At 35.3% G+C, this 222,370-nt stretch carries 193 protein-coding genes, 1 pseudogene and 1 other annotated feature; of the genes and pseudogenes, 145 read left to right on the top strand and 49 right to left on the bottom strand.

The genetic code is table 11. From position 1 onward, the window contains the following. Positions 1 to 369: 369 nt before the first annotated feature. Positions 370 to 1,830, bottom strand: a complete 1,461-nt coding sequence (locus tag JOD29_RS06240) for a carbon starvation CstA family protein (protein ID WP_124763777.1) — start codon at positions 1,828 to 1,830, stop codon at positions 370 to 372. Between the two features lie 252 nt (positions 1,831 to 2,082). Here JOD29_RS06240 and JOD29_RS06235 point away from each other — a divergent pair, with 252 nt between their 5' ends. From JOD29_RS06235 to JOD29_RS20400, 3 genes are all read left to right on the top strand, one after another. Then, the gene (locus JOD29_RS06235; protein WP_124763776.1) at positions 2,083 to 3,087 is read left to right on the top strand and encodes a macro domain-containing protein; all 1,005 of its coding nucleotides are present in this window, start codon (positions 2,083 to 2,085) and stop codon (positions 3,085 to 3,087) included. 211 nt (positions 3,088 to 3,298) lie between these two features. Next, positions 3,299 to 3,697 carry a vWA domain-containing protein gene (locus JOD29_RS20405; RefSeq protein WP_239585590.1) on the top strand — a complete coding sequence of 133 codons (399 nt, stop codon included), beginning with the start codon at positions 3,299 to 3,301 and terminating at the stop codon, positions 3,695 to 3,697. A 17-nt stretch (positions 3,698 to 3,714) separates the two neighbouring features. Then, positions 3,715 to 3,939 (top strand): hypothetical protein, encoded by a 225-nt coding sequence (locus JOD29_RS20400; RefSeq protein ID WP_239585589.1) that lies wholly within the window; start codon positions 3,715 to 3,717, stop codon positions 3,937 to 3,939. Positions 3,940 to 4,067: 128 nt separating this feature from the next. Here the strand turns inward: JOD29_RS20400 and JOD29_RS06225 are convergent, their stop codons facing one another. Beyond that, on the bottom strand, positions 4,068 to 4,553 hold the full coding sequence (locus JOD29_RS06225; protein ID WP_239585588.1) for a hypothetical protein: 486 nt from the start codon (positions 4,551 to 4,553) through the stop codon (positions 4,068 to 4,070). Positions 4,554 to 4,938: 385 nt separating this feature from the next. Between JOD29_RS06225 and JOD29_RS06220 the strand changes: the two genes are divergently transcribed. From JOD29_RS06220 to JOD29_RS06165, 12 genes are all read left to right on the top strand, one after another. Further along, positions 4,939 to 6,501 carry a glucosyltransferase domain-containing protein gene (locus tag JOD29_RS06220; protein ID WP_124763774.1) on the top strand — a complete coding sequence of 521 codons (1,563 nt, stop codon included), beginning with the start codon at positions 4,939 to 4,941 and terminating at the stop codon, positions 6,499 to 6,501. A gap of 44 nt (positions 6,502 to 6,545) precedes the next feature. Then, positions 6,546 to 7,475, top strand: a complete 930-nt coding sequence (locus tag JOD29_RS06215; RefSeq protein WP_124763773.1) for a glycosyltransferase family 2 protein — start codon at positions 6,546 to 6,548, stop codon at positions 7,473 to 7,475. After that, positions 7,468 to 7,887 carry a GtrA family protein gene (locus JOD29_RS06210; protein WP_124763772.1) on the top strand — a complete coding sequence of 140 codons (420 nt, stop codon included), beginning with the start codon at positions 7,468 to 7,470 and terminating at the stop codon, positions 7,885 to 7,887. The genes JOD29_RS06215 and JOD29_RS06210 overlap by 8 nt, the downstream gene beginning before the upstream one ends. Positions 7,888 to 8,054: 167 nt before the next feature. Next, positions 8,055 to 8,720 (top strand): S-layer homology domain-containing protein, encoded by a 666-nt coding sequence (locus JOD29_RS06205; protein ID WP_124763771.1) that lies wholly within the window; start codon positions 8,055 to 8,057, stop codon positions 8,718 to 8,720. A gap of 161 nt (positions 8,721 to 8,881) precedes the next feature. Further along, positions 8,882 to 9,952, top strand: coding sequence for a CAP and S-layer homology domain-containing protein (locus JOD29_RS06200; protein ID WP_124763770.1), 1,071 nt, complete (start codon positions 8,882 to 8,884; stop codon positions 9,950 to 9,952). Positions 9,953 to 10,181: 229 nt separating this feature from the next. Beyond that, a complete protein-coding gene (locus tag JOD29_RS06195; protein WP_124763769.1) occupies positions 10,182 to 11,084 on the top strand; it encodes a C40 family peptidase in 903 nt (300 codons plus the stop codon). Between the two features lie 180 nt (positions 11,085 to 11,264). Next, positions 11,265 to 13,472, top strand: coding sequence for an N-acetylmuramoyl-L-alanine amidase (locus tag JOD29_RS06190; RefSeq protein WP_158610530.1), 2,208 nt, complete (start codon positions 11,265 to 11,267; stop codon positions 13,470 to 13,472). 349 nt (positions 13,473 to 13,821) lie between these two features. Further along, complete coding sequence (locus JOD29_RS06185) at positions 13,822 to 15,540, top strand: S-layer homology domain-containing protein (RefSeq protein WP_124763767.1); 1,719 nt, start codon at positions 13,822 to 13,824, stop codon at positions 15,538 to 15,540. Between the two features lie 365 nt (positions 15,541 to 15,905). After that, entirely contained in the window at positions 15,906 to 16,829 is a 924-nt protein-coding gene (locus tag JOD29_RS06180) for a C40 family peptidase (protein ID WP_124763766.1), read from the top strand. Positions 16,830 to 17,095: 266 nt separating this feature from the next. Then, the gene (hutP, locus tag JOD29_RS06175; protein ID WP_124763765.1) at positions 17,096 to 17,539 is read left to right on the top strand and encodes a hut operon transcriptional regulator HutP; all 444 of its coding nucleotides are present in this window, start codon (positions 17,096 to 17,098) and stop codon (positions 17,537 to 17,539) included. Between the two features lie 129 nt (positions 17,540 to 17,668). Beyond that, positions 17,669 to 19,204: a histidine ammonia-lyase gene (hutH, locus tag JOD29_RS06170; protein WP_124763764.1), complete on the top strand. Its 1,536-nt coding sequence runs from the start codon at positions 17,669 to 17,671 to the stop codon at positions 19,202 to 19,204. 314 nt (positions 19,205 to 19,518) lie between these two features. Continuing rightward, the gene (locus JOD29_RS06165) at positions 19,519 to 20,832 is read left to right on the top strand and encodes a Na+/H+ antiporter family protein (RefSeq protein ID WP_124763763.1); all 1,314 of its coding nucleotides are present in this window, start codon (positions 19,519 to 19,521) and stop codon (positions 20,830 to 20,832) included. Positions 20,833 to 21,241: 409 nt separating this feature from the next. Here JOD29_RS06165 and JOD29_RS06160 read toward each other — a convergent pair whose 3' ends face one another. Continuing rightward, positions 21,242 to 23,272 carry an S-layer homology domain-containing protein gene (locus tag JOD29_RS06160; protein ID WP_124763762.1) on the bottom strand — a complete coding sequence of 677 codons (2,031 nt, stop codon included), beginning with the start codon at positions 23,270 to 23,272 and terminating at the stop codon, positions 21,242 to 21,244. Between the two features lie 205 nt (positions 23,273 to 23,477). Between JOD29_RS06160 and JOD29_RS06155 the strand changes: the two genes are divergently transcribed. The 6 genes from JOD29_RS06155 (at position 23,478) to JOD29_RS06130 (ending at position 32,826) form a co-directional block, all read left to right on the top strand. Further along, complete coding sequence (locus JOD29_RS06155) at positions 23,478 to 24,974, top strand: O-antigen ligase family protein (RefSeq protein WP_124763761.1); 1,497 nt, start codon at positions 23,478 to 23,480, stop codon at positions 24,972 to 24,974. 240 nt (positions 24,975 to 25,214) lie between these two features. Continuing rightward, positions 25,215 to 27,467, top strand: coding sequence for an S-layer homology domain-containing protein (locus tag JOD29_RS06150; RefSeq protein ID WP_124763760.1), 2,253 nt, complete (start codon positions 25,215 to 25,217; stop codon positions 27,465 to 27,467). Positions 27,468 to 28,237: 770 nt separating this feature from the next. Continuing rightward, complete coding sequence (locus JOD29_RS06145) at positions 28,238 to 29,383, top strand: polysaccharide pyruvyl transferase family protein (protein ID WP_124763759.1); 1,146 nt, start codon at positions 28,238 to 28,240, stop codon at positions 29,381 to 29,383. Further along, entirely contained in the window at positions 29,380 to 30,474 is a 1,095-nt protein-coding gene (locus JOD29_RS06140) for a glycosyltransferase (RefSeq protein ID WP_124763758.1), read from the top strand. Before JOD29_RS06145 ends, JOD29_RS06140 begins: the two co-directional genes overlap by 4 nt. Before the next feature lie 62 nt (positions 30,475 to 30,536). Continuing rightward, positions 30,537 to 32,054 (top strand): murein biosynthesis integral membrane protein MurJ, encoded by a 1,518-nt coding sequence (gene murJ, locus JOD29_RS06135; protein ID WP_124763757.1) that lies wholly within the window; start codon positions 30,537 to 30,539, stop codon positions 32,052 to 32,054. Between the two features lie 184 nt (positions 32,055 to 32,238). After that, on the top strand, positions 32,239 to 32,826 hold the full coding sequence (locus tag JOD29_RS06130; protein ID WP_124763756.1) for a TetR/AcrR family transcriptional regulator: 588 nt from the start codon (positions 32,239 to 32,241) through the stop codon (positions 32,824 to 32,826). A 315-nt stretch (positions 32,827 to 33,141) separates the two neighbouring features. On the opposite strand, the gene JOD29_RS06125 is transcribed toward JOD29_RS06130, so the two are convergent. Then, positions 33,142 to 34,515 carry a S41 family peptidase gene (locus JOD29_RS06125; RefSeq protein WP_124763755.1) on the bottom strand — a complete coding sequence of 458 codons (1,374 nt, stop codon included), beginning with the start codon at positions 34,513 to 34,515 and terminating at the stop codon, positions 33,142 to 33,144. Positions 34,516 to 35,000: 485 nt separating this feature from the next. Further along, positions 35,001 to 36,314, bottom strand: a complete 1,314-nt coding sequence (gene brnQ, locus JOD29_RS06120) for a branched-chain amino acid transport system II carrier protein (RefSeq protein ID WP_124763754.1) — start codon at positions 36,312 to 36,314, stop codon at positions 35,001 to 35,003. Positions 36,315 to 36,728: 414 nt separating this feature from the next. Between brnQ and JOD29_RS06115 the strand changes: the two genes are divergently transcribed. Further along, on the top strand, positions 36,729 to 37,709 hold the full coding sequence (locus JOD29_RS06115) for a C40 family peptidase (RefSeq protein ID WP_124763753.1): 981 nt from the start codon (positions 36,729 to 36,731) through the stop codon (positions 37,707 to 37,709). An 867-nt stretch (positions 37,710 to 38,576) separates the two neighbouring features. Further along, the gene (locus tag JOD29_RS06110) at positions 38,577 to 39,077 is read left to right on the top strand and encodes a C40 family peptidase (protein ID WP_124763752.1); all 501 of its coding nucleotides are present in this window, start codon (positions 38,577 to 38,579) and stop codon (positions 39,075 to 39,077) included. A gap of 453 nt (positions 39,078 to 39,530) precedes the next feature. On the opposite strand, the gene JOD29_RS06105 is transcribed toward JOD29_RS06110, so the two are convergent. Both JOD29_RS06105 and secA2 read right to left on the bottom strand, forming a co-directional pair. Continuing rightward, positions 39,531 to 40,427 (bottom strand): accessory Sec system S-layer assembly protein, encoded by an 897-nt coding sequence (locus tag JOD29_RS06105; protein ID WP_124763751.1) that lies wholly within the window; start codon positions 40,425 to 40,427, stop codon positions 39,531 to 39,533. Between the two features lie 3 nt (positions 40,428 to 40,430). Then, positions 40,431 to 42,794 carry an accessory Sec system translocase SecA2 gene (gene secA2 / locus JOD29_RS06100; protein ID WP_124763750.1) on the bottom strand — a complete coding sequence of 788 codons (2,364 nt, stop codon included), beginning with the start codon at positions 42,792 to 42,794 and terminating at the stop codon, positions 40,431 to 40,433. Positions 42,795 to 43,029: 235 nt separating this feature from the next. Between secA2 and JOD29_RS06095 the strand changes: the two genes are divergently transcribed. Continuing rightward, a complete protein-coding gene (locus JOD29_RS06095; RefSeq protein ID WP_124763749.1) occupies positions 43,030 to 44,076 on the top strand; it encodes a glycosyltransferase family 4 protein in 1,047 nt (348 codons plus the stop codon). A gap of 421 nt (positions 44,077 to 44,497) precedes the next feature. Continuing rightward, positions 44,498 to 46,009: a TolC family protein gene (locus JOD29_RS06090; protein ID WP_158610529.1), complete on the top strand. Its 1,512-nt coding sequence runs from the start codon at positions 44,498 to 44,500 to the stop codon at positions 46,007 to 46,009. A gap of 367 nt (positions 46,010 to 46,376) precedes the next feature. On the opposite strand, the gene JOD29_RS06085 is transcribed toward JOD29_RS06090, so the two are convergent. Together JOD29_RS06085 and JOD29_RS06080 are read right to left on the bottom strand one after the other, a co-directional pair. After that, the gene (locus JOD29_RS06085; protein WP_124763747.1) at positions 46,377 to 47,438 is read right to left on the bottom strand and encodes an LCP family protein; all 1,062 of its coding nucleotides are present in this window, start codon (positions 47,436 to 47,438) and stop codon (positions 46,377 to 46,379) included. 183 nt (positions 47,439 to 47,621) lie between these two features. After that, the gene (locus tag JOD29_RS06080; RefSeq protein WP_124763746.1) at positions 47,622 to 48,260 is read right to left on the bottom strand and encodes a YigZ family protein; all 639 of its coding nucleotides are present in this window, start codon (positions 48,258 to 48,260) and stop codon (positions 47,622 to 47,624) included. A gap of 154 nt (positions 48,261 to 48,414) precedes the next feature. Between JOD29_RS06080 and JOD29_RS06075 the strand changes: the two genes are divergently transcribed. The 25 genes and pseudogenes from JOD29_RS06075 to hpf all read left to right on the top strand — a co-directional run bounded on the left by JOD29_RS06075 (position 48,415) and on the right by hpf (position 72,236). Further along, positions 48,415 to 49,611, top strand: coding sequence for a sensor histidine kinase (locus JOD29_RS06075; protein WP_124763745.1), 1,197 nt, complete (start codon positions 48,415 to 48,417; stop codon positions 49,609 to 49,611). A 5-nt stretch (positions 49,612 to 49,616) separates the two neighbouring features. Further along, entirely contained in the window at positions 49,617 to 50,291 is a 675-nt protein-coding gene (locus JOD29_RS06070) for a response regulator (protein WP_124763744.1), read from the top strand. A gap of 432 nt (positions 50,292 to 50,723) precedes the next feature. Then, complete coding sequence (locus JOD29_RS06065; RefSeq protein ID WP_124763743.1) at positions 50,724 to 51,260, top strand: nuclear transport factor 2 family protein; 537 nt, start codon at positions 50,724 to 50,726, stop codon at positions 51,258 to 51,260. A 210-nt stretch (positions 51,261 to 51,470) separates the two neighbouring features. Further along, the gene (locus tag JOD29_RS06060; protein WP_124763742.1) at positions 51,471 to 52,316 is read left to right on the top strand and encodes a DegV family protein; all 846 of its coding nucleotides are present in this window, start codon (positions 51,471 to 51,473) and stop codon (positions 52,314 to 52,316) included. A 200-nt stretch (positions 52,317 to 52,516) separates the two neighbouring features. Continuing rightward, positions 52,517 to 53,956 (top strand): ATP-dependent helicase ComFA, encoded by a 1,440-nt coding sequence (locus tag JOD29_RS06055; RefSeq protein ID WP_239585587.1) that lies wholly within the window; start codon positions 52,517 to 52,519, stop codon positions 53,954 to 53,956. Further along, positions 53,953 to 54,561, top strand: coding sequence for a ComF family protein (locus JOD29_RS06050; protein WP_124763741.1), 609 nt, complete (start codon positions 53,953 to 53,955; stop codon positions 54,559 to 54,561). Before JOD29_RS06055 ends, JOD29_RS06050 begins: the two co-directional genes overlap by 4 nt. Before the next feature lie 101 nt (positions 54,562 to 54,662). Beyond that, positions 54,663 to 55,079, top strand: coding sequence for a TIGR03826 family flagellar region protein (locus JOD29_RS06045; RefSeq protein ID WP_124763740.1), 417 nt, complete (start codon positions 54,663 to 54,665; stop codon positions 55,077 to 55,079). Between the two features lie 164 nt (positions 55,080 to 55,243). Further along, positions 55,244 to 55,507 (top strand): flagellar biosynthesis anti-sigma factor FlgM, encoded by a 264-nt coding sequence (gene flgM, locus JOD29_RS06040; RefSeq protein WP_124763739.1) that lies wholly within the window; start codon positions 55,244 to 55,246, stop codon positions 55,505 to 55,507. A 14-nt stretch (positions 55,508 to 55,521) separates the two neighbouring features. Continuing rightward, entirely contained in the window at positions 55,522 to 56,022 is a 501-nt protein-coding gene (locus JOD29_RS06035) for a flagellar protein FlgN (protein ID WP_124763738.1), read from the top strand. A 69-nt stretch (positions 56,023 to 56,091) separates the two neighbouring features. After that, a complete protein-coding gene (gene flgK, locus JOD29_RS06030) occupies positions 56,092 to 57,816 on the top strand; it encodes a flagellar hook-associated protein FlgK (protein ID WP_124763737.1) in 1,725 nt (574 codons plus the stop codon). A 15-nt stretch (positions 57,817 to 57,831) separates the two neighbouring features. After that, positions 57,832 to 58,707 (top strand): flagellar hook-associated protein FlgL, encoded by an 876-nt coding sequence (gene flgL, locus JOD29_RS06025; protein WP_124763736.1) that lies wholly within the window; start codon positions 57,832 to 57,834, stop codon positions 58,705 to 58,707. Positions 58,708 to 58,761: 54 nt separating this feature from the next. After that, positions 58,762 to 59,316: a DUF6470 family protein gene (locus tag JOD29_RS06020; protein ID WP_124763735.1), complete on the top strand. Its 555-nt coding sequence runs from the start codon at positions 58,762 to 58,764 to the stop codon at positions 59,314 to 59,316. A gap of 22 nt (positions 59,317 to 59,338) precedes the next feature. Continuing rightward, the gene (gene fliW / locus JOD29_RS06015; protein ID WP_124763734.1) at positions 59,339 to 59,776 is read left to right on the top strand and encodes a flagellar assembly protein FliW; all 438 of its coding nucleotides are present in this window, start codon (positions 59,339 to 59,341) and stop codon (positions 59,774 to 59,776) included. A gap of 4 nt (positions 59,777 to 59,780) precedes the next feature. After that, on the top strand, positions 59,781 to 59,999 hold the full coding sequence (gene csrA, locus JOD29_RS06010; RefSeq protein ID WP_124763733.1) for a carbon storage regulator CsrA: 219 nt from the start codon (positions 59,781 to 59,783) through the stop codon (positions 59,997 to 59,999). A gap of 148 nt (positions 60,000 to 60,147) precedes the next feature. After that, positions 60,148 to 61,509 carry a flagellin N-terminal helical domain-containing protein gene (locus tag JOD29_RS06005; protein WP_124763732.1) on the top strand — a complete coding sequence of 454 codons (1,362 nt, stop codon included), beginning with the start codon at positions 60,148 to 60,150 and terminating at the stop codon, positions 61,507 to 61,509. 257 nt (positions 61,510 to 61,766) lie between these two features. After that, positions 61,767 to 63,329, top strand: coding sequence for a flagellin N-terminal helical domain-containing protein (locus JOD29_RS06000; protein WP_124763731.1), 1,563 nt, complete (start codon positions 61,767 to 61,769; stop codon positions 63,327 to 63,329). Positions 63,330 to 63,674: 345 nt separating this feature from the next. Further along, positions 63,675 to 63,788 (top strand): annotated as a pseudogene (locus JOD29_RS20395) (flagellin); the annotation flags it as partial. Positions 63,789 to 64,053: 265 nt separating this feature from the next. Next, positions 64,054 to 66,441, top strand: a complete 2,388-nt coding sequence (locus tag JOD29_RS20390; protein WP_124763730.1) for a flagellin N-terminal helical domain-containing protein — start codon at positions 64,054 to 64,056, stop codon at positions 66,439 to 66,441. Positions 66,442 to 66,859: 418 nt separating this feature from the next. Continuing rightward, positions 66,860 to 67,201, top strand: coding sequence for a flagellar protein FlaG (locus JOD29_RS05980; protein ID WP_124763729.1), 342 nt, complete (start codon positions 66,860 to 66,862; stop codon positions 67,199 to 67,201). A 20-nt stretch (positions 67,202 to 67,221) separates the two neighbouring features. Continuing rightward, the gene (gene fliD / locus JOD29_RS05975; protein WP_124763728.1) at positions 67,222 to 69,738 is read left to right on the top strand and encodes a flagellar filament capping protein FliD; all 2,517 of its coding nucleotides are present in this window, start codon (positions 67,222 to 67,224) and stop codon (positions 69,736 to 69,738) included. Between the two features lie 14 nt (positions 69,739 to 69,752). Further along, on the top strand, positions 69,753 to 70,112 hold the full coding sequence (gene fliT, locus JOD29_RS05970; protein ID WP_124763727.1) for a flagellar protein FliT: 360 nt from the start codon (positions 69,753 to 69,755) through the stop codon (positions 70,110 to 70,112). 54 nt (positions 70,113 to 70,166) lie between these two features. Then, positions 70,167 to 70,571, top strand: a complete 405-nt coding sequence (gene fliS / locus JOD29_RS05965) for a flagellar export chaperone FliS (protein ID WP_124763726.1) — start codon at positions 70,167 to 70,169, stop codon at positions 70,569 to 70,571. 117 nt (positions 70,572 to 70,688) lie between these two features. Beyond that, a complete protein-coding gene (locus JOD29_RS05960) occupies positions 70,689 to 70,928 on the top strand; it encodes a hypothetical protein (protein WP_124763725.1) in 240 nt (79 codons plus the stop codon). A 256-nt stretch (positions 70,929 to 71,184) separates the two neighbouring features. Next, complete coding sequence (locus JOD29_RS05955; RefSeq protein ID WP_124763724.1) at positions 71,185 to 71,568, top strand: PilZ domain-containing protein; 384 nt, start codon at positions 71,185 to 71,187, stop codon at positions 71,566 to 71,568. 116 nt (positions 71,569 to 71,684) lie between these two features. Next, a complete protein-coding gene (gene hpf, locus JOD29_RS05950) occupies positions 71,685 to 72,236 on the top strand; it encodes a ribosome hibernation-promoting factor, HPF/YfiA family (RefSeq protein WP_124763723.1) in 552 nt (183 codons plus the stop codon). A gap of 48 nt (positions 72,237 to 72,284) precedes the next feature. Here hpf and JOD29_RS05945 read toward each other — a convergent pair whose 3' ends face one another. After that, on the bottom strand, positions 72,285 to 73,196 hold the full coding sequence (locus JOD29_RS05945) for a DMT family transporter (RefSeq protein ID WP_124763722.1): 912 nt from the start codon (positions 73,194 to 73,196) through the stop codon (positions 72,285 to 72,287). A 199-nt stretch (positions 73,197 to 73,395) separates the two neighbouring features. Here JOD29_RS05945 and JOD29_RS05940 point away from each other — a divergent pair, with 199 nt between their 5' ends. Together JOD29_RS05940 and JOD29_RS05935 are read left to right on the top strand one after the other, a co-directional pair. Next, entirely contained in the window at positions 73,396 to 73,605 is a 210-nt protein-coding gene (locus tag JOD29_RS05940; protein WP_124763721.1) for a helix-turn-helix transcriptional regulator, read from the top strand. Then, complete coding sequence (locus tag JOD29_RS05935; protein WP_124763720.1) at positions 73,598 to 73,900, top strand: hypothetical protein; 303 nt, start codon at positions 73,598 to 73,600, stop codon at positions 73,898 to 73,900. The genes JOD29_RS05940 and JOD29_RS05935 overlap by 8 nt, the downstream gene beginning before the upstream one ends. Positions 73,901 to 74,190: 290 nt before the next feature. Here JOD29_RS05935 and JOD29_RS05930 read toward each other — a convergent pair whose 3' ends face one another. Next, a complete protein-coding gene (locus tag JOD29_RS05930; RefSeq protein ID WP_124763719.1) occupies positions 74,191 to 74,622 on the bottom strand; it encodes a VOC family protein in 432 nt (143 codons plus the stop codon). Between the two features lie 360 nt (positions 74,623 to 74,982). Between JOD29_RS05930 and secA the strand changes: the two genes are divergently transcribed. After that, entirely contained in the window at positions 74,983 to 77,493 is a 2,511-nt protein-coding gene (secA, locus tag JOD29_RS05925; protein WP_124763718.1) for a preprotein translocase subunit SecA, read from the top strand. Between the two features lie 83 nt (positions 77,494 to 77,576). After that, positions 77,577 to 78,684 (top strand): peptide chain release factor 2 gene (gene prfB, locus JOD29_RS05920; protein ID WP_124763717.1). Its coding sequence is split into 2 segments (ribosomal slippage): positions 77,577 to 77,651 and positions 77,653 to 78,684, totalling 1,107 coding nucleotides; the frame shifts between segments, so codons are not numbered across the junction. Positions 78,685 to 78,815: 131 nt separating this feature from the next. Here the strand turns inward: prfB and JOD29_RS05915 are convergent. Further along, a complete protein-coding gene (locus tag JOD29_RS05915) occupies positions 78,816 to 79,121 on the bottom strand; it encodes a hypothetical protein (RefSeq protein ID WP_124763716.1) in 306 nt (101 codons plus the stop codon). A gap of 241 nt (positions 79,122 to 79,362) precedes the next feature. Here JOD29_RS05915 and JOD29_RS05910 point away from each other — a divergent pair, with 241 nt between their 5' ends. After that, positions 79,363 to 79,734: a YhjD family protein gene (locus JOD29_RS05910; RefSeq protein WP_124763715.1), complete on the top strand. Its 372-nt coding sequence runs from the start codon at positions 79,363 to 79,365 to the stop codon at positions 79,732 to 79,734. Here JOD29_RS05910 and JOD29_RS05905 read toward each other — a convergent pair. Next, on the bottom strand, positions 79,728 to 80,237 hold the full coding sequence (locus tag JOD29_RS05905; RefSeq protein WP_158610528.1) for a competence protein ComK: 510 nt from the start codon (positions 80,235 to 80,237) through the stop codon (positions 79,728 to 79,730). The two genes, JOD29_RS05910 and JOD29_RS05905, sit on opposite strands and share 7 nt — an antisense overlap. A 409-nt stretch (positions 80,238 to 80,646) precedes the next feature. On the opposite strand from JOD29_RS05905, the gene JOD29_RS05900 reads away from it, so the two are divergent. The 10 genes from JOD29_RS05900 (at position 80,647) to JOD29_RS05855 (ending at position 94,984) form a co-directional block, all read left to right on the top strand. Next, positions 80,647 to 80,883: an IDEAL domain-containing protein gene (locus JOD29_RS05900; RefSeq protein ID WP_124763713.1), complete on the top strand. Its 237-nt coding sequence runs from the start codon at positions 80,647 to 80,649 to the stop codon at positions 80,881 to 80,883. A 444-nt stretch (positions 80,884 to 81,327) separates the two neighbouring features. Beyond that, positions 81,328 to 83,310 (top strand): excinuclease ABC subunit UvrB, encoded by a 1,983-nt coding sequence (uvrB, locus tag JOD29_RS05895; protein ID WP_124763712.1) that lies wholly within the window; start codon positions 81,328 to 81,330, stop codon positions 83,308 to 83,310. Positions 83,311 to 83,316: 6 nt separating this feature from the next. Then, positions 83,317 to 86,184 carry an excinuclease ABC subunit UvrA gene (uvrA, locus tag JOD29_RS05890; RefSeq protein ID WP_124763711.1) on the top strand — a complete coding sequence of 956 codons (2,868 nt, stop codon included), beginning with the start codon at positions 83,317 to 83,319 and terminating at the stop codon, positions 86,182 to 86,184. Positions 86,185 to 86,617: 433 nt separating this feature from the next. Beyond that, a complete protein-coding gene (locus JOD29_RS05885) occupies positions 86,618 to 87,850 on the top strand; it encodes an SHOCT-like domain-containing protein (RefSeq protein WP_124763710.1) in 1,233 nt (410 codons plus the stop codon). Between the two features lie 516 nt (positions 87,851 to 88,366). Next, a complete protein-coding gene (gene ftsE / locus JOD29_RS05880; RefSeq protein WP_124763709.1) occupies positions 88,367 to 89,053 on the top strand; it encodes a cell division ATP-binding protein FtsE in 687 nt (228 codons plus the stop codon). After that, positions 89,043 to 89,939 carry a permease-like cell division protein FtsX gene (gene ftsX, locus JOD29_RS05875; protein ID WP_124763708.1) on the top strand — a complete coding sequence of 299 codons (897 nt, stop codon included), beginning with the start codon at positions 89,043 to 89,045 and terminating at the stop codon, positions 89,937 to 89,939. Before ftsE ends, ftsX begins: the two co-directional genes overlap by 11 nt. Positions 89,940 to 90,105: 166 nt before the next feature. Further along, the gene (locus JOD29_RS05870) at positions 90,106 to 91,392 is read left to right on the top strand and encodes a murein hydrolase activator EnvC family protein (RefSeq protein WP_124763707.1); all 1,287 of its coding nucleotides are present in this window, start codon (positions 90,106 to 90,108) and stop codon (positions 91,390 to 91,392) included. Positions 91,393 to 91,411: 19 nt separating this feature from the next. Next, positions 91,412 to 92,131, top strand: coding sequence for a peroxiredoxin family protein (locus tag JOD29_RS05865; RefSeq protein WP_338088283.1), 720 nt, complete (start codon positions 91,412 to 91,414; stop codon positions 92,129 to 92,131). Positions 92,132 to 92,233: 102 nt separating this feature from the next. Further along, positions 92,234 to 93,685: a S41 family peptidase gene (locus JOD29_RS05860; protein ID WP_124763706.1), complete on the top strand. Its 1,452-nt coding sequence runs from the start codon at positions 92,234 to 92,236 to the stop codon at positions 93,683 to 93,685. A gap of 126 nt (positions 93,686 to 93,811) precedes the next feature. After that, positions 93,812 to 94,984, top strand: coding sequence for a PDZ domain-containing protein (locus JOD29_RS05855; RefSeq protein WP_124763705.1), 1,173 nt, complete (start codon positions 93,812 to 93,814; stop codon positions 94,982 to 94,984). 80 nt (positions 94,985 to 95,064) lie between these two features. Here JOD29_RS05855 and JOD29_RS05850 read toward each other — a convergent pair whose 3' ends face one another. Together JOD29_RS05850 and JOD29_RS05845 are read right to left on the bottom strand one after the other, a co-directional pair. After that, positions 95,065 to 95,388 carry an AzlD domain-containing protein gene (locus JOD29_RS05850; RefSeq protein ID WP_124763704.1) on the bottom strand — a complete coding sequence of 108 codons (324 nt, stop codon included), beginning with the start codon at positions 95,386 to 95,388 and terminating at the stop codon, positions 95,065 to 95,067. Further along, complete coding sequence (locus JOD29_RS05845) at positions 95,385 to 96,107, bottom strand: AzlC family ABC transporter permease (protein ID WP_239585586.1); 723 nt, start codon at positions 96,105 to 96,107, stop codon at positions 95,385 to 95,387. The genes JOD29_RS05850 and JOD29_RS05845 overlap by 4 nt, the downstream gene beginning before the upstream one ends. A gap of 258 nt (positions 96,108 to 96,365) precedes the next feature. Here JOD29_RS05845 and JOD29_RS05840 point away from each other — a divergent pair, with 258 nt between their 5' ends. The 13 genes from JOD29_RS05840 to JOD29_RS05780 all read left to right on the top strand — a co-directional run bounded on the left by JOD29_RS05840 (position 96,366) and on the right by JOD29_RS05780 (position 116,133). Next, the gene (locus JOD29_RS05840) at positions 96,366 to 96,917 is read left to right on the top strand and encodes a helix-turn-helix domain-containing protein (RefSeq protein ID WP_124763703.1); all 552 of its coding nucleotides are present in this window, start codon (positions 96,366 to 96,368) and stop codon (positions 96,915 to 96,917) included. Positions 96,918 to 96,928: 11 nt separating this feature from the next. Beyond that, on the top strand, positions 96,929 to 97,573 hold the full coding sequence (locus JOD29_RS05835) for a TVP38/TMEM64 family protein (protein ID WP_124763702.1): 645 nt from the start codon (positions 96,929 to 96,931) through the stop codon (positions 97,571 to 97,573). Between the two features lie 327 nt (positions 97,574 to 97,900). Continuing rightward, positions 97,901 to 101,434, top strand: a complete 3,534-nt coding sequence (gene addB / locus JOD29_RS05830; protein ID WP_124763701.1) for a helicase-exonuclease AddAB subunit AddB — start codon at positions 97,901 to 97,903, stop codon at positions 101,432 to 101,434. Next, on the top strand, positions 101,412 to 105,143 hold the full coding sequence (gene addA / locus JOD29_RS05825) for a helicase-exonuclease AddAB subunit AddA (RefSeq protein ID WP_124763700.1): 3,732 nt from the start codon (positions 101,412 to 101,414) through the stop codon (positions 105,141 to 105,143). Before addB ends, addA begins: the two co-directional genes overlap by 23 nt. 131 nt (positions 105,144 to 105,274) lie before the next feature. Further along, the gene (locus JOD29_RS05820) at positions 105,275 to 106,450 is read left to right on the top strand and encodes a DUF418 domain-containing protein (protein WP_124763699.1); all 1,176 of its coding nucleotides are present in this window, start codon (positions 105,275 to 105,277) and stop codon (positions 106,448 to 106,450) included. 57 nt (positions 106,451 to 106,507) lie between these two features. Further along, positions 106,508 to 107,410, top strand: coding sequence for a fumarylacetoacetate hydrolase family protein (locus JOD29_RS05815; RefSeq protein ID WP_124763698.1), 903 nt, complete (start codon positions 106,508 to 106,510; stop codon positions 107,408 to 107,410). A gap of 78 nt (positions 107,411 to 107,488) precedes the next feature. Beyond that, on the top strand, positions 107,489 to 107,854 hold the full coding sequence (locus JOD29_RS05810; RefSeq protein WP_124763697.1) for a YisL family protein: 366 nt from the start codon (positions 107,489 to 107,491) through the stop codon (positions 107,852 to 107,854). Between the two features lie 239 nt (positions 107,855 to 108,093). Next, entirely contained in the window at positions 108,094 to 109,548 is a 1,455-nt protein-coding gene (locus JOD29_RS05805) for an alpha-amylase family glycosyl hydrolase (RefSeq protein ID WP_124763696.1), read from the top strand. 757 nt (positions 109,549 to 110,305) lie between these two features. Then, positions 110,306 to 111,319 (top strand): ABC transporter ATP-binding protein, encoded by a 1,014-nt coding sequence (locus tag JOD29_RS05800; protein ID WP_124763695.1) that lies wholly within the window; start codon positions 110,306 to 110,308, stop codon positions 111,317 to 111,319. Further along, the gene (locus tag JOD29_RS05795) at positions 111,316 to 112,272 is read left to right on the top strand and encodes an ATP-binding cassette domain-containing protein (protein ID WP_124763694.1); all 957 of its coding nucleotides are present in this window, start codon (positions 111,316 to 111,318) and stop codon (positions 112,270 to 112,272) included. The genes JOD29_RS05800 and JOD29_RS05795 overlap by 4 nt, the downstream gene beginning before the upstream one ends. Continuing rightward, a complete protein-coding gene (opp4B, locus tag JOD29_RS05790; RefSeq protein ID WP_124763693.1) occupies positions 112,272 to 113,234 on the top strand; it encodes an oligopeptide ABC transporter permease in 963 nt (320 codons plus the stop codon). Before JOD29_RS05795 ends, opp4B begins: the two co-directional genes overlap by 1 nt. A 17-nt stretch (positions 113,235 to 113,251) precedes the next feature. Further along, positions 113,252 to 114,157: an ABC transporter permease gene (locus JOD29_RS05785; protein WP_124763692.1), complete on the top strand. Its 906-nt coding sequence runs from the start codon at positions 113,252 to 113,254 to the stop codon at positions 114,155 to 114,157. Positions 114,158 to 114,315: 158 nt separating this feature from the next. Continuing rightward, positions 114,316 to 116,133: an oligopeptide ABC transporter substrate-binding protein gene (locus tag JOD29_RS05780; RefSeq protein ID WP_124763691.1), complete on the top strand. Its 1,818-nt coding sequence runs from the start codon at positions 114,316 to 114,318 to the stop codon at positions 116,131 to 116,133. Positions 116,134 to 116,190: 57 nt separating this feature from the next. Here JOD29_RS05780 and JOD29_RS05775 read toward each other — a convergent pair whose 3' ends face one another. Continuing rightward, complete coding sequence (locus tag JOD29_RS05775; protein WP_124763690.1) at positions 116,191 to 117,057, bottom strand: DegV family protein; 867 nt, start codon at positions 117,055 to 117,057, stop codon at positions 116,191 to 116,193. Positions 117,058 to 117,329: 272 nt separating this feature from the next. Next, complete coding sequence (locus tag JOD29_RS05770) at positions 117,330 to 118,139, bottom strand: Cof-type HAD-IIB family hydrolase (RefSeq protein ID WP_124763689.1); 810 nt, start codon at positions 118,137 to 118,139, stop codon at positions 117,330 to 117,332. Positions 118,140 to 118,258: 119 nt separating this feature from the next. Between JOD29_RS05770 and JOD29_RS05765 the strand changes: the two genes are divergently transcribed. Beyond that, on the top strand, positions 118,259 to 119,038 hold the full coding sequence (locus tag JOD29_RS05765) for a prolyl oligopeptidase family serine peptidase (protein WP_124763688.1): 780 nt from the start codon (positions 118,259 to 118,261) through the stop codon (positions 119,036 to 119,038). 40 nt (positions 119,039 to 119,078) lie between these two features. Beyond that, the gene (locus JOD29_RS05760; RefSeq protein WP_124763786.1) at positions 119,079 to 119,387 is read left to right on the top strand and encodes a metal-sulfur cluster assembly factor; all 309 of its coding nucleotides are present in this window, start codon (positions 119,079 to 119,081) and stop codon (positions 119,385 to 119,387) included. A 689-nt stretch (positions 119,388 to 120,076) separates the two neighbouring features. On the opposite strand, the gene JOD29_RS05755 is transcribed toward JOD29_RS05760, so the two are convergent. After that, positions 120,077 to 120,772 carry a Crp/Fnr family transcriptional regulator gene (locus JOD29_RS05755; RefSeq protein WP_239585583.1) on the bottom strand — a complete coding sequence of 232 codons (696 nt, stop codon included), beginning with the start codon at positions 120,770 to 120,772 and terminating at the stop codon, positions 120,077 to 120,079. A 572-nt stretch (positions 120,773 to 121,344) separates the two neighbouring features. On the opposite strand from JOD29_RS05755, the gene JOD29_RS05750 reads away from it, so the two are divergent. Then, a complete protein-coding gene (locus JOD29_RS05750) occupies positions 121,345 to 123,477 on the top strand; it encodes an ATP-dependent Clp protease ATP-binding subunit (RefSeq protein ID WP_124763687.1) in 2,133 nt (710 codons plus the stop codon). Positions 123,478 to 123,798: 321 nt separating this feature from the next. Here JOD29_RS05750 and JOD29_RS05745 read toward each other — a convergent pair whose 3' ends face one another. After that, positions 123,799 to 123,990 (bottom strand): YjzD family protein, encoded by a 192-nt coding sequence (locus JOD29_RS05745; protein WP_124763686.1) that lies wholly within the window; start codon positions 123,988 to 123,990, stop codon positions 123,799 to 123,801. Between the two features lie 208 nt (positions 123,991 to 124,198). On the opposite strand from JOD29_RS05745, the gene JOD29_RS05740 reads away from it, so the two are divergent. Both JOD29_RS05740 and fabF read left to right on the top strand, forming a co-directional pair. Beyond that, a complete protein-coding gene (locus JOD29_RS05740; protein WP_124763685.1) occupies positions 124,199 to 125,137 on the top strand; it encodes a beta-ketoacyl-ACP synthase III in 939 nt (312 codons plus the stop codon). Positions 125,138 to 125,198: 61 nt separating this feature from the next. Next, positions 125,199 to 126,437, top strand: coding sequence for a beta-ketoacyl-ACP synthase II (gene fabF / locus JOD29_RS05735; RefSeq protein ID WP_124763684.1), 1,239 nt, complete (start codon positions 125,199 to 125,201; stop codon positions 126,435 to 126,437). Between the two features lie 489 nt (positions 126,438 to 126,926). Here the strand turns inward: fabF and trpS are convergent, their stop codons facing one another. Next, a complete protein-coding gene (gene trpS / locus JOD29_RS05730) occupies positions 126,927 to 127,916 on the bottom strand; it encodes a tryptophan--tRNA ligase (protein WP_124763683.1) in 990 nt (329 codons plus the stop codon). A 68-nt stretch (positions 127,917 to 127,984) separates the two neighbouring features. Then, positions 127,985 to 128,199, bottom strand: a binding site (T-box leader). Between the two features lie 510 nt (positions 128,200 to 128,709). Between trpS and spxA the strand changes: the two genes are divergently transcribed. The 4 genes from spxA to pepF all read left to right on the top strand — a co-directional run bounded on the left by spxA (position 128,710) and on the right by pepF (position 133,405). Then, the gene (gene spxA, locus JOD29_RS05725; RefSeq protein WP_192894198.1) at positions 128,710 to 129,105 is read left to right on the top strand and encodes a transcriptional regulator SpxA; all 396 of its coding nucleotides are present in this window, start codon (positions 128,710 to 128,712) and stop codon (positions 129,103 to 129,105) included. Between the two features lie 487 nt (positions 129,106 to 129,592). Then, on the top strand, positions 129,593 to 130,243 hold the full coding sequence (mecA, locus tag JOD29_RS05720) for an adaptor protein MecA (protein ID WP_124763681.1): 651 nt from the start codon (positions 129,593 to 129,595) through the stop codon (positions 130,241 to 130,243). A gap of 161 nt (positions 130,244 to 130,404) precedes the next feature. Continuing rightward, complete coding sequence (locus JOD29_RS05715; protein WP_124763680.1) at positions 130,405 to 131,544, top strand: competence protein CoiA; 1,140 nt, start codon at positions 130,405 to 130,407, stop codon at positions 131,542 to 131,544. A 52-nt stretch (positions 131,545 to 131,596) separates the two neighbouring features. Next, positions 131,597 to 133,405 carry an oligoendopeptidase F gene (pepF, locus tag JOD29_RS05710; RefSeq protein WP_124763679.1) on the top strand — a complete coding sequence of 603 codons (1,809 nt, stop codon included), beginning with the start codon at positions 131,597 to 131,599 and terminating at the stop codon, positions 133,403 to 133,405. A gap of 834 nt (positions 133,406 to 134,239) precedes the next feature. Here pepF and JOD29_RS05705 read toward each other — a convergent pair. The 4 genes from JOD29_RS05705 to JOD29_RS05690 all read right to left on the bottom strand — a co-directional run bounded on the left by JOD29_RS05705 (position 134,240) and on the right by JOD29_RS05690 (position 137,122). Further along, entirely contained in the window at positions 134,240 to 135,046 is an 807-nt protein-coding gene (locus tag JOD29_RS05705) for a DsbA family protein (protein WP_124763678.1), read from the bottom strand. Beyond that, positions 135,043 to 135,444, bottom strand: a complete 402-nt coding sequence (locus tag JOD29_RS05700; RefSeq protein WP_124763677.1) for a globin domain-containing protein — start codon at positions 135,442 to 135,444, stop codon at positions 135,043 to 135,045. Before JOD29_RS05700 ends, JOD29_RS05705 begins: the two co-directional genes overlap by 4 nt. Positions 135,445 to 135,754: 310 nt before the next feature. Then, complete coding sequence (locus JOD29_RS05695) at positions 135,755 to 136,516, bottom strand: lytic transglycosylase domain-containing protein (RefSeq protein ID WP_158610531.1); 762 nt, start codon at positions 136,514 to 136,516, stop codon at positions 135,755 to 135,757. Between the two features lie 21 nt (positions 136,517 to 136,537). Further along, positions 136,538 to 137,122, bottom strand: a complete 585-nt coding sequence (locus JOD29_RS05690) for a CYTH domain-containing protein (protein WP_124763675.1) — start codon at positions 137,120 to 137,122, stop codon at positions 136,538 to 136,540. Positions 137,123 to 137,209: 87 nt separating this feature from the next. Between JOD29_RS05690 and JOD29_RS05685 the strand changes: the two genes are divergently transcribed. The 6 genes from JOD29_RS05685 (at position 137,210) to JOD29_RS05660 (ending at position 142,155) form a co-directional block, all read left to right on the top strand. Next, positions 137,210 to 137,602 carry a UPF0738 family protein gene (locus JOD29_RS05685; RefSeq protein WP_124763674.1) on the top strand — a complete coding sequence of 131 codons (393 nt, stop codon included), beginning with the start codon at positions 137,210 to 137,212 and terminating at the stop codon, positions 137,600 to 137,602. Between the two features lie 168 nt (positions 137,603 to 137,770). Further along, positions 137,771 to 138,445 (top strand): GTP diphosphokinase, encoded by a 675-nt coding sequence (gene yjbM, locus JOD29_RS05680; RefSeq protein WP_124763673.1) that lies wholly within the window; start codon positions 137,771 to 137,773, stop codon positions 138,443 to 138,445. 1 nt (position 138,446) lies between these two features. After that, complete coding sequence (locus JOD29_RS05675) at positions 138,447 to 139,241, top strand: NAD kinase (RefSeq protein WP_124763672.1); 795 nt, start codon at positions 138,447 to 138,449, stop codon at positions 139,239 to 139,241. Positions 139,242 to 139,255: 14 nt separating this feature from the next. Continuing rightward, entirely contained in the window at positions 139,256 to 140,170 is a 915-nt protein-coding gene (locus JOD29_RS05670; RefSeq protein ID WP_124763671.1) for an RluA family pseudouridine synthase, read from the top strand. Positions 140,171 to 140,374: 204 nt separating this feature from the next. Then, positions 140,375 to 141,748: a magnesium transporter gene (gene mgtE, locus JOD29_RS05665; protein WP_124763670.1), complete on the top strand. Its 1,374-nt coding sequence runs from the start codon at positions 140,375 to 140,377 to the stop codon at positions 141,746 to 141,748. Positions 141,749 to 141,816: 68 nt separating this feature from the next. Then, positions 141,817 to 142,155 (top strand): hypothetical protein, encoded by a 339-nt coding sequence (locus JOD29_RS05660; protein ID WP_124763669.1) that lies wholly within the window; start codon positions 141,817 to 141,819, stop codon positions 142,153 to 142,155. 216 nt (positions 142,156 to 142,371) lie between these two features. Here JOD29_RS05660 and JOD29_RS05655 read toward each other — a convergent pair whose 3' ends face one another. Next, positions 142,372 to 143,016 carry a CotY/CotZ family spore coat protein gene (locus JOD29_RS05655; protein ID WP_124763668.1) on the bottom strand — a complete coding sequence of 215 codons (645 nt, stop codon included), beginning with the start codon at positions 143,014 to 143,016 and terminating at the stop codon, positions 142,372 to 142,374. A 191-nt stretch (positions 143,017 to 143,207) separates the two neighbouring features. Between JOD29_RS05655 and JOD29_RS05650 the strand changes: the two genes are divergently transcribed. The 6 genes from JOD29_RS05650 to JOD29_RS05625 all read left to right on the top strand — a co-directional run bounded on the left by JOD29_RS05650 (position 143,208) and on the right by JOD29_RS05625 (position 145,950). Continuing rightward, positions 143,208 to 143,618: a hypothetical protein gene (locus JOD29_RS05650; RefSeq protein ID WP_124763667.1), complete on the top strand. Its 411-nt coding sequence runs from the start codon at positions 143,208 to 143,210 to the stop codon at positions 143,616 to 143,618. Next, positions 143,618 to 144,073 (top strand): stage V sporulation protein AC, encoded by a 456-nt coding sequence (gene spoVAC, locus JOD29_RS05645; RefSeq protein ID WP_124763666.1) that lies wholly within the window; start codon positions 143,618 to 143,620, stop codon positions 144,071 to 144,073. The genes JOD29_RS05650 and spoVAC overlap by 1 nt, the downstream gene beginning before the upstream one ends. Beyond that, positions 144,067 to 145,062 carry a stage V sporulation protein AD gene (locus JOD29_RS05640; RefSeq protein WP_124763665.1) on the top strand — a complete coding sequence of 332 codons (996 nt, stop codon included), beginning with the start codon at positions 144,067 to 144,069 and terminating at the stop codon, positions 145,060 to 145,062. Before spoVAC ends, JOD29_RS05640 begins: the two co-directional genes overlap by 7 nt. A gap of 9 nt (positions 145,063 to 145,071) precedes the next feature. After that, positions 145,072 to 145,440, top strand: a complete 369-nt coding sequence (gene spoVAE / locus JOD29_RS05635) for a stage V sporulation protein AE (RefSeq protein WP_124763664.1) — start codon at positions 145,072 to 145,074, stop codon at positions 145,438 to 145,440. A gap of 62 nt (positions 145,441 to 145,502) precedes the next feature. Continuing rightward, a complete protein-coding gene (locus JOD29_RS20585; protein WP_124763663.1) occupies positions 145,503 to 145,688 on the top strand; it encodes a YjcZ family sporulation protein in 186 nt (61 codons plus the stop codon). A gap of 13 nt (positions 145,689 to 145,701) precedes the next feature. Next, a complete protein-coding gene (locus JOD29_RS05625; RefSeq protein WP_124763662.1) occupies positions 145,702 to 145,950 on the top strand; it encodes a stage VI sporulation protein F in 249 nt (82 codons plus the stop codon). Positions 145,951 to 146,068: 118 nt separating this feature from the next. On the opposite strand, the gene JOD29_RS05620 is transcribed toward JOD29_RS05625, so the two are convergent. From JOD29_RS05620 to JOD29_RS05610, 3 genes are all read right to left on the bottom strand, one after another. Further along, on the bottom strand, positions 146,069 to 146,497 hold the full coding sequence (locus tag JOD29_RS05620; protein WP_124763661.1) for a GNAT family N-acetyltransferase: 429 nt from the start codon (positions 146,495 to 146,497) through the stop codon (positions 146,069 to 146,071). Position 146,498: 1 nt separating this feature from the next. After that, positions 146,499 to 147,017 carry a YjcG family protein gene (locus JOD29_RS05615; RefSeq protein ID WP_124763660.1) on the bottom strand — a complete coding sequence of 173 codons (519 nt, stop codon included), beginning with the start codon at positions 147,015 to 147,017 and terminating at the stop codon, positions 146,499 to 146,501. 75 nt (positions 147,018 to 147,092) lie between these two features. Further along, a complete protein-coding gene (locus tag JOD29_RS05610; protein WP_124763659.1) occupies positions 147,093 to 147,812 on the bottom strand; it encodes an alpha/beta hydrolase in 720 nt (239 codons plus the stop codon). A 494-nt stretch (positions 147,813 to 148,306) separates the two neighbouring features. Between JOD29_RS05610 and JOD29_RS05605 the strand changes: the two genes are divergently transcribed. Both JOD29_RS05605 and JOD29_RS05600 read left to right on the top strand, forming a co-directional pair. Next, positions 148,307 to 148,894: a phosphatidylglycerophosphatase A family protein gene (locus JOD29_RS05605; RefSeq protein ID WP_124763783.1), complete on the top strand. Its 588-nt coding sequence runs from the start codon at positions 148,307 to 148,309 to the stop codon at positions 148,892 to 148,894. A gap of 216 nt (positions 148,895 to 149,110) precedes the next feature. Continuing rightward, on the top strand, positions 149,111 to 149,728 hold the full coding sequence (locus JOD29_RS05600; protein WP_158610527.1) for a thermonuclease family protein: 618 nt from the start codon (positions 149,111 to 149,113) through the stop codon (positions 149,726 to 149,728). A gap of 582 nt (positions 149,729 to 150,310) precedes the next feature. Here the strand turns inward: JOD29_RS05600 and JOD29_RS05595 are convergent. Continuing rightward, complete coding sequence (locus tag JOD29_RS05595) at positions 150,311 to 150,517, bottom strand: hypothetical protein (protein WP_124763657.1); 207 nt, start codon at positions 150,515 to 150,517, stop codon at positions 150,311 to 150,313. 150 nt (positions 150,518 to 150,667) lie between these two features. Here JOD29_RS05595 and JOD29_RS05590 point away from each other — a divergent pair, with 150 nt between their 5' ends. The 8 genes from JOD29_RS05590 to JOD29_RS05555 all read left to right on the top strand — a co-directional run bounded on the left by JOD29_RS05590 (position 150,668) and on the right by JOD29_RS05555 (position 162,568). After that, the gene (locus JOD29_RS05590) at positions 150,668 to 152,059 is read left to right on the top strand and encodes an aldehyde dehydrogenase (RefSeq protein WP_124763656.1); all 1,392 of its coding nucleotides are present in this window, start codon (positions 150,668 to 150,670) and stop codon (positions 152,057 to 152,059) included. A gap of 229 nt (positions 152,060 to 152,288) precedes the next feature. Further along, positions 152,289 to 153,350, top strand: a complete 1,062-nt coding sequence (locus JOD29_RS05585) for a M42 family metallopeptidase (RefSeq protein WP_124763655.1) — start codon at positions 152,289 to 152,291, stop codon at positions 153,348 to 153,350. 3 nt (positions 153,351 to 153,353) lie between these two features. Beyond that, positions 153,354 to 154,823 (top strand): UDP-N-acetylmuramoyl-L-alanyl-D-glutamate--2,6-diaminopimelate ligase, encoded by a 1,470-nt coding sequence (locus tag JOD29_RS05580; protein WP_124763654.1) that lies wholly within the window; start codon positions 153,354 to 153,356, stop codon positions 154,821 to 154,823. A 540-nt stretch (positions 154,824 to 155,363) separates the two neighbouring features. Then, on the top strand, positions 155,364 to 156,941 hold the full coding sequence (locus JOD29_RS05575) for a peptide chain release factor 3 (RefSeq protein WP_124763653.1): 1,578 nt from the start codon (positions 155,364 to 155,366) through the stop codon (positions 156,939 to 156,941). 265 nt (positions 156,942 to 157,206) lie between these two features. After that, positions 157,207 to 158,292 carry an SDR family oxidoreductase gene (locus JOD29_RS05570; RefSeq protein WP_124763782.1) on the top strand — a complete coding sequence of 362 codons (1,086 nt, stop codon included), beginning with the start codon at positions 157,207 to 157,209 and terminating at the stop codon, positions 158,290 to 158,292. 251 nt (positions 158,293 to 158,543) lie between these two features. After that, positions 158,544 to 159,893, top strand: a complete 1,350-nt coding sequence (locus tag JOD29_RS05565) for a TrkH family potassium uptake protein (protein ID WP_124763652.1) — start codon at positions 158,544 to 158,546, stop codon at positions 159,891 to 159,893. A 686-nt stretch (positions 159,894 to 160,579) separates the two neighbouring features. Further along, positions 160,580 to 162,004 carry an ATP-binding protein gene (locus JOD29_RS05560; protein WP_158610526.1) on the top strand — a complete coding sequence of 475 codons (1,425 nt, stop codon included), beginning with the start codon at positions 160,580 to 160,582 and terminating at the stop codon, positions 162,002 to 162,004. Between the two features lie 114 nt (positions 162,005 to 162,118). Next, on the top strand, positions 162,119 to 162,568 hold the full coding sequence (locus JOD29_RS05555; protein WP_124763650.1) for a MarR family winged helix-turn-helix transcriptional regulator: 450 nt from the start codon (positions 162,119 to 162,121) through the stop codon (positions 162,566 to 162,568). A gap of 185 nt (positions 162,569 to 162,753) precedes the next feature. Here JOD29_RS05555 and JOD29_RS05550 read toward each other — a convergent pair whose 3' ends face one another. From JOD29_RS05550 to JOD29_RS05540, 3 genes are all read right to left on the bottom strand, one after another. Beyond that, positions 162,754 to 163,416, bottom strand: a complete 663-nt coding sequence (locus tag JOD29_RS05550; protein ID WP_124763649.1) for a hypothetical protein — start codon at positions 163,414 to 163,416, stop codon at positions 162,754 to 162,756. Between the two features lie 207 nt (positions 163,417 to 163,623). Further along, positions 163,624 to 164,235 (bottom strand): CPBP family intramembrane glutamic endopeptidase, encoded by a 612-nt coding sequence (locus JOD29_RS05545; protein WP_124763648.1) that lies wholly within the window; start codon positions 164,233 to 164,235, stop codon positions 163,624 to 163,626. A 404-nt stretch (positions 164,236 to 164,639) separates the two neighbouring features. Continuing rightward, complete coding sequence (locus tag JOD29_RS05540; RefSeq protein ID WP_124763647.1) at positions 164,640 to 164,825, bottom strand: YkvS family protein; 186 nt, start codon at positions 164,823 to 164,825, stop codon at positions 164,640 to 164,642. A gap of 130 nt (positions 164,826 to 164,955) precedes the next feature. Between JOD29_RS05540 and JOD29_RS05535 the strand changes: the two genes are divergently transcribed. The 14 genes from JOD29_RS05535 to JOD29_RS05470 all read left to right on the top strand — a co-directional run bounded on the left by JOD29_RS05535 (position 164,956) and on the right by JOD29_RS05470 (position 179,969). Next, the gene (locus tag JOD29_RS05535) at positions 164,956 to 165,144 is read left to right on the top strand and encodes a hypothetical protein (protein WP_124763646.1); all 189 of its coding nucleotides are present in this window, start codon (positions 164,956 to 164,958) and stop codon (positions 165,142 to 165,144) included. A gap of 89 nt (positions 165,145 to 165,233) precedes the next feature. Then, positions 165,234 to 165,419: an aspartyl-phosphate phosphatase Spo0E family protein gene (locus JOD29_RS05530; protein WP_302849676.1), complete on the top strand. Its 186-nt coding sequence runs from the start codon at positions 165,234 to 165,236 to the stop codon at positions 165,417 to 165,419. Positions 165,420 to 165,936: 517 nt separating this feature from the next. Beyond that, the gene (locus JOD29_RS05525; RefSeq protein ID WP_124763645.1) at positions 165,937 to 166,806 is read left to right on the top strand and encodes an NAD(P)-dependent oxidoreductase; all 870 of its coding nucleotides are present in this window, start codon (positions 165,937 to 165,939) and stop codon (positions 166,804 to 166,806) included. Between the two features lie 112 nt (positions 166,807 to 166,918). Continuing rightward, the gene (locus JOD29_RS05520) at positions 166,919 to 168,187 is read left to right on the top strand and encodes an MFS transporter (protein ID WP_124763780.1); all 1,269 of its coding nucleotides are present in this window, start codon (positions 166,919 to 166,921) and stop codon (positions 168,185 to 168,187) included. A gap of 66 nt (positions 168,188 to 168,253) precedes the next feature. Continuing rightward, positions 168,254 to 169,153: a chemotaxis protein gene (locus tag JOD29_RS05515; RefSeq protein ID WP_124763644.1), complete on the top strand. Its 900-nt coding sequence runs from the start codon at positions 168,254 to 168,256 to the stop codon at positions 169,151 to 169,153. A gap of 298 nt (positions 169,154 to 169,451) precedes the next feature. Next, positions 169,452 to 170,999, top strand: a complete 1,548-nt coding sequence (locus tag JOD29_RS05510; RefSeq protein WP_124763643.1) for a Ppx/GppA family phosphatase — start codon at positions 169,452 to 169,454, stop codon at positions 170,997 to 170,999. 11 nt (positions 171,000 to 171,010) lie between these two features. Beyond that, the gene (locus JOD29_RS05505) at positions 171,011 to 173,155 is read left to right on the top strand and encodes an RNA degradosome polyphosphate kinase (protein ID WP_420844545.1); all 2,145 of its coding nucleotides are present in this window, start codon (positions 171,011 to 171,013) and stop codon (positions 173,153 to 173,155) included. Positions 173,156 to 173,264: 109 nt separating this feature from the next. Further along, a complete protein-coding gene (locus JOD29_RS05500; protein WP_124763642.1) occupies positions 173,265 to 174,908 on the top strand; it encodes a putative bifunctional diguanylate cyclase/phosphodiesterase in 1,644 nt (547 codons plus the stop codon). Positions 174,909 to 175,081: 173 nt separating this feature from the next. Then, positions 175,082 to 175,849 carry a 2,4-dienoyl-CoA reductase gene (gene fadH, locus JOD29_RS05495; protein WP_124763641.1) on the top strand — a complete coding sequence of 256 codons (768 nt, stop codon included), beginning with the start codon at positions 175,082 to 175,084 and terminating at the stop codon, positions 175,847 to 175,849. Positions 175,850 to 175,942: 93 nt separating this feature from the next. After that, on the top strand, positions 175,943 to 176,194 hold the full coding sequence (locus JOD29_RS05490; protein ID WP_124763640.1) for a short-chain dehydrogenase: 252 nt from the start codon (positions 175,943 to 175,945) through the stop codon (positions 176,192 to 176,194). A 134-nt stretch (positions 176,195 to 176,328) separates the two neighbouring features. Next, on the top strand, positions 176,329 to 176,769 hold the full coding sequence (cbpB, locus tag JOD29_RS05485; RefSeq protein ID WP_124763639.1) for a cyclic-di-AMP-binding protein CbpB: 441 nt from the start codon (positions 176,329 to 176,331) through the stop codon (positions 176,767 to 176,769). 258 nt (positions 176,770 to 177,027) lie between these two features. Then, positions 177,028 to 177,924 (top strand): LysR family transcriptional regulator, encoded by an 897-nt coding sequence (locus JOD29_RS05480; RefSeq protein ID WP_275579635.1) that lies wholly within the window; start codon positions 177,028 to 177,030, stop codon positions 177,922 to 177,924. Between the two features lie 197 nt (positions 177,925 to 178,121). After that, positions 178,122 to 178,838 (top strand): 2,3,4,5-tetrahydropyridine-2,6-dicarboxylate N-acetyltransferase, encoded by a 717-nt coding sequence (dapD, locus tag JOD29_RS05475; protein ID WP_124763637.1) that lies wholly within the window; start codon positions 178,122 to 178,124, stop codon positions 178,836 to 178,838. Between the two features lie 12 nt (positions 178,839 to 178,850). Then, on the top strand, positions 178,851 to 179,969 hold the full coding sequence (locus JOD29_RS05470) for an N-acetyldiaminopimelate deacetylase (protein WP_124763636.1): 1,119 nt from the start codon (positions 178,851 to 178,853) through the stop codon (positions 179,967 to 179,969). Between the two features lie 182 nt (positions 179,970 to 180,151). Here JOD29_RS05470 and JOD29_RS05465 read toward each other — a convergent pair whose 3' ends face one another. The 9 genes from JOD29_RS05465 to JOD29_RS05425 form a co-directional block, all read right to left on the bottom strand. Next, on the bottom strand, positions 180,152 to 180,919 hold the full coding sequence (locus JOD29_RS05465; protein ID WP_124763635.1) for a 3-hydroxybutyrate dehydrogenase: 768 nt from the start codon (positions 180,917 to 180,919) through the stop codon (positions 180,152 to 180,154). Positions 180,920 to 180,997: 78 nt separating this feature from the next. Beyond that, a complete protein-coding gene (locus JOD29_RS05460; RefSeq protein WP_124763634.1) occupies positions 180,998 to 182,335 on the bottom strand; it encodes a GntP family permease in 1,338 nt (445 codons plus the stop codon). 344 nt (positions 182,336 to 182,679) lie between these two features. Further along, entirely contained in the window at positions 182,680 to 184,023 is a 1,344-nt protein-coding gene (locus tag JOD29_RS05455) for a sigma-54 interaction domain-containing protein (RefSeq protein WP_124763633.1), read from the bottom strand. 260 nt (positions 184,024 to 184,283) lie between these two features. Further along, on the bottom strand, positions 184,284 to 185,495 hold the full coding sequence (locus tag JOD29_RS05450; protein ID WP_124763632.1) for an MFS transporter: 1,212 nt from the start codon (positions 185,493 to 185,495) through the stop codon (positions 184,284 to 184,286). A 560-nt stretch (positions 185,496 to 186,055) separates the two neighbouring features. Continuing rightward, entirely contained in the window at positions 186,056 to 187,132 is a 1,077-nt protein-coding gene (locus JOD29_RS05445; protein WP_124763631.1) for an ABC transporter substrate-binding protein, read from the bottom strand. Next, positions 187,129 to 187,932: an ABC transporter permease gene (locus JOD29_RS05440; RefSeq protein WP_124763630.1), complete on the bottom strand. Its 804-nt coding sequence runs from the start codon at positions 187,930 to 187,932 to the stop codon at positions 187,129 to 187,131. Before JOD29_RS05440 ends, JOD29_RS05445 begins: the two co-directional genes overlap by 4 nt. Then, complete coding sequence (locus tag JOD29_RS05435; protein ID WP_124763629.1) at positions 187,932 to 188,738, bottom strand: ABC transporter permease; 807 nt, start codon at positions 188,736 to 188,738, stop codon at positions 187,932 to 187,934. The genes JOD29_RS05440 and JOD29_RS05435 overlap by 1 nt, the downstream gene beginning before the upstream one ends. Continuing rightward, positions 188,728 to 189,831: an ABC transporter ATP-binding protein gene (locus tag JOD29_RS05430; protein WP_192894197.1), complete on the bottom strand. Its 1,104-nt coding sequence runs from the start codon at positions 189,829 to 189,831 to the stop codon at positions 188,728 to 188,730. The genes JOD29_RS05435 and JOD29_RS05430 overlap by 11 nt, the downstream gene beginning before the upstream one ends. 12 nt (positions 189,832 to 189,843) lie before the next feature. After that, positions 189,844 to 190,386, bottom strand: a complete 543-nt coding sequence (locus tag JOD29_RS05425) for a helix-turn-helix domain-containing protein (RefSeq protein ID WP_124763627.1) — start codon at positions 190,384 to 190,386, stop codon at positions 189,844 to 189,846. Between the two features lie 158 nt (positions 190,387 to 190,544). On the opposite strand from JOD29_RS05425, the gene JOD29_RS05420 reads away from it, so the two are divergent. Then, on the top strand, positions 190,545 to 190,991 hold the full coding sequence (locus JOD29_RS05420; protein ID WP_124763626.1) for a TlpA family protein disulfide reductase: 447 nt from the start codon (positions 190,545 to 190,547) through the stop codon (positions 190,989 to 190,991). 118 nt (positions 190,992 to 191,109) lie between these two features. On the opposite strand, the gene JOD29_RS05415 is transcribed toward JOD29_RS05420, so the two are convergent. Next, a complete protein-coding gene (locus JOD29_RS05415) occupies positions 191,110 to 191,856 on the bottom strand; it encodes a DUF2935 domain-containing protein (protein WP_420844544.1) in 747 nt (248 codons plus the stop codon). Positions 191,857 to 192,082: 226 nt separating this feature from the next. On the opposite strand from JOD29_RS05415, the gene JOD29_RS05410 reads away from it, so the two are divergent. Next, positions 192,083 to 192,853: a class I SAM-dependent methyltransferase gene (locus tag JOD29_RS05410; protein WP_124763624.1), complete on the top strand. Its 771-nt coding sequence runs from the start codon at positions 192,083 to 192,085 to the stop codon at positions 192,851 to 192,853. A 69-nt stretch (positions 192,854 to 192,922) separates the two neighbouring features. Continuing rightward, complete coding sequence (locus tag JOD29_RS05405) at positions 192,923 to 193,582, top strand: potassium channel family protein (RefSeq protein WP_124763623.1); 660 nt, start codon at positions 192,923 to 192,925, stop codon at positions 193,580 to 193,582. Positions 193,583 to 193,794: 212 nt separating this feature from the next. On the opposite strand, the gene rnjA is transcribed toward JOD29_RS05405, so the two are convergent. Both rnjA and JOD29_RS05395 read right to left on the bottom strand, forming a co-directional pair. Continuing rightward, the gene (gene rnjA, locus JOD29_RS05400; protein WP_124763622.1) at positions 193,795 to 195,462 is read right to left on the bottom strand and encodes a ribonuclease J1; all 1,668 of its coding nucleotides are present in this window, start codon (positions 195,460 to 195,462) and stop codon (positions 193,795 to 193,797) included. Positions 195,463 to 195,468: 6 nt separating this feature from the next. Next, entirely contained in the window at positions 195,469 to 195,678 is a 210-nt protein-coding gene (locus JOD29_RS05395; protein WP_124763621.1) for a DNA-dependent RNA polymerase subunit epsilon, read from the bottom strand. Between the two features lie 468 nt (positions 195,679 to 196,146). On the opposite strand from JOD29_RS05395, the gene JOD29_RS05390 reads away from it, so the two are divergent. Further along, positions 196,147 to 196,917 (top strand): Cof-type HAD-IIB family hydrolase, encoded by a 771-nt coding sequence (locus JOD29_RS05390; protein ID WP_124763620.1) that lies wholly within the window; start codon positions 196,147 to 196,149, stop codon positions 196,915 to 196,917. 121 nt (positions 196,918 to 197,038) lie between these two features. Here JOD29_RS05390 and def read toward each other — a convergent pair whose 3' ends face one another. Then, positions 197,039 to 197,593, bottom strand: coding sequence for a peptide deformylase (gene def / locus JOD29_RS05385; RefSeq protein ID WP_124763619.1), 555 nt, complete (start codon positions 197,591 to 197,593; stop codon positions 197,039 to 197,041). Between the two features lie 395 nt (positions 197,594 to 197,988). Between def and pdhA the strand changes: the two genes are divergently transcribed. From pdhA to lpdA, 4 genes are read left to right on the top strand one after another with little or no spacing between them, the layout of a single operon-like run. Continuing rightward, the gene (gene pdhA, locus JOD29_RS05380; protein ID WP_124763618.1) at positions 197,989 to 199,101 is read left to right on the top strand and encodes a pyruvate dehydrogenase (acetyl-transferring) E1 component subunit alpha; all 1,113 of its coding nucleotides are present in this window, start codon (positions 197,989 to 197,991) and stop codon (positions 199,099 to 199,101) included. Between the two features lie 3 nt (positions 199,102 to 199,104). Continuing rightward, entirely contained in the window at positions 199,105 to 200,082 is a 978-nt protein-coding gene (locus JOD29_RS05375; RefSeq protein ID WP_124763617.1) for an alpha-ketoacid dehydrogenase subunit beta, read from the top strand. A 22-nt stretch (positions 200,083 to 200,104) separates the two neighbouring features. Next, positions 200,105 to 201,472, top strand: a complete 1,368-nt coding sequence (locus JOD29_RS05370) for a dihydrolipoamide acetyltransferase family protein (RefSeq protein WP_124763616.1) — start codon at positions 200,105 to 200,107, stop codon at positions 201,470 to 201,472. Between the two features lie 3 nt (positions 201,473 to 201,475). Next, on the top strand, positions 201,476 to 202,888 hold the full coding sequence (lpdA, locus tag JOD29_RS05365) for a dihydrolipoyl dehydrogenase (protein ID WP_124763615.1): 1,413 nt from the start codon (positions 201,476 to 201,478) through the stop codon (positions 202,886 to 202,888). A 154-nt stretch (positions 202,889 to 203,042) separates the two neighbouring features. Here the strand turns inward: lpdA and JOD29_RS05360 are convergent, their stop codons facing one another. Further along, complete coding sequence (locus JOD29_RS05360) at positions 203,043 to 203,897, bottom strand: TetR/AcrR family transcriptional regulator (RefSeq protein WP_124763614.1); 855 nt, start codon at positions 203,895 to 203,897, stop codon at positions 203,043 to 203,045. A 107-nt stretch (positions 203,898 to 204,004) separates the two neighbouring features. On the opposite strand from JOD29_RS05360, the gene JOD29_RS05355 reads away from it, so the two are divergent. The 8 genes from JOD29_RS05355 to JOD29_RS05320 all read left to right on the top strand — a co-directional run bounded on the left by JOD29_RS05355 (position 204,005) and on the right by JOD29_RS05320 (position 214,257). Further along, the gene (locus JOD29_RS05355; RefSeq protein ID WP_124763613.1) at positions 204,005 to 207,073 is read left to right on the top strand and encodes an efflux RND transporter permease subunit; all 3,069 of its coding nucleotides are present in this window, start codon (positions 204,005 to 204,007) and stop codon (positions 207,071 to 207,073) included. A 176-nt stretch (positions 207,074 to 207,249) separates the two neighbouring features. Continuing rightward, on the top strand, positions 207,250 to 208,854 hold the full coding sequence (locus tag JOD29_RS05350) for an ATP-binding protein (protein WP_124763612.1): 1,605 nt from the start codon (positions 207,250 to 207,252) through the stop codon (positions 208,852 to 208,854). Further along, complete coding sequence (locus tag JOD29_RS05345; protein WP_124763611.1) at positions 208,847 to 209,533, top strand: response regulator; 687 nt, start codon at positions 208,847 to 208,849, stop codon at positions 209,531 to 209,533. The genes JOD29_RS05350 and JOD29_RS05345 overlap by 8 nt, the downstream gene beginning before the upstream one ends. 248 nt (positions 209,534 to 209,781) lie before the next feature. Further along, complete coding sequence (locus JOD29_RS05340) at positions 209,782 to 210,813, top strand: tripartite tricarboxylate transporter substrate binding protein (protein WP_124763610.1); 1,032 nt, start codon at positions 209,782 to 209,784, stop codon at positions 210,811 to 210,813. Between the two features lie 69 nt (positions 210,814 to 210,882). Then, a complete protein-coding gene (locus JOD29_RS05335; protein ID WP_124763609.1) occupies positions 210,883 to 211,332 on the top strand; it encodes a tripartite tricarboxylate transporter TctB family protein in 450 nt (149 codons plus the stop codon). A gap of 16 nt (positions 211,333 to 211,348) precedes the next feature. After that, on the top strand, positions 211,349 to 212,875 hold the full coding sequence (locus JOD29_RS05330; RefSeq protein WP_124763608.1) for a tripartite tricarboxylate transporter permease: 1,527 nt from the start codon (positions 211,349 to 211,351) through the stop codon (positions 212,873 to 212,875). A gap of 144 nt (positions 212,876 to 213,019) precedes the next feature. Next, positions 213,020 to 213,583 (top strand): CidA/LrgA family protein, encoded by a 564-nt coding sequence (locus JOD29_RS05325; protein ID WP_124763778.1) that lies wholly within the window; start codon positions 213,020 to 213,022, stop codon positions 213,581 to 213,583. Further along, a complete protein-coding gene (locus tag JOD29_RS05320) occupies positions 213,580 to 214,257 on the top strand; it encodes an LrgB family protein (protein WP_124763607.1) in 678 nt (225 codons plus the stop codon). The genes JOD29_RS05325 and JOD29_RS05320 overlap by 4 nt, the downstream gene beginning before the upstream one ends. Positions 214,258 to 214,320: 63 nt before the next feature. Here the strand turns inward: JOD29_RS05320 and JOD29_RS05315 are convergent, their stop codons facing one another. After that, a complete protein-coding gene (locus JOD29_RS05315) occupies positions 214,321 to 215,790 on the bottom strand; it encodes an aminotransferase class I/II-fold pyridoxal phosphate-dependent enzyme (RefSeq protein WP_124763606.1) in 1,470 nt (489 codons plus the stop codon). A 141-nt stretch (positions 215,791 to 215,931) separates the two neighbouring features. On the opposite strand from JOD29_RS05315, the gene JOD29_RS05310 reads away from it, so the two are divergent. Continuing rightward, positions 215,932 to 216,891 (top strand): NAD(P)H-dependent flavin oxidoreductase, encoded by a 960-nt coding sequence (locus tag JOD29_RS05310; RefSeq protein WP_124763605.1) that lies wholly within the window; start codon positions 215,932 to 215,934, stop codon positions 216,889 to 216,891. A gap of 20 nt (positions 216,892 to 216,911) precedes the next feature. Further along, positions 216,912 to 217,181: a UPF0223 family protein gene (locus JOD29_RS05305; RefSeq protein ID WP_124763604.1), complete on the top strand. Its 270-nt coding sequence runs from the start codon at positions 216,912 to 216,914 to the stop codon at positions 217,179 to 217,181. Between the two features lie 423 nt (positions 217,182 to 217,604). Here the strand turns inward: JOD29_RS05305 and JOD29_RS05300 are convergent, their stop codons facing one another. Continuing rightward, the gene (locus tag JOD29_RS05300; RefSeq protein ID WP_124763603.1) at positions 217,605 to 218,231 is read right to left on the bottom strand and encodes a YktB family protein; all 627 of its coding nucleotides are present in this window, start codon (positions 218,229 to 218,231) and stop codon (positions 217,605 to 217,607) included. Positions 218,232 to 218,342: 111 nt separating this feature from the next. On the opposite strand from JOD29_RS05300, the gene JOD29_RS05295 reads away from it, so the two are divergent. Together JOD29_RS05295 and JOD29_RS05290 are read left to right on the top strand one after the other, a co-directional pair. Continuing rightward, positions 218,343 to 218,540, top strand: a complete 198-nt coding sequence (locus JOD29_RS05295; RefSeq protein WP_124763602.1) for a hypothetical protein — start codon at positions 218,343 to 218,345, stop codon at positions 218,538 to 218,540. Positions 218,541 to 218,767: 227 nt separating this feature from the next. Further along, on the top strand, positions 218,768 to 219,559 hold the full coding sequence (locus JOD29_RS05290) for an inositol monophosphatase family protein (RefSeq protein ID WP_124763601.1): 792 nt from the start codon (positions 218,768 to 218,770) through the stop codon (positions 219,557 to 219,559). Positions 219,560 to 219,653: 94 nt separating this feature from the next. Here the strand turns inward: JOD29_RS05290 and JOD29_RS05285 are convergent, their stop codons facing one another. Continuing rightward, on the bottom strand, positions 219,654 to 219,839 hold the full coding sequence (locus JOD29_RS05285) for a DUF5325 family protein (protein WP_124763600.1): 186 nt from the start codon (positions 219,837 to 219,839) through the stop codon (positions 219,654 to 219,656). 143 nt (positions 219,840 to 219,982) lie between these two features. Here JOD29_RS05285 and typA point away from each other — a divergent pair, with 143 nt between their 5' ends. Together typA and JOD29_RS05275 are read left to right on the top strand one after the other, a co-directional pair. Beyond that, positions 219,983 to 221,830 (top strand): translational GTPase TypA, encoded by a 1,848-nt coding sequence (gene typA, locus JOD29_RS05280; RefSeq protein ID WP_124763599.1) that lies wholly within the window; start codon positions 219,983 to 219,985, stop codon positions 221,828 to 221,830. Between the two features lie 48 nt (positions 221,831 to 221,878). Beyond that, positions 221,879 to 222,268 carry a YlaH-like family protein gene (locus JOD29_RS05275; protein WP_239585591.1) on the top strand — a complete coding sequence of 130 codons (390 nt, stop codon included), beginning with the start codon at positions 221,879 to 221,881 and terminating at the stop codon, positions 222,266 to 222,268. The last annotated feature ends 102 nt before the right edge of the window (positions 222,269 to 222,370 follow it).

Raw genomic sequence — 222,370 nt, 5'->3', positions numbered from 1 at the left:
AGCTTTCTGACAAGATGATCCTGTGGAACAAGTTGCTCAATTGTAATCATCTCAATTTGATCACGTTCATTTATTTGATTTTTCGACATCATATCCATTCACCTCAAACTTTATTTAAAAAGTAGTTGATTGTAGTGTAGGCGGCGACTCCTGCGGGAAAAGCGTGACGGCCGATACCCCGCAGGAGCCTAGCGACGAGGAGGATTGGCCCACGCCCGCGGAAAGCGTCCGCCGAAACGGAGATCAACTAACTCTATTTCAAAAACTATTACTTTTATTTTAAAAGAAAAAAGACTGTAGGCAAACTCGAAATTTCGAGTTTGTCTACAGTCTGAAGTCTCCTAAGCGTAGGAGACTTTTTTATATACCTTATGAAACTTCTTTTGCATTAAATCCTGAAACATCTTCATCAAGTAAGAACGAAGTACCTCGTTGTTTATGTGCTTGGAAGAAGAAGGCTATGACAACAAAGAGGGTAGCGACAATTCCTCCGATATAAGAAGCTGTTAAATCAATGCCGAAGCCCATTGTTGGTTCATAGAAAATATAAACAAATACCATAGACGTCATGAATGCTGCTGGAATCGTTGCAATCCAGTGATTTTTTCGTGCTAAGAATAGATACATTGCGCCAACCCAAAGTGCAATCATTGCAGTTACACCGTTTGCCCATGAGAAGTAACGCCATAAAATATTGAAATCGATTTTTGTTAATAAGTAAGAGATGACAAACAATGGAACCGCAATCCATAAACGACTAATAAGCTTAGCTTGTGCAAATTTAAAATAATCTGCAATGATCATACGTGCTGCACGGAATGCCGTATCTCCAGAAGTGATTGGTAAAACAACTACCCCAAGAATTGCTAATGTTCCACCAATAGAACCCATCATTAATAATGAAATATCACTTACTACCGCCGCAGGTCCACCTGCCGCTAATACTTCATTTAAGCCACCATAACCACCAAATAAACTCATTGCAGCAGCAGCCCAAATCATCGCGATAATTCCTTCTGCAATCATCATACCGTAGAAAATTTTACGACCTTCTCTTTCATTTTTCGTTGTACGAGAAATGATTGGCGTTTGTGTTGCATGGAATCCAGATAGGGCCCCACATGTAATCGTAAAGAATAATAATGGGAATACCGGTAATTCACCTGGATGCATGTTTTTTAGAGTTAATTCAGGAATCGGTGCACCAGTTACAACTAATCCAATCCCAACACCTAATGCAGAAATTACTAATAATGCACCAAAGTATGGATAAAGTCTTCCGATGATTTTATCAACTGGTAATAACGTAGCCAGGATATAGTATAGGAAAATAATTCCAACAATCAATGGAAGCGCTACTTTACCATCAAGTAAATTATTAATAAGCATTGCTGGAGATGTAACAAAAACTGTACCTACTAAAATTAATAATAAAAGTGCAAAAATATTTACAACGTGCTTCATGAAATTACCTAAGAACTTAGCAGCTAGTTCCGGTAGATGAGCACCTTTGTTACGAATTGAAATCATCCCTGTTAAATAATCATGTACCGCCCCTGCAAAAATACAACCAACCACAATCCAAATAAACGCAACTGGACCGTATAATGCACCAGCGATTGGTCCGAATACAGGGCCTGTCCCCGCTATATTTAAAAGCTGGATTAATGAGTTCTTTGGTGTAGACATAGGAACATAGTCAACACCATCACTATTTACATAAGCAGGTGTCGGACGATCTGGTCTTTCCCCGAATACTTTTTCGACAAATTTTCCGTAAGTGAAATAGCCTATGATTAGTAGGACAATACTCACTAAAAATGTAATCATTACATTTCCCCCATCCTTTTTTAAATATTCAAACATTTCCCCTAAAAAGATAATAACACTGAATGTTATATAACAGCAATACATTTTTGAAAAATTGTATAACAGAATTTTTCTAATGTAATAGTAATATACTGGTGGATTTTGTTAATTGCATAATAAACGAGCGTATTCATGGTAGAATTAATGAATGTGCAAAACAAGTGTATTTACTTTATTAATATATATTTTTAATAAATAAGGAGGGCTGATAAAATGCCATTTCAAATTGTTCGTAATGATATTACAAAAATGAAAGTGGATGCTATTGTCAATGCTGCAAACTCTGCTCTTCAAATGGGAGGAGGGGTATGTGGAGCTATTTTCCGTGCGGCAGGACCTAATGATTTACAAAAAGCATGTCATCAAATCGGCCAATGCGCGGTTGGGGAGGCTGTCATTACTGATGGTTTCAACTTGCCTGCGAAATATATTATCCATACTGTGGGGCCCATCTGGAAAGGTGGAGGGCATCATGAAGCGGAATATTTAACATCCTGCTATATAAACTCACTAAAGCTTGCAGTTTTGCATGGGAGTCAATCGATTGCCTTCCCGTTGATCTCGTCTGGAATATATGGATACCCGAAAAAACAAGCATTACAAATTGCTATATCTTCCATAAGTGAGTTCTTATTGGAACATGAGATGGACGTGACAATGGTTGTATTCGATCAAGATGCCGTTCAACTGAGTGAAAAACTGTTTGATTCTATTTATCAGTACATAGATGACCATTATATAGAGGAAAACGTGATTCATACCAATCGAAATCAAATCGAATATGATCAAGTTTACTCGGAAATGCCGATCCTTCAAAGTGAACCGGAATTTAATATTTCTGAAAGTAAGCGATCATTAGAAGATGTATTAATGCAATTGGAGGAAACATTCTCTCAACGATTGTTACGTTTAATTGATGAAAAAGGAAAAACGGATGCTGAAACCTATAAGAAAGCAAACATTGACCGACGCCTATTCTCAAAAATACGAAACAATCCAGAATACACGCCATTAAAAAAGACTGTCATTGCATTTGCCATTTCACTGGAGCTTAATTTAGATGAAACGATAGATTTATTACGCACTGCAGGATATGCCCTCTCCAACAGCAGCAAATTTGATCTCATTATTCAATACTTCATTGAACAAAAAAACTACAATATATATGAAATAAACGAAGCGTTGTTTGCATTTGATCAGGTGTTACTAGGAGCATAATGGCCTTGTAGGTTTGGGGTTATTAGGTGTTCTTTCCAGGAAATGCGGGTTTAGGGAATTTTTATGAGACTTTCGCGAGGGAATGTGTGAGTTCAACAAATTTACATGTGACTTCATCCAACTCTCTAAAAATGTCGCCTCCCAAGCGACCAAATAAAATCATTAAATTGTTATCCTTCATTTATAAACAAACGAATGGAGGATATTTTTTATGAAAACAAATTTAACTGAGCTTGTATTTATTTTGGATCGTAGTGGGTCCATGTCTGGTCTTGAGGCGGATACCATTGGTGGATATAATTCCATGCTGGCTAAGCAAAAGTCTGCAGATGGGGATGCTATTGTAACAACGGTTTTATTTAATCATGAAGTGGAATTGCTTCACGACCGCATTAATGTTGAAGGAATAGCACCCATTACAAACAACGATTATGAGGTGGCTGGGACAACGGCTTTACTCGATGCAATTGGCTTTGCGATAAACAAAATTAAAAAAGCACAAAAAGCTACCATAAAAGAAGAGCGCGCGGGAAAAGTATTATTTGTCATTACGACAGACGGAATGGAGAACTCAAGCAGCGAATTTAACTATAAAAAATCAAAAAGTTAATAGAGCAACAAAAAGAATTGGGGTGGGAATTCATTTTCTTAGGAGCCAATATCGATGCCATCTCAACAGCTGCACAAATGGGGATCGAAAGCGATAATGCTGTCGAATATCATGCTGATCAAATCGGAACAGAATTGAATTTCTCCGCTGTTACGGAGACAGTCTTGAATTATCGCAAAGAAGGAAAAATCAATAACCAATGGAAAAAACAAATCGAGCAGGACTTTAAAAGTAGAAGTTAACGGTACTAACAGACTGTCCACTAAAATTAGAAGTATTGCCAAATTGGCGGATCACTGTCACCCACAAAAAAACTAGAAGCAATCTGAATACCCTCAGATCCGCTTCTAGTTCTAATTTTATATATTGTTTAAACAACAAACGGTTTTTTCATTTTTATTAGTCCGTAAATGTAAAGGAAAATACTACCCGTAATGAAAGTCAGAACAACGAACAGGATGGACATACCTTGTTCTCCAGTCCATCTGTAAAACAGGCGATAAATATAGTAAATACCAATGACCATTGCGGCAATTGAAGCGATGAATCCGATAATTGGAATGAACGAGACGATTAGAAGACCTATATAGATCAAGGTCCATTTCAATGCTTCTTTTTTAATTTCCTCAAGAGTTTCTTTATCCGAAACAAGAGCAAATAGAACATAAATATTTACAATTGGAATCCACGACATGAATGCAATTTCTTGAAGGCCGTTTGTTTTTGCAGTGATATAATAGACGACCGCCATAATGATATAACCTAAAAGTGCTAGAGCTAAAGCGATAAATAGAAAAATGACGAAAAACCCACCGACCATAGCATCATATTCACTTGGATACGTGCTATACGACATATTCATACCCCCTTTTTTATTTACAATGTGTCCCTCACTAAAGAAGTCACCTTAATATATGTATGATTCAACAAAAAATGTAGAATTTATTATAAATTGTCAATTTTAATCCTTTCCTAATATATAAAAACTGGAACACTAGGCAAAAGGGAGGTGGTGAAGCTAGATGAAATATTTAGATTACGATCGAATATGTCTAGAACATCGCAAAAAGTGTCTAGAATAATTCAAATGATGAATTCAATTAAGACACCCATCCTAAAAGAACGACTTTATTTCGACAAAACGTGAGATTTATTTACAGGAATTTCACCGTGCTGTATAATTAAAAATTGTATTTAAATTCGAGTGGACGTCCATTGTGACAAGTAGTTGGAGGTAGAAAATGCCGGAAAAAGTATTTGAAAGACTAAAGAATAACATACAGAGTGAGTGGAAAATAGCGTTCTTTTCCGCTATGATCATTGGGTTACTCACGCATATATATGCTTTTACACACAGATTCCCAAATCATGATAGTTTACATAATTTGCATAGTTCGCAAGCCATGGTAACGTCTGGACGCTTTTTCTTAAGCCCGGCCACTGCGATTAGTTCATTTTTTGATTTACCCTGGATTATCGGACTACTTTCGATATTCTTTTTAGCTTTAGCAAGTGTTAGTCTCGTTATTTTATTTAACATCCGTAAGAAGATATCGATTGTGTTAATATCGGGGATTGTTGTCACATTCCCAAGTGTTTCAGCAACTTTTTCATATATCTTTACTGCTGACGGCTACATGATGGGAATATTTATGGCCATCTTATCTGTCGTGTTATTGAAAAAATATAAATACGGGTTCCTTTACGGGGCCGTTTTAGTTTGTTTATCTGTAGCGATTTATCAAGCGAATTTATCGGTTGCGTTAACTTTTACAACAATTTGGCTGATTCATGAAATCTTGTATTCTACAATTACATTTAAACAACTAATTGGAAAAATCATTCGCGCTATTCTAATGATTGGAATTGGAATGGTCGGTTATTTAGTCGTGTATAAAATCTTTACTAGAATATTTACTGTTCAAATTTCAAGTTATCAAGGTCTTGATAAGGTAGGGTCATTAACTTTAGCTGATATCCCACGTAGAATTTCGCAAATCATTACCCAATTAAAAACATTCTTTTTAAGAGGGTTTATGGATGGCTATAGCATTAATTTCCTTGAAATGCTGAATGCTGTCGTATTCATCACGTTAATTGTGGCAGCATTGACTGTCATTATAAAAAGACTGGTGTACAAAAATGTAGGAAAGATGGCTATGTTAGTAATAGGGATTGCTAGTCTGCCATTTAGCTATTACGTTGCGTATTTTGTATCACCATCTGCTTTTTATCATATGTTGATGGTTTTTGGATTAAGTAGTGTTTATATTTTCCTTATTCTTATATATGACCGAGTTGATGAAATGCCGAAACTTGCCATTGAGCGTTTAAGTTCTTGGGCAACGGTGATTGTCCTTGCTTGTACGATCTTTAACTTCGCATTAATTGCAAATATCGCATACATGAATATGGAGCTTCGTCATGAGAAATCACTAAGCTTTGCCAATCGTTTAGTTGACCGAATTGAACAATTAGATGAATACCCAGAAATCGAAAAGCTTACGGTATTTGGGAATGTTAAATTATATTCACAACTAACATCTGAGATTATACCGAACCAAATCCCAGAAATGACAGGTTCTGTTGGAGAAGTATTCTTCTACAAACCATATAGTTATAATGAGTTACTCGATCAATTCTTAGGCTATTCACTTCAAAATGTATCTGATGAAGAACGAGATATAATAGAACAAAGTAAAGAATTTAATGACATGGGCATTTGGCCAGCGAAAGATTCTGTAAGAGTATTTAATGATGATACAGTCGTGGTGAAATTTGAAGAAACAGAAACGAATCAGTAGAAATATAAAATATAGCAGCAACCTTGTATAGAAAGGGGTACGCTATGCCGTTATTATCAATCGTCATCCCATCTTATAATGAAGAAAAGATGATTTTAAAAGCTGCACAAACAATCAATCAACTATTAAAAGAGTCCAACATTCCCGCTGAACTCATATTTGTTAATGATGGTTCAAAAGATGGGACGTGGGAATCAATCCAACGTGCCAGTGAAGAGATTGAATCAGTAAAAGGCATTAACTTTTCAAGGAACTTCGGAAAAGAAGCTGCCATTTTAGCTGGTTTAGAATTTGCTAAGGGCGATTGCTGTGTTGTAATGGATTGTGACCTACAGCATCCACCAGAAACGGTTGTTCAAATGTACCGCTTATGGGAAGAAGGCTTTGAAATAGTAGAAGGTGTAAAGCTTACACGCGGAAAAGAAAGTAAGTTACATGGAATGTTTTCTAAAAGCTTTTATCGCTTGATTAACCAGGCAACTGGTTTTGATATGTCGAAGTCTTCCGATTTTAAATTGCTAGATCGAAAAGTAGTCGACGCTTACATACAGCTACCGGAAAGAAAACTATTTTTTAGAGCTCTCTCTTTTTGGTTAGGTTTTAAAAGTGTTCAAGTTGAATTTGATGTCAACGAGCGAACAGAAGGCGAAACAAAATGGTCTTATGTTTCATTACTAAAATACGCATTAAATAACATTACTTCCTTCTCAACAGCTCCGATGCAACTGATTACGTTAATTGGGGTACTGTTTTTATTATTCTCTGTCATTCTTGGCGTACAGTCACTAATCAATTATTTGAGTGGACATTCATTAGAAGGGTTTACAACGATCATTCTACTATTACTAGGTACTGGAAGCTTGATTATGATTAGTTTGGGCATTATAGGGTTTTATATCTCAAAAATTTATGAGGAAGTAAAACGCAGACCACGTTATATTGTTTCTGGAAAGACGGATAGCAGAAATGAATAATTGGACAAAGCTTTTAACTTTATTTGATGCGAAATTTTGGAAGTTTATTCTAGTAGGAATCATTAACACCATTGTTGGTACATCCATTATGTTTGGTTTGTACAACTTAGTTGGTCTTTCGTATTGGGTATCTTCCGCTTCAAATTATATTTTAACGAGTATCTTAAGTTACTTTTTAAATAAATATTTCACATTTCAACAAAAAGGCGCGTCTTTAAAATCTTTAGTAAAGTTTGCTATTAATATTGCGATTTGTTACCTCGTAGCATATGGTTTAGCTAAACCATTAACGATCTTTATGTTGATGAATGCAAGTCATAAGGTTCAGGAAAACGTTGCCATGTTTGTTGGGATGGTTTTCTTTACAGCATTAAATTATTTAGGTCAGCGATTTTTTGCATTTAAAGAATAAATATTTCTCTATTAATAAACCTCCAAATTCTCCAATTTGGAGGTTTTACTATGTTCATTTACTTATTTTGTATAGTATTTAATACGAGAAAATAATGAAATATATGTAACTATTAATGCCTATAAAACGTTATAATAATATAAAAGCACAATAGGAGAGAGCTTACTATGTTTAAAAAAGTAGCGGCGGTTATACTTGCTTCGACCATTGCCATTGGTTTGACGATTTTAAATCCTTTCCATACGCAGGCCCAAACGAACCCATTTAATGATGTAAAAGACGGTGATTCTCATTCTGAAAATATTCTTTCTTTATATCATTCTGGGATTATGACTGGTGTGACTTCTACATCATTTAAACCAAATTCATTTGCAACGCGCGGAGAAACAGCTCAATTTATAGTAAATGCACTAGGTTTAAATACTGAAGAAGCGACAAATAATCCTGTGTATCCTGATGTTTCGACATCAAACAAGTATTATCATGCGATTGCTATTTTATCAGAGTTAAAAGTTGTAGGTGGTTATACAAATGGGAAATTTGGACCGAATGATTCATTAACACGATCTCAGGTGGCAACAATGATTACCCGTGCATTTGAACTATCAGTAGCTACAACAACAAAAACGAAATTTACAGATGTAAATCGTTTAAATGATCTAAATGCAAGAAGCTATATTCAGACTCTAGTAAATTATGGAATTACAACTGGAACAACTGCAACTACTTTTAGCCCAAACAAAAACTTAACACGAGGACAATTGGCTACATTTTTAGTAAAGTCAATATCTGCAAAAGATGGTGGGGAATTAGAAGTAATAAGTGTTGAATAATATTCGAATCCCAAAAACTGTCTCAAATTTCTATTGATTTTGAGGTAGTTTTTTTGTATAACTATTAAGATTCTTATTTTGAAGTATTCCAATCATCAACTAGATTTTAACTATAAATCGTCTATTAGCTTGTTGCTAGTAGACTTACAGGGGGAAGTGGCATGTTGAAAAAATTGATAAGTGTTGTTTTCCTACTTACAGCCTTTGCATTTGCAAATGTCTCGGTGACACATGCAGCAAGCCAAGCTGAAACTCCATATAAGGATGTCAAGGAGACTCATTTTGCTTATAAGGAAATTATGAAAATGACTTCATTGAATTATATGACGGGGACATCTAGTAATAGTTTTCAACCAAATTTAAAAGTAACAAGAGCAGAGGCAGCTCTCACAATTGCTCGTTCACTTAATCTAGATCAAGCATGTACTTACGAACCTAAGTTTACAGATGTTGACCCAAGTGCTCCGTACTACAATGCAGTTTGCCAACTAGCAAAGGCAGGCATTGTAAATGATACAGAAGAATTTAAGCCCCAAAGTAATTTAACAAGGGCTCAATTTACAATAATGATGGTTAATGCTTATCAAGTTGAAGCAGACTCAGTTAACCGAAAACATTTTAAAGATGTAAAGAAAGGCTTCTGGGCAAAGAGCCAAATAGAATCATTAGCTGATCTTGGTATAGTAGGGGCAGTTGACGGTGTGAATTTCGCACCTCAACGAAATGTAACGAGAGCCCAATTAGCTGTAATGATCTGCCGAGCACTTGAATTTAAAGGTAAAATACAAGACAAGCGTCTCATTTACGATAGTTTATCAAAACATTACATTGAAACAGTTAATTACTCGAAACAGTGGGCAACTGAGGTAGTAAGACTTGTCAATGTAGAGCGAAAAAAAGAGGATTTACCAGCCCTTATAGAGGACCAAGACTTGTCACAAATCGCGGTAATTAAGGCAAGAGATTTTGTGAATCGTAATTATTTCAACCACTACTCACCTTATTATGAACAACCTTGGGACTTAGCTTCATTATTTGATTATGAATTCTCAAGCCTTGGAGAGAACATTGCGAGAAATTACCCATCACCGAGCGAAGTCGTAAAGGCATGGATGGCATCTGAGGGGCATCGTGCTAATATATTACGGCCACAATATACGAATTTAGGTGTAGGTATTAAGAAGTCTAGTGATGGGACAATCTATTGGGTTCAATTGTTTGCTAGTAAATAGAAGACTTACTAATGTTACACGAATGTTACAAGAATAGACAAAAATAGTAATCTATATTTTCAGAATTAACGCTGATTATCACGGAAACGTTGATATATCAGCGTTTTCTTTGTGTTGGAAGAATCTATGAAAACTGTTACATAAATGAAAAGTTAGAAAGATATAAATTATGTTAATCTATTAACAGGTTAAAAAAAGAGAGAACGTGTCGGTCGGAAGGAGAATTTGTATGAAAAAAAGATGGTTACTACCAATATTCGCAGCATTTATGTTATTTACAGCTACACCAGATGATCAAGCTGAAGCTGCTTCGACAGATGAACTAAAGGACATTGCATTACAATGGAAGGGTACTCCATACGTTTATGGTGGTTCTTCTAAAAATGGTACGGATTGTTCTGGATTCACATCTAAAGTCTTTGCAGAATTAGGCGTGAAGTTAAACCGTACATCAGGTGGACAATACCAACAAGGTACATCTGTTTCTAAATCTAACTTACAAGTTGGAGATTTAGTATTCTTCAACACAAGCGGTAGCGGTGTTTCACATGTTGGAATTTACATCGGCAATGGCAACATGATCAGTGCAGCAACTAGTGATGGTGTAACAGTTGATAGTATTAATGATCCTTATTACTGGGGCTCTCGTTACATCGGTGCTAAACGTGTAGCAAAGTTAAGTGATGCTGAAGTTAAAGATGCAGCAATCGATTTTAGCGTATACGCTTCTCGTGCTGAGGTAGGAAACCAATTAGCGAAGGCATTAAAATTAGATACATCAAGTACAGAAACTGGCTTCTCTGATGTTAAATCGACACATAAATATGCAGGTGCGATTGCAGCAATGAAAGAAGAAGGGATCTTCACTGGTGATTCTAATGGAAAATATAATCCATCTTCACCTATTACACGTGCACAAGTTGCATTAGTTTTAGTGAAAGCATTTGATCTAAAACAAGGTAACCAGAAAAAGTCATTTTCAGACGTTCCTGATTATGCTGCTGAAGCAGTATCAATCTTAGCTTCAAATGGCATTACATCGGGTATTGGTAATGGCAAATTTGGAAGCAATGATCATGTAACATTAAAACAACTAGAAGTATTCATTAATAGAGCAGCAGCTTTAAAATAATTCTTCTTTTAACCTTCCGACGAATTGATAGATTAATATTTTATAAGGGGAGTTTGCGGCGACGCAACTCTCCTTTTCTTTTAAGGTGGTGATGTCGATTTTTAACGAATATGTGAAAATAGTCTAGTGTAATTAATTTCTATATTTGATAAACTAGAGGGAGTTATGGAAGGGAGGCACATGACAAAAATGAATATGAAGAAAACAGCTAGCTGGATGCTTGTCTTATGTATGTCTGTTTCGATCTGTGGAGGACAAAAAGCAAGCGCTAGTACTCAATTTGGAGATATTCCTTCATCACATGAAGCCTATGATGAAGTAAACTATTTAGTAGATTTGGGAGTGACTTCTGGGTATTTAGTTGACGGAACGCGTTACTTTAAGCCAGAAAATGCAGTAACAAAGACACAAGCTTCCATAATGGTTGTGAATGCGTTAGGTTACCAAACATTGAAAGTATCTCGTTCAAGTTTTAAAGATGTAAAAATTGGCACAACAATATCAGAATATGCTGAAAGAGTAAAGAAATTGGGATTTGTTGAATTATCAGCTGATGGTAAGTTTAACCCGAATAATACCTTTACGTTAAATGAAACAAGTTACATGCTTGCAAAAGCATTTAAGTTGGATACAGCGAAGTATGCTAATTCTACCGTACCGTTTACGGATGTATCTAAATCGAGCCCATATTACAAATATATTAGTGCGCTATATTACTACGGCATTTTAGATGGAGATACTACTAAAATTGAGCCAACTAAAGCGTTAACTCGTGGAGATTTTGCTATGTATCTTGCACGTGCAAAGAATTCTTCATTTAGAGTAAACCCAGACGTTCAAGGTGTTACATCTGATGCAATCGGAAAAGTAAAAGTAACAGTTGATAATCTAAATATTAGAAGTTCCGCTGATGCGTCCATTTCAACAAATAAAATTGGACAAGTTGATGCAGGAACAGTTCTCGATTTATATGGGGAAGAAAATGGATGGTATAAAGTTTCTTATAAAAATCAATACGCTTACATATCAAAACAATATGCAAATGTTCTTAACCAAGAAATTGAAAAACCTGTGAATGCGCCTAATACAGACGATGCCATTGGCCAAGTAAAAGTAACACTTAATAATTTACCAGTAAGAAGTTCAAAGAATGGTACAATTCCAACTAATGTTTTAGGAAAAGTAGCTACTGGTGAAGTTTTATATGTCTTTGAGGAAGATCCATATTGGTATACTGTTTCATATAAAAACCAATTAGGTTATATCAATAAAAAACATGCAAATTATATCAATAAGAATGGTCAAGACGTAGAACCTCAACAACCAGCTCAACCAACACCAGCTGCAAAACCAGCTCCAGACGCTAGTAAGAAAATTGGACAGGCCACACTTACATCAAGTATACCTGTAAGAAGCACAAAAGTTGGCACATCTACTACGAACAAATTAGGACAAGTTAATGCAGGTACTGTACTAGATGTATTTGAGGCAGACAATTATTGGTATGGCGTTTCATATAATAATAAATTAGGCTATATCAATAAAAAATATGCAAAATTCGTCTCTAGCGAAGTAGTTGAAAAACCAACGCCAAATCCAACTCCATCACCAGGTGAAACAGTTTCTGGTAATGTTATTGGACGTGTAACAGTTGATGATTTACGAATTAGAACGGGTCCAAGTTCAAGCTATAAATCAATTGGTACGTTAAATACAGGTGATCGTGTTGTTGTCCATAGTGTATCTGGTTATTGGGCAAAAATTAGTTCAGGAAATATTGAAGGATATACACATAAATCCTATTTAAAACTATTAAACCAATCTGGTAGTGTCTTAAAAGATCGCGTCATTGTTCTTGACCCAGGTCACGGTGGTAAAGACCCTGGAACAGGTTACTCATCATATTATGAAAAAGCAATTGTACTGAAGGTTGGAAAACTTGTACAACAAAAGCTTGAAGATGCAGGTGCGAAAGTTGTAATGACTCGTACTGGGGATACGTACCCAACACTACAAGATCGTGTTGATATTACAAGTAAAAATTACGGTGAAATCTTCGTAAGTATTCATGTCAACTCTGCAAGCAGTGCTTCTGCTAAAGGAACTGAAACTTACTATACGGTTTCATCAGGCGATATGTACAAAGAAGATATCGACCTAGCAACTTACATTAATAGTGAAATTGTTCGTAATGCAAATATGGATAATCGTGGTGTTAGAAATACACCTTATTATGTTGTACGTAATATGATTATTCCATCTGTATTAGTAGAACTAGGTTTCATTTCTAACAGTGAGGATCGTGCAAAACTAGTAAACAGTACATATGTTGAGAAATTTGCGCAATCGATCTACAACGGTATTGAAAAATACTATCAAAAACAATAATCTCAAACCTCCAAAGCTTTGTGCTTTTGGGGTTTTTTTATTGCTGATAGTAACTTGGGGATGTTATTTTACTGGTGAATATTGGAATTAGTATGCCGCACGTATAGTCTGGAAAAGCGCACGTAAAGTTCGTTAAGTCGCACATAAAGCCCCCGAAGTCGCACATAAAGTCATGAAACTCGCACATAAACCCCCACAAACATTTGTAGGTTCTACTCAATTTATGGAGCAAGTTTAGTTCGAACAATTCAATTTAATAAAATTTTGAGAAAATGGTTTTAAATGGTGTACCTTAGAGCATTTTATTAGTGTAAGAAGAATTGCTCGAAATGTGAGGTACTATAATCGGATGATAAAAAAAATACCACTAAAATTCTATTTCATGTCCATCATTTTAGTGTCTTCAATCTTATTAATTTTAAGCTTTGCTAGTGACGTAAGAAATTCAACGATTGCAATGGCAAGTGACTTATTTAAAGACTCAGAATGGTTTTTTCTAGATAATAAAAAAATGAAAGTCGAGCAAATAACAGAAGATGAAACTCCTTTATTCATCCAAACTGAAGAAAAAATAGAGAAAAAGGGAAAGGATACTGTTACATACGGTATGGCAACAGATACGATTTATCGCTATGAAATTGGAGGTTCACGAGGGGCAAATCTAGATGTTACGGTCAGAAAATTTACCAATGGGGATCAATTTGTCTTTTCAACATTGGATAATCCATCAAAAAAAGAAATAACGGTCAACCTTTTTCAAATTGAGCCTAATTTATCAAAGTTTCAAATTTATCGATTCGATCGTTACCCTATAAAGAAAAACCCTGATGATAAAGAAAACTATAATTTATCGACTTATCCTACTGGTTTATTACGTATGGAAAATAGTGAGGGCCTTGTAGGTGAACGAATGGTTGGACAAGCTTATCGTTCTAAAGAATTGGAACAGCGCTATGATGATGGTGGAGAAAGTGTTATGCGGGAATTACTCGCAGAAGAAGAAGCTATTTCTTTATATTCAAAGGGAAAAGATATATATGTCTTTTACACATTAGCCTCAAAAGGGAAAGACATCGTTGATACTTGGTATATGGATTCAGATGAAAAGCTTTTCCGTTCTGATGAAAATATGAACAAGTGGATGATAGAATCTGCTTCCAACTATAAAAAACGAAACAAGTGGTATACAGCAGAAGGCCCTTATAACCGGATGGTAAGCTCGACTGAACCAATGCCAGAATCTTATCAAGGATTTGGGAGAAGTTTGCTGTTAGTAAAAGAAAATAGGGCATTAGAGCTTTTCGAACAGCAAGGCGATCGATATTTCGAAAACCTAATTAACAACTCCTTCGTAAATCTTGAAAAATTTAAAGAGGATCAAAAGTATTGGGAAACAGAAGTGACAAGTACCTATTTAAAAGATTTGTATGGCATTACGGCACCTTTTATTGATACACGGTTTAATGAGCAGATTGCTTTATTTTATTACAATATTGGAGAGAAGTTAAAAGTACCTGATTACAAGGAACCATTAAGAAATTATGCAGATTTACTAGTTTCACAAAAGAAGCAGGGAAATATCATTCCGGTGGACCAGGAATCCTATTATATTTCTGATTATTTTCCGGTTGTTGAGGAGCAAAAGCAAAAAACACATTCGTCAATGAATCACGTTTTAGGTGGAATGAATTTACTATTAATTGCTTATCAAGATTTTAACGAACCAATCTACCTGGAAACAGCGAAAGCCATCCAAACGGCAATTGCGAAAGAAAAGGACAAGTGGATACGTCCAAACGGAGATCTATGGTATAAAGTCGATAAAGATGGAAACTTTGTGGGAGAAGATTATCAACATCTCACATTAGAGGATTTAATAAAATCTTACCGACTATGGAGTGAAATCGACAAATCAAATTTACCTGTGGTAGAAGAGTTAATTGCTTCAAAAGCTGGATATTTATCAGTTAACAATTTTGGTTATACAGAGGAAATTAAAAACGGGTTAGAAGAGCTAAATTTAACACAATATTTACCAAGTGGTCCAATACATATGGATGCACTGTAATTCCTTGCCTTGTCAAATATGACAAGGCTTTTTACATAGGAATTTTATTAAATAAAAAATATGTTATTGTTAAGTAATATATTAAAAAATGGCTGTAATCTTAATGGGATTTCCTATAAGATTCAACCACATATTAGTTAAGTTTTTGGTAAATAATACACATCTTGTTACAAACATATTACGAGGTATTATTTGGAGGAAATGGTTCTGTCGAATATGCACAAATTTACTAGTTAAGTGACTATATTCTGTCTTTTCTGTTTTATAGTAATAGTTACTGAATTGAAAAATAACAACACTTCTTTCTATGATAGTCTATATTTAGCAAATAAAACGGCACGGGCTTTCTGGAAGGAGTTTTGAAATTGAAGAAAAGATGGTTACTACCAATTTTTGCATCATTCATGATATTTACAGGTATAGGTGCATTAGACGAAAATGAAGTAGAAGCAGCGACAATTTCTGAACTACAAAGTACAGCAAAACAATATTTAGGCGTTCCATATCGTTATGGTGGAACAAGTACAAATACAGGAATTGATTGCTCAGCATATACAAGATTAGTATTTTCAAAGTTAGGCTATTCATTAGAGCGTACATCACGCGCACAATATACACAAGGAACTCCTGTTTCAAAAAAGAATTTAAAAGCGGGAGATCTAGTATTCTTTAACACTTCTGGATCAGGTATTTCTCACGTAGGGATTTATTTAGGAAGTGGGAAATTTATTTCTGCAACATCAAGTTCAGGTGTAGATATCGATAACATTGATGACCGGTACTATTGGGGAAGTCGTTATATTGGGGCAAAACGTATCGCGAATTTCTCAACAACTGAAGTAGCTGAAGTAAAATCAGCAGCTATTGATTTCAATATTTACGCTTCACGTGGTCAAGTCGCAATACAACTTGCAGAAGCATTAGGACTAGATACTTCTGATACGAATTCGCCTTTCAATGATGTAAAACCAGATTCTAAATATGCTGGGGCAGTTACAGCACTATATAAAATCGGAGCATTTAACGGAGATGAAAAAGGAAACTTTAAACCAAGTTCACCAATCACTCGCGGACAATTATCATATGTGTTAGTTGGTGCTTTTGATTTAAAATTGCAAGGGGAAGCGGAACAATTTACGGATGTTCCGAAAAAACATTGGGCATATCAAGGTGTCTCAATTCTTTCTTCTAACAAAATTACAGTTGGAAAAGGCGACGGGACGTTTGCTGTAAACGATAATGTAACACACAAACATATCAATGCCTTCATTGATCGCTTAACTCGTTAATAAAAATATTTGAATTTACATAAGCAATTGTTGTTAGTAAGTCTTACATATAATATTTTTTTGGAGAAGATGCTCTTGTAGCACTTCTCTTTTTTTATGAAAATATAGATTATCTGTTAATGGCAATTCAATTTACTTATTTTTTAAAATTTTCAAAAATACGATTGACACTCATTATTGAAGCGTTTACAATCAAATTAGTTATTAGACATTAGAATATTAATCTAGTTATTTAAAGGTATTTATAAAAAGAGAGAGTTGTTTAAATGGCATTGAAAAATGATTGTCGTATCGGTAAACATGCCATCCTACTTTTGCTATCTGACGATACAGCTGATCAATTGGCAATGATTAAGCAGTTGAATTGGAAGAGTTGCACAGGAAAAGTCGGATCGATGGATGCGCATAAAGTAGTTGCTGCAATAGAAACAGCGGCTAAGAAAAATGGGATTATCCAATCAGACGTATATCGTGAATCCCATGCCCTATACCATGCGATTATTGAAGCGTTAAGTGGTGTAACAAGAGGCCAAGTTCAAATAGGATCTGTATTAAGAACAGTTGGCTTATCATTTGCTGTTTTAAGGGGAAACCCTTATGACAATAAGCAAGAGGGCGATTGGATTGCTGTTTCCTTATACGGTACAATTGGCGCACCTGTAAAAGGATCTGAGCATGAAACAATTGGTTTAGGCATTAATCACATATAATTTGCCCATAGGTATTTAGTTAATAGGGGGCTATATCAAGAAATCACTTTTTTTAGTGATTTCATTGATATAGTCCTCTTTTTTATTAAGTGAAAATTTAACTATAGGAATTTGAAGGGAGACAAAATCATGGTTACATTAAATGGTCAAACACTTACATTTTCAGAGGTACGAAAGGTATTATTTGATGGAGAAAAAGTCGTTTATTCTGAGGATAGTATGAGAAAAGTTCTAGAAAGTCGAAAAGCGGTTGAAAAAATCGTTTCGGAAGAACGAATTGTTTACGGTATTACAACAGGATTTGGAAAATTTAGTGATGTGTTGATCAGTAAAGATGATGTGGAATCGCTTCAGCTAAATTTAATTCGTTCCCATGCTTGCGGGGTTGGAGAACCTTTCCCAGAAGTTGTTTCACGCGCGATGATTCTTCTTCGAGCAAATGCATTATTAAAGGGCTTCTCTGGAGTACGTCCTGTTGTTATTGAAAGATTGCTAGAGCTATTAAATGCAGGGATACATCCGGTAATACCTCAGCAAGGATCACTAGGTGCTAGTGGTGATTTAGCTCCACTTTCACATTTAGCCTTAGTGTTAATTGGTGAAGGAGAAGTGTTCTATAAAGGGGAGATTACATCTGCAATCCATGCACTAAAGAAAGAAGCGATTTTCCCGATTACATTAACGGCAAAAGAAGGATTAGCGCTTATAAATGGAACACAGGCGATGACTGCAATGGGTGTTATTGCATACTTAGAAGCAGAAAAATTAGCTTACCAAACGGAACTAATTGCATCGGTAACAATTGAGGGGCTACGTGGTATTATTGATGCATTTGACGAAGACATTCAGCTGGCTCGTGGATATAGAGAACAAGTGGAAGTGGCAGAGCGTATACGTTCCTATTTAGCAGATAGTTCTTTAACAACAAGGCAAGGAGAACTTCGTGTACAGGATGCATACTCAATCCGTTGTATTCCCCAAGTACATGGAGCAACATGGCAGACATTAAACTATGTGAAGGAAAAGTTAGAAATTGAAATGAATGCTGCAACGGATAATCCGTTAATTTTTGATAATGGTGAGAAAGTTTTATCTGGTGGTAACTTCCACGGGCAGCCGATTGCATTTGCTATGGATTTTTTAGCGATTGCTGTAGCAGAACTAGCAAATATTTCAGAACGCCGAATAGAACGACTTGTAAATCCACAATTAAATGATTTACCACCGTTTTTAAGTCCTGAACCGGGATTACAGTCTGGGGCGATGATTATGCAGTATGTCGCAGCATCACTAGTATCTGAAAATAAAACGTTAGCTCATCCAGCAAGTGTTGATTCTATTCCTTCATCAGCGAACCAAGAGGATCATGTAAGTATGGGGACGATTGGATCAAGACATGCATATCAAGTAATTACAAATACACGTCGAGTGTTAGCGATTGAAGCCATTTGTGGGTTACAGGCTGCAGAAATTCGTGGGAAAGAAAAAATGTCTACAGCGACAAGCAAATTTTTAGAGAATGGTAGAAAAATCGTTCCGTATATTAATGCAGACCGCGTGTTTTCTAAGGATATAGAGGCTATGAATAACTGGTTAAAGAGTGGATCTTTTCAATTTAATAATGTGAAGAAAAAAATTCCTTTTATTAGTAGAGATATAGAATAACAAGGTAGATCAGGTTAGATTGAAAGGTTTATGATGGGGAAATGAGCTTAGTGCAAGGAGCTAAGGGATGAGTTGATAAATAGTTACTTGAAGATAAATTACTAACTCTTTCCATGCCCCATCTCTAACCCTTTTGATAGTGTAAGATAACGATGGGTAACCATCTTTACCACCTATATAAATATAGTAAAAAATAAGTGAACTAGAATAAAATTTAGCGTCATTTAGTATTTTGTCGGATTTAAAGTGAATGTCTTTTAGTCTATAATTATCCGAATATTTTAACAGAAGAGGTAAAAGGAAAGGGTGGTTGGATGTTATTAAATGCAGTAGTTGTTTCGGTTATCGTCATGTCAGTCTTAAGTTTGCTTCGTGTAAATGTGATGTTTGCAATACTAATAGCGGCCGGTGTTGCTGGTGTTATGGAAGGCTTAACACTATCTGAAACGACGAATATGCTCATCTCAGGAATGGGTGGACAAGCAAATACGGCATTAAGTTATATTTTGCTCGGAATATTTGCTGTAATGATTAGTTATTCGGAGATTACTGGATTTCTTGTGAAAAAACTTGTAAAAGTTTTAAAAGGAAAACGTTCAATTATGTTATTAACAATTGCAGGCGTTGCTTGCTTATCTCAAAACGTTGTTCCAATCCATATTGCCTTTATTCCAATCTTAATTCCTCCTTTGCTTCATTTGTTCGATAAAATGAAGGTGGACCGTAGAAGTGTTGCAACCGCGTTAACGTTTGGATTGAAGGCACCATATATAATGATTCCAGCAGGGTTTGGGCTAATATTCCATGGAATCATTGCCGATGAAATGAAAGCAAGTGGTATGGAAATCCCTCTTTCATCAGTTACTTACGCTATGTTAATACCAGGTCTAGGCATGATTGTAGGCTTATTGTTTTCGATTTTTATTACTTACCGGTCAGACAGGGAACTACCTGTTGGGAATCAAGAGGTGATTAATGAAATCGCGGCATCAGTAGAAGATGATCTGTCTTTCACATACCGTCACGTCCTTACGATTGTTTCAATTATCGCTGCACTTATTGTACAACTTTTAACTGATTCTCTTGTTTTGGGAGCACTTACGGGGATTATTCTTCTCGTTATATTCGCTGTTGTCCCGTTTAAGGGAGGGGAAAAGGTTGTTAATGAAGGAGTTACTATGATGGGCATGATTGCATTTGTAATGTTAATCGCCTCCGGATACGCAACTATATTGAAAGAGACTGGTGCTGTTGAAGATCTGGTACAATCTGCATCTGGGATCTTAGGAGATAATAAATTGATTATTGCATTCATCATGCTTCTAATTGGTCTATTAATTACAATGGGTATCGGATCTTCGTTCGGGACAATCCCGATTATTGCTGCTTTGTTCGTCCCTATTTGTGCTGCTGTTGGTTTTTCACCATTGGCAACTGCTGCATTAATTGGAACTGCAGGTGCACTTGGAGATGCAGGATCACCTGCATCAGACAGCACGCTTGGTCCGACTGCTGGATTGAATGCAGACGGGAAACATCATCACATTTGGGATACGTGTGTACCTACCTTTATGCATTATAACATTCCGTTAATTATTTTCGGTATGTTGGCCGCTATGGTTTTATAATGGTGTAATTGTGTGGAAATCTGGAAGTAACACTCATGCTTCTTGTGATGAAAAATAGAGAATATATAAAGGTTTAGCAACACGAAACAAAATACCATATAAAAAGTTCCGGCTTCTTTTGAACTGGAACTTTTTATATGCATTTAAACGCGAAATAGCAAGTAGGAAGTGTGTAATATGGAAGGCTACAATACTAAAAAGTGAATTTTTAAGATGGTTTGAATGTAAATAACTTGTGGAGGGTTTATTGATCTGAGTCCTTTAGTGTTATGACGAATAGGAGTAGCAGAAAGGGGTATTATAATTTTAAAGACTATCCTAAAAATTAAGCATTTCTATTATTAAAAGCCCCTACCTAAAAAAAGACTTCCCAACGCCTAAGTGGCAATCTGAGAAGTCTTTCATTCTATTAATATCCTGGAAGTACGTTTACATTATCTGAGCGCACCCAAACATAATCTGCTGGAGCTTTTGCATCAGAATATACTTTGTACCAAATGTATCCGTCTGTACCTGTTGTTTCATCAACAATTACAACCGGGTAACCAAACTCACCAGATTCTCCTAAGTTTTTCACTTTATACGAATAAGAAAGAGTTGTAGCACCAACATATGGTTCTGTACGCACATTCACTGCATATTGATTGTTTACAATCATTGCAAGGCGACCTTTACCATATTCTTTATTACCATTTGCAGTGTCAATACGATACATATGACCAGCAATTTTTGCTCCCCAATATGGGTCGGATGCATAGTTAACGTTAATACCAGTAGTTTTGTTACCTGGTACAGCACCTTGAGCTTTATAGTTTCCTTGAGGAATGTAACCGACATTTAACACGTTATTTACGAAAGCTCGAACACTATCTGCAGGTGAATCATATTTTGTACCTGCATTTGCTACATCATGATCATACACTGCAATACCAAATAAGTTATTTATTTTATGGGCTTTGTCGCTCATTCCAAAATTACTTTCATGAATGGCAGCAGCTAGAATGAATAGTGCATTAACGTGATACTTTTCTTCCATTTCTTTCATTACAGGACCTAAGCCAATTAATTTAGATGTAGAAGTTGCATTCACATAGTCGCCACCCATTGCTTGGCGTTTAGCAAGTTCTGAGTTAATAATTGCATTTAACTCATCTGCAGTATAATTACTTGGTTGGCGAACTGAAGCAAATTGGAAGTAAGGATAATAAGTTCCTACTAATTGATTACTAGAATTATAGAAATGAACACCGTCATGACTGTAGTATTTCACTCCTGGTACCATAAATGATGGTGCAGGACCAACATCATAGCGTCCAGCTTTTTTAGTTAGTTGATTATAAACTTTATGAGATAATATCCCATTACTTACTGAATAATCATTTTGATCTTCAATTAAACTTGTTGGTACAAGAGTAACATCGGCAAGTTTTGCATATCCTACCGCATCAGCGATTTTTACAATTACATAAATTTGATTATTATCATTGATGCCAGTGCCGATATATTTAAATTCTTCACCTTCAGCAGCATAACTGATTTGGTTTTTGAAGTCTTTAGTAGCGTAAACTGATGTCGTTTTGGCTGTAGTTTTAGCAGCATATGCCAAACCACTTGACATTTTTACGATTTTATCACCTTGATAAACTAAATTATAAGAAGAGCCATATGCTGAATTAGCTTGTTCAAATGATGAATATTTCGTAGAGTTTTTTGTAATATTGCCCTTCGAAATTGTTGCTACATAGAAAGATGTATCAACTGCTGGTGGTGTTACAACTGGCGGTTTTACAACAGGTGGTTCTGGATCAACAACAGGATTATCTTTTAATTCTTCCGCTTTGAAGTACATGCGGTATAAAAATGCAGCTGCATGTCCAATTGTTGCTGAATCTTTTGGTTTAAAATAGATTCCATCTTTGAATGAGCTGTCACCACGTATTATGTCATAGTGAACAGATGTAGCTACACCTTTAGTAAAGGAGTAGTAAATACGGTCTTTATCTTTGAAGTTAATGGCAGATTCCTCTAATGGAACATCTAGATATCTTAAAGCGTTGTATAGCATCCCTGCCATTTGTTGACGTGTGATTTTATCATTAGGTCTAAACGTACCGTCTGGGTAACCACTTAAAATACCAGCTCCTGCAGCAGCTTGAACCTCTCTAATTAATTGAGATCCTTTAACATCTGAGAATTTGTATTTCGTAGAAGTAGGTAATTCTAATGCGCGAGCAATGTATGAAGCGAATTCACCACGTGTAACCATTTTATTTGGATTATAGTTTCCTTTTGAATCTGGTAAAATTACACCTTTATTTGCCCAATAAGTTAGTTCTGTTTTCATTTGATGATTACTAATATCGTTTGCGAATGTTTGTGGAACTGCAATTGATAGAGTAATTGATCCTGCAAGTACTAGTCCGAGTATTTTTTTGAACACTAGATGACCTCCTCTCAGTCATCTACCATTTTAACAAGTTTATATTTAAATTAATAGATGTAATTAAATCTATTAAAAGGTTTGTAATCTAAATGTAACCATATTATACTTATTTTCGTTGTAACATATTGTAGTTACTCTTTGAGAATAATAAGAGGAAATGATGACTGAAAAGATATAGAAATAAGAGAGGATAGTCAAATCAATGAAAGATATATCAACAGATATCGGAAGGAAAGAGTGGCTCGAAATAATTTTAGCCATTGCCGTTCTGATTGCCGCAACACTTTTGCCAACCTCGATCGCGTTAGTAAGCACAACGATTTTCTTTATACTATTTGCATTCTTTAAACCCTTCCAAAGTTTGGTTGTATTAATTCCATATGTAATTTTCCGTTCATTCTTTACGGAACTAAATACGGGAATGAAGTTAATCGGGGATTTAATTACATTCATTGTACTTATTCGATTGCTTCTATTAAATATTAAGCATTGGAAAACGTGGTTTCATTTTAAGAAATTCGAATGGTTTTTCTTTCTATTTTTAATTTTTGGTGCTGTTATTGGCTACCTTAATGGTGTGTCCGTTGCATCAATTGTGTTCCAAGTGAGAACGTTCATTATTATGTACCTATTGTATTACATTTTAAGTCGTAGCAAATTACCAAGGAACTTTTTTGTAAAACTTGCTTGGATAACGGTGTTTTCAGGGTTTGTGTTATTTGTACAAGGGATTGTAGAAAAGCTTTCCCTTCGAAGTATGTGGATGCCAGAAGCATGGTCTGATAAAGTGCTATCATCTACAAACTTTGTACGTATTTATGGTTTAGTTAATAACCCAAACTCATTAGCACTTGTGATGTTCTTCGCCGTAAGTGCAGCGTTTTTCCTCCGCTTTGTATACCAAGACGGAAAATATAAAGTACTTCTTATGATCTCAGAGGTTGCCTTTATAGGACTTCTACTTCTAACGCTATCTCGTGGTACTTGGATTTCATCGTTTGTATTTGTTTTGTTCTTCATGTTAATATCACGCAATTGGAAAATACTAAAGCAAATGGTCCTTACTTTCTTAGTTGCTTTAATCCTCGTTTATTTCCCTGTGAATTTTGGCGTTATATTAAGCCAATATTTAGGGGTTGAAAATGAAACGAATGGTGAGGTATCCTCTGGTGGTTTAAGTAATCGTTTTAAAGAAACGATTGATTCGGAGACTATTGAATTAATGACTCAAAGTGGACGTTTATTCTATATTAAAAAAGGTTTTGAAGTATTATCCGATTATCCATTAACAGGTGCTGGTTTTGGTACATTTGGTGGTTCAGCTACGCTATCATATGATTCGCCAATTTATGAGGAGTATGGAATTCGCTCGGATATTTATGGTGGGAAGAACTTCTACTCAGATAACCAATACATTCAAGTAATTGCTGAAACAGGTGCAATTGGTGTGCTGTTATTTGCAGGTTTCCTATTAACAATGCTTTGGATGTTCTGGAAGGATCGAAAATCAACATTTGCTCAATATATGTTTGCGCTTTGGTTTGCGACTGGTTTTGCAGGTGTTGTGTATAACATTTGGGAATTAAAAGTTTATACCATGTTCTACTTCATGCTCTTTGCAATATATGTAGCAACTCGCAACCTTTACCCAATGCTTGAGTTAAGTAAATTCGAACGAGAATTATCAGATAATAAATAAAAAATGGCGGTCACTCTAGTTTGGAGTGGCTGCCTTTTTTTAAATCAAAGTTTGTAAAAAGATGGGAATCTATCATTGGAATGATATTAAGTCCACTTTTACAAATTTAGTAATATAGTTGAAATATTAAAGTTAAAATAGTCTTATAGAATAATTGTGGAAATTTTGATATGTTTATACTATATCTGTATAAGAGAGGAAGGTGAATTGCTTCGTAGTAAAAAATGAAGCAAGTTTTTTATGAAATTTAAAATTCCAGTTGTAGTTAGTTCGGTCTTGGCTCTTTCACTTGCTTTTAGTGGTGGTGAGAAAGGATATGCTTTCCAAGATGTGAATAATACCTACCCTGTATCGCAAGGCGTAAATTATTCAAATTATACATATTCAAAGAAGACAATTAATCATCTAAAAGTGAATTTAGCAAATCCATATACAAAATTAAAATTAAGTATTCCTTCTCCTATTAACTCGCGAATGACACTAACACAGCGTGCAAATCAAGATTCTGCTGAAGGTAATCGTGTCGTGGGTGCAATTAATGCCAACTTCTTCAATATGGGTGATGGCTACCCAATGTATTTAATCTCTCAATATAATAATATTGTTTCTCCTGAAGTGATTTCAGAAACAAAAGATTATTATGTAAGTGAACCTATTGCTTTTGGAATAACTGCTAATGGAAATGCGGAGATTGATTATTACGATAGTGATATCATCGTGAATTATAAAGGTGAAAGTACTGAAATTAGTGGGTTAAATAAAACTCGTGAAGCTAATGAAGGCATTTTATATACGCCTCAACATTACAGCTCAATTACTCCAACAAATGAATATGGGATGGAGTTCATTGTTGAAACACCTGAAACGATCTCAGCAACGAAATTTGGGCAATCATTTACAGGGAAAGTAACAGGGATTCGTAAATATGGGGATAAAACAAATTCAAAAATTCCTCGTAATGGATTTGTTCTTTCATTTAATGGTGATGCATTACAAAAGTATAAAAATGTTAAAGTCGGAGAAGAAATTTCTGTCTCAATTAATATCGATAATAAATGGAAAGATGCGGAGTACATAGTAGCAAGTGGACCTTTATTAGTTTATAACGGTAAAGTTAATGTGACGATGAATACTTCAAGTAGTCGAGCTAGCCAAGTAACTGAAAGAACGGCAATTGCAATCGATGATGATAAACAAACAGTGCATCTTGTTACAGTCGATGGTGGAATGACAATTGCACAATTTGCGAAATACTTAGTAAATCTAGGTGTTGACCGTGCTCTTAATTTTGATGGCGGCGGTTCAACAACAATGGGGATTCGTAAATATGGAAGCAATACAGTTGTGCTAGCGAATAACCCTGCAGGTGGTTCAACACAACGTAAAATTTCAGCGATAATTGAAGCGATTAGTACTGGGGCAACTGGTGCAGCAAAAACGATGAAAATTAGTCGAGATCAAGTCGGTACCCTTTTAGTTGGCGCTACAGTTAAACTGGAGCCACAATATTTATTAGATGAACATTACAATCCTATATCAGTGAGAACAGAAGATTTTATAATCACACCAAAAAATAACACAGTTACGGTGAATGGTTTAAGTTATACAGCTGTAAATGCAGGTTCAGAAAGCTTAACTATCAAAAATGGCAATGCCGCTCAAACAATCAACTTTAGCGTAGTAGATGCACCTTCAACTCTATCAATCTCTTCTTCAAGTGCGAAAGTTGAACCAAATGCATCAATGACATTCAAAGCAACTGCAAAAGATGCAAGCGGAAATAATTTAGTATACGCACCTTCCCAATTGAAATGGTCAGTTGAAGGGGATATCGGAACAATTAGTAGTTCTGGTGTATTTAAATCAAATGGTAAGGGTGGTAAAGGGAAAGTAGTTGCCACTTTAGGAAAAAAATCGGTTTCTAAAGATATTGAAGTTGTAGTAAAGACACCTGAAGTAGTAGAGAAACCAACGTTTACTGATATTGGCAATACTCATCCATATAAAGAGGAAATCAGTTATTTAGTTGAGCGTGGAATAATTAGTGGTTACCCAGATGGAAGTTTCAAACCTACTAAATCCTTAACGCGTGCACATGCTGCCATTCTTTTAGCAAATGCATTAAAGCTGGATACAACGAATATTTCGAATCCTGAATTTACGGATGTACCATCTAGTCATCCATATTACCGTCAAATTGCTGCAATCGAAAACGCAGGCGTGATGTCAGGAAAAGGGAATAACAAGTTTGATCCAGACGGTGCATTAACTCGTGCACAAATGGCCGCTATTTTAGTTGAAGCATTTGATTTAACAGCTTCAACATCAACAACATTTACTGATGTATTACCAAGCTATTGGGCTTTTGATGATATTCAAAAACTTGCTGCAAGTGGAATTACATCTGGTTACCCAGACGGCACGTTCAAGCCAAGTGTCGAAGTATCCCGTGCACACTTTAGCTTATTCTTATATCAAGCATTAAAAAAATAAACTATGTAGAGATTTTCAGGCTGTCCAATGTGAGTTTCATTGGGCAGCTTTTCTTTGTGTCAAGATACGGATGTAGCTCCTAGCGTCACTTTGACTTCTTCTAATGGAGATATTAGCGAGGAGCAGTATGTCGCAAAGGGATCATAAGATGTGAGTCATGTCGGATCGGACACGGTGCGTGGCGTTTTGTGGCGCGGAACAGAAGAGGCCCACGTCACTTATTAATGGGGTTGGAGGAAACTTTTGTAGGGCATAATTCGTTTGAGAAAGGGCGAAATAATAGCCTATATGCTATACTATTGAAATGGAAACTTGGAAATAATTATACGTACAAAAAGTAAGTCTAAGCGGACAAAACCGGAGCCTGAACGGACGAAACCGAAGCTCGAACGGACGAATAAGAGTCTGAACGGACGAAACCGGAGCCCGAACGGACGAATAAGAGTCTGAACGGACGAAACCGAAGCTCGAACGGACGAATAAGAGTCTGAACGGACGAAACCGAAGCTCGAACGGACGAATAAGAGTCTGAACGGACGAAACCGGAGCTCGAACGGACGAATAAGAGTCTGAACGGACGAAACCGGAGCCTGAACGGACGAATAAGAGTCTGAACGGACGAAACCTGAGCTCAAACGGACGAAATAAGAGTCTGAACGGACGAAACCGGAGCTCTAACGGACGAAATAAGAGTCTATACGGACAAAACCTGAGCTCAAACGGACAAAAGAAAGCACACCAAACTTAAAATATAAAAGGATGAAATAAAAGTGAAAATTGGAATTGTTGGAAATTATGGAAACGATAATAACGGGGATGAAGCAATCCTTTTAAGTATAATTCGCCAGCTAGAAAAGGCGTTTCAAATTAAAACACAAGATATTACAGTATTTAGTAATAATCCTAAACAAACTGCACAACGTTACTCTGTGACTAGCTTCCCTCTGTATTACAAAGCAGGCAATGCTCCGAAAACATTTTTCAAAACATATAAAGAGAATGCTCAAGTCGTAAAGACACTAGATTTTTTAGTAATTGGCGGCGGTGGTATTTTAATGGATTTATACAAACGTGAAGCGCCTCTATATGGTTCTTATGCCATGATGGCGAAGAATTCACGTGTCCCTTATGTAGTTTACGGATGTGGAGCAGGCCCACTTAATACTGGTTTAGGGAAGTGGTTTATTCGTTATATGGCGAAAAACGCCCAAAATATATCTGTACGTGATCCAAAATCAAAAGCACTACTGCAACAAATTGGAGTCAAACGTGACGTTCACGTAATTGGTGACCCTGCTTTTAGTTTAGAAGTAGAGCGTTCATCTTATAGTCCTGCGCCGAAAAAAGTTGGGGTTACTGCAGTGCCTTACTATAATCCATCCTATTGGCCAACTGGAGATGAGCTCCTGTACAACAATTACATTGAAGGAATGGCGAATAACTTAGATCGTTTAATCAATGATGCAAATGTTGAAGTGACATTCTTTGCTACCAAATATCCACAAGATGCGGATGTGACGAAAGATATTCAAAGCAAAATGAAGAAGCCCCAAAACACAACTATTATTGATAAGAATTTATCGCCTCAACAAATATTAGATTTAACGGCTACATTCGATGTGTTAATTGGAACACGTCTACATTCATTAATTTTAGCAACAGATGCGAAAACACCAATTATCGGGGTTTCATATCATACAAAAGTAAATGACTTCTTACAGATGGCTGGATTAGGAGAGTATTCATTACCAATTGATCAATTAATCCAAAGTGATGTTTACTTCACTCATCTCTTCAGTAAGATGAGTGAAGATTGGGAGCAAGCACAACAACTTGCTGAGAAAACAAATAACGAATTTAAAGATAAAGCACGTTTAGGAATGAATCTACTAATAGAAGGTGCTAAAAAGAAATGAAAAAAGTTTTAGTTATTAGCAATATGTATCCATCTAAAGACCATCTTTCCTATGGGATTTTTGTTAAAAATCAGGTAGAACAATTGCGCCAAAATGGTGTTCAATCCGTTTTAGCAGTGAATACGAATCCAGCTACCGGTAAAGCAAATGTATTAAAAAAATACGCGAGTTGGGGAATGCAGGTACTATCTGCCTTTAGAAAAAATAAAAAGGACATCGGATTAACTCATAGTCATTACGTGTTCCCAAGTGGGATGTTTTCTTATTTGTTAAAGAAACGTCACAATGTCCCGTATATTGTGACTGCCCATGGTGGTGACATCAATAAGATGGCCAAGAAGAGTGCTCGAATCAAAGGGTATACTGAAAAGATTCTTCAAAATGCAGATCATGTTATTGCTGTAGGAGAAGAGTTGGCCTCTGACATTGTGAGAGATTTTCGAGTTAGTTCAGATAAAATTTCTGTAATGAGTATGGGGATTGACCGAACTGTGTTTCATCAACCAGCCTCTAAAAAGGAAGTAGCAAAAAAACTTGGCATGGACGAGCAAAAAGTGAACTTTTTATTTGTAGGTAATATTATTCAAGAAAAGGGCGTTGAAGAATTAATCAATGCTTTCCTTCAACTTGAACAGGCTCAGCCGAACAAAGCAGCTTTATATTGTGTTGGTTCAACAAAGGATGTGAGCTTCTCAACACGAATGAAAGATTTGGCAAAAGGTTCTACGAATGTACATTTTATTGAACCGATGCCACAAAAACGTTTATCTGAATATTTTCAAGCGGCAAATGTGTTTATCTTGCCATCTTACATAGAAGGTCTAGGATTAGTTGCTTTAGAAGCGCTTGCCTGTGGTACGCCTGTTATTGCGTCAGATGTTGGTGGCCTTCATTACATGTTACAGGAACAAGCGGGGATTTTAGTACCACCTAAGAATACAGAGGCGCTGTTTGCGGAAATGGAAAAGGTTGTACAAAATAATGGTCATTTGCTAGTTAATATTGAACGTGTGGATGAGCTTTTGCAATTACATGACGCAGAAGAAATTATAGCTCGTTTAAAAGACCTTTATGAACAGATTGCAAAATAACTCCTTTTCACTATATTCTCTATTTAACTTAAAATCTCGCTAACCTAAAGGAATGATCTTCTTTGAATAAATTTTTAAAAATCGTAGGAGCCGTGGCGATTGTTAATATTTTTGCGCGGTTCTTCGGTTTCTTAAGAGAAATTATTATTGGTATTCAATACGGAACAACGTATACTGCCGAAAGCATTATTAATGCCTATACGATCCCAAACTTTTTGTATTTAGTGATCGGTGGAGCTTTTACGACAGCATTTATTTCAATTTATCATAAAACAAATTCTTCTATATCTGATTATATCCGTCGAACATTTACAACGATTCTTATTTCGATTACGGTTATAACCCTTATTTTCATAGTGTTCGATGATTGGATTTTGCATTCATACTTTAGAGATGTAACAGGAGAAGAGTATGAGTTATTAAAATCGTTATATATTTGGATGATGCCTTCAACGATTATGCTCGTTTTATCAACTTGGATGAGCGGTGTGTTGAATGTTCAAGGGAAATTCCATTTATCAAGTTTTTCAGTATTAGTATATAATCTTTCGTTTTTAATTATCTCAGTGGGTCTATCGTTCGTTATGGGGCCTATTGGGTATGGTATTGGTGCGCTAATTGGTGCGATCTTTATGGTAGGTTTCTTAATTTACGGCGTTCGAAATGTGAAAGACATGTCATTTAAACCGAGTCTTAAATTTGGGGACGATCAAAAAGAACTTTGGAAAGTTGCGTTACCTATTATGCTTGGTGGAGCTACTGCCCAAATGTATACGATCTTGCAACGTTTCTTCACGAATGGATTAGAGGAAGGTGCCGTTGCAGCAATGAACTATGCTACGAAAGTGTCACAGTTCCCACAAGCAATCTTAATGACAGCTGTGACAACAGTTATTTATCCTCTTTTAAGTAAGAAGGAAGGGGAAGGTGACCAAGAAGCAGTTAAAGGATTGTACTTGCGCGGTTTAAGAATGCTTTATTTACTCGTGATGCCGATTTCGATTTATGTATACTTCGAAGCAGAATCTCTTATTAGAATTATTTTCGAATATGGTTTATTTGATGCTTCATCAACCGCCATTACAGCACCAATTTTAGAAATCTTTAGTTTAACTATGTTTTTCCTTGCTGCGAATATGTATATCACTCGATTCTATTACGCGAAAGGTAATTCAATGACACCAGTCCTATTTAGTATTTTGACAGTATTCGGTGTCAATATTGCAGTTACGTATTTATTAATCGATGAACTTGGTGCAAATGCAGTTGCATGGGGGAACGTTGTTAGTGCTGCGGTTAATTTCATTCTTTTAGTTGCTTATTTACAAGGAAAGTATAAGTTGTATTTTGTTAAGAATAATATTTTACAATTTGGTAAATTTGCTGTACTAACCGTTGGATATTTTATTGTCACATGGGTTGTTTCTACTTTTGTAAATATTGAATTTAAATGGATCCATGTAATCGTAACATTCCTTCTTACAATGATTGGTTATATAGTATTAGTTTTAATATTAAAATTCCAAGAAATTAATGGCCTACTAGGAAAGTTAAAAAATAAAATTAGTAAAAAGAAATAACTAGAAAAGAATAATTTCAATACAAATGAAGGACTTAATATGACCAATATTAAGTCCTTTAATGTTTTTTGTACTACGAATTTGAAAGATTTTGTAAATTTTATTGTATAAGTCTTTAATTAGAAATAATAGTAAGATATAATAATGATAATGTAATAAGTGGTTTGATTTAGGAGGGAGCTTCATGCCGAGAGGGCGCAAGGTAAATTCTAGCGGTGAAAAAAGTAAGCAGTTATTATTAGAAAAGGCGATCAAACAATTTTCAACTTATGGATACCATGAAACAAAGATTAGTGAAATTGTAAAATCTGCTAACGTTACGCAACCAACATATTATTTATATTTTGAAAGTAAAGAATCCCTGTACAAAGATTTAAATGAGTTATTCCGTACTGGTTTTTTTGAAATCGTAGAAAATGATTTTTCTAATCAACAAAGTGGAAATATGGCGGATAATATCTTAACACATTTAACAAATCTATTTGAATTCTTCCTAAAGAATGAAGATCTTACGAAAATCGGTTTTTACGATTCTGAAAGTTCAGAATCCGTGAAGAAAGAGTTTGCTTCTAATTTAACGAAGATTTTAGGAAAAGAAAAAAATTCATTATTATATGATGACATTGATGTTGTAATCTTAGCTCATTCGATTCTTGGAGCTGTTGAGCGATTAACATTAACTGCATTATTTACAAAAATGCGCACACCAGAACAGTTAGCTTCAGATATCGTAAACATTCATTTTGCAAATAGAAAACAATTAGTAGGGTAAAATACATATAGTAATCCTATCAATAATTTACTTTTATAGGGCAAGCCTCTTTTTTTAAGGAGTTTACCTTATTTGCATAGTGGAAACGTTATTAATGTCTAATACCCAAAAAAGCCGCAAATTAGAATGAATCTCTAATTTACGGCTTTTTTTTAATGTAAGAAAGTATAAGTTTTCAAAGTATGAACAGTTTGTCTAGCTGTGAACGCCAGCTCCTCGACAACTTCGAAAACAACTGGCCGACAATGCCACACGACGTGGCGTTTTGTCGGCCAGTTGTTTTCGGAGCTAAACGGGCGTTCTCCGCATTTCTAATTATTCTTCGGATTTTACAGTAATATGAAGGTAAATGCCTGTTTTTAAAGTTTTTCCTTTTGTATCCTTAATAGAAGGGTGTGTTAGTAACATGTACTCAGCACCAGGTGTTAAAGGTTCTTTAGGAGTAATCATCACTTGATTTCCATTTACTTTGTACGAAAATTCAATTGAATCTCCACCAAGTTCGATTAACTCAATTGAATCTTCACTTATTGTTTCACTAATTTCTTTATTAAATGTGATATTAAACATTTTTGTTGTTGGCACATTTTTTAAGCTTTTTAACTGTTTATAGTTCGTTAATTTAGATTTAATACTGTCATAATGCGCTTGATAGAGTGGCTCAGTCGTAGTTACGATATTAGGCGTTACTCCAACACCCTTCACATACGTTCCCTTAGGTCCAATAAATTCTCCGATTGTTAACTTTAGATAACTACCATCAGATAACTCATAGAAGCCTTGCATTGTCCCTTTGCCGTAAGTTGTCTCTCCGTATAGGATGGCAGACTTTTGATCAAGCAAAGCAGCAGCTGTCATTTCTGAAGCACTAGCACTGAAACGGTTAACTAGAACGCGTGTATTAGCAGGAAATTGCGTTGTTTGTTTAATTGCAGGTGTAACATACATTCCCGTAGAAAGTCTTAATCGATAGGCATTAAGTGCGTTAGGGAACATGCCAATTAATTCCTCTGCAGTTGAAACATATCCGCCTCCATTATATTGTAAGTCTAAAATAAATGAAGTGGCCCCTTGTTTTTTCAAGTTGTTATAAGCATTGGCAACTAGCTTAGCCCCATCCATCGAAAAAGAATTCAATGAAATATACCCAACGTTACCATAAAGTAAGTCAGTTGTTACATTAGGTAATGTAAAGGATTGACGAGTAATCAGTTTCTCAACAGTTGTACCTGTTGTTTTTAGTATAGTAAGAACAACTTTTGTATTCTCTTCACCTAAAATAAGAGATTGTGCCTCTTCTATTGTCATGTCAACTGTAGAACGATTACCGACTTTTGTAATAATGTCTCCTGGTACTATATCGGATTTATGTGCGCTCCCATTTTCGATTACATCAACAATAAGAATCCCTTTATCATGTTTTTCAAGTACTACACCAATCCCAACAGATTTTAAATCTACTGAATTGGTAAATGCGGCATATTCCTGGGCTGTAAAATATGCGGAATAAGGGTCTAGCATTTCAATAACATCTTCTATAGTCGTTGCACTTTGAAGATCTCCGTCGATGTCACCAACATAATCACTTTCTATAATGGCCTTAATATCATCTAAATTTGATGCAAACGTATTAAGCGGTAACATTAAGAAAAGCATGAGGCTAAAGAGTATTGGAGCTATTTTTTTCATTTACTAAAACCACCTCTTCTTCTGATAGACTCATTATATAACTAGTAAACTAAATTTAATAGATTGTTATAAAACTTTTCAGAACAAGAGAACATAATTAACTAAACGTAATAAAACAATTCATTCTACTAGATAAAGAAGGAAATCTATGTATTTCTTCTATTAATAGTGTGTAATTAATGGTTTTAATTTGAAGGGGTTCTTTGCAATAAATAGGAACTAATTTGGCTCGTCCACATTTAAATTATAAATGAAGGAACATGATGATCGTCTGTCCGTTCTTACGTTGCCGTTTAGGAGATATATAAGCAAGCAGCTTCTAATAGTAGTTTGTGAATACTTCTCGGGTTAATTTTTCAAAAACTATGAAATGTTATTACAACAATGTAAAGTATTACAGTTTCTAATGTAACATTTGTTTCAAAAAATATCTCCTTTGTTACAAACTATGCAACAAAAGGAGATATTAGTCTTTGACTTAAAGTTTATGCAGAAGCTTTTTTCAGGATATGAATAATCCATCCGATGACTAGTCCAACGATAGCCGGTACTAGCCAGCCTAGATTTTGCTCGTAAAGTGGGAGTGTATTTAGAATGTTTGCGTACCAATCAATTGTTAATCCGGCACCTTTGATTCCATCATACAAACTTACTAAAGCAGTTGCAATTAATGCTAGTGTGTACACGATTGGGTCACGACCGAATGCTTGGTCAAATAATACTAAGAACATTAAGACGATTGCAATCGGATAGATGAACAATAATACAGGTAAAGAAATAGAAATTAAGTTGCTTAAACCAAAGTTCGCAAACATTAAACTAAACAGCGTAAAAACAACTGCTAGAAATTTATAAGGTAGGTTTGGGAAAAGTTTATTGAAAAAAGTAGCATTAGCTGAAATTAAACCAACAGCAGTTGTAATACAAGCTAAAATAATAACAGCGGATAAAATGATACTTCCTAAACTTCCATATAACATTTTTGCAGATTCAGCGATAATACTACCACCATCATCAAAAGATCCAATGGCACTAGTACTTGTAGCCCCAATATAAGATAATGAAACATAAACGAATGCTAATCCGCATGCAGCAACGAAGCCAGCGAAAATAGTAATAGTTACTTGTTTTGTACGACTTACAATTCCTTTTGCCTGTAAAGCTTGTACAATGACGATCCCAAATACAAGGGAAGCCAATACGTCCATTGTTAAATACCCTTCAATAAATCCTTTTGAGAACGCATTCTCTACATAAGCACCATGTGACTCACCAACTGGCCCCATTGGCGTAATAAAACTTTTAATCGCTAATAATGCGATTACAATTAAAAGGGCAGGAGTTAACACCTTCCCAACGCGGTCTACTAACTTTGATGGATTGAGTGCTAAATATAGTGCTATACCAAAGAATATTGCAGTTGAGATGAATAATGGTAACCAACTGGCTTGGGACGCCTCAGATAAGTATGGTGCAATACCAATTTCATATGTTACAGCTGCTGTACGAGGGATTGCGAAAAGTGGTCCAATCGATAAATAGACAACTGATGTAAAAATGATACTGAAAACTGGGTGAATTCGGTTCGCAACAACTTGTAAATCTCCACCATTTTTTGCTACGGCGATAATACCTAGTAATGGTAACCCCACACCTGTAATTAGGAAACCAATAATTGCGGGAAGAATTTCATCTCCTGCTTGTTGTCCTAATAACGGAGGGAAGATTATATTACCTGCTCCAAGGAATAGTGCGAAAAGCATAAACCCCACAGCAAGATTTTCTTTAATGAATTTCATAATGATATAAATCTCCTTTGATTATTACTTATTTTAAATATTCTTAAAACTTAAAACTGAATTTATTCCTTGAGTAATGTATCTTACTCATCGAATTGTGATTTACCTAGTAAGGATTCCACAGAGTCTATCAAGGGGCAAAATTTGATAAAATCTGATTCCAATATTTACTAGATTGTAGTAGAGTAGGAAAAGAAGAAACTTTCAAAAAATTTTATTTTTGCGTACACACAATGAAGAATTGTAACACAAAAAAATGTCGAATAAAATACTTTCTTGTTATTCTTTACAATAATTTGTCGTAATATCGATAACTTTTTGAAAAAAATTTACTTTAATAGTATTGCTTTATAGTAGAATATAAAAGTAATATGGAAATAAAGGATATTTTTACTAGAAAGGATGGTCCGAGCAATGGTACATAAGAAAAAAATTATGGTATTATGTGCTAGTTTACTAGCTAGTTCGATCATAGTAGCTCCAGTAGCAGATGCAGCAACGTACGTAGTAAAAAAAGGTGACACCTTAACAAAAATTGCTAAATCTAACCAAACGACTGTTGCTCAATTAAAAACGAAAAATAATCTAAAAAATGACAACATTATGGTCGGGCAAAAATTAGTTGTATCGACAACAACTACGACTTCGAAAACAACTACTACTACAAAACAACCAGCAACAACACCAACTCAAACAACTAGTAAAACACCTGCAAAAAATGAAGCGCCTGCAAGTACGAGTCATAAAGTTGCTAAAGGTGATACATTATCTAAAATCTCCAGTTTGTATGCTGTTAAAATTGCGGATATAAAAAAGTGGAATAACTTAGCAAGCGATACAATATTCATTGGACAAGTATTGACTATTGAGAATGGTCAAGGCTTGAAACAACCGCTTGAAGTAGTTGATGAACCAATTATCGATTTCCCAGCTCCTCAGATTGTACAGGCTGAAGAAATGATTAAGGATCAGCTTAATAAGGAAAAAGAAATTCAAGTAGGACCAACTACAAAGGGAAAAGCTACTTATAATAAAGTAATTACTATAGCAGAATCATTGTTAGGCATTCCATATGTTTATGGCGGAAATACAACAGCTGGGTTCGACTGCAGTGGCTTCGTTCGTTATGTGTATATGAACGCTGGATTAGAGATCACTCGTAAAAGCAGTGAGGACTATTTCATAAACGATACAACTTCTGTTGAAACACCAGTCCCAGGAGATGTGGTGTTCTTTAAAAATACGTACAGATCAGGCATCTCTCACATGGGAATCTACATCGGGGATGGACAATTTATCCACGCTGGTAGCGATGGAGTAGAAGTCTCTAAATTAGAGTATAGCTATTGGAAAGATCGCTTTGTTGCATATAAACGATTTAACGATGTGAAATAATTAGATGACAGCTGCATCACTTGTTGATAGCGGTTTCTCAATAAGTGTGGACAAGATCAAAATGCAAATATTAATAGTAGGGTGGGTAATCGTCGAGATTTTCTCATCCTATTTTTTATTGTTGTGTTAATGATTTTGATATTAATAAATTTCATTGTAATTAACAAATTGTGAAATACCTCTATAGTCCTTGTTAAAGAATCGGATTTTTAGATTTAGTTATTTGAGTTTTGCTGTTTAATTTTGAATGGTGATACCCTTGTGTTAAAAGTAAAGGAAAAAACTTCCGTTATATTGAAAAACGCCTATAATTTTTTGAAAATAAGGGAGTTTTTTTCCCTTATCTTAGCCAAATCATTGGATTTTTCCTTATTTTGAGAGGATAACGGAATAATCTTCCCTTATACGAGCTTCCAAAGCCTTCTTTTTATTCATTAACGGAAAATTCTACCCTTATGAATCCTTTCCTATTTTCCATTTATCATAACTTGAAATCCCTTTGTACTTTCATGAATTTTCCACCAAGTTATTGATCGTGTTTTATCACTTTTTTGCACCTCATAAAAGTAATTGTTGCAGTTTCCTTTTTACGTAAAAGGGTGAATGTTTTCATTACAAATGTTACGTATTTTTTAGGATGTAGAAAAATGGGACAACCCATGATCAATTTATTTTGTAATAAAAATTTGTTGGTGAGTACTGTGGGGAATAATGGGATATATGGATTTTCCAGTATATTTCAATTTTTTTAGAGATGGGAAATTGTGTAATTCCTTTGTTAATGAACTGTAATGTTGAGGGATTCGATATACGTTATCCTTGGGATAGCTAAATTTTTGGAAATTTTACGAATACTGGAGGGTGTTGATGAAAGATCACAAGCAAGTACGAAATTTTGTTTTAGCCGCAGCGGCCGGGTGTGGAATATTCTTTTCGCCAGTGGGGAAAGTCGAAGCGTCAGAGTCAGAGGTAGACTTTTCATCACGCGAATTAAGACTAACTGCTAAAGAATATTTAGATTCACCTTACCGTTATGGGGGAACAACTGCTAGTGGTTTTGACTGTTCAGGATACGTACAACAAGTATTCGAAGATTTGGATATCACATTACCCCGTTCTTCGAATGCAATGTTTTCAGTAGGAGAGCCCGTTAATCTAAACGAGCTAAAACCAGGTGACTTAGTTTTCTTCAATACATCAGGTAATGGGATTTCGCATGTTGGAATTTACTATGGAAACGGAATGTTTATTCACTCCCAAGTTGGTGATGGCGTAAGCATTACGAGTATAAATGATTCACATTATTGGGCATCCCGTTATGTTGGCGCGAAACGTGTTGCGGATGTACAACTGATGGCTCAAAAATAGGTTTACTGCACTTATAATTTTTTCTTGATTCCGTGTTGGGTAAGTAATTAAAATTTCGGACAAAACTGCGCCAAGGCGTAATTAATTATTAATTATTAGCTACTTCAAAATTACATCTTCTGTTGGCATTTAAAGAATGTTAGCAGAAGAGTTTTTTATTATAAGGGGTGGAGGGGAGAGTTTTGTGAGGTAGTGGGAGGATTTGTGCGTTTAGCGGCATGACTTGTGCGGATGAGTGTGGATTTGCACGTTTAGCTATTTGTTTTTGTGCTGATAGGGGCGGTTGCGTTCACATAGCCGGGTTTGTGTTCTGTTAGGAGAGGGTTGTGTTCAAATGAGCTCACTTACGCTGAGGTAATCCAAGCTTCATATCAGAAAGCACAACCATCAAATTACAGGAATCAATCCATAAAAAAAGCATGGGTGAAAAAATCACCCATGCCGTGTCTTAAATTATTGTGGTACTCTTGCTGCCCAACGTGATAGGTCTGCATCTTCTGCAGTAACCAGTTCAGCTGGGAAAATAAATGTCCAAGGTTTTGTTGAATTCGGTTGAACGCTCAAAATCGGATCTAATTTGAATGAACCTTTTGCAATAAGTTTACCATTTGCATCAATAATTTCTAATGGTAGTTGTTCAAGGTTAATTACTTTGTTATGACCATTACGAATGAAAATTGATACGTGTAAACTTTGATTATCATGCAATTTTACTTGGAAGCCAGTGAAGTTGACTTCATTTTTACTGAGTTTAGGTAGATCTTTGATAACCTTAGCTAGTATTTCTTGTTGCTCTTTTGGAAGTTGGTTTTTCCAAGTTTCATCTAAATCGAGCATATGATCTCTTAAAGAAATAAGATTAAAGGCGATTTTCCAACCTTCGTCTGGAATGTCTTTTCCGTCAATTAGCGATTTTTCAAAGGTAAATACCCATGGTCTTGCACTTTCTGGAGGAATCGTACCCAGTTCATTAAAGTTAAATGGTTTCGACGCAATTAGTTGATCGTCTTTATCTAATAGAATTAATTCGATTTCGCCCAATTCAATTGAATTGGGAATTGACGAACGGAAAAACGCTTTTACTAACCAATCACCAGACCGAGGTTCTTCATCAATACTGATTGCAGCCAAAGATAGTTGATTTGGGTTTAACGGTTTTAGTTCATTCGCCAAGAAACGGAATACATACTGTTGCTCTTGAGGTACATTCCAATCTGGATGAAATGAAAGCTTCGTCGATACTTTATCCTTGCTCTCCGTTTGTTCAGAGCCCTCAACCAATTCATTGGAATCAATCGCACTATCTCTTCCGACTTTATCGGTTTTTTTGAAAAAATCAAATAGACTCATTTATTATTCCCCCTGTTCGTTACTATTTAAAGATTTCATAAAAATCACTAATTCTTCAACGATTGCTCGGCGTACTTCTTGATAGTTTTTACCAAATAGCTCTAAGCCTTCACGTTGATAAATACGCATTGGATCTTCTTGCTGATATGATCTTAAGCCAATACCTTCTTTTAAATGTGCCATTTGTTCAAGATGCTTTACCCACATACTATCAATGAAGGTTAGCATAACTTGTGGGATGATTTGCATTATTTTTGGACTTTCCACAAACGTTTCAATATATTCTTTTACTTCTAAATAGCCTGGCTCAACTTGATCGAAAATTGAGTTTAATTTATTGACTTCACGATTCAATAAAATAGGCGTTAAATAAAGTGAATTTAGAGTAGTTTCTATATCATCAAAATTCCAATTTTCTGGGCTTAATTCTTCTGGTGCATTTTCTCTTACAGCAAAATCAATAGTTTCATGTAGCATTTTTTGTAAAAGTTCAATTATATTATTATTTTCTAAAATACTATCCCTTAATGTGTATATAACACGTCGTTGGTCATTTATGACGTCATCTAATTTTAAATTGTATTCACGCATAGAGAAGTGAGCACCTTCGACAATACGTTGAGTACGATCGATTAGTTCGTTTACTTCTTTGTTTGTAATGCGTTTAACATCATCTACTGTCATTTTCTTTTCGAACTTTTCAACCTCTTCTTTAGCGAAGCGGCGGAACATATCATCTTCAATTGATAAAATAAAGCGACTTTCACCAGGGTCACCTTGACGACCAGAACGACCGCGAAGTTGGTTATCTACACGGCGGCTTTCATGTTTCTCCGTACCAATTACGTAAAGACCACCAAGTTCAGCAACACCTTCACCTAGAACGATGTCGGTACCACGACCAGCCATATTTGTTGCAACAGTAATACGTCCTTTTTGACCTGCTTGTGAAATTAATTCAACTTCCTGTTCAACTGTTTTCGCGTTTAACAATTGATAAGTAAGGCCGTGTTCATCTAAAGATTGTGCTACTTTTTCAGATTGCAAAATAGAGGTTGTCCCTATCAGTACCGGTTGACCCTTTTTATGTCGTTCCATTGCTTGTTGCGCAACGTATTCGTATTTTGCTTCTGTTGTATTAAAAATAATATCCGGTTGATCAACACGCTGACGAGGTCTATTTGTCGGGATTTGAATAACGCGCATACCATACACTTCATTGAATTCTTTTTCTTGTGTTTTTGCAGTACCAGTCATACCTGAAAGGATTGGATACATGCGGAAGTAGTTTTGAATTGTAATTTGGGCCTGGGCTTTATTTTCTTGTGTAATGGTTACACCTTCTTTAGCTTCTATCGCTTGGTGTAACCCATCTGATAAAGTACGGCCTTCTAATATACGACCTGTAAACATATCAACTAGTTCAATTTTATCGTCTTTAACTATGTAATCGACATCACGTTGGAACATAACATGTGCACGAACGGCTTGAATCACATAGTGGTAAAGAGTTTGGTGTTCTAAATCGTATAAATTGTCTACACCAAATGCAGCCTCTACTTTTTCAATACCTTGCTCTGTTAGAGATGTTGCTTTTGTTTCATCATCAAAGTCATAATCTTCTTCTTTTTTGAAACGTTTCGCAAGGATGGATGCAATGCGATGAAGTTCATCATTCGCTCCCATTTTACCAGCAATAATTAAAGGTGTTTTCGCTTCATCGATCAACACGGAGTCAACTTCATCAATGATGGCATAGTGATACGGTCGCTGTACTTTATCTTCTAAAGAACGAACCATATTATCACGAAGGTAATCGAATCCAAATTCAGTACCAACACCATAAGTAATGTCAGCATTGTACGCTTGCTTCTTGAGTGCCGGTTCCAGCATTGGAACATTTAACCCAACAGATAACCCAAGGAATCGATGAATTTGCCCAATTAATTCAAAGTCACGTCTTGCTAAGTAATCATTAACAGTAATGACGTGAACACCTTTTCCTTCAAGGGCACGAACATACGAAGGGAGTGAAGCAACTAATGTTTTACCTTCACCAGTTGGCATTTCAGAAATATTTCCTTCGGTAAGTACAAGACCACCGATAATTTGTACATCAAAGTGACGCATATTTAATACGCGTTTTGAGGCCTCACGAACAACTGCAAAAGCATCTGGGATGATGTTTGTTAGCTCTTCACCATTTGCAATGCGTTCTTTAAATTCATTTGTCATATTTTTAAGTTCATCGTCTGTCATCGATAAATATATAGGTTCTAAATTATTAATTTGATCAACAATTTTATAATATCTTTTTAATTCTTTTGCACTCGTTTTTTCTTTGTTACGGCTAAAAATTGAGAACATAATTTTACTCTCCTTTAAAATCGTCTAACTATAGTGTAGACACTTTGTTATTCTACCAAACTTTTTAAGGTATGACTACTTCTCGCGTGGGGAAATCTAATTCAAAGGAATTTGTAGATATATTACTTTTATTAAATCTGTGTTGAAAATTTAGAAAAACTATATTTTATTTATTTTCCGTGCTATAATTATGGAGGTTTGTAACGTATATATTTATTTTTTGAGGAGGAGAGACATGATTTACGTGTCTTTATTCGTGGCGCTTGTCGCAGCCATTTTACTAACTCCACTAGTAAAGCGTTTGGCCTTTCGAATTGGAGCAGTTGATGCACCGAACTATCGAAAAGTTCATTCGCGCATTATGCCACGACTAGGTGGTTTAGCCATCTATCTTGCATTTTTAATTGGACTTCTAATTTTACGACCTGAAAGTCAATACACATTAGCCATCGTTTTAGGGGCTACAGTTATTGTCATTACTGGTGTTTTAGATGATATGTATGAGATTTCCGCAAAAGCAAAGATGCTAGGGCAATTACTAGCAGCGATCATCATCGTATTCTTTGGTGGAATTCAAATTGAATTCATCAACTTACCTTTTAATGATGGGCAGTTAGATTTTGGATTTTTAAGTATCCCATTTACAATCGTGTGGATTATCGGTATTACAAATGCCGTGAACCTAATTGATGGATTAGATGGACTTGCAGCAGGTGTTTCCACAATCGCATTCATTACACTAGCGGGAATGGCTATGATTATGGGAAATGGTTTTGTTATCGCAATGGCAGCCATTTTAGCTTGTGCAACAATTGGTTTCTTATTTTATAATTTCCACCCAGCGAAAATTTTCATGGGTGATACTGGGGCCTTATTCTTAGGGTTTATGATTGCGGTCTTATCCTTACTTGGTTTTAAAAATATTACGGTCGTTTCATTTATCATCCCGGTTATTATGCTTGGTGTTCCAATCTCTGATACATTCTTTGCAATTGTTCGTCGTTATCGAAACAAACAAAAATGGTCAGATCCAGACAAATCCCATTTACATCACCGTTTAATTGATATGGGATTCTCACATCGTCAAACAGTCTTAATTATTTACGGAATTGCAGCCATGTTTGGCCTTGCAGCAGTAATCTTCTCAATGGCAAAACTTTGGGGAGCTATCTTACTAGTAACAGTGATTTTAGTAGCGATTGAACTGTTCGTCGAAATAATTGGACTAGCTGGTAAAAACTACAAACCACTCATTAATCTAGTACGAATTTTTAATAAATAAATCAGTTGACTATGAATTTAACTTATAGCCACTACTTTTAATTGAATTAAAAGTAGTGGTTTTTGTATATTGGTGGAAAGCATATTTAGGTTACCGGTAGGATCAATAGAGTAACAAGAAGTATTTAATTGTGTGAAAAATTAATGAAATCATTACATTTTAATTTCGTTGACACTTGAATAAAGGATAGGTAAAATTTAGTTGAACTGGTAAGTTCAAAAGTGACCAATAGTTCCAAAGTGTTAGGAGGATACAAAACAAAAAATATCTATATTAGAAAAGCATATTTAGAAGTAAAGTTCAGAATTTCCTTTAAAAGAGGATTCTGAAGACATTACTCTAGTGATATATTGATTACTTAAGGTATTAATATAGAATGTATATGCTAATATACTTGAATTTGAAAGAGAGGGTTAACTTAATGACAAAAGGATTAACGATTGGACTAGCTGCACTTTTAATGGTTGGTAGTATTTCACCTACAGTCTTAGCAGCTGAAGTAAATAAAGCTCCAATTAATGTAGTTGCAGATAGTAATAGCAAGAAAAAAGAAGAGAACGAAAGATTTGTAGAAAGAGTTTCGGTCAATGAGTTAACATTAGAAGAAGCCATTCGTTATGGAACAAACAGTAGTTATTCATTAATGGAACTAGAATTAACACTTGAAAGTTTGAAGGAAAATGAAGATAAGTATGATGATCTTTATGACAGTGCAGAGAGCTCGCTTGAAAGTGCCCAAAAACAAAAAGCAGAACTGGAAAAGCAATTAGAAGAAGCTACTTCACCTGATTCTGCCTCAATAACTTCTCCAGATTCGATTTCAATTAATTTAAATGAAGAGTTGAATAATTTAATTAAGTCACTAGACGAGCTAAATATCCAACCTAGTGATATAGAGGTTGGAGTAAGTGCTTCGGACGTTTCTAACGGTCTTGATAGTACAGTAAATTACTTATTACAATTCCTCAATTCTACAAAAGAGTATTTAAAAGTATTTGAGAAATATCAGCAAAATCAATTGCTTCAAGAAAAGTTGAATCTTGTAAACTCTCAAATCACTACGCTTTCGAGCACGATTAGCACTCTAGAAGCAACTTTAAATCAATATGATTTAAGTAGAACACAAACTTTCAATAATAGAGTAATACAGCGTGAAAGTATGGAAGTATCTATAACTTCCTCATTTCTTGGATTAATGCAAACGCAAGCTCAAATTGATTTTATGAAGGATTCCCTTTCAACGCAACAAAGTCAAGTAAATGCAGCAAAAGTAAAATATGAGCTTGGTTTTATTTCTCTCAATGATTATGAAGATTCTAAACGGGATTTGAAAGATTTGGAGACTGAAATTGCTCAATTGGAAAGACAATTAAATAATGATAAAGCAACCTTTGCATTAACAATTGGCATTACATACAATGAAGACTACACACTTGTAAAACCAGACTTAGGCCAGCTTGCTTTAGTAGAACAACTAACATCAACTGAAGAGCTTATTCACAATAGTTACAATATGGTCAATGCAAGAACAGCACTTCAACAGGCAGAAGATAGATTAGATGATTTAGAAGACTTAGTTGAAAACAGAAGAAAACAAGATGAAGATATCGCGGAAATTGATGTAGATATAGCTAAATTAAAAATTGAATCATTAGAAGCAGAATTAGAGAAATCAATTAAGAATCAATTTTATCAAGTACGACATCAATACCAAGAATTAATAAAATTGAGTGAAGATTTAGAAGTTGCTCAAAAAGATAATGAAGAGTATAAAACACGATTTGAATTAGGGCTAATTTCAAAATTAGACTATGATTCAACTAATTTAACCGTAAAACAAGCAGAGTTAAAGTATAACATTGCAAAATATCAATATTACCTATTAACGAAAAAAGTTGAGTTAATTGAAGATGGTGTAATTCCAACAAATTAATTTAGTTTCTAGAATGAGAGTTAGGATTCTCTAAATAAAATATAGAAGATAAAGAAAGCACATCAAAAAAAGATGTGTTTTCTTTTTTTGTAATTTACAGAAGAAAAGAGAGAGATAAAATAGATTTTTTAAGTCATAAATATTGTTATTCAAGGGAAAAACTTTAATGAATAAAATTGATTGAAATTAGAAAGAGTGTTATATGGGAGTTGGAATTGATTATTTGGAATTGTGAAGTCGCCGGAATGGGAGAATATATAAAAATTTCAAAGAGAAAACGAAGTTTGTTCAGCATCCCAATATTACAGTCGATAGCTAAACGTAAAAAACGCGAAGGAATATTAAGATTCCTCCGCATCCTATACAATTATTGATTTTCGCTTTCGTAACCTTGAGTATTTTCAGTTACGCCTGTATCATTTTGTGTGCCAGAAATGTTAGAAGTATCTGGGATTAATCCAAGATGACTTTGTAAAATTGATTTTGTTTCTTTAAGTGATTCTTCATCTAATGTGTAATAGTAAGTGCCTGTTGACCAGTCATCGTATCCGACTAATTGAAGTGTATCGATTTGTGGAATGCCATTCAACAGATAACTGAATAAGGCTTTCATTTCATCAAATGTCATGTCTGTTTTCATGTTATCGCCAACAGCATCAATTACATCACCGTATTTTGTAATGGATTTAATAGAAGCTGCTTCTTTTGCCATCGCTTTAATGATATCTTGTTGGCGTTTACCGCGTTCGATATCACTATCGATTTTACGTGTACGTGCTAAAGCTAAAGCTTGACTACCATTTAAATGTTGGTCTGGTCCAGGTGTTAGTTCTACTGTGTATTTATCAAATTCATCTTTTTCTGTAAAGGCATGCGGGATATTTACATCGACTGTGATTCCGCCTAATGCATCAATTACATCGATAAATGCTTCAAAATTCATTCGGACGTAGTAATCTACAGGAACATCGAAAAGATTTTCCACTGTTTCGATTGTGGCTAAAGTTCCACCGTATGCGTGTGCATGAGTGATTTTATCGTTATATCCGACGTATGGGATGTATACATTTGAGTCACGGGGAATACTTACCAATTTAACCGTTTTTGACTTGTTGTTTAACGTTGCCAATACTAATGCATCGGAACGGGAATGTTCTGCGCCTTGGCCACGTTTTTCACTATCATCAACTCCGACAAATAGAACTGAGATATTATCTGTAATGGGTTCAACTTTTGCTTCACGTAAATCAGAAATGGATCGATCTCCAAGTTCTTCATAGGAATTGTTAGCGGCTTTTTCCGCTTTTTTAGTTATATAAATGCCGTAAGCTGATACGCATATTAAAAGTGAGGCGGCCAGCATAAGTATTACTTTTAAAGTTAAAGATAGCTTGGACCTTTTCTTCTGGCTCTTTTCTGATCTTCTCATTTAAACTCTCCTCTAAGTTGGGAATCGTATATATAGTAAATGAATCATTCCACCATATTAAGTATGTTGAAACGATGAAGTACAGCACAAAAAAATTCGATATATATAATGTCAGCTGAAAAGAAAAAAATATTCAATACGATTCATTATACTATGATGTCGAAAAACAGTAAAATAAAAATTTTATTTCGATATTACAAATTCAACAAATTGTTGATCGACACAGTCTACTTTGGCTTGTCCATTGGTTAGCTCTGTGATCCATTGCACGAAAGCTTCTTCTTCAGCTTTTAAAACATTTACAAAAACTTCGACATCTTCTGCATATTGGATTTCTTGTAAAGTATAAGAAGAACTGCGAATTTCATTTTCCACTTTTCCAAGCCATGTATAATCGATGGATACTTTCATGATATGGTGCAATTTTCGCTCTACAACCTGTGCAGCACTTATTCCTTCAGTTGTTGCCTTGCCATATGCACGAATAAGACCGCCACCGCCGAGTTTTATTCCACCGAAGTAACGTGTCACGACAACAACAGTATCTTTCAATCCCTGTTTTTTTAGGACTTCTAACATAGGGACGCCTGCAGTACCACTTGGTTCCCCGTCATCATTGGCCTTTTGGATATTGTCATGTTCACCAATCATGTAGCAAGAACAATTATGTGTTGCATTTGGATGCATTTTTTTGATTTTATTGATAAAATTAAGTGCTTCTTCTTCAGTTTCAGCACGATCTACATATGTAATAAAACGAGATTTTGATAATACAATTTCGCTTTCTCCATATCCTTTTACTGTCTTATAGTCATTCCGCATTATATATTCTCCTTTTATTTCAAATATTTCAATTCATCACTAGGAAGAAAATTACTAAAAAAATCGTATACTTAATGATATAATAGTCTAGAACTACTTTACTTACTGGTATAGCAATTAGAACCATATAATCCAATTAGATTGGGGAAAGGTTATGTTTCAAGATCAGAAATTCGATATAAGTTCATTGGACGTCATTTTTAACCGAATGATTGATTCCATTACGAATTCAAAAAATGATATTTTTGTGATTGGTGAACAAAGTCGAAATAGCTTCGATGAAATGATGAAGGAACTCGAGTTAATTAAAACACAATTAAAAATCGTTATAGATGAAAGTGATTTATTAGAACAGCAAACCAAATTGGCTAAGCAACGTCTAGTAGAAGTAAGTAAATACTTTAATAAGTATACTGAAACTCAAGTACGTGAAGCATATGAAACCGCCAATCATTTTCAAATCAAATTATCTTTATCAAAAGCAGAAGAAAAAAGACTTCGTGAAAGACGAGACGATTTAGAACGCCGTTTAAAAACATTATACGATACGATTGAGCGAGCTGACCATATCGTTAATCAAGTAAATGTTGTGTTAAATTATTTAACAACCGATTTAAAGAATCTAAGTTCCGTATTAGAAAAAGCTAAAATGAAAACAGAATTGGGCATTAAAATTATCGCTGCTCAGGAAAAAGAAAGAAAACGCGTATCTCGTGAAATTCACGATGGACCAGCTCAAATGATGGCCAATGTTTTAATGCGTACAGACTTAATTGACCGAACATATCGCGACAAAGGCATAGATGCAGCAATGAAGGAAATTGCTGACTTGAAAGTAACTGTTCGTAACGCTTTATCGGAAGTGCGCAGAATTATTTATGATTTACGTCCAATGGCACTTGATGACTTAGGAATAGTTCCGACTTTGAAAAAGTACTTATCAACGACAATGGAGTATAACCCTGGTGTTGTCATTCATTTTCAAACAAATAATGGAGAAAAGCGACTTCCTTCTGATTATGAAGTGTCGGTCTTCCGATTAGTTCAAGAAAGTGTTAATAATTCCATAAAACACGGGAAGTCAAAAGATGTTTGGGTAAGACTTGAGTGGCTTCCGAAGTTGCTAAATGTTAGTGTGAAAGATAATGGTCAAGGCTTTGATAAATGTAAAGTAAGAGATCAATCATTCGGAATTCTTGGTATGAAAGAACGAATCGACCTCCTAAAAGGCAAAATGGATATTCAAAGCGAAGTTGGTAAAGGTACTTCAGTATTATTTAAAATTCCACTTTCTGAAGGTCTTCCAATGATAAAAAATAATGAGATTCAAAAGCTCAAGCAAAAGGGGTAGAAACCATGACGAAAATTATTATTATAGATGACCACCAACTATTCCGTGAAGGTGTAAAACGTATATTAGATTTTGAAGAAACATTTGAAGTAGTGGCAGAAGGTGATGACGGTACAGATGGTCTAAAGTTATACCGTGAAAACTTACCAGATGTAGTGTTAATGGACATCAATATGCCAGGGAAAAATGGTGTTGAAGCAACTGCTGATTTACTTGTAGAATTCCCTGAAGCAAAAGTGATTATGCTATCAATCCATGATGATGAATCATATGTAACTCATGCATTAAAATCAGGTGCATTAGGCTACATGCTAAAAGAAATGGATGCTGACGAAATCGTTGAAGCCATTAAAGTAGTGGCAAACGGTGGCTCATACTTACATCCAAAAGTAACAAAAAATTTAGTGGCTGAATTCCGTCGCTTAAGCGAACATGAAAATAAAGGCAATTTCCATCAAACAGAAATTCGTCGTCCATTCCATTTACTAACAAAACGTGAATGTGAAGTTCTGCAATTACTAACTGATGGACAATCAAACCGTGCAATTGGTGAAACTTTATTCATCTCAGAAAAAACGGTTAAAAATCACGTTTCAAGTATTTTACAAAAAATGAACGTAAACGACCGTACACAAGCCGTAGTTACTGCAATCAAAAACGGCTGGGTTGAAGTGCGTTAATTTAAAAAACTAGATAATTTGATAGGATAGTAGTCAATTGAAGCTCTAATGTATTTGGCTTTAATTGAGTGCTAGAAGAAAGATTAGGATGCAATAAAAGGATAAAGGGTGAAATTCCAATTAGCAATTTTCCATTTGGAGGATTGTTGGTTGGAATTTTTTTATTATCTTTTATTGTGAATAGTAGAAAGGGAGAATGTATTTATTATGAGTTCGTATAAAAATCCAAACTTTTCCCAAGATAATCGATAAATGAAATGTTTTTTCATCAAAATAAATATATGAAACTAAAACGAAATCCGAGCGTCTTTAGAGAATGACTTCACCAAATAAATACAGAAAACGAAAAGGACTACCGTTTTCGCGAAAGCTAAGTCGATAGGCATAGTAAATCAAACTATGCTACAATATGCGCGGGAGGGTTACAAGTTTATGAAAAATTGGTTAATAGCAGTAATGGCTGTCATAGCTATGCTTACGCTAGCAGCTTGTGGCAATAAAAAAGAAGAAGTACTAGATCCAGCTGAAACAAAAGAAATTATTGACGAAGGTACTGTAGGTTTTGAGGTACTTGGAGATAAAGTAGAAGAAGTAACGGATATACCAAAAGAGGACAAGAAGGCAATACTCGCAGCTTTTGATGAATATATTGCTTCATTCAATGCAAAAGATATTAATCGATACACAAACACGTTATCAAAAGATCCACAAGGGTTTGACTATGAAGAAGACATCCTAGCGGTAGAAACTGCTTTTAAAAATTACGATGTTAAAAAGACAGCTTCTGATGTAACAATTGTAAAATATAGCGAAGAAGAAGCCCAAGTATTTTCAAATCTGATTACGGATACAACAGAATTCGCAACAGGATCACAACTCTCAAATACTGGTCGACAAGTAACGGTATTCGATAAAGAAGACGGAGCTTGGAAAGTTTCAAGTATTTATTATATCGGGAATGAATCATAAATTAAGTACTAATGGGTCGCCTCATGACTTTGGAGGCGGTCTTTTTTATTGGTCAGATATTACTAAAAGGTCATTTAAGTGTTATGTAGATAACGCATGTATTATTATGTATCGCGGAGCAAAATATGAGTTTGAATGCATTTTTAGTTTATAGTTCACATAATCTAGTAGTTACGGTAATATAATGTACATAGGAGAGTGGGAAAATTCATGAGTATTGCAGTCGTAACCGATAGTACAGCATATTTAACACCGGAAGAACGCACACGCTACAACATTCGGATGATTCCTTTAAGTGTCAATTTAGAAGATGGAAGTTACGAAGAAGAAGTTGAAATCACTGCTTCTGAGTTTTACAGAAAAGCGCGCGGAGCAAAGACGTTCCCAAAAACTACACAACCACCAGTTGGGAAGTTTGTACAACTTTTTGAGGAACTTTCTAAAGACTATGATGAAGTGATTTCAATCCATTTATCAAGTGGCATCAGTGGGACATACCAAGGAGCTGTACAAGCAGGTGACATGGTCGAAGGCATAAAAGTCCACGCATTCGACAGTGAAATCTCTTGTTCACCTCAAGGATACTATGCACTAAAGGCTGCACAGATGGCTCAAGAAGGTGCATCCGCTCAGGAAATTTTGGACAAACTTGAAGAAATGAAAAAATCAATGGACGCATACTTTATTGTCGATGATTTATCCCATCTACAACGTGGAGGAAGATTATCTGCAGCGGCGGCACTCGTTGGTGGTTTATTGCAAGTGAAGCCAATTCTAAATTTTGAGAATAAAGTCATCGTTCCGTTTGAAAAAATTCGTACGAAGAAAAAAGCCTTACGCCGAGTCGAGGAAATACTCGCAAAAGATGCGGCGAAGTATGACCAACTTCAAGCAACAATCATTCACGCAAACAGCGAAAGTGAAGCGCAAGAATGGATGGCGCAATTATCCTCAGCTTATCCAAACGTTCACTTTAACATCAGCTACTTCGGTCCTGTTATCGGAACTCACTTAGGTGAAGGAGCACTAGGTTTAGGGTGGGTGAAGGTGGATTAAGGTTTACCTTGCTAGCAAGAAGGTTCGTTAAAAATTTAAATAGCGTTAAAGGTGATAGTCTCTACTTTTGGGTAGGGGCTATTTTTTTAGTTGAAAGCATAAAATTAAATGGAAAATTATTCTATATACTATGAAAAGTCGCTTGGCGGATAAATTAGAAATAATGGCGGATAAATTATATTTCCTAAAGGAGGACAACCATGCACAAAAAACTTTCAAAACAAAATGATTACCGAAATTACAAAGGTATCATGATCGAACCGCAAATCCGAGACTTTTTCATCGGTCGAATTTGGACACGTAACAACACCCCCTTCCCAAAAGAAAAGATTGAAAAGTATATAAACTCCAACCATCTCTCCATCCGTTCTGCCATCACTGTGATTCAATCACCTAACCTATTCAAACAAAAATTCTTCAAATGCAACCGATGCCACAATGAGAACCAAGAAGAATTTATCCAATTTGAATGTGCTCGCTGTAATGAGCTTTGTGTTTACTGTAGACATTGCATTAATATGGGGCGAATGAGTAGGTGTACGGATTTGATTGTTTGGAGTGGACCTGTACCAAACTTCAAGCACCATCACGAACTAGCTTGGGAAGGGAAATTCACGAAGGCTCAAGAGCAAGCATCTAATGAATTAATCGCGAGCATCAATTTGAAGAGAAATCATCTTATTCATGCAGTTTGTGGGGCAGGAAAAACAGAAATACTTTTTCCAGCAGTTCACTTTGCGCTCAATAAGGGGTTGCGAGTTTGCGTTGCAACACCCCGTACTGATGTTGTGTTAGAGCTTTTTCCACGTTTTCAAAAAGTCTTCCCAAATACGATTCTTCATGCCTACTATGGGGGTTCCCCGAAACAACCAGGTTTTGCACAGCTTGTCATTGCAACGACTCACCAACTCTTTAGATTTGAAAAAGCCTTTGATGTGGTCATAGTGGATGAGGCAGATGCTTTTCCATATACTTCCGATCAAGCTCTACAAAAGGCTGTTTACAAAGTGAGGAAGAATGAGGCACCCATTGCATTCGTTACGGCTACACCTTCTCTAAAAATTCTTTCCCAAGTAAAACAAGAGAACTGGGGTCACTCTTTTATCCCAAGAAGATATCACGGCTACCCTCTACCGGTCCCTCGATTTGTATCACTTTGGTCATACGATAAAAAAATAAATAAGGGCAAACTTCCACCAAAACTAATCAGTTGGATGAAAACTAGATTAGAGCAGAAAGCACCATTCTTAATTTTCTTTCCGACAATTCAACTAATGGAGCTCGCAACGCCTCTATTCCAAGAAATTGACCCGAAAATAATAAGCGTTCATGCTGAAGATCCGAATCGAAAAGAAAAAGTAGTGAAGCTGCGTAATGAAGAAATTCCAGGGCTACTTACTACAACGATTCTAGAGCGCGGCATCACCATTAAAAATGTGCAAGTGGCGGTAGTCGGGGCAGAATCAAAAATCTTTACCTCAAGCGCACTGATTCAAATTAGTGGTCGAGTTGGCCGAAACGTTCAGTTTCCTGACGGGGAAATTGTCTTTTTTCATCATGGAATCACAATGGAAATGGATGTCGCAAGAGAGGAAATCCTTCGACTCAATAAAGAAGGATTCGAGAAGGTGACAGTATGAAGCGTGAAGTGACGAATTGTTTGTTGTGCAATGCTCCACTGAATGAAATGATTACTTGGAAAACACTATTAACCAATGCATATCCTAAAATGATTTGCCAAGATTGCGAGAATAAGTTTGAACTTTATCCGCAAACAGGAGATGAAGAAGTCATCGCACTCTATCAATATAATGAGGTGATGAAAGACTATCTTCATCTATATAAGTTCATGCATGATGTTGTACTAGCGAAAGTTTTTCGAGATCATATTCATAAATCGTTGACTAAAAAGGAAGCGATTATTGTTCCAATACCAATGCACCCAGTCAAATTAAAAGAAAGAACCTTTGCCCATGTGGATGAACTGCTAATAGCGGCAAATATTAATTTTGAACATTTCCTAGATAAAATCACGATGGAGACTCAAGGAGAGAAAACAAGAGAAGAGCGTATTACAACGCCACAAATATTTAAACTAAAGGTTTCAACTGACCAAGTAAAAGACCAAGACATCCTGTTAATAGACGACATATACACAACAGGAACGACCATTTCTCATGCAAAAAATTTATTACTTGAAACAGGTGCTAATTCAGTAACAGCCTTCACCCTCATTAGAGTATAAAAATTCACCATATTCTTATTAATATTAGGTAGCCTAGAGCCGATATAAAGAATATAGATAATTATATTTCGGAAACCGAAAATATAATGGAGGAATGGATTATGGCTGAAATAAGAAATTGCCCTAGCTGTGGAGAATTGTTTAATTATATTGGCATAAGAGATATCTGTAATAAGTGTGCGAGAAATGAAGAAGAGCTGTATGAGGTAGTTTATCGTTTTTTACGAAAACGTGAAAATCGTGCAGCGACTGTGGAACGGATTGTTGAAGCTACGGGAGTTAAAGAAGAGTTATTGTACAAATGGGTTAAAAAGAAACGTTTACACCCTGCGATGTTCCCTAATTTAGGCTACCCATGCGACAATTGTGGGCGTTTAACAAATAACGGTAAATTGTGTGACCGTTGTAAAGGAGAACTAACTGCTGATTTACGTTCGTTTGAAGCAACTCAAGAATTTAAAGATAAAGTCACCGAAAATGAAAGAGCCACTTATTTAGCTGGAAAAAGAAGTCGATAATTATAATAAGCTTGCATTTTGTTTAATAACTTTACAATTGTTATTTAAAATAAACAATTGAAGGTTAATAATAGAAATGTGAGCTTTTTTAATATTTATCCTTAACAATTTCGTGAACGAGCCGAAATAATGATTAGACAATCTTATGAAGGGAAGAGGCAATTGTGAAAATTACTTCATACGGAATCCATTCAGTGAATCCATATACGAAACAACAAAACACCATTAAACCGATGAGTGAGAAATCATCATCTTCAGTGGATAAAATCGAAATCTCTTCTGCTGCAAAGGAAATGCAAATTTCTTCAAACTACAATACAGAACGCACGGAAAAACTTCAAAAATTAAAAGAACAAATTCAATCAGGTGAATACAAAGTTGATGCGAATAAGTTAGCAGAAGATGTTTTGAGATATTACAAAAAATAAAGGAGTTCTAAACCATGTCCGTTCAGACGATTATGACAATCCTAGAAAAACTTGAAAAAATGCATAGAAGTTTGCTTGAACATTCTTACCGCAAAACGGAGCTTGTGAAAAAGGGCGACATGGAAGAACTTGATCAAATGTTGAAAATTGAGCAATCTCATGTAGCCGCGATTGAAACATTAGAGCAACAGCGTCAGCAAGTGGTGACGGAATACCTTCGAGCAAAAGGAATTGCTCCAGCTGACACATCATCTGTTGCCGATGTCATTGAAGCTACTGAGGATGAAACAGAAAAAAGTGAATTACAAGCTGTTCGTAAACGCTTAATTTCAGTGATTGATGAATTAAAACAACAAAATGACTTGAACCAAAAGTTAGTTTTTCAATCATTGCAATTTGTTAATATGACGATGGAAATGATGCGCCCGAGTACTGAACAAATTAACTATTCAGGAAAAGAAGTGCGCGGCCAAAACCCAATTCCGAAAAAGGGATATTTTGATTCACAAGCATAGCAGTGTGCGTAAATTAGCCGCACATATTTTACATAGAAATTGAGAACATGATTAAAAGGAGGAGACTTTATGCGCTCCACATTTATGGGCTTAGAAACAAGTAAGCGCGGATTATATACACAACAAACGGCTCTCTATACAACAGGGCATAATATAGCAAATGCAAATACAGAAGGTTATTCAAGACAACGTGTAAATTTACAAGAAACAGTGTCCTACCCTGGTGTCGGTTTAAATAATCAATCTACAAAGTATAGTCTCGGTACAGGGGTTGAAGCGGGTTCAGTCCAAAGAATTCGTGATGATTTTGTAGACCGCCAATATCGTCAAGAAACAAGTAAATTAGGATATTGGACGGAAAGAGCGAAAACTATTTCACAAATGGAAGATGTTTTAAATGAACCATCAGAATATGGATTGTCAAAGGCACTAGATGATTTTACCGCTGCTTTACAAGATCTTACGGTAAACCCTGAAAACGGTGGTGCCCGTTCAGTTGTAGTTCAGCGCGGAATTGCAGTAGCTGATTCATTTAACTACTTGCATAAATCAATTACTCAATTAAAAGAAAATGCTCGAACAGAAATTGGTGTCGTTATAAAAGATGCAAACTCAGTTATATCTCAAATCGCGAGTTTAAATCAGCAAATTTTAGCTTCTGAACCAAATGGTTACACGCCAAATGATTTATATGACGCTCGTGACAGATTACTAGATGAACTATCTTCATATTTTCCTATTGAAACAAAGAATATCCCTTCTGGTGGAAACTCAGCTACGAATGCAGAAGGTTCTGTTACCGTTTCCTTGAAATTAAAAGACGGCAATACGGTTAAACTTGTGGATGGTAAAAACTTTGCACAACTGCGTAACACTGGAGACTACACACCAGATGAAGATGGGATTACCCCAAAAGAAATGGTGACAGGATTCCACATTGTAAAAGTGGATGAAAATGGCGACGATGTTCCTCTTAATAACGATTGGACAATTGAGGGAACAGAAACAACTAACAAAATTAACAATTTCAGTGATTTAGGAAAATTGAAATCACTGGTTAATTCTTATTCGTATTCAACAGATGGAAGTGGTAACCAAGATACTGAGAAAAGTTTATACTCTGATATGATTGCGAAACTTGACCAATTAGCTATGTCGTTCGCAGCCGAGTTTAATAAGTTACATATTCAAGGTACAGATATTGATGGTAATCAGGGTGAACAATTCTTTATTCCAAAAGGTGCAATAGATGGGACTGAAATTTCAGCAGAGGGGTCAGTCATTGCTGAAGATGGAACTGTCACAACTGCTGATGGAACAGTTATAAAACCAGATGGAACGGTAACAAAAGCGGACGGAACTACCACTAAAATAACAGCTGGAAATATATATGTTTCACAAGATATTATTAATAACCCTGATAAAATTGCAGCTTCAGATTCTGCAGTAGGACAAGCAGAACCAGGGAACGGTAAGCAATCTCAAAAACTTGCTAATCTAAAATCACAATTTCTATCTTCATTAGAAGGAAGTAGTGTTCAAACGTATTTTGAAGGAATCATCGGACAATTAGGGGTTGATGGGATTGAAGCAAATCGAATGCAATATAACGCGGAAACCCTTCAACAATCAGTGACGGAAAGACGTGCCTCTGTTAGTTCTGTTTCATTGGATGAAGAAATGACAAATATGATTTCTTTCCAGCAAGCATATAACGCCAATGCACGGATGATTTCAGTCATCGATGAAATATTAGACAAAATAATCAACGGCTTGGGCCGTGCAGGATTATAGTAGGAGGTACCCATCATGCGCGTAACACAAACTATGCTTTCAAATAATATGCTTCGAAATTTATCGAGTAGCTATTCGAAGCTTAGCAAAGTACAAGAGCAAATTAATACAGGAAAGAAAATAACTCGTCCATCTGATGACCCAGTAGTTGCCATGAAGGGAATTCAGTATCGTACAGAACTATCTCAAGTTGAACAATTCCAACGAAATATTGGGGAAGCAGAAAGCTGGCTAGATACAACGGACGATACTCTAGATAAAGTGAGTTCCGCATTACAACGTACAAGAGAATTATTAGTACAAGCATCGAACGGAACAACGACAGATTCGGATCGTGAAAGTATAAACAGTGAGCTTAAACAGTTAAGAGAACATATTCAAGATCTTGCAAATACAAAAATTGGTGACAAATATATTTTCAGTGGTACAAAAACAACAACCCCACTTTATCAAGAGGGAAAAGGTTACGATTTAGAAGATAAAGCTTTTGAGAATAAAGTGGATATTGAAGTCTATAATGGCATTACGATTAATGCCAATACAACACCTATTAAAATGTTTGAACAGATCGACCAAATGTTCCAGACAATAGATGATGATATTACTAATTCGGTAACAGATCTATCCAAACACTTAGATACGATGGATACTAATATGAGCACTTTATCCAATACACGGGCGGGCGTAGGAGCTAGACAAAACCGTGTAGAATTGATGGAAGATCGACTATCAACTCAAGAAATTATTGCAACAACAAGGGTCTCCGAAAATGAAGATATTGATTATGAAAAAGCCATTTCGGAAATGATAGCACAAGAATCAGTCCATCGTGCAGCACTTTCTGTAGGTGCACGAATTATTCAACCTACGTTAACAGATTTCTTATCATAATGAAAAGCGTTTGGACAATTTGTTCAAACGCTTTCTTTAAAGGGAGGAGAAACCGTGAATATCCCAAAACTACAAATACAATCTACAAAAGCACAGATTGGCCTTACTATTCAAAAGCCTGTCCAAGAAATACAACAACCAAAAGCAAATCTCGACCTACAACAACCAAAAGCCATTTTAAAGATGGAAACAACAAAATCGAAATTGTCGATTGATACAACAGAAGCTAGAGCAGATCTAGATTTAAAAAGTTCCCGCAGAAGAACTTCAGAAGTAGCCCAACATAGTCAGGAAGAAGCTATGAATGGGATTGCTCGACGTGCACAAGAAGGAAATGAATTGATGCGTATTGAAAACGGTGGAAATCCAATCGCTTCTCATGCTTCCAATTGGGGGAAACAACCTTATTCAAGTTTAAATATCAAGTTTGTCCCATCTGCTGGGAGCGTAAAAGTAAACTTTGAACCTGGAAATGTTGATATTCAAGTCGAGCAACAAAAAGTTATAAACAATTCTAAGGCAAACAAACCAATCCACAACTACACACCCGGAAAAGTAAAAGTTGAGATGCTACAAGATCCTTCAATGAAAATTGATTGGTTAGTTTAAAGATAAGTTAGGAGAGCAGAAAATGAAAATCAAAACAGCATATATGGGAGAAGTTGAAGTGGAACCAACCAACATCATTACCTTTGAACATGGAATTCCAGGATTCGAAGATGAGAAAAATTTTGTTCAGCTTCCAATAGAAGAAAATAGTATATTTCAAATTTTACAATCAACAAAGACTAAAGAACTCGCATTTGTAATCACAAGTCCATATGCAGTTACAACAAACTATAGTTTTGATTTAGATGAAGCAACTATTCACTCGTTAGAAATAAACGATGAAAAAGAAGTAGCAGTTTTTACTATTGTGTCACTTAAAGAGTCATTGGTCGAGTCAACTGTAAACTTAAAAGCACCAATTGTATTGAATACAACAAATAATAAAGCAAAGCAAGTTATTTTAAACAATGAGGAATACGCTATTCGCCACAACATCTCTCCAGAAAGTATAAAGGGGTGAGGTCATGTTAGTATTATCTCGAAAAGTAGGCGAGACAATTTGGATTGGGGAAGACATCGAAATAGTGATTTCCGAAGTAAAAGGAGAACAAGTGAAAATCGGCATACGTGCGCCAAGAAGCATTGATGTTATACGTGGTGAACTAAGACAAGATGTATCAGTATCCAATACAGAAGCTGTGATAAAGAATTTAGCCCTTTTAAAAGCTCCAAAAAATAAATAAAAAATCTCTAAAAATCTATTAAACATTCTCCTTGGATTCCGATATAAATAATGTAACAAGGAAGACGGGGTCCGGCCGGCTCGGTTTTCTTGTACATAACAAAATGCTCACAAGGAAGTGAGCAATACATTCCAAGGAGGAACTTAAAATGAGAATTAATCACAACATTGCTGCACTTAACACATACCGTCAATTAGGTAATGCAAACAATGCACAACAAGCTTCAATGGAGAAATTATCTTCAGGGCTTCGTATTAATGGAGCAAAAGACGATGCAGCAGGACTTGCAATTTCAGAGAAGATGCGTGGACAAATTCGTGGTTTAGATCAAGCATCATCAAATGCACAAGATGCAAATTCATTAATTCAAACAGCAGAAGGCGCATTAAACGAAACCACTGAAATTCTTCAACGTATGCGTGAATTAGCAACTCAAGCAGCTAACGATACAAATACTGCAGATGACCGTTCTGAAATACAAAAAGAGGTTAACCAGTTAACAGAAGAAATTAATAGAATCGGTAATAATACTGAATTCAATACAAAAAAATTAATAAATGGTGACGCTAAAGGTGCGGGTACTTCTGGTGCTACTCAAGAAAGTGTTAAGTTTGATTTTTCTGGGATTGTTGCTGGAACATCAGGAAATACTGTTTTAACAATCGGTGGTACTGACTATAATATCCAGTTTGATGCTACAGTTGCGAATTCAGATACTGGTTCTGCAGATACAGTTAATGCTGGAACAAAAACTATTAAACTTGCTACTATGACTTCTAACCCTGAAGAACTCGGTGACCGTTTGAAAAAGGCTTTTGAAACAATGCGAGGTGCTGATCCAAGTCTTTCAATTAGCGATTTTACATTTACTTCTGATGGTACTGAAGGGTTAACTATTGCAGCTACTGCTGGTGGAGAATTTGATGGCCAGGCTGGTGACGGTCAAATTAAACATAAGAGTGGTCTTACAATATCTTCAACACCACAATCTGAAGGTTCAAATGGTACTAATGGTACATTAACATTCCAAATTGGTGCAAACAATGACCAACAAATGACATTAGATATTAATGACATGCGTTCTGTTGCACTAGGAATCGCTAGTACTTCCGGTGGTGGAGATGCTGATGCTGCTGTAGGAAGTGCGGTATTTGCAACTGGCTCTTCTAATGCAATTACAAAAGATGTTACAACAGGAACAGAATATGCTCTTGATATTTCAAGTGCAGCAAAAGCTACTGATGCGATTACCGTAATTGATAATGCAATACAAAAAGTATCACAAGAACGTTCAAAACTTGGTGCTTACCAAAACCGTTTAGATCACACAATTAACAATTTAAGTACATCTTCTGAAAACCTAACTGCTGCGGAATCTCGTATCCGTGACGTTGATATGGCGAAAGAAATGATGGACCAAACTAAGAATTCTATTCTTTCTCAAGCATCACAAGCAATGCTTGCTCAAGCAAACCAATTACCACAAGGTGTTTTACAACTACTTCGTTAATTTTAGATTACCTTAAAGTGACTCTAGTTTATACACTAGGGTCTCTTTTTGTATACAAGATTAGCGCCTAGTACCACCCTGGAAAAAACGGGGCTTACAGATTAATAGAAAGTAAGTTTTATTGGATAAGTGACACTTGTTTATATCGTTTCTGGATATTTATTGTCTAAGAACTCTTTTATCTTCCAGTAAGTTGTTTACAATTTATTGATTTATCCGATAAAAAGAAGGAGAAAATGAATTGATAGGTGTTGGAAATGATTATTAATCATAATATAGCTGCTCTACGCAATCTAAACCATATAAAGAGTCAAACAAGAAAGTCGTCTCTTAGTATGGAAAAATTGTCATCCGGCTTAAGAATAAACCAAGCAGCAGATGATGCGACAGGCTTAGCAATTTCTGAAAAAATGAGGGCTCAAATTCGAGGATTAAGTCAAGCTCAAAAAAACATACAAGACGGCATTTCTTTAGCTCAAACGGTTGATGGGGCATTATCGGAAATTCAGGATTCTCTTCAAAGGATGCGGGAGTTAACGGTACAAGCTTCGAATGGTACTTTAACAGATGAAGATAGGCAAGAAGTCCAAAATGAGTTTTCTCAATTGAACCAAGGGCTGAACAATATTGTGAATGAGACTGAATTTAATACGAGGAAGTTATTGACTACGGAAGTTTCCCATTATTTAGAATGGGGGAAGATACAAACAAATGCAACTGGGAATTTTAACGATATCACAACAAATGGTGAAATGTTAATCGCGGTAACCAATGATGGAGATGTCGTTTCTTCTTCAGATGGAGAGAGTTGGGAGAAGGAAAATAATTTCTCGAGAATCCTCTCTAATGTCTACTGGGATGGAGATCGTTTTTTTGCAACTGGTGAAAGACAGACAGTTGCTTATTCGGATAATGGAAAGGACTGGACAGTTGGTATTGATGGAGGCTCTCATTACTTCTTTGACATAGCGAAAAGTGGAAATATCTACATGGCTACAGGAAATGCAGGGCGTGCTTATTCAAATGATGGCGTAAACTGGAGTTATTGGAATCCTAATTTGGATCAAGCGAGCAGTGATTTAATCTCAAATGGAACTGGCTTTGTATGGCTCCAAGGTAGTGAAATAAAAACGTCTAGTGATGGGGTGAATTGGACTACACATTTTGATTTTTATGATACATACAATGTAGGTGATGTAGAAATCGCTTATAATGGAGAAAAGTATATTGTTAGCAGTCGATATGGAAGAACTTTTACATCAACTGACCTTGTGAACTGGACAGAGGGAAAAACCCTTACTGAAGATGTACTTGATCTGAAGTGGGAAAATAATCAGTTTATTGCCACTTCTCGAGGAGAGCCTTGGGATAATCAATCTCATATATCTTTTTCAACAGATGGTATTGATTGGAGTAGTTCTATCATCGAAGATCCTTTTATTAATGGTGTTTCTAGTATAGATGATAAATATGTTGCTGTGGGATCAAACGGACAAGTTTATAAAGGTACGATAAACAATACCTCAAAACCATTGACCCTTCACGTTGGTGCACGAGAAGATCAATTTAAGATTATATTACCTAATATGTCCTTAACATTAGAAGCGATAAATAACCTAAATGTTCAGACTGCGGAAAAAGCCACTCAAGCAATCAATATCATTAGCCAAGCTCTAACAGATATTTCATCTGAACGTTCAAAATTCGGTGCTTATCAAAACGCTTTAGAACATATACATAGTAACGTTATAAACTATGAATATAACTTAACCGCCGCGGAATCTCGTATCCGTGACGTAGATTATGCTTTAGCTGCTTAAGCAGTGACAAGTACAGTCGTCCTAGCTGGTAACGGCTAGTGATTATTATCGGGTGAATTGCTGGAAAACCCTAAGAGCTTTTCTTGCCACAACGTAGTTGGAAACGACAGGCGTGATGGTTTGAAAAAAGAAAAGATATGGGCAATCAGCAGCCAAGCTCCTGTCTCGAAAGAGTGGAAAAGGTTCAACGACTAGGATAGACCATCTAAGGCAAATGCTATGATGATGAAATCCGTAGGTGAAACAATGTCCATCAGCATTGTGAATCCGAAGTGCCCGACCCCTACTAGATTGCTAGAGGGTGAAGATATAGTCTGGTCATTTGTGAAAGCAAATGTTCGCACGATGGCGAAAGAAATGATGAACCAAACTAAGAATTCTATTCTTTCTCAAGCAGCACAAGCAATGTTGGCTCAAGCTAACCAACAACCACGAGGGGTTTTACAACTTCTTCGTTAATATGATTAATCAATTAGGGGCTCTAGAAGTGGCTAGCAGCTCTAGCGTCCAGGATGTCTTTATATATAAGACAAATAGTAAAGCCTTATTCGTGTAGGGTAAACAACCAGTAGTAGTGGTGGTTTTGATTTTTGCATTTAGTCTAAAACTAATTTCTTATATAATTATCCAATAATTCCCTGTATTACTATAAAATTTAGCCGATATAAAAAGAATACAATATATAATGGTTTGTAAAACTTTTTAATTTTAGTGTGGTGGAAAGATGAGAATCAAACATAACATAACAGCTTTAAATACATTACATAAACTTAATAAAAACATTAAACAACTGGAATCTTCAATGAAGAAACTTTCTTTTGGTATGCAAATTAATTCTGCTGCGGATGATGCGGCTGGATTAGCTATTTCAGAAAAAATGCGTGCACAAATTAGAGGGTTAGAGACCGCGAATAAGAATATTCAAGATGGTATATCATTAATTCAAATAGCAGAGGGTGCCTTAAGCTCTATGAATGATATTACGCAAAGGATGAGGGAGCTTACTATTCAGGGGGGAAATGGTACTCTTAGTGATACTGATTTAAATAGTATTCAATTAGAAATAAATTACTTAAAAGAAGAGTTATCATCAATTGCAGGCACTGCTACTTTTAACAAGATTGAACTTTTAAATGGTGATATAGCTCATAAAAATATTAAGGATCAAACTTTAAAAAGAGAAACTATCACTATTCCTATAAACTTAGAATTCCATAATGTGGATATTGTTCGCTTGGTTGATGTTAATATTAAAGGCAGACCATATCTTTTTGAATTTAAAAAAACAGATAATACTAGTTTAGATTTAAGGGTGATAGAGGATAGTAAGAAGTCAATTCTTAAAACAGAATTTCATATTCCAAATGAAATAGAACCAACAATTCAATGGCAACAGAATTTAGGTTCGGACGGCTACGATGGTGGTATTGATATAATTCAACTCACAGACGGAAGTTATATGACGGTTGGTCAATCAGGAGATAGTGAAAGGGTATATGGATATTTAGCTAAACTTGATCAAAACGGACAACTTCTATGGGAAAAAGAATATCCACAATATTATGCTACGAATAATATTGTGGAAGCTCAGGATGGGAATTTTATTATTAGTGGATTTGCTACTAATGGAGAATTAACATCAGATGGAATGAATAAAGATAATGATGTTTATCTTAGTAAGATTGATACTTCTGGTAACGTAATGTGGGAACGCACATTTGATTATAAAGATAGTGATAGTAGTGCTAGGCTTTCTTCTACGTCTGATGGAGGTTTTATTATGACTGGACATAGTAGAAACCATCAAATCTCTTCTGATGAAGATGCATGGATATTAAAGTTAGATGCTAATGGAGATGTTGAATGGAAAAAGAACTTTAATAGCTCTAAGAACGAAATTCTTTTTGAAGTTCAAGAAACAGTGGAAGGAGGATATCTAGCTGTTGGCTATACATACTCAAGTGATGGGACAGTGCCAGTTAATCAGGTAAATATGGACGCATGGATTATTAAACTTGATAGTGATGGAAATACTGAGTGGGAGAAAACTATTGCTGGAACTAAATCAGACATGTTTAGTGGTCTCGTTACGACGGAAGACGGAGGTTTTATTGTTTCAGGTTCATCGGCTTCTTCTGACTCTGATTTTACTGAAAATTATGGTTTAGATGATATGTGGGTTATTAAATTTGATAATCATGGAATTAAACAATGGAGTACTCATTTAGGCGGTTCAGGTTCTGAGCAGGCATTCGGCATTCTAAAAATGGATGACGGTGGTTTTATCATTGTTGGGCCAACAACTTCAACAGATGGTGATATAGGAGAAAATAACGGAGACTACGATGCTGCTGTCATAAAAATTTCTGCTGTAGGAGAAGTAGAGTGGAAAAAAATTATTGGTGGCTCTAATGAAGAATGGGTTGTTAGTGGGTTGGACCAAACTTTAGATGGTGGATTTGTTATGATTGGTCGTACTGAATCTTCAGATGGCGATATTACAAATGAAACAGAAGGACCTGCAGACATTTGGATTACAAAATTTTCTGCTGATGGCTATTTTAATAAAGAAGAAGTATTTAACCTTAATTATGAAACAAATAATGGGAGATTAAGGCTAGAAGATGCAACTATTAAATTTAGCGGACAGCCGCTTACCATAAATGAGATAAAATTAAATTTAGCAACAATTGAAACAGAATATATTCAAGAATCAGTAGGGATTAAAATTCAATCAGGAGCCAATAGTGGACAAAGTCACGAAATCCTAATTGAAAATATGCATCCAAACCAACATTTTAGTATTGGTTTTCCAAGTGTTGAATCAGAAGAGAATGTTGAGAAGTCTATTAATATGATTGATGCTGCTATAAGTAAAATTATTAGTAATAGAGTAAGACTGGGAGCTTATCAGAATCGTTTAGAACATACTCTTAATAACAACGAAATTTATCGTGAATCTCTTACTTCTACAGAATCGACTATTCGAGACACCAATATGGCAAAAGAAATAATGGTACAAACGAAGAATTCTATCCTTGTACAAGCTTCTCAAGCAATGTTAGCTCAAGCGAACCAAGAACCACAGTCTGTATTACAATTACTAGGTTAATAATAAATTAGTTGAAAGGGACTCTAGTTTTTCTAGGGTCTTTTTCATATAAAGCAGTATAAAGATGTTTGACAGGAGAGGAACTAATGGATAAAGAGGAACAGGAACATAGGTAGACATCGTGACGTACTTGCGAGAAGAACTATATTGTCTAATAAATCAAATTTTCAAGAATACCAGTAGTTAAAAATAAAAGGTTAGAATAAATCAGAAAAATTTCACGTTAACAAGGACTTTTATTAAAACGAAAACAATTACAGCTAAGTCGTATACTTATGCATAAAAGTCTAATGCACTCTAACCCTATTTGAACCACAATCAAACGTTTAATTATTATCAAAGACATCTACATATTCAAGTAAACCTTTTAAGATTCTTTCCGATATTAATAATAAGATGTTTTTTAGGGGGATTATCGATGCGAATTCAAAATCAAAGTCAATCAATGAATGTTATATCGAATTCAGTTGAAATAAACGATAATAAACAACAAAAACTAGAGGGAGAAAAACTTACCTCTGAGGAATATGTACTCTCCAATGAAAAAATACATAAAGCAGTCGACTCATTGAATGAAATTTTTGAAATAAATAATAGAAATTTGAAATTTGTATTTCACGATGGCTTACAAGAATATTATGTCCAATTAGTAGATGCAACAACGGATGAAGTGATTAAAGAAATCCCATCAAAAAAGTTACTCGATACATTTTACGAAATGCAGAAGCTAGTCGGTATGATTATAGATGAAAAAATATAAGAGAAATAGGGTGATAATCTATGTCAACAATGCGAATAGGTGGCTTAGCCTCTGGGATGGACATTGATAGTCTAGTAGAAAAATTAATGATCGCCGAACGCGCACCTTTAGATAAATTAGAACAGAAAAAACAAACATACGAATGGCAACGCGATGCCTATCGGGACGTAAATAAAAAATTACAAACCTTTGATACATATATAGCAGACAATTTGATCTTAAAGAGTTTAAATACGAAGACGGCAACCGTTTCAAATACTGATTATTTAACTGCAACTGCAACAAGCGCAGCATCCGGCTCATTAACGATTGAAGGGGTCTCTCAATTAGCAACAGCAGCACGTGCAGTTGGAAATCAAGTGAACGCTGTAGGTTCTACGAAGATGAAATATTTAGCTACAGGTTCAATTGAGTTAAAAGTAATTCAAAGTAATGGAGAAATGGCAACGACTGCTACAAAAATAGAAATCACGGATGATATGACTGTCAATCAATTTGTAAGCAAAGTAAATTCTAGTAATGCAGGGGTTAATCTTGTATTCGAAAATGGTAAATTTTCAATGACAGCTAAATTTACTGGTGACAATAAAGATGGTAATGAAATTGAAGTTGTTAGTGGGGAAGATGTGTTTGAAAAATTAGGATTTGTTTTTAAAGAGGTAGGAACTGTTGAAAATCCTAAGAAGAGTATTCAAACTACTGATGGAAAAAATGCCATTTTCCAAGTGAATGGGATAGCAACTGAACGTTCTACAAACGACTTTACTATTTCTGGCTACTCGATTACTTTAAAGGGAAAATTCAATACTATTCAAACAATTGCAGAGAAGTATGAATCAGCAGTTAAAGAATTAGAATTAGCTCAATTCGATCTGAATGGAGAAGATAATGAAAATAGTAAAACAACAAAACTAAATAAGGCCATATTAGATTATTACGGTAGTGCTATACCAATAGAGGATACCAAGTCTAACTATACTTCTATACATGATAAGACATATACAGATGCATTCGGAAATACAATATCTCTTTCTAAACAAGAAACATTTAGTAAGTTAGGAAGTACTTTTTGGAAAGAATTATCTGATTCAGAAGTAAATTTTATTAAAGAAACATTAGTGAATTTAACTGACAAAAGTGCTACTAAAATTAGAGAAGCTATAACTGATAGTAGCTTAGATAATGATACCAGTAAGCAAAAATTAAACGCCCTTACTGATGAGCAATTACAAGCAATTGCTAAATTAAATGAAGATCCTGATATTGATGATATTACAAGTTTTATAGAGCAAGCTAATTATGAATCGGCAACAAAGGAGGAAAAGTCAGCCACATATTCGGAAAAGGTAAAAGCTGATGAATTAAAGTCGAAGTATAGTGCTTTGGGTGACGAGTTCCTTAATGGGTTAATAGTGGACGAGAATGTAAATGAGATTTCTAAAATACTTGCTATTGACTTCACACAAGAAAATGCGATTGCAAATATTACGGACACAACTTTAAAAGCTAAATTAGAAAATTTGAATGAAAATCAAATTAAAGTACTTGATAATTTAACATCAGAAAATTTAACAAACTTTAAAGCACTAGCTTCACAAAATGTATTACGAAAAGTTTATATTAACGCAGAAGCTGAGTATAAAGCTGCAGAAATTCGTTTGGAAAACGCAATAAATACTGAAAATACTGCGAAATCAGATGTTATTGAAGCTGGTATTCCATTGAATCCGGATGGGACGATTGATAATGAATCTGATGTTATTAAAAATGCAATTAAGATATCTGCAGTTACAATGACATCCACAACCAACGTCGATGAAATGATTACTAAAATTAAAGACTTTGTCACTACCTATAACGGCTTAATTACTGATTTAACTAATTTAACGAACGAAACAAAATATCGAGATTATAAACCCTTAACAACTTTACAAAGAAAAGAAATGGAAGAAAAAGAAATTGAACTTTGGGAAGAAAAAGCGAAGAGTGGTTTACTTCGTGGAGATTCCATTATTAAAAATGGCCTTTCTTCAATGAGGAGTTTAATTTATCAATCTAATCCTGCAGTTTCTAACTCGAAATTTAATACATTGTACAGTATTGGCATTACCACTTCTAAAGATTATTTATCTGGTGGGACTTTAGAAATCGATGAAAAGAAATTACGTGCTGCCCTCGAAGAAGATCCTGATGCCGTTACTACATTGTTAAGAAATTCGGATGGTAAGGAAAAAGACACAGTGACTGTTAATGGCGTAACGAAAGAAGCCGATACGCGTGGATTCTTACAAAAACTCCGTGGCTCCATGACGTCCATTAAGCTGAGAATCGAGGATAGAGCTGGTCGTTCAACGATGACGGAAGCACAATATACACTTGGGAAGAATTTAAAAAGTGTGAATGATGGTATTGAGACTTGGGAAGATAAATTAACAGCAATTGAGGATCGATATTGGCGACAATTCACTGCTATGGAAACGGCCATTAACAAAGCAAATTCCCAGTCAACATCGTTAATGTCATACTTTTCTTACTAATCGGGGTTTAAACTATGGACAACTTACAACAATTATTACAACTTTCTGCTAAGTTATATCAAAAATTAAACGATACTGTAAAAGGTAATGAAAGAGATAGTTATATAGAAGAAATTAATCAACTTCTTGATCAACGAGGGAAATTGATTGAGATACTTCAAAAAGAAGAAATTCAATTAAATGCACAAAATAAAACGCACGCCATGTTAATAGAACTAGATCAAGGTATTCGTAACCGACTTGATTGCGTTATGCAAGAAGTAAAAAACGATTTGAAAAATCTTCAAAACTCAAAGAAAAGTGAAAAGCAATATATTAATCCGTATGCATCCATTCGTGTGATGGATGGAATGTACTACGATAAGAAGAAGTAATTAAAATATGAACGTTTAATAGACGTTCATATCAAACTAATAGGAGTGACAATAATGGTAGCCCCAAATACTGCATTTAATGCATATAAACAAAATAGTGTAACAACTGCTTCACCAGGTGAATTAACGTTAATGCTTTACAATGGTTGTTTAAAATTTTTATTACAAGCCAAAAAAGCGATTGAAGCAAAAGATATTGAAGCGAAAAATACAAATCTAAAAAAAGCGCAAGCGATTATTTCGGAATTAATGGTTACCTTAAACATGGATCTTGATGTTTCAAAACAAATGCTTCCTTTATACGATTATATGAATCGTCGTCTAATAGAGGCGAATACTAAAAATGATACGGATATCATCGACGAAGTAATGGGCTTAACAACGGAATTCCGTGACACATGGAAACAAGTCATTCAAGTGACTCGTCAGCAACAATTTAGCAATGTACAACAAGTTTAATATTTGAGTATTCATAACAACAATTAGAGTTAAGAAGGGCTGTCCAGAAAGTGTAATATTTCTGAACAGTCTTTTTTACTAATTCAACTTTATCAAAATAGTCTATTGGAGGAACTGATGGAAAAAGAAGAAAAGGAACGTAAACAATTTCTTGTACAACAGCTTGAATGGTTTAAAAAACAAGATCTTATCTTAGAAGAAATAGAATTTAAACTACTTGAAATGAAAAGAATTGCTCAATACGTTGCAAATGATAATCTCACTTCGCTAGAAAATGAACAGTTAAATGCTCAATTTAATAAATTAAAAAGTGAAGTTCATTTATTAGAAAAGCAATTACACTCTATTGTTCATTAGAAAAGAGAAATAGGTGTGAGTATCACATTACTGGCATCGCATGCGACCGATAAACATGTAGAGAACGAATGCAAAATGATTCATTTACCTGCTCGAAGGATTATTTGAGCAGGTTATATCGCGTGTACTTTATTAAACAGAATTGCTCACTTTTTCTGTCACAAATTCCACAAAATTACCCCAACTTCCCATCTGGACAAATTCCAATTTAATACAGATAATCAAATTAAGAAAGATCCATGTTGGAGGAATTCCTATGCAATTCAAACGTAAAGAAAGTTTCCGATTTGTATTCAATGATCCGATTGATGCTAGTTTTACAATCATCCAAAAAGAAGCTACTGAAAACCAAGAACCAATGAAGTCACCTTGCCAGATTCTTGACATCAGCCCGAAAGGTATAAAAATGTACCTTGAAGGTGAAATTAAGGAACGTGTTCAAAATAATTCAATTCTGAAAGTCGAGTTTATACTTGATGTCACTAACATCAAAGCCGCTGGGCAAGTGATGTGGGTGAAGCCTTTAGGACGTGGGAAACAGTATGGTGTATCATTACCAGATCAACCTGATATTGAGGAGTTAATCATCTTTGAAATGAAGCAACGGCGAAGAAAAGAAGTGCTAGCAAAGACGCGGTAATGTTAACTTTTTGTGAAGATTTTGTCGGAAATTGAAAAAAGGTTCTCTTTTAATGAAGGATTTATTAAGTTAATTGGAGAATATAAATAACATAGGTCAATAAAGGAGGAGTTTACATGCTAAACTTTAACATTCGTGGTGAAAACATTGAGGTAACTCCAGCGATTCGCGAACACGTTGAAAATAAAATTGAGAAAATCGAACGTTATTTCAACGATGATTTAAACGCAAACGCTAATGTCAATCTAAAGGTTTATAACGATAAACAAACGAAAGTAGAAGTAACTATTCCTTTAAAAAGTGTGACACTTCGCGCAGAAGAACGTCATGATGATATGTATGCAGCAATCGATTTAATAGTTGATAAATTAGAACGTCAAATTCGTAAACATAAAACAAAAGTAAACCGTAAGTTCCGTGAACGTGAAGGCGTGGGTGTTTACTTTGCACAGGAAGTAGCCGCAACTGGAACAATTGTTGAAGAAGAAGATTTCCCAATCGTTCGTACAAAACAATTCGACTTAAAACCAATGGATCAAGAAGAAGCCGTTCTTCAAATGAATCTACTTGGCCATGATTTCTACATCTACACTGATGCTGAATCTAATGGTACAAACATTGTGTACAAACGTCGAGACGGAAAATATGGCTTAATTGAAACAAATTAATCATTCAATGCAAGGGCTCTCGTAATTGGGAGCCCTTTTTTATATCTTCTAAGTTGTTTTTTTGATTTTATCCCGTATTGCGAACTTGCGCGGTTTCATATTCACTAAATATATACTCATCCCCACGAATACCATCCCGATAAATAATGTCGATGTAATGGCTTCATCAAAGAATGCAGCACTGATGAGCACGGCTAAAATCGGCACTAAAAAGGTGAATGCACCAACTTTACTTGCCTCGCCTTCATTAATCAGCTTGAAATAAAGAACTTGCGCCACTGCCATGCCAGCAGTTGATCCCCAAACGATACTTCCAATCAGTTTTCCATTCCATTGAATTGCATTGAAATCTTCAAATAGGAAGCTGGAACCTAATAATACGGCTCCCCCCAGAATAAGCTGCATGACGACCATCCAGAATGAATTGACTCTTTGATTATTTTTCTTCACATAGATCACACCGCTTGCCCAGACGAGTGCAGTTAACAATGCAAGTGTGACACCGATTGCGGAAACGTGGATGGCCAATCCGTCAAAACTTGCGAAGAATATCCCGATAAATCCTATGACGAGTCCAATAATCTTAAACGAGGTCATGTCTTCTCCTAAAAAAATCCACGCTAGGATTCCAAGTAACACCGGTTGGAAATAAACTAAAACTGAGAAAAGTCCCCCAGGTAAGTATACGAGCCCGATTGTTTGGATGCCTAGATATAACACCATGTTAAGGATGGCGGAAATGCTATAGTATTTCCAGTTCTCCTTAAACCTAAGTAAATGTCGACTTTTCCAAGCAATCATGAATAAAATTACGCCCCCAACAAATGCGCGGATTCCTGCAAAAAGCAGAGGCGGCATGAAGTGTACACCCATTTTATAGATTGGCCAGCTCGCTCCCCAGATGACCACCAACAGCGCTAACAATAAGTACGAGGTTAGCTTTGAACTTTCATTTCCCATCAAGTAACCTTCTTCCCAATGTGATAAAAACCTGGTTGCCGTTTCGCTTTAAGCGCAATAAACATTTACTCTTTTCATAATATATGTAGAATTTTGTGGAAGGTTTTTCTTAATGAAATGTAAAGCCTACTTGACATCAGTGATGAGTGTAAAGTATCCTTTACGTAAAGTTAATTTTACATTTAATTGAGGTGATGAAGTGCAAAATCGCATCAAGGATCTTCGTACAATTTATGATTTAACCCAAGATGAGTTAGCAGAACGACTTGAAGTTTCCAGACAGACGATTATCTCATTGGAGAAGGGGAGATATAACCCATCCATAATGCTCGCATATAAAATTTCTAAGGTGTTTATGTGCAGGATCGAAGACGTGTTTATTTTCGAGGAGGAGGAAAAGAATGGATAACTTTTGGGTAGCGCTACTTTTTTGGATTGGCTTAGCTGCAATTATCGTTGGTAGTTTTTATTTCACTAGAAAAATGGTGAAAAAGAAAAAGGCTTTAGATGAGCGATTTATCCAAAACGATCATTTGGCTCGTTCTTACAGCTGGATGGGCTCACTAGTCGTTATTTTCGTTACTTGGTTTCTTTCGCTTTTTGTGTTTCATTCAATGGTTGCATTTGGGTTAATTACGGCGATTTACATTGGTCATATGATGTCTTATGTAATTGGTGCTGTTATCGCTAATAGTCGGAATTGATGTTTCGCAATCCAACTTAACCGTTAAAGTTCATTTCTTAAGCCAATTTCGGTTCGTAACTGAACGTGAATTTTTCTAAGTGAACATAACTGGCTCGTAAGCGAACGTAATACAGTCTAAGTAAACATAACTAGCTCGTAAGTAAACATAAGCTTTTCCAAGTGAACAAAACCGTACGCAAAATCTATACAAGAAACAAAAAACCGTTCGCCAACTCAAAATACACCAAACTAAAAGCCTAAAATCCGCTCCGAAAGCAGGATTTTAGGCTGTTTTTCATCATATTAAAATTAAATCGAATAATCTTCACCATTTTCATGGCTGAATTGCCAAGTTACACCGAATTTGTCCACTAGGCTTCCGTAGACTTTGCTCCAAAATGTTTCTTGAAGTTCCATGACGACATTGCCACCTTCAGATAGAGCTTTAAATGATGATCTTAAAAAGTCTTCATCTGAATCTACTACTGCCACAGTGATGTTGTTTCCAACCGTAAATGGAGAACCTGGCCATGTATCGGAGAACATGATTCTGCTTCCTCGGATATCTAATCGAGTATGCATGACTAAATCTTTTGCCTCTTCAGGAACCGTGAAATTCGGATCGTTATTCGCCTCACCGAATGTCATAATTTGAGGTTTTTCTACTTTGAATGCTTCTGCATAAAACTCTGCTGCTTCACGACAATTACCATTAAAATTGAAATATACTTCGATTGCCATCTTAATTTCGCTCCTTATAATGGAAATGTTTTCATCTCGAGTGTACCATCTGACCATAAATTTCGTCATTAAAACTGTACTTTACTACATCTGCCCAAATCGCTCTTGATTTAATCAAATTAGCTTGGACTCACGTAATTTTGAGAACTCAGAATTATTCCCGATTTAATGGGTACCAAGTACATATTCAATTCGAAAAATTCCAAATTATACGAGTACCAGGTATACACTCTAATTCAAAAATCTGCACCAAAACATCTTAATACCATGTACATAAAAACCATATAAAAGGAGGGTATTTGCACCTAATATAGAATAGATGATAAAATGGAAGATGAGACTATATGGGATGTGAAATTCATGGCGAACATTTTAAATAAATTATTTGATTTCAATAAAAAAGAAGTAAAGAAATTAGAAAAGATTGCTGATCGAGTTGAGTCATTTGCATCTCCAATGGAACAATTATCGGATGATGCGTTAAAAGCAAAAACAATTGAATTTAAAGAGCGTTATGAAAATGGAGAATCTTTAGACCAACTTCTTCCTGAAGCGTTTGCGGTTTGTCGTGAAGCCGCTCGCCGTGTATTAGGGATGTTTCCATACCGTGTGCAAATTATGGGTGCAGCGGCATTACATGATGGAAATATTTCTGAGATGAAAACAGGGGAAGGTAAAACGTTAACTGCCACAATGGCTGTTTACCTCAATGCAATCACTGGCAAAGGCGTGCACGTTGTAACAGTCAACGAATACCTTGCAAGCCGTGATGCAGGTGAAATGGGTGAACTTTATAACTTTTTAGGGTTAACAGTTGGTTTAAACTTAAATAGCCTTTCAAAAGAAGAGAAACGCGAAGCCTATGCAGCAGATATTACATATAGCACAAACAACGAATTAGGTTTTGACTATTTACGTGATAACATGGTGCTTTATAAAGAAGAGCGAGTACAACGTGAGCTACATTATGCCGTAATCGATGAAGTTGACTCCATTTTAATCGATGAAGCGCGTACACCTCTTATTATTTCTGGTCAAGCCGGTCGTACAGCAAAACTTTATGTACAATCAAATGCTTTCGTTCGTATGTTAAAGGCAGAAGAGGATTACTCCTATGAAGAAACAACTAAGGGCGTTACATTAACAGAAAGTGGGATTGCAAAAGCGGAGCGTGCCTTCGGTATTGACAACCTATTTGATTTAACTCATGTACGTTTACTTCATGCGATCAATCAATCGTTGAAAGCACACGTGTCTATGCACCTTGATGTAGATTATGTCGTGCAAGAGGGCGAGATTATCATTGTTGATAGTTTCACAGGGCGTTTAATGAAAGGCCGTCGTTATTCAGATGGTTTACACCAAGCAATCGAGGCTAAAGAAGGTGTAGACATTCAAAATGAATCGATGACAATGGCAACAATTACATTCCAAAACTACTTCCGTATGTATCAAAAGCTATCTGGTATGACAGGTACAGCGAAAACGGAAGAAGAGGAATTCCGTAACATTTATAATATGAATGTTGTCGTAATCCCAACAAATAGACCGATTCAACGTGATGACCGTGCAGATTTAATTTTTGCGTCTATGAAAGGTAAGTTCGAGGCGGTTGCTGCTGATATCGCAGAGCGTCATAAAATCGGACAACCTGTTTTAGTTGGGACAGTTGCGATTGAAACTTCTGAAATCATTTCTCAACTTTTAGATAGACATAAAATTCCTCACAACGTGTTAAATGCGAAAAATCATGAACGTGAGGCGGAAATTATCGCCGATGCTGGGAAAAAAGGTTCGGTAACGATTGCCACAAACATGGCAGGTCGTGGTACGGATATTAAATTAGGTGAAGGTGTATTGGAAGTCGGTGGCTTAGCTGTCATTGGGACTGAACGCCATGAATCTCGCCGTATTGATAACCAGTTACGTGGTCGTTCTGGACGTCAAGGGGACCCTGGTGTAACGCAATTCTATTTATCACTTGAAGATGAATTGATGCGTCGTTTCGGTTCAGACAATATGAAAAATATGATGACAAGATTGGGTATGGATGATACTCAACCGATACAGTCCAAAATGGTTTCGAAAGCAGTTGAAGGTGCACAAAAACGTGTAGAAGGTAACAACTTTGATGCGCGTAAACGATTATTACAATACGATGATGTTCTACGTCAACAACGTGAAGTCATTTACAAAGAACGTGCGGAAGTTCTCGAAACTGAAAATATGCGCGGCCTAGTTGAGGGAATGATTCAAGAATCAATCGAAGAGATTGTGCAGATCCATACACAAGGTGATCAAAAAGATTGGAACTTTAAAGCACTTGAAGATTATATTCAAGCTAACCTTTTAGATGAAGGGGTTATTAAAGCTAGTGACCTTGAAGGGAAATCCCCTGAAGAAATCATTAACTTCATTTACTCTAAAGTTCAAGAAAGCTACAATGAGAAAGAAGAACAACTTACGCCAGAACGTATGCGTGAGTTCGAAAAGGTTATTTTACTTCGTTCAATTGATACAAAATGGATTGATCATATCGATGCAATGGATCAGTTACGTCAAGGGATTCACCTACGTGCTTATGGACAAACTGACCCATTACGTGAATATGAAAACGAAGGCTTTGCGATGTTTGAAGATATGAAGCATTCAATTCGTGAAGATGTAACGAAATATGCGATGAAAGCACAAATCCGCAACAACTTAGAACGTGAAGAAGTTGCAAAGGGACAAGCAGTTAACCCAAAAGAAGATGATGCAGCACCAAAGAAAAAACAACCGGTTCGTAAAGTTGAAACGATTGGTCGAAATGATTTATGTCCTTGTGGAAGTGGCAAGAAGTTTAAAAACTGTCACGGTGTAACGAATTAATTAAGGTTTTTTATGTATAAACCGCGGCTGTCAAAGTTGGCAGCCCGGTTTTCTCAATTTTATTTGTACGGAGGAAATGATTAATGTTTGAATTTGCAGATGTAAGAAATGTTTTAGAAACTTCAGCCAAGAAACTGGCGGACTTCAGGGGGTCTCTTTGACTTAGAGAACAAAGAGGCACGTATTCAAGAATTAGATGAAATGATGTTAATGCCAGACTTTTGGAATGACCAAAATGCAGCACAGACAGTTATTAATGAAGCCAATGCTCTAAAAGCAGTTGTGAATGAATTTAATGACTTAGTGGATACGCATGAAAATTTAGAAATGACTTTGGAGCTACTAAAGGAAGAACCAGATGAAGAGCTGCAAGAAGAGCTAAGTAACGAGCTTGTTGAGTTCCAACAAAAAATGGATGCATTTGAATTACAGATGCTTCTAAGTGAACCATATGATAAAAACAATGCAATTTTAGAACTTCACCCAGGTGCTGGTGGTACGGAATCACAGGATTGGGGCTCAATGCTTCTTCGTATGTATACACGTTGGGCAGAACAGCACGGTTTCAAAGTAGAAACAATGGATTACTTACCAGGTGATGAAGCTGGGATTAAATCCGTGACATTGTTAATCCAAGGTCACAATGCATATGGTTATTTAAAAGCTGAAAAAGGTGTACATCGTTTAGTACGTATTTCGCCTTTTGATTCTGCAGGTCGTCGTCATACATCTTTTGTTTCATGTGATGTCATGCCAGAATTTAACAATGAGATTGAAATCGATATCCGTTCTGAAGATCTAAAAGTTGATACGTATCGTGCAACAGGTGCAGGTGGACAGCATATTAATACGACGGACTCGGCTGTTCGTATTACGCATATCCCAACAGGTGTTGTCGTATCATGTCAGGCGGAGCGTTCACAAATTAAAAACCGCGATAAAGCAATGAACATGTTAAAAGCGAAGTTGTATCAATTAGAAATTGAAAAACAACAAGCTGAGTTAGATGCGATTCGCGGAGAGCAAAAAGAAATTGGCTGGGGTTCACAGATTCGTTCTTACGTCTTCCACCCATATTCAATGGTAAAAGACCACCGTACAAGTTTTGAAACTGGTAACGTTCAAGGAGTTATGGACGGAGAACTAGATGGTTTCATTAATGCTTATTTACGAACTCGAATTGGACAATAATATTAGAAAGGGCTTCATCTGTGGTGAATAGATGAAGCCCTTTTCTAGTCTAGAGGATTCTGAATGAAGCGTCTGTCTTGGAGTATTTTGTTTTGTATTTATGAAAAGACTACTATGTAACAAACTAAGGGTTACAGGTTCGTCATATTCATCGCTTTTTTTAATACCTTCACTTCAGCTTTTGTGTTTAATGTATCATTTGCGAGTATTCCAAGTTTTTCATCAATGGTGTCGAGTCTTTCGTTGATCGTATTAATTTTGCCAAGTAACTCTGAATGGTTTCGTTCAACCTTTTCTTCAAGCGAATCCATTCGATTTTCAAGAGAGTCCATTCTACTCTCAGGTGAATTCATTCTCCCATTAAGCGCTTTAAAATGCTCATCCATTTTTGATGATAGTTCCATCACAGCTTGTAGAACTTGTTCATTTTCACTCATCATGCATTCCTCCTTTTAAAGATTTGTTTTATACGAATTTAATTACTCTTAACTATTATAGTGGGTGGATTTTTCAGTTCAATACTGTCAGTTTAGTTAAGATTTCGTAAAGAAACACTTGTATACAAAACTTCAACCCCCTCCTAATAAGCAAAATCTTCCCACTTGAAATACAATTGCATAATTGTATGAGTAGGGGTAAAATAATAATACGAACAAACGTTCCTTAGGAGGGGTTTTTGTGGCGCATATTCCCATTGAAACTGTCCCGTATTTAGAATCGGCAATTTACTTACCAATGCTTCTTACCGTGTTAGAAAAGGATTATGCTGAAGTTGAAGCTGGACAGTTTAAACTGAAGCGTCCATATATAAAACTAATTGAAAAAGCGAAGGAAAGTGCATTGGATGATCTGAAAAAAACAAAAACATATTTAAAAGAACATCAATTAAAAGTAATTCGTGGTAGTTCAGATGAATTGTTTACGGAGTATTCTTTTCACTTTCAACAAACAATGGAAGTGAGAAGGTATTCAAATATACGACTCCGCAATCAGGTTGAAGATCTACTTAATTTTTATTTGTTCATCGCATCGAAGAATCAGAATCAATAGAAAGGAAAGTCATTTTGAATTTCTTGTCTTTTATTTTTAATATATATTTGGAACATTGTCGAATAAACATATTGTGAACTAAATGATGAGGAATGAACTTGTAGAGTTAGTTCTCGTCCATCCTTTAAAGTGATTTCTGTACAATTTTTTACTTTTTTGAAGTTGATAATGGCATGTAGTCCAATCCAACAATTATCTGATGAATCTGGTGATAAAAGCGGGAAGAAAACACATGGAAAACCATTAGCATAAGAAATAGAAATCGGTAATTTATGTTTTTCTTCTCCAAAGAATTCTTTAGCAAACTGACGTGCAGCATGATAATTAATGGACATATTCTTACAAGATTCTTTGATTATTTTAAGTGGTGATTGTGAGACGAGGACTTCACCGCCCTTATCATATACACGTGAATATGTTTTGTTGTTGTCCAGATGAATTGGTTCGATCATGTAAGTATTTCGTGTTACACAATATGAATCTACAAAATTTCCTTTTTTCAAAATAGTTTCCTCCTGGTATGAAAGTAGTATAATCGGCCGATTTACAAATATCATAAATTGAAATTCGAGTGTTTTCAACATAATACTTACTAATTTTCAAAAGATTTACAATAGCGTTACAATTTGTTCGATAAAAACAGATACATTTTAACTAATGTTTTGTAAATTACGGGTACTATTGAACCAGTATAAATGTAGTGTAATTATAAGTTCATAACAATTCGGACTATTAGACATTGGTGATCGCATCGTAATAAAAAATGCGAACATATTTTTGAGTAATGACGTCCAATACATAGCGAAATTATTATTTCTTTAATAGATAAATAAATTAATATATTTTTCAGAAAATATTGCAAATTGAAATTAGATTTTTTATAATAGAAAAAAGGGAATCGGGGTGATATCGATGGATAAATTTTATTCATACACAGATTTTCTTAAAGCAGTTGGACACTCTCAACATGCAAATGAATCTGAAAAGTTATTGAATGACATTTATTTGGACTTGTTTTTAAACAGAATGAAAAGACTTCAAAGAATCGAACAGTTGAAAAATTTCATCGATAATGCATTAGATGAAAAAAATGAGGCAGCGTTTTACAAATATGCTCAGGAATTAAACGAGCTGCAAGAGAGTAGTTAAATGCTAGGCAGTCTACGTGCACGGAGAATTTAGTGATTAAATACCTCAAGAATTAAATGAATTTTTTATAGTAGTGGAAAGTCAATATAGAATATTGGTGAGTAAGTTATTTTACGATGTCGGATCATAATTGGTAGAGTGAATTGGTGAAAAGTACAAGTATAGATACGCGCATTAAACAACATAAATATTTTTTGAAAAGTCGCCTTGGTGCTGAACTTATTTCTAACTATTGTTAGCAACTGTCTAACAAGAATAGGGTTCAGAGTGGCGGCTTTTTAATTTTGTCTAGCAAAGTTTAAAGATTCTTCACCTATATAAGTAAAGCATTACTTTGACCAGTCTATTGTAAATTTTAGAATATACGTTCGCATATTAATGTTATTCTTAAATTGGTTATGCTAAAATATAAATACAAGAATTGGGAGAAAGGACGAACAATGAATGACCGAAACTTTTGATTTGCAGTCAGCGTACAAACCGAGTGGAGATCAGCCTGCTGCAATTGAACAGCTTGTTCAAGGAGTAAATGAAGGCAAACGCTATCAAACATTACTTGGTGCAACTGGAACGGGGAAAACATTCACCATTTCAAATGTCATTAAAGAAGTAAATAAGCCTACACTCGTGATTGCTCATAATAAAACACTTGCAGGACAGCTCTATAGTGAGTTTAAGCAATTTTTCCCAAATAATGCAGTTGAATATTTCGTAAGTTACTATGACTATTTTCAACCTGAAGCTTATGTACCGCAAACGGATACATATATTGAAAAAGATTCCAGCATAAATGATGAAATTGATAAATTACGACATTCAGCAACAAGTGCTTTATTTGAACGAAAAGATGTCATTATTATTGCTTCGGTATCCTGTATTTATGGTTTAGGGAATCCAGAAGAATACCGTGAATTGGTTGTTTCAGTTCGTACAGGGATGGAAATTGAACGAAATCAACTATTACGAAAATTAGTAGATATACAATTTGAACGTAATGATGTAAATTTCCAACGCGGAACTTTCCGAGTACGTGGCGATGTTGTTGAGATCTTCCCGGCATCACGTGATGAGAAATGTATTCGTGTAGAATTTTTCGGTGATGAGATTGACCGAATTCGTGAAGTAGACGCATTGACTGGCGAAATTATAGGGGACCGAGATCATGTTGCCATTTTCCCAGCATCTCACTTCGTTACGCGTGAAGAAAAGATGCTTAAAGCAATTGAAAATATAGAAGCTGAATTAGAAGAACAACTTGCGAAATTAAGAGCTGAAGATAAGTTGCTTGAAGCTCAGCGTTTGGAACAACGCACAAACTATGACTTGGAAATGATGAAAGAAATGGGTTTTTGTTCGGGAATTGAAAACTATTCACGTCATTTAACATTAAGACCAGCTGGGGTAACTCCATATACTTTACTAGATTATTTCCCAGAAGATTTCTTACTAGTGGTGGATGAAAGTCACGTAACCTTACCGCAAGTACGTGGAATGTACAATGGAGACCAAGCTCGTAAAGGTGTATTAGTTGAGCACGGGTTCCGTCTACCTTCAGCGCTTGATAACCGTCCATTAAGATTTGAGGAATTTGAAAAACATATTCATCAAGCAATTTTTGTTTCGGCAACACCAGGTCCATATGAAATCGAACATACACCTGAAATGGTAGAGCAGATTATTCGTCCAACAGGGTTATTAGATCCTAATATTGAAGTACGTCCTATTGAAGGCCAGATTGATGATTTAATTGGTGAAATCAATCAACGTGTAGAAAAAGGAGAACGTGTTCTAATCACAACTTTAACGAAGAAAATGTCGGAAGACTTAACCGCTTACTTAAAAGAAATCGGTATTAAGGTTGAATATCTTCATTCGGAAATTAAAACGTTAGAACGTATTGAAATCATTCGAGAACTTCGTAAAGGTACTCATGATGTATTAGTAGGAATTAACCTCCTGCGTGAAGGTTTAGATATTCCGGAAGTTTCACTTGTAGCTATTCTCGATGCCGATAAAGAAGGCTTTTTGCGATCAGAACGTTCATTAATTCAAACGATTGGGCGTGCGGCACGTAATTCAAATGGGCATGTTATTATGTATGCTGACAATATGACTGATTCCATGAAAAAAGCGATTGATGAGACGAAACGTCGTCGAACAATACAAGAAGCCTATAATAAAGAACATGGCATTACTCCAAAAACGATTCAAAAGAAAATACCAGAATTAATCCGAGCAACACAAGCTGCCGAAGAGGAAGAAACATATGTAACGAAAGTGACGAAAGGTAAAAAATTAACGAAATCAGAACTAGAAAAGTTAATTACGTCGCTTGAGGTAGAAATGAAAGAAGCAGCAAAAGCACTTGATTTTGAACGTGCAGCAGAACTTAGAGATACAATCTTTGAATTGAAAACAGAAGGGTGACCTAGCTTGAAAAATACAGAAATTGTCGTGCAAGGTGCACGTTCGAATAATTTGAAAAATATCAATGTCACAATTCCACGAGATCAACTTGTGGTCATCACTGGATTGTCTGGGTCAGGTAAGTCCTCGCTTGCTTTTGATACGATTTATGCAGAAGGGCAACGTCGTTATGTAGAATCCCTTTCTGCATATGCTCGTCAGTTTTTAGGGCAAATGGATAAACCAGATGTTGATTTAATCGAAGGTTTGTCACCTGCAATATCCATCGACCAAAAAACGACGAGTCGTAATCCACGGTCTACTGTTGGGACGGTGACAGAAATCTATGATTATCTACGCCTTTTATTTGCACGCATTGGAAAACCAATCTGTCCTAATCATGGAATCGAGATTACTTCACAGACAATTGAACAGATGGTGGACCGGCTATTAGAATATCCAGAACGTACAAAAATGCAATTACTAGCCCCGATTGTTTCAGGTCGAAAAGGAACACATGTAAAATTACTTGAAGACTTGAAAAAACAAGGGTTTGTTCGTGTACGTATTGATGGTGAAATGCAAGATTTAGACGATTCTATTGAACTTGATAAAAATAAAAAACACAATATTGAAGTTGTGGTTGACCGTATTGTTGTAAAAGATGGGATTGCTTCTCGATTAAGTGACTCGCTTGAGACTGCACTAAAACTTGCGGATGGTCGTGTTTTAGTAGATGTGATGGAACATGAGGAATTACTATTTAGTGAACACCATGCCTGCCCATTATGTGGATTTTCCATTGGCGAATTAGAACCACGTATGTTTTCATTTAACAGTCCTTTTGGTGCGTGCCCTTCGTGTGATGGTTTAGGAACAAAATTAGAGGTGGACCTCGACCTGTTAGTTCCTGATTGGAGTAGAACATTAGAAGAACATGCCATTGCTGCTTGGGAACCAACAAGTTCTCAATATTATCCTCAGCTGTTAAAAGCAGTTTGTGAACATTACGGCATTCCAATGGACGTTCCTGTATCGGAATTACCAAAAAACCAAATGGATAAAATCCTCTACGGGTCAGGACCTGACCTCATTCACTTTTATTACGAGAATGAATTTGGCTCTATTCACGATAAAGATATTTTATTTGAAGGCGTTGTAAGTAATGTTGAACGACGATATCGTGAAACATCTTCTGATTATGTACGGGAACAAATGGAAAAATATATGACAGAACATAAATGCCCGTCATGTAAAGGATATCGATTAAAACCTGAGACATTAGCTGTAAAAGTACAAGGATTACACATAGCAGAGGCAACTGAGCATTCCATTGGAGAAATGTACGAATTTTTCTCGAATGTCACTTTAAGTGAAAAGGAAATACAAATTGCTCGACTAATTATTCGTGAAGTCGTGGAGCGTTTAAGCTTTTTAATTAATGTTGGTTTAGATTACCTAACGCTTTCTCGTGCTGCTGGTACATTATCGGGTGGGGAAGCTCAGCGTATTCGTCTTGCTACTCAAATAGGTTCACGTCTTACAGGTGTACTTTATATTCTGGACGAGCCTTCGATTGGGTTACACCAACGTGACAATGACCGTTTAATTGGTACGTTAAAAGAAATGCGAGACTTAGGTAATACATTAATTGTTGTCGAACACGATGAAGATACAATGATGGCTGCCGACTACTTAATTGATGTTGGCCCAGGTGCAGGAGTTCATGGTGGTGAAATTGTTGCTGCTGGTACACCAGTAGAAGTCATGAACAACCCGGAGTCTATTACAGGAAACTACTTAAGTGGGAAAAAGTTTATACCGCTTCCAATAGAACGTCGTAAACCAGATGGTCGTAAATTATCCATTAAAGGTGCATCCGAAAATAACTTGAAGAATGTTAAAGTCGATATACCGCTTGGTCAGTTCATTGCAGTTACAGGCGTATCTGGTTCAGGGAAATCAACACTTATTAATGAGATTTTATATAAAGCTCTTGCACAAAAATTGAATCGGGCAAGAACAAAACCAGGCAAACATAAAGAAATCACAGGTATTGAACAATTAGAAAAAGTAATCGATATAGACCAATCGCCAATTGGTCGAACACCTCGATCAAACCCGGCCACATATACAGGTGTTTTTGACGATGTTCGAGATTTATTTGCTTCAACAAACGAGGCTAAAGTACGTGGATATAAAAAAGGACGATTTAGCTTCAATGTTAAGGGTGGACGATGTGAAGCGTGCCGCGGTGATGGAATCATTAAAATTGAAATGCATTTCCTACCAGACGTGTATGTTCCTTGTGAAGTTTGTCATGGGAAACGATTTAATCGTGAAACATTGGAAGTACGTTACAAAGAAAAGAATATCGCAGAAATTTTAGACATGACAGTAGAGGATGCAGTAGTTTTCTTTGAAAATGTTCCAAAAATTCATCGTAAATTACAAACCATTGTAGATGTAGGACTGGGCTATATGAAACTTGGACAATCTGCCACAACTCTATCTGGTGGAGAAGCGCAACGTGTGAAGTTAGCATCTGAGCTACACCGACGTTCAACAGGGAAGTCCTTCTACATTTTAGATGAACCAACTACAGGTCTTCATGCAGATGATATTGCAAGACTCTTAATCGTTCTTCAGCGACTTGTTGAGAATGGTGAGACTGTTCTTGTCATCGAACATAATTTAGATGTCATCAAAACAGCTGATTATATCATTGATCTCGGTCCAGAAGGCGGCGATAAAGGTGGCACGATTTTGGCAACAGGAACACCTGAGCAAATTGCAGAAGTAAAAGAATCCTATACAGGTAGCTACTTAAAACCAATTTTAGAGCGTGACCGTAAACGAATGGAAGCGGTGCTTGAAGAGGCAACCAATAAATAAGCCATTATCTTCATTCATCATAAAACTTCTCCTCTGTAGGTGGGAAATGAATAGACAATTTTCCTTTTTTAGTGGGGGTCTAAACCCCTACTTAAATAAATGAACTCAGACTAAGAGCGCCACGTCCTGTGGCAACGTCTGAGTGACCAACATCGTGTTGGCCTAAACTCCGGCGGATGTCACGGATTTTGAGAGGAGTTATAAGTGGAAGTTAGCCTAAAATCGTCGCATCCGTGCGACAACGGCTAACTGACCTACATCCTGTAGGCCCAAGCGCAATTCAAAATCTGGACGCAATTACGCCAAGGCGTTATTGATTGATAAATGTGTAAAAAAACAGAAATATTTGAAGTTTCGAGTGCTTTTTTGAAACTTTTTTCCCTCCCTCGTCGTATAATTGGTATACAAATTAGAGGGAGGATTTTTATTCATTATGGAAAATGAACGTAAGCGCATATTACAGTTAGTTCAAAACGGAACAATCTCTGCAGATGAGGCCATTGTTTTACTAGAAGCGTTGTCAAAGCAAAATGAATCCACTCAATTACCTGCAAATCCACCGGTCGTAAGCCAAGAATCACAACCAGTAAAAGAGGATGTGTCCACACAAAGTCATTCATCACAAGAGCACCATGAATACAGTGAGACAAAAAATGAACAAACGAAATCAAAATCATCCGGATTTGAAGATCTCTTTGGAAATATATTTAACAATAAAGAATCTGCTAATCAGTTCGTAAATGAATTGAAACAAGACTTATCACAGTTCAGTAGCCGCATGATGGACGTAATGAATTCTACATTTTCTAAAGTTAAAGATTTCGATTTAGAATTTCCGTTTGGGAACAAAGTCGAGTTTGATAAAACCTATTCTTTTGATGCAGCTGAAATTAAAGGAATTGAATTAGATATTCCAAATGGACGCGTTGACGTTGTAAAAGCAGAAGATGAGCGTTTTTTAATTGAAGCTCAAATTAAAACATCTGCTGCCAATCAAGATGAGGACCTGTCGAAAGAAAGATTCGTTCAGGATTTTGTAACCTTCATCAATGGTAAATTAACGATTTCTACTACAACAAAAATGTCACAAGTGAACTTACGTCTAGTTGTACCTAAACAACAATATGATGTTGTTTTATTGCGTTTACTAAATGGCGGTGTAACAATTCAAAATCTTGATGCTAAGCTATTGAAAGTTAAAACGTATAACGGAGCAATTAAGATAGATGAAAGTACATTCCAAAATGCAGATATCCAATCTGGCAATGGCTCAATTGAATTACGCCATGTGAAAGGTGAAGATTTAGAGGCCGAAACAGTCAATGGTCGTATTTACATTGATGGAGACATACAAGAAGTAGAAGCTGAATCAGTTAATGGAGCAGTGATTGTAACGACAACAAGCTCATCAGCAAGGAAATTAAAAGCACGTACTGTTGCTGGTGCAGTGGAAATGTATATTCCGAAAACTTTGTCACTTAATGGACAAGTTTCAACAAACTTTGGGAAAACGGATGTTGGCTTAGCCGATATCGAAAAACGTTCCGAAGAAGATCAGTTTTTACAAAAGACATTACGTTTTGATAAAATATTAGAAAATCAACCCGTATTAAAATTAAGCGGAGAAACACGATCAGGAAGCATTATCGTCCGATATCTGGCGTAATTGCTTACGGACCTTGTTTAAGTTAAGCAATCAGGTTAATGTACCACTAAATCAAGAGGCAAATCATCCTAATAAGATGATTTGCCTTTTTACTTTTTACTAAGACGAACCTTCTTCCAATTATTTCGTTCAGATAAGAGTGTTTTTTCCTTAATCATGTAAAATAGATAAAATTTCGACAAAAATAATAGAGGAATTTATAGAAATAAATGGAATTATGTAGTAAAAGGCATTTGAAACATTTTTACCTCATTCTTTTGAGATACAATTCCCTCTGATTAGACTACAAGCAAATACCACACCAATGATTTCTAGAGGAACTTTAACATACACTAGGAAATCTAGTTGCAGATATGACAAAGCGCCTATCACTCATATCGTTTAGTGTCAAAATTTTACCGAAATACGTAGATTTATAGTTTGATTGATAACAATTTGTAATATTATCGCTACTAATCAGTGTTATAATGGAACATGGAAAAAATATAGATTCATAGAACTTAGGTGAGTTAGTTAATGATCGAAATGAATAATGTTTATAAAAAATACCCCAATGGTGTAGTTGCAGCCAATGGAATTACAGTAGATATAAGGCAAGGAGAATTTGTTTATGTTGTTGGACCAAGTGGAGCTGGGAAATCAACATTTATTAAATTAATGTATCGTGAAGAAAAACCAACATCAGGTGATGTCATCATTAATGGTACAAATCTTACAAAGTTAAAAAATAATCAAGTGCCTTTTTTACGCCGCCAATTAGGTGTAGTATTCCAGGATTTTAAGTTATTACCAAGATTGACAGTATATGAAAATGTAGCATTTGCACTTGAAGTTATTGAAGAACATCCGAAGCAAATTCGTAAAAGAGTAATGGACGTGTTAGAGCTTGTAGGGCTGAAGCATAAAGTTCGAATGTTGCCAAGTGAACTTTCTGGTGGGGAACAGCAACGTGTTTCTATTGCACGCTCGATTGTGAATATGCCGAAAGTAGTCATCGCAGACGAACCAACAGGTAACTTGGATCCTGAAACTTCATGGGAAATCATGAATATATTTGAAGAAATTAATACGATGGGCACAACAATTGTGATGGCAACACATAACCGTGAAATTGTAAATACAATCCGAAAACGTGTTATTGCAATTGAAGGCGGCTTGATTGTCCGTGATGTTAACGGAGGTGACTACGGTTATGAGGGGTAGAACCATTCAACGACACTTCCGAGAAAGTTTAAAGTCCTTAACTCGTAATGGCTGGATGACTTTTGCATCCATAAGTGCTGTAACAGTGACGCTATTACTTGTTGGTGTGTTTGCGATTATTATGATGAACCTCAATAAAGTAGCGGATGACATTGAAAATGATGTGGAAATCCGTGTTTTAATTGATATCATCGAAAATCAAGATGAAGCAAAAACAGCAGAAAGTAAATTACAAAAAGAGATTAAGAGTTTAAAAGGTGTAGAAACGGTTGTTTATTCATCGAAAGAAGATGAACTCGATCTATTAATTAAAGATTTTGGTGAAGATTTAAGTTTATTTGAACAAAGTAATCCGTTACACAATGTATTGTATGTAAAAGCAGCAAACCCACAAGAAACTGCAAAAATTGCTGAGAAAATTAAGAAATTGGACAATACATATGATGTGATCTATGGCGAAGGAAAAGTTGAAAAGTTATTTAGCTTCTTAAATACAAGCCGAAATGTTGGTTTAGTACTTATTTTAGGATTGCTTTTCACCGCGATTTTCTTAATTTCAAATACTATTCGTATTACGATTATTGCACGTAGAGATGAAATTGAAATTATGAAACTTGTTGGGGCAACCAACTCATTTGTTCGAATTCCTTTCGTATTAGAAGGGGCATGGCTTGGAATTTTAGGTTCAGTCATTCCAATGACATTTGTTACAATCGCTTACTACAATATCCATAAGATAATAGCACCAAAATTAAAAGGTGAGTTATTACAACTTCTTGATATCAGTCCATTAATCTATCAAGTTAATGCATTAATCTTATTGCTTGGTCTATTCATTGGAGTATGGGGAAGCTTTATGTCAGTTCGTAAGTTCTTAAAGATATAATTGAAATTAGATACACAACCCATTCATCTAATATTGTCGGATTCTTTAGAAGGATTATTGTTGAAAAACATGCAAAAAGTCTTACCATGATCAATTCAACAAAGCAAAGTAAACGATTGTATGAATTGGAGAATCTGTCTTGATAAGTTGAAAGGAGTCCTGATTGTTGAAGAAAATATCGAAAAAACCGATTCAACTATTCGCCGCACTAATAGCGACTTTACTGATTGTTCAAGTGCCAAGTGCATATGCAGCGAATTTGTCTGATTTAAAAGAGAAAAAAAATGAAGTCGATCATCAAAAAGATGTATTAAATAGTGAAATTAATAAAAAGTCAGGTGAGATTAAAACAATTAAAGGAAAGCAAGATCAATTGCTTTCACAAATTACAAAGCTTGGCGATAAAATTACTCAAACAAATGGTCAAATCAATTCTGTTGTAGGTGAAATTAATACTGCAAATGATGAGATTGCTAAATTACAAAAGCAAATCAAAGAACTTCAAGAGAAAATTGATCAACGAGATGCATTATTAGAAGATCGTGCACGTGCTATTCAAGCAGGTGGTTCTATTAGCTATATCGATGTGCTATTAGGAGCAAATAGTTTCGTAGATTTCATTGACCGATTCTCTGCTGTTAACACATTGATGGAAGCGGATCGAAAAATTATGCAAGACCAAAAAGAAGATAAAAAATCTTTAGAGGAACAAAAGTTAGTACTAGAAAATACAAAGAAAAAGCTTGAAAACAAACAAGCGGAACTTCAAAGATTAAAATCTTCATTAAGTTCTCAAAAAGCTGCAAAGAATCAATTAGTTAAACAACTCGAGGCAGAGCAAGCTAAACTTGCAAAAGAGAAAACATTATTAGAAGAAGAGTATTCTGAGTATCTTGATATCAGCCAAGATTTACAATCGCAAATTGAAGCTGAGCAACAACGTCAACTAGAAGCTGCTCGTCAAATTGAACGCCAACGCCAGCAACAGCAACAACAACAACAAAGTGGTGGAAGTCAAGCGGTTGGGAATTTACCAACATCTTCATCTGGCTTTATGAAACCAACAAATGGCGTTTTAACAAGCCCTTATGGATGGCGTAATCTTGGTTATGGTCCAGAATTCCATTATGGTGTTGACCTAGCCAATAGCGCTGGAACACCTATTATTGCATCAGCGGACGGTGTCGTTTCCTATGCAGGAGTTTTAGGAACTTATGGGAATGTCATTATGATTACTCACTCAATCAATGGTCAAATTTATACAACTCTTTATGCACATTTAAGTTCGTATAATGTAAGTGTCGGAACAACAGTTGCACAAGGTGAAAAGGTTGCCAATATGGGAACTACAGGCCGTTCAACAGGTCCACATTTACACTTCGAAGTTCATATTGGTACTTGGAGAGGCCAAACTGCAGGAGTTCAAAATCCATTAAATTATATTTCTCTATAAAACATAAAAGCAGGTTGTGATGCATAATAGCATCCAGCCTGCTTTTATTATTGAATCAATTGACGGATTCACACAACCATATGACAACCAAGTTATGGTATTATGTATGCATGAAAATAGTAAATTACCGACAGAATGGTTCGTTCGCGGAGGTTATCTACCCATGAAAAAAGGCATTGGCTTGCTCATAGTGATCGCATTAATTGCGATCATGGTTGGAAGTTACATAAAAAAACAAATCGAGGCAAGTGAAGAAATTAATGATTATGCTCTCGGTTATGAAATGGATATTGAAAATAATGAATCCGGTGTTAAAAAAGGGCAAATTGCTCCTGATTTTACATTGAGTACTTTATCAGGTGAAACGGTCACTTTATCAGAGTTAAAAGGTAAAAAAGTAATTTTAAATTTCTGGGCTACTTGGTGCCCTCCTTGTAAAAAAGAGATGCCCCATTTGCAAGATTATTATGATGATTATGCCGAAGAAGAAAATGTTGAAATTGTCGGTGTAAACTTAACATATTCTGATGGTTCACTTGATAATATTCAAAAATTTGTTGATAGTTATAAGCTAACATTCCCTATTCTATTAATGGAAGAGGAAGGGGTTAATCAAACCTATCAAGTATTAACTATTCCATCAACATTTATGATTGATACAGAAGGCCGCATTCAGCGTCATATAGTTGGCCCGTTAGATCAAGAGGCGTTAAGTCATTACGTAAAAGAGTTAAATTAACGTGATAGTTTTGTAAAATAAGAAATTAAATCAAAAATTCGGCTTTGTGCAAGTATTAGGAGCTCTTGTTTTTTCATAGATTGAACGAGAGGAGGGATACGGTTGCGAAAGAGCCGAATTTTTTTAGGATTAGCGGTGATTTGTATAATTGCTGCTTCTTTTATAATTTGGAAAAGTTGGGGATCAGCTGAAAAGGAACAAACAAAAGGAAGTTCTTCTTTTCCTGTCATTGACCAAGCCTATTCATTAATCACTGAAAAATCGGTATACGGGCCTAAAGAAGACGTATTAATCGAAGGGGCATTAAGAGGAATGGCGAATGCCATTAAAGATCCATACAGCACGTATTATACGGAAAAGGAAGCCGCACTTCATAGACAGACTTTAGCAGGACAAAGAGTTGGAATTGGTATTGAGATTACTGAAAAAAATGGGAAGTTTATCGTCGTATCGCCAGTAAAATCTTCTCCTGCTGAAAAAGCAGGCATTCGTCCGAACGATGAAATTGTACAAGTTGATAAAGAGCGTGTAGAAGGAAAAACATTAGGCGAATTATTACAATTAATTCAAGGCGAGGCGGGCGAAAAAATATCATTAGTGTTATATCGCCCAAGTACTGAGCGTCATATAAAAGTGACGTTAGAGCGCGCAGAGATTAATAATAAGACAGTCTCAGCAAAAGTATTAAAAGTAGAGGATACAGAGGTAGGCTATGTATCTATTTCAATGTTCGGTGAAAAAACCGCACAAGAATGGGTTGATGCTACAAAGCAACTCCTATCTCAGGATATTGAAGGAATCATTGTTGACTTACGCGATAATCCAGGTGGATATTTACATAGTGTCGCGGCAGTCGTAAGTAGTCTTGAAGACTCAGGAGAAACATTTGCATATATGCAAAATGGTGAGGGTGCAACGGAAGCTTTAAAGACATCACCTTTAGAAGGTATTGAAAAAACGTACCTAGAAAAAATGAGAAAACTCCCACTAGTACTTCTTCAAAATGATGGCAGTGCTTCTGCAAGTGAAGTGATGGCAGGTGCTGTGAAAAGCTGGAATCGTGCAACTCTCGTTGGAGTAAATAGCTTTGGTAAGGGGACAGTTCAAGAAACATGGGATTTACAAAATGGTGGGGAATTAAAACTCTCTACAAATAAATGGCTTACACCAAAAAGAGAATGGATTCACGGAGTAGGAATTCCTGCAGATATAGAAGTGGAGCAACATCCGCTATTTGCTCTAGAAGTTCTTCCTCTAAGAGGAGATTTTGAAGAAGGTACCTTTAGTGAAGAAATTGCCTATGTACAAAAAGTATTAAACGGACTAGGTTACGATGTGAATCGAACAGATGGATTCTTTGATGACCAGACTGCTGATGCAGTGAATCAGTATCGTGAAAAAAATGAGTTGCGTACTGGAGCAGTAATGGACGAAGAGTTCTTTGAAAGTATTCGAAAACAGGTTATTGCATATAAGGAAGATGTTGAACATGATTTGCAACTCCAAATGGGGGTCAGCGTCTTAATGCATAAAATTGACGGTGATTTAAAATAATCAAATCATTAAAACTTAATGTTTCTAATCAATCAATCTGGGAGAAATCGTTCTTTTTGTACTACCGCTACTATTACTTCGTTTGATACAATTATAGTAGTTAAGTAGTTTACAGGCGGTGGAAGAATGAACATTGAAATAGTGAAAGAAATTGTGTTGGGAATAGGAAGAATGTTTCTAAATCCCATTCTTTATGTAGCGATTTTCATGGCAATATATTTAGGTTATCGTCGTGTAAAGCGTGAAAGGAAATATTTTAATATAAGAATTTTATGGGGCTGGTCAGAGACAATTGGGTTAATAAAAGAAGGTCTATTATGGTCCTTTGTGATTTCGATCATCACAATTGTCTTTGGATTAGCCATGCCGATTGATTTCTTATACTTAGTTTCAATCGCTAGTCTAATAGGTCTTGTATTGTATGTATTTCATTTCCTTTCACCGATCGTAATAGGGGCGGTTGGGTTAGTTGCATTTTATCTTATGGACAACCAAAACTGGTCAATTAACTTGTTCGGAATTCATATTCAAGGCATTGATGTGTTTGGAGGGACAGTCGTTTCAATCTCGATTGTTGTAGGTTTACTATTAGTTGCAGAAGGTCTCTTAATCAAAAAGTCTGGAGCTAATTTTGCCTCACCTATGATTGAGAATACGAAGCGTGGAAAGAGGGCAGTAGCTTTTCTTAGTAAAAAACTTTGGTTATTGCCTATTTTTCTCATCGTTCCAGGTAATTCACTTCAAGCATATTTTCCTTGGTGGCCTCAAATCTCGTTGGGTTCCAATGAATTCTCGCTTGTTCTTTTCCCAGTGATCGTAGGGTTTCAACAAATGGCTCGTAACACATTACCTGCCTATCTATTCCCTAAATTGGGTCGTTCAGTAATCCTACTTGGATTGCTTGTGACGATAGGCGGATTAGTTGCATACTTCCAACCGATTGTAGGGTTAGTTACTGTTATGGTCGGGGCGATTCTCAGATTGTGGATCTCTGTTGTCTATGCAATTCGTGAAAGAAAAGCTGTCTATGCTGTTTCTGCAAAATCAAATGGCGCAATGATTGCAGCGGTGTTACCAGATTCACCGGCAGAAAAGATGGGACTAGTTGCTGGAGAGATCATTCGAAAAGTGAATGGAGTACAAGTGCATAACGAACATGAATTATATGAAGCATTACAAATTAATGCAGCACATTGTCGATTAGAAGTACTGAATCATGAAAACGAAATTCGACTTACTCAACATGTTGTTTATAGTGATGATCATTATAAAATTGGCATCCTATTAGCAGATGCATAGTTTACTTTAGAATTCGTTAGATAAGTAATAAGAAAGGCGATGCAAATCAATTTGCATCGCCTTTTTATATGCAGAAATGTCTATGTAAAATTCCGTATAATAGCCATTGTCACAACACCAATCACAACAGTAATCGATAAACTCTTTGTTTTAATAGCAACTAATAATGTTGGGATAAATGCACAAACATTTACCCAGTTTAATGTAACAAACTTTCCTTCTGAATTGATTAAAGATTCGATTACAAGTGCACTTAAAATGCATACAGGGATATAGGCTAACCAGCGTAATACGATATTAGGTAACTTGACATTACGAACTAACATAAAAGGAAATATTCTAGGAAGCCATGTAACAAGGGCACATCCTAGAATAATTAACACCATTGCTACTGTCGTTGTCATTTTTCAGTCACCACCCCAATACTAGCCACGATGACTGTTGCAATTAGAACCGCTAAATGTCCTGGAAGGAAGTATGAAAGTATGTACATGATGATCGCCATCCAACCAATCAGTTTTAAATAATGCATAAGCTTGTTTTTGCCGACATCAACTAGGTTTAAAACTAGTAATGCTACAAACATAGCAACAAGTGCAAAATCTAAGCCCAAACCTTGCGCGTCCGGTAACCACTTACCAACTAGTCCCCCAATTGTACAAGAGGCGATCCATGTTAAATACGCGGTTAAATTTAAGCCGTCCATCCAATTTCCATCTAGTCGATTTTCTTTTGATAGTTTTGTTACGGCAACACCAAACGTTTCATCCGTCAATAATGTCCCAAAACCAATATTACGTAAAGATGAGTAACGAGTAAGATGAGGGGCAACTGTAAATGACATAAGAACATGACGCAAATTTACAATAAAGGTTGTAATGATGATGACCGAAACTGGAGCACCTGCAACATATAAACCACAAAAGATAAATTGCGCAGAACCCGCATAAACAAGTACAGATAAAAGGAAAATTTCTAATACAGAAAGGTTAGATGTGATCCCGATTACCCCAAAAGCTAATCCAATACTTATATAACCAAGTAAGGTTGGAAGACAATCTTTTACACCTTGAAAAAACGTATGCTCATGGATTGATTGGTCCACTTTTGTCTGGATTTCCAATAGTTTCGAGTCCTTTCTACAATTATTGATTTGATTTACTAAAAAGCCAATTTTGAAACCATTAAATTACAAAAAACGTTCTACTTATAAAGGATGATTAATGATTCATTATAGCAAATACAAAGTTTAGTCAACATTTAGTCGACCATTACAAAGGGTCTTCAGCTATAATAATATAAAGGTAAAATTTAACTTCATTAAATGTCTTTTATATTATACATTTGTACATTTAAATAAACAATAGGATGATGATAAATATTGGAAAACATGAGTCGGAATATTGGATATCAATTAAAAAAAATACGTTCTAAGCGGAGTTTAAGTTTAGATGATGTTGCCAAAGCTACTAATGTAAGTAAAGCCCAATTAGCTCAGATTGAAAAGGGGGAAGCAAACCCTACTGTCTCAACTATTTGGAAAATTGCGGCTGGTTTACGCATTTCATTTTCTTCCTTATTACAACCACCTAAAGAACAATTTAAAAAATACGATAGTAATTCTACTACATATGTTGCTGAAAATGACGGAAAATATCGTGTGTACTCCATCATTCCATATGACCCAGAACGAGGTTGGGAATTTTACAAAGTTGAGATGGACTCTGGTGTTGTGCATAAAAGCGATGCACATACAGAAGGTGTAGAAGAAACCATTACAGTCATTAAAGGACAAGTTATCATTAGATCAGGAGGGATGGAGGAACACTTGAAAGAAGGCGAAACACTCGTGTTTTCTGGCCATCTATTACATCAATATGAAAATCCAACAAATGACTTAACGATACTACATTTAATTTTACAATACAAATAGAGGTGGTACTTGTGCACGATTGGTTTACAGTTGAAAACATAGAATCATTAGCAGAACAATATCGGACACTTGGGCCATTGATTGGGATTCTTCTTCCTTTTCTAGAAGCATTTTTATCATTTTTCCCTCTTATAGTAATCGTTGTAGCAAATGCAAGTTCATTTGGTTTATGGTTTGGATTCCTACTATCATGGATAGGAGCGGTATTAGGTTCATATGCTGTCTTTCTAGTTGTCCGTAGATTCGGAAAACATCCACGTTTTAAAGTATTTGTAGAGAAAGAAAGAGTACAAAAGCTCATAAAATGGGTTGATATGAGAGGCTTAAGCCCGCTTTTTATTTTTATTTGTTTACCATTTACTCCGTCGGTACTTGTAAATTTGGTGGCCGGATTATCTCATATTAAGAAAAAGTATTATCTATTTGTACTTATGGCAGGTAAGTTTGTCATGATTTTAAGTATAAGCGTATTAGGTTACGATTTACGTGACTTATTAACTAGTCCAGTGAAGCTAATTTCAGCTGGCGTGGGGATCGTTCTATTATGGGTCATTGGAAAAACGATTGAAAAGCGATTAAATAAGCGAGTGGAACATGATTTAAAAAATAGCGCAAGTGAACAAAAGAAACACATGAAAATATCTATTCATAAGTAGTAATTTCGCGTCTCAGCTCCGTGTTGAGGCGTTTTTTTAAATTGCGTAAGAAAGTTTAAATTTTTGAACAGTGTCTAGCTTCGGCGGCTACACCCTCGAGGTCACTTCGACAATACCAGCGAAGGCAAAAAGCGCCTTCACCGGTTGCCTCCGAAGTACATGGATGTACGAGTGCCGACAATGCGACAGGACGTCGAGTTTTGTCGGCCAGTGCTTGTCGGGTGTGGACCAGCCGCCTCCGCTTTTCTTCTGGAAAATTTTCTCCAAGACACGAACAAATATTCTAGTGTAAAATAGAAGTACTAACAAGTGAAAAGGGGGATTAGTATGTCATTGCGAATTATCAGCGGTAGAGCTGGTTCAGGAAAAACATCACTTATTCACCGTGAAATCGTAGAAGAATTAAAAACGAAGCCATTTGGACCACCTATTTATTTAATTGTTCCTGACCAAATGTCATATCAAGCCGAGTATATATTAACAAATCGTTATGATATAAAAGGAATGATTCGTGCGCAAGTATTAACGTTTAAACGTTTAGCGTGGTATATACTGCAAGAAACTGGTGGAATCACAAAAGATAAAATCGATAAAATCGGTTATCGTATGCTAATCCGGCGCCTATTAGAGGAAAATAAAGATCAATTCTCTCTTTTTAAACAAGCAGCCGATAAACGAGGGTTTACGGAAGAAGTCGAACAGTTAATTAAAGAATTTAGCCAGTACAATATTGATAGTGTGGCATTAAAAGACGCCATTACGAAATTGGAAGAAAAGTCAGCCCCTCATACTTTAATATCAAAATCAAAAGATTTACATATTATTTTATCGGAGATTGAAGAACAATTAGGTGACCGATATGTGGATGGGGATGGTCTCTTTCCAGTTTTAGTTGAGCAACTTCCCAACTCAGAAAAGTTAAAGGAAGCTCATATTTATATTGATGGATTCACAGCATTTACAGTTCGAGAGTTCGATATTGTTAGACAATTAATGGCAATTGCTAAACGTGTAACTGTTGTTTTACCTTTTGAAGATGAAAACGATAAAGACGATGAACAAGCATTATTCCATCGCGCGTCTGTAATGTACGACAAACTAATGCAAGAGGCACACAATCTCCAAATTGAAATTGAGGATCGTGAGCATATGTTTGGTACATATCGTTTCCACAATTACGATTTACTTCAAGTAGAGTCTAAATTCCATGTAACTGTACCCCAAACAAGAAAAGCTGAAGGATTCGTACAAATCATGGAGGGGGCAAATCGGCGAGCAGAAATACACGGGATTGCCCGGGAAATATGTCGACTTGTGTTGGAAGAGAATATACGATATCGAGATATTGGGATTATGTATCGTCAAGCAGATGTATATGATCCATTAATCTCAACCATTTTCCCACAATACGATATTCCACTCTTTACGAACGAGAAGAAATCGATGCTTCATCATCCATTAATTGAGTTTAGCCGTTCAATTTTAGAAGTCATCACTTCTAATTGGCAATATGAACCGGTATTTAGAAGTATAAAAACGGATTTATTCTTCCCTATAGGAAGCAGTTTACAAGAAATGAGAGAAAAAGCAGATCGTTTAGAGAACTTTGTTATTGCTCAAGGGATTTATGGATATCGTTGGTTTGAGGATTCTCGGTGGTTTTATAAAAAATACCGTGGACTCGAATTTTCCACGAAGCTTCAGACTGATGACGAACTAGCAATGCAAAAAATCATCAACGAAATGAAAGAGATGGTAAAACAACCTCTTGAAAAATTACAAAATGCTTTAAAGAAAGCACAAACAGGTAAAGACATTGCGTTAGCTCTTTATCAATGTATTGATGATTTAAAAGTTTACGATAAATTAATTGCTTTAAAGGATGCTGAATTAGCTGAACGTGAACTTGATGGGGCTAGTGAGCATGACCAAGCATGGAATCAGTGGATCAATGTGTTAGACCAATTTGTCATTATGTTTGGAGATCAAAAAATGACAGTGGAAGAAGCCGCAAAAATCCTAGATGAAGGATATGATACGCTTCAATTTTCTAATATTCCCCCTTCAGTTGATGAAGTAACGGTATCTACTGTAGAATACGCACGTTTTGACAATATGAAAGTCGTATTTGTAATCGGGGTAAATGATGGAGTTTATCCAAAGCGTATGGATTATGAAGGATTAATTACTGATATTGAACGAGGTTGGTTTGCAGGAATTGATACAGAGTTATCGCCTACATCTAAACATCGTTTACTTCAAGAAGCATTTTTAATTTATCGTGCTTTTTCATCACCGACGGACCGACTTTATGTAACCTATGCAAGTTCTGATGAGGAAAGTAAAGCCTTGCTTCCATCCCTCTATATCAATCGTCTACATCAATTATTTGAGGTAGATGGCGTAAAGACTTTACCGCATAAGCGAGTGTTGATTGACCCAGCAGAGGAATTAGAACATGACAATGTGTTCCCTTACTTGATGCATCCAAGAACATCTTTGGCTTTCTTAATGATGCAATTAAGACAAGCGCATTATTCGAATGAACTAGATCCTGAATGGGTTGCCTTAAAAAGCTTTTATGAACGAGATGAAAAATGGAAGCCTGTTATGCAATCGGTAATGCGTCCATTAGAAAAGAAAAACGTTGCAGAAAAATTAGCGGAGGAAATCACAGAAGAGTTATATGGAACAGAATTAACTTCAAGTGTTTCACGCATTGAAAAGTTCTTCCGCTGTCCTTTCTCGCATTTCACGACTTATGGATTGCACTTAGAAGAACGCGCACAATATCGACTTGAAAACTTTGCGATGGGGGATCTTTTCCATGAAGCTTTAAAGTGGATTACACTTGAGACGAAACGTCAAGGAATTCAATGGAACCGATTATCACCTAGAGAGTGTGCTGCGCTTGCACGCCAAGCAGTAGAACAAATTGTTCCTGTATTCTCTCATCAGATTTTATTAAGTAGTGCACGCTATCGATATATTCAACGAAAATTAATTCGAATCGTAGAACGAACATTGATTGCCTTAACACAACATGCAAAGGTTTCGCATTTTAAACCACTTGCAATTGAAGCATCTTTTGGACCAGGCAAAGATGAACAATTGCCACCACTTGAAATTGATTTGCAGGGTGGTCGCAAAATGAAATTGCGTGGGCGTATTGACCGAATTGATAGTGCTCAAATTGGCAATCAATCATATTTGCGTGTCATTGACTATAAATCTTCTAGCCGTGACTTAGATTTAAATGAATTGTATTACGGTTTATCGCTACAATTACTAACGTATTTGGATGTTGCCGTGGAGAATGCGAATTACTGGTTAGGACACGATGCAGAGCCAGCTGGTGTACTTTATGTGCATGTTCATAATCCGATTTTGAAAATCGAGCAGGAATTAAATGAAATGGATTTAGATCTTGAACGAATGAAAAAGTATAAAATGAAGGGTCTTCTCATGGAAGATTCGGACTCGCTCATTGCCATGGATGAGGAACTAGAACAAGGGGGAAGCTCAAAAATTATCCCTGTTTATTTAAAAAAGGATGGGTCAACATCTGAATCTAAATCCCGTGTTGTACCACGTGTGGCAATGTCCCAATTGAAAAATTTTGTGCGACAAAAACATCAAGAAGCAGGAAATGCCATTTTGAGTGGGGATACTGCCATTCAACCATATCGTTTAAAAGGGAGAACTGCATGTGATTACTGTAGCTTTAAGTCTGTTTGTCAGTTCGACCCAACAGATCAAGAACAACAATATTTAAATTTAAAAGCAGACAAACCAGCAAATATTGTCGGCAAAATACGTGAGGAGTTGAAATGTAAGAATGGCGTTATCGATTCCAACTAAAGGTCCCGATGTTACGTGGACGGATGAGCAATGGAAAGCGATCTGGGCAACAGGTCAAGATACGCTTGTCTCAGCGGCAGCTGGTTCCGGAAAAACGGCTGTCCTCATTAATCGAATGATTGAAAAAGTCATTTCAGAAGATAATCCAATTGATGTGGACGAGCTGCTTGTTGTGACTTTTACCAATGCTTCAGCTGCAGAAATGCGTCACCGTATGGCAGAAGCGCTTGAAAAAGAAATTGCAAAAAATCCACAAAATCAACATTTAAGACGTCAATTAAGTCTAGTGAATAAAGCGCAAATTTCAACTCTACACTCATTTTGTTTGTCGATTGTAAAACAATACGCTTATCTCATTGATATCGACCCTGGATTCCGAATTGCAAACGAGGGAGAATCTGCGTTACTTCGTGATGATGTGTTAGCTGAAGTATTAGAAGCTGCTTATGACCAAGAAGATGAAGAAAAAGTAAATGCCGTATACCGATTAGTTGATAGTTTTACTTCTGATCGTGATGATCAAGCGATTGAAATATTGATTGATAAATTATATGAAATGTCACGTGTCCACCCAGAACCAACTAAATGGTTACGTTCACTTCCAGAGCAATATGATTTACCAGAAAATATTACAGTCGATGATTTACCCTTTATTGAACCATTGAAAAAGGCAATCAAATTTAGCTTAGAGGAAGCCTTGGCCCACATTCAAGAAGTAAGACAATACGCATTGAAACCAGATGGACCAGCGCCATATGCTGAAACAGCAGAATTAGATTTTGGTCTTATTCAAGAAGCCATTCGCCGAATTGACAACTGTTCTTGGCAAGAAATCTATGATTATTTTGTGACATTAAAATGGGCAAGATTAGCAAGCGTAAAAAAAGATAGTTGTGACCCTGATTTACAAGAAAAGGCGAAGAAAAAACGTGAACAAGCAAAAAAAGTGATGACTACTATAAAAGATTCATTTTTCGCTCGTAAACCTGAGCGTTTATTGGTTGAAATCCGTCTGATGGCACCGATGATTTCTACATTAGTTGAGTTAACTGAACGATTTGGGGAACGATTTACAACCGCAAAACTTGAACGTGGTTTAGTTGACTTTTCCGATTTGGAACATTTTGCTTTACAAATTTTAACCGAAGAAGCAGATGGAATACTTGTTCCTTCTCAAGTCGCTAAAGATTTCCAACAGCGCTTTAAAGAAGTACTTGTCGATGAATATCAGGATACAAATAATTTGCAAGAAACGATTTTGCAGCTCGTGAAAAGTGGGAATGAAGCAAACGGGAATATGTTTATGGTTGGTGACGTAAAACAATCCATTTACCGATTCCGACTTGCAGAACCAATGCTGTTCTTAAACAAATATAATCAGTTTGAAGAAGAGCCTGAACAAAATGGGTTGAGAATTGATTTAAATGCGAACTTCCGTAGTCGCCAAGAAGTATTACAAGGGACAAACTTTGTTTTCGAACAGATTATGGGTGAAACCGTCGGGGAAATTGATTACGACGAAAAAGCGGGCTTAAAACCAGGGGCTCCCTATAATGAAGCCGAAATGCCAATTGAACTGACGATTCTTCATGAGGAACAAGAAGACGATCATGAACAAGACGAAACCGATGAAGAAATTGAAGCAATGGATCTCGTCATTGAAGAAGAAATTAAGAAATCACAGCAAGAAGCCAGATATATTATTATGAGAATTCGTGAACTGATTGACAGTGGTGCAACAGTTTATAATGCAAAAGAAAAAGAACGGGCAAAACGAGAAAGACCAATGCGCTACAGCGATATCGTAATCTTAATGCGCTCCATGACTTGGTCGAGTGATTTAGTTGAGGAATTTAAAGCAGCAGGCATTCCGCTTTACGCAGAGTCTTCTAAAGGATATTTTGAGGCATTAGAAGTAATGGTCATGCTAAATGTATTAAAAATAGTGGATAACCCGTATCAAGATATTCCACTTGCTTCAGTATTACGTGCACCATTTGTGGGGTTAACAGAAAATGAACTAGCACAAGTTCGATTAACAAATAAAAAAGCAGCTTTTTATGATGCGCTTAAAGAATTTGTAATGGAAGAAAAATCAGGACTTACTCATCAAACAGCGCAAAAACTCCAAACGTTTTTACAGCAATTAGAGACTTGGCGAAATCTTGCACGACGCGGTTCGTTATCTGATTTAATTTGGAAAATTTACATTGATACAAATTACTATGAAATGGTTGGGGCAATGGCGAATGGGAAACAGCGCCAGGCCAATTTGCGAACACTCCATGATCGAGCCTTAATGTATGAAAAAACGTCATTCCGAGGTTTATTTAGATTTTTACGCTTTATTGATCGTATGCGTTCACGCGGTGATGATTTAGGGGTAGCAAAAGCAATTGGAGAGAAAGATAATGTTGTTCGACTCGAAACGATTCACTCATCCAAAGGGTTAGAATATCCGGTTGTTTTCGTTGCAGGACTTGGTAGAAGCTTTAATCAAATGGACTTTAATAACCCTTATTTATTTGATCAACAATTTGGACTTGCCGTTAAAGCCATTGACCCTGACAACAGAATCATGTATACGTCATTGCCATTTCTTGCAATGAAAGAGAAGAAAATTCTCGAAATGAAAGCGGAAGAAATGCGTGTTTTATATGTTGCCATGACACGTGCAAAAGAACGTTTAATATTAGTTGGTTCAGTAAAAAATTGGGATAAAGTTCGCCAAGCTTGGTGCGAGATGCAAAGTCTTCCACATGAGAGTTTACTTCCAGAGTATTTACGTGCTCGTGCAAAAACCTATTTAGATTGGATTGGACCGGCTGTTGCGAGACACAAATGTTTTAATGAGTTTAGTGAAGAAGACTATAGACCAATAGAACACTTATCAAAATGGAAGATTACCGTTCTTTCAAATGAAACATTCAAGTTCGGTTCTGAAAATGAGACATTAGCTAGTGAATTGAATGTTATGGAACAACAAGTAGACGAGCAGCTTTTGAATGAGTTGACGAAACGGTTTACAACGAAGTATCCATTTTCCAATTCTATTACAAAGAAATCAAAAACAAGTGTTTCTGAAATAAAACGAATTGAAAGTTTACAACGTGATGAGGAACAAGAAACGGCAGTGTTCAATCGACAAAAGTCATCTGCTACGAAACGCCCTCAGTTCCTACAAGAAAAATCCTTATCTGCAACTGAAATTGGAACGGTTGTACATACCGTAATGCAACATGCTCCAAAAGAGGGATTTGCTAATGTAAGAGAGGTAGAGGCATACCTTGAAGCACTTGTAGAGCGTCAATTATTGACGAGTGATGAAATCAAAGTAGTAGAACTAGAAAAAGTATTTAACTTTTTTGCTACCTCGATCGGCAAAAGATTTAGTAGTGCGAAACAATTACTGAGAGAAGTTCCTTTTACATTAAGCATTTCCGATGAAGAAGGAGATTCACAAATTATCCAAGGGATTATTGACTGCTTATTTGAAGATGAGGATGGAAAATGGGTACTCCTAGATTATAAAACGGATAAAGTACTGCCTGGTTTTAAAGAAGAACCAGCGCTAACAAAAGAAATGACAAAACGTTATGGTGTGCAACTTCGTATCTATAGTGAAGCCATTGAAGACATCCTTCAAATTAAGGTTGATGAAAAAATCCTATATTTATATCACGTAGAAAAAGAAATCCAATTAGTGTAGGTGTAGGAAGAAAAGTACTAGTCAAAACGAGGGGGAGACGAATCCTCCTCGTTTTGTTTTTTTATAGTAAAATAGATTTGCAACGTTTATAGATAAAAGTGTAAAACAATTCAATAAAAGGAGTTTGAATCGTGAATTTCCAACCAACTACACTAAATGAAAGAATTGAGTCACTTGATATTTTACGTGGATTTAGTTTACTAGGTATTTTATTAGTAAATATGTTCGCCTTTTATTTACCGATGCCACATATTTTAGATTTAAACAGTTGGTTTTCAGAAGCAAAAGATATCATCTGGCAACAAACATTAGATATTTATGTACAAAGTAGTTTTTATCCGTTATTCTCAATGCTATTTGGCTATGGATTAGCAATGCAATTTTTAAAATCGCAAAGAACTGGGACAAGTTTTTATAAATTTGCACCCAAAAGGCTGTTTATCCTACTTGTGATTGGTTTTCTTCATGCAATTTTCATTTGGTGGGGGGATATTTTAGCAACTTATGCATTCTGCGGATTTTTCTTATTGATGTTAATCCGTTTAAGAAGTAGATGGTTAGTATCCATTGCAATCGGGATCAATTTTGTGATGCATTTTTTATTCATTTTCATTTTCCTTATATCAGGGATGGCAAACATGGAAGTTGACTCTTCATTTGTTGATATTGAAATGATTAATAGTGCGATTACAGCTTATGGAGTTGGGAGCTGGGGTGACGCATTTATGCAAAGATTGAAAGATTTATCTGTTCAAATGAGCTTCTCCATGTGGATTACATCCTTATTTACTATTTTACCTTATATGTTAATTGGTGCTGCTGCAGCGAAATTACGTTTAATTGAACGAGCAAAAGAACTAAAGAAATGGTGGATTACTTTAGCAATTATCTGTATTTTGGCAGGCCTAGTTATTAAAAGTGCTCCTTACAATATGACACGTTCATATTTACTCGATTATTTAAAAGTATATATTGGTGGTCCAGTATTATCTGTTGGATATGTAGCGCTAATTGTATTACTTTGTATGATTCCTTGGTTGTTAAAACTCCTACGTCCAATTGGTAAAGCTGGCCGTATGTCATTAACGCTTTATATTATGCAATCAATCATCTGTACACTATTATTCTATAATTTCGGTTTTGGATTATATGGAGAGGTAGATGTTCAAATGGGAGTGCTGATTGCAATTGCCCTATATGTCATTCAAGTGATTTTCGCAGAGTTATATTTTATGAAATTCAAACAAGGACCGCTTGAACTAGTTGTAAAGAAAATAACTTACCGAAAAATGTTGTCCGAAAAGTGAGCATTTTCGAAAAGTTTGATGTATGATGTAATAAAATAGGAGCAAGGAGTTTGAACTATGAAGATTTTATCGTTTAAATTAAATGGCGAAGTAAAGTTTGGAACTAAAGTTAAAAAAGAGGAAGCAGTTTGGGATGTACTAGCCATCCAAGAACAACTTCAAGCACTTCCTTCTTTCCCTAATACAATTATAGAAGGTATATCACTCGGTTTTGATTTCGTTGAAAAGGTTAGAAGATTAGTAGAAGCTGCTCAAAATTCACCGCAAGTGAATGATTTTAAAATACCATTCACGGAAATTGAATGGTTAGCACCAATTCCACGTACACCAAAAAACATTTTGTGTGTAGGTAAAAATTATGACGCGCATGCAAAGGAAATGGGTGCTGAAGCTGCACCATCAGATTTATTAGTATTCACGAAACCACCAACTTCAATTTCTGCTGATGAGCAAACACTTTCAGTACATGCAACGAAAACAGACTCTTATGATTATGAGGGAGAACTTGCTGTCGTAATTGGAAAATTTGGCCGCGATATACCGAAAAATCAAGCATTAGATTATGTCTTTGGTTATACAATTGCGAATGATCTAACTGCAAGAGATGTACAAGATCGACATAAGCAATTTTTCTTAGGTAAAAGTTTAGATGGTTCTTGTCCAATGGGTCCATATGTTGTTACAAAAGATGAGATTCCAGATCCGCAGGTTTTAACAGTAGTGACAAAGGTTAATGGAGAAATTCGTCAAAATGGTTCAACGAAAGATATGATCTTTACTGTGGAAAACTTAATATCTATTATTTCCCACCATGTAACATTAGAGCCAGGGGATATTATCTTAACGGGTACACCAGCTGGAGTAGGTAAGGGAATGAACCCTCCAACATTCTTAAAAGCAGGCGATGAAGTGAAAGTATCAATCGAAGGTATTGGAACTCTAGTAAATCGTTTTCAATAATATAGGAAGATAATATTTGAAATGCCCCCATCTAAATGGTAGGATATTGCTGAAAAGAAAATATAAGGTGGGGAAAAGATGGACTTTTTAACAGGCTCAACGCATCTGCACGTTACTACTTGGGTAGTTGCGATTATATTGTTCTTGATCGCTGCTTTAGCGTCGAAATCTAAAGGCCTTCATATGGTATTACGCTTATTCTATATTTTGATCATTATTACTGGTGGTGCATTATTCATCGAAGCGATGGATTATGGACAAGGGATGAACTACGGGATTAAATTCCTTTTAGGGATTCTAGTAATTGGTATGATGGAAATGATTTTAGTGCGAAAAGCAAAAAACAAACCAACAACAGTATTCTGGATTCTATTTGTCATTTTCTTATTTGCAGTATTATATTACGGATTCAAATTACCAATGGGTCAAAGCTTTTTAGCATAATTAGTACAGTAAGGGACGTGAAATTTCACGTCCTTTTTTGTTTTCTTGAAAATGGTAAGATTTTAAATGAAAACTATGATGAGATTGGTAAAGGGTGGACAATTGTTGGTTCTGTCAAAAATAGTTCACTGTTTTGTCTTATTTACTATAGAAATCACTATTTTAAAATGAAAAGATAGCGGGTATGCTGCCATTTTTGGTAAAATAGCGTTGGATTGGCTTGAAGGAGAGGGATAATTTTGAATTTCAAAAAATGGATTTGTGCAACCGCTACAACAATTTTGTTAGCAAGCTCACTATCTTTTTCATCTGTAGCAAATGCTGAAGAAACAAAAACAATTGCAGATGAGAGCATATATGATTTATTAGTTGACCGTTTTTTTAACGCTACTGGCGAAAACGATTACCATACAGACCCAAAGGACATCTCTCAATTTTCGGGTGGTGATTTCCAAGGGATTAGCGAAAAACTTTCATTAATTACAGATATGGGCTTTACCATCGTTTCAATTGGTCCAATATTCTCAACCGAAAAATATGATGGTTCGATGACTACAAGCTATACAGAGCTTGAGAAACATTTTGGAACGAAAGAAGATTTCGAACAGATGATTGATTCACTAAATCAAAGAGACGTATCTGTTATGGTAGACTTCCCTTTATCGAATGTAAGTGAAAATCACGAATGGGCAAAAGATTCGTCAAAGCAGCAATGGATTGCAAGTACAAATGATGGAATCGTTCAATGGGATTTAAACAATGAAGAAGTACAACGTGCATTGATTGATGCTGTTGTAGAATTTGTAACTACATATAACGTTGGCGGAATTCGATTAACAAATTTAGAAAATGCTGATACAAATTTTGTTAATAATATAATCGATGAAATTAAAGCAGTAAATGATAAAATTTATGTCATTTCAAATGAAGATAGCGATGCAAATTTTGATGCTTCTTATTATAGTGATACGAATGAAACATTCCGAAACATTTATAAAAATGTGGATCTCGATTCATCAGCACAATTAAAGCATATCGAACCCTATGCAAAAGGGGAAGATAAACCAACACAAATTATGATTGATACTATTCAATCAGATCGCTTTGTCTATGATGTCGAAGCATTCCCACCAACAAGACTAAAATTATCGGTTGCTGCAACTTTGTTATTGCCAGGTGTACCAGTGATGCAATATGGTACAGAAATTGCAATGAACGGTGAAGCAGGTCCAGAGGCGCATCAATTATATAATTTTAAAACGAATGATGAATTAATTGACGCAATTTCAAATTTACAGTCATTACGTAATCAATCTGATACATTACGTAATGGAAAGTTTAAACTAGTGAAGAACGAAAATGGATTCCTTGCCTTTGAACGTATCTCTGATGATGAACACTGGTTAGTAATAATCAATAATACAGGAAAAACTACACGAGTTGATTTATCGGAAGAGGAAATTGGGGCAGATAAAGAAATTCGTGGTATGTTTGAAAGTGAAATTATTCGTGCTAACGATGAAGGAAATTATCCAGTCGTATTAGACCGTGAAATGGTCGAAGTATATCAAATTATTGATGAACGAGGTTTGAACGTAGGCTATTTAGTCGCGTTAGGATTCGTCTATTTAATCTTTATTGGATTCATAGTTATTATATTAAAACGAGCAAAAAGAAATAAAACAGCAAAATAATCTCTTATAACAAATCGGTAAATTCTAATGTATTTAGAATTTGTCGATTTTTTTTTATGGAAAAAAATCATACAAAGTGGGTACCTTGGTAAAAGTTTATTCTAATAAAGATTCTGATCAAGTGTCTCGTGAGAGCGGTCTAAAGAGGCCAACACGATGTTGGTCATGGGAGCGATGCCACAGGACGTGGCGTTTTCGCTCCCCACACAAGCCGCAAAGCCATGTTGAAACATGTCTTTTCAACTTGTCTATGAGGCCAACAGGACGTTGGGGGGCAATGCTCGCGCGTGTGGCGTTTTTGCCCCTGGCTTTGTGTAAGGACAGCTCACATAAAAAGTGTCCTTCTAAACGTTCCGGAAACTTTGCGCGGCTTACAGTGGTAGGCCGCGATTTCTGAAGAATGGCTAACACATTTAATTGGTTGGAGTGGATAAAATTTTCGAGAATTATAAAACTTTTAAAGTTTTACATCTGTTATCGTTTCTTTTTTCTACGATAGAAAAGATAAATTAACATAAGAAAGAGCAACATCTCAATTTAAATCGGGGTCGAACTATGTCTTTCCCCAAAGAAATAATCATAAATTTTGTTTTCTATCAATATAAGTGAAAAAAAGCTAGATTCTGTGAATGAAATTTTAATAGTGTGCCAAGTTTTCACATAACCTAATGAATAATGACTTTTTTATTCAGTTCATCAAAATAAGCCATTGAAAAAATGCTATTCATGAATCGATTGCAGAAAAGGGGAGGTTTATTTGAATACGTCAGATGAATTGTTAAAGATTCATAATTTACATACTGGGTTTCGAATAAAAGATACATTCTATGATGCAGTCGATGGTGTTTCCCTCACTCTTCGTAAAAATGAAATACTAGCAATCGTAGGGGAATCAGGGTGTGGAAAAAGTACATTAGCTACTTCTATTATTGGACTTCACGATCCAAATAACACCAGAGTTCAGGGTGAAATTATGTTTAAAAATACAAACTTAGCTACTCTTTCAGAAGAAGAATTTGAACAAGTTCGTGGCAGTGAAATAAGCATGATATTTCAAGATCCGTTATCTGCATTAAATCCACTAATGCGCATTGGGGAACAAATTGAAGAAAGCTTAAAATATCATACAGACATGTCTAAAGTTAAACGCAATGAAAGAGTTTTTGAGTTGCTAAGACAAGTTGGCATTAATAGACCAGAACGTGTAGTAAAACAATTTCCACACCAATTATCAGGTGGAATGAGACAGCGGGTGATGATTGCTATCGCCATTGCCTGTAAGCCACAAATTATTATTGCAGATGAACCAACCACTGCACTTGATGTAACGATTCAATCGCAAATTTTAGATTTACTGATAGATTTGCAAGATGAAACGAATGCAGGGATTTTATTAATTACTCATGACTTAGGTGTTGTTGCTGAAGTAGCAGACCGTGTAGCTGTTATGTACGCAGGTGAGATTATTGAGGAAGCGCCTGTAGAAGAATTATTTAAACGCCCTAAACATCCTTATACCCGTTCTTTATTCAATTCTATACCACAAATGAATGCCCATTCTGGTCGTTTGAATGTTATAGAAGGGATTGTTCCATCACTTATTCATTTACCTAGAACTGGTTGCCGGTTTGCTCCTCGTATTTCTTGGTTACCTGATTCGGTACATGAAGATCATCCAACATTACATGAGGTTTCACCAGGTCATTTTGTGAGGTGTTCATGTTGGGAAGTGTTTCACTTTAAAAGCGAAATTGGAGGGACGACTTCGTGAGTTTTATGCAAATCAAAAATTTAAAGGTCCATTACCCGATTCGTGGAGGTTTTTTTAATTCTATTATCGACTATGTCTATGCTGTAGATGGAATAAGTATGGAATTTGAAAAGGGAAAAGCTTATGGATTAGTAGGAGAATCAGGTTGTGGGAAATCTACAACGGGGATGGCGATTATAGGTTTAGAAAAAATTACATCTGGATCCATTATGTATGAAGGTGAAGATGTTACAAACCTGCGTAGAAAACGAAATAATTTATTTAATCGTGAAATTCAAATGATCTTTCAAGATGCGCATTCTAGTCTAAATCCAAGGAAAAGAGTGGAACATCTTTTAGCAGAGCCAATTCGAAATTTTTTAAGGGTTTCTCCTAAGGAAGAACAAAAGAAAATTAGTGAATTGCTTGAAATTGTCGGAATGCCAGAGGATGCGAAATTGAAATACCCACATGAATTCTCAGGCGGTCAAAAGCAACGTTTAGGCATTGCCCGTGCACTTGCGACAAATCCAAAATTAATAATTGCAGACGAACCAGTATCGGCTTTGGATTTATCGGTTCAAGCACAAGTTTTAAATTTCATGAAAGATATTCAAAGTGAATTTGGATTAAGCTATTTATTCATTTCACACGATTTAGGTGTTGTAAAACATATGTGTGATCACATTTCTATTATGTATAAAGGGCGTTTTGTTGAAACCGGAACAAAAGAGGATATTTTCACAAACCCTCATCATATTTATACAAAACGATTACTTTCGGCCATTCCCAATGTTTCCCCAAAAGGGCGAGAAAAACGAAAGCGTGAACGAATTATTGTAGAAAAAAATTATCAAACAGAACTCAAGAATTATTTTGATCATAATCATCGCGTACTGGATTTAGCTCCTTTATCAGAAACTCATTTTGTAGCCATTGCAAATGGTGTGAGTGTGAGGGGGAACAATTCATAATGTGGAAAACAATATTACGACGGTTAATCATTATGATTCCTCAATTATTTGTCTTAAGTATCCTGATCTTTATTATGGCAAAATTTATGCCTGGAGATCCTTTTACAGGAATGATTACGCCTGAAACAGACCCTACTAGAATAGAAGAGTTACGGGAAAAAGCGGGACTTAATGATCCTTGGTTTGTTCAGTATGGTAGGTGGGTTGGAAATGCATTACAAGGGGACTTTGGGAAAAGTTATACATTTCAACGCGATGTTTCAGATATTATCGGTGAACGTGCAATCAATACATTTTATTTATCATTTTTAAGTGTATTCTTACTTTATTTAATTGCCATTCCTTTAGGTATTTTAGCGGGACGTTATCACAGTTCAAGGCTGGATAAAACAATCATTTTATACAGTTTTATAACTTATGCAATTCCAACATTCGTTTTAGCATTAGTTTTTTTGTATTTCCTTGGTTATCAATTACATTGGTTTCCAACAAGCGGAAGTGTCGATATCAAATATGAAGAAGGAACATGGGGGTTCTTCTGGAGCAAGTTATATCACATTCTACTCCCTGCCATCACGTATGCGATTCTTGGCACAACTGGGATTATCCAATACTTACGTTCGGAAATTATAGATGCAAAAGCAATGGATTATGTTCGAACAGCGAGAAGTAAAGGAATCCCAATGAGAAAAATATACACAAAGCATATTTTCCGAAATTCTTTACTTCCGATTGCCGCCTTTTTAGGATTTACAATTACCGGGCTATTAAGTGGTTCAATTTTTATTGAAACCATATTTGGCTATCCAGGTATGGGACAATTATTTATTTCTTCTATTGCATCACGTGATTATAGTGTGATTACAGCTCTTGTGCTGTTATTCGGCTTTTTAACTCTATTAGGCAGCCTATTATCGGATATTATTATGAGCATTGTTGATCCTCGGATTCGAATTGAATAACAGGAGGGGAGTTAAGTTTGGCAAAAAAGTATAAAAGAAAGAAAAGAAATCACTTAAGCTCTTCTCCTACAGCATTGCAAATCTTAATACGAGAGTTTAAGAAAGATAAACTAGCATTGTTTTCATTACTTTCTTTAGTTGTTGTCATGTTTGGTGTATTTATTTGGACATATTATTTTATAGATCAAGAATCATTAATGCGTATAAGTTTACAAGATCGTTACGCTGAACCAGGTGGGAAGTATCTGTTAGGAGCAGACCAAGGTGGCAAAGATATATTAGGGCAACTGATTGTTGGCGCAAAAAACTCTATTTTTATTGCCATTGCCATTACGTTGATTACAGGAGTATTTGGGATCATGGTTGGACTCATTTGTGGATATTACGGTGGATGGATTGACAATCTTTTTATGCGCATTATTGATTTCTTTATTACGATTCCTTCTTTAATGTTAATCATTGTATTTGTCACGATCATTCCTAAATATACAGAAATCCATTTTATATTAATTATGAGTTTATTTTTGTGGACAGGTACTGCGCGGCTTGTTCGGTCAAAGGCATTATCTGAAAGTAAAAGAGACTACGTAAAAGCATCCAAAACATTAGGTACAAGTGATTTTGTCATTATCGTGAGGGAGATCTTGCCGAATTTAAGTTCTATTTTGATTGTTGAACTCACGTTAAATTTTGCAGGGAACGTAGGGATCGAAACGGGCTTGTCCTATTTAGGCTTTGGTCTACCTAAATCGACTCCTTCTTTAGGAACATTAGTTAGTTACGCAAACAATCCATTAGTTCTGCAACAATATTGGTGGGTTTGGTTACCAGCATCATTATTCATATTATTCATGATGCTAGCCATCAACTATGTAGGGCAAGCATTAAGACGTTCTGCAGATGCTAGACAGCGAATTAGTTAATGGATTTTCTAGAGACTAGAAGGACAACATAACAAATAAAGACGTTTAAAATGACACAGCTATTCTTTGGTACCATCATATTTATTAATAAGTAAATATGTTCAATTATATATAGTTGCAATATTGGTACAGGACATACAAGACAAGGAGGAAAGTCAATGAAGAAAAAGAGCTTATCTTTATTAGTGTTAATGCTAACATTACTTCTACTTTTAGCAGCTTGTGCAAGTGATAAAGAAACAGCGAAAGAAAATCAAGAAACTACCCCTGTCACTTTTGAAAAAAAATCTTCAGAGGCTGAGGCTATACTAGATCTTTCCGTAACAAATGATGGTAAGCCAATTAAAGGTGGTGTCCTTAAAGTTGCCATGGTGAAAGATGAACCTTTTCAAGGAATCTTTTCCTGGGAGCTTTATGAAGATGGTTACGATTCCGACTTAATGAGCTGGACTAGTAATTCAATTTTTGAGGTCGATCAGAACTTTATGATTACAGATGAAGGTATTGCTTCAATGAAAGTTGACCATGAAAATAATAAAGTAACAATCAAAATTCGTGACGGTGTTAGATGGTCAGATGGTAAGCCATTAAAAATTGAAGACTTAATTTTACCTTATGAAATCATTGGGCATCCAGATTATAGAGGTGTTCGTTTTAATACAGAATTTAAAAATATAATTGGTGCAGAAGAGTACAATGCAGGGAAAGCTGATACAATTTCAGGAATTAAAAAAATAGACGAAAGAACTTTAGAAATCCATTTTAAACAATTATCACCTGCCATTTCATACGGTGGTGATGGCTTGTGGACATATGCAGCGCCAAGTCATCAAATTGGAAAGATTCCTGTCGATGAATTAATACAATCCGATGCTGTACGTAAAAACCCGGTGACACTTGGGCCATTTAAAGTGGATAAAATAGTGCCAGGTGAATCTGTTCAATATGTGAAAAATAATTATTACTGGAAAGGTAAACCAAAATTAGATGGTGTTCTAGTAAAAGTAGTACCATCAAGTTCTATTTCTGTAGCAATAGCTTCAGGTGAATATGATATTGTTCAAAGCTTTAATGCGACTAAAATGCCTGAAATTGAAAACCTCGATAACATCACAATATTAGGTCGGCAAGAGTTATTTTATTCTTATCTAGGATTTAAAGTTGGGAAATACGATTATGCGAATAATACGGTCGTAACAAAATTGGAAGATTCAAAGATGGGGAACGAAAAGTTAAGACAAGCGATGGGCTATGCTTTAGATATCGAACAAGTTTCTGAAGTGTTCTTTAATAATTTACGTGTCCGCGCTAATTCTTTAATTCCCCCAGTATTTACTGAATTTCATGATGATCAATTAAAAGGATATACGTATGACCCGGAGAAAGCAAAAGCCTTATTGGATGAAGCGGGATATAAAGACGTAAATGGTGACGGATTACGAGAAGATCCAAAGGGTAAAAAATTAGAAATAAAATTAGCTTCCATGACAAGTGACGAAACAGCAGAAGAAATTACGGCATACTACTTGCAGAACTGGAAAGATGTTGGTTTGAATGTTACTTTAACAACTGGTCGGTTAATCGAGTTCAACTCTTTCTACGACAAAGTGAAAGCGGATGACCCAGAAATTGATATTTTTATGGGGGCGTGGAGTACAGGGACAAACCCATCACCTTCAGGGTTATATGGTAAAGCAGATGAATTCAACTTCAGTCGATACACTTCTGAAGAATTAGAAACGGCCATTAAAAATATTGATTCACCAGCAGCTTTTGATACAAAATATCGTGCGGAGCAATTCCGTGCATTCCAAGAACATCTAGAGGAAGTTGCGACAACGATCCCAATGCAGTTCCGTTACGAGATTTTCCCGGTTAACAAGCGTGTGAAAAACTACAACGTAAACTATGGGGAAGGAACAGAATTACATGAAATCGAATTAGTAGCAGAAGAACCAATCGCTGCATCAAAATAATAGAAAAAAACCCTTGCAGATGTGCAAGGGTTTTAATTTTATGCTGAACCAGTTGGTTTATGAAAGTACTTCTTTATAATCTTTATCGGCAAAGAATATCGCAATTGTTCCTGGACCTGCGTGTGCTCCTATTACTGAGCCAACCATTGAAATCTCAATAGATTTTGGGTTTAGTTTTTCTTGAATTAAGGATTGTACATCTTGTACAAATGCTAAATCATCGCCATGGCTTATACCAACGATTTTATTTGTAAAGTCTCCACCACGTTCTGCCATCATTTCAATAATTCGATTAATGGCTTTTTTGCGACCTCTGATTTTTTCAAGCGGAACGAGCCTGCCGTCCTCCACATGTAAAATCGGTTTAATACTTAAAAGGCCACCAATAAAGGCGCTGGATTTTGAAATACGACCACCAGCAGCTAAATAGTCTAAGTTTTCAACTGTGAATAGGTGAGTCATATGTTTTGCTAATTGGTCAACTCGTGTCACAACTTCATTGAATGCGACCCCTTGATCACGTAACGTTGCAGCTTCCTTTACTAGGAGTCCACAACCAAGAGAGGCACACTTCGAATCAATAATGTTTAACTTAAAATCTGGATATTGTTCGCGTAACTGTGTAGCAATCATGACAGCCGTATTGTAAGTACCCGATAAATTAGAAGAGAAGGCAATGTATAACCCTTCTTCTTTATTTTTAGCCAACTCTTCGAATGCATTTAAAAAAATTTCCGGAGAAACTTGAGAAGTTTTCGGTGTCACACCTTGTCTCATAGCATCGTAAACTTCTTTTGAATTAATATCTTTTACATCTTGATATTCATTTCCATTTAACTGTACTCTTAACGGAAATAGTTCAATATTATGTTGTTCATAAAATTCTTTTGGTAAATCACTACCACTATCTGCAAATAGTTTCATATTTGCGACCTCCTCCTGAAAGAAAATGAATTTGTCATTTTCAGTCATTCTTCATTGATGATAGTAGGGAAAACAGCAACTATTCTTTTATCTTCATTCAGCTTGACTGTAATAATTGAACTCAGACTAGAGCGCCACTTACTGCTGGAAACTCAACGTCCTGTTGCATCAGCGAAATGACTAACGTCGTGTTAGCCTCTGTGGCAATGTCTGAGTGACCAACATGTAACGCGGCTCTGAGTCCGGACACAATTACACTAAAGCGTAATTGATTAAGATAATTTTAATCTATCAATTAAAAGTTCTGCAATTCCATCTTCATTATTGCTAAGAGTGACTGCGTTTGCGATTGATTTTAGCTGATCGATTCCGTTCGACATCGCTACACCAATACCTGCATAATCAATCATTTCCAAGTCGTTGTCTTCATCACCAAACGCAATGATTCGTTCTCTTGGTATATTCATTTCTTTGGCAATAAGAGAAATTCCTACTGCTTTATTTAACCCTTTTTTAACAATTTCAACAATGTGAAAAGGTGCGCCCCAACGACGATGCTCAATCATTTCCGCGTGTACATCTTCTAAATGTTTTCGAATGATTGCTACCTTTTCCTCTTCTGCATGGATTAATAGGCTGGTAGGGTCTTCATTTAACGTTGATTTAATGTTGCCAATCGTTACTCGTGGTTCGCCCATATTAAACATATCCATCATTGTTTGGTTTTCAACATGTAGAAATACGTCGTCCATTACTTCGGCAATTAAATTTTCATATTGATATTTATCAACAGAATCTACTACATCGTGTACAACGCTCATATCAATAGGCGTATGAACAGTTTGCCATGACTTATTTTTAGGATGGTGGACAAGTGCACCGTTAAAATTAACAATTGGCGTTGTAAGCATTAACTCATTGTAATAAAGTTGGCTTGCTCGAAACGGTCGACCCGTTGCAATCATAATTTGATGCCCTGCTTCTCTAGCTTTAAAAAGGGTATTTTTTGTTTTTTCAGAAATGGTTTGCTGATCGGTTAGTAATGTACCATCCAAATCTAATACTATTAAATGTCGTTCCATAAAGGAATTCTCCTTTCTTTCTATCGATTTTAACTTTAAGGAAACCATACGTCAAAATTTTGTAACTATATATAATTTTTGTTAATATGAAGGAAGCTATTCAGGGAGGAGTAATAAAAGTGATTGTTCAAGATGATATGTGGCGCAACATACCTTTAATACATGTTTTTGATGAAAAAATGAATGAAAGCACTCCTGTCGTGATTTTTTTACATGGCTTTTTAAGTGCAAAGGAACATAATTTGCATTATGCATACCAATTTGTTAAAAAAGGTATGCGTGTCATCATGCCTGATGCTTACTTACATGGTGAGCGTTCTAAAGGATTAAATGAAATGCAAATGAACATAGATTTCTGGAAAATTGTTTTATCTTCTATTAAAGAAGTGAATACAATTTACGAAGAACTTGTAACGAGAGGGTTACTAGCTTCAAATAAAATAGGTCTTGCAGGTACGTCTATGGGTGGAATTGTTACTTCTGGTTGTTTGAAAAAGTATGATTGGATTCGAACAGCTGCGATTTGTATGGGGGCACCTGGATATAATGAATTAGCTGATTATCAAATGAAACAGATCGAAGCGAAAGGTATAAAATTACCGATCACAAGCCAGCAAAAAGAACAAATTCAACACTCTTTAGCTGAATACGATATTACAAATGAGCCCAAAGCATTTAACACTCGTCCAGTACTCTTTTATCATGGTAAAAAAGATAAAGTTGTCCCTTTCCAACCAACTTATGATTTTTATCTAAAACTTCGTTCATACTATGAACAATCACCAAAGTCTCTAAAATTTATTGAAGAGCCACGTGAAGGACATAAAGTGAATCGAAATGGTGTACTAGCCGTTACGGATTGGCTTGCTCAACATTTGGCAGTTAAAGTTTCGTTATGATAAAATTAACACTATTAGGAAAGGGGAAATAAACATGGCAATGGATCAAGATATGAAAGAAAGTATTTTAGGTGCTTTAGAAAATGTAATTGACCCTGAGTTAGGAATTGATATTGTTAACTTAGGTTTAGTATATGATGTAGATTTAAATGAAGAAGGTACTTGTAAAATTACAATGACACTAACTTCAATGGGATGCCCACTTGGACCAGTCATCGTGGATCAAATTAAAACAGCTCTTGGAGAGTTACCGGAAGTAAAAGATGTTGATGTTAATATTGTATGGCAACCATCATGGAATAAAGATATGATGTCACGTTATGCAAAAATGGCACTAGGCATTCGCTAATATAGAAACATGGAGCGCCACAATGAGTGTGGCGTTTTTTTGTTGCCGTTACGGCATTGAGAAATTAGGGAGGATGAAACGGATTTCGAAGTAGCATCATTGGGGAAAACCCCGTTCATAAGGGGAATGAAGAGGTTTTTGAGATGGAATCATTGGGGAAAACCCGTTCATAAGGGGATGAAGAGGATTTCGGAATAAAACCCCAAGTGAAAAGCTGTTCATCACTGACATGAAGACCACAATTCAACAAACCAACATCAAAAAAGGTCTTCATCAGGTTGCTGAAGACCACTATTCAACAAATCAACATCAAAAAAGGTTTTCATCAGGACAATGAAGACCACTATTCAACAAACCAACATCAAAAAAGGTCTTCATCAGGTCGATGAAGACCACTATTCATCAAACCAACATCAAAAAAGGTCTTCATGAGGACAATGAAAACCACTTTTCATCAAACCAACATCAAAAAGAGTCTTCATCAGGTCGATGAAAACCACTATTCATTAAACCAACATCGAAAAAGGTCTTCATCAGGTGATCAAGACCACCTTCCCTCATACAAGCAACAATAAAGGTCTTCTTGAGATCAATGAAACGCTATCTACTAACGTGAACATAAAAGTCTTCTTTCAGAGCAACTGCCCCAAAAAAATAAAAAAACGAAGATGATTCATTCATCCTCGTTTTTAATCGATTCTACATACTGAAATCGGACAATCCTCACAACAAATTTCATCCTTTAGGAATTGAAAATCATTGATTGTAATGGAACCTTTATCCAGTGAAATAATTTCTTGTGTTTTTAATTCATTTAACAGTCGATTTACTGCTTCACGTGTTGTTGCAGAGAGATTCGCTATTTCTGTATTAGTTACATGATAATTGATATTTATTTTATTCGCTTCCACTTCTTCGCCAAAAGTGTTTGCTAAGCGAATAAGTGTGGAAATAATGGCACCTTTTTTGCCATTCATTAATAAATCACGTAATTGACTTTGCTTTTTTAAATTATCGTTTTGAAGAAATTTTAAGTATTCGATCATAAGTGCTGGTTGTTCAGTTAAAAACATTTCTATAGATTGTTTGCTAATCGTTAGTACTTCTGTATAGGATAGCGCTTTTGCGGAAGTAGTATGGTTTTGTTTATTAAATTGGTGAAACAGATCAGTTTCACCTATTAAACTATCTTTACTACATACTCGGACGGTAAGTTCTTTCCCATTCTCTGTTTCTTTACTAATTTGGACAATTCCACATTGAATAAAATACAAATCATTCGCCTTTTTGCCTTCGTGATAAATATGATGATTTTTTTCAACTTTCATTAACAATCCATGATTTTTAAATAGCTGGTAAAAATTTGTTGGTCTATTATCCATCATTACCAAGAAACCACATCCTTAAAGTGAAACTTCGCAATGGGTCTGCCTCTTGAAAAGAATCACAAATTTTTGTTAAAAAACTCACAGCTATACGATAATAATAACATATGAATCATAGTGAAAATGTGAAAAATTATGGATTATTTTTTTGCATTGCTTCCTAAAAAAATCTATAATCAAATTAGTCAAAAAAGGTCAAACTATTATTGTTGCCAATTTATAAAGTATAGATGTTTTTCGGAGTTTTAACAGTGTCTAGCTGTAAACGCCAGCTTCTCGACAACTTCGAAACCGCCTTCAAGGGCAAAAATTATGTGATTTCAGTTTAAATCACATAATTTTCTGCGCCGAAAGTGGAACGACAGGCGCAAAACCCTTTTGACGGTCCCTACGACGCACAAGGATGTGCTAGTGTCGAAAATGCCACACCACCGACGTGGCATTTTTGTCGGCCAGTTGTTGGGGCTCACAGGATGTGAGTCACGTCTGTGATGCCACAGGACGTGGCGTTTTCGCAGACGCGAAGCTAAACGGGCGTTCTCCGCTTTTCTAATCGATAAGGAGTGTTTTTGATGCAATTTCAACAGACTGATACTCGTCGACCTTTAGAACAATTTGGTCGTAATTTAATTGAAGAAGTAAAAAATGGGAAGATGGATCCTGTCATTGGACGCGACGAAGAAATACGAAATGTCATTCGTATTTTATCAAGAAAAACAAAAAATAATCCAATATTAATTGGAGAACCGGGCGTTGGGAAGACAGCAATTGTCGAGGGATTAGCGCAGCGTATTGTACGTAAAGATGTCCCAGAAGGTTTGAAAGATTGTATTCTTTATGAACTCGACATGAGTGCACTGATTGCGGGTGCAAGTTACAGAGGACAATTTGAAGAACGACTAAAAGGTGTGTTAAAAGAAGTAAAAGAATCAGAAGGCCGTATCATTTTATTTATCGACGAAATCCATACGATCGTGGGTGCGGGGAAAACAGATGGTGCCATGGATGCTGGCAATATGTTAAAACCAATGCTCGCTCGTGGTGAACTTCACTGTATCGGTGCAACGACATTAGATGAATATCGAATGTATATAGAAAAAGACCCTGCACTAGAAAGACGATTCCAACAAGTTATGGTTCGTGAGCCTTCTATAGAAGATACAGTCTCAATTTTGCGCGGATTAAAAGAGCGCTTTGAACTTCATCATGGGGTTCGGATTCATGACCGCGCCATCATTGCTGCATCACAACTTTCTAATCGTTATATTACAGATCGCTTCTTGCCGGATAAGGCCATTGATTTAATCGATGAAGCTTGTGCAATGATTCGTACTGAAATAGATTCGATGCCGCAAGAACTAGATGCTGTAACAAGACGTGTTATGCAGTTAGAAATTGAAGAACAAGCGTTAACAAAAGAAACTGATGAAGCTAGCAAAAAACGTCTCGAAACGTTACGTGAGGAATTAAAATCATTAAAAGAATCAACAGAAAATATGCGTAGCCAATGGGAATCTGAGAAACAAGGACTGCAAATGATTCAAGCAAAACGTGAAGAATTAGACCGCAGTCGTAGAGAGTTAGAAGAAGCGGAAAGTAAATATGATTTAAATAAGGCAGCTGAATTAAGACATGGTAAAATTCCATCTTTAGAAAAGGAATTGGCTCAATTAGAGGAAACATTGAAAAATGATTCTGAATCGAGAATTCTACGAGAGGAAGTAACTGCAGATGAAATTGCTGCTATCGTTTCGAGATGGACAGGTATTCCTGTTACGAAGCTTGTTGAAGGTGAACGGGAAAAATTATTGCGGCTAAAAGAAACACTCCATGAACGCGTTGTAGGTCAGGACGATGCTGTCCGCCTTGTAACTGAATCGGTATGGCGTGCACGGGCAGGTATTAAAGATCCGAACCGTCCAATTGGGTCATTCATCTTTTTAGGTCCAACTGGGGTAGGGAAAACTGAACTTGCAAAAGCACTGGCTGCTCAATTATTTGATTCGGAAGAACATTTTATTCGAATTGATATGAGTGAATACATGGAAAAGCATAGTGTTTCTCGACTAGTAGGTGCACCTCCTGGATATGTCGGTTATGAAGAAGGGGGACAATTGACAGAGGCGGTTCGCCGAAACCCATACTCTGTTGTATTACTAGATGAAATCGAAAAAGCTCACCCAGACGTTGCGAATATTCTTTTACAAATACTTGATGATGGACGTATTACGGATAGTCAAGGGCGACTTGTGAACTTTACAAACTCAGTAGTTATCATGACATCCAATATTGGTTCACATTATTTACTTGAATCAGATCCATCACAACAAGTAAACGTTGAAGAGTTAGTTATGACAGAACTACGCGGACATTTTAAACCAGAATTATTGAACCGTGTTGATGATATAATAATGTTCCATGCGTTAACTTCTGAACATTTTAATGCAATTACTTGGAAGTATATGGAGCAACTACAAAAACGAGTGGCTGAACAAGAAGTCACACTAACTGTAGATGAAGACGTTGTGGAATGGGTGGTTGAACACGGAGTTGACCCTCAGTTTGGTGCTAGACCTTTAAAACGTTTTATCCAACGTAATGTAGAAACTGCTGTTGCTAAAGAGTTGCTTAAAGGTGAAGTATTACCAGGCGAGACAATTGAAGTGAAGTTAGAACAAGGTGAATTAGTCGTAACCAAAAATTAAGAAGATAAAACTGGTCCATTTATTGGGCCAGTTTTATTTATATAGATACGTTCTAATAAAAGTTCTAATAAAGTATATAGAGAGCGGGCTAAGCACACAAGCCGCAAAGTGAAGTCACTGAAAAAAGTTAATTTCAATGATTTGATTTATCGATCTTTTGAAGTGGAATTCACGTAGACTCCTGAGGCCATGCCCGCGGAAAGCGAAGTGAATTCCACTTCAAACATACACAAGAAAAATGTTGTTACATTTTAAAGTTCAATTTATACCAATAAAAAATCCCGGCCTTCTATGAAGAAGAACGGGATCTACATTTCAAGATTAATGATGTTCTGCTGTATCAGATGGACCGTTTGGAATTACTGCAGCAATGATTAATACAAGAACTGCAAAGATTAACGAAATGATTGCACCTGTAGCAAAATCATAATGAGCACCTAATACTGAAGATACAACGTAAGTTAACATTGACACCAATAGGAATGACCAAACAAATGACATGATGTATTGCATAGTTTTCACCTCAACGAACTTTATAATTATTTAATATGTAGTTTGTCTAATTTCATCTTAATTATCATACCATAACGATGTTTAATTTAACAATATGGAAAATATGAAATAAACATGTACGGAAAATAATCGGTTGTCTAAACCCCTATTATGAGCTATAATTATGACCAAGTGCTAAATGTTAGTCATAAGAAAGAGGGGGAGTAATATGAATGCAGGGATTATTGGTTTAGGGAAATACGTTCCTGAGAAAGTTTTAACAAATTTTGATTTAGAGAAAATGATCGATACGAATGATGAATGGATTCGTACACGTACTGGAATAGAAGAAAGAAGAATTGCAGCAGATCACGAAGACACTTCTGATTTAGCTTATGAAGCAGCAAAACAAGCAATAGAAAACTCTGGAATTGAAGCATCTCAAATTGGGTTAATTCTTGTTGCTACAGTAACACCTGATCAAGGATTCCCTAGTGTTGCATGTCAAATTCAAGAACGCCTTGGAGCAACAAAGGCATCAGCTATGGACGTATCAGCTGCTTGTTCTGGATTTATTTATGGCATTGCAACAGCAAAACAATTTGTTGAAAGTGGAAGTTATCCATATGTATTAGTAGTTGGAGCTGAAAAACTTACAAAAATTGTAGATTGGGAAGATCGTAACACAGCCGTTTTATTCGGTGACGGTGCATGTGCAGCTGTAATTGGTCAAGTATCTGAAGGTCGTGGAATTTTAGCCTTTGAATTGGGCGCTGATGGTTCAGGTGGTAAACATCTATACCTAAATCAAGAACAAGCAATTAGTATGAATGGACGTGAAGTATTCAAATTTGCTGTTCGACAAATGGGTGAATCCGCAGTATCGGTTTTAGGAAAAGCAGGGTTATCTAAAGAAGATGTTGATTTTTTAGTTCCACACCAAGCGAATATTCGAATTATGGAAGCGTCAAGAGAACGTCTTGAATTACCAGAAGAGAAGTTATCAAAAAGAATTCATAAATATGGAAATACATCTTCAGCATCAATTGGTATTGCCTTAAAAGATGAATTAGATGAAGGTAAAATTAAAGACGATGATATTGTTGTTCTTGTTGGTTTTGGTGGCGGCCTAACTTGGGGTGCTGCAGTTATTAAGTGGGGTAAATAATTGGATTTGTGTAAGCTTATATATTAAATTATTATTATATGCAATCCTTTAGGGGGTAAAAATGATGAAAAGAAGAGTTGTTATTACAGGTATTGGCGCGGTAACACCACTTGGAAATACGGCTGAAGAAACATGGTCGGCAATCAAAGCAGGTAAATCAGGCGTAGGTCCATTAACTAGACTTGATACAGAAAAGTTCCCTGCAAAAGTAGCGGCAGAAGTAAAAGATTTTGATATTGAGCAATATATTGATCGAAAAGAAGCTCGTAAAATGGATCGTTTCACTCACTACGCTCTTGCAGCTTCTATAATGGCAGTAAAAGATGCTGATTTAACAATTACAGATGAAATCGCACCTAAAGTAGGTGTTTGGATTGGATCTGGTATTGGCGGAATGGAAACTTATGAAAAACAAATGGAAGTATTCCAAGAACGTGGTGTTCGTCGTGTAAGTCCATTCTTCGTTCCAATGATGATTCCAAACATGGCTTCTGGACAAGTTTCAATTCATCTAGGAGCAAAAGGCATTAATTCATGTTCAGTAACAGCATGTGCATCAGGAACAAACTCAATTGGAGATGCATTTAAAGTAATTCAACGTGGAGATGCTGATGCGATGATTACTGGTGGAGCAGAAGCACCAATTGTCAACATGGCTGTTGCTGGTTTCTGTTCAAGTACAGCATTATCATTAAATCCAGATGCTAATACAGCTTCTCGTCCGTTTGATAAAGAACGTGATGGTTTTGTTATTGCTGAAGGTGCTGGAATTCTAGTTCTTGAAGAATATGAATTTGCAAAAGCTCGTGGGGCAAAGATTTATGCTGAAGTGATTGGTTATGGAGCTACTGGTGATGCTTATCATATTACTGCGCCAGGTCCAAATGGTGAAGGCGCTGCTCGTGCAATTAAACAGGCAATTGATGACGCTGGCATTGATCCAACTAACGTTGGTTATATTAATGCACACGGTACAAGTACACCTTATAACGATTTATTTGAGACAATGGCAGTTAAATCTGTCTTTGGTGAGCATGCTTATAATCTAGCAATGAGTTCTACTAAATCCATGACTGGACATTTATTAGGTGCAGCTGGTGGAGTTGAAACAATCTTTACTGCTTTAGCTTTAAAAGAAGGTATTTTACCACCTACAATCAATCTTGAAACACCAGATCCAGAATGTGATCTAGATTATGTTCCAAACGTTGCTCGCGAAGCAAATGTTGAATATGCTATGAGTAACTCACTAGGTTTTGGTGGCCATAATGCAAGTTTATTACTAAAAAAAGTTGACTAATATAAGATTCTAAAAATAGGAACGTATAACTTTTCTTAAATAGAATAGTATCTAGTTCATTTCAGAACCGTCTATAAGGTCAAAAAGCGACCTTGAAGGCGGTTCTTCTAATGGATAGGACTTAGTGCCGACAATGCTCGATTGTGTCGTCTTATGTCGTCTAGTTGTTTGTGGCTGTACGAGCGCCTTCTTCTTTTTTTGAGAGTTTGTCAAAGACTTTAGAAATATGTTGTCGATAATTTAAAATGCCTTTAGCTAATAGCTAAAGGCATTTTTATTTTAGTAATTGAATATCTAGTTAGTAAAGGATGGTGCCTATTTTTAGATTTATGGTATTTTTGATCAGTTATGGTATTTGCGTAGTGTCTATTAGTAATTTAATTCTATATTTGAATTACCGCACTTTAGGTTATTCCTGGAGAGCAGTTGCAAATTACATGTTAGGCACAACAGAATTATATCTAGCGATTGTGTCACTAGGAATCTTGTTTATCTTGATTTTCGACCTAATCCCATCGCGATCTCCATTCTCTTAATCGTTTCAGAAGCAATGGCATTCGCTTTTTCTGCACCTTCGTCTAAAATTGTGTCTAGCTCATTTGAGTTAATTAAGTCATTAAAACGCTCTTGAATAGGTGTTAAATGTTCAATTAAACTTGTAGCAACACCTTCTTTAAATGCACCGTAACCTAATCCATCATATTTTTGGACAAGAGCATCAATTCCAATCCCTGTTACTGCTGACTCAATTGTTAATAAATTAGAAACACCAGGCTTGTTTACTTCATCAAATGCTACAAAGCCATCTGAATCTGTTACAGCTGATTTAATTTTCTTTTCTATTTGTTTTGGAGTATCTAAAAAACGAATTGTGGCTTTTGTATTTGAATCCGATTTACTCATTTTCTTAGTTGGTTCTTGTAATGACTTAATACGAGCGCCTGCTTTTGGTAATTGAATTTCTGGGATAACAAATACTTCTCCGTAACGTTTGTTGAAACGCTCTGCTAAGTCACGAGTTAATTCAATATGCTGCTTTTGGTCATCACCAACTGGAACAATATCTGTATTGTAAAGAAGGATATCGCCTGCCATTAATGGTGGGTAAGTTAATAATCCAGCTGTAACAGTTTCTTTGCCATGTGATTTATCTTTGAATTGTGTCATCCGTTCTAATTCCCCGATTGTTGCGACACATTGTAGCATCCAACCTGCTTGAGCATGAGCAGGAACCTCAGATTGAATAAACAACGTAGACTTTTTAGGATCAATCCCTGTAGCTAAATATGTTGCAGCTAGTGTACGGATGTTTTGACGTAACTCTTGAGGGTCTTGTGGAACTGTAATTGCATGTTGGTCAACAATACAATAAATTGCTTTTCCTTCTTCTTGTAATGCTGGGAATTGCATAAATGCCCCGATATAATTTCCTAATGTGATCACACCAGTTGGCTGTACGCCAGAAAAAATCGTTTTCATCGATTAAATCCTCCATTCAAATTTTCAATATGAAAATAAAAAACATCATGCGTCCATACGATAAATCGTAATGGGACGAATGATGTTGAATCCGCGGTACCACCCAGCTTGTCGAATAAATCGACCACTTAATTCTTCGTAACGTAAAGAAAACGGGCTTTAATACTTGTTTTCACAAAGCCAACTCGAAAGTCCATTCCATCTGTTTCGTCTTCTGTTTTCACCAACCACAGACTCTCTAAACACGAAAATCAAATGTACTATTCTTTGTCATTGTTTTTAAATTTATGTATAGATAGCATCCTCAAAATAGTAACTTAAATCATTCTAAGTCGCAATTGATGAAATTATAAATAATAATTTTAACAATTGCAACGATATTTTCTTATATTAGTGATTGAATTCTATGAATATTGGGTAATAATGACTTTGGATAGAGAAAAAGTGTAGAAATATGAAAGAAATTTTAAATGATTTTGTTGAAAAAAACAAGAAAATGTGATTTCTTCTCGATTAATATTATCTAATTGAGAATTAATTGAGCGATAATTTGCATTTTGACCCGATAAAGAAGGAGGATATGTGAATTAAGATGCATCATAACGTACGAAATACTTACTTAAAGCAGAATATATCGTAATATATATGTTAATAAATAAGTGTCTTTTTATTGTCAAGCTATATTCAAATGAAAAATATTGTTGTATAATGAAAAAGTAGTATTAATTAAATTAATTCTAAACTAATAAGTGATTGAAAATAGATAGAACTAATGAAAGGAAGTGTAGTAATGATTGTAACATTATTTACTTCACCAAGTTGTACCTCATGTAGAAAAGCGAAAGCTTGGCTAGAAGAACATGAAATTCAATATAGAGAACGTAATATATTTTCAGAGCCATTAACAATTAGTGAAATAAAAGAAATTCTACGAATGACAGAAGACGGAACAGATGAAATTATTTCAACTCGCTCAAAAATCTTCCAAAAGTTGAACGTAGATGTAGAAAGTTTACCATTACAAGAATTATATGAATTAATTCAAGAATATCCTGGTTTACTTCGTAGACCAATCATTTTAGACGAAAAACGTTTACAAGTAGGATATAATGAAGATGAGATTCGCCGTTTCTTACCGCGTAAAGTTCGTGCGTTTCAACTACTTGAAGCTCAACGCTTGGTAAATTAATTTGAATAAATAGTAATAATTTTGAGTAATTGACGATAAAATCCAAGTATATTGGATTTTATCGCTTTTTTATTAATCTGTTTTCTATTGATCTAGGATGATGTCCATATGTTCAACTGTTATAATTGTCAACAATATTATTTTGCGTAATCATTATCGAGTTAATAAAAAAGTAATAATGAATTTTTTTCCAATCCTACATTAGCAATATAGTAAAAAATGGACTTGATTTCATATGAGATGTCATCTACAATCTTGAATATTCAAATAATTTCATTTGCTGAAGTTTTTTTCTTTTCATTTTATATAGGAACATCATACAATAGAGTTATAGAATGCAGCATAAATTATAATTAAAACTGTTAGCATTCTTCCGGTATGATTGGAACAATAAAAGTAATTTGTTAAATAAAACTTTTCAATCCAAACATACTAATAACGCTTTCGGGTTTTTCAACGAATGACTTGTGAAGGGAGTTGAAGTCTAATGGACATCGAACGCGTCAACGAAAATACACTAAAACTCTTTATTACTTATCGTGATATTGAGGCGCGCGGTTATAATCGTGAGGAAATATGGTATAACAGAGCAAAAGGGGAAGAATTGTTCTGGGATATGATTGGTGAAATAAACACAGAAGATTACTTTGATCTAGATGGTCCAATTTGGATACATGTAAATGCGTCAGAACATGGGCTTGAAGTCATCGTTACTCGTGCAAATTTAAACGCCGATACCGAGTCAAATTTGCTTTCCAGTTTCGACGAACATCGGGAAGCATCAGATGATAAATTTGATGAATCGATTTTTGATTCTTTTGATGATGAAGGTGGCATTGAACATCAAAGAATTTCAAATATTTCTGCTTATAAATTTAAAGACATAGATGAACTCATTCCTGTTGCGAAAAGAGTAGTGGAGTCGGGAGTAAAATCTTCATTATTTAAATATGAAAATTATTACTATGTTGCAATTGACTTTACAGAAATTGAGGACAAAGGGATTCGCCAAAATATTCGTTCCATTGTCAATGAATATTTAAGTAGTTCAAAAATGACGATTTTCCGCTTAGAAGAGTATGGAGAAACAATCATGCAAGAAGATTGCTTTGAAACAATTATTCAATATTTTGCATAAACATAGCGTATTCATAAATTATCACTATCAAAATGTAGATGAGGCTGATCTTAGCTTTATCTACATTTTTTTATGTTCAAAATAAAACTTTCCGCTTTTTACCAAGAAAGTGTTGTATCGTAAATCGTTCATCAGTAGAATTGAACTAAAGGAGGGAAGATATGCTTGTCGCTTTAACAGATCAAAATGAGCGTTTTGTTTTAAAGACAAGCATGCCACAGGAATACTTAAAACAACTTCGACAAACATCTATTTTTTATTGTCCACAATGTAAAGAACGACTTCAGTTTAAAATTGGTACCATAAAAATTCCCCACTTTGCACATTTATCAAATAATAACTGTGATCATCACTTTTCTGATGGAGAGTCAGAACAACATTTACTTGGAAAAGAACAATTATATGAATTCTTTCAAGCCTATCAATTTAACGTTGAGCTAGAACCATATTTATCAAATTTAAAGCAGCGACCAGATCTTTTAGTAACAATTCATGATGGAACGCGGTTTGCGATTGAATTTCAATGTAGTTCCATTACATCTGAGAGGTTAAATGAAAGAAATAAAGGCTACCATAGTGAAAAGATTAAACCAATCTGGATTCCACAAACCCCTAGTAATATGAACTGGAAAAACGGTATTCATAAACTTTCAATTAATAAAAATCTTCAACAATTTATTCTTTCAAATCGCAACCAACAATTTTTAATAACGTATCATCCTCGAAAACAAGAATTTTATTATCTTTCAAATTTACTTCATGTTTCGGGTAACTCATATTTAACAAAAGTACAAGCATTGAAAATAGCAAACCAACACTTTCCGTTTTATTTACCTAAGCTCATAACGAAAAATGAATTTAATCAATATTTGAGAGCATATGATGACCTAAAAGCAAATTATTTGCGATCCCGAGTACTCTTGAGTAGAAAAGGGGTAAATGATCTTTTCTTAAGAAGCATTTACGAGTTACGCTTAAGCACTAACGCATTACCGAAATTCATTGGTGTGCCATTGAAATGGAATAGAGTATTGAAAATATTTAGTGTAGAATGGCAGGCTACATTATTATATTTCGTGCATCTTAATGAGGTTCCGATTTCAATGATCAATGAGGACTTCATTCGTTACTTTTTACAATGGACGAACCTTAAGGAAACCACAGAAGTGATTAAGCTGCTGAAAGAGTATTGTCTTCTTCTCCAAGTATTAAAGGTTGAAAGCGTTAATAGCTCCATAGTAACGGAACATTTAGTAGATCAGTTGTACAACCAATTTCTTGCAAATAATTGGAGGAATTGAGAAAATATATGTGATTTGAATAACGAAACATATTGTATCGGAGGCATAGAGAATGGCTAAAAAAGTATTAACACGTGATGAAGTACCAGTAGAGTTAACGTGGAATTTAGAAAGTATTTTTTCATCCGATGAAGCATGGGAAGAAGAATTTAAAGCAATTGAAGGATTACTGCCAGAAGCTGAAAAATATAAAGGAAAGTTAAATGAAGGTGCAGAGCAACTATACAATACTTTACAATTTAATGATCAACTATCCGAACGTTTTGGGAAGTTATATGTTTACAGTCATTTAAAGCATGACCAAGATACAACAAATAGTAAATATCAAGGAATGGATGGCCGTGTGCGTTCGTTAGCAGCTAAATTAAGTACGGCCTTATCATATATTACACCTGAGATTCTATCCATTAAAGAAGAGACAATCCAGAAGTACTTAGTCGAATATAAACCGCTTCAACTATACACTCAAATGTTAAAAGAGTTAAATTTACAGCGTCCTCACGTTTTAACAGCTGATAAAGAAGAATTACTTGCACAATTTTCGGAGGTGACAGGAGCTTCAGGAAATACGTTTAGTGCATTAAATAATGCTGACTTAGAATTTCCGCTTGTCAAAAATGATAAGGGTGAAGAGATTGAGTTAACTCATGGGAATTATGTAACATTTTTAGAAAGCGATAATAGAGAAGTTCGTAGAGATGCTTTTAAAGCTATGTATGACACTTACGGTAAATTCAAGAATACATTTGCAACAACTTTAGCTGGGAATATTAAGGGGCATAATGTACGTGCACGTATTCGTAAGTATGATTCTGCACGTCAATCTGCGATGAGTAATAATAATATTCCTGAGAAAGTTTACGATCAATTGATCTCAACAATCCATGAGTATTTACCTGCTTTACATCGATATGTGGCACTAAGAAAAGAAGTATTAGGTGTTGAAGAACTTCATATGTATGATTTGTTTACGCCACTCGTGAAAGAAGTAAAAATAGACATGCCATACGAAAAGGCTAAGGATATCATGGTGAAAAGCTTCGAGCCTCTTGGCAAGGAGTATCAATCAATTGTACAAAAAGGTTTAGAGAGTCGTTGGGTAGATGTGTTGGAGAACAAAGGTAAACGAAGTGGCGCCTATTCTTCAGGTGCGTATGGCACAAATCCATATGTTTTAATGAACTGGCAAGACAATTTAAATAACTTATTTACTCTTGTTCATGAATTTGGCCATAGTATGCATAGTTACTATACAAGACAAAACCAGCCTTATCCATACGCAAGCTATTCGATTTTCGTAGCGGAAGTTGCATCAACATGTAATGAAGAGTTGTTATTTGATTACTTGTTAAAAACAACGGAAGATCCGCAACAAAAAATATACTTATTAAATCATTGGTTAGACGATTTCCGTAGTACGGTATTCCGTCAAACAATGTTTGCTGAGTTTGAGCATATCGCGCATGAAATGGACCGTAATGGAGAAGCGCTTACTGCAGAACGTTTAACAGAAGTTTACTATGATTTAAATAAACAGTATTTTGGTGAAGCTATGACGGTAGATGAAGAAATTGGGTTAGAATGGGCGCGTATTCCGCACTTCTACTATAATTATTATGTTTACCAATATGCAACAGGACAAAGTGCTGCTACTGCTTTAAGTAAGCAAATTCTAGAAGAAGGAAAACCAGCAGTTGACCGTTATATTAACAACTTCTTAAAAGCAGGTTGCTCTGATTTCCCAATTGACGTACTTCGTGCTGCTGGAGTTGATATGGAATCCCCAGCCCCGATTGCAGAAGCATGTAAAGTATTTGAAGAAAAACTAAACGAACTTGAAAAATTACTATTGAAGAAATAAAGAGTAGGGGAGGGCAACTCAGCAAAGAGAGTGCCCTTCTTTTTTTTCCGTATTGTCTAAAAGTAATGAATTTTAAAATCCGGAATATTTGTGTCTTATAATCCCAACTTCAACATAACTAGTGTAAATGTTCATTTTCAATTGCCACTACACAAAAACATATCCAAGTATAATAATTTTCAGATTCATCAAAAACATTTAGGACATAAGACTCCAAATAAAATTTACATAATCATACAGTGAATCTTTGCAAAATGCTATATTCATCAGCCGATTAAAAAGCATTATTTTAATAAAATTCTGCGTAATATTAACGACGGTTAAGCGACAGTAAAAAGTGCAAAAACGACAAGAATCTTCAATTTTTTAATGCTTTTTAAGTGTAAACGCTTACTATTTGACGAATTTGTGAAAGAATTGTCGTTTCATTGTATACACTATTATTCTATGTTATATTAAATACGTGAAATAAATCACATAACAAACATACACCCCTTTGTTTGAACGTGAACATTTCTCCCATCCCCTTTGTGTAAAGAGGTGCCTATAATTAGGCACCTCTTTTATTTTTGTGAAAAAATTTTATTATTAAAAAAGTACCCAATCTGCATGCTTCGCAGATGGGCACTTTTGGATGACAGAATGTTTGACGATTATGATATATCCGTGTAAAAAAAACATCATCTCGTGCTAAGTCACAAATCGTTGCCACAAATGCTTATTTGCGACGTGTATTCGCAAGAGTAGGAAGTGGCGTAGACTTTGTTTTAGCTTAGTCGAGATGATGTTCTTCTTATTATATTAATAGATTTATATTAGTCCATATTTAAAAAATTATTTTAATCGCCAGAGCGTAAGATCATTATTACATAAACGTTCAATCTTTTGTTGAAGCATTCTTTTCTTTAATTCACGCTCAGCTTCTTGTTCTGAGATTGAATAGATTTCAGCAACTTCTTTTGTAGTTAAAACCCTATAACGCTGGAAGAGTTTATCGTATGAAGGAACCGGCTGACATTCAAGCTCCTCATTTAACATTTCTTCTAAAATACGTACATAAACATCATAGGAGTAAGTTCCGCTAACTTTTAATCCTTCATCTTCAATGCATTCATTAAAGAAAACTATGCTTGGTAATTCGTCAACTTCCATTTCACGAGTAATGTATAAGTCACATTGGAATGCGCGGGCTGCCTCTTTTGAACCAAAATCCGATTTAAATTCACAAACGTCAAGATTCGCTTCTTGAGCAATTTGAATTAAAGCTGAATAGGAAGTAACATCTTTCGTGTTTAAAAACGCATGTTCTTGTAGTTTCAATAAATATCGCGCAGCGGCTTTTTTTCCTTGTAGTTCCGCAGCTTTAATAGCAATAGATGGTAGTGCGGGATGTGTAATATCCAATTCAGCCCCCGAGAGGCAACCTTTTGTACGTCTACTTAAGCTATTCAGTGACGCAAGTTTAGTACCTAATACATAACGCCAAGTAAAATAATGATCATATTGAACTTGTAGTTTTCGTAAGATTGATTGCATTTTTAAAGTATCTCTGCAAAGCGGATCAAGAAAAACATAGAGTTCTATTGGCTTCGAAGTACTTGAAGGTGCGGCAGGTTTTGATAATAATTGGACATTATTCACTCGAATCCCTCCTCATCTTCATCTGGGGAATTAATCATATGTTGAGCTGTCATCACAAGACGCTGGTAGTAAATTTCTCTAAATTTCCCATCAAGCTCCACTTCATCCATCGCTTCACTCATGCATTCTAACCATGCTTGTGCACGCTCAGGTGTAATTTTAAATGGCATATGACGTGCTCTCATCATCGGATGACCGTGTTCTTCTGTATATAAGTTTGGCCCACCTAAAAACTGGGTCTGAAATTGGATTTGTTTTCTTAATGTTTCAGTCAAATCTTCTGGAAAGATTGGACGTAACTTTGGATGCTTCGCAACTCGCTTATAGAAAGCGCGAAGGAGCTCTGCAAGTTTTTCAGCACCAAGTTCCTCGTAAGGAATCGTATATTTTCGATTCATAGGTGTAACTCCTTTTTGCTTAGAAGCAGTATTCTTTTAATGAAAATTGCGTATATAACACTATGAACATCAAACTATTGTCTTAGTGTTATAAATCATTTTATCAACGAATTACTTATTTCTCAAACAAATCGTATCTATCCTTTTGAATAAAGGCCCTTTACTAAACAAAGCAAAGCCACTTACGTCAAAGAGTGATGAGTAAAAGAACGGTTTAACATAACATATATATGTATCAATGGTAGTTTTAACACTTATTAGTAATTTCCTTTTAAAGCTTAAATTAAATACTGATTAGATGTTGCTTACATCATGCTTGATAATAGTTCATCACTTTAGCAACATAATTCCTTGTTTCTTGGAAAGGTGGAATGCCGCCATATTTAGTAACATTGCCAGGTCCGGCATTATATGCTGCTAAAGCTAGCTCCATATTTTGATCAAACTGGTCAAGCATTTGTCGTAAATATTTTGTACCACCCATAATGTTTTGCTTAGGGTCATACGAATTTTTAACACCTAAATAGTTTGCAGTACCAGGCATCAATTGCATTAGACCGGTTGCACCTGCAGCACTGACAGCAGATGAATTGAAGTTAGATTCTTGTTTAATGACTGAGGCAATTAACTTTTCTGGAACACCGTATTTATTGGCAGCTTCTTTAATAATATCGGTAAAACTACTTGCCCCTGCTAAAACATTTTGGTATCCGGTTTCATTTGTATAATCTTTATTATGGTGATTATTCATAACAGAATTACTGGATAAATCTGTTTGCATTAGCAGATTATAAAATGCTGAAGGAACGTAGGTTGAATTATTGTTTAATTGCATAGATGATAAATACATATTACTTAAATTGTTAGAGCTACTAGAATCAGACAATAAGGATTGAACATTACTAGATGAATAGCTTCCAAGTAAATTAGAAATATTATTTGTTAATGATGACGTTGATTGTGACATAATTTCATCTAACATATCAGTGAAAAGGGAGTCGTTTTGATTAACGTCTATTGATTTTGATGTTCCAATCGACTGTAAAGCTTGAATTTCAAGCAAAGTTTTCATCGAAGAAATATTCACATTAATCTACCTTTCTGCATTGAGAGCTTGCATAAAACGTGCAATCTTTTTATCGGCAATCTGTTTTTCAATATTAAATTTTTTAAGAAATTCTTCAAAAATTTGAGCGCCTATTTTTTCATCGTTTGCTTCATATTCTACCTCATAATCATCACGGTTTAAATAAAAAGAATGATCAAAAACAAGTGTCCCGCCCATGTAAGGTATTTCAACTCGGTCAGTAGTTAGTGAGCCAAAAACTGCTAATTGATCAATCGGTACTTTTATTTGTATAAGTTTTTCTTTCACAGTTGGAGCAAGGAATGCATTTCCATTTAACATGGAGTCTGCCTGTTCTTTTGTCAGAACATCAGTCGTCTCTAAATGTGTATGTTTAGATGTTTTTTCTTTTAAAGTACAAACAATTTTTTCTTTTGTTTCTCGAATGCGAAGTCCACTTGCCTGATTTTTCAAATGCCAAGTTGGTGTATCAAAGTAATGATTTGTTTGACGAAGTATCATTTCATCGGCAATATGGAAGGACGACAATAGTTCTTCATATTGTTTTTTTGTTAAATTATTTTTAAACTCAATTTCGATTTCTTGTGACATATTTTTAACCTACCTTTTCTCTTTCGCATCAACTATTTGTCTATGTTAAAATATAAAAAAAGAATGTTTTTGAAGGGATGTATACATATGCGAAACATTTATACAGTTGAGCAATTTGAAATTTTACATAATGAATTACACTTTAGTTTAAACGAAAATGGAGCAGCAATACAAATAACTCCTGCTGGTCAAGTAATTGCTGATTCAGATCAATTATCATTTATTTATCTCGTTGAAGAAGGAAATGAATTTAGCTATTTAAGTTTCCCACAGTCCATTTGGTCATCACTAGTTCAATTATTACAACACGAGTTAACACCTTATATAGTGATAGGTAATGAAAGAAAAGAATTAGTGAATTTTAATGATGAATTACAAATGCTTATTTTTAATATTGAGGGAAATGACAATTATGGAAGTTTATTTGTTACAGCAGTAGAAAATGAGTTTCAAGTAATATTACAAAATGATACAATTTAGTGGTTTGTTAAAAAACGATTACTAATTTAGGTGCTGTCATAGAGATAAAAGAAGGATTTCTTTCTTTGGAGGACAGGAAAATAAAATTAATTGGACATCCGTGTTGAAAGGGCAACAGTTCACCTTATTTAAAATTTCGAACTGTGTCTTTCTGAGGAGGAATTAAGAATGGGACAATGGGATGTATTTTTGAACCCATATAAACAAGCTGTTGATGAATTAAAAATAAAACTTAAAGGTATGCGAAATCAATTTGGCATTTTAGGTTCCAATTCACCGATTGAATTTGTAACTGGTCGAGTAAAGCCGCTAGCAAGTATATATGATAAAACCCTTGAAAAGGGAATTCCTTTTGAGCCATCTGAACAGCTTGCAACAGAATTACAAGATATAGCTGGATTACGTATTATGTGCCAATTTGTTGATGATATTAAAACTGTAACGGATTTAATTAGGCAAAGGGAAGACTTACGTGTAATTGAAGTAAGAGATTATATTACTCATAGTAAACCAAGTGGCTATCGCTCTTATCATATGATTGTTCAATATCCTGTTGAAACCGTCCATGGTAAAAAGGTTATTTTAGCTGAAATTCAAATCCGTACACTTGCCATGAACTTCTGGGCTTCTATTGAACATTCGTTAAACTATAAATATAAAGGCTTGTTCCCTGAAGAGATTAAAAATCGTTTGCAAAGCGCTGCAGAAGCTGCATTTAAATTAGACGAAGAAATGTCATCCATTAGAAGTGAAATACAAGAAGCACAGGCTTATTTCACGGAAATAAAAGAAGCGCAAAACCCAACAATCCGATCGAATACACAAAATAAGGAGCATGAGTAATTTGAAATTCTCGATTCAATCACGCCGAGATTCTCAATCCAATGAATTGAAGAAGCTCGCTATTACCTATTTACAAGAATTCGGACTCACTTATGATGATGATCAACCTGATATTGTAATCTCAATAGGTGGTGATGGAACACTACTACATGCATTTCATCGCCATTCTGAACGACTAGATAAAGTGGCATTTGTTGGAATTCATACTGGGCATTTAGGTTTTTATGCAGATTGGAAACCATCAGAATTAGAAAAATTAGTACTTTCAATTGCAAAAAAAGAGCTCACTGTTGTGGAATACCCATTGCTTGAAGTAACGGTACATCATAAAAGTGGGGATTGTGAAAAATATTTAGCTCTAAATGAAGCAACCATTAAATCACCAGATGTAACTCTTGTTATGGATATCGAATTAAATGGCAATCAGTTTGAACGGTTCCGTGGTGATGGTTTATGTCTCTCCACGCCATCTGGTAGTACAGCCTACAATAAGGCTTTAGGTGGAGCTATTATTCATCCGAATTTACAGGCATTCCAGCTTACTGAAATGGCATCCATTAATAACCGAGTTTTTCGTACTGTAGGCTCATCGCTTGTATTACCAGCCCATCATAATTGTACATTGAAACCAGTAAGTGATCAGAAGTTTAATATGACAGTTGACCATATACACCTTATTCAACATGATTTAGAATCAGTGAAGTTTAATGTAGCATCTGAACGAGTTCGATTTGCGCGCTTTAGACCATTTCCATTTTGGGAACGAGTACATGATTCATTCGTTTCAAATGATTAAACATTGAGGTTTTTATGATTAATAATAATGCATTTACATTAAAATTTTATGCTACTTCTGATGGCGAATTATTACGTCATGCAATAGAAAAACAAGGCATTTCAAAAAGAGCTCTTACTGATATAAAGTTTTATGGGGGTAATATTTTGGTAAACGGACAGGAACGAAATGTCCGTCACCTGTTACAGAAAAGTGATGAAATAACAATCATTTTTCCACCAGAAGAACCTAGTAAAGGGCTTGTCGCTGAATTTAGTGATTTAAATATAGTATATGAAGACCAATCTTTTTTGATAGTCGATAAACCTGCCTTTATGAATACGATTCCTTCAAGAGAGCACCCTACAGGAAGTATTGCAAATTTTCTACTAGGCTATTTCGAAAAAAAGGGGATTGCCTCTACAATTCATATTGTGACACGATTAGATCGTGACACATCAGGTTTATTATGTATTGCAAAACATCGACATATTCACCATTTAATGGGGCTTCAACAAGAACAAGGGCTCATAAATAAGCAATACGAAGCAATTGTTCATGGACATTTAAATGATGATGGACTCTCCATTAAAGCACCGATTGGAAGAAAAGATACGAGCATCATTGAAAGAGAGGTCCGAGAAGACGGGCAATTCGCACATACAAATGTGATCGTATTAAAAAGAGGATTTACAATTAAAGGTGATCCCATAAGTCTTGTAAGATTGAGGTTATATACAGGAAGAACTCATCAAATTCGTGTTCATATGGCCCATATTGGACATCCATTAGTTGGCGATGACCTTTATGGGGGAAGTCGTGAATTGATTAATCGACAAGCACTACACTGTGTATATCTAGAAATGATTCATCCACTTACAAAAGAAAGTATTTCCATAGCAAGTAGGATTAGCCAAGATATGGAGACATTACTGGTTAGAAATAATTAACAAGTCAAGTCGTATTTAATTTATCAAGATGTTCGACTATTCGAGCATCTTTTCTATTTGTAGGGAGATATGGTATTCAGTGTGAAGTAATGGAAGATTTTTAGACATACATAGTTAAAAAAGTTTTTTTATGTTAAAAAAAGATGTTTACGTACACGAAGAAGCATCCTATTATTAGGTTTGAGATGAAAGGAGGGGACATGCATGATAGAACAAAACGAAAAAAATGAAGTGCCGTTTGATGAGGAATATTTACGACAGTTACTCATTGATGAAAAAATTGAAGAATTCCGTGAATATTTTTTAGCACTTCATCCGTATGATCAGGCACAATTTTATGAGAAGGTTGGACCTGATATACGTGGGGTCATGTATCTATTCTTGTCTCCTCGAGAAATGGCATCAATTTTTGAGGCAATTGAATTAGACGATGAAGAATATCAACCTTTTTTAAATGAAATGAATACAGCTTACGGTGCAGAGATGCTTACTTATATGTACACAGATGATGCTGTAGACGTATTAAATGAACTGGATAAAGAGCATCGTGATAGCTATTTAAAAATAATGGATAGTGAAACAGTTGAAGAAATTAATGAACTACTAGGGTATGAGGAATATACTGCCGGTTCAATTATGACAACTGAGTACGTATCTATTTTAGAAAATTCCACTGTCCGTTCAGCGATGGCGGTACTTCGAAAAGAAGCTCCAAATGCAGAAACAATTTATTATGTTTTTGTTGTTGATGGTGATCATTGTTTGACAGGGGTTATCTCATTACGTGATTTAATTATATCTGAGGAAGACACACTGATTCGTGACATTATGAATGAGCGAGTTGTTCATGTCAAAGTATCAGATGACCAAGAAGATATTGCTCAAATATTTAAAGATTATAATTTCTTAGCTCTTCCTGTTGTAAATGACAAGAATGAACTTCAAGGGATCATAACGGTCGATGATATCATTGATGTAATGGATGAAGAAGCATCTGATGACTATTCTAAATTAGCAGGTATTTCAGATGTAGATGATATTGATGCAGGACCATTTAAGGCTGCAAAACAACGTCTACCTTGGCTCATCATGCTATTATTCTTAGGAATGATTACAGCGAGTTTAATGGGTAAATTTGAAGCAACACTCGACAAAGTGGCTATGCTTGCATTATTTATTCCTTTAATTTCTGGTACATCAGGTAATAGTGGTACACAAGCACTTGCGGTCGCTGTTAGAGGGATTGCTACTGGAGAAATAAACGATAAAAGTAAAGTGAAAATGTTGCTCCGGGAAATTTGTACTGGATTAATTACTGGCATTGTTTGCGGATTACTAGTTGTTGGAATTGTCTTCGTTTGGAAGCATACATTTATTATCGGCTTGTTAGTAGGGGCCGCAATCTGTTGCTCAATTCTTGTTGCAACAATCGCAGGTTCATTTATTCCATTGTTGATTCATAAATTAGGCGTTGACCCTGCAGTTGCATCGGGTCCTTTTATTACAACGTTAAATGACGTCACAAGTATTTTAATTTATTTAGGGTTAGCAACTACTCTGTTAAGTCAGATTGGGTAGCAAACAAAAGGAATAAGATTCACGAAAAAAAACATTTTGCATATTTTATGGAAAAAAGGATGTGTAAAATGATACAAGAACCGTTACTATTTATTCCAACACCTCCGTTTTATTACGTTGAGGTGGAAGATCAAGTAGAATCAGAGCGAGAAGAAGTGTATTTTGAAGAAAGTACTTCAGTGTATGAAATTCAACGTGCTGAACGAGTAACAGACTTAGTGATCGCCAGGCAATTAAGTTATTTTAGTCAACCAATGAATGGTCGTTTATTACAATTCTATTTAAAAAATGGTGAAGTAGTTATTGGTATGATTGAAGAGTTGAATAATTCAATTGTTAAAATCAAGACTGCACAAGAATCAAAGATAATTAATGGTAATGATATTGAAGAAATTACAGTAAAGTAAAGAAAGTCGGCAAATCTTAAATAGAAGATTTGCCGACTTTTATTTGAAAAAAATTAAGCAAGTAAGTATCGTACATTTAGTTTTGTATAAGATAAATTTGACGTTATAAAAGTGGGGTTTTTAAAGTTAAACGAATCCTGCCCTAGGGACAGGATTCGTTATTAATTATGATTTAGTATGAATAATGGAGTATATTTTATAATAACTGAAGTTTATTTAGTGTTTACAAACATCAAGGTCAACGTCTGCGATACATTGTACTGCAGTGAAGTTATTTAAATCTACAGTAACACATGTTTCTGTTTTTTCGAAATCATCAATATCATCGAATGCTTCTGGATTTAATTCACCATTTTGAACAACGTCATCTACTATGCCGTTATTATCTTTGCCTTTACCGCCACCGCCGCCGCCGCCGCCGTGGTTGTGATTGTTATCCCCGATAGGAGCTAATGCACGTAATGTTGCACAGCAATCACCAAAAATATCTTCTACACGGAAGAAAGGAGTAACAAAGAAATTATTGTTATTCTTTCCGTCTTTACCGCCTTTACCATCTTTACCGTCTTTTCCATCTCGACCGTCTTTACGATCATTATCCATATCAGCTTTAGCTACTACTGTGAATGGAGAGCCGTCTTTATTGAGTAACATGAAAACACGAGTGTCGGCATGGCGTGCTTGGTGTTTGATACCACCAAGTGGCTCAACGAAGCAACTTGTTCCACAAGAATCACAATCATGATGATTATGACGTCTTGCACGATTTTGAAGCTCTAAAATAGTTTTTACAACCTCGCAAACACATCCTTTATCATGACGATCAGATGTACCCTCGACATTATTTCTTCCACAACCCATTATTGAGTCACCTCTCTTATGATTACTTCACTCTACAATATGTCGATACGGATATTAAAACAGGGCGAATGTCCATAGGCGCATAAAATAGGCGAATTTTTTTAGAAGAAATTATTCCACCAAAGTTAAGTGCCTTGACTGAATAGTTTCATTTTTTTGTGCGCATAATTGATAGAAAAGGGGGTTGAACTTTGAAAAAAATGGCATTAACCTTTTTCTTCGTCCCGTTTTTTTTAGTTGGATGTTCTTCAGCAAATGAACAAACAATTAGGATATATAATGAGAGTGAAGTTGGAGGAGTACGCGCGGATGTCGAAGGAGTCATTGCTGAAACAGATGAAGTGTATAACGGAATTGCAGTTTTTGTCGAAGATGAATTGCTAGTATCACTTCAAGTTAAGCCATGGTTAGCCTTCAAAAAACAAAAGATAGAAGAAAGAGTTCAGAAACAATTTGACGAACAATATCCTGATTTAAATGTATTAGTGTCAACAGATTTTAAGTTGTATTGGGAATCGGAGAAATTGTTAGAAGAGAAAGATCAACAAAAAGTAGTCGACGAAGTACAAAAGCTTAAGGAATTAGCGAAGGAGGAAACATAATGGATGCAGAACAATATCAGAGTATAGAGCAACAAATTACACCTCCTACTCCTTATCTAAAAAACGTTTTAAAAGCGTTCCTTATAGGAGGAATTATTTGTACAATTGGACATGCTATTACGTACTTTTATATTATATTTTTCGACTTTACTGAAAAAACATCAGGAAACCCAACTGTTGCTACGATGGTTTTAATTGCTGCAATCTTAACCGGGCTAGGGTTGTACCGTAAACTAGGACAATTTGCAGGGGCAGGAAGTGCAGTGCCTGTAACCGGATTTAGTAATGCAGTTGTTTCTGCAGCAATTGAGGGTAGAACTGAAGGGCTGGTTCTAGGTGTGGGTAGTAATATATTTAAGCTAGCAGGTTCTGTTATATTATTTGGTGTCTTTTCCGCTTTCTTTGTTGCCTTAATAAAATTAATTCTTGTTTCATTGGGCGTAGTCGAATGGTAATAGTATTTCAATCGAAACCATCGATTCTTGCTTGTGGGGCTGTAGCGGGGCCTTTAGAAAAGAAAAGTGTATTTTATTCCTATTTTGATTCAGTAGTAGATGATGAACGATGGGGACAAAAAACCAATGAGCAAGGTCATTCGAAGATGATTCAAGAAGCATGTGATATTGTCATGCAAAAGGCAAATATCAAAAATTTAGATGTTGACTTCTTTTTAAGCGGAGATTTAGTCAATCAAATGACACCAACCAACTTTGCTGCTAGGGAAATAGCTGTTTCATTTATTGGGATGTTCTCAGCATGTGCAACATCTGTTTCTTCAGTTATTGTAGCAAGTTTACTAACAGAATTAGGTGCTTCACAACATGCCATAGCAGGTGCATCAAGTCAACATAATTCTGTTGAACGACAATTTCGTTATCCTATTAATTATGGAGGGCCAAAACCTGCAACAGCTCAATGGACTGTTACGGCTGCAGGATATGCGCTAATTGGGAAACATAATCCAAAGTATCCATCAATTGTTGCTGCAACAGTTGGCAAAGTAATTGATTACGGTCAAACAGATCCACTGCATATGGGTGGCGCAATGGCTCCTGCAGCCTACGATACAATTACAAATCATTTGAAAAAAAGAAATCAAAAAATAACCGACTATGATTTAATTATGACAGGTGATTTAGGAAAAATCGGATTAAAGATCTTAAAAGCCATGTTTGCGCAAACCGGAACAAAACAACAGGAACTGCAGCTATTTCGTGATGCTGGTGCGGAGTTTTATGGAGAGGATGAGTCCTTTTTAGCGGGTGCTAGTGGAGCTGGTTGTTCAGCTGCTGTATATTACAGTTACATTGATCAACAGTTAAAAAGTGGACGTTATAAAAAAGTATTACTTGTTGCAACTGGCGCGCTTCTTTCTCCTCTTTCGTTTCAACAAGGGGAGTCAATTCCTTGTACAGCACATGCAATTGAAATTACGATAGAGTGAGGCGGGAATATGGTTTTCTTTGATTTTTTAATGGCATTTATAATAGGTGGTATTATTTGTGCAATTGGTCAATTAATTATGGATGTTGGGAAACTAACACCAGGGCATACGCTTTCAATATTAGTTGTTGCGGGAGCAGTATTAGATGGTTTAGGTTTATATGAGCCTTTAATTGACTGGGCTGGTGCTGGTGCCACAATCCCAATTACATCATTCGGAAATTCTTTAACTCATGGTGCTTTAGCTGAGGCAGAAAAGCATGGCTGGGTTGGTGTTTTGACAGGAATGTTTGAAGTGACAAGTTCAGGAATAAGTGCTGCAATTGTATTTGGATTTATTGCTGCATTTATTTTTAAACCAAAAGGTAAAGCAGATTAGACGAATACCCCACTTTCCTTTGTATTACTGCATAGTATACAAAGTGAAAGGAGGGGTTTTTTATGTGGAATAATTGTGGATGTGGTGGCAACCAAGTGAGTCCTGCATATGATAATTATGGACCTGATTTCTGCGGTCAAGTAAGTCCATCATATGATTATGGAAAGGAAAAATGTGGAAGTTCAGTTTTTGTATTAATCGTTGTATTATTCATTCTTTTAATCATTGTTGGATGCTCTTTTAAGTAAGGGGTGAGAGATTATGACTAATCCATTTTTCAGACAAATCGAAAATAAAACTGGTGTAGAGATGGAAGAAATTTTTGCACTGGCAAATGCAATACAACATGCTGATTTTACGAATGAAAAACAAGTACGTAAAATTGTACGTAAAGTAGGCAAATTAGCAAATAAACAAATTTCGAAAGACTTAGAAGATCAAATTGTAAATTCCATCATTAAAGACGGTTCTTCTTTAGATTTAAGCAAAATTCAAAAAATGATGGGATAACTCCACTCGGATTATTAAAATTAATATTCTATTAATTAAACTAAATTTAGCGCAATTTAAAATAAAGTGTAGACAAAGTACGTCCTTTGTCTACACTTTATTTACAACAGAATTTATTTTATATAAGTTTTTCCATTGCCCGATGTGGAATGTTTGCATCCAGAAATTCAGGCGAAGTTACTTTAAAATTTAACTTTTCATAAAATGGTATTGCATAACTTTGCGCGTTAAGTTTTAACTTCTTCCATCCATGTTTAGTAGCATAGTTTTCAACTGCCTGCATAATGAGAATACCCAATCTTTTCCCACGATATTCTCGTAGTACACAAACACGTTCCACTTTTCCGATTCTATGTTCTAATTCACGAAGTCGAGAAGCACCAATTACTTTTTCCCCATCTTTTAGTATAAAATGTACAGCCGACGCGTCATGCTCATCGAGTTCAAGATGTACTGGCACCCCTTGTTCTTCTACAAAAACTTTTTTTCGAATTTCAAAAGCGAAATCGAGTTCTTCTTTTGTATCAACAATTTTGGCCTCGAACACCTTAGTTTTCATCCCCAGTTAATCGGTAAGTTTCAAATGTTGTCCAGGAACCGTCTTCTAATTGATACAATAAGTGAATTCGATCGATGGTATCATGTTCATTTACACCAATCATGCGTAATTGACCGAAAATGTCATCATGTTCAGATGCAGTAATATCTTGTGCAATTGTTATATGAGGAGCAAAAACGTGTTTAGGTTGGCCAAGGTTTATTTGTGATTTAAGTTCTTCATAAAGATTCGTTAATTGTTCAGTTTGTTCGATTTTGAAGTAGATCACATTTGTCGTAGGGAAAAAAGAACTGACTTTTGTTGCGTGTATTTTTAATGGTTCAAAATTACTTGCGATTTTTTCAATCGTATCAGAAATTTTACTAATCTCAGATTCATCCGCCTCGAACGCTTCTTTTAAGGTAATATGCGGAGTGATTTTCGTATAATGCGAATCATAACGTTTACGATAAGTATTCGCTAAATCTTGAAGTTTTTTTGATGGAAATGCTACAATCCCATATTTCATAGTCCGTTACCCCCATAATAAAATAATTTACATAATGATTATAACAGATTTGAAATATTTAGACATTTTAAAACATTAACTGAAATTTTTAATTAGTGCTCTCTTTAAATCTGGCTTCCAAAATTTCCACGAATGGTTGCCATCAAATTCTTCAAAAAATGTATCGTATCCTTTATTAACTAATAACTCGTGTAAGTGACGATTTGGTGTTAGGAAGTCTTTAATTTTCTTATCTGTTGTTAACACCTTTTCTTCTCCTGTGCCAACAATATGATAAATTGAAATTTTATCTTGAACATTAGACTCTTCTACTGCCTTTAACACGAACTCATCCACATAGGGTGATTGTAAAATTACTTTACTAAAAATATTAGGATACTTAAATGCAGCTAGTAATGAAGCAGTTGCTGCCATTGAATCACCTATTACTCCTCTGCTCGAACCTAATTGAATCGTCGAATATTCTTGATCGATATAGGGAATTAGTTCATGAGCTAAAAAACGTAGGTAAGCGATATTTTGATCGCCTTTAGGTATATATTTCCTTCTTCGATCTTGCACGTCTTTATATGGAACCCCAACAATAATAAGATCTTCAATTTCATAATCCTCAATTAACTGATCAGCAAGTCGAGCGATTCCACCTAATTGAAAATAATCTTTTCCATCAGAAGCGATTAAGAGATTATATTTATAAAGTGGGGTGTAGTTAGCAGGGATATATATTAGTATTTCCATTTCTTCTTGAAGCTCATTACTAAAAAGTGTAATGTCCTTAACTGTTCCTTTTTCCACGATGTTCCTCCTTAGTAATTATCTAAAGCATATGTGCTCTGCTTTTCATGATGATTAGTCCTTGCTATTCGGGACACTTTGACACTAGTCAGTACTAGTGTGTACAAGAGCAGTGAATGCTAACTGTGTGACGTTAGGTCGGCATTGCAATTGTACTTGTACTCACAGGATATTATTTTAAAGTCGGCGTGTGACTTGTGAACATGTCGTTTTCGTCAACAAAGTTCTTTACTAACAGCCTTTATGTAGCTCAATGTATAACTTTGTATGCTTTACCCATGTCTGTTTACGCTAGTTGTTGCGTGGGTGAAAGTGAATCCGGTAATGCTCACGTGGAATTAAACCCGATAATACCTAACATAGCCTTCACCGCTTTTCTTACCGAAATTGTATCATAAACGTTTGTTAGCGTGTATTATGTAGTAAGACGTATTCTAGTATAATAGATGAAATATTATTGACCATTTAACTATTTAGAAAAGAGGCCAGAAATGATGCATAATAAAAACGTACGTGTCCATTCTCAAGACGTGACAGCTGCCGCTAAAGCAGCTTTAATCCGTCGTGGTGTTAAAATAGAAGATATTGCTGAAATAGTACATGAAATGCAAAACCCCTATAATCCAGGTTTAACACTTGAACACTGTATTCATTCAGTAGAACGTGTTTTATCGAAACGTGAAGTTCAACATGCCTTATTAGTAGGAATTGAGCTTGATGAGTTAGCAGAAAAGAAAATGTTATCTGAGCCACTCCAAACGATTGTTGAATCAGATGAAGGGTTATTCGGAGTCGATGAAACAATTGCGATTGGTTCGGTTTTAACATATGGAAGTATTGCATTAACAACATACGGACATTTAGATAAGAAAAAAGTAGGGATTATTGAAAAATTAGATACGAAATCTGGAAATGGCATTAATACATTTTTAGATGACTTAGTAGGCAGTATTGCAGCAAGTGCAGCCTCCCGTATTGCTCATAAAATGCGAGACTTAGAAGAAGAAGGGGAAACGTTTGCAGATGTTCCTCCAGTTGTCCTGGGTCCAAAAACAGAATCAGATCAAGATGATGATGAATAAAGGATTATAACATAACAAAATGCATGATTTTCTTTAGAAACATGCATTTTTTTATGTTCAAAAATATTAACATTACATAGTGAAGTTATGATGATTATTTGAATGCAACACAGCAACAATTCAGAAGTGATAATTTGAAAAAATAAAAAACTATTAGCAAAAGGAACTTGTAAATAGATTCATCGTCATAAGAAAGAAAAAATGAGGTTTATTCTAATGATTGATTTGAAAACAATATTAACTACTGGAATTGTGATGATTTCAGTAATTATTTATTTGCTCTTTTTTTATCCATCAAAAGAGAGCACAACAACTGATCTTGATAATGAGGATGGATATAAAATCACCCCAGAATATGCTATGAAACTAACCGGTAATGAATTAATACCTGTTGAATATATATCTACAAATGACGGAGATACATTTAGAGTTAAAGTAAATGGTAAAGTAAAACGTGTTAGATTACTTATGATCGATACACCAGAAATGAATTATGAAGAGCAGAATCCAATGCCATACGCAGAAGAAGCAAAAGAATTTACGAGTACTCTATTAGAAAATGCGTCAAAAATTGAAATATTGTTTGATATTGGCGATGAAACCGATCATTACGGCAGATTATTATCTTATGTTTTCGTGGATGGTGTATTACTACAAGAAGCATTAATTAAGGAAGGGTATGCTGGAGTAAGATTTATTTATGAACCAAATAATACACTTGAAGAAGATCTTAAAGAAATACAACTAGTGGCGGAAAACAAAAAAATAAACATTTGGGAAAATGAAAATTATTTACAAAAAGATGGATATCACCCAGAAATCATTCAACAATAAATGGAATTAGTGCTGGTTCTATATTTAACGGAAAAATATTCCCTTATTTTAAAAAAAGCAATGAAAATAGGATAAATAGCGGAAGAAATTTCCCTTATCGACCTTAATAAAGCTAAAATAGGGGGATTTTATTATGTATAAAGGAAGAATATTCCCTTATATCACCTAGAATCAGATCTGGTTCTGTAATTAACGGAAAAATATTCCCTTATTTTAAAAAAAGCAATGAAAATAGGATAAATAGCGGAAGAAATTTCCCTTATCGACCTTAATAAAGCCAAAATAGGGGAATTTTATTATGTATAAGGGAAGAATATTCCCTTATATCACCTGGAATCTGGCCTGGTTCAATATTTAACGGAAAAATATTCCCTTAATTAGAAAAGCAATGAAAAAAGGTTGAGGAGAAATTTCCCTTAAGAAAAATGCCGCAAGTGGAAATACAAACTTTTAGGTATTTTTTATACAGAAAGACAAAATTCCAATGAGAATTAATAGTTTATTTTGCCATTAAAAAATCAAAGGGCTGCTTTCGAATTTAATCGAAAGCAGCCCATTTTTAAAAATGTTCATTTTAACAATTTATACAACTTCCTGTGAATCAATATGATCATCAAATGCTTCTTCCTCATCTGGAATTACTTCTTCGTCTGGCAATTCTTCTTCGCTTAATGCATTGCTTAAGTATAAAAAAGATTCGTTCTCTAATTGATGAATTTTTTCCTCATTTAAGCCAATGGATAAAGGACCTGAAAAGATTCCTCCCCACCAAGTATCAGTCGAAATCATATAAATTGCCTCCTTTGGGTTAATTCCTTAATTTATTAAAGAATAACTCATTTCTTTTAAAAGGAATTATGTTAGAAGTTGTAGTAAATTGTACATAGTTATTATTCGCAGTAGATTTTATTTTATGTATTAAAGGAGAATGAAATAATAATGACATATTTCACTCATGATGATGTGGAACAAATGATTGAAGAGCAGAAAGCGCTTTATTATTCAGGGGTAACAAAAGATATAAGTTTTAGAAAATCTCAACTACAAAAATTAAAATTATCGATAAAAAAATATGAAAAAGAAGTTCTTCACGCTCTTAAAGTAGACCTTAATAAAAGTGAATTTGAAGCGTATGCTAATGAAGTTGGATTTGTATTGGATAGTATTCAATATATGCTAAAAAATATCGATGAGTGGGCGGAGCCAGTTCCAGTTAAAACGCCAATTCAATTTCAACCAGCAAAAAGCTTTATTGTTCATGATCCTTATGGTGTAGTACTAATCATTGGACCATTTAATTATCCGTTTCAATTAGTTATGGAACCCTTAATTGGAGCAATTATTGGCGGAAATACGGCAATTGTAAAGCCTTCCGAATCATCAGTAGAAACTTGCAAAATTGTAAAAAAAATTATCGAGGAAACATTTGAATCAAATTATGTTCGCGTTGTAGAAGGAGAAAAAGAAGAAGTAACTGCCCTAATACATGCCCCGTTTGATTATATTTTCTTCACAGGTAGTGTGGCCGTTGGAAAAATAGTCATGCGCGCGGCTTCAGAAAGACTTACTCCCATTACATTAGAATTGGGTGGGAAAAGTCCGGCCATTGTGGATCACACGGCAAACATAGATGTGGCAGTAAAAAGAATTGCTTGGGGTAAGTTTAATAATAATGGGCAAACTTGTGTAGCTCCCGATTATTGTTTAGTTCATGCTTCTGTTTATGATGAGTTCGTAACAAAATTAAAATTAGTAATTAAAGATTTTTTCGGCGAAGATGCTATGAACAGTGAAGATTATGGACGAATCATAAATGATCGTCAATTCAATCGATTAGTAAGTATTTTACAATTAGAAAAACAAAATATTTCATATGGGGGTAAGGTGGATCCTAAAAGTCGATATATTGAACCAACAATCGTTGAAGGTGTAAATTGGTCGAGTCCAGTGATGGAAGACGAGATTTTTGGTCCTATTCTTCCAATTTTGACGTTTGAACATTTAGGAAAGGCATTTAATGAGATTCGCAAAAAGCCAAAACCACTTGCAGCCTATTTCTTTTCAGAACACGAAAAAGCAATTGATTACTTTTTACAGGAACTTTCTTTTGGTGGTGGGTGTGTTAATGATACGGTAATTCAGTGTGGAAATCCATACCTTCCATTTGGCGGAGTAGGACCTTCAGGAATGAATGCCTACCACGGAAAAGCAAGCTTCGATACTTTTACACATTCAAAATCAATTATGAAGCGTTCATCTAAGTTTTCTAACAATATTTTATTTCCTCCATATAAACAAAAAGTGAAATTAGTTCGTAAGATTATAAAATAGTATAAAAGTCTTGATTAAAAGGTGTTCCATTTTTTTCTTTTGATTAATTTTTACCTTATTTTATTAACATCAAAAAAATCTTTAAACGAATGCTATAATATATAGATATAAAATCACAAAAAATACTCATTTCTAATAACTGTTGCGAATCGTAACAGTTATTAATACATAAAAATATGTCGATTATTGACGGATTTTGATATGATATAAGGGTTGAGGGGGCTTTTTAATGAAGCATGTTTTTGATGAGAAGAGCACAGTTATTTTACTTGACCAGCTTGTCCATATTGCTAGTCCAAGTGGTTATACAAAAGAAATTATGAAATTTATTGAATCATATATAAAAGGACTAGAAATTCCTTATAAAAGAACGAATAAAGGTGCCATTATTGCTACAGTTAAAGGTGAAAACGACCAGCAACATCGTTTGTTTACTGCACATACAGATACACTTGGTGCGATGGTAAAAGAGGTAAAAACAAATGGCCGTTTAAAACTTACAATGGTAGGTGGATTCAATTGGAATGCTGTTGAAGGTGAATATTGTACGATTCACACTGCCAGTGGTAAAAAAATTCGTGGTACCATTTTAATGCATGAAACAACAGTTCATGTTTATCGAAATGCTGGTGAGCTAAAACGTGATGAAAATCATATAGAAGTTCGGATTGATGAGAAGGTAAAAAATGATGTAGATGTTCGAAAAGTTGGTATCGAAGTAGGAGATTTTGTCTCCTTTGATCCGCGATTCGAAGTGACGGACTCAGGTTTCATTAAATCTCGTCATTTAGATGATAAAGCCAGTACAGCATTATTAATGCAATTAATGAAATATATTAAAAATAATAATATCAAACTACCTTACACAACTCATTTCTATATTTCTAATAACGAAGAAATTGGGTACGGTGGGAATTCCAATATACCTTCTGAAGTTGTGGATTATATTGCTGTTGATATGGGGGCAATAGGTGATGGTCAAAGTTCTGATGAATATACAGTATCAATCTGTGCAAAGGATTCAAGCGGCCCATATCATTATGAATTAACACGTTATATTGTTGAGTTAGCCAAAAAGAATCAAATCAATTATAAGCTTGATATATATCCTCATTACGGTTCAGATGCATCTGCAGCAATACGTGCAGGCTTCGATGTAAGACATGCATTATTTGGACCAGGAATAGAATCGTCACATGCTTATGAACGGACACATCTTGATTCATTAAAAGAGACTGCAGAGTTACTATATGTTTTTGTTACTTCACCTATTGTTGAATTGGAGGGTTAATGTATGTATGTAGAAGAATTATTAAGTGTAATCCCGTTGAAAAAAGTTATTGGACAATTGCCATCTAATGTGAAAGATCTTGCTATCGATTCGAGAGGTGTTCAACCTAAAAGTGTATTTATTTGTATAAAAGGATACACGGTTGACGGTCATGATTATGCGCAAAAAGCTGTAGACGCTGGGGCAACAATAGTTGTAGCTGAAAGAGAATTAACTTTAGATGGAAATGTGGCACAAGTGATTGTTCCAAATACAGATCGAGTATTAGGATTACTTGCTGCGAAATTCTTTGATTACCCTTCACAAGATATTATGATGATTGGTGTTACAGGTACAAACGGGAAAACAAGTGTTTCCTCAATCATTCATCAAATTCTAGTTGGAATGGGTGAAAAATCAGCAGTCTCTGGAACGATAGGTTTCAACCTTAATGGTGTTCTTTATGAATCAGCAAATACGACAAGTGATGCACTGAGTACACAACAAATGATTTTTCGTGCCAAAATGGAAGGCTGCAGAGCAATGATTATGGAAGTGTCTTCCCATGGTCTAGCTCTTGGTCGTTTAGCAGGGGTAGATTATGATGTGGCTGTCTTTACGAATTTGACTCACGATCATTTAGACTTCCATGGAACGATGGAAGAGTACGGACATGCAAAAGGTTTATTATTCTCACAAATGGGGCAGGACCTTACAAAAAATAAATGTGTAGTGTTAAATGCGGATGATCCTTGGTCTGAGCGATATGCAAAAATGACACCATATCCTGTCTGGTCATATGGTCTACATAACAAAGCAATTTTTAGAGCGGAAAACTGTAATTATGAAAATAACTTTACAACGTTCGATATGGTCACACCAGAAGGTATATTCCCAGTACAAATGCAGCTGCTAGGCGAGTTTAATGTTTATAATGTGTTAGCTGCCACAGCAGTGTTTTATGGAAAAGGGTTTCCACTAGACTTAATTATCGAACAAATCGAGAATCTAACACCAGTTAGAGGACGTATGGAAAGAGTTAAAACAAACTTACCTTTACAAATATTTGTAGATTATGCACATACACCAGATGCAATTGAAAAAGCAATTCATGCGGCATTACCTTATAAAGAACCAGGTAAAAAGTTAATCTTCTTAGTGGGTACCGGTGGAAATCGCGATAAATCAAAGCGACCAGCAATGGCAGAAAAAGCGTCAATTGCAGATTATGTTGTATTAACAACTGATGACCCTCGCTATGAAGAATATGATAGTATTACAGGAGATTTAGCTAAAGGCATGCAACATGATAAGTATGCTTGTATCGGTGACCGTGCAGAAGCGGTTCGTCATGCGGTGTCAGTTGCAGAACCTGGTGATATTATTATCTTTGCAGGTAAAGGGCATGAGGATTATCAAATAATTGGTAACACAAAATATCCACACAGTGACGCAGAAATTGCTGTTGAAGCAGCTCGCTTAAAATTCGTTTAGAAAACTAGAATCATAATACAATCATTTTTAGATTGACCGTAAAATAGCTCATCAAAATACAAGATAAATACTGAGCAGAGTGTAGTCAAAGTCACTATGGCTTTCTCTACACTCTATTTTTAAAATAGCAATGATTACCACAACTGTATTGTGAAATAAATAAATCAATTACGCCTCGGCGAAAATGCGTCCGGATTTTGAATTGTGCTTGGACCTGCACGAGGGCCGACACGATGTCGGTCATGCCGTCAATGCCACAAGGACGTGGCGTTTTGACGGCAAAGGTCAGTTAGACGTTGTAAGCACGAAGCGACGTTCTTATGCTAACTTCCACTAAGACTCTTAAGATCCGTGACATGCGCCGGAGGCATTGTCTTCATTCAGTTGAGGTTTGGACTACCCTGAATAAAAGAGTAAATTGTGCATTATGTCGTTCCACCTATAGAGGAGGGTGTCATCTGCTGAATCAAAATAAAATGGTTGTGTAAATAGCCGTAATTCTTATATTATAGGGAAGGTAGAAAAAAGGAGACGTTAAAGATGACTTCAAAAATTGAACAAGATATAACTTCACGTCGTACATTTGCCATCATTTCTCACCCGGATGCTGGGAAAACGACGATTACAGAAAAACTACTTTTATTCGGTGGGGCGATTCGTGATGCCGGCACGGTAAAAGGAAAGAAATCAGGAAAATTTGCTACATCTGACTGGATGGAAATTGAAAAGCAACGTGGAATTTCAGTTACATCCTCTGTTATGCAATTTGACTATGATGGAAAACGTGTAAACATTTTAGATACACCAGGGCACCAAGATTTCTCAGAAGATACGTACCGTACGCTAATGGCAGTGGATAGTGCTGTCATGGTAATCGATGCTGCTAAAGGGATTGAAGCTCAAACATTAAAACTATTTAAAGTTTGTCGTTTGCGTGGGATTCCTATTTTTACATTTATTAATAAATTAGACCGACAAGGGAAAGAACCACTTGAATTAATTGAGGAGCTTGAAGAAGTACTTGGAATTAATGCTTATCCAATGAACTGGCCAATTGGTATGGGGAAAGAATTCCTTGGTATTTACGACCGCTATAATAAACGCATTGAACAATTTCGTACAGAAGAGGAAAATCGATTTTTACCGATTGATGAAGAAGGCGAATTAGCAGTTGAACACCCAATGAAAGCTACTTCTTACTACTCTCAAGCAATGGACGATATAATGCTCCTTAACGAAGCCGGGAATGAATTTTCTGAAGAGAAAATTCGTCGTGGTGAATTAACTCCAGTATTCTTTGGTTCAGCATTAACAAACTTTGGTGTACAAACTTTCTTAGAGACATATTTACAGTTTGCACCTGCACCACAGCCACGCTTAACACAAGATGAACAATATATAGACCCAGTAGAACATAATGATTTCTCAGGATTTATCTTTAAAATTCAAGCGAATATGAATCCTGCTCACCGTGATCGTATTGCTTTTGTTCGAATCGTTTCTGGAAAATTTGAACGTGGAATGAATATCTCTTTAGCTCGTACAGGGAAATCATTTAAGGTTACGCAATCAACTCAATTTTTAGCCGATGATCGTGAAACAGTTGATGAAGCAGTAGCAGGGGATATTATCGGTTTATATGATACTGGTACATATCAAATTGGAGATACAGTTGTTGGTGGTAAGAAAACCTTCCAGTTTGAGAAATTACCACAATTTACACCGGAAATATTTGTCCGTGTTACGGCAAAGAACGTAATGAAATCAAAACAATTCCATAAGGGTATTTTACAATTAGTACAAGAAGGCGCAATTCAGTACTATAAAACATTACACACAGAAGATGTCATTCTCGGGGCGGTTGGTCAATTACAATTTGAAGTATTTGAACACCGTATGAAAAATGAATACAATGTTGAAGTACAAATGCAACCAATTGGTTCTAAAATTGCACGTTGGATTGAAAATGAAGAAGATGTGAAAGAATCAATGTCTTCTGCCCGCTCAATGCTTGTGAAAGATCGCTATGACAGATTAGTATTCTTATTTGAAAATGAATTTGCTATGCGTTGGTTCTCAGAGAAAAACGAGGATATTAAATTATATAGCTTGTTGTAAAAACTATATGAAATAAAATTTAAAACGTTTGCTACTAGTATTTAGTCCATGTTAAATAAAAAATCCGCTCTATCCGTTTCGGGATAAAGCGGATTTTTTTTATTTTTAAATAGTAATTGGGAACTTTCTTTCACTTTTTATTGTTTAAATGATTAATAATATAAAATTCGTACTACAATATTTGGTAAAAGGGAATAATTAGTAGGTAAATAATACATATGGTAAAAGAGGAAGAAATAAGTTGCGAATCGGAAGGAGTCTTCAAATGGTTGCACATTTCTTTACGGGATTCCCTGGGTTTATTGCGAGTCAGTTAATTCGTGAAGTATTTCGCAAAAACTACACAGATCAGGTCTATGTTCTTGTATTGCAAACAGAATTACAAAAAGCTCAAAGAGAAGCTATGAGGATTATGGAAACGTTTCCCGGTCGTCATATTGAATTAATCGAAGGAGATATCACACTACCGAACCTTGGTATAGATCATCAAAGTATAAATAGAATATTGCCTCAAATTTCAATATTATGGCATTTGGCAGCCATCTATGACTTAGCGGTTCCAAGGGAAATTGCTTGGAAAGTAAATGTACTGGGAACGTCAATGGTTAATGATTTTGTTAAAACTTTACCCAATCTTTCTCATTATCTTTATTTTAGTACGGCTTATGTAGCAGGGAATAGAAAAGGTCGTATTTTAGAAACTGAACTAATTAGGCCGGAAAAATTTAAAAATTATTATGAAGAGACAAAATTTGAAGCAGAAATACTTGTAGAAAATCTAAAGGCAGAGATTCCAATAACGATTATTCGTCCGGGTATAGTTAGAGGGCATACGCTGACAGGTGAGACTATAAAGTTTGATGGCCCATACTTTTTCTTAAACATGATTGAGCGATTGAAAAATCTCCCTTTCATTCCGTATATAGGTGACAAAGCGACGACAATTAATGTTGTTCCCGTAGATTTTATAATACAATCTTCGGTTTTTATTAGTAGCGAGCCTACTGCAATCGGAAAGACATTACACTTAACAGACCCATTCCCACATCCAGTACAAGAGGTGTTCCGAATGATGGTATTAGAAATGACTGGAAAACTACCAAAAGGGAAATTTCCGTTATCAATTGTGAAATGGTTGCTACAAAACAAATTAATTCGTCAAAAATTGGGTGTAGAAAAAGAAGCGCTCGACTATCTAACTTGGAATGCACAGTTTGATTGTAGAGAAGCACAGTTGATATTGAAAAAAGGAAATATTCGTTGTTCTGATTTTATGTCGTCTATCCCAGCGATGGTCAAGTTTTATAGAGTTAACAAGAATAATAAACAGCTTCAAGTTGAAATAAAATAGTGAGAAACAAATAGTTGTTTCTGTTTCCCTAGATAACGCCACAAGAAAATTTTGCTTTTGCGGTGGTCACACCGAGATGTCATCTATCCCCTTGACGGGAATGAAAGTCTGGGGCGTTTCAAAAGCCACTTTTCTTTTTGCCTACAATGTAAGAAAGAATAAGTAATTTACTACTTTCTTCTTTTAATTTTTGTATGTTTTTCTTATACTAAGATGAAGCTTTATATAGTTAGCAAAAGAGGGCGACATAGATGGCTCATGAGAGCAAAAAAATTAGAAGTATAACACCGTTTCAACTTCTTGTATCTTTTTATTTTATTGCAATTTTATTATCCTTTTTACTTTTAAGGATCCCAGCAGTATATGAAGAGGGTGTAGAAATATCAGTAATTGATAGCCTTTTTACTGCTGTGAGTGCAATTAGTGTAACGGGACTAACCGTATTTGATGTGTCTAAGTCATTAACTGACTTTGGAATAATTGTTTTACTATTTATTATGCAGCTAGGTGCAATTGGTGTCATGTCACTTGGAACTTTGTTTTGGCTATTTATTGGCAAGCGAATTGGCATGCGCGAGAGGCAATTAATTATGATTGATTATAACCAATACAATCTATCGGGTGTTGTGAATTTATTAATTGGGATTGTGAAAATATTATTTACGATTGAAGCCTTTGGATCACTTATACTTTCTGTACATTTCTATAAATATTATGAGAATTGGTCAGATGCGATTAAGCACGGTGTATTTACCGCAATTTCTGCAACTACAAATGGCGGTTTTGATCTTACAGGGATGAGTTTAATTCCATATCATTCAGATTATTTTATTCAATTTATAACAATGATTTTAATTATTCTTGGTGCCATTGGTTTTCCAGTATTAATAGAAGTGAAAAATTTTCTAAAACGGAAGGATCCTGCCTTTCGATTTAGTTTATTTACTAAAATAACTACAACTACTTATGGTTTCTTATTTATCGTTGGAACGGTTGTTATATATTTAATTGAGTCATTTCAATCCTTTAAAGGAATGCAGTGGCATGAAAAATTATTTGCAGCCATGTTTCACTCTGTATCAGCACGATCTGCGGGTTTAACGACTCTCGATATTTCTACATTTAATGAAGCTACAAATATTTTTGTTAGTGGATTAATGTTTATCGGCTCGTCTCCAAGTTCTGTAGGTGGAGGTATTCGTACGACAACCTTCGCCATTGTGATTTTGTTTTTAATTAATTTTGCAAATGGTCGTAATGAAATTCAAATTTTTAATAGAGAAATTCATCATGTTGATATTTATAAATCCTTTGCTGTTATTGTATTGGCTTTTTTCATGGTTTTGATCGCTACGATGATTCTATTAATAACAGAGCCTCAAGCTACTTTAACTCAGATTTTATTTGAAATAACCTCTGCGTTTGGTACGTGTGGTATGTCATTAGGCATTACAAGTGATTTGTCAACAGCAGGAAAGATCGTCATAATGATTTTAATGTTCATTGGACGTGTAGGTTTAATCTCTTTCTTATATACACTAGGTGGGAAAGCTAATAAGGCAATATATCGCTACCCACAAGAACGTATAATTATTGGATAATTCACGTGACAAAGAAGGGCTGAATAGCTCATTCATGATACTTATAATAAGAATTTGTTGAACTTCACCTAATGGTGGAGGAAACAAATTCTTTTTTTGTTCAATGCAAAAAGAGGGGAAAAAAAGTTTTGTCGAAGGAATTATGACCTATTTTTAAAGTTCTTTGAATAAGTGTGGGAAATGTCGAATATTTTTAGTGATAAGTTTAGCTAATTTGACATTTGGGTAATAATAGTTTTAAAGAGTACTTAAATCAACAGATTATTTGATTTATTTAATGAAATTACTATTTTAGAATTTTAATTTACTTATGTATTAATTATTATTTACTTAACTCTATTTAATTAAAGTTCATCATATAATTAGAGAAATCGATATAATAAGAGATTTTTATATAAGAAAAAGGGTCGCTTTATACAAAGTTTTGTTAAAAGGTATTCAAAAATTTATTATTTATCAAATTAATTTGTCAAGGAAAAAATGAAAAAAGTGAAATTTGATAGATTTTACCTATTTTTTTCAAAGAAATAATATGAAATAATTTTCTTGACATCTAAATTGAGAAAATTTTGTAAAATTAAAAAAAACAGTCATATTTTGGTGTTTTGAATAATAGAATGAATGTAAAGTTTTTTTGTTGAAAAAAATTAGTTAGTTTCCGAATGGGAAGGATTGGTGATTGTAAAATGGTAAAAACTGAGAGCCCAATTTTTCAAGATTTATTCCAAACCGTAAATGACCCATTTCTTATATTAAATACTTCTTGTCAAATCGAGTCATTAAATGACCAAGCAGCACAGTTACTTAATATTAATGAAAACGAAAAACCAACATTAAAATTAGACAAGCATTCAGAAAAAAGATGGGCTAATTTTTTACAAAATTTATTACGTGATTCGGGTGGTTTCTGCACACTAAATATCATGGTGAATGAAGAAGTTTGCCAAGAGATTAAGCTGTTAGGCTATTATAATAATCATAGAAACTTAATTTTTGCTAGGCTTGTACCTCTTGATCAACCTAAAGTAGAACACCTATATTCTTTATTTAATGATATTTCGTACGGTATTATTGTTTCTGACTTGAATGGTAGAATTGTCGATATGAATAATATTGCGCAAACTTTAGTTGATTGTGCGAAATGGCAAGTGATCCATTGCCCAATGGAAAAAGTATTTGAAAGATTTACGGCTAAACATGAAAGTAAATTACAGTACTTTACAGATTTAATTAATAAAGGACAAGCTTCAATTGAGTGTCAAAAAAGAAATAATAATTGCGAAGAAACTTATCTCAAATTTGAGAGTAAAATAAATTATTGTATGAATTTAATTATTACTACTGTTACTGATGTAACAGAAAAAGTAATTCTAAAACAAAAGGTAGAGCATCAAAATTCATTAAATTCACTAGGTCAGATGGCAGCTAGTATTGCACATGAGATTAGAAATCCTATGACAACGTTAAAAGGATTTATTGATTTATTAAAGCAAATCTCACCTGACGACGGGCAAAGATATATACAAGTAATAGATTCAGAGCTTCAACGAATGGAATCTATTTTAACTGAATTCCTATATTTATCAAAACCAGTTAATCGTCACTATGAAGAGGTTATGCTTGCAGAAGTAATTGAAGAGGTTACAGAGTTGATGCAACCTCATGCATTACTACATAATGTCATGTTGGTTTTCGAAAATTACGACATCTACATGACGAAAATTATGGGAAATAGAAATCGTATTAAGCAAATGCTAATTAATTTAATCAAAAATGCGATAGAAGTTATGCAAAATGGTGGAACGATTACAATTTCTATGAAGATTCTACAAACTGGAAAACTGGAAATTGCAATTCGTGATGAGGGAATTGGAATTGCTAAGGATGATTTGAAAAATTTATTTATACCATTTTTTACAACGAAAACAGCTGGTACAGGTTTAGGACTAGCATTAGTGAAAAAAGTAGTCGAAGAGCATTATGGGAAAATAAACGTAGAAAGCACGTTAGGGGAAGGGACAACCTTTATAATTCAATTGCCAATGAATCATGAAGAGCCTATTTATTGTGAGAACAAAGAAGATCTAATAGGCTGCTCAATTATTCATTAAACAAAATGTTAAGAATAAAATAATAAAATTGAGATTTTATTTGAAGGATTTTTGACAAATCTTACATTTTGTCGCTATAATTTATTTATAGTTTGAAAAAAAGGATGATTTGTCATGACTTCAAATGAGGATATTAAGCAATCACTAAAACTTTATATTGTGTTATCACGTGCACATAAAGCAATTAACGAAGTGACAAATCAATTTTTTCAACAAAATGGACTAAATCCTACAGAATTTGCTGTGTTGGAATTGTTATATCATAAAGGAAGACAACCACTTCAACAGATAGGAAATAAAATACTACTAGCAAGTGGTTCCATCACATATGTTGTCGATAAGCTCGAAAAAAGAGGGTTTTTAAAAAGAGTATCTTGTCCTTCTGACCGCCGAATCACATATGCAGAAATAACGGATGAAGGAACTAACTTTATGAATGAACTATTTCCTGAACATGAAAATAACTTACATGAGTTATTGAGTGTATTATCTAGTGAAGAAAAAGATACGGCCATAGAATTGTTGAAGAAATTAGGTTTATCGATTAAAGATTTGTCATACTAAATTTAAGGAATAGGTCGTCTTAAAGTTTTGAGACGGCCTTTTTTTCGTTTGAGAAATAGATGATAATAGGACAGATTAGAAAATGAATTTTACTCTGTATGGTCAACAATTTTTTAGTAAAAAGGCGATATAAAAAAGGCAGACTTATGAGGATTTACTCTCCATTTGTCTGCCTCTTTTATTTTTTATCGAACTGTTAAGCCCATTTTAATCATAGCTTCTTTTAAATCTTCTGTTTCTTCATCGTAGATTGTAAGGCGAACCAAACTCTCTTCTGTTTCAAATACTACCATAATAACTTTTTCTGCTTCAATGTTTGTAATAAAGGCAGTTGAGTTAATTAGAACTTTATTGTCGTTAAGAAATTCATCAAGAGCAAAATTTTCATATTCGCCAATTGCTGAAATCGTTTCTTTTGTATTTCCTACTAAATCTTCAAAAGACGTTTCGTCTTTGTTTACCTTTTCAATACGCATCGAGATACGATCATTTTCATCAGAATATAATAAATCTTTTCCTGGTTCTTCAGGAGTTAGAGTAAATCCAGGAATGACTTGCATTGTAAAGTTTTGTTGATCACTTGTGACTTCAGTTGTTTCTTCTGTAACTTCTGAACCATTAGAAGTATATGTTAAACTATTCGCCGTATTAGCATCATCTGTTGGTTCATTTTGTTGCTCATTTGTCTCTAACTCATTACTTGTTTCTGTGTTATTACTTTCTTCTACATCAGCAGTAGTTTGATCACTCGTTGGTTCATTTGTTGGTTGATCTTCTGCAGTATTACAAGCTACTAGTAATGTAATAGACAGTACAACCGTGGCAAGAAATCGCATATTTTTTTTCATTATCATTTCCTCCTTAATAATGTAGACGACGTATTGACAGTAAAGTTACACTATTTCAGGAAAGTTTTAACTTCATGCAGTGGGGGAAAACCCCTCACAGGATTAATGTACATAGACTGAAGTAATGCTTATTCAGTGGAAGCTACCAAGTTTTATCAAATGGTTATTTTTTGGACTCCACAATGACAAGTTCCTTTACTTGTATACTTAACTGAAAGGTAAAATTAAAAATAGTAACAAAATAAATACTTCATGCGTTACAATAATTAGCGGCATACTTTTTTTCCATTCATAAAGCATTCCCAATATTAAACCGACTACTAAAGCCGCAATGACTCCAGGAATGAATCCGCTAATTGCAATTGATAATGCGAATAAAACACTTGTGACAAGAATGGCAAGCATTGGTGACAAAATACGTTTTAGCTGTTGTTGGACAAACCCACGCCAAAACAGCTCTTCGCCAACAACAATAATAATAATTAAAAGTAGATAGTGCCATATATTTAATGGACCGTATGAAGCTAAAAATTTTGCAACTGATTTTGATATGTCGTCGTTTACACTATTAAGAATAATATACCCGAGTCTAATAATTCCATAGGTAATTGTACCGTAACCTATACCAAAAATTAAATATTTCCAGGTTGGAAGTTCATCTTTAATCGTTTCGTAAAGAATTGTAATGGATACCCCTACAAGAATGGTAAATGTATAAAGATACCAGAAGATTTTATCTTCTTCAAATGCAAAAAATAGCATGACATAGAAAAATACTATAGGCAAAAGAAGTCTTACTATATGTTTTGAACTTTTCATGTTTATGACCTCCTTTAAAATATATTAACAAAAAAAAATTCCCCTATCATCTTTTAAGGATGATAAGGGAGATTTTTCTTCATTCAAATAAATGCCAAAATGGTTACTATTGTGGCGCATGCTTTCGTCATAATAAAAACATTAACTGAGGATCCTACTCTTGCTATGAAGTAATTTCTATAAAAAGTACATTACCACCGAAGGCTTAAACTCTCCGGTAGAGGATGTATTGATACAATAACTTCTTATTAGTATTAGAAGTGGAAGACGATACTATATAAAGTATAATCTTTTATGTAACGAAAGCTTGAATAAAGTGTTCTTAAAGAGATGAATGAAGAACTTCCTGAACAATTAAATATTAGTCTTATGCTCTCTTAGATATAATATAGGTTCAACTATGATTATTCTTTATTAGTTAATATTTTGTAACGTTTATGGTTAACGACTGTTTTTTCTTCCATCTCTAAAGCATTAAAGTTTTCCATAATTGTTAAATCAACGATTACAGAGTTTTCATTTACTTTTTCTACGATTCCTTGGAGGCCTTCTTTAAATTCGATTATGTTTCCAACTTCTGCAATTTTCACAAGACAACAGCTCCTTAAATAACTAATATTATGAAAGTTTGCATGAATTTCTAATAAAAGTAAAGAGTTTTTTGAATAATTAATAATTTGTTACAAAATCTTAATAATAGGGAAAGTTTGGTGAGTTCGTATGGAAGATTATAAAAAAGTATTAGAGCAGCTAAAAAACGGAGAAATTGAAAAGTTTGAAGTTAGTAAGGAAGATTTTTTGCAATTTCGTGCAGTTCTTGTTAAGGATGAACATTTTAAACATTTTCGTGGTGAGGCAAAACAAGGAGGAAATGTAATATTTACATTTTTAGAAAAACCCAGAAGTTAATTAACTGTCGATATTTGTCAAAATGTTTTCGTTTTGAACGGGAAAGGAAAGCATTATAATAAAATGACACAAAGGTTAGGAGGGGTTTTGTGCAAGACATTTTAAAAGAGCTTGAGGATACTAGAGAATTAATGATTCAATCAGGGATGAAAAACGGCCTTCAAAACCCTAAAACAATTCGTTTAAGTCGACAATTAGATGAGCTAATGAATCGATATGAAAAAGAAATAATTAGTTCTCAATATAATATTAAGACAAGAAAATACCTACAATAAAAATTTAATATGCTAAAGCGTATTTGTATCGAATAAAATAAATGTACTATCCGGTTATCTCACTGTGAAAAAATTTTTACAAAAAATATTTATCGAATGTATGAAAAAATTAAATTATGGGAAAGATGTTTAATGAACACAGCAACATTCTCATTTCCCCCTTTAAGAGTAGGTGCAATTGCAACCTGCTCTCTTTTTTTGCGTTTTAAGGGATTTAATTATTGATTCATAATAATTTACCTTAATGAAGTTCTATATTATGTAAAAATAAAGTAATTATTTAGAAATTGCCTCTACTTTTATACACCAATTTGTTAAACTACAATAAAGTAGAAATTATTCAATTTATATCCATCCGACTATTGGGCTTTTTAGTTAAAAGGAGCGCCTCATGGAGTATTTACAAACCCATATCAGTATTGACTTAAACAAATACGAGGTGCTCCCAAACAACAAGTAAAAATACACCAAGACGATCTCGAGTAGTTGGATGTATTTCAAAAAGGGAGTGAATATAGTGGTAAAAAAAGAAATCGCTTTTATTGGAACAGGGGTAATGGGTTCAAGTATTGTTAGGCATTTATTAAATGAAAATTATAACGTCACGGTTTATACAAGAACGATGGAGAAAGCTAAAAGTTTAATCGATTTAGGTGCAAAATGGGCTTCAACACCTGCGGAAGCAGCAGAAAATAAAGATGTTATTTTTACAATGGTCGGTTTCCCATCGGATGTTGAAGAAGTTTACTGTGGCGAATACGGTATATTTAAAACAGCAAAAGAGGGGTCTATTGTAATTGATATGACAACATCTGAACCTTCTTTAGCTAAGAAATTATATAAACTAGCAAAAGAAAAGGGGATACAATCCATTGACGCACCTGTTTCAGGTGGAGACGTTGGAGCGAAAAACGGTACATTATCAATCATGGTTGGTGGAGATGAAGCAGCCTTCGAAAGTGTAAAATCAATTCTAGAAGTTTTTGGTTCAAATATTGTTTATCAAGGAGAGGCAGGAGCTGGTCAACATACAAAGGCATGTAATCAAATAGTGATCGCGACGAATATGATTGGTGTATGTGAATCCATCTCCTATGGAATCAAAGCAGGACTTGATATTGAAAAAGTATTCCAATCCATTTCTACTGGTGCTGCAGGTTCATGGTCTTTAAGTAATTTAGGACCTCGAATGGTAAAAGGGGATTTAGAACCGGGCTTTTATATCAAGCATTTCATAAAAGATATGAAAATTGCAATTGATGAATCGGAACAAATGAATTTAGATTTACCAGGGCTTAAACTATCAAAACAACTTTATAACACTTTATCGGAAAAGGGATATGGCGAAAAAGGTACTCAAGCTTTAATAAAATATTATGAACTATAATAAACCCATTTGGATCAGCTATCTCATTGGTTGAATATTAATTAGGAGTGATACAGTGGGAAAGCAACAAAGTAATTCGATCCAAGGTGGCCGAAGTCAGTTAGCTTTATATATGTCTTTACCGATTTTATCTTGGGCTTTTTATGATTTTGCCAATACTATTTTTTCGTCAAACATTAATACGGTATTTTTCCCATTTTATATGGATGAAGTGCTCGGTACGAATGAAGTAATGCAACAAGTTGCGAGTACGTTTATATCATATGCAAATGCTGTTGCAAGCTTTTTCTTAGTTGTTTTTTCACCGTTATTTGGTGTTTGGATTGATCAAACTGGTTATAAAAAGAAATTCATCGTTTGGTTTGCATCGATTTCTATTATCTTCACATTTATGATGGGAATCTTTGCAAGCTTTAATACCACAACGAGTATCTCAGGAGTCCCGCTAAGTTTATTTTTAGTCGTTGTTAGTTTTGTTATTGCAAAATTCTTTTTTAACTCCAGTCTAGTTTTCTATGATTCAATGATGGGAGATTTGGGGACAAAAGAGGAAATGCCGCTGATTTCAGGGTTTGGGGTAGCGGTTGGTTATCTAGGTACAATTTTGGGGTTACTTGTTTATTTATTAGTTTCAGATGGAGACTATCACAAGGCATTTATTCCAACTGCAATATTGTACTTAATTTTCTCATTGCCATTATTTCTTATTAATAAAGATCATCCAGTTCCAAAAACTGAGAGGAAATCAATCAAATTTATTGATGGTTACAAAGAAATATTTCAAACCTTCAAGGAAATGAAAAAGTATAGAGCGATCTTTATATTCATGATTGCATACTTTTTCCTAAATGATGCGATTGCTACAACTATTGCAATGATGGCTGTTTATGCAACAGCAATTGTAGGATTTACGTCAGGTCAATTTATAATTTTGTATTTAGTTAGTACAATCTCTACAGTAATTGGTTCTCTAGCATTCGGAAACATCGCAAAAGCTATAGGGGCAAGACGTGCAGTGTCTGTTGTTTCGTTTATTATGATTTTTGCGCTTTTACTTGCTGTTATTGCTAATGAACAATGGATGTTCTGGATTGCAGGAAGCTTATTTGGAGTTTCACTTGGCTCAATGTGGGTGACGTCAAGGACTTTGATTATAGAATTGTCGCCAGAAGAAAAAAGAGGCCAATTTTTTGGATTGTTTGCATTCTCAGGAAAAGTATCTGCTATTATAGGACCTGCTCTTTACGGAACCATTACGCTTTTATTAAAGGATTATGGAACACTTGCTAGCCGTATGGCACTAGGAAGTATGATCTTATTGACAATTGTTGGATTAATTATTCACTTACGAGTAAAACAAGAAAATAAAAATAGCTTATAGGAGTTAAGAACTTCCTATGATACAATTTACTTATATTTAGCAAGTTTACGAAGGAGCGGGAAGGTCTTGGAGCAAAAAGGAATTTTACTAGAGAGTGGAACAAATGAACTAGAAATAGTTGAATTTGAAATAGCAAACAATAAATTTGGTATTAACGTAATCAAAGTAAAGGAAATCATTCAACCAATTCCTGTTACATTTATCCCGCACGCTCATCCATATGTTGAAGGAATCATTCAATTGCGTGGTGAAGTCTTACCGGTAGTTGATATGTTAAAAGTGTTAGGTATTCCCAATGCTTCTTATAATGCGCAGCAAAAATACATTGTTGCTGAATTTAATAAACAAAAAGTTGTTTTTCATGTAGATAATGTCACTCAAATACATCGAATTTCTTGGAAGGATATTGAAAGACCTTCAGATATGTATCAAGGTGGAGCATCTCAAGTTATTGGTGTCATTAAAAGAAGTGAACATATGATTTTGTTATTAGACTTTGAAAGAATTATGGTTGAAATTAACCCTGATTCGGGTATTAATGTTGAAGCTGTAAAAAAACTTGGTAATCGACAACGCTCCGAAAAGAAAATTGTCATTGCTGAAGACTCACCATTATTAAGAAAATTATTATATGATACGATGCATGAAGCAGGTTATGTAAATCTAGAGTTTTTCGAAAATGGTAAGGATGCGTATGATTATTTAGAAAGTTTAACAGTAAATAAAAATATTTCAGAACATGTTCAATTAGTTGTTACTGATATTGAAATGCCACAGATGGATGGTCATCACTTAACTAAAAAAATTAAATCACATCCAGACTTACAAGTAATACCAGTCATTATCTTTTCTAGTTTAATTACAGACGATTTACGTCATAAAGGCGAAGAGGTAGGGGCAGAAGAACAAATAAGTAAGCCTGAAATTACTAAGCTTATCTTAAAGATGGATGAATTAATTTTATAGTCCTCTTGAACAAAATCAGGTGTCCAATATAATATTAAATTTTTGTAAAGGTCGGATACCCTTATGGATTCCGACCTTTTTTTCTTTTAAAATTAATTTTTATCACAAGTGGTGGGAGCTAGTAAAAATTCGGACTAAGACCGAAACGTACTTGTTTTAATAGAAATTGACTTTGGTTATTGATTAAAGATAATCCTCCTGAACCATTCTAAACTTAAGATGGTAGTTACGAAGTAAGAAGATTTATTCGATCTTTCAGTAGCTCATTTGAAATACCATAGAGAGAAGTGAAGCTTAGATGAGAAAACTCAGAACTGGGATTATTGATATTGGATCAAATACAATACGCCTCGTACTTTATAAATACAATCAAGATGAAGGACTCCGTGAATTCGGTAATATTAAAACAGTTGCTAGATTAAGAAAGTATATACAACCTAATGGAGATATGTCCGAAGAAGGCATCAAACTCCTTGAAGATACCTTAAAATCGTTTAAACGAATACTCAATGATTTTGACGTAACAGATGTGAAAGCAACTGCTACAGCTGCTATACGCCAAGCGAAAAATAATCAAGACATTATAATGCGAATGGAGAAAGAAACTGGTATTACTATCGATTTACTTTCTGGTGAAGAAGAAGCTTATTTTGGCTATTTAGCCATTGTATATTCTATGGATACGCCTTCTGCTGTTTCCGTAGATATTGGTGGGGGCTCAACAGAAGTATCATTATTTATTAATAAAGAACTTAAACATTCATTCAGCTTTCCGTTTGGTACTGTTTCTTTAAAGCAAAAATTTGTTTCAGGTGAAATCATTAATGAAATCGAAAAAAATCAATTAAGAGCATATATAAAAAATCAATTTGAACAACATGAATGGATTAAAAATGCTGGATACCCCATTATTGCAATCGGGGGTAGTGCTCGAAATGTGGCACAAATTCATCAACAATTAATAAATTATCCTATTTCAGGGGTTCATCAGTATGAGATGTCTAGACTGAATTTATCGGAAATAGGTCAATACTTAAGTAAATTAACATTTGAGCAATTAAAGCAACTAGATGGTTTATCCTCGGACCGTGCTGATATCATAGGTATTGCCTTAGAAGTATTCCGAGAATTGATGGAGGTTGTTGATAGCAAAAAGTTTCAAGTAAGTAAAAAAGGACTACGTGAAGGTTTAATGATAAGTCGTGTTCTTGATGGTAATCACATCACTAATAATAAACACAACGTATTTGAAGAAAATGCTAGAAGGATTACCCTTCAATATGGTCGTACAGAAGAAGAGGTAAATACTCTTTGTTCCTTAGCAGAGCAATTATATAAAGAATGTGTAAAGTTAAACCTTCTTCATTTTCAAAAAGAACATTATGAACTTCTTCTAAAAGCTACAAAAGTATTTGCCATTGGAGAGTATATAGAGCTTGATTCATCCAACCAGCATACTTTCTACCTACTCGCAAACCAATCAATTGCAGGGTTGAGTCATATTAATCGTATAAAATTAGCATTACTTGCGTCATATAAAAATCGAGATTATTTCAGAAGATTTTCAGAACCGTTTGCTGCATGGATGAGTCGAGAGGAACTTAAAGTATTGCGAGATTATGGTGCCTTACTAAAATTCGTCTATGCATTTAATGTATCGAAACGAAATATCGTAAAAACTATTAAATTAGAAAAAAGTGCCGATATAATACTTATTAAAGTAATCACACAAAAAAATGCCATGGCAGAACAATACCAAGTTGAACGCCAAAAGAAACATTTTGAGCGAGTTATAAAGAAACAAGTACAAATCCAATTTATTAGTGAAGATGGGAGGCTAAAATGATGTCTACTGACATGGAACTCAATAAGTCTGATGAACGTGATGATCATGAGAATGAGTTTAAACTAATGTTAGAAGAAATTGCTAAACCACAATATTATAATAATCGTGAACTTAGTTGGTTAGCATTTAATGAGCGAGTACTAGAAGAAGCAGAAGATATAGAAAATCCTTTATTAGAAAGACTAATATTCTTAGCAATTTTCAGTTCAAATCTAGATGAGTTTTTCATGGTTAGGGTTGCTGGACTTCAGGATCAAGTACGTGCGGGTTACCATAAACCAGAAAATAAATCAGGCTTAACACCAAAAGAACAATTAACTAAAATTGCGGAAAGAACACAGGCACTTGTTCGTAGACAAATGGAAGTTTTCCGTCATTTAGTGTTTGATCTATTGCCAAAGGAAAATATCCATATTAAAGAATTTAAATATTTAAACGAATCACAAAAAGAATATATTAACGTCTTGTTTGAGGAAACAATTTTTCCAGTATTAACACCGGTTGCTGTTGATGCCTATCGTCCATTTCCAACTTTACTAGGAAAAACACTAAATTTATTAGTCATGATTGAAGAAAATAATGAATTTGAAAAAAATGAAAGGATGGCAATAGTACAGGTACCATCTGTTTTAAATCGTTTTATTGAAGTACCAAGTGATCACAGTGAAAAGGTATTTGTCTTATTAGAGGATGTTATTACGAGCCATATTAAAAAGCTTTTCCTTGGCTATAAAGTGAAATCCTCCCAAGCATTCCGTTTAACAAGAAACGCTGATTTAACCATTCATGAAGAAGGCGCACGGGATTTACTTGTTGAGATTGAAAAAGAGTTAAAGAAACGCAAATGGGGCGTAGGCAGCCGATTAGAAGTGCGGGATGGTGAAATTAGTGATGAAATATTAGATTACTTGTTAGAAGAATTTGAAATTGAAGAATCTGATGTATTTAAAATAGATGGACCTTTGGACTTAACCTTCTTATTTGGCTTTGTTAAGAAGATTGCAATAGGTCGAGAACATTTAGAATACGAAAGCTTTATTCCACAACGTCCTAAAGACTTAGCCTTAAATGAAAATATTTATGAAAAGGCATTAACCCAAGATCTTTTTTTCCATCATCCGTACGAATCTTTTGAGCCAATTGTTGATTTCATTACAGAAGCCGCATCAGATCCGTCAGTATTAGCGATTAAGCAAACGCTTTATCGTGTAAGTGGCAATTCGCCGATTATCTATGCATTAAAACAGGCAGCAGAAAATGGAAAACAAGTGACAGTACTTGTTGAATTGAAAGCCCGATTTGATGAGGAAAATAATGTTCACTGGGCAAAAGAACTTGAGCAAGCTGGATGTCTAGTGATTTATGGTATGAATAATTTAAAAACACACTCAAAGATTACACTAGTTGTGCGAAGACGGCATGGGAAAATTGAACGTTTTGTTCATTTAGGCACTGGTAACTATAATGATGCAACAGCCAAAGTATATACGGATATGGGAATCATTACGACAAATAAAGAATTTGGAATAGATGCTACCAACTTCTTTAACTATTTAAGTGGGTATACAGAAAAGCCACAGTTCCATCACTTAGTAGTAGCACCTTTTGATATACGAGATGAATTTATTGAGTTAATTGATGAAGAAATTAAGTGTCACAAAAAATATGGAAATGGTTTTATTCGTGCTAAAATGAATTCATTAACTGATAAAGACTTAATGATGAAATTATATGAAGCTTCTATACATGGTGTGAAGGTTGAGCTACTTGTGCGCGGAATATGTTGTTTACGACCAGGGATACCGGGCATTAGTGAAAATATTACAGTGTCCAGTATTGTAGGGCGTTTCTTAGAACATACTCGAATCTATTGGTTCCATCACAATGGGGACGATCAAGTATTTTTGTCCTCTGCTGATTTGATGACACGGAATATGGTGAAGCGAGTAGAGATCTTGTTCCCAATCTATTCAGAAGACATAAAACAACGTGTCATGGATATTTTCAGTACTCAACTTGCAGATACGTCAAAAGCTCGTATTCAAGATTCAAATGGAAAATATCATTACAAAGAAGAACGTGTAGATGTAGAAAAAATTAATAGCCAAGAGCTTTTTTTAATTGATGCAATGAGTACGGTTATAGAAGAAGAATAGAATCGAATGGTATTATTAAGTAAAAGTGTAGCTTTATGGGAATTTTTAGTTATAGCTACACTTACTTCTTTTAAGAAGCATTGAGTTGTTATATAAATGGGGGATAACTATGATAACTTTTCCTACAGAGGAAACTGAAAAATACTTACATGATCTCATGACATTAAATCCATTTGATGCTGTCATCGTTCTAAAAAAACAAAGTAATCCAGATTATACTGTTGAATTTATTAACCCAATAGCTGAGGCAATTTCCCCAGGTGAATTTATAAAAGGTATGGATGCCAAGGAATTCTTTAAATGGACCAAGTGGGAAGATATTTTAGCCATCATGAATGAACCAAATCATGAGATACAATACATAGATATAAAAAATTTAGAACAAGTGCGAATTAATGTTCAACCTATAACTTCTTCGAATGGTTTATATTATGTCATCGTGTTACGTGCTTTAAACAATGAATATCAATCTATTCATAATTATACATTCGAAGATGTTTTAACTGGTTTACCTAATCGAAGTGCCTTAACGATTCAATGGACAGAAAAATATAGTATTGAGCTAAAAGAAAGTAATGTAGCGTTAATTCTAATTGACTTAGATCGTTTTAAAAAATACAATGAATCGCTAGGTAAACGTAAAGCAGATAAAATGTTAAAGCAAATTAGTCATAGGTTTCAAAGTTTAACGAACGAAAGATATCATCTTTTTCACTATCATGGAGATGAATTTATCTTTATTGTCCCTTTTCAAAATAAAGAAGAAATAGATGAAACCGTGAATGCTCTTTTAAATTTATTAAAAGAACCTTTTTTGATTGATGACCAAGAGTACTTTGTTACTTCTTCAATTGGAATTGCAGTGACTGAAAAAGATAGAGATTTAGAGGAGTTATTACACGAAGCTGAACAAGCTTTATTCTATGTAAAAAAACATGGTCGGGCACATTATCGTTTTTATAATGAAGAAATGAGCCACATCTTTCATAATGAAGTTTTAATGGAAGCGCATTTACGCAGAGCCATCGAATTAAATGAATTATCAATCCATTTACAACCACAAGTTGACTTTAATACTAAAGACATTAATAGTTTTGAAGCTTTACTAAGATGGAATAATCCAAAATTCGGGAATGTTTCACCAGGTGTGTTTATTCCACTTGCCGAATCTTCTGGATTAATTATTCAAATTGGTGATTGGGTACTTGAAGAAGTATGTAAGTATCAACGTGATTGGCAACTAAAAGGGTTTAGACCTGTCAGAATTGCTGTAAATATTTCACCAAAGCAATTCAAACAAGATAACTTTGTTATAAAGGTCGAAAAAGTATTAGAAAGATACAAAATTAACCCGGAACATATTGAACTGGAGATTACTGAAAGTTCAATGGTAAATGTCGATGAAACAGAAGGTATTTTAACTCGATTAAAAGCACTCGGTGTATATGTCTCTGTGGATGACTTTGGCACTGGTTATTCATCTTTAAGTTATTTAAAAAAATATCCAATTGATATTATTAAGATCGATCAATCATTTATTGCTGATATCAATAAAGATGAAAAAAATGAAGCAATTATCAAAGCAATTATAACCCTTTCTAAAAATTTAGGAATGGATGTTATTGCCGAGGGTGTTGAATATACAGACCAGGAGCAATTTTTAAAGCAATTTAATTGTCATAAAGGCCAGGGCTATTTATACAATAAACCAATTCCAGTTGAAAAAATTGTGGAACAGTATTTTATGTTGTAATGACTATGGCAAGCAAATTCTGATGGAAGAATTTGTTTGCTTTTTTTATTGTCTTTGAAAGGGTCTACAAGTTTTAGTACTTAAGTTTCCCTTTTCGTAAATATAATGACAGTGATGCTGGTGTGTCTTACAATGAAAATGAATGGATATTCATTTGGGATGGGGGAATTGGGATGTTGAAAAACGATACAATTATTGTCACGGGTGGCTCAAGTGGAATGGGGCTTGCAATGGCAAAACAATTTGTAAAAGAAGGGGCAAATGTAGTTATAACAGGAAGAAATTTATCTCGTTTGGAGCAAGCTAAACAAGATATTCTTGGTGTGGGAGAAACAATTGAAACGTTTCAAATGGATGTGAGACAAGTTGAGCATGTAAAGGAGATGCTTCAATATTCGATTCAAAAATTTGGACAAGTGGATGGAATTGTTAACAATGCTGCCGGGAATTTTATCGTTGAAGCAGAAAAACTGTCTCCTAATGGCTGGAAGGCTGTTATTGATATTGTATTAAACGGTACTTTTTATTGTTCGCAGGAAGTAGGGAAGTACTGGATTGAAAATGGAATTAAGGGAAAAATATTAAATATGGTTGCAACCTATGCTTGGGGAGCTGGTGCTGGCGTGATTCATTCTGCTGCAGCAAAAGCAGGTGTATTATCAATGACAAGGACACTAGCTGTTGAATGGGGACATAAGTATGGAATTCGTGTAAATGCTATTGCACCAGGTCCTATAGATCGGACAGGAGGAGCGGCAAAACTTTGGGAAGCCGAAGAACAAGCAAAACGCACCATTAACTCTGTTCCGTTAAAGAGATTAGGTACACCAGAAGAAATAGCCGATTTAGCTACTTTTATTTTATCCAATAAAGCTTCTTATATGAATGGTGAATGTATTACATTAGACGGAGGCCAATGGTTAAATCAATATCCGTTTTAACTTTGTGGTAGTTTTTGGTATTTGCTGAAGAATAAAAAGAGCCAGTTTGTACGCATACTAACTTTACTTCAAAAAAAGGAGAGGTGAAGCAAAATGGGTATGTGGACAATACCAGCAGTAATAGCAGGGGTATTACTAATTATAGTTGCTTATTTTTCAACTGTTTCTGTCATGAAAAAAACAGGCGAGAGAACATCAGTCATGAATACGACGATGGATACTCCAATCAGCAAAGAGGTCCGGGACCATCCAGTTATGTTTAACCCAATCATTATAATGTACGTCATTTTCGGATTGTTCACAGGTCTTATAATTTTATATTATTGGTCTGTTTATGGATATTAAACAAAGAAAAGTTTAAGAAATCAGCCTTCTGCCCTATAATTACTACCATCCTAACCATAGTCATACAATAATATTGTGTGATATGATTAATTAAAGCATCCTGTTTTTGGTAGGGGAAAAAGGAGTAGAAGGCTATGATTTCATTAAATACAAAGGCTTTATTAGATACGCCAATTAGCGACTTAATCATTTCATCTGAAAAAGTTGCTCACGTCCAAGTAGGCAATAGTGCAGAACATGCTTTACTCGTTTTAACGAAGACGGGATATTCATCTGTTCCTGTTTTAGATAATAAATACAGATTACATGGTTTATTGAGTTCCAAAATGATTACCGAATCTATATTAGGTCTCGAAAAAATTGAATATGAAAAATTAGGTTCCATTAAAGTAGATGATGTTATGGATAAAGAAGTCGTGTCATTAAAAATAACCGACCGATTCCAAAAAGCGCTTGATTTAGTTATTAACCATGCGTTTTTATGTGTTGTTGATGATGTGGGGACGTTTGTTGGCATTTTAACACGTCGCGTCATTTTAAAGCATTTGAAAAAATATATTTATCAAGTAGATTAAGAGAATAACATTTGAAAAAACATCTCGATGAAATTATGGCGAGATGCAGTATCTTCATGCGGATAATTATAAAAAAACGATCTTATCCACAAAAAATCGACAAACCCTTTAAAAGAGGATTTGTCGATTTTTCAATAGTGTTTAGCTACGAACGCCGGCTCCTCGTGTCACTTCCACTCTTATCGCGTGGCATAAATCAACTTTGTCGGAGTAATGGGCGTTCTTCGCTTTCCTATTCCCTGTAAAGGAGAGAATCATTTGACAACAACAACTGAAGCAGAGATTATAAAAATTTTATCGGAAGAAAAAAATATGAGAAAGGCTGCGGAAAGACTTTTTTTGACACAGCCTGCTTTATCACAGCGCTTACAAACAATTGAAAAGGATTGGGGGGCACAGCTTTTTATACGCTCGCAAAAAGGTTTAACGGCTACCCCAGCTGGAGAACTGGTAATCCAGTATTCAATTGATACGTTAACGCAAAAGGAAGAAATATTTGAGAAAATCCAAGCATTAAATTCGAAAGTTCATGGGACATTAAAAATCGCATGTGCTTCAATTGTAGGGCAAACTTGGCTACCAAAAGTGCTAAAAGACTTTGTCACACTTTATCCAGATGCAAAAATTTCATTAATTACAGGGTGGAGTTCGGAGATTGTAAAGGCTCTTTATGAAGGGGAAGCACATGTAGGCATTGTCCGTGGTCAAGCAGAGTGGAAAGGGAAAAAAATTCATCTATTTAGAGACATGATGTATTTAGTTGATAAAGAAATTGAAGCTGTAGATGATATTTTAACAACGGACAGACCATTTATCCAATTTAAAAGTGACTCCAACTATTATCAAGAAATTCAATTATGGTGGCAACGTCATTTTTCATCCAATCCTCGTCGTCAAATTATTGTTGACCAAATTGAAACATGTAAACAGATGGCGATGAATGGAATTGGATATGCAATTTTACCTTCCATCACTCTGAATGGCGAAGAAAAGGTTAATAAGATTCCCTTAGTAAATAACGAAAAGGATACAGAGTTAACCCGTGATACTTGGTTAATTGGTTATGAAGCGTCTTTTGAATTGCGTCAAGTTGCAGCTTTCGTGAATGTTGTAATGGATCATGCAAGATGCCTATATGATTATTCGAAAAAATAAAGCTGAGGCCTTAGCGGTACTAGTGGATTTTGATTGTATAAGTAGTTCTTCACTAAATTTGTGATATTTGCAACTGGCTTGATATTTATTAAGTTAATATTTAATGACTGAAAAGTTGGATTTTTTGAATAAATATTCGTGCGATTCTATTCATTTTCTAGTACAATCATTTTATTACATAAGTTGGGAGAGTTATTATGACTGAAAAATTAAATGCAGAACAAATTATTCAATTTATCGCACAATCTAAAAAAGTTACACCAGTAAAAGTTTATGTTAAAGGTGAAGGTGTAGCAAACTTATCGTATGGTGAAGATACGAAAGTATTTGGCGAAGGAAATAGTGTAGTTGTTTTTGGTGAATGGTCACAAATTGAAGTGGCTTTAAAAGAAAACGCGGATAAAATTGCTGATTATGTAATCGAAAATGATCGTCGTAATTCCGGCGTACCATTATTAGATTTAAAATATCAAAATGCTCGTATTGAGCCAGGCGCAATCATTCGTGACCAAGTAACAATTGGAGATAATGCTGTTATTATGATGGGTGCAATCATCAACATTGGCGCTGAAATCGGTGAAAAAACAATGATTGATATGGGTGCGGTTCTTGGTGGTCGTGCAACAGTAGGGAAAAACTGTCACATTGGTGCAGGTACGGTATTAGCAGGTGTTATTGAGCCACCTTCAGCTACACCAGTTATTATTGAAGATGATGTTGTAATCGGTGCGAACGCTGTAGTACTAGAAGGCGTACGTGTAGGTAAAGGTGCTGTAGTTGCTGCAGGTGCAATTGTAATCCAAGACGTTGAGCCTTATACAGTAGTTGGTGGAGTACCGGCGAAAGTTTTAAAACAAATGGATGAAAAAACAAAATCAAAAACAGAAATCATCGATGCATTACGTAATCTGTAAGAAGGTGTCATAATGAACAATCTTGTTCAAATTCGAAGAGACTTGCATAAAATTCCGGAACTTGGGTTTCAGGAATATAAAACGCAAGCGTATTTATTCAATTTCATTTCGCAATTACCAAACGAAAACTTAACGGTCGTTACTTGGGAAACAGGAATTATAGTAAAAATAAAAGGCACTGAACCAACTAAAACAATAGGTTGGCGTACGGATATTGACGGGCTACCAATTTTAGAAGAGACTGGTCTGCCATTCCAATCCGAACACGAAGGAAACATGCATGCTTGTGGACATGATTGCCATATGACAATCGCGCTTTCACTTGTACAAGCTTTTGCTACCAATCAACCAAAGCAAAATGTAATTGTTTATTTCCAACCAGCGGAAGAGGGACCGGGTGGAGCAGAACCAATGTTAAATTGGATTAAAAGCGAACGTCCTGATTTATTGCCGGATGAGATTTACGCATTGCATATTGCACCAGAATATCCCGTAGGCACGATTGCAACGAAGCCTGGACTATTATTTGCTAATACTTCTGAACTTTTTATTGATTTGAAGGGTATTGGTGGTCATGCTGCCTTTCCACATAAGACACGTGATATGGCGGTTGCTAGTGCAAACTTATTACTTCAGCTACAAACGATCATTAGTAGAAATGTCGACCCAATGGATAGTGCAGTAATTACTATTGGGAAGGTAACTGCTGGAACAGTGCAAAATGTTATAGCAGAAAACGCTAGATTAGAAGGTACTATTCGAACAATGAGCGCTGCTTCAATGGCGGATGTAAAACGAAGAATAAAAGCTATTTGCGCGGGAATCGAAGCTTCATTTGAATGTACTTGTACAATTGACTTTGGCACAATGTATTATGAAGTGAATAATAATGAACAATGTGTAAACAACCTTTTAACTTTTGCTAAAGACTACGAAGGGGCACACGCTTATGAGTGCCCTGCTGCAATGACTGGTGAGGATTTTGGTTATTTCTTAAAAGAAATTCCTGGTGCACTCTATTGGGCAGGAGCAAACTGTGAATATGGTTTGCATCATAACAAAATTACTCCAGACGAATCATTATTATCATTTAATGCAAAGTTTATGGAACAATATATAAGAAGCTTATAATAGGATGAGGTGAAGAGAACAACTTGTTTTCTTCACCTCTATTTTTGTTGGAGAGGAAAGGCAGAACTGTGGAAATCTTCATAAGACCGATGAAGTTCAAAATTGGTAATTGTAGCCACAGAAATGAACTTCATCAAGTTAATGAAGATAACAATCTATAAGATCCTACATATTCATAATGATTATTGCACTGTATACCCACCATCTAAAACGACCGCTTGTCCTGTCATTCCTTTTGCCTCCTCACTTGCAATAAATAGAGCTAAACTAGAAACTTCACTAACATCTAGTAAACGTTTTTGTGGAACAAGGGGGAATAAGACCTCTTCTAATACATTTTCTACCGGTACATTGCGTGTTTTTGCTAAGTCTTGCATTTGATTTCGAACAAGTGGCGTATCAACATAGCCAGGACAAATGGCATTGACTGTAATTCCATCAGCTGCTGTTTCTAGCGCAGCTACTTTTGTTAAGCCAATGACACCGTGTTTCGCAGAATTATAGGCAGCTTTGCCAGCAAATCCAACAAGCCCGTTAATCGAAGCCATATTAATAATACGTCCAAATTTTTGTTTCTTCATATGCGGTAAAACATGTTTTGTTAAAATAAATGGACCTGTTAACATAACTTTTAATATAAATTCGAATCGCTCAGTTGGAAAATCCTCAATCATGGCCACATGTTGTAATCCAGCATTATTAATGAGGATATCTATTCGTCCATACTCTTCAATTGTTGTATCAATCGCTGCAATTATGTCTTCTTCACTTGTTACATCACATTTCAATCCGATTGCTCGATTCCCGAGAGACTTTGCCGCCTCTTCAACTTTTTCGGCGTTTAGATCTGTTAATACTATGGTTGCTCCGTTTTCATAAAATTTTTTTGCAATTTCAAATCCAATACCTTGTGCAGATCCAGTAATGAGGGCAACTTTATGTTGTAACACGAAAATAACCTCCTAAATGAAGAGCCGTATAGAAATACGACTCTTCCACTTTTACCTAATTATAACATTAATAAAATATTAAAGTCCTAAACCAAGAGAGAATAATATAATTGCAATCACAACCCCAATGACAGGTGTAGCAACAGTTGTTGCTGCAACAGCCCAGTATGCATCTTTATGTTTTTCACCACAGATAGATTGAATCGTTGTTACAACGTAACCGTTATGTGGTAGGGAATCTAATGCACCAGATGAAATAGCAACAACACGGTGTAAAGCTTCTTGATTAACACCTGCATCCACATAACCAGGTGCAATTAAAGGAAGGGCAATGGTTTGACCGCCAGAAGCAGATCCCGTCATCCCTGCGATTACAGATACAGCAACAGCGGCACCTATTAACGGCGAACCAGGAATGTTTGTCATTGCATCAACTGCGAATGTAAAAGCGGGAACTGCCTTTGCTACACCACCAAAACCAACTACAGCAGCCGTATTACCAATGGCAATAATGGCACCAATTGTACCTTGAGACACTGCATCCCATGGATTTTTGAAGTATTTCCAACTTACAATGAACGTCGCGATGATTCCACCTAACAACGCTAAGATTAATGCTGATTGTTTTAATGAATCATGGAAAATAAACGAAATTACCAATACGACAATTAATGGGATAAAGGAATAAATAGGATTGGGTAAAACTCTTGATGAATCATGTGTTGGATCTGTTTCACGCGCAACGAATCTTTCGCCGTTTTCCACTGCTTTTCGGATTATTCGTTTTAACCACCAATAACCAAATATCGCCATAAATGCAGCAACGATTAAACTAACTTCCCATCCTGCATAAGGAGTTGTCTCAAGATAATCCATTGGAATCCAGTTTTGAATTTCTGGAGAACCTGCAGAAGTCATCGTAAATGTTACGGACCCCAATGCTAATGTACCAGGAATGAAACGACGTGGTAAATCTGCTTGTTTAAATAACGAGATTGCCATTGGGTAAACAGCAAATGCAACAACGAATAATGATACGCCACCATAAGTTAAGATTGCACAGGCAATGACAATTGAAAGGGTAGCGTATTTCATCCCTAGCTTATCTACGATAAATTGTGCAACTGCATCGGCTGCACCACTATCTTCCATTACTTTTCCGAACACAGCACCAAGCAAGAACATTAAGTACCATGACATGATGAATCCAGTAAACCCGGACATGTAATTCGTTACAAAGTTCGCTGCACCTTCTTCAGCAAGTTGAGGAAATAAGGGCATACCCGAAAAAACTGCAACAAATAGAGCAGATGCGGGACCAACGATGATAATGTTTACTCCTTTTAGCGTTAACCAAATAAGTAAGAAAAGACCGCCAATTAAACCAATCATACTCATTACTACACTAAAATCCATTCTCGAACCCCCTTAGGATTAATAGCACGCACTTTAACTGAAACATTACAATGTAAAATAAGTTCACTAACAATTAATAAATAAGTTCAGCTCGTAATTCTTATGCTTCATTATGATTTTTGTCAATCTCCACCGCCTTTTTTCTATGTAGAAGAAGCGCTTCCATAAATAGTACAAACGATAAATGGAATTTATGAATCAACTGTGTCAAAAGTGTGAAGTAGAAATTTGAGGCTAGAATCCGAATTATCGGATTAATTTAAACGAAGGAGGTAGACGCCTATATATAGATGAAATAAAAAAATCCAATACTTCGGAATAGTGTCCGAAATATTGGAATTAGGTCATAAGTTGTGTTTTTTTATTTTTTCATAGAGTGTCGAACGACTAATACCAAGTTTCTCTGCTACTTTTAATTTATTACTTTCGCGATTTAGATGCTGCTGTAAAATTTGTCCTTCAACTTCAAATAAGATTTCTTCTAATGTACCATGACCCAAAACAAAGTTAGGCTTTTGACGACGAATATATATTGGCAAAATCTCCTCGCTAATTTGCTCTCCATTTGTAAGCTGTACCATCGCTTGTAAAACATTTTGAAGCTCTCGTACATTTCCGGGCCACTCATAAGTTTGAAGCAACCTCAAAATTTTTCTGTCAATGTTAATATGACGACGACCTGCTTCAGCACAAACCTTACCCATAAATGTTTCAACAAGCTCTGGAAGGTCTTCGATTCTGTCACGAAGAGGAGGGATATGAATGGTAATTGCTTGGATCCGGTAAAATAAATCTTCACGAAATAACTTAGCTTTTACTTGGTCAATAAGTGCCATATTTGTGCTTACTATGACCCGTAAATCAACTGGTATTTCTTTATCAGTATCAACCGGTTGAACCCTTTCTTCTTGAATTACTTTTAATAGTTTCGCTTGTAATGGTAAAGGGAGCTCGTTAATTTCTTCTATATAAAGTGTTCCTCGATCTGCAAGTTGAATTCTTCCTTTTTTCCAACGATTTCGGTTCACATCCCATTTACCAAATAACTCTTCTTCTAATAATTCCTTTGGGATAGTTGCACAATTGATTTTCACAAAATGGTGATCTGAACGATCAGATAAACCATGAATACTTTGGGCAATCATTTCCTTTCCTGTACCAATTTCTCCTTCAATTAGAACAGGTAGTTTAGTCGGTGCAATCATTGCAATGGTTTCTTTTATTTTCTTTATCGAATTAGAAGAACCTTTAATATCACACAAACTATAAAAGGATTCAGGAAAATGTCTTAAGGTAGCTTCGATTTGTTCGATCGTTATACGGACGTGAGAACTTAGTTTTTTCCAGTCAGACATATCTCGGAAAATGACACTCCCTAAAGCTCCTACTATATGACCATCAACTACGAGTGGTACACGATTTGCAAGCATGTAAGTTCCTTTAATATATTGAGGAGCTGCAATATCGGTTCTTCCAGATTCCAATACTTCATGCATTTCTGTGTTTTCGATAACCTCAGTTACATGCTTTCCAATAGCATCTTCACGTTTCACCTCAAGGAATTGACAATATTCATTATTGATATAAATAATTTTGGCATCCTGATCTACGACAACAAACCATTGAAAGGCAGTCTCTAATATTTGAGCAATGACAGAAGCAGATAAATTGTTAATTAAATCTTGCATAATCTCACCTCTTAACTTACAAATTCGTGGATACTAGTTTCACTTTATGTTTCGTAAGAGGGTAAAAGTAGAATGAACAATTAAAATTTTTGTCGTATTTTTTAAATCGATAATAAACAATAGCATGTTGTGCAATAAAAAAACTGAACCATAGTAACAACTTTGGTTCAGTCCTAATAATTCTTTTCTTTCATTTCAATGAACTTAATAGCAATGTCAGTGATTGGTGTCTGAGCCAAGGTACAATTCAAAAGAAATGATTAATGTGATGTTTGTTCGGCATGCATTAAATTAGGGGCTTTCCTTTTTGTCCATCCATAGGATAGAGCATAACAGGCTAGAAGAATAGTGCATCCTAAAATAAATGGCGCACGCATATTCCATTCAAGTAATACACCTGCAAGAGCGGGACCAATCATATTCCCTAAACTCATGTATGCATTATTCATACCGGCAGCAAATCCTTGATCTTTACCAGCAAACTTAGAAATTAACGTGTTAGCAGCTGGTCGAATAAATACCGTTGCAATTTGGAATAGTGTTGTGACGGCTAATATGACGAAGAATCCTCTAATATAAATCATTAATACCATAGTAATTGCTGCAACTACTAGGTTTATTAAAATAACCTTCATCTCACCAAAACGTTTAAATAATCTTTCGATAATAAACATTTGAAGAATTACACCAACAAATCCACCTAAGGTAATAACGATTGCAATATCAGTTGGTGTGTAATCAAATTTCAGTGTTAAATACATCGATAAAGTCGATTGGAAATTTGCAATTCCAAAACTAAAAGTAAATACAACAATTAGCAATATAAAGTAGGGTGTCTTAACAGAACGAACTAGCTGTTTAATGAGATTCTCTCTAGGTTGTTTTACACCTTTGTTTGATTCTTTTATTTCTGGTTTAATGTTCGGTAATATGAAGAAAGATAGAAGAGCTGCAGCAAATGCTACACTACCAGATAGGAAAAATGGAAAATGCAAATTGACATTTGCTAAAAAACCTCCTAAACCTGGTCCAATCATGAATCCTAAAGATATTGCAGCACCAATCATTCCCATACCTTTTCCGCGTTCTTCAACAGTGGTGATGTCCGCAACATATGCCATAATTGGGGGCATAATGAAAGCTGCTCCGACTCCAGTTAAAAAACGTGAGATAAATAGAATCCATACTTCTGTGGCTAACCCGAACAAAATTTGTGATAAACCGTAAATGATTAATCCACCGATAATAAATATTTTGCGTCCATATCGGTCCGATAAGTCACCTGCTACGGGGGATAATAAAAATTGTGCTAAAGCAAATGCGGCAATTAAGAAACCTAAAACTTGACCGCCTACTCCAAAAAGCTCTAAATAAGCAGGTAAGACGGGAATAATAATTCCGATTCCACCCATTGTTATAAACATGTTTAACATTAAAATCCACAAGATAATTTTTTTCTGTTTTTGAGACATTGCTGTCCACCTTTCTTAACTCTAGCAAACCGTAACAAAATGTTCATAATTCATAGCTTATCACAATATATCTGATTAAACTAGAAAAAAGCAGTATTTCCCAAGAGTGATCCAATAACAAAAAGTCGACAAAATTTGCATTCATTTTGTCGACTTTCCCTTAAAGATTAAGTATGAATTTTCGGTAAATATGAACAGTTTAGCTACGCGGCTACACCCTCGAGGTCGCGGTCTGCTTCTCCTACGAAGGCAAAAAGCGCCTTCGTAGGAGGAGTCTCCAGCGCTTGTCGGGTGTGGACGAGCCGCCTCCGCTTTTCTTGTTGTCTAGCTCCGGCGGCTAGACTCTCGCGTCGCTTCAACTTCCTCCTACGCATGCAAGCATGCTTCTTTGAAGTCTCCAGCGCGTGTCGAGTCTGAACGAGCCGCCTCCGCTTTTCTTGTTGTCTAGCTCCGGCGGCTAGACTCTCGCGTCGCTTCAACTTCCTCCTACGCATGCAAGCATGCTTCTCGGAAGTCTCCAGCGCGTGTCGAGTCTGAACGAGCCGCCTCCGCTTTTCTTATTATCTTATTGACATTTTGAATTCTAGGAAGTATTCGTTGTATTTCCCAAGCCATTCAAGTCCAAGGTTTTCATATACTTCTAGTTTATTTTTTAATTCTTCATTAGGGTAGAAACGCTCATCCGCAACAACTTCAGGGTCCATTAATTGCATGGCAGCAGCATTTGGTGTTGCGTACCCTACATAATCGGCATTCTGAGCTGCTACTTCAGCATCTAACATAAAATTAATAAATGCATGAGCACCATCAACATTTGCTGCTGTCTTCGGAATAACGAGATTATCAAACCATAAGTTTGAACCTTCTTTTGGAATCGCATAGTCTAATTCTTCATTTTCCCACATCATATCTGCAGCTTGACCGGACCAAGTTAATGCAACACTAGCTTCATTATTAATCATCAACGGTGTAATCTCATCACCAATTATTGCCTTAATGTTAGGAGATAAGTGGATGAGCTTATCTGTAGCTTTGCGTAATAATGCGTCGTCTTTAGAATTTAATGACTCTCCAAGTGAATTTAACCCCATTCCCATAACTTCCCGTGAACCATCCACTAAAAATACTTTTCCTGAAAGTGCCGGATCCCACAGATCATCCCATGAATCAAAGGTTAGATGATCATCAATTAAATTCGGATTAAAAACAACACCAACAGTACCCCAGAAGTAGGGAACAGTATATTTATTGGAAGGATCAAATGGTAAATCTAAATAATACGGGTCGATGTTTTGTAAATTTGGAAGCTTTGAATGATCTAATGGAATGAGTAAATCTTTCTCTTTCATCATTTCCACCATGTATTCTGATGGGACTGCAATATCATATGCCGAGCCACCTTGTTGGATTTTCGTCATCATCGCTTCGTTCGAGTCAAAAGTTTCATAGACTACTTTAATTCCTGTTTCTTCAGTAAACTGTTTTATTAGATCCGGATCGATATATTCTCCCCAATTATAAACAGTAATCGTATCTGTACTACCTTTACTTCCAGCTGACTCTAATCGGTCTGCAGTGAAGAAGAGGATGCCACATATAACTAGGATGGCGATGGTTGCTTGAATTAATGGTTTCATTCATGTGCCCCCGTTTCGTGCGCATGTTTTGTACGGTTCGTTACAAAGTAGTATCCGATGACGATTAGTACTGTCACAACAAAAATAATCCCTGAAATAGCGTTTACAGTTAGTGATATCCCAGCACGGGCCATTGAATAGATTTCTACTGAAAGAGTAGAGAAGCCGTTTCCTGTTACGAAAAACGTGACAGCAAAATCATCTAAAGAATAGGTAAGGGCTAGGAAGAATCCCGCAAAAATTCCTGGTTGTATATATGGGAGAATGACACGAGTTAACACATCACGTCTTGTAGCACCTAAGTCATGCGCCGCATCGATCAATGAAGTATTCATCTCCAAAAGTTTAGGTAAAACCATTAACACAACAATTGGGACACTAAAAGCAATATGGGAAAGTAAAACAGATGCAAAACCAAGTTTTACCCCGATCATCGTAAATAAGATCAAGAAACTCGCCCCGATGACGACATCAGGACTTACAATCAGGATATTATTTAATGAGAGTAGCGTATTTCTCATTTTGCTATCTTTTATTGATACAATTCCAATAGCTCCTAAAGTACCAAGAATGGTTGCAATTAAACCGGAAAGTAATGCCACGATGACCGTATTAATTAAAATAATAATGAGTCTAGAATCTTCAAAGACGGCACGGTAATGTTCCAGCGTAAACGATTCAAAGTTATGCATTGTTCCGCCACTATTGAACGAATAAAAAATTAGATAGAAGATTGGCGCGTATAATATGACGAACACAATTGTTAGGTAGAGCTTCGATGTATTAGTTAGTTTCCTCATTATACGCGGCCTCCTTTCGATTTCTGACTAGTGAGTAGCATACTAATAAACATAATTATGATTAAGAAAACCGCAATGGTTGATCCCATACCCCAGTTTTGAGATACAAGGAATTGTTGCTCGATCGCAGTACCTAAAGTAATTACTTGGTTACCTGCAATTAAACGAGTAATCATAAATAATGATAGTGCAGGGATGAATGTTGTTTGAATACCAGACTTAACACCTGCAATAGTTAATGGAAAGACCACTCTACGGAAAGTTGTAAAGCTAGAAGCCCCTAAGTCACGAGCTGCATAGATTAGCGTTGGATTTAATTTATCTAACGCATTAAAAATAGGAATAATCATAAATGGAATAAAAATATATACAGAAACAAAGATAAAACTAAAATCAGTAAATAATATTTGTTGTGGTTCAAATCCAAAAACTTTAACAACAGCATTTAGTGGTCCATATAAGCCGAAAATACCGATAAATGCATAAGTTTTTAATAGAAGATTAATCCAAGATGGAATAATAATAAGCATTAGCCAAAGGTGCTTATGTTTTGTTTTTGTTAAGAAAAAAGCAGTAGGATATGAAATTAATAATGTGAAAAATGTAATTAAAAAAGCATACCAAAAACTTGTTAACGTCATTTTTAAATAGACTGGTGTGAAAAATGCTTTGTAATTATCGAGTGTGAAATTACCGTCTAAATCTAACATTGAATAGTAGACAATTAAGGCAATGGGGGCGATTACGAATAGAACTATCCAAATAAAATAAGGAAAAAGGGAGCCTGTTGAAACTTTATTTCTCATTTTCATTGTCTCCATATGATTCTAATCGTTTGTCAAAGTCTTCTTCTGATTCATTTAATCGCATAACATGAATCGCTTCTGGATCAAAATCTAATCCGATTTTTTCACCAACATTTGCCTTCTTAAGTGAATGAACTAGCCATTCATTACCATCTTGATCATAAGTGGAAAGTTCGTAATGAACGCCCCGGAATAATTGAGTATCCACTTTCACGACTAATTTGCCTTTTTCTACACTTGTTACCTCTAAATCTTCAGGACGTATGACGATATCAATTTTTTCACCTGGTTTCATCCCCTGGTCAACACACTCAAATGTTTTTCCAGCAAATTGTACTTTAAAATCCTCCACCATGACACCATCTACAATATTTGATTCCCCAATAAAGTCAGCAACAAAACGGTTGATTGGTTCATCATAAATGTCAACTGGAGATCCAGATTGTTGAATTTCACCATCGTTTAAGACGAAAATTTCATCTGACATCGCTAATGCTTCTTCTTGGTCATGTGTAACAAAAACAAAAGTTTTGCCTAAGCGTTGTTGTAATTCTCGTAGCTCATATTGCATTTCTGATCGTAATTTTAAATCAAGAGCAGAAAGGGGTTCATCTAGTAAAATAACTTCAGGGTCATTGACGATTGCTCGAGCAATGGCAACACGTTGACGTTGACCACCAGACATTTCAGAAATTTCTCTAGTTTCGTAATCGACTAAGTTAACAAATTTTAGTGCTTCTTTCACACGTTGCTGAACTTCTTTTTCTTTTACCTTTTTAACACGTAATCCGAACGCAACGTTTTCAAATACATTTAGGTGAGGGAAGAGTGCGTAATCTTGGAAAACTGTGTTGACATGACGTTCATTGGCCGGAACATTATTCATTTTTTTATCATAGAAATAAATATCACCGTTTGAAGGCTCTGTAAATCCCGCTATGATTCTCAAAATAGTTGTTTTCCCACAACCAGACGGACCAAGTAATGTATAAAATTTACCTTTCTCAAGTTCAAGGTTAATATTTTTCAATACCACTGTCCCATCATCATATGATTTTGAAACATTTTCGAATCGAATAATTGTATTGTTCATAATCTAAGCCTCCTATAAATACGATTCTGTTGCCACTAATAAAACATTCGTTATTCCATTATGGGCATTAAAGATTTGATGATTTTTCGACGCTTCAAAGTAAACTGCATTTCCTTCACTCGCAAAAAATGTTTCTTCACCAATGATAATTCGGATGCGACCCTTTAAAACGTAAATAAAAGTCTCTGCTAAGGAAGGTTCAAATTTTTTAAACTCACCATATTCTTCTAGTGTTAAAAGCACTGGTTCCATTTCTTTTTCGTTCGAAGTAGGGATGAGCCATTTGATTTCATATTTTTTTTCTTCATCGTAGTAAGAGGTTTGATCTTCTTCGGTATATACAACTTGCTGGTCCTCAAAGGTGTCATCAAAAAAATCTTTTGGTTTAGTACCAAGAACTTCTAGAATTGAAAATAATGTTTCGATGGAGGGTGAATTTAAATCTCTTTCAAGCTGAGAAATAAAACCTTTTGTTAAATCAGTTCTTTCACCCAGTTCTTCCTGTGTAAGTCCTTTTTTTATTCTAAGTGCTTTTATTTTGGCACCAATTTGCAATGATATGACCTCCATTATTGTTTACTATAAATAAACTCCAAATCAATAATGTTTACTTTAACGAAACTTTAAGTTTACAATGACGATACTATTATACAGAATCTGTGGTAAAGTGCAATGATTTTGCGAATATCGCTTTTATTAGGGAGGAGCATAATATGAAACTACGTACCCCTATGCCTGAATTAGAGGGCGCAACAACATGGTTAAATGGTCAAGTAAATCGAGATGAATTAGTTGGAGATATGCCAACATTAATTCATTTCTGGTCTGTAAGTTGCTATTTATGTAAAGAAGTAATGCCTGAAATAAATCGATTCCGGGATCAATATAAAGGCGAATTGAATGTGATTGCAGTGCATATGCCTCGCTCAAAGGAAGATACCGATATAAAGGAAATTGAAAAGATAGCAGCTCGATTTAAGATCAATCAACCGATCTTTGTAGATAACGAATTGATTCTTTCAGATGCTTTCAATATACAATATGTACCAGCATATTTTGTTTTCGATCGTTCAGGTGTGTTACGTCACTACCAATCTGGTGACAGCGGAATGAATATGCTAGCAAAACGAGTAAATCGATTAATAGAAGAAGTTAAATAAAATAAAAAAACGTAAAGGCATATTCAACCTTTACGTTAAAGAAGTGTAGACTAGTAGATGAGTCTACACTTTATTATTTTCGTATTAATAGTAGGGGGAATGGAACAACCATAGAATTTTACCTTTTCCCGATTTTTTCGGATTCTGCTAGTTTCATTAAATAATACTGTTCTTCTCTTTGCATATGATCTGCCATCGATACAGAAAAAGTTCCTAATACTTCTGCACTTAATTCCATTTGTTCAAGTTCAAATAAAAATGTTTTAAATAAGCCAATTTCAACTTCTACATCATGATTAAATTTATATAGAGCAGGAAATTTGTTGACATTCGATCTTAAGTAGCCTGCTAATTCTACCGCTTTTAAGTAAAACTCCTCAAAATGTTTTGTAAACTCTCTACTTTTTTGCTTTAATCTTTTTTCAACTGCATCCATACGAGCATCGATGGCACCTGCATGTCCTGATGCATCGATCAGCCAAAGTAAATGATGATGTAGCTCATGCAAAATAGGAGGAACTTTGCCTTGTTTAAGATAGCGTAACACCCGTTGGTATTCTTCTAGTTCATTAACCATATGATTGATGAAGGTTGGGGTCAAATGGATTTTCATTTCTGCAAGTAAATGACGTTTAATAATGGATAACTTATACACCTTTAACTGGTTGGCCGCATCTTCACATTTGTTAGAGAACGTGATTGCAGTGATTTCATTAAGTTCATTAACTTGAGCAAGAAGGTGATCAAAGAGTTGAATAAAGAAATTTGCTTTAGCAATATCATCTTTTTGAGAAGGATAGAGGGAATCGTGTATAAAACGAGAATGGTCACTTAACACTTGAAGCCAAAATTGATGTTCCAACATAGAGCTTTTAACATAATTTGACAAGTTGTTAACATCTCCTTTTTTTCCGATTCAAACTAATCTATTCGATAGGGAGGACTTATATAACGGAAAAAAATAGAAGGAACTCAAGGACAGAGTTGGTTTTATTTATAAATAAAAGTTATAAGCATGATGATTTTTAGGAAATATACATGTTTTGGTATTTCCATTATAATACACTTATTACATTGGGAGGAGAATTGCCATGATACAAACTTCGAAGGATAACTGGAATGCCAACTTATATGATCAAAGTCATTCATTTGTTTCAAAGTATGGAAATAGTTTAGTAGAATTACTAGCACCTAAAGAAGGTGAAAGAATTTTAGATCTTGGTTGTGGAACAGGAGATTTGGCTAATAAACTAGATGGACAAGGTGTTACAGTCGTTGGTATCGATAAATCAGAAAATATGATTGCCCAAGCAAAAAGTAAATATTCAACTATTCACTTTTCAGTAAAAGATGCGACCAATTTGGAATATATGAATGAATTTGATGCGGTCTTCTCAAACGCAACTCTTCATTGGGTAAAACCACCAAGTAAAGCTTTAGCATGTATTTATAAAAGCATAAAGAAAGGTGGAAGATTTGTTGCAGAGTTTGGTGGGAAGGGCAATGTCCAACTGATTACAAATGAAATTGTAAAGCAAATCATCAATGAGGGTATTGAATTTAAGCCAGAAAACAACCCTTGGTATTTTCCGAGTATTGGACAGTACGCCGCATTAATGGAGGAGGTTGGCTTTAGAGTGACATTCGCACAGCATTATGACAGACCTACTCCTCTTGTGGGGGAAGATGGATTAAGTAACTGGATTCATATGTTTGGTAGTCAATTTTTTACCGGAATTGAAGAAGAACAGCAATTTAAAATCATTGCCAGGATAGAGGATGCATTAAGACCAGTTCTATATCAAGAGGGAACTTGGGTTGCAGATTATAAAAGAATTCGTGTAATAGGTGTTAAAGAATAACAGAAGTTTGTACAAAATTATGCACTAAGGTTAAAATATGTACATCGAAGAATTAGTGCGGAGGTAAATATGAAAAAAGAATTTGTCGTAATAGGATTAGGGCGATTTGGTGGGAGCATAGTACGGGAGTTAGTTCGCCTTGGTGCTGATGTAATGGCACTGGATTCGTCGCAAGAGCGAGTAGATGAATACTCAAAAATTGCAACACAATCAGTAATCGCTGATACAACAGATGAAGAAGTAATGAAATCATTAGGTATCAGAAATTTTGAACATGTAATAGTCGCAATAGGTGAAAATATTCAAGCAAGTATTTTAACAACATTAATATTAAAAGAACTTGGTGTCCCGTTAATTACTGTAAAAGCACAAAACGATTACCATGAGAAGGTCTTAAGAAAAATAGGAGCAGATCATGTCGTTCATCCAGAAAGAGATATGGGAATTCGTATTGCAAATAATATGATTTCGAATAATGTTCTCGACTATTTGGAACTTTCAGATGAACATTCCATTATGGAGATTCGAGCAAATGACCTACTTGCAGGTTATTCACTAATTGATTTAGATATTCGTGCTAAATATGGCATTAACATTGTTGGGATCAAACGAGGCGAACAAATTATTATTTCACCTTCAGCAGATGACAAGATTTTACTTAATGATATATTGCTTGTAATCGGAGCAGTTGTTGATATTAACCGATTTGTGAAAAAGGTAATGAGTTAATGATAATATACTGCACATAAAAAAAGGGTTGTCGATGAATCGACAACCCTTTTTATTTATAGAGATAGCGTATAAGAAGTGCCGACAATGCGACATGATGTCGCGATTTTGTCGGCCAGTTGTTGAGGCTCACACGACGTGAGTCATGTTTGCGATGCCACAGGACGTGGCGTTTTCGCAGACGCGGAGCTAAACGGGCGTTCTCTGCATTTCTATACCTCCATAATGATTGGTAAAATCATTGGTCGGCGTTTTGTTTTTTCAAATAGGTAAGGCCCTAAAATATCGGTAATTTCATTTTTTAACTCAGTCCATTGGGTTGATCTTTCTTGAACCATTTCAGTTAAATGTAAATTTAACATTTTCTGTGCTTCACTAATTAAAGTGCCTGACTCTCTCATATAAACAAAGCCACGAGAAATAATATCTGGTCCAGCAACAATTTTTTGTTTCTTCATATCAACACTTACGACAACAATGACAAGTCCTTCTTCCGAAAGAATGCGTCGGTCACGTAAAACGATATTTCCAATGTCACCTATACCACTTCCATCAATGTACACGTCTCCAGAAGGTATACGTCCAGCTACATGTGCTTCATTTGCACTTAAAGCAAGAACATCACCGTTTTCCATAACAAATGTATTTTCTAATGGAACATCGCAATCATTTGCGAGAGTTGTATGCATTTTTAACATACGGTATTCACCGTGAATCGGCATGAAGAACTTTGGTTTTATTAATCGAAGCATTAACTTTTGTTCTTCTTGAGAACCGTGTCCTGAAGTATGGATATTGTTTAATGAACCATGGATAACTTCAGCCCCTGCACGGAACAGTAGATTAATAATTTTATTAACACTCATTGTATTACCTGGGATTGGTGATGAAGAGAACACAACAGTATCTCCAGGTTGAATTTGAATTTGACGATGTGTACCGTTTGCAATTCGTGATAATGCAGCCATTGGTTCACCTTGTGAACCAGTACATAAAATCATCACTTCATTTGCAGGTAAACGATTAATTGTTTGTGCATCGACAAATGTTTCTTTCGGCGCAGTAATGTAACCTAGTTCACGTCCGATTGAAATAGCATTATCCATTGAACGACCAAAAACTGCAATTTTTCTACCATACTGTGCAGCGGCGTCAGTTACTTGTTGTAGACGATGGATATTTGATGCAAATGTAGCGAATATAATACGACCTTCCACTTTTCGTAAAATATCGTGAATGCTTTCGCCTACTTTACGCTCTGACATAGTGAAGTTTGGTACTTCAGCATTTGTACTATCCGAAAGCAAGCATAGAACTCCATCGCGTCCTATTTCAGCCATCTTTGTTAAGTTAGCTGGTTCACCAACCGGAGTGAAATCAAATTTAAAATCTCCAGTATGTACTATGTTTCCAGGAGGTGTTTTAACAACGATTCCGTAAGCATCCGGTATACTATGAGTTGTACGGAAGAAGCTGACAGATGTTTTTCTAAATTTAATAACATCGTCTTCTTTAATTTCAATTAATTTTGTAGATCTTAGCAAACCATGCTCGTCCAATTTATTACGCAGTAAACCAAGAGCAAGCTTTCCACCATAAACGGGGATATTTACTTGACGTAGTAAATAAGGGATACCGCCAATGTGGTCTTCGTGTCCGTGCGTAATAAATAAACCTTTAATTTTGTCTGCGTTACGTACTAAATACGTATAGTCAGGAATTACGTAGTCAATACCTAATAAATCGTCTTCAGGGAATTTTATCCCTGCATCAATAACGATTATTTCATCTTGGAATTGTACTGCGTAAGTGTTTTTACCGATTTCGCCCAGTCCGCCTAGAGCAAAAACAGCAGCTTGATCATTTCTAACAAATTTCATAGTGAATTATGCATTCTCCAGTCGGAAATTTGGACTAGCTTGTTCATATTCTAAATATTTACCTTCAAGTAATTGAACAAACTCAATGTTGTAGTTACGGTCTTTTAAATATTGGCGGACTTCTCTTTCAGAAGATGCTTCTAAATAAAGACTTTTCGTATTTTCGCGAACTGGTACTTCATTAGCATTTTCTTGGTAATAAACTTTGTAAATCATAATTTCTCTCCTTTTGAAGCGTACAATTTTGCATTTTTAACTTTCCATAAATTTAACTCATACAGTAGAAGTGTCCCACTATTATAAGTAATGAGATTACAATTCGTTGTTTACTAACCTCGACTGTATAAGGTTAAGCCACCGGCGGATGCTACAGATTTTTAATGGAAATACCCGTGTATGCTTGGGTAAAATCTGGGCGCAAATTTGCCAGGGTAAATTTGATAAAAATGCATTTCCTTTATATTATCATGTGACTCCTTTAAAATAAAGAAAAGCCCTTCAAAATAGAAGGGCTTAAGCAATCGATTTTTTTCCGAGGACGCCATTTAATCGTTTCAAAATTTTCTTTTTGAGTCGTTTTAACATGGCACATCACTCCTTGGTGATATTATAATATAATTTTAGTTGTGTGTAAAGTAATTTATATTTACAGACTAAATATAATTTGGAAGGACTGTTCTCTAAATGAAAAAAATTTTATTTTTTGATGTAGATGGGACACTTTATAATTTAAATAAGCAACTACCAGCTTCTGCAAAAAAGGCAATTACTCAAGCAAAAGAAAATGGATATGAAATCGCAATTGCTACAGGTAGAGCTCCATTTATGATTGATGAAATATTAGATGAATTAGAGATTGATACATACGTTACTTTTAATGGACAATATGTTGTTTATAAAGGGGAAGTGATCTTTACAGATGGTGTTTCAAAACAACAACTATCCGATATTATCGAATTTGGAAACGAAAGAAAACACCCTGTTGTCTTTTTAGATGCAGAGCAAATGATTGCGTCAGAACCTAACCATGATTTTATTCAAGAAAGTATGAATGCTCTCCGTTTCCCTTATCCTGTGATAAATCCAACATTTTATGAAAAAAATATCGTATATCAAACACTAATTTTTATGGAAGAAAAGGATGATGCGCTTTATAAAGAAACTTTTCCTGATGTGAATTTTGTTCGTTGGCACCGTTACTCATGTGATATCCTACCAAAAGAAGGTTCAAAGGCACGAGGAATTCAAATGCTATTGAATAAAATGGATATTCCAATATCTAATGCCATTGCATTTGGTGATGGCTTGAATGATATAGAGATGTTAAAAGCAGTAGGAACTGGAGTTGCGATGGGCAATGGCCATGATAGAGTAAAGGAAATTGCAGATGTAGTAGCGGATCATGTTGACCGCGATGGATTAGCTAAAGTAATGAAAGACTTAAACATTATTTAACCAGTGTAGTAAAAGATGGCAACAAGGCGATGAAGTGAAAAATCTAAGGTTGGTAAAGGTTCAGGAAATAAACATAAAGAGGAGATGTCAATTTCAATTGACATCTCCTTCCTTTTTTAACCTATTCACCTAATGGTACAGAATCAGGGACTTCTGCAAATGGATTTTCTTTATTAATGTGATCATAGAACATGACCCCGTTTAAATGATCTAATTCATGCTGAAAAGCAATAGCAGGTAAACCTTTAAGACGAATTTTCTTTTGTTCACCGTCTACTGTAAAGAATTTTACCGTTATACGGGCATGACGCGGAACATATCCTGGCACCTGACGATCAACTGAAAGACAGCCCTCACCAGATGGGATATATGATTTTTCAACTGAATGACTAACAATTTTAGGATTTATCGCCACAAAGCTTAAAAGTTCCCCGTTATGATCTTCCAAGTGTAAAGCGAACATTCTTTTTAATGAGTTTACTTGGTTTGCAGCTAAACCAATTCCAGAACGTAAACCATATTTTTCAGCCATTTCAGGATTTTGGCTATTAATTAAATACTCAAGTAAATCGCTAGCCAATTTTCGGTCTTCATCAGTTAAAGGAAACTTCACTTCCTCTGCTCTTGTTCGTAAAGTTGGATGACCCTCACGAATGATATCCTCCATTAAAATCATAATATACTTCCTTTCATAATTACTTATTATGTATGCATCTCGTTTAAATATTTTAAATGACTTATTAAAAAATATCATATGTTTTTTGTTTTTGCTTCACAAAAGATTATTTTCATTATATGCAAGTGTAACCTTTTGTGAAGATGGGCAACAATGAATATTGTGGATTAGTATATAGAGAATAATGGTGTTTTTCATCTCTGTGTTAATACAGATGAAAACAATTCTATAACAGAGGTAAAAAATGATAATTTGTTTAATCGAGAAAAAAAGTGCTATTTTTAATGATTTCAGTGATTGACCGAATGTAATTATTTCTATATACTGAATTTATCTAAAGGTTGTATCAATATTAAATTGAAAAATTTTAATACAGAACAAAGGAGAGGTGTCACATGGGAGAAAATATCGCAAAGAATTTTGATCCGAAACAAACACTTAACGAGATTGAAGATAAATTCCAAATGTTCCAGATTTTAAATGAAGATGGAGTAATTGTTAATGAGGAAGCTAATCCAAATTTATCCGATGAGGAATTAGTAGAATTAATGACACGCATGGTGTATACAAGAATTTTAGACCAACGCTCTATATCATTAAACAGACAAGGTAGACTTGGATTCTATGCGCCTACAGCTGGACAAGAGGCTTCACAATTAGCTTCTCATTATGCATTAGAAAAAGAAGACTGGATTTTACCTGGTTATCGTGATGTACCACAAATTGTATGGCACGGATTACCATTATGGAAAGCATTCTTATTTAGCCGTGGACATTTCGTTGGAAATCAAATGCCTGAAGGATTAAATGTATTGCCACCTCAAATCATTATCGGTGCTCAATATGTACAAGCAGCGGGTGTTGCATTAGGTCTTAAAAAACGTGGTGCAAAAAATGTAGCAATCACATATACAGGTGACGGTGGTTCATCACAAGGTGACTTCTATGAAGGAATTAACTTTGCGGGTGCATTTAAAGCTCCAGCCATCTTTATTGTACAAAACAACCAATTCGCAATCTCTACGCCACGTGAAGTTCAAACATCAGCAAAAACAATAGCGCAAAAAGGGATTGCAGCAGGAATTGCAAGTGTATTAGTTGATGGTATGGACCCATTAGCTGTATACGTAGCAACAAAAGATGCTCGTGATCGTGCTATAAATGGTGAAGGTCCTTCGTTAATTGAAACAATGTGTTACCGCTATGGTCCACATACAATGTCAGGAGATGACCCAACACGTTACCGTACTTCAGATATTGACAATGAATGGGCAGCAAAAGACCCAATCGTTCGTTTCCGTAAATACTTAGAAGGAAAAGGTTTATGGTCTGAACAAAAAGAAACTGAAGTAATTGAACTTGCAAAAGAAGAAATTAAAGCTGCAATCAAACAAGCAGACGAAACACCTAAGCAAAAGGTGACTGATCTGATCTCAAATATGTATGAGGAACTTCCTCGCAACCTAGAAGAACAATTTAAAATTTATGTAGAGAAGGAGTCGAGATAACCTATGGCGCAAATGACAATGATTCAAGCGATTACGGATGCGTTACGCTGTGAACTTAAAGATGATGAAAATGTATTAATTTTTGGCGAAGACGTTGGTGTAAACGGCGGTGTATTCCGCGCAACAGAAGGACTGCAAAAGGAATTTGGTGTGGAACGAGTATTTGATACACCACTTGCTGAATCTGGAATCGGTGGTCTAGCGATTGGGTTATCATTAACAGGCTATCGTCCAGTTCCTGAAATTCAATTCTTTGGCTTTGTTTTTGAAGTAATGGATTCAATTAGCGGTCAATTAGCACGTTATCGTTATAGAACTGGAAATACGTTTAATATGCCAGTAACAATTCGCTCACCATTTGGTGGAGGCGTTCATACACCGGAAATGCATTCAGACAGTTTAGAAGGATTAATGGCACAACAACCAGGGTTAAAAGTAGTTATTCCTTCTACTCCGTATGATGCAAAGGGACTTTTAATCTCATCAATTCGTGATAATGACCCAGTTATTTTCTTAGAACATTTAAAATTATATCGCTCAGTACGTGAAGAAGTACCAGAAGAATCATATACAATTCCACTTGGTAAAGCGGATGTAAAACGTGAAGGTACAGATTTATCGATCTTTGCATATGGATTAATGGTTCATGAAAGTTTGAAAGCTGCTGAAGAGTTAGAAAAAGAGGGTTATTCAGTAGAAGTTGTAGATTTACGTACTGTTCAACCACTAGATATTGAAACAATTATTGCTTCAGTAGAAAAAACAAATCGTGCAATCGTTGTACAAGAAGCTCAAAAACAAGCAGGTATTGCTGCAAATGTCGTAGCTGAAATTACAGAGCGTGCAATTTTAAGCCTAGAAGCACCGGTATTACGTGTAGCTGCGCCTGATACGATTTATCCTTTCCCACAAGCAGAAAATATTTGGCTTCCGAACTATAAGGATATTTTAGAAACAGCGAAAAAAGTATTAACATTCTAATTGACTTGAAAGGGTGAAAAATATGGCTTTTGAATTCCGCATGCCTGACATTGGGGAAGGTATACATGAAGGTGAAATCGTAAAATGGTTCGTAAAACCAGGAGATAAAATTCAAGAAGATGATGTGCTTTGTGAAATTCAAAATGATAAAGCAGTCGTTGAAATGCCTTCGCCAGTAGAAGGAACAATTAAGGAAATTTTAGTTAATGAAGGTTCTGTTGCAGTCGTAGGAGATGTAATTATTCGAATCGATGCACCTGGATACGAAAACCTTCAGTTTAAGGGTGATGATCACCAGGAAGAAAAATCAAACGCTACACCAGAAGTTTCAGCACCCGTACAAGCGAGTCACGAACAAATCAATACGAATCCTGCTCCAACACCAACTCCTGCACCGGTTCCAGTTCAAACTGAACAAGCAGCAGCGCAAAGTGTTGAGGTTGATTCAAATAAACGCATCATCGCAATGCCTTCCGTTCGTAAATTAGCTCGTGAACGTGAAATTGATATTCATCTTGTAAATGGAACAGGTAAGAATGGGCGTATCTTAAAAGAAGATATTGAGAACTATATTAACGGAACATCTTCAGCAACTGTTGAAACTGCTGTTAATGCTGAGGTAGCAGAAACTGTTGAACAAGAAGTTACAGTACCAACAACAAATGTACCTGTAAATCTTGAAGGTGAATTCCCTGAAACAAGAGAAAAAATTTCTGGTATTCGTAAAGCTATTGCGAAGGCAATGGTACATTCAAAACAAACTGCACCTCATGTAACGTTAATGGACGAAGTAGACGTAACAGAACTTGTTGCTCATCGTAAAAAATTCAAAGCAGTTGCTGCAGATAAAGGTATTAAGTTAACATATCTACCGTATGTAGTGAAAGCTTTAGTTTCAACATTACGTGAGTATCCAGAGTTCAATCGTTCATTTGATGATGCAACAAACGAGATTATTCAAAAACATTATTATAATATAGGTATTGCAGCAGACACAGATAAAGGACTACTAGTTCCGGTTATTAAAAATGCTGACCGTAAATCAGTATTTACCATCTCAGCAGAAATCAATGAATTAGCTACAAAAGCTCGTGACGGTAAACTTTCACCTAATGAAATGAAAGGTGGATCATGTTCAATCACGAATATTGGTTCTGCAGGAGGACAATGGTTTACTCCAGTAATTAACCACCCTGAAGTAGCAATTTTAGGAATCGGAAGAATTTCTGAGAAACCAATAATAAAAAATGGTGAAATTATAGCTGCACCTGTGTTAGCATTATCATTGAGCTTCGATCATCGTATGATCGACGGTGCAACAGCGCAAAACGCTTTAAATCACTTGAAACGTTTGCTCAGTGAACCGGAACTTTTATTAATGGAGGCGTAAATAATGGTAGTAGGAGATTTTGCAATCGAGATTGACACATTAGTAGTTGGTGCAGGCCCTGGAGGCTATGTTGCAGCAATTCGTGCAGCTCAATTAGGACAAAAAGTAACAGTCGTTGAAAAAGATACAGTGGGCGGGGTATGTCTAAATGTTGGATGTATTCCTTCAAAAGCTTTAATTTCGGTTGCTCATCGCTTTGAAAATGCAAAACATTCAGAAGACATGGGTGTTTTTGCTTCTGAAGTTACACTAAATTTTGAAAAAGTACAAGAATTCAAAAGTAGTGTAGTAAATAAATTAACTGGCGGCGTAGCTGGACTTTTAAAAGGTAATAAAATTGAGACTGTACAAGGTGAAGCATACTTTGTTGATGCAAACACTGTTCGTGTAATCAACGGAGATTCAGCTCAAACATATACATTTAAGAATGCTATTTTAGCAACAGGTTCTCGTCCGGTTGAAATTCCAACTTTCAAATATACTGAACGTGTACTAAATTCTACAGGTGCTCTTAACTTAAAAGAATTACCTGGAAAATTAGTTGTAATTGGTGGCGGATACATCGGTACTGAATTAGGAACTGCTTTTGCAAACTTTGGAACTGAAGTAACAATTATCGAAGGTGGTAAAGATATTTTAGCTGGCTTCGAAAAACAAATGACTCAAATTGTTAAAAAAGGCCTTAAGAAAAAAGGTGTTACAATTGAAGTTAATGCATCTGCAAAAGGTGTTCAAGAAACAGAAAACGGTGTAACTGTTACTTATGAAGTTGCTGGAGAAGAGAAAACAGTTGATGCAGATTATGTATTAGTAACTGTAGGTCGTCGTCCAAATACTGATGAAATCGGTTTAGAACAAATTGGAATCGAATTTGCTGAACGCGGATTATTAAAAGTTGACAAACAATGCCGTACAAACATTCCAAACATCTATGCAATTGGTGATATCGTTGCTGGACCACAACTTGCTCATAAAGCTTCTTACGAAGGTAAAGTTGCTGCAGAAGCAATTGCTGGTGAACATTCAATCGTTGATTATTTAGCAATTCCAGCTGTATGCTTCACAGATCCAGAAATGGCAACTGTAGGTTACAGTGAAGAGCAAGCTAAAGCAGAAGGTTTAGAAGTAACTGCTGCGAAATTCCCATTTGCAGCGAATGGTCGTGCTTTAGCATTAAACCAAACTGAAGGCTTTGTGAAACTTGTTGCGCGTAAAGAAGATGGATTATTAGTAGGTGCTCAAATCGTAGGTGCTGGCGCTTCTGATATGATTTCTGAACTATGCTTAGCAATCGAAGGCGGTATGACTGCAGAAGATATCGCATTAACTATTCACCCTCACCCAACTTTAGGTGAGATTACAATGGAAACTGCTGAAGTATTACTTGGCAATCCAATCCACATCATTTCTAAATAATTGAAACATAAAAAAGGGACTGTCCGAAAAGACAGTCCCTTTTTATATTTCGTTTAACTAAGGGATTTCGATTGCATAAATCTTGTTAATTTTATTTAGAACTCCACCTCTTAAACATTCGAATGTAAACAATTGCTTCACGAATTTAACTTCATTACGAGTCATTTCCCAAAGTAGCAGTGTATTGCTTAATTAAAAAGGTAAGCCAAGAGAATTCATCACGTTGCTGAAGATTGGCTGTGAGTCCAAGTAAGATAGCTAAACGGGGAGAGGGTGTATGGAGTTCGAATTTTAATAGTTGAAGTGATTCTATAATAATGGGAGAATGCTCGGTTGTTTCATTATTTCGTTCTAGTTCCTCTAATATTTTTTCTTTCGAAATCTCGATTCGATTAAATTGAGTAGATTTTGAACGCCATATCGATTCATTTAGAAACTGCATTGAACTATGTTTGGCTAAAATATTTGTTTTTTCCACAAGAGTGTCTGTGAGTTTTTCTAAATCGTATTGCGCAGGATGTGTAGCAATAAATTCTGTAAAGCTCCACATAAGGCCTTTAATTGATGTTAATAAATCGAACTTTTTTTCACCTATTAGGTTTCCATAGGTTTCGCTGATTAATATTAAAATAGTTTCATCAATTATTGCACTAAATTCGTTTAACTTTTGGACGATTTGGTCATTAATTGGGTGTAATTGTTCTCTCATACTCATTGTAATAAATGAGTAATTCTCTTCTAGAAGCTTAAAGTTGGAATAAAAAAACTTGCGTAGCTTTTCCTCTCCAGAGATTGGATCATTTAACACAATATTATGTTTCAAAATGATTTTCTTCATAAAGTAATCAACAATTTCGACTAGCAAGTCATCCTTTGATTTAAAGCTTAAATAGAATGCACCTTTAGAGATGCCACATGCAGTAGTTATATCCTGGATCGAGGTTGTTTCGATACTATTTTGTGAAAAAAGTTCAATGGCTTTCTCCATTATCATTCTTTTTTTAGACACATTTTTTCCTCCGTCATGGGTAAAAAAATAGATGTAAATTGACACGTGACCGAATAGTCATTATTATATGTAAATGTGACCGATAAGTCAAAAAGGTAGGTGCCGAAGTGAAAGGGATTATCAATTTTGTTGTAAAAAATAAATTAGCTGTATGGCTTTTAGCGATTATATTAATGGGTGCAGGGATTTTTTCAGCATCAAGAATGAAAATGGAAACCATCCCGGATATCTCAATTCCAGTTGTAACGGTGATGACCGTATATCCAGGTGCAACACCTGAACAAGTCATGGATGATATTTCTATTCCAATGGAAAAAGCAGTGACCAATTTAAAGGGAGTATCAACGGTTACTTCAACGTCCTATTCAAATATGTCAAATGTTCAAATTGAGTATGATTATGGCACAGATATGGCTGAAGCAGAACGGGAAATCAAATCAATTTTGGACAATATTCCGTTACCTGAAACAGCACAGGATCCAACTATTGCAAGGATTACAATTAATGCATTTCCAATTCTTGCCCTTAGTGTTTCAAGTGAATCGGAAGATATTGTTGAATTAACGGAAACAGTTGAACAAGTAGTTGCTCCTAAATTCGAAGGAATTGATGGTGTTTCCTCAGTTTCAATTTCTGGGCAGCAAATCAATGAAATTGAATTAACATACGATGAAGCAAAAATGGCTTCTTTGGGCTTAACAGAGGATAATGTAAAACAAATGATTCAGGCAAGCGATGTAAGAGTGCCGCTTGGTTTGTATCCTTTTGAAGAAAAAGAGCAATCAATAGTAGTTGATGGGAAAGTAACTTCAGTGGATGCGTTGAAAGAGCTGGTCATTCCCGTTACACCAACAGAACAAAACCCAGCTCCATTTGTGACTTTAGGAGATATCGCAAAAATTGAAATGGTAGGGAAAGTTGAATCTGTTTCACGTACGAATGGTAAAGAATCAATTGCCATTCAAATCGTAAAAGGACAAGAAGCTAATACAGTTGAGGTAGTTAATGAAGCAAAAGATATTGCGAAGGAATTACAATCCTCGATTGATGGTTTGAAAATTGACACGACACTTGACCAAGGAGAGCCAATTGAAAAATCAGTTGAGACAATGTTGAGTAAAGCGTTGTTTGGTGCTGGTTTTGCAATTGTGATCATTTTACTATTTTTACGTGATATTAAATCTACAATTATTTCGGTAATTTCGATTCCGTTATCATTATTAATTGCCTTTACTGCTCTCTATTCTTTAGATATTACATTGAATATTATGACGTTAGGTGCGATGACGGTTGCGATTGGTCGGGTAATAGATGACTCGATTGTTGTAGTGGAAAATATTTATCGAAGATTACATTTAAAAGATGAAAAATTAAAGGGTCGTGCGTTAGTAAGATCCGCAACTATTGAAATGTTTATTCCAATCCTTTCATCAACACTCGTTACGGTAGCAGTATTTGCACCTCTAGTATTTGTTGGTGGGATGGTCGGCGAACTATTTATGCCATTTGCATTAACTATGACGTTTGCTTTAGTTGCATCCTTAATTGTTGCAATAACAGTCGTTCCAACGCTTTCTCATACTTTGTTTAAAAAACAATTATATGCTGACAAAAAAGTTTCTCAAAAAGAACGAAAAAGCAAGTTAGCGCAAACTTATAAATCTATCTTAGCTTGGACATTAAATCATAAAATTGTCACTTCAAGTATTGCCATAATCTTACTTGTCGCAAGTTTGTTCCTAGCACCTGTTGTTGGATTTAGTTTTATCCCAGGAGACGAAGAAAAAGTAATGTATGTTACTTACACGCCTGAAGCTGGTGAATTACGAGACAAGACACTAGAAAATGTCGGTGTTGTTGAACAAAAGATGATGGAAAGAGAAGATGTTGAGACTATTCAAGTTTCGGTTGGAGGAAATGCCAATGCGATGATGGGTGGCGGTACAGATGGTGCTTTGATGTATATTATCTTTGACCCTGACACTAAAGACTTTAGTGATGTAAAAACGGAAGTAGAAGAATATATCAAAGAGCTTGATCAAACCGGTACATGGAAAAGCCAAAACTTTAATATGTCGATGTCAAACAATGAATTAAGCTATACTGTTTACGGTGATCAGTTAAGTGAAGTAGAAGAAGTTGTTGGTCAAGTTGAAGATATTATGGAAGAGTCAGGAAACTTAAAAGATGTTTCTTCTAGCCTTTCTGAGAGATATGATGAATACACATTAAAGTTTGATCAACAAACATTGCTTCAATATGGTTTATCGACAGTGCAAATTGCCATGATGTTTAACCCGAACGAACAAGAAGATGTCGTTACTAAGATTGAAAAAGACGGAAAAGACATCGAAGTGATTGTACAAAAAGATAAAGATCTTGTTGGATCATTTGATGAATTAATGGATCAACAAGTACCAACTGCATCAGGTTCAACTGTAAAATTAGGAGACATTGTAGACGTATCAGAAGGTACTGTATCTAATACAATTTCTCGAAGCAAAGGACAATTATATGCATCAGTTTCTGGTACAGTAACAACAAAAGACGTAACAGAAGCATCTAATGAAGTAAAAGAAAAGATTGATCAATTAAAATTACCAAAGGGTGTTGAAGTTGGAACGGCAGGGGTAACGGCTGATATGCAAGAAGCGTTTACACAGCTTGCTTTTGCAATGTTAGCGGCAATTGCCATTGTATACTTTATCTTAGTAGTTACATTTGGTGAAGGTTTAGCACCATTTGCTATTCTATTCTCGTTACCGTTTACTGTAATTGGTGCGCTTGTAGGGCTATGGATTGCAGGAGAAACAATCTCAGTGCCGGCATTGATGGGGATGCTTATGTTAATTGGGATTGTTGTAACGAATGCGATTGTTCTTGTGGATCGAATCATCCATATGGAACATGCTGGTATGCCTAGACGCGATGCAATTTTAGAAGCAGGGGCAACACGTTTACGACCAATTCTTATGACTGCAATTGCAACAATCGGGGCATTAATTCCATTAGCAATTGGGGCAGAAGGTAGCGGATTAATCTCTAAAGGATTAGGTGTTACGGTAATCGGTGGTTTATTAAGTTCAACTATCTTAACACTCATTATCGTACCAATAGTATATGATATTTTATCTAAATTGCTGAAGAAAAACCGAGTTCAAATAGAAGAAGATTAGTTTTCAAAACTACTTAGTGATTGTAACTACTTTCACTAGGTAGTTTTTTTCTTTATAAATTAAATTTAAAAGTTTAAATTTAATCAAAGAAGTTGAAAAGAAACTACAAACTATTCAAACTATTACCTATAATTAAGATAAAATAGAATTTACAGTATTAAATTTTGGGGGATAAAATGAGATTACATTCGATTCAGTCAAAACTATTTTTCTCTAATATTGTTATTATCTTACTCATCTCAATTGCGACAGGGTTATCATTTTATTTCACTTTATCCAATGCCATTAAAGATGAAATTGGGTTAAAGGCCTTACAAATTGCAAAGACGACAGCTAATCGTCCTGATGTTATAGCTGGTTTTTATGCTGAGAATCCAGCAGAGGTACTGCAACCAATTGCTGAGAAAATCCGAATCGAAACAGATGCAGAATATGTTGTAATTGGTAATAATGAAGGAATTCGATATGCTCATCCAGTCGAAGAGCGTATCGGTGAGAAAATGGTAGGTAATGATAATGCAGGAGTTTTAGAAAAGGGATTATCTTATATTTCAGAAGCAAAGGGAACGCTTGGAGAAGCAATAAGAGGAAAAACTCCTGTAATCGGTAGAGATGGTACCATCATTGGGGTTATATCAGTAGGATTTTTAAAAACCGATATTAGCGCTATTTTCTCGAAGTATTCAAATGATAATTTAATAATGATTATTCTTATTGTGATCATTGGATCTATTTTCGCTTCTATTTTATCTTCAAGGTTAAAAAAGGAATTACTAAATTATGAGCCCATTGAAATTGCAGAACTGTTAAAACAACAAAATACACTAATTGAATCTGTTCGAGAAGCTATAATTATGGTTGATGAAAAAGGCCAAATTACCGTGATAAATTCTGCAGCCTATAAGGCTTTAGCTATTGATGAAACTGTTCAATTAATTGGAAAGGATATCCGCCAAGTTATCCCAAATACACAAATGTTTGAAGTTTTATTAACTGGAGAGAAACAGCTTGATCGAACGATGAAGTTGAAAGGTAAAGACGTGCTAGTGAATCGAATCCCATTATTAAGTGGTGAAAAGGTAGTTGGGGCTGTCTCGAGCTTTCGTCTGCAATCGGAAATTGACCGTTTAGCATTGGAACTTTCTCAAGTGAAAAAATATACCGAAGCACTTAGATCTCAAACACATGAATATAATAACTTTTTATATACAATCTCAGGGCTTATACAATTAAAGAATTATGATTCAGCACTAGAATTAATACATAGTGAGCGGGAGGTACAGGGAAGTTTAATTCATTTTATATCTGAAAGGTTACAAGATCCTTTTATTAGTGGTATTTTGATAGGTTTTTTTAATAGAGCCAAAGAATTAAAGGTGAAATTTATTCTTGATGAAGATAGTAAACTAGAGCTCCTTCCGATACATATACAAAAGCATCTTTTTGTCTCAATCATTGGGAACTTAGTAACGAATGCTTTTGAAGCAGTGGAACATTTACCTGAGGATGAACGAATGGTTCGTGTCTTAATATTGGATAATGGCAATGTTTTATTAATGGAGGTAGAAGATAGTGGAAAAGGGATCAATCGTGAAGTAAGAGATAGGCTTTTTGAAAAAAGAATTTCCACAAAAAATAGTAGTCATCAACATGGGTTTGGATTATTGAAAGTAAAAGAAAATCTAGAAGAGTTAGATGGCGAAATTTATACAGAAGAAGGGGATTTAGGAGGGGCATTATTTATAATTGAGATTCCTAAGGGGGAGAATAGTTATGAATGACACAGTTGAGGTACTCATCGTTGAAGATGATAAAAGAATTGCAACAATTCACCAAAAGTTTATTGAGAAAATTAATGGTTTTCAAAACATTGGAGTCGCGAATAATGCAGAAGAAGCTTTTGATTGGGTAGACACTGTGAAGCCAGATTTAGTTCTATTAGATGTGTTTTTTCCAGACAAATTAGGGACGGATATTTTAGACTTTATTAAAAAAAATAGCCCGGAAACTGACATTATTTTCATTACTGCGGCTTCAGAAACTGAAATTTTAAAAAAGGCATTTCGTGGTGGTGTTTTTGATTATTTATTAAAACCAGTAACATTTGAAAAATTTAAAGAATGTTTGGAAACCTATTATTCAAAAAGGCAGTTACTTGAAAAAAATTCGCGTCTTGAAGAACACGAAATTAACGAAATCTGGTCAACATCTAAGGATCCTAGTTTTGGTGAAGTTACACCAAAAGGGATTGATGTGATTACAAGAAGTAAGATAGTAGAGTTTTTAGTTTCATGTCCCAAAGGAACAACAGCAGAAAAGTTAGGGAAAGATATGGGATTAAGTAGATCAACTGCCCGCCGTTACTTGGAGCATTTAGTATCTGAACAAAAAGTATATACGGATTTAATTTACGGAACAGTGGGTCGACCAGAAAGAAGATATATTTTAGTTGAAGATTAATAAGTTAAAAATACAACAAACATTTATTTATATAGATGTGAGTTGTATTTTTTTATGTTAATAGATTCAATTTATTTTAATATTGTAGGTCCATGAATTGATCATTCCGTGAACATTATGAACAAAATTATACTTATTGGAACTAATATCATTTTATTTTCCTTTTATTGTATTTAGAAACCGCTTACATTATTTTAATGTTATACATCACATTAAAGATAGGTGTATACAAAGGGGGAGTATTACGAATGAAGAAGTTATTATTACTTTGTTTCGCGCTTACATTGTCTGTAATTCTAGCAGCATGTAGTGGAGACACAAAAACAGATGGGACAAAGGCAGTAGATGGAGAAGCAAGTTCTACTGGTTACCCAAATTCAAACATTACAATTGTTGCGCCATCAGGAGCAGGTGGTGGTTGGGATTTAACAGCACGTGCGATTTCAAAAGTTATGTCAGAAACTGATTTAATTGATAAACCGATTACAGTAGAAAACAGACCAGGTGGTGGTGGTGCTGTTTTTATGGCGGAATATGCAACTAAAGAAGTTGACAATGATTATATGTTAATGGCAAAGTCACCACCAATTCTTATTAATAATTTAAAAGCAGAAGGAAATAGTCCTTACGGTTACAAAGATACAACACCGCTTGCTCAATTAACACGAGATTACGGAGCAATTGTTGTAAAAGCAGATTCACCTTATAACAGCTTAACTGAGTTATTAGATGCGATTAAAGCTGATCCAAAATCAATAACTATGGCGGGCGGTTCAGCACCAGGTTCAATGGATCATTTAGTTGGAATTTTACCAGCCTATAAATATGGAATTGACCCAAAAGTTGTAAAGTATGTTTCTTATGATGGCGGTGGAGAAGCGATTGCTGCTCTATTAGGTAGCAATGCGGATGTAATCGCAACTGATGCCTCATCGATTGGTGAATATGTAAAATCTGGTGATGTAAAAGTATTAGCAGTGAGTTCAACAGAACGACTTTCTGGAGTATTAGCAGAAGTTCCAACATTCCAGGAACTTGGTATTGAAGCAGAGTTCACAATTTGGAGAGGTCTATTTGGACCAAAAGAAATGTCGGAAGAAGCTGTTGAATATTGGTCAACAAAGCTAGGTGAAATGGTAGAAACTGATGAATGGAAAGCAGAATTAGAACGAAGTGGATGGCAAGCGGAATATCGTAATGCACAAGAGTTTACGGAGTTCTTAGGTGAACAAGAAAATGTAATCGGTGAATTACTAGAAGCTCTAGAAATGCATAAATAATCAATGGATGCTGTCCAATAAGCAAGAGTCTTAAAGGACAGCTCTTTTTAATAGAACGGAGGCTAGTCTATGTCAAAAACATTCGATAAAGGCACCGGTATTATCTTATTAATTATTAGTATTTTATTTGTATTAGAAAGTTTAAAAATATCAGGAAGTGCCTATGGATCTGCAATCGGTCCAAAAACATATCCTTTGATTTTAGGAATTATATTAGGCCTTTTAAGTTTACGTTTGTTATATGAATCTTTTAAAAGCAAAGCAGAAAGTAAAGAAAAAGCTGATTTCGATTATAAGAAATTTGGAGTTATTTTTATTTCTGCAATCTTATATGTATTTTTACTAGAAATTATTGGTTACGTACTTTCTACATTCCTATTTTTATTAATTGCTTTTCAAGTTATGGAAAAAGGGAAAATTTTATCAACAATTATCATTTCAGCAATTTTCACATTTGGTGTGTATTTTATGTACGTAAGTTTACTTGGAGGATCTTTACCGAAGTTTTCTTTGTTCTAAAGAGAGGGGGATGTAAATGGGCACAATTCAATTTTTAATGGATGGATTTGCTACTGCTTTACAGTGGCATAACATATTATTTGCTCTTGTTGGTGTTATAATTGGTACAGCTGTTGGTGTTTTACCAGGTATTGGCCCAATGAGTGGAGTAGCGCTATTAATACCCGTTACGGCTACTTTAACATCTGGAATGCCAACTGAATCAGCGGCTGCGAGTTCAATTATTCTACTTGCGGGCGTATATTATGGAGCAATGTATGGAGGATCTACTACTTCTATTTTATTAAATACACCGGGTGAATCATCTTCAGTTGTTACAGCACTTGATGGTTATCAAATGGCTCAACAAGGTAGAGCAGGTGCTGCGTTATCAATTGCTGCGATTGGTTCATTTGTTGCAGGGATTATTTCACTAATAGGATTAGTATTATTAGCAGAGCCTTTATCTAACATAGCATTAGAATTTGGTCCCGCAGAATACTTTTCGTTAATGCTTTTAGGGTTATGTGCAGTAAGTGGTCTTGCAGGAAAATCGATGACGAAAGCATTAATTATGACGGTTCTCGGGCTATTACTAGGTACTATAGGAATCGACGCAGTATCTGGGATTGCAAGATTTACATATGATATTCCAGTGTTATATGGCGGACTTGAATTTTTAACAATTGCAGTGGGATTATTTGCATTAGGGGAAGTCTTTAAAACTATTTTAGAGAAAGAAACTGAAGACGGGTCAATTGCAAAAATTAGTCGCGTTTTACCAACAAAAAAGGATTTAAAAGATAGTGCAAAACCAATTGCCAGAGGATCATTATTGGGCTTCTTTATCGGCGTACTTCCAGGAGCTGGTGCTACTTTAGCATCATTCTTTTCTTATATAACTGAGAAAAAGTTTAGTAAAAATCCAGACTCCTTTGGTAAAGGAAATATCGCGGGTGTTGCTGGTCCTGAATCGGCAAATAATGCCGCATCGGGAGGAGCTATGATTCCGCTTCTAACCCTTGGGATCCCAGGTTCGGGAACAACAGCAATTCTAATGGGTGCTCTTATTATGTATAACGTACAGCCAGGTCCATTACTATTCGACGATCATCCAGAGATTGCTTGGGGTCTTATCGCAAGTATGTTCTTCGGAAATTTGATTTTGTTAATATTAAATATGCCATTAGTTAAAGTTTTTGCTAAAATCATTCAAACACCAAAAAAATATTTATTACCAATTATCATAGCGATCTCCTTCTTTGGTGTTTATGCAGTTCAATACTCTACATTTGATCTGTATTTGATACTTGCTTGTGGTATATTTGGTTACTTATTTACAAAAAATGACTATCCAGTTGCACCATTAGTTTTAGCGTTAGTTTTAGGACCGATGATTGAAAACAATATGCGTCGTGCTTTAACTATATCGAATGGTGAGTGGAGTATTTTTGTGACAAGTCCATTGTCATTAGTATTCTTAATAATCGCTCTTGCTTGGATCTTGATCCCATTAATTTTAAAATTAACAGGTAAAAAAGTAATTGTAAATGAAGAGGAATAATACTGCGGAGACAAAGAACATGTTCTTTGTCTCTTTTATTTATTTCAGAAGAATTATAGACAACGAATTTCTATAGGGGTAAAATATCGTTTATTGAGGGGGTGAGTGGCAATAGGAAAGTTTGTTTTTACTTTTTATTGCCTGATGATGAGGATTGTAAGAATCATTACACAAATTTTAATATTATACGTATTTTATTATATAGGTGTTTTCATAGTAGAAATAACTGGATTACCATTACCAGCGAGTGTTTTAGGACTGCTAGTATTGGTTCTCTGTTTACAATTGAAATGGATAAAAGTCGAATATATACGTGATGGATCGAGCTTTTTAATTGGATTTATGACATTATTTTTTATTCCGCCCATGGCAGGGATTATTGACTATCCTCAACTACTTTCATTAGATGGTTTTATTTTAATAGCTACTGTGATGATCAGTACACTTTTTGTCATTTATATTACTAGTTTCATAACACAAAAGATTGAAAAGAAAGAATTAGCTGCAAAATTGAAAGAATCGGATAAAGAAGAAATGGAAGAAGAGGAAATTGAAAAAGAACATTCTGAAGACGTCGTTGTTGGAAACGAACACTCTGAAGAAGAACACTCTAAAGAAGTAGAAAAAGATCACTCTGAAGGTGTAAAAGAAGAATTGGATGAAGAATTGGAAAAAGTAGAAACTGGGAAAGGGGGATTTGAGAATTGAAAGCTGTTCTCTTTATTGCAATTACAATCATTGTATTTTTATTAATGATGAAACTCCATAAACGTTTCACCTATCCATTTTTAATGCCTATTGTAACCTCTACAATTGTTCTAGTAGTGGGGCTATTAATCTTCAATATTCCATTTGAAGATTATATGGAAGGTGGGCAATATATCCAGCATTTATTAGGGCCAGCTGTTGTGGCTCTTGCATACCCTTTATATAATCAACGAGAATTGGTCATGAAATATAAATATACGATTGTATCAGGTATTTTAATCGCGATGATTAGTGGCTTAATTAGTGTATTTGTTATGTTAAAGTTATTCAAGTTGGACCCAGATTTAATTTTAACTTCCTTGCCTAAATCCTTAACAACACCAGTTGCAATGCAAGTTAGTCAATCGATTGGAGGAATCCCCCCTCTAACTGCAGTGTTGGTCATGATTGCGGGGTTTGTAGGAGCAATATTTGGACCTCTTGTTTATAAAATCGGTAAAATCATTTCGCCTATTAGTCGAGGGATTTCTATGGGGAGTGCTAGTCACGGTGTAGGTATTTCGAAACTACAGGATTATGGTGAGGAAGATCTATCGATTGGTTCAATTTCGATGGGGCTTAGCGCGGTAATCGGTGCGGTAATCTGTCCAATCTTTGTATTTATATTCTTTTAAAAATACAAAAAGCATTCTAGATTATGATGTTCTAGAATGCTTTTTTACGTTGACTTATTCATATTAATAAATTGGCTTACGTTCTTTAATTACACGGATTGTTTGTAACGTACGGTCTTCAGGCCCTTGAACAGGTAAGCCTGCATCGACATTCATTTGAATATACTTTATATTTTCTTCTGTGATCACTTCACCTGGAATGAAAATTGGAATCCCAGGAGGGTAAACCATAATAAATTCTGCACAAATAAAACCTGCGGAATCTTTGAATGGAATCACTTCAGTGGATGCGTAAAAAGCATCACGAGGTGACATAGCAAGAGCCGGAATATCAGGAACATTTACAAATGTTTCTGTAATTGTTGCTTCCGATTCATAAGCAACTGACATTCGTTGCAATGCGTTAATTAGTAAGTTAATTTCCTTTTTCGTATCACCTAATGTAACGAGACAAAGGATGTTATAAAGGTCAGATAATTCTACTTCAATATTTGCGTTGTATCGTAACCATTCTTCGGCTTGATGACCTGTAATCCCTAAGTCTTTTACACTAATCAGTAATTTTGTAGGGTCCATGTCAAATGTTGCTGAAGAGTGCAATGTTTCACGACCAGCACATTTTAAATGTGGAATCTTATTAATTCTTTTACGTGCATCTTTTGCAAGTCTGATTGCATTGTCTATTAAATCATAACCATGTACTGCTAATTGACGTCTTGCAGTATCTAAGGAAGCTAAAAGTGGATATGATGTCGAAGTTGTCGTTAACATCGATAAGATGGATTGAACGCGGTTAACAGTAACCAATCCTTCACGTACATTTAACACAGAGCTTCCTGTCAATGAACCACCTAATTTATGAACACTTGTTGCTGCCATATCTGCACCTGCTTCCATTGCAGAAATTGGCAACTCATCATGGAATTTAATATGAACCCCATGTGCTTCATCAACAATTACAGGAATATTTCGATCATGTGCTAATTCAACAATGCGTTTTAAATCTGCTGCGAAACCGAAATATGTTGGGTTAATCACAAGCATTGCTTTAGCATCTGGGTAAGTATTTAATGCCTTTTCAACTGATTCAGCAGAAATACCATGTGCAATTCCATATTCTTTATCAACTTCAGGGTGAATGAAGATCGGAATTGCTCCTGCTAATACAATTGCAGACATTGTAGATTTATGAACATTCCGTGGTACCAAAATTTTATCTCCTGGGCCTACTACGGCCATAATCATAGCCATTATAGCGCCACTAGTACCTTGAACGGAAAAGAATGTATGATCAGCACCAAAGGCTTCAGCAGCTAATTTTTGAGCTTCTTTAATAGCGCCTTTAGGTGAATGTAAATCATCTAGTGGAGCAATATTAATTAAATCAATAGATAAAACGTTGTCGCCGACGAACTCTCGAAATGCAGGGTCCATTCCTTGGCCTTTTTTATGTCCTGGTATGTGGAATTGAATTGGATGTCTATTTCGATGCTTGAGTAAAACGTCGAACAAAGGAGTCTCTAATTGTGACAACGCAGGTACCACCTCACTTAAATAAAATAGAAAACAAATGAAATTATAGCACCTATTACAACTACTGACTATATAAAATTAAAGGAAATTTTAGTTATGTGTCGAAATTAAAACAAACAAGAGAGTTAAGGAGGAATACAGTTGAATTGGCAAACACGTATCACTGATATTTTTAACATACAATACCCTATAATTCAAGGAGGACTTGCTTACTTAGCTTATGCGGATTTAGCAGCTGCAGTATCTAATGCAGGGGGACTTGGTCAGATTACAGCAATGAGTCTGAAATCACCTGAATTACTACGTGAAGAAATTCACAAAGTTCGTGAAAAAACAGATCGACCATTTGGTGTGAATTTTGCTATTGGAAACCATGGCCAAGGTTACGAGGAAATGGTTAAAGTTGCAATTGAAGAAAAGGTACCTGCCATATCGATGACAGGTGGAAATCCAGCGCCTATTTTTGAATTGTTAAAAGGGACCGATATTAAAAAATTGGTTCTTGTCGCTGCTACTCGTCAAGCACAAAAGGCTGAAAAACTTGGAGCCGATGCTGTTATTGTTGTAGGGCAAGAAGGTGGGGGACATTTAGGTAGAGATGATATAGGGACGTTCGTGCTAGTTCCACAAGTGGTAGATAGCGTTTCCATCCCCGTAATTGCATCAGGTGGAATCGGGGATGGACGTGGATGGATGGCAGCCCATGCATTAGGGGCGGAAGGAATTGAAATGGGGACACGTTTTATTGCAACAAAAGAATGTGTACATGCTTCATTAGCCTATAAAGAAGCGCTGCTAAAAAGTACAGAAACAGATACAACAATAATTAAACGTTCTATTGGAGCGCCTGCAAGAGTGCTTCGTAACGCTTTTACAGAGCGAATTTTAGAAATTGAAAATGAAACACCGACATATGAAGCATTAAAAGAGTATATCAGTGGAGAAGCAAACAAAAACTTTATATATAGTGGAGAAGAATCAAATGGGTTTGGATGGGCTGGACAAGTAACTGGAATGATCAAAGATATTCCAACAGTACAAGAGCTATTTGACAGAATGCTTGCAGATGCAAAAGAAGTACGCTTAAAATGGGGTCAATAAACAGAAAGAAGGTTTAAATAATGGAATATTCATACCCAATTTTGCCTGATTGGTCAACAGAAGAAATAATAGATGTGGTTAAGTTCTTTGAAGGTGTTGAACAAGCCTATGAAAAAGGAATTAAACGGGAAGATATGTTGGCGAGATATCGTCGTTTTAAAGAAATCGTACCTTCACAGTCGGAAGAAAAATCAGTTTTTCGTGATTTTGAAGAGGTTAGTAATTATGTTAGCTATCATGTTGTAAAAAAAGCAAAAGAATTAGAAGACGGTCAACTAATTAAAATTTAATTTACCTATAAAAAAGGATGCCAAATTTAATGGCATCCCTTTTTTATAAGTAAATTATTCGTTTGACCAAGCAATGTATATGCTTCTTATATAAGAATTATTCTTAAATAAGTTTAAAAAAACAACAAGAAGACAGTAGAATTGAGTAATGTTTGCTATCATTTCGAGCATATTAATTATACAACCCAGAAAAGAAAAGCAAGAGTGGGCTTGCCAGCTGAAGTATTGCAACCACATCATGATTCGCCACGTCTTAACTTCTAGAAACGAGGGTTCATCGTTTTTTGAACATCACCACTCGTCCATCCTTAGACGGTGCTTCTTGTTAAGATGTATTTACTTTCTCCAGAGAAGTTAAAGCGATCGCATACCCAAAAGAGCCCCACTCAGCTAGACATCAAAAGTAAATCATTTCTGCCTATGTTATCTACCGATGATTACGTTATATATCGGCAGTAGCTTCTCAAATGTTTCTTCTGTGAGCTTTAAAAACTCATCTGAAGAAAGAGTTACTGCTTCCTCACGTGGTATTTGTCGACCTACTAAAAATTCTCCTTTTTTGACGTCACGTAGACGAACTAATAATTGTTCTAATGTATCTTCTTTAGATTCAACTAAGGAGAGTGCATCAGGCTTCATATGATCACCCGATATAACAAAATCGTCAGGCAACTTATCAAAAACCTCAATATTTTGAAGTAATCTGTTTGCCATTGTATCTTTTTCTGAAGCCTCATAAATTATTGCTACCCAAATGAATAAGTGAGTGCTCCAAAGCCCAATCTGAAAATGAGGTAACGATTTATATCCACGCTTATATGTGGAAAAAGCTACCCAAGAATCTTTTGGGGGGTTGATTGTTCTCCTTGCATGTTTAGCTACATGAGGGAAAAACTCATTTCCTGTATTAACACTAAGAAAGCTTGTAAACTTTTCACCAAGCTCTTGGAATTTTGGGCGGACATTGGTAGTCAGTGCTTCCATACGCTGTTCCAAACCATCTGTTGTAAAGACATCAAAGTCCTTGTTAGTCCATTTAATTTCGTCCATTTTATTTTAGTCCTCCATTTTGAATTTCATGTTTATTTTATCGTTTTTTTGGGAAAAATCTTGTAACAAGCAACTGGAACTTTTTAAAAAGGAAAGGGAAGTGATTTCATAATGAAACAGATGATTAAAATTATACGTAAAGTTGACATCGAGAAGCAATATGAACATGTATTACGTTTAGAGCTCGATTATGAATTAGCATCACTTTATTCCGCTATGCAAGGTAAGAATGAAGAAGAAATGGAAAAATGTAAAAAACGTTTGAAAGAAATTCAAGATGAGTTAGATGGTCTGCACGCGTATGTTTGATCGGAATACCAACTTTCTTTAAAAATCACTTGCGTTCAATTCGGACTGCAAGTGATTTTTTGTTATAATAAAGAAAAGCAAAAGGCGCTCAGCTCTCGGCACTGGCCAACAAAAACGCGACGTCGTGTCGCATTGTTGGCACTTGTACTTCCATGTACTGCGGAGACATATGTTTTTAAAAAGAAGGGGTTCTTAGTAGGGAATTATGGGGAAAGTGGTGACTATGGTTGGATTTAAAACAGATTGATCAGTTTGCAAAGGAAACAATCTTTGAAGCAGGAAAATTAATACGAGATACATTTTCTTATGAATTAGTAGTCGAGACAAAATCAGATCCTAATGATTTAGTGACAAATATTGATCGCGAAACGGAGTTATTTTTCATCGAAAAAATAAAATCCTTTGACCCATCTCATAAAATTCTTGGAGAAGAAGGCATGGGAGAGAAGGTTCAAAATTTAGACGGTCCTGTTTGGATATTAGATCCAATTGATGGGACGATGAATTTTGTTAAACAGCATCGACATTTTATGATAACAGTAGGATTTTTCGTTAATGGGATAGGTAAACTTGGATACATATACGATGTTATGAGAGAAGATTTATTCTATGCCATTGAAGGTGAAGGTGCCTGGTACAATGATACGCCTTTAAGAAAATTAAAACCTTTAAAAATAGAAGAAGCGGTAATTGGTATAAATGCTACATGGGTGACCCCAAATAAACGAATTAACCATGAAAAAATGATTGACTTAGTGAAAACAGTTAGGGGTACTCGTTCATATGGTTCAGCAGCAATGGAAATTGCCTTTGTTGTAAGTGGAAAGCTAGATGCGTATATTTCGATGCGTTTATCTCCTTGGGATATCGGGGGTGGCACAATTATAGCTAAAGAAGTAGGTGCAATCGCCACAAACTTAAATGGAAATGATTTTGATTTTTTATCTCAGGATACTTTCATTATTGCAAATCCATCCATTCATCAACTAATATTAGATCGATATATTGAAGAAAAGTAAAAATCCGCAAGCGATTTAATATAATCGCTTACGGATTTTCATTATTTTGAATGGTTCGTAGATATTGTGGAAAAATAATGATAGCGTTTTACTATTATAAAAGCCCTTGTTCACGGAATTTACGTTTCATTTTAAACCCTGTCATCATTATTACACATAATGCAACAACTCCTGCAATTGCACCTAAAATACTTTCTGCTGCAATTGCATAACCAATTGACATCATAGATAAAATAGCTGCTAATGCAAAAATAAACATTACAACTTTTGCTTTATTCATGCTTGTTTGCCTCCTAAAAAATGCATATATTTAATCGATTATTGGATTAAAAGAAAATGTTAAAAATATGAAAAAGACAATAATGTCTTCTTGTGATATAATAACACAGTTAATCATACGAAAAAAGAATGTGGAGTGGAATAATGACAACAAATTTACGTCAAGATATACGCAATATTGCAATCATCGCACACGTTGACCATGGTAAAACTACTTTAGTCGATCAATTACTAAAACAATCAGGTACTTTCCGTTCAAACGAACACGTTGAAGAACGTGCAATGGACTCTAATGATATAGAACGTGAACGTGGTATTACAATTTTAGCGAAAAATACAGCAGTTAGATATAACGATACAAGAATTAATATTTTAGATACACCTGGACATGCCGATTTCGGTGGAGAAGTAGAACGTATCTTAAAAATGGTTGATGGCGTTTTACTAGTTGTCGATGCTTATGAAGGTTGTATGCCTCAAACACGATTCGTGTTGAAAAAAGCATTAGAACAAAAATTAACACCAATCGTTGTTGTAAACAAAGTTGATAAAGATTCAGCTCGACCATTAGAAGTAGTAGATGAGGTAGTTGACCTATTAATCGAATTAGGTGCCGACGAAGATCAATTAGATTTCCCAGTTGTATTTGCTTCAGGTGTAAACGGTACTGCTTCACTTGACGCTGATCCAGCAAACCAAGAAGAAAACATGAAATGTTTATTCGAACAAATTATCGAATCAATTCCAGCTCCAGCTGATACTCGCGAGGAGCCATTACAATTCCAAGTTGCATTACTTGATTATAACGACTTCGTAGGACGTATCGGGATTGGCCGTGTATTCCGTGGAACTATTCACGTAGGACAATCAGTAGCATTGATGAAACTAGATGGTACAGTGAAAAACTTCCGTGTCACAAAATTATTTGGTTTCTTCGGTTTAAAACGTGAAGAAATTCAAGAAGCAGTTTCTGGTGATTTAATCGCAGTTTCTGGTATGGAAGAAATTAATGTTGGTGAAACAGTTTGTCCTCAAGACCATCTAGAAGCATTACCACCAATGCGTATTGATGAACCAACATTACAAATGACATTCTTAGTAAATAATTCACCATTTGCTGGACGTGAAGGGAAATGGGTTACTTCTCGTAAAATTGAAGAACGTTTACGCTCTCAATTACAAACAGACGTTTCATTACGTGTAGAAGATACAGATTCTCCAGATGCATGGACTGTTTCGGGTCGTGGTGAACTTCACTTATCGATTTTAATTGAAAATATGCGTCGTGAAGGTTTCGAATTACAAGTTTCAAAACCACAGGTAATTATTAGAGAAATCGACGGTGTGAAATGTGAACCAATTGAACGTGTTCAAATTGATGTTCCTGAAGAAAGCGTAGGTTCTATCATTGAATCTTTAGGTAATCGTAAAGGTGAAATGTTAGATATGATTAATGAAGGTAACGGACAAGTACGTTTAATCTTCATGGTACCAGCTCGTGGTTTAATCGGTTATACAACTGAATTTATGTCACTTACAAAAGGCTTTGGAATTATCAACCATACATTTGATAGTTACGCACCAGTTGTCGCAGGTCGCGTAGGTGGCCGTCACCAAGGTGCTTTAGTTTCAATGGAAACTGGTAAATCAACAACTTACGGTATGATGCAAATTGAAGACCGTGGTACATTATTCGTTGAACCAGGTACTGAAATTTACGAAGGTATGATTGTTGGTGAAAATACTCGTGACAATGATATCACAGTAAATATTACGAAAATGAAACAAAAAACAAACGTACGTTCAGCGACGAAAGACGCGACAAACGTTATTAAACGTCCTAAAATTTTAACGCTTGAAGAAGCATTAGAATTCTTAAATGATGACGAGTATTTAGAAGTAACACCAGAATCAATTCGTTTACGTAAACAAATTTTAGATAAAAACGAACGTGAAAAAGCAGCTAAAAAGAAAAAGAATTCTGAATTATAATTAGTATTTTTCGGGAAATGATGAAAGGTGTTGTTGAATATGAAAGCCATGGACCTTGGCCTAATAAATTTTATTCAAGCATCTGCACCGACCAATTCAAATGAACAACAATTTGTACTTGGGCGTATGGGTGGTATTGCAAGGTTCTTATATGAAAACTTACCAAGCTACGATATTGCTGGTTATGTTGTGTTCATCTTAGTATTTCTTTTATCAGCAATCGTTTATAAGTTAGGATTCGCAAGATCAGAGAAATTAGGCATAGCTCGAAATATCATCATCTATATTTTCCTGTTCTTAGGCTGTATCGTGTTAACATTCTTGGCACTTTTCTTACCAATGATCGAAGGTTTAATAGTTGCTGCTTTAATATTAATTATTTATAAAACTCGATTATGGCGAGAAAAAAGAGAAGAACAAAAAGTGGGCGGCCTGTAGGCCGCCCACTTCAGATTGTCGACAAAAGGCCTTCAGAATGGTTTCATTCTGAAGGCCTTTTGTCTTTTTGAGATTTTCCGGGTATTTTTCAGTCTTATTTTA

The organism is Lysinibacillus composti (assembly GCF_016908465.1).
Lineage (GTDB): Bacteria > Bacillota > Bacilli > Bacillales_A > Planococcaceae > Ureibacillus > Ureibacillus composti_A.
The sequence above is the reverse complement of the archived record's forward strand: the minus strand, read 5'-3'. Positions and strand labels throughout refer to the sequence as shown.

Excerpts from the sequence above, each read along its gene's own strand:
- JOD29_RS06240 (WP_124763777.1), bottom strand. The coding sequence starts at position 1,830 with ATGATTACATTTTTAGTGAGTATTGTCCTACTAATCATAGGCTATTTC.
- JOD29_RS06235 (WP_124763776.1), top strand. The coding sequence starts at position 2,083 with ATGCCATTTCAAATTGTTCGTAATGATATTACAAAAATGAAAGTGGAT.
- JOD29_RS20405 (WP_239585590.1), top strand. The coding sequence starts at position 3,299 with ATGAAAACAAATTTAACTGAGCTTGTATTTATTTTGGATCGTAGTGGG.
- JOD29_RS06225 (WP_239585588.1), bottom strand. The coding sequence starts at position 4,553 with ATGTCGTATAGCACGTATCCAAGTGAATATGATGCTATGGTCGGTGGG.
- JOD29_RS06220 (WP_124763774.1), top strand. The coding sequence starts at position 4,939 with ATGCCGGAAAAAGTATTTGAAAGACTAAAGAATAACATACAGAGTGAG.
- JOD29_RS06215 (WP_124763773.1), top strand. The coding sequence starts at position 6,546 with ATGCCGTTATTATCAATCGTCATCCCATCTTATAATGAAGAAAAGATG.
- JOD29_RS06210 (WP_124763772.1), top strand. The coding sequence starts at position 7,468 with ATGAATAATTGGACAAAGCTTTTAACTTTATTTGATGCGAAATTTTGG.
- JOD29_RS06205 (WP_124763771.1), top strand. The coding sequence starts at position 8,055 with ATGTTTAAAAAAGTAGCGGCGGTTATACTTGCTTCGACCATTGCCATT.
- JOD29_RS06200 (WP_124763770.1), top strand. The coding sequence starts at position 8,882 with ATGTTGAAAAAATTGATAAGTGTTGTTTTCCTACTTACAGCCTTTGCA.
- JOD29_RS06195 (WP_124763769.1), top strand. The coding sequence starts at position 10,182 with ATGAAAAAAAGATGGTTACTACCAATATTCGCAGCATTTATGTTATTT.
- JOD29_RS06190 (WP_158610530.1), top strand. The coding sequence starts at position 11,265 with ATGACAAAAATGAATATGAAGAAAACAGCTAGCTGGATGCTTGTCTTA.
- JOD29_RS06185 (WP_124763767.1), top strand. The coding sequence starts at position 13,822 with ATGATAAAAAAAATACCACTAAAATTCTATTTCATGTCCATCATTTTA.
- hutP (WP_124763765.1), top strand. The coding sequence starts at position 17,096 with ATGGCATTGAAAAATGATTGTCGTATCGGTAAACATGCCATCCTACTT.
- hutH (WP_124763764.1), top strand. The coding sequence starts at position 17,669 with ATGGTTACATTAAATGGTCAAACACTTACATTTTCAGAGGTACGAAAG.
- JOD29_RS06165 (WP_124763763.1), top strand. The coding sequence starts at position 19,519 with ATGTTATTAAATGCAGTAGTTGTTTCGGTTATCGTCATGTCAGTCTTA.
- JOD29_RS06155 (WP_124763761.1), top strand. The coding sequence starts at position 23,478 with ATGAAAGATATATCAACAGATATCGGAAGGAAAGAGTGGCTCGAAATA.
- JOD29_RS06150 (WP_124763760.1), top strand. The coding sequence starts at position 25,215 with ATGAAATTTAAAATTCCAGTTGTAGTTAGTTCGGTCTTGGCTCTTTCA.
- JOD29_RS06140 (WP_124763758.1), top strand. The coding sequence starts at position 29,380 with ATGAAAAAAGTTTTAGTTATTAGCAATATGTATCCATCTAAAGACCAT.
- JOD29_RS06130 (WP_124763756.1), top strand. The coding sequence starts at position 32,239 with ATGCCGAGAGGGCGCAAGGTAAATTCTAGCGGTGAAAAAAGTAAGCAG.
- JOD29_RS06125 (WP_124763755.1), bottom strand. The coding sequence starts at position 34,515 with ATGAAAAAAATAGCTCCAATACTCTTTAGCCTCATGCTTTTCTTAATG.
- brnQ (WP_124763754.1), bottom strand. The coding sequence starts at position 36,314 with ATGAAATTCATTAAAGAAAATCTTGCTGTGGGGTTTATGCTTTTCGCA.
- JOD29_RS06115 (WP_124763753.1), top strand. The coding sequence starts at position 36,729 with ATGGTACATAAGAAAAAAATTATGGTATTATGTGCTAGTTTACTAGCT.
- JOD29_RS06110 (WP_124763752.1), top strand. The coding sequence starts at position 38,577 with ATGAAAGATCACAAGCAAGTACGAAATTTTGTTTTAGCCGCAGCGGCC.
- JOD29_RS06105 (WP_124763751.1), bottom strand. The coding sequence starts at position 40,427 with ATGAGTCTATTTGATTTTTTCAAAAAAACCGATAAAGTCGGAAGAGAT.
- secA2 (WP_124763750.1), bottom strand. The coding sequence starts at position 42,794 with ATGTTCTCAATTTTTAGCCGTAACAAAGAAAAAACGAGTGCAAAAGAA.
- JOD29_RS06095 (WP_124763749.1), top strand. The coding sequence starts at position 43,030 with ATGATTTACGTGTCTTTATTCGTGGCGCTTGTCGCAGCCATTTTACTA.
- JOD29_RS06090 (WP_158610529.1), top strand. The coding sequence starts at position 44,498 with ATGACAAAAGGATTAACGATTGGACTAGCTGCACTTTTAATGGTTGGT.
- JOD29_RS06085 (WP_124763747.1), bottom strand. The coding sequence starts at position 47,438 with ATGAGAAGATCAGAAAAGAGCCAGAAGAAAAGGTCCAAGCTATCTTTA.
- JOD29_RS06080 (WP_124763746.1), bottom strand. The coding sequence starts at position 48,260 with ATGCGGAATGACTATAAGACAGTAAAAGGATATGGAGAAAGCGAAATT.
- JOD29_RS06075 (WP_124763745.1), top strand. The coding sequence starts at position 48,415 with ATGTTTCAAGATCAGAAATTCGATATAAGTTCATTGGACGTCATTTTT.
- JOD29_RS06070 (WP_124763744.1), top strand. The coding sequence starts at position 49,617 with ATGACGAAAATTATTATTATAGATGACCACCAACTATTCCGTGAAGGT.
- JOD29_RS06065 (WP_124763743.1), top strand. The coding sequence starts at position 50,724 with ATGAAAAATTGGTTAATAGCAGTAATGGCTGTCATAGCTATGCTTACG.
- JOD29_RS06060 (WP_124763742.1), top strand. The coding sequence starts at position 51,471 with ATGAGTATTGCAGTCGTAACCGATAGTACAGCATATTTAACACCGGAA.
- JOD29_RS06055 (WP_239585587.1), top strand. The coding sequence starts at position 52,517 with ATGCACAAAAAACTTTCAAAACAAAATGATTACCGAAATTACAAAGGT.
- JOD29_RS06050 (WP_124763741.1), top strand. The coding sequence starts at position 53,953 with ATGAAGCGTGAAGTGACGAATTGTTTGTTGTGCAATGCTCCACTGAAT.
- JOD29_RS06045 (WP_124763740.1), top strand. The coding sequence starts at position 54,663 with ATGGCTGAAATAAGAAATTGCCCTAGCTGTGGAGAATTGTTTAATTAT.
- JOD29_RS06035 (WP_124763738.1), top strand. The coding sequence starts at position 55,522 with ATGTCCGTTCAGACGATTATGACAATCCTAGAAAAACTTGAAAAAATG.
- flgK (WP_124763737.1), top strand. The coding sequence starts at position 56,092 with ATGCGCTCCACATTTATGGGCTTAGAAACAAGTAAGCGCGGATTATAT.
- flgL (WP_124763736.1), top strand. The coding sequence starts at position 57,832 with ATGCGCGTAACACAAACTATGCTTTCAAATAATATGCTTCGAAATTTA.
- fliW (WP_124763734.1), top strand. The coding sequence starts at position 59,339 with ATGAAAATCAAAACAGCATATATGGGAGAAGTTGAAGTGGAACCAACC.
- csrA (WP_124763733.1), top strand. The coding sequence starts at position 59,781 with ATGTTAGTATTATCTCGAAAAGTAGGCGAGACAATTTGGATTGGGGAA.
- JOD29_RS06005 (WP_124763732.1), top strand. The coding sequence starts at position 60,148 with ATGAGAATTAATCACAACATTGCTGCACTTAACACATACCGTCAATTA.
- JOD29_RS06000 (WP_124763731.1), top strand. The coding sequence starts at position 61,767 with ATGATTATTAATCATAATATAGCTGCTCTACGCAATCTAAACCATATA.
- JOD29_RS20390 (WP_124763730.1), top strand. The coding sequence starts at position 64,054 with ATGAGAATCAAACATAACATAACAGCTTTAAATACATTACATAAACTT.
- JOD29_RS05980 (WP_124763729.1), top strand. The coding sequence starts at position 66,860 with ATGCGAATTCAAAATCAAAGTCAATCAATGAATGTTATATCGAATTCA.
- fliD (WP_124763728.1), top strand. The coding sequence starts at position 67,222 with ATGTCAACAATGCGAATAGGTGGCTTAGCCTCTGGGATGGACATTGAT.
- fliT (WP_124763727.1), top strand. The coding sequence starts at position 69,753 with ATGGACAACTTACAACAATTATTACAACTTTCTGCTAAGTTATATCAA.
- fliS (WP_124763726.1), top strand. The coding sequence starts at position 70,167 with ATGGTAGCCCCAAATACTGCATTTAATGCATATAAACAAAATAGTGTA.
- JOD29_RS05960 (WP_124763725.1), top strand. The coding sequence starts at position 70,689 with ATGGAAAAAGAAGAAAAGGAACGTAAACAATTTCTTGTACAACAGCTT.
- JOD29_RS05955 (WP_124763724.1), top strand. The coding sequence starts at position 71,185 with ATGCAATTCAAACGTAAAGAAAGTTTCCGATTTGTATTCAATGATCCG.
- hpf (WP_124763723.1), top strand. The coding sequence starts at position 71,685 with ATGCTAAACTTTAACATTCGTGGTGAAAACATTGAGGTAACTCCAGCG.
- JOD29_RS05945 (WP_124763722.1), bottom strand. The coding sequence starts at position 73,196 with ATGGGAAATGAAAGTTCAAAGCTAACCTCGTACTTATTGTTAGCGCTG.
- JOD29_RS05935 (WP_124763720.1), top strand. The coding sequence starts at position 73,598 with ATGGATAACTTTTGGGTAGCGCTACTTTTTTGGATTGGCTTAGCTGCA.
- JOD29_RS05930 (WP_124763719.1), bottom strand. The coding sequence starts at position 74,622 with ATGGCAATCGAAGTATATTTCAATTTTAATGGTAATTGTCGTGAAGCA.
- secA (WP_124763718.1), top strand. The coding sequence starts at position 74,983 with ATGGCGAACATTTTAAATAAATTATTTGATTTCAATAAAAAAGAAGTA.
- JOD29_RS05915 (WP_124763716.1), bottom strand. The coding sequence starts at position 79,121 with ATGAGTGAAAATGAACAAGTTCTACAAGCTGTGATGGAACTATCATCA.
- JOD29_RS05900 (WP_124763713.1), top strand. The coding sequence starts at position 80,647 with ATGGATAAATTTTATTCATACACAGATTTTCTTAAAGCAGTTGGACAC.
- uvrB (WP_124763712.1), top strand. The coding sequence starts at position 81,328 with ATGACCGAAACTTTTGATTTGCAGTCAGCGTACAAACCGAGTGGAGAT.
- JOD29_RS05885 (WP_124763710.1), top strand. The coding sequence starts at position 86,618 with ATGGAAAATGAACGTAAGCGCATATTACAGTTAGTTCAAAACGGAACA.
- ftsE (WP_124763709.1), top strand. The coding sequence starts at position 88,367 with ATGATCGAAATGAATAATGTTTATAAAAAATACCCCAATGGTGTAGTT.
- ftsX (WP_124763708.1), top strand. The coding sequence starts at position 89,043 with ATGAGGGGTAGAACCATTCAACGACACTTCCGAGAAAGTTTAAAGTCC.
- JOD29_RS05865 (WP_338088283.1), top strand. The coding sequence starts at position 91,412 with ATGCATAATAGCATCCAGCCTGCTTTTATTATTGAATCAATTGACGGA.
- JOD29_RS05855 (WP_124763705.1), top strand. The coding sequence starts at position 93,812 with ATGAACATTGAAATAGTGAAAGAAATTGTGTTGGGAATAGGAAGAATG.
- JOD29_RS05850 (WP_124763704.1), bottom strand. The coding sequence starts at position 95,388 with ATGACAACGACAGTAGCAATGGTGTTAATTATTCTAGGATGTGCCCTT.
- addB (WP_124763701.1), top strand. The coding sequence starts at position 97,901 with ATGTCATTGCGAATTATCAGCGGTAGAGCTGGTTCAGGAAAAACATCA.
- addA (WP_124763700.1), top strand. The coding sequence starts at position 101,412 with ATGGCGTTATCGATTCCAACTAAAGGTCCCGATGTTACGTGGACGGAT.
- JOD29_RS05815 (WP_124763698.1), top strand. The coding sequence starts at position 106,508 with ATGAAGATTTTATCGTTTAAATTAAATGGCGAAGTAAAGTTTGGAACT.
- JOD29_RS05810 (WP_124763697.1), top strand. The coding sequence starts at position 107,489 with ATGGACTTTTTAACAGGCTCAACGCATCTGCACGTTACTACTTGGGTA.
- opp4B (WP_124763693.1), top strand. The coding sequence starts at position 112,272 with ATGTGGAAAACAATATTACGACGGTTAATCATTATGATTCCTCAATTA.
- JOD29_RS05780 (WP_124763691.1), top strand. The coding sequence starts at position 114,316 with ATGAAGAAAAAGAGCTTATCTTTATTAGTGTTAATGCTAACATTACTT.
- JOD29_RS05775 (WP_124763690.1), bottom strand. The coding sequence starts at position 117,057 with ATGAAACTATTTGCAGATAGTGGTAGTGATTTACCAAAAGAATTTTAT.
- JOD29_RS05770 (WP_124763689.1), bottom strand. The coding sequence starts at position 118,139 with ATGGAACGACATTTAATAGTATTAGATTTGGATGGTACATTACTAACC.
- JOD29_RS05760 (WP_124763786.1), top strand. The coding sequence starts at position 119,079 with ATGGATCAAGATATGAAAGAAAGTATTTTAGGTGCTTTAGAAAATGTA.
- JOD29_RS05755 (WP_239585583.1), bottom strand. The coding sequence starts at position 120,772 with ATGATGGATAATAGACCAACAAATTTTTACCAGCTATTTAAAAATCAT.
- JOD29_RS05750 (WP_124763687.1), top strand. The coding sequence starts at position 121,345 with ATGCAATTTCAACAGACTGATACTCGTCGACCTTTAGAACAATTTGGT.
- JOD29_RS05745 (WP_124763686.1), bottom strand. The coding sequence starts at position 123,990 with ATGCAATACATCATGTCATTTGTTTGGTCATTCCTATTGGTGTCAATG.
- JOD29_RS05740 (WP_124763685.1), top strand. The coding sequence starts at position 124,199 with ATGAATGCAGGGATTATTGGTTTAGGGAAATACGTTCCTGAGAAAGTT.
- fabF (WP_124763684.1), top strand. The coding sequence starts at position 125,199 with ATGATGAAAAGAAGAGTTGTTATTACAGGTATTGGCGCGGTAACACCA.
- trpS (WP_124763683.1), bottom strand. The coding sequence starts at position 127,916 with ATGAAAACGATTTTTTCTGGCGTACAGCCAACTGGTGTGATCACATTA.
- mecA (WP_124763681.1), top strand. The coding sequence starts at position 129,593 with ATGGACATCGAACGCGTCAACGAAAATACACTAAAACTCTTTATTACT.
- JOD29_RS05715 (WP_124763680.1), top strand. The coding sequence starts at position 130,405 with ATGCTTGTCGCTTTAACAGATCAAAATGAGCGTTTTGTTTTAAAGACA.
- pepF (WP_124763679.1), top strand. The coding sequence starts at position 131,597 with ATGGCTAAAAAAGTATTAACACGTGATGAAGTACCAGTAGAGTTAACG.
- JOD29_RS05700 (WP_124763677.1), bottom strand. The coding sequence starts at position 135,444 with ATGAATCGAAAATATACGATTCCTTACGAGGAACTTGGTGCTGAAAAA.
- JOD29_RS05695 (WP_158610531.1), bottom strand. The coding sequence starts at position 136,516 with ATGAAAACTTTGCTTGAAATTCAAGCTTTACAGTCGATTGGAACATCA.
- JOD29_RS05690 (WP_124763675.1), bottom strand. The coding sequence starts at position 137,122 with ATGTCACAAGAAATCGAAATTGAGTTTAAAAATAATTTAACAAAAAAA.
- JOD29_RS05685 (WP_124763674.1), top strand. The coding sequence starts at position 137,210 with ATGCGAAACATTTATACAGTTGAGCAATTTGAAATTTTACATAATGAA.
- yjbM (WP_124763673.1), top strand. The coding sequence starts at position 137,771 with ATGGGACAATGGGATGTATTTTTGAACCCATATAAACAAGCTGTTGAT.
- JOD29_RS05670 (WP_124763671.1), top strand. The coding sequence starts at position 139,256 with ATGATTAATAATAATGCATTTACATTAAAATTTTATGCTACTTCTGAT.
- mgtE (WP_124763670.1), top strand. The coding sequence starts at position 140,375 with ATGATAGAACAAAACGAAAAAAATGAAGTGCCGTTTGATGAGGAATAT.
- JOD29_RS05660 (WP_124763669.1), top strand. The coding sequence starts at position 141,817 with ATGATACAAGAACCGTTACTATTTATTCCAACACCTCCGTTTTATTAC.
- JOD29_RS05655 (WP_124763668.1), bottom strand. The coding sequence starts at position 143,016 with ATGGGTTGTGGAAGAAATAATGTCGAGGGTACATCTGATCGTCATGAT.
- spoVAC (WP_124763666.1), top strand. The coding sequence starts at position 143,618 with ATGGATGCAGAACAATATCAGAGTATAGAGCAACAAATTACACCTCCT.
- JOD29_RS05640 (WP_124763665.1), top strand. The coding sequence starts at position 144,067 with ATGGTAATAGTATTTCAATCGAAACCATCGATTCTTGCTTGTGGGGCT.
- spoVAE (WP_124763664.1), top strand. The coding sequence starts at position 145,072 with ATGGTTTTCTTTGATTTTTTAATGGCATTTATAATAGGTGGTATTATT.
- JOD29_RS20585 (WP_124763663.1), top strand. The coding sequence starts at position 145,503 with ATGTGGAATAATTGTGGATGTGGTGGCAACCAAGTGAGTCCTGCATAT.
- JOD29_RS05625 (WP_124763662.1), top strand. The coding sequence starts at position 145,702 with ATGACTAATCCATTTTTCAGACAAATCGAAAATAAAACTGGTGTAGAG.
- JOD29_RS05615 (WP_124763660.1), bottom strand. The coding sequence starts at position 147,017 with ATGAAATATGGGATTGTAGCATTTCCATCAAAAAAACTTCAAGATTTA.
- JOD29_RS05605 (WP_124763783.1), top strand. The coding sequence starts at position 148,307 with ATGCATAATAAAAACGTACGTGTCCATTCTCAAGACGTGACAGCTGCC.
- JOD29_RS05600 (WP_158610527.1), top strand. The coding sequence starts at position 149,111 with ATGATTGATTTGAAAACAATATTAACTACTGGAATTGTGATGATTTCA.
- JOD29_RS05595 (WP_124763657.1), bottom strand. The coding sequence starts at position 150,517 with ATGATTTCGACTGATACTTGGTGGGGAGGAATCTTTTCAGGTCCTTTA.
- JOD29_RS05590 (WP_124763656.1), top strand. The coding sequence starts at position 150,668 with ATGACATATTTCACTCATGATGATGTGGAACAAATGATTGAAGAGCAG.
- JOD29_RS05585 (WP_124763655.1), top strand. The coding sequence starts at position 152,289 with ATGAAGCATGTTTTTGATGAGAAGAGCACAGTTATTTTACTTGACCAG.
- JOD29_RS05580 (WP_124763654.1), top strand. The coding sequence starts at position 153,354 with ATGTATGTAGAAGAATTATTAAGTGTAATCCCGTTGAAAAAAGTTATT.
- JOD29_RS05575 (WP_124763653.1), top strand. The coding sequence starts at position 155,364 with ATGACTTCAAAAATTGAACAAGATATAACTTCACGTCGTACATTTGCC.
- JOD29_RS05570 (WP_124763782.1), top strand. The coding sequence starts at position 157,207 with ATGGTTGCACATTTCTTTACGGGATTCCCTGGGTTTATTGCGAGTCAG.
- JOD29_RS05565 (WP_124763652.1), top strand. The coding sequence starts at position 158,544 with ATGGCTCATGAGAGCAAAAAAATTAGAAGTATAACACCGTTTCAACTT.
- JOD29_RS05560 (WP_158610526.1), top strand. The coding sequence starts at position 160,580 with ATGGTAAAAACTGAGAGCCCAATTTTTCAAGATTTATTCCAAACCGTA.
- JOD29_RS05555 (WP_124763650.1), top strand. The coding sequence starts at position 162,119 with ATGACTTCAAATGAGGATATTAAGCAATCACTAAAACTTTATATTGTG.
- JOD29_RS05550 (WP_124763649.1), bottom strand. The coding sequence starts at position 163,416 with ATGAAAAAAAATATGCGATTTCTTGCCACGGTTGTACTGTCTATTACA.
- JOD29_RS05545 (WP_124763648.1), bottom strand. The coding sequence starts at position 164,235 with ATGAAAAGTTCAAAACATATAGTAAGACTTCTTTTGCCTATAGTATTT.
- JOD29_RS05535 (WP_124763646.1), top strand. The coding sequence starts at position 164,956 with ATGGAAGATTATAAAAAAGTATTAGAGCAGCTAAAAAACGGAGAAATT.
- JOD29_RS05520 (WP_124763780.1), top strand. The coding sequence starts at position 166,919 with ATGTCTTTACCGATTTTATCTTGGGCTTTTTATGATTTTGCCAATACT.
- JOD29_RS05510 (WP_124763643.1), top strand. The coding sequence starts at position 169,452 with ATGAGAAAACTCAGAACTGGGATTATTGATATTGGATCAAATACAATA.
- JOD29_RS05505 (WP_420844545.1), top strand. The coding sequence starts at position 171,011 with ATGGAACTCAATAAGTCTGATGAACGTGATGATCATGAGAATGAGTTT.
- JOD29_RS05500 (WP_124763642.1), top strand. The coding sequence starts at position 173,265 with ATGATAACTTTTCCTACAGAGGAAACTGAAAAATACTTACATGATCTC.
- fadH (WP_124763641.1), top strand. The coding sequence starts at position 175,082 with ATGTTGAAAAACGATACAATTATTGTCACGGGTGGCTCAAGTGGAATG.
- JOD29_RS05490 (WP_124763640.1), top strand. The coding sequence starts at position 175,943 with ATGGGTATGTGGACAATACCAGCAGTAATAGCAGGGGTATTACTAATT.
- cbpB (WP_124763639.1), top strand. The coding sequence starts at position 176,329 with ATGATTTCATTAAATACAAAGGCTTTATTAGATACGCCAATTAGCGAC.
- dapD (WP_124763637.1), top strand. The coding sequence starts at position 178,122 with ATGACTGAAAAATTAAATGCAGAACAAATTATTCAATTTATCGCACAA.
- JOD29_RS05470 (WP_124763636.1), top strand. The coding sequence starts at position 178,851 with ATGAACAATCTTGTTCAAATTCGAAGAGACTTGCATAAAATTCCGGAA.
- JOD29_RS05460 (WP_124763634.1), bottom strand. The coding sequence starts at position 182,335 with ATGGATTTTAGTGTAGTAATGAGTATGATTGGTTTAATTGGCGGTCTT.
- JOD29_RS05455 (WP_124763633.1), bottom strand. The coding sequence starts at position 184,023 with ATGCAAGATTTAATTAACAATTTATCTGCTTCTGTCATTGCTCAAATA.
- JOD29_RS05450 (WP_124763632.1), bottom strand. The coding sequence starts at position 185,495 with ATGTCTCAAAAACAGAAAAAAATTATCTTGTGGATTTTAATGTTAAAC.
- JOD29_RS05445 (WP_124763631.1), bottom strand. The coding sequence starts at position 187,132 with ATGAAACCATTAATTCAAGCAACCATCGCCATCCTAGTTATATGTGGC.
- JOD29_RS05440 (WP_124763630.1), bottom strand. The coding sequence starts at position 187,932 with ATGAGGAAACTAACTAATACATCGAAGCTCTACCTAACAATTGTGTTC.
- JOD29_RS05435 (WP_124763629.1), bottom strand. The coding sequence starts at position 188,738 with ATGAGAAATAAAGTTTCAACAGGCTCCCTTTTTCCTTATTTTATTTGG.
- JOD29_RS05430 (WP_192894197.1), bottom strand. The coding sequence starts at position 189,831 with ATGAACAATACAATTATTCGATTCGAAAATGTTTCAAAATCATATGAT.
- JOD29_RS05420 (WP_124763626.1), top strand. The coding sequence starts at position 190,545 with ATGAAACTACGTACCCCTATGCCTGAATTAGAGGGCGCAACAACATGG.
- JOD29_RS05415 (WP_420844544.1), bottom strand. The coding sequence starts at position 191,856 with ATGTTGGAACATCAATTTTGGCTTCAAGTGTTAAGTGACCATTCTCGT.
- JOD29_RS05410 (WP_124763624.1), top strand. The coding sequence starts at position 192,083 with ATGATACAAACTTCGAAGGATAACTGGAATGCCAACTTATATGATCAA.
- JOD29_RS05405 (WP_124763623.1), top strand. The coding sequence starts at position 192,923 with ATGAAAAAAGAATTTGTCGTAATAGGATTAGGGCGATTTGGTGGGAGC.
- rnjA (WP_124763622.1), bottom strand. The coding sequence starts at position 195,462 with ATGAAATTTGTTAGAAATGATCAAGCTGCTGTTTTTGCTCTAGGCGGA.
- JOD29_RS05395 (WP_124763621.1), bottom strand. The coding sequence starts at position 195,678 with ATGATTTACAAAGTTTATTACCAAGAAAATGCTAATGAAGTACCAGTT.
- JOD29_RS05390 (WP_124763620.1), top strand. The coding sequence starts at position 196,147 with ATGAAAAAAATTTTATTTTTTGATGTAGATGGGACACTTTATAATTTA.
- def (WP_124763619.1), bottom strand. The coding sequence starts at position 197,593 with ATGATTTTAATGGAGGATATCATTCGTGAGGGTCATCCAACTTTACGA.
- pdhA (WP_124763618.1), top strand. The coding sequence starts at position 197,989 with ATGGGAGAAAATATCGCAAAGAATTTTGATCCGAAACAAACACTTAAC.
- JOD29_RS05375 (WP_124763617.1), top strand. The coding sequence starts at position 199,105 with ATGGCGCAAATGACAATGATTCAAGCGATTACGGATGCGTTACGCTGT.
- JOD29_RS05370 (WP_124763616.1), top strand. The coding sequence starts at position 200,105 with ATGGCTTTTGAATTCCGCATGCCTGACATTGGGGAAGGTATACATGAA.
- lpdA (WP_124763615.1), top strand. The coding sequence starts at position 201,476 with ATGGTAGTAGGAGATTTTGCAATCGAGATTGACACATTAGTAGTTGGT.
- JOD29_RS05350 (WP_124763612.1), top strand. The coding sequence starts at position 207,250 with ATGAGATTACATTCGATTCAGTCAAAACTATTTTTCTCTAATATTGTT.
- JOD29_RS05345 (WP_124763611.1), top strand. The coding sequence starts at position 208,847 with ATGAATGACACAGTTGAGGTACTCATCGTTGAAGATGATAAAAGAATT.
- JOD29_RS05340 (WP_124763610.1), top strand. The coding sequence starts at position 209,782 with ATGAAGAAGTTATTATTACTTTGTTTCGCGCTTACATTGTCTGTAATT.
- JOD29_RS05335 (WP_124763609.1), top strand. The coding sequence starts at position 210,883 with ATGTCAAAAACATTCGATAAAGGCACCGGTATTATCTTATTAATTATT.
- JOD29_RS05330 (WP_124763608.1), top strand. The coding sequence starts at position 211,349 with ATGGGCACAATTCAATTTTTAATGGATGGATTTGCTACTGCTTTACAG.
- JOD29_RS05325 (WP_124763778.1), top strand. The coding sequence starts at position 213,020 with ATGATGAGGATTGTAAGAATCATTACACAAATTTTAATATTATACGTA.
- JOD29_RS05305 (WP_124763604.1), top strand. The coding sequence starts at position 216,912 with ATGGAATATTCATACCCAATTTTGCCTGATTGGTCAACAGAAGAAATA.
- JOD29_RS05300 (WP_124763603.1), bottom strand. The coding sequence starts at position 218,231 with ATGGACGAAATTAAATGGACTAACAAGGACTTTGATGTCTTTACAACA.
- JOD29_RS05295 (WP_124763602.1), top strand. The coding sequence starts at position 218,343 with ATGAAACAGATGATTAAAATTATACGTAAAGTTGACATCGAGAAGCAA.
- JOD29_RS05285 (WP_124763600.1), bottom strand. The coding sequence starts at position 219,839 with ATGAATAAAGCAAAAGTTGTAATGTTTATTTTTGCATTAGCAGCTATT.
- typA (WP_124763599.1), top strand. The coding sequence starts at position 219,983 with ATGACAACAAATTTACGTCAAGATATACGCAATATTGCAATCATCGCA.
- JOD29_RS05275 (WP_239585591.1), top strand. The coding sequence starts at position 221,879 with ATGGACCTTGGCCTAATAAATTTTATTCAAGCATCTGCACCGACCAAT.